Here is a 227,794-nt window from a genome sequence, read left to right as displayed (position 1 = left end):
TGCGTCCTCTTCTCCCAACACCTCGCCATGCGCGTGCAGCCACGCCATGCGCCGCCCGTCGCTGACCGGCAGCACAAAGCTGACCTCGCGCGCCGTTCCGGTCAGAAGCGCGGCCAATCGCTCTTCAAGTGCGGCCACCCCCTCCCCTGTGGCTGCGGAGAGCATGACAGCCTCCTGAGTTTCGGCCGCTTCCGACAATTCCTCAAATAGTCCGGAATCTAGGAGATCACACTTGTTCCAGACTTCGAGGATGGGGATGGTGCTCTCGCCGGTGTCCTTGTCGACGACGCCGAGATCCGCGAGTACTTCCATAACCTGCTTGACTTGGGCAGCATGGCTAGGATTGGACATGTCGCGCACGTGGCAAATGACGTCGGCACCGGTCACTTCTTCCAGCGTCGCCCGGAAGGCCGCGACAAGCTGGGTCGGCAGGTCGGAAATGAAGCCCACCGTGTCCGACAGGATTGCCTTCTCCACGCCCGGCAGGCGGATTGCCCGCATGGTCGGATCGAGAGTGGCGAACAGCAGGTCCTCTGCCATCACCTCCGCGCCGGTCAGGCGGTTGAACAATGTCGATTTGCCTGCATTGGTATAGCCAACCAGCGCGATCACCGGCCAGGGCGCCCTCCCCCGACGCTCGCGATGCAACGCACGGGTCTTGCGCACCTGTTCGAGTTCGCGCCGCAAACGTCCCATGCGCTGGCGTATCATGCGCCGGTCGGCTTCGATCTGGGTTTCGCCAGGGCCGCCGAGGAAACCAAAGCCGCCGCGCTGGCGTTCGAGGTGGGTCCAGCTACGCACCAGGCGGCTCTGCTGGTAATCGAGATGCGCCAGTTCGACCTGCAAGCGGCCTTCCGCGGTGGCGGCCCGCTCGCCGAAGATCTCTAGGATGAGACCAGTGCGATCGATAACCTTGCGTTTGAGCCGGTCCTCGAGATTGCGCTGCTGGATCGGGGTAAGCGCCCCGTCAACGATGACAAGTTCCGCCTCGTGCTGCTCGCACCAGACCGCGATATTTTCGACCTGTCCGGAACCGAACAGGGTGTTGGGCTGCATTTTCCGGATCGGCAGGATTGCCGAATGTGCCACCACGATGCCGATCGCCAGCGCCAGTCCTTCGGCCTCCGCGAGCCGTTCAGGCGCGTCAAGATCATAGCGCAGCGCCCTTATATCCGGACACAGCACCAGCGCCCGCGCTCCGCGGGTCACCTCCTCGGCGAATTCGCTATCGAAGCTCAGTCTTCTGTCCTGTCGTCGGCATCGTCGTCCTCGACACTCAGATCGACCGGACCACTTGGCTGGATGGTGGAAACCGCGTGCTTGTAGGCCAATTGCACTGCACCATCACGTTCGAGGAGCATGCAGAACAGGTCATAAGCGGCAATCCGCCCCTGCAACATGACCCCGTTGACGAGGAACATCGTCACCTGGATCTCCGCCTCTGCGACACGGCTGAGGAAGATGTCCTGCAACTGCTTCTGCTTGCGGCCGCCCGGGCGTGCCTCGAACTGCTGCGGATCGAGCAATTGGCCGGGCATGATGGTCGAAATTGCGTGCTTGTAGACCAGCTGGGACTGGCCGTCACGGCGCAGCAGGATCGAGAAATTGTCGAACCAGGTAACGATACCCTGCAACTTGACCCCCTTCACGAGGAACATGGTTACGGGAATCTTGTTCTTGCGCAGCAGGTTGAGGAAAGCGTCCTGCAGATTGCCCTGACGCCCCACCGATCCGCCGCTAGCGCCGGATTGGCTCTCGCTCGTGGCGGTTGAACGGACGATAGGACGTGGTGAGAGCGTTCGTCCGCTGGACATGGGTTTGCCTCCTGTTCTTGGCGGCCCTTCTTGTCGACCGCATGTTCGCCGCAATGCGCCGGGCCAACACTTTCATTGCCCGCAACTTATAATGGCGATTGCCGCTGCCAGCGACAAGGTGTCATTTGACGGAAGGACCCCGCCTTCGCGTCTTTCAGTCCTGATCGCCGTCGTCCTTGCGGTCGGCCATGCCGAGCAGTTTGAGTTTGCGATGCAGGGCCGAGCGTTCCATGCCGATAAAGCTCGCGGTTTTCGAGATATTGCCGGAAAAGCGTCGGATCTGGATCGCGAGGTATTCGCGCTCGAAACTCTCGCGCGCCTCGCGCAGCGGCACCCCCATGATCGCGGAAAGACTGTCGCCTGCCGTGCCAATCTGCCCCCCGGTGATTTCTGGCGGAAGCATGTCGGGTTCGACTCTGGTCAGCTTTTCGCGCGGCGTCATGATGATGGTCCGTTCGACCACATTGCGCAGTTGGCGCACATTGCCGGGCCAGTCATAGGCTTGCAATGCGGCCATCGCCTCCTGGGAAAGCTCCGGCGGAGCGAGACCCTGATCATTCGAGTAGCGGGTAAAGAAGTGCTCCGCCAGCACCGGAATATCCTCGCGCCGGTGGGCCAGGGAAGGAATGGCTACCGGGACCACATTCAGACGGTAGAACAGATCCTCGCGAAAACGCTTTTCCGCCATTTCGACCGTCAGATCCCGGGTGGTTGACGATACGACACGCACATCGACCCCGATCTGCCGGCTGCCCCCAACCCGAACGAAGCTCTGATCGGTCAGGACACGCAGGATCCGCGCCTGCGTGGACAATGGCATGTCGGCAATCTCATCAAGATAGAGAGTGCCGCCGTCGGCCAGTTCAAGCAGCCCGGGACGCACTTGCTTGCCGTTTACTTCCTCTCCGAAAAGCTCGTGCTCAAAGCGCTCGGGCGTAATACGCGCCGAATTGACCAGCACGAAAGCCCCCTGGGACCGTCCACTCCATGCATGGAGCAACCGCGCGGCGACTTCCTTCCCGGCCCCCGGAGGGCCCGAAATAAGTACCCGGCTGCCGGTATTGGCCACCCGCTTGAGCGTGGCGCGAACGGCGTTGATGGCCGGCGAGTTTCCGGTGAACTCGGCACTGCCCCAGCTGCCTTCGCGCAGTCTGCTGTTCTCGCGCCGCAGCCTTTCGGTCTCGGTTGCACGTTCGACCAGCAGCAGCAGCCGCTCGGCCTCGAAGGGCTTTTCGATGAAATCCATCGCTCCACGCGACACTGCGGCCACCGCGGTATCGATATTGCCGTGGCCGGAGAAGATGATCACCGGCAGGCCCGGCTCGCGCGCCTTGATCGCATCCAGCAGTTCGAGCCCGTCCATCTGGCTGCCGTGCAGCCATACATCGAGCAAAACCAGACTGGGGCGGCGTTCATCGATCGCGGCCAGCGCCTCGGTGCTATCTGCCGCGGTGCGGCAGACATAGCCCTCATCGCCAAGCACGCCTGCGACCAGTTCGCGGATATCGCGTTCGTCATCGACGATCAGGATTTCGAGCGCCATCGGCAGGTTCCTTTGGTGATAGGTTGGGGTGGCAACAGACCGGGCATCATAGAGGCTGGCCCTCGACCGGTTGCGGATTGCGGGCGAAGCGCAAGGTAACGCGCGTACCCCCTGAAGCAGTGCTGGCAAAGCTCATGTCCCCGCCATGCTCGTCGACAATCTTGTTGACGATTGCGAGCCCGAGGCCGGTGCCTTTCTCGCGTGTGGTCACATAGGGTTCCGTGATGCGTTCACGATCGGCAGGCAGGCCGATGCCGTTGTCTTCGACCGTCACCACGATCGCCTCACTGGCGTCTATGATGGCAACCGAGATTTCGCCCGCATATTCGCCGCGTGCCTCGCCCGCACGTGCCTCGACCGCCTCGACCGCATTCTTGAGGACATTGGTCATGGCCTGACCGAATTGGTGACGATCACAGCGCACTTCGCGGTCTGCGAGATCGGCGGAGGCGACGCTGAAGGCGATGCCGGAATGGGCCACTTCCTGCAGAAACACAGCCTGCCGGACAAGGTCGAGCGCATCCTCATCGCGGAACACCGGTTTGGGCAGCCGCGCAAAGGAGGAAAACTCGTCGACCATCTTCCTGAGGTCGCCGACCTGCCGGACAATCGTGCTGGTCAGCTCGTCGAACAATTCGCGGTCCTCCTCGCCGACCTGCATGCGGTAGCGGCGTTTCAACCGTTCCGTGGCAAGCTGGATCGGGGTGAGAGGGTTCTTGATCTCATGCGCGATACGCCGCGCCACGTCGGACCAGGCCGCCTGCCGCTGGTCGAGCAACTGCCGGGTAATATCCTCGAAGGTGATCACATGGCCGCTGGTGCCCGGCGCGACCTTTACCGCGAGCGTCAGCAATTCATTACCCTTGGCATGGGTGATGATCGCGCGTTCCTTGCCCTCTGCGATCATCCGGGTCAGTTCGGGCGCGAGTTCCTCTAGTGCGTGTCCGATCATGCCGTCGCCCTCGGCGCCGGGGGGCGAAAGCAGTGCCTGTGCCGACGAGTTCATTAGCATCACGCGCATGTCCGCATCGACCGAAATGACCCCTGCGGTAACCGATTCCAGCACCGCTTCCATGAAGGCGCGGCGATCGTCGATCTGGCGATTGGCGCTGACCAGTGCCTGGGTCTGCTTTTCGAGCTGCGCGGTCATGCGATTGAAGGCCCGGTTGAGCAGCCCGATTTCATCCGCGCCGGTGCGCCCTTCAACCCGCAGCGCGAAATTGCCCTGCCCGACCTTGCGCGCCGCGCCGACCAGATCGGTCAACGGCTTGACCTGACGATCGGCAAATCTCAGCGCGAACCAGATGGCGAGCCCAACCAGCAGCAGACTGACCGCGACCAGTGCGATGTTGAAGCGCAATTGCAGGATCCGCGCACTTCCGGTCAGCCTGTCATAGGCCGTCACGATCGACTGCGCGCGTGACCAGGAATTGAACATCGTCTCTTCGGTGGTGCGGGCATTATACAGATAGATGCCGCCATCCGGATCGATCGGAGCCAGCGCCTCAATCCGCTCGGGACCGCCCACCACCACCACGAATTCACCCTGTTCGAGCCGTGGCAAGGCGTTGCGACTGAACTCGAGCGGGCTGTTGTCCTCGGTAAGATTCAGGATCGCCGCACGTCGCAGCGAGCCATCGGGCATACGCTGGAGAATGGCGCTCTCGGATATCTTCCGCCCCTGGGCCTGCAACGCGTAGAAGTCCGGGAAATCGCCGTCGGTGATCGTTACCCGCTCCAGAATGAAGCGCATGTCGCTCGCCATCGCGAGCGTCTCCTGTTGCACATCGCGCTGGTTGGCGTCGTAATAGTTCTGCGCCAGAGCGTTGGCGTTCTCCATCAACCCGCGAGAATCGTCGGAGAACCAGAAATCAACGCCGGTCTGGAACAGGAAGGCGGCAAAACCCGCAACCAGCAGCGTCGGCAGTGCGGCCACCATCGAGAAGAAGAACACGAGTCGCACATGCAGACGCGCCGTGCTGCCCGCCGCGCGCCGCAGCGCGACCCGCCTGCCGACCAGCACCAGCAGGGCCATCGCCGGGACCAGCGTCGCCATCAGCAATAGCGAGACTTCCATGGTCGGAAGCAGAGTGTCCGGTGCGGTTGCGCGTGAGTAGGTCAGCCATGTCGCCCCGACGGCAAGCAGAAGCGCGATTGCCGAAATGACTTCGAGCCAGAAGAAGATATTGGCCCGGCGCGACGCGATGACGAACCGGCGCCACCAGCGCGGTGACTGCCGCGGCACGAGGCCCGGTTCCTGAGATATGGGCGCGTCCATCGTTGCGCCTTTACAACAGTGGTGTGGCAAATGTGCAAGGCGAAACTGTATAACGCCCGATCACAGGTGCATCTCAGTTGGAAAACCGGTCCGTCAGTTGGAATACCGGTCCGGTTCAAGTCCCAGCTCGCCGATCCGCTTGCGCAACGTGTTGCGATTGATGCCGAGCAATTGTGCGGCCCGCAGTTGGTTACCCCCCGTCTGGCCCAGCGCATGTTCGATCAGCGGTTTCTCGAAAGCGGCAAGGGCACTGTGATAGATCGTGCCCGGCTGTGGTGTCTCGCTGGCGAGCCAGGCAGCAAGCGCTGGCGCAAAGCCCTCAGCGACCTCTCGGCAGGACGCGCCACCAGGCGCGATTTCATCGCCGACGATATCCGCGAGTGTCTCCGCGTCGATCCGGTCCTCGCGGGCCATCAGGGCAAGACGATAGACCACATTCCTGAGCTCGCGAACATTTCCCCGCCACGAGCGCTGTTCGAGACGGGCAATCGCTTCGGGGCCCAGAGAGCGACGCGGCAGACCGTCTTCGGCGGCAAGAATCAGGAAATGCTGGGCCAGCGCGCCTATGTCCTCGCGCCGTTCACGCAGCGGCGGCAACTCGATCGGGACAACATTGAGACGGTAGAACAAGTCCTCCCGGAAAGTGCCCGCGGCAATCATCGGGGCAAGATCACGGTTGGTGGCCGCTATGATCCGGACGTTGACCGCAATTTCCTGACGCCCGCCGACGCGGCGGATGCGGCCCGATTGCAGCGCGCGCAGAAGCCGCGTTTGCGCCTCGGAAGGCATGTCCCCGATCTCGTCAAGAAACAGCGTGCCGCCATTGGCCTGTTCGAACTTGCCGATCGCCTGGGCGATGGCCCCGGTGAAGGCGCCCTTTTCGTGGCCGAAAAGTTCGCTTTCGACCAGGTCTGCGGGGATTGCCGCTGTGTTGACCGCCACGAACGGCCCCGTGCGGCGACTGCCAAGCTGGTGAATAGCTTCGGCAACCAGTTCCTTGCCGGTACCGCTCTCTCCGGTAATCAATACGGTAAGGTCGTTGCGGAGAACACGGGTGATCATCCGGTAGACGCTCTGCATAGCCGGACTGCGCCCGACCAGCGGCATTCGCGCGCCCTCTGGCTCGGGCTCGGCGTCAGCTACATCCTCTTTTGCTTGCGACTGCTGGCCGACCGCCTGCCTGACTGCATGAACCAGCTCGTCGAGATCGAAGGGCTTCGGGAAGTATTCGAAAGCCTCGCTCTCGCTCGCCCTTACGGCCGTATCGAGGGTATTCTGGGCAGAAAGCACAATGATCGGCATGCGCGGTGCCTGCTCGCGCACGGCCGACAAGCTTGCCAAGCCATCGCCATCTTCGAGCATCACATCGGTCAGCATCGCGGCATAAGTGCCCTCGCCGAGCAACCGGTTACGCGCCGCGATGCTGGTGCAATGGGCAATATCAAAACCCTCGTCTTCGAGCGCGGCGATGATGACCGTCGCGATTGCGGCGTCATCTTCGACCAGAAGGACCGTCTTGTCTGGAGAAGACCCCATCTATCAGCTCGCTTGCCGTGCCTGCGGAAGATGCAGGCGGAAATGGGTAAGTCCCGCGCGGATATCGCGTTCGTGACTGATGTTGCCGTTCATGTCGCGCACCAGCTTGCGCACCAGCGACAGGCCCAGACCCTGCCCCGATGGCTTGGAGGACACGAACGGTTCGAACACATGATCGCGCAGTTCGGGCGGAATGCCGGGACCGTTGTCGGTTACGGTAATCTCGATCGGCAGCGGCACCGCCTTGCCCTCGCGGATCGCACTGAAAGCGAGGCCGCCAACAAAGCGGGTCTGGACCACGATTGAGGGCGATGCCGTGCCCCCGCGCGCCGCTTCGCGCGCGTTGGAGACAAGATTGATGAGGACCTGCTCCAGCGCGTCCCGGTTGACGAGCACCGGTGGCAAGGAAGGGTCGAATTCCTCACGGATATCAAGAGCCTCCGGATCGGCATCCACCGCCCGCATAGTGGCAATTGCAGCGCGGATGGCCTCGTGCGGATTGCACGGCCCGACCGGTCCGGTGCGGGTGCTGCCGAGCTGCTGCATCCGATCGATCAGCCGTGCGATACGATCAACCTCGTCAGTGATCATGCGCGCAAGTTTCTTGTCGCCATCAGGCAGCTTTCGCGCCACGAGCTGGCCGGCGCCGCGAATGGCAGCGAGCGGATTCTTGATCTCGTGCGCGAGCACCGTCGGGGCGCTCAGCATGGCATCGCCGCCCTGTTTGTGCACCGGATCCTCGTGACCGATTTCGCTAAGCGTCACCACGCGCCATCCGGGAAAGGTTCCGAGCGGCGAGACGGTCATGTTGACGCGGATCTCGCTCTCGCCTGCCATGATCGCCAGATCGCGTGCCACCAGTGCCTCGTCTGTCTCCCGCAGACGCGCGGCGACGCGTTCGTCTAGCGGCCCGATGCGTTCGGCCAGACCGGCCCCGACTATCCGGCTTGCGCTGGTGCCGAGAAGACTCTCTGCGGCATGGTTGACTTCGGCGATCCGTCCGTCGCGGTCGATCAGGAGAACGGCGAAAATCAGGCCTGCAAGCTGTGCCCTCGCATCGGGAGCCGGACCATCAACCGGATCGGGTGTATCAAGACTTCCGGTCAAGGCCCCCGTCGGCATGCCTCAGGCCGCCTTTTGCAGCAGGAAAGGTTCGTAGAAACGTTCGATCTCGCCGAGCACCTGATCGGGATCGTCGATGAAATTGGCCTGATTGCGGAATTCCGCGGACCCGTGCAGTCCCTTAGTATACCAGCCCAGGTGCTTGCGCGCCATTTTCACTCCCGTGTCACGCCCGTAGTGATCGAGCATCCGGTTGTAATGCTCCACCACCACGCCGTATTGTTCGGCCATGCCCGGCGTTGGCAGCATCTCTCCTGTGCGCCACCAGTGCATCACCTGCCCAAGAAGCCAGGGCTTCCCGTAAGCGCCGCGTCCGATCATCACACCGTCCGCGCCCGATTGCTCGAGCGCCTTTGCGGCATCTTCCACACCGCAGATGTCACCGTTGACGATAACGGGAATCTTCACCGCATCCTTGACCTTGCTGACGAAAGCCCAGTCAGCGTGCCCCTTGTACATCTGGTTGCGGGTGCGGCCGTGGACGGTGACCATCTGCACGCCGAGATCCTCGGCAATACGGGCCATTTCCGGCGCGTTGAGACTATCGTGGCACCAGCCCATCCGCATCTTGACCGTGACCGGCACCTTCACCGCCTTCACGGTCGCTTCCATCAGCCGGACGGCGAGCGGCACCTCGCGCATGAGGGCGCTGCCGGCGAACTGGCCGACGACCTTCCTGACCGGGCAGCCGAAATTGATGTCGATGATTGCCGCGCCATTGCCTTCCTGGATCTTCGCCGCTTCGGCCATGCTGGCAGGATCACAGCCGACCAACTGCATCGAGACCGGCTCCTCGATCCGGTCCCACGCGGTCTTTTGCGTACTGACGCGGGTTTCACGGATCGCCGCCTCGCTCGCTACCATTTCGGTAACGTTGAGGCCCGAACCGTACCGCCGCACCAGCGTACGAAACGGCATGTCCGTCACTCCGGTCATCGGCGCGAGCACCACCGGCTCGGCAACCGTTACGGGGCCGATCGCAATCGGCTTGAGCGCCGGAGGGGTGGGGAGCGAGGTCATCTGCGAGGGGGTGCCTAATTATTGGGCAGGCGCATAGTGGATTGCCGAAAGCCCGTCCAGACCTTAAGCGCTCATCCGCATGGCAAGCGAGCCTCCCCTTCCCTCTTTTGCCGCCATCGTGGTCGCCGCGGGCAAGGGCCTGCGCGTTGGCGGCGAGGTGCCCAAGCAGTTCCGCGACTGGCGCGGAAAGCCGCTGGTGCGGCATTCGGTTGAGGCGTTGCTGGCCAGCGGCGCGAGCCCTCTGGTGGTGGTGATAGCCGCTGATGCCCGCGCCGATGCCGAAGCTGCGCTGGCTGGTCTTGAAGGCCTGCGGTGGGTCACCGGCGGGGCGAGCAGGCAGGATTCGGTCCGCAACGGTCTCGAAGAGCTCACCGGGGACGCGCCAGAACGGGTGCTGATCCACGATGCCGCCCGTCCCGATCTTCCGCGCGTAGTCATCGCCCGCCTGCTAAGAGCACTCGATCGCCATTCCGGCGCCATCCCCGTCCTGCCTGTGGTCGACAGTATCGCACTCGCAGGCGAAGACGGCACGATGGCGGGCAAGGCGGAGCGCGAGACCTTGCGCCGGGTTCAGACCCCGCAGGCCTTCCGCTTCGACGATATCCTCGCTGCTCACCGCGCATGGCAAGGCGCAACCGACGCGGGCGACGATGCGCAGGTGTTGATGGCAAGCTCCGGTTCAGTCGCGCTGGTCGATGGTGACGAGCGCCTCAAGAAGATCACCTTTGCGGAGGATTTCGTGACGACTTCCACCATGCCCGCTTTCCGGGTTGGTCAAGGCTTTGACGTTCACCGCCTAGAAGCGGGCGAGGAGCTGTGGCTGTGCGGGGTGCAGATCCCGCACGACAAGGGGCTTGCCGGGCATTCGGACGCCGATGTGGCGCTCCACGCGATTACCGATGCGGTGCTCGGCGCGATCGGGGACGGGGATATCGGCACCCATTTTCCGCCCAGCGATCCGCAATGGCGCGGCGCACGTTCGGGCCGGTTCCTCGAACACGCTGTCGGCCTTGCCCGCGCGGCGGGCTATGCAATCGCGAACATCGACCTTACCCTGATCTGCGAAGCGCCCAAGATCGGCCCCCACCGCCCCGCGATGCGCGCCGAGGTCGCCCGCCTGACCGGGCTTGACGAAGGCGCCGTCAGCATCAAGGCCACCACCACCGAAAGACTGGGTTTCACCGGCCGCGGCGAAGGGATCGCTGCACAGGCCATCGTCGCACTTGTTCTTGCTTGAGAGGATTTCTGTCCATGACCAGGCTTGTTGCCCCTGCCCTCGCCCTTGTCGCACTGGCAACCTCGCACACCGCGCAGGCCCGGCAGCAGGCCTGCGTGGCCGCCGCCGACCTTGGCGATACTGTCCTGTATGCCATGCCCATTGCCTATGATGCGGTCAGCACAAGCTGCGCCCGGCAGTTCAAGGTAGACGGCTTCATGGCCCGCGGCGGCGACACGTTCATCAACAATTTCCGCGCCCGGCAGGACAGCGCCTGGCCGGGAGCCTTCCGGCTTCTCAAGACCTTCATGGCGAGAGAGAGCAGCGAAGCAGGCGGAAGCGATGCCGACATGACGGCAATGATCGCAGCCCTGCCCGAAGAATCGCTACGCCCCTTCGTAGACGGGCTCGTCGGCCAAATGATCGCGAAGGAAATCAAACCCGACAGTTGCAGCAAGATCGAGCGCGGGCTCGAATTGCTCAGCCCGCTTCCGGTGGACAATGTCGCGGGGCTGATGACCTTCATCGCCGAGCTGGCGGACATCAAGAATCCGCCGATCTGTGCGACGATCGAAGCGACCGGGAAGTAGATCCGAAATGGCACTTCACCTCCTGCCCGATGACATTACCGCGCTTGCCGCCCGGGTCGTGACCGAAAATGCTGCGGCAGGGCGCAAGGTTACCTTGGCCGAAAGCTGCACCGGCGGACTTGTGGCAGGCGCAATAACAGAGATCGGCGGTTCATCGGCTGTGCTCGACCGCGGGTTCGTGACCTATTCAAACGAGGCCAAGATGGAGATGCTGGGGGTCGCCAGCGACATCATCGAGACTTTCGGTGCGGTTTCCATCGCTTGTGCCTGGGCAATGGCCAAAGGCGCGCTTGAACGGTCGGGTGCCGATGTCTCGGTGGCGATCAGCGGGGTCGCCGGTCCCGGAGGCGGAACCGCATTGAAGCCCGTCGGCACGGTTGTCTTCGCCCGCGTCATCCGCGATGCGAGTGGCGAGCCGGAGGGCGAACTGAAGTTTTTCGAGGGCGGCGAAGGCCCCGATGGCCGGGCGGAAATCCGCCGTCAGGCAACACTCTGTGCGCTGGAATTGCTCTTGCCGTAAAGTTCGGCTGCCCGGTTTTCGAAGGCTTCCACCATCTTGCGGAAGGCCTTGTCGAAATATTGGCCTGCAATCTTCTCGAACAACCGGTTTCGGAAGGTAAACTCGACGAGAAAATCGATTTCGCAGGTGTGGGCGTCGATTTCGCGGAAGGTCCAGACATTGTCGAGATCGCTGAGCGGCCCGTCGACGTAATGCACCTTGATCACCCGCGGACGTTCCTTGGTGACGCGCGACGTAAAGCTTTCGCGTATCGCCTTGAAGCCGACCACCATATCGGCCACCATTTCCGTATCGCTGTTTGAACGAACCCGCGTGGCAATCACCCAGGGCAGGAATTCGCCATAACGCGCGACATCCGCGACCAGATCGAACATCTGCTCGGCACTGTAAGGCAGGCGCCGGGTTTCGCGGATCCCGGGCATTACGCCTTCGCGCGTTCCTGTTCCCGCGCGAGCTTTTCTTCTCGCGCGGCGCGCATCTTGGCGAAATCATCGCCCGCGTGATAGCTCGACCGGGTCAGCGGGCTGGAGGCGACCTGGAGGAAGCCCTTGGCCCGCGCAATCGCGCCATAGGCGGCAAAGGCCTTGGGGGTGACGAATTCCTCGACCGCGGCGTGCTTGGGCGTGGGCTGGAGATATTGCCCCATGGTGATGAAATCGACCTCGGCCGAGCGCATGTCATCCATCACCTGGTGCACTTCCAGACGCTGTTCGCCCAGCCCCAGCATGATGCCCGACTTGGTGAAGATCAGCGGATTGTGCGACTTCACCTCTTCCAGCAGGCGTAGGGAAGCATAGTAGCGCGCGCCCGGACGGATGGTGGGATAGAGGCGCGGCACGGTTTCGAGATTGTGGTTGTAGACGTCCGGCCCCGCTTCGCAGATCATCTCGACGGCGCGGCGCATCTTGCCGCGGAAATCGGGGGTCAGGATCTCGATCGTGGTCTTGGGGGTGGTGCGGCGCAGCGCCTCGATCACCTTGACGAACTGGCTAGCGCCGCCGTCGGGCAGGTCGTCGCGGTCGACGCTGGTGATGACGATATGCTCGAGCCCCATCTTGGCTGCCGCAATCGCGGTGTTTTCCGGCTCCATCGGATCTACCGCGCGCGGCATTCCCGTCTTGACGTTACAGAAGGCGCAGGCGCGGGTGCAGACATCGCCGAGGATCATCACCGTGGCGTGCTTCTTGGTCCAGCATTCGCCGATGTTCGGGCAGGCGGCTTCCTCGCACACGGTGTTGAGGTTCAACTCGCGCATCAGCTTGCGGGTTTCGTGATAGCCCTCGCTCACTGGGGCGCGCACGCGGATCCAGTCCGGCTTGCGCTGGCGCGCGGGGCGCTCTGGTGGGGTATGGTCGGGCTGAGGCGTGCTCGCGAGGTCGTTCATAGGTGGCCATTTAGGCCCGCACGGCCAGTCTCGCAAGCGCAGGCGGCTGTGACTTTTGGATAGCGCGCTTGTCCATGACGGCAGGGCGCTGCATAGCAGCGGCATGTCGGACACCACGCTCAAGAATATCGCCCTGCTGATCGATGCGGATAACACCAGCCCGCAGGCGATCGACCCGGTCCTCACCGTCATGGCCGAACTCGGTCAGGTCAACATCCGCCGTGCCTATGGCAATTTCGCCAAGGACAACCTCGCGCGATGGGACAAGATCACCAACAAGTTCGGCATCCGTCCGCAACAGCAGTTCGACATCTCCAAAGGCAAGAACGCGACCGACATGGCAATGACCATCGATGCGATCGACCTGCTGTACCAGGGCAAGGTCGACGGGTTCGGGATCATGACCTCGGACAGCGACTTCACGCCGCTCGTCACCCGGCTGCGACAGGATGGCATTCTGGTCTATGGCTTCGGCGAGAAAAAGACACCGGAGGCCTTCCAGTCAGTCTGCACCCGGTTTCTGTATATCGACGAACTGATCGCCAGCAGCCGCGACGAGGTGGTTGATAACGGGCAGTCGGGCAAGCCGGTGATGGGCGATCTGCAGGAGTTGATCCTCGCCGCCTATCGTGAGGCCAAGCGTGACGAGAAAGGCTTTGCCCGACTTCAGCAAGTCGGCCAGATCGCCGGCAACAGGTCAAGCTTCGATGTGCGCAACTACGGCTTCACGAGCCTCTCGGAACTCTTCAAATCGCTCGACAATTTCGAACTCGAACGGCGCGAGGACAATCAGGTCTGGGTCAAGCGGCTGCGCTAGGACAGGGGTTCGAAACCAAAAAAGGGCGACGAACCTAGGTCCGCCGCCCTTCAACTTGGATTTGGGCCCAATAATCAGCCGCCGGCAGTGGTTCCTGACCCGCCCTTCTGGGCAGCAAAGACACCCCACAGCTTCGCAATCGGCATCCGCATCCCTTCAACCTGGGCGAAAGTCTCCTGCGCTGCGGTGTAATCGCCCATACCGACCTGCGCGATCCCGAGCCGGGTCAGCGCGGTATTGCGATCGACCCCCGGCATGCCGAGGCTCTTCTGGTAGAAGCCCGCAGCCTTGGAATACTCGCCATAGCTCAGGAATGCATCGCCCGCGGCGAAAACCGTTCGCATGCCGGCCGAAGCAGCGCTCGCATCCCTTTCCAGAGCCGGCAGCTCGGCCTGGTCGGTCTTGATGCGACTGTTTGCCGTCGCCAGCGAATCGGCAACAAAGATATCGTCCTTGCTCACCGAGCCTGACGCGTAAGCCGAATCGATCAGGTCCTTGACTTCCTTCGGCAGACGCCGCGGGTCTGCCGCTTCGATGTAATAGAGGTAATCCTGCTTTTCGGTCAGGACGCCGGCCCACTTCGAAAGCCTGAGCAGGTCGAGAATCTCCGGCCCCTCATAGTCGTTGAGGTTGCGAGCAAGGTTGATGCCGTCGCGCCAGTTCGGCTCGGTCGGATAGTCCGTCAGCCAGTCTGCAACCAAGTCGTAAAGCTGCGGCACGACCTTGTTCGAGTAGGCTACCGATACACCGCGACGATACCATTGCTCGTCGACCGGCAAGCCCTGTGCCTTGCGTGCGGCCATGGCCTTGCCGAGGTAATCGAACCCGGCTGCAAATTCATTGGCCGAGAAATAGCTTTCGGCCATGGTGATCTCGAGATCGGCGGTCGAAACCTTCTCGGTCGAGTAATTGTAGTCGATCGCCTTTTGGAGAAAGCTCCGCGCCTTCGGGTAATCATTGAGCGCATTGGCGAGCGTGTAGGCAGCAAAATTGTACTGGCCGTTCGCTTCTGCGGGAACCTTGCCACTGCCCAGCATCATTTCCATGCCCTGCAGCGCCATCTGGTAATCATTTATCGTGGTGCCGGCATTGTAGAGCATGCTGCCCGTCGCAACCCTTTCGTCGGGCGATGCGGCAATCTGAGCCAGAGCCGTCAACTGCGGCCGCAGCGCGGCGATGTCGGCACCCTCGGCCTTGATCGCGGCATCAAGCGGCTGGTAGGCCTCGACAAATTCCTTGGAATACTGGGCCTTGCCCTCTTCCTTGTTTTTCTTCTTGTCGCGCTTTTGCGCGTATGCCGGATCGGTAAGGCCGGGTGCGGCCACCACGGAGGCGCCGGCGGCGAGCGCTACAGCCAAGGCGAACTGGCGCATCAGACCGGAATTGCGCCGATTTATCGAAGACTGGGTGTTCAATTTGTCCTCCAGAAGTCGCGCGGTCACCGAAAGGAAAAATTCCAGTGACCAAGTGTCATATGCCGAAGCCTTTGGACCGCTCGCGAGCAATTTGCAATTCCCGCTAGGCGAACCGTGCTGAATGGCTTTTGAATGGTGTCCTGCTTCACATCGGGTGGCCGCCGAAGTGTGGAAAAAGACAGATATGTTTCTGTTTCGTTCCCGTGCACTGGTGGCGAAACCCGCAGGCCAGCCCTACATTAGCCACACGACGGCCCGCCACGGCCATTGCCCCGGACCGGGGCCTTACGAACTCTAGCAGAAACGGCCCACAACCTTGAGCGACGACAGCGACATCATCGATTCCCCTCCGCCTTCGCCGATGGGCGGCTTTGACCGCATCGACATCGTCGACGAGATGAAGTCGAGCTATCTCGACTATGCGATGAGCGTGATCGTCAGCCGCGCGCTGCCCGACGTTCGCGACGGGCTGAAGCCGGTGCACCGCCGCATCCTGTTCGCCAGCCAGGAAGGCGGCTTTGTCGCCGGGCGCCCCTATCGCAAGAGCGCCAAGATCGTCGGCGACGTGATGGGCAACTACCACCCGCATGGCGACGCTGCGATCTATGATGCACTTGCCCGCATGACGCAGCCCTGGTCGATGCGGGTTCCGCTGATCGATGGCCAGGGCAACTTCGGCTCGATGGACCCCGATCCGCCGGCCTCGATGCGCTATACCGAGGCGCGGCTGGCACGGGTCGCCAACGCGCTGCTTGACGATCTCGACAAGGACACGGTCGACTTCACCGACAACTATGATGGCTCGCGGCGGGAGCCGAGCGTGCTTCCGGCGCGCTTCCCCAACCTGCTGGTCAACGGCGCGGGCGGGATCGCGGTCGGCATGGCGACCAACGTGCCGCCGCACAATCTGGGCGAGGTGATCGACGGGTGCCTCGCTTTCATCGAGAATCCGCACATCACCTCGGAAGAGCTGATCCAGTTCATTCCGGGTCCGGACTTCCCCACCGCCCCTCTGATTCTCGGCACCCACGGCGCACGGCAGGCCTACACCACCGGGCGCGGTTCGATCCTGATGCGCTGCCGCCACGAGATCGAGAGCGGGCGGAACGATCGCCAGAGCATCGTCTTCACCTCGATCCCCTATCAGGTCGGCAAGTCCAATCTGGTCGAAAAGATCGCCGAGGCGGCCAAGGACAAGCGGATCGAGGGCATTTCCGATATCCGCGACGAAAGCTCGCGCGAGGGTGTGCGGGTGGTGATCGACCTCAAGCGCGACGCAACGCCGGAAGTGGTGCTCAACCAGATCTGGCGCCACACGCCCGCGCAGTCCTCCTTCCCTGCGAACATGCTGGCGATCCGTGGCGGACGCCCCGAAGTGCTGACGCTGCGCGACATCGTGCAGAGCTTTATCGCCTTCCGCGAGGAAGTGATAACCCGGCGGACCAAGTTCGAACTCAACAAGGCGCGCGAGCGGGCGCATCTCTTGCTGGGACTGGTGGTCGCTGTTTCCAACCTCGACGAGGTGGTGGCGATGATCCGCAGCGCTGCCAATCCTGCCGAGGCGCGCGCGCGACTTCTCGCCAAGGAATGGCCGATCGGCGACATCGCGCAGTATATCCGGCTGGTCGAAGCAATCGAGCCCAACGCCGACGAAAGCGGCGGCACCTATCGCCTGTCCGAAAGGCAGGTGAAGGCGATTCTTGAATTGCGGCTCCATCGCCTCACCGCACTGGGCCGCGACGAGATCGGCGACGAGCTGAAGGAACTGGCCGCCGCAATCGAGGAATACCTCTCGATCCTTGCCGACCGCGTAAAGCTTTACGGCGTGATGCGGGGCGAGCTTGAGGAAATCCGTGCGACCTATGCCACTCCGCGCCTGTCCGAGATCGCGCCGGCCTGGGACGGTCTCGAAGACGAAGACCTGATCGAGCGCGAGGAGATGGTCGTCACCGTCACCCACGGCGGCTACATCAAGCGCACCGCGCTTGCGACGTTCCGCGCGCAGGCACGCGGCGGCAAGGGCCGTTCCGGCATGGCCACCAAGGACGAGGATGCGGTCGTCGAACTGTTCGTCACCTCCACCCACAATCCCGTCCTGTTCTTCACCAATACCGGCCGTGTCTACCGGATGAAGGTGTGGAAGCTGCCCGAAGGCGGGCCGCAGACCAAGGGCCGCCCGATGGTCAACCTGCTGCCGCTGGGCGAGGATGAGCGCGTCACCAACGTGCTGCCCCTGCCCGAGGACGAGGCGACCTGGGGCGGGCTCAACATCGTGTTCGCAACCGAACAGGGCATGGTGCGGCGTAATTCGATGGATGCCTTCGCCAATATCCCGACGGCGGGCAAATATGCGATGGGCTTTGTCGAAGGCTCGGGCGACCGGCTTATCGGGGTGCAATTGCTGACCGAGGAACAGGAAATCTTCCTCGCCAGCGATGCCGGCAAGGCGATCCGCTTTGCGGCCACCGATGCGCGCGAGACCAAGAGCCGCACCGGTATCGGCGTGCGCGGCATGAGCCTCAAGAAGGGCGGCAAGGTGGTCTCCATGGCGGTGCTCGATCCGCTTACCGCCGACATGGAAACCCGCGAGGCCTATCTGCGCGCGGCGACGTGGAAGAACAATGATGCAGAGCCGACCCTGCCCGCAGAGCAGGTCGAAGACATGGCCGAGCGCGAGGAGTTCATCCTTACCATCACCGCCAATGGTTACGGCAAGATCTCGTCGGCCTATGAATATCGCACTACCGGACGCGGCGGACAGGGGATCACCAATATCGGCACGCCTGAAAGCAATCCCGACAGGAATGGCCCGGTCGTGGCCAGCTTCCCGGTCAAGCACGGCTCGCAGCTGATGCTTGTGACCGATCAGGCCAAGCTGATCCGGCTCGGGATCGATTTCCGCCACCTTGTCGAAGGCGGGTTCGAGAGCCTCAAGGGATTTTCCATCTCCGGGCGTGGTTCCTCGGGTGTCCGCATCTTCGACGTCGCCAGGGACGAGCATATCGTCGGCGCGGCACTGATCGACGAGACCGAAGAACCGGAAAACGAAGCCGAAGAGGCAATTGCCGCGGAAATGTCGAACGGAGGCGAGCCGCCCGTCATCTGACGGGTTGTTCGCCTCGCAGACACTGGACAATGCCGGTCGCGATCATGACCTGCCCGGCGTAGTAGAGCGGCCAGATCAGCAGATCGGGCACCATGCCGAGATCATAGCTACCAAGGCGCGCGAAGATCAGCCAGTCGCTGACCACGAACAGGACCGCGCCGGTGCCGACGCGGTAGCGCGGGAAACGGCTGTACCAGGCACTCGCCGCCATCGCGCCGAGGAAGACGGCATAAATGGCGATCTCGACCAAACCGCTTAAAAGGTAGCTGATCAGCGGGGTGCCCACCAGCAGCGCAAGGCTCAGCATTCGCTGGCTGGGCGAATGCCGTTTGCGCGGATTGGTCAAATACAGCGCCACCGCCACGCCATGCGCAGCGGCAAAGAAGGCGCCGCCGATGGTGAAGTAGAGTTCGATCGCCACGTCCCCCGCCGCCGCCAACGCCAGCGCGAGTGTCAGCAAAACGCCGTCGCGCCCGCGCCGGTCATGTGGCACACGCAGCCAGACATAGATCGCCAGCAGGCCGACCGAGGCCCCCTTGGCGAGCAACCCCCAGGTGCCTTCGAACACCGGATTGTCGCTGAGGAAATAGAAGGCGGTCGCCGCAGCGATGCTCGCGAGCAGCCATGGCCGTTGCTCGATCAGCGCTTGCTTTGCCATCCAACGCCCTCCCGTTGGCCCGCCTTGGGGCTTGCAGGCGGGCTATCACGCATTTACCTGCCCCGCCATGAGCGCAAATGCGACTATTCACGATGTTCACATAATTGGCGGCGGCCTCGCGGGGAGCGAGGCGGCCTGGCAACTCGCGAGAGCCGGGGTCAAGGTGCGCCTGTCGGAGATGCGTGGCTCCGGCAGCATGACCGCGGCGCACCAGACGGATGGCCTTGCCGAGCTGGTCTGCTCCAATTCCTTCCGTTCCGACGATGACACGAAGAACGCCGTCGGCCTGCTGCATCACGAGATGCGGATGCTCGACAGTATCGTGATGCGGGCGGGCGAAGTCGCACGGGTTCCCGCCGGATCCGCCATGGCGGTCGACCGCGACGTGTTTTCGGCCGAAGTCCAAAAGGCACTCAGCGAGCACCCCAATATCACCATCGTGCGCGAACGGGTGGACACCCTGCCCACCGCAGGCCTCACCATCGTCGCCACGGGACCGCTGACTGCCGAGGCGCTGGCGGCAAGTATCGTGAGCGCGACAGGCGCCGAGCGGCTCGCCTTCTTCGATGCGATTGCCCCGATCGTCCACCACGAATCCATCGACATGTCGAAGTGCTGGATCCAGTCGCGCTGGAACAAGCGCACCGAGGCTTCGAACGAGGGCGGCGACTACATCAATTGCCCGATGACGAAGGAGCAATACCTCGCCTTCCACCGCGGCCTGATCGAGGGTGAAAAGACCGAATTCAAGGAGTGGGAGAAGAACACGCCCTATTTCGACGGCTGCATGCCGATCGAGGTCATGGCCGAGCGCGGCGTGGATACCCTGCGCTATGGCCCGATGAAGGGCGTGGGGCTCGACAATCCTTTCGACACGACCCCGGAGTTTCCGCAAGGACGCTGGCCCTATGCCGTGGTGCAACTGCGGCAGGACAACAAGCTGGGCACGCTGTGGAACATGGTCGGCTTCCAGACCAAGCTGAAATACGGCGCCCAGATCGAACTTTTCCGCACGATACCGGGACTGGAAAATGCGGAGTTCGCGCGTCTCGGGGGGCTGCACCGCAACACCTTCCTCAATTCACCTGAAGTGCTCGACCGCCAGTTGCGCCTCAAGGCAGCACCGCATATCCGCTTTGCCGGGCAAGTGACAGGCTGCGAGGGCTATGTCGAAAGCGCGGCCATCGGGCTGGTCGCCGGGCTTATGACGGCCGCCGAACTGGCGGGACGCACATGGCATCCCCTGCCCTCCACCACGGCTCTGGGCGCGCTGCTCGGCCACATCACCGGCGATGCCGAAGCCGAGACGTTCCAGCCCATGAATGTCAATTTCGGCCTGTTCCCGCCGCTGCATGATGTTGGCAAGAAAGTGCGCAAGGAAGCCTATACTGCCCGTGCCAAGGCCGACCTTGCCCGCTGGATAAGCGAAACGCGTGAGGCCGTCCCGGCCTAATCAGCACTTGCAGGCGGGCTTCTTTGCCGCCGGCTTGGGCGCGGTCGTGGCAAATTCACGCGGAGTCAGGCGATCGTCGCCGTCGGCATCGGCCTTCTCGAAGCGATTGACGGTGGTGACGGCCCATTCCTCGAAGGTCAGCAGGTTGTTCCCGTCGACATCGAGCGCACGGAAGGCGTCCGAGCGGGTCGAAAGCATCTCGTTGCGGGTAATCAGCCGGTCGCGATTGCGATCATAGCGGAAGAAGCGTTGCTCCTCGCGGGTAAGCTCGCTGACTTCGGGCGGATTTGGACCCTGCATGTCACCGGGATCGGTTACGGGAAGATCCTCTGGATCAGGCGCAAGCGCTTCGGGCGCTGGCGGCGGCGGGGCGCTGGATTCAATCGCGGCGCGTCCCTGCCACCAGAACAGGCCTATACCGGCCAGCGCCAGTCCGGCGAATACCCCCAACACTGCCTGCCGCAACGGTCTGCCCCCCTGTCGCTGGTGAGCAGCAGTAAATATACCCAATCAGCTCAAAAAGATAGCGGCTCGCAGCGCAGCCAGCGAGGCTCCGCGCCCGGCCATCAACGGCGCGCCATCATTGCGCAGCGCACGCCGCGCCAGGGCTTCGAGAACGGCCAGGCCCCGCATTTCGGCGGGCAGGCGCCCGCGCGGCGTCCCGATGTTGCGGGCGGCATCGAGAAAGACCCTGCGCTCACCGACATCCGAGATCCCCGCCGCAGCGTCAGCCAGTGCCCACAGCTTCGCAGCCTGCCCGGTCCGGTCGCAAGCCGATACCGTCGCCTTGCCCACAAGGCTGACGAACGGGGCCGCCCTGCCTGAGGCAAAGCTTTCAGCCTCATCGGCACCAAGCCGCTCTGCCCCGATCAGAATCTCCCAGCCATCGACCAGCGCAATCAACCCCGCTTCCCGCCCTTGCCAATGCCGACCGATACCATCCAGCACGACATCGCCGAAGGGACGTTCCGCTGGCGGCTGCCGCAGAACATCGCGCCACCAGGCGAGCCGCATCTGTCCGAGCATGGGTTCCGTCGTGCGCGTGACGATCCGGGCGAGACGATGATCAAGCTGAAGAAACGTGCTTAACGGCGCGCGAACCCTCGCGGGGCTCCACGCCACTGCAAGGTCGACCTCGGCGGGCAGTGCATCGGCAGGTTCGGTCGTATCCATGGCTCGCGGCCGGTAAACCGGCTTGGCAGGAATTGGCAAGATTTCCGTATCATAGCGATACAGGGCTACACGCCGGAAACCTCTGGAACAGCATTAGGATCGCATTAACCACGCTCTTTCGCAATCCGCTTACCAGACCCCCGTTATGGCCGCCCGATGTATCTGGAATTTCCCTCATTGCGAGGGTGATGGTCAGGGGAAGGACGCGCATCCAATGGAGCGAGACTATCACGAGCGGAGGTCGTTTCTACGGGCGCTGCTGCACGACAGAACGGCAAACACGATCGTCATTTCTGCGGCTGCACTGGTTCCGCTGATGGCCATGGTCGGCGGCGGCGTGGATGCCAGTCGCTATTACATGACAGCCGCGCGCATGCAGGCGGCCTGCGATGCGGGCGCCCTTGCTGCCCGGCGGGCGATGCTGACGGACGAATTTACGTCCGAACACAAGCAGATCGGGCTCGACTTCTACGACCAGAACTTCTCGCAGGGCATGTTCGGCCTTCAGCAAGGCGTGCGCGACTACACCAGCGACGGCGAGGGCGTAGTCAACGGCACCGCCAGCGGCACCCTGCCGACCAGCATCATGGGCGCGTTCGGTTTCGATGACTTCCAGATTTCGGTGAGCTGCTCGGCCGAGATCAACATCTCGAACACCGACATCATGTTCGTGCTCGATACCACCGGATCGATGGCGGAATGCCCCGACGGCTCAAGCTGCAGTGGCGGTCCCGGCTCCAAGATCGCCGCGCTGCGCGAAGCGGTGATGGGCTTCTACGACACGGTGGAAGACGCGACCGCGGAGACCGCGCAGATCCGTTACGGGATCGTGCCTTACTCGCAGCAGGTCAATGTCGGCTTCTCGATCCCGCAGGAATACATGGCCACGCGCCACACCTACCAATCGCGGGTGGCGCGCTTCCGGGAGCAGTTCACCTTCATTCCCGGCAACGGGGTGGAAGTAGGCGACGAACTGGTGATTTCCGACCAGTGGGAATGGCTGCCGCGCTCCACAGCGAACTTCGGATCGGGCAGCACGAATCATTACCGCTTCAGAACCAGCGGCTCGTCGGCGCGGGAGTCTGCGCAAGACTTCTGCTGGGACACCTTGCCCGGCACCTACACCGTGGACGGCGTGACCTGGAAGGTCTTTGAGGGCACACAGTATTACACGGGCGTCTGGAGCGGCGGTAACTCGAACAATCGCGGCGGCTGCGCCGGGCGCGTCCGCAAGACCAAGATCGCGACCGAAGACGACGTGATCGAAGACCAGACCATCCGCGACGTCGTTTGGCAGGACTATGTCTATTGTCCGGTCGATACCGACGATGCGACCCCGTGCAATGTCGAGAACCCAGCTGACAGTCCTCCGGGCTGGGAGACGGTCGATCTCTCGACGCTTTACGACGACAACCAGATCCAGTTGCCGACTGGCAACGAGGGCGCGATGGAAAACCATACGTGGACCGGTTGTATCGAAGAACCCACGACTGTTCTGACCGACAACTACAGCCCGATCCCGCCCGCGGCGCACGATCTCAACATCAATCTGGTGCCGGCGAGCGAGGAACAACGCTGGAAGCCCTCCCTCAACCGCGCCGTGTGGGAACGCACCGACGGTAGCGGCCGGACGCTGGACTGGCTGTACCAGACGTGGAATGAATCGCGGCCGAGCTTCGCCTGTCCGCGTGCCGCAATCCGCCTGACGGAAATTCCGCGGACCGACCTGCAGACCTATGTCAACTCGCTCAACCCCAGCGGCCAGACCTATCATGACATCGGCATGCTGTGGGGGGCGCGCTTCATATCGCCGCGCGGCCTGTTTGCCGCCGACAACGAGACCGCGCCCAACGGCGATGCCATCGCACGTCACATCGTGTTCATGACCGACGGTATCCAGGTCAACAACATCGAGAACTATTCGACCCACGGGATCGAATGGTGGGACCGGCGGATCAGCGGTGACGGCAATGCGGGACGCGAATTCAATCGCCGCGCTGCCCGACTGCAAGCCATCTGCCGGGCGGCACGCCAGGAGAACATCACCGTCTGGGTGGTCGCCTTCGGTGTCGCACTAAGCCAAAACCTGATCGACTGCGCCTCCCCGGGCCGCGCGTTCCAGGCCGATGATGCGGCCACCCTGAACGAGCGGTTCCAGGAAATCGCCCAGAAGATCGCAGCATTGAGGCTCACGTCATGATCCGTTCAAACGCAATCCGTCGTCGTGGCCTGCTGCACCGCCTCGCCGGCGACAGGCAGGGAGCGACCCTGACCGAATTCGGGTTCGTCGCGCCGGTGCTGTGCCTGATGATCATGGGCATCTTCGACATGGCGCACACCCAGTACACGACCTCGCTAGTGAACGGCGCCCTGCAGAAGGCGGGACGCGACCTTACGCTTGAAGGGGCGTTGACCACGCAGACCAGCATCGATGCCAAGGTCCGCAACGAGGTCCTGAACGTGGTTCCCGCCACCGCCACGACCACGATCGAGTTCAGGAAGCTGTCGCACTTCGACTTCTCCGACATCGGTGAAGCCGAGGAATTCAGCGACGATAACGCCGACGGCATCTGCAACGATAACGAGGTGTTCGTCGATTCCAACGGCAACGGGCAGTGGGATTCGAACCGCGGCCGCGATGGGATCGGCGGGGCGCGCGATGCCGTGCTTTACACCGCTGTCGTAACCTATCCGCGGCTGTTCCCGATGTCCGGCCTGATCGGAATGCCCGAGAACGTCACCGTGCGCGCATCGACCGTGCTGCGCAACCAGCCCTACGACGAGCAGGACCGCTCGGTTGAAACGGGAAATTGCACATGATCTCTGCACCGCGCAAAATCGCCGGATCGATCTTTGCTGTAGGCGACCGGATCCGCCGTTTCCGCCGGAAGCTGGCGGGCGACAGCTCGGGCGTGGCCTTTGTCGAGTTCGCTTTCACCGCGCCGATCATCCTCGCCATGGGGATGCTCGGAACCGAGACCGCCTATTTCGTGATTACCCACATGCAGGTGAGCCAGGTTGCCATGCAGGTGGCCGACAACGTCTCGCGCGTGGGCGAACAGGACGTGCTCACGGCGCGCCGCGTGTTCGAAAGCGACATCAACGAATCCTTTGTCGGGGCCGAGAAGCTCGGCGAGACTTTCGGCATCTACGACCAGGGCCGGATCATCATCTCCAGCCTGCAGCGCAATGCCGATGGCGGCCAGTGGATTGCCTGGCAGCGGTGCCGCGGTGCGAAAGTGCATACGTCAAGCTATGGCGATCAGGGCGACGGCGCGACCGGAACGGGGTTCCAGGGCATGGGCGACCCTGGCAACATCATCACGGCGGCGAACGGAACCGCGGTGATTTTCGTCGAAATCTCGTACAATTACCAATCGCTCACGCCGTTCGACATCTTCGACAATCGCGAGATCTCCTACACGGCAGCCTTCAACGTACGCGACAGCCGCAATCTGGCAGGACTGTTCCAGCGCGATCCGAACAATCCCGATCCGGTCGCGAACTGCAATGTCTATTCGGCGGACCGCCCGGCCTGAACCTGACCGGGCGGCCCTGCCGTTCTATCTGTAACAGACCTTGCGAGCGGCATCGGCGATGCGTTCCGCATCGATGAGCGCGAGCTTTTCGAGGTTGGCCGCATAGGGCAGCGGCACATCCTCGTTGCACACCCTCAGCACCGGCGCATCGAGGTGGTCGAAGCCCTCCTCCATGCACAGCGCGATCACTTCGCTGGCAATCGAGCATGTCGGCCAGCCTTCCTCGGCCACGACCAGACGATTGGTTTTCGCAAGGCTATCGAGGATGGCCTGCCGGTCGAGCGGGCGCAGAGTGCGCAGGTCGATGACTTCGGCCTCGATCCCCTCGTCCGCAAGCGTCCGGGCTGCATCCAGCGCAAGCCCCACCCCGATCGAATAGCTGACAATGGTCACGTCGCGTCCTTCGCGCACGATCCGCGCCTTGCCGATCGGGAGCACGTAGTCTTCAACCTGCGGCACATCGAAGCTGCGACCGTAAACCAGCTCGTTCTCGAGGAATACGACCGGATCTTCCGAACGGATCGCGGCCTTCATCAGGCCCTTGGCATCGGCGCTGTCATAGGGCGCAATCACGATCAGGCCGGGAACGCTGGCATACCAGGGAGCAAAGTTCTGGCTGTGCTGCGCGGCAACACGGCTCGCCGCGCCATTGGGACCGCGAAACACGACAGGACAGCGCATCTGTCCGCCGCTCATGTAATTGGTTTTGGCAGCCGAGTTGATGATATGATCGATCGCCTGCATGGCGAAGTTGAACGTCATGAATTCCACGATCGGGCGCAGGCCGCCCATCGCCGCACCTGTGCCGATCCCGGCAAAGCCGTACTCGGTGATTGGCGTATCGATCACGCGCTTCGGGCCGAATTCGTCCAGCAGGCCTTGCGTGACCTTGTAGGCGCCCTGGTATTCGGCGACTTCCTCACCCATGACGAAAACGCGGCGGTCGCGGCGCATTTCCTCGGCCATGGCATCGCGCAGCGCCTCGCGCACCGTTGTGCTGGCCAATGCGGTGCCTTCGGGAATGGCAGGATCGGCTATGGCTACTGCTGCCGGAGCGGGAGCGGGAGCGGGAGCGGGCTTTTCCGCCTTGGGCGCCGGCGGGGCCGGAGCGGGTTCAGGCGCGGCGACCGGTGCAGGCGCAGCCGCCTCCCCTTCCCCCGCAATCAGCGCGATCACTGCGCCGACGGCCACATCCTCCGTCCCGGCCGGGACAAGAATCTTCTCGAGAACCCCTTCGTCTATCGCCTCGAATTCCATCGTGGCCTTGTCGGTCTCGATCTCGGCGATGATATCGCCCGGCTCGATCCGGTCGCCTTCCTGCTTGAGCCACTTGGCAAGCGTGCCCTGCTCCATCGTCGGCGAGAGGGCCGGCATCTTCAACTCGATCGCCATGGCTCAGTACTCCTCCACCAGAACATCGGTGTAGAGTTCGCCCGGCGCAGGCTCGGGCGAGCTTTCGGCAAAATCGGCCGCTGCTGCAACTTCAGTGCGGATGGCCTTGTCGATGGCCTTCAACTCGTCCTCGGTCTTGCCTGCCGCGATCAGCGTCTTCTTGAGGCCCTCGATCGGGTCGTGATGTTCGCGCTGTTCCTGCACTTCCTCGCGGGTGCGGTACTTGGCCGGATCGGACATGGAATGTCCGCGGTAGCGATAGGTGTTGCACTCCATCAGCACCGGACCCTTGCCGGCGCGAACATGGGCGAAGGCTACTTCGGCCGCCGCGCGCACCTCGAGCACGTCCATGCCGTTCACTTCCATGCCCGGAATGCGGAACGCGGTGCCGCGACGGTAGAAGCGGGTTTCCGCCGACGAACGCTTGGTCGCGGTGCCCATCGCGTACTGGTTGTCCTCTACCACGAAGACAATCGGCAGGTTCCACAGGGCGGCCATGTTGAAGGTCTCGTAGACCTGCCCCTGGTTGGCTGCGCCGTCGCCGAAATAGGCGAGGCACAAGCCGCCGTCCTCGTTGTACTGGTGCGCAAGCGCAAGACCTCCGCCGAGCGCCACCTGTGCACCGACAATGCCGTGGCCGCCGTAGAACTTGTGCTCGGTCGAGAACATGTGCATCGACCCGCCCTTGCCCTTGGAAATGCCCGCCTCGCGGCCGGTCAGTTCGGCCATGATCACCTTGGGATCAATGCCGTAGGCCAGCATGTGGCCATGGTCACGGTAGCCGGTGATGACGCTGTCGCGTTCGTTGTCGAGCGCCGACTGCAAGCCGATGGCGACAGCTTCCTGACCGATATAAAGATGGCAGAAACCGCCGATAAGGCCGAGACCATAGAGCTGCCCGGCCTTTTCCTCGAACCGCCGGATCAGCAGCATCTGGCGGTAGAATTCCAGCATCTCGGCCTCGCTGGCTGCATATCGCTTGTTGGCCTCGAAGGCTTCCTGGAGCGAGCGCAGGACGAAGTCGGGATCATCTGCGGGAGCGGCGGCCTTGCGGGCACGGGTCGCGGGTTTCTTTGCCGCCGAGGCGGACTTGGAAGGCTGTTTTGCCAAGATCGGTTCCCTCTCTCAGGTGCGCTTCGGGGGAGGAGACGCGCACGCTTTCGCTATAGGCGCGGACTTGCCTGCCGCGCAACGTCAAGCGGGCCTGATCGGCCTGCCCGCATACGAAATCAGCGTGATGTCGAGCGGAAGCGCTTCAGTCGTCCCCGAGCGTGACGACAACCTCGTCCTCGTGAATGACACCGAGCTGATCGCGCACCAGTTCGCTCGCCAGATCGGAGTCGGCGGCCTGCGGATCAAGCAGGGTCACCCGGTTGCGCAATGCATCGCGCTTCTGGCTGAGCTCGGCAATTTCCGCCTCGCGCTGCTCGAGTGCCGTTGCGTTCTCGCTCCACGCGAGCAGGCCGGTCGGCCCGGCAATCGCGAAACCGGCAAGCGCCAGCAGAACGAATAGCGCGGCAATCTGCCTTGTCCGCTCGCCTGTCACTGGATTGCGCATATCTGGTCTGTTCCCCTTGCCCCTGCGCTACACAGAATCACACTTGCGCATCAACCGCAAGGGCCATGCGCTCGCGCGGCCAATAAAGTCTGCGACAAGGCGATCAATAGCTGCGCGGCAAACCCAGCACGTGTTCGGCCAGATAGGAGAGGATAAGGTTGGTCGAAATCGGCGCGACGGTGTAGAGCCGCGCCTCGCGGAATTTGCGCTCGACATCATATTCGTCGGCAAAGCCGAAGCCGCCGAAAGTCTGCACGCACATGTCGGCCGCCGCCCAGCTGGCCTCGGATGCGAGCAGCTTGGCCATATTGGCTTCCTCGCCCGGATTGCCGCCCTCGTCATAGACCCGTGCGGCGTGGCGCACCATCAGCTCGGCCGCCCGCATCTGCGCATAACACCGCGCGATCGGGAACTGCACGCCCTGGTTCTGCCCGATGGGCCGCGAGAAGACACTGCGGTCCTTCGCATAGCCGGTGGCTTTTCCGATGAACCACTTGGCATCACCGATGCACTCGGCAGCGATGAGGATGCGCTCCGCGTTCATGCCGGAAAGGATATACCTGAAGCCCTTGCCTTCCTCCCCTACAAGGCAGCTGGCGGGGATGCGCAGATCGTCGAAGAACACCTCGCAGGAGGAATGGTTCATCATCGTGCGGATCGGCTTTATCGTCATGCCGTTGTTCAGCGCCGCCTGCATGTCGACGAGGAAGATCGAAAGACCGTCTGTCTTCTTTTCCACCTGGTCGCGCGGTGTGGTGCGGGCGAGCAGCAGCATGAGGTCGGAATGTTCGGCCCGGCTGGTCCAGATCTTCTGGCCGTTGATCACATAAGTGTCCCCGTCCCGCACGGCGCGGGTCTTGAGGCTGAGCGTATCGGTGCCGCTGGTCGGTTCGGAGACGCCGAAAGCCTGCAAGCGCATCTCCCCGCTTGCAATGCGCGGAAGATATTCCGCCTTCTGCGCCTCGGAACCGTAACGCAGCAGCGTGTTCATGATGTACATCTGCGCATGGGCCGACGAGCCATTGCACCCGCTTGCCTGGATTTCCTCCATGATGACGCAGGCCGCCTCGAGGCTCAAACCGCTGCCGCCATGTTCGACCGGGATCAACGCGGCAAGGAAACCAGCCCTGGTCAGGGCATCGACGAATTCGGCCGGATATTCGCGAGCCGCGTCCTTTGCGCGCCAGTATTCGCCCGGAAACCCCTCGCACAGGCCACGCACGGCATGGCGGATATCCTCGAGTTGTTCGGCTTCCTGCGGCATTCCCTATCCTCTCTTATCCTGTCAGGGCAGGCCAGCCCTTTTCCGTAACACAAGCGCGCTGGCAATCCCGCTTCGATCTGATAATCAGCGCCGCAGACGGGAGACAAGCCTTGAAAGTCATCACGCATGATCCGGCCCGCTTTGCGGACTTGCCCGATTATCCTTTTGCCGAAAACTGGCTGACGATCGATCTGGGCGACGGGTTTTCCGGGCGGATGCATTACCTCGACGAAGGCCCGAGGGATGGCCCTGCACTGCTGCTGTTTCACGGCGAACCGAGCTGGAGCTACCTTTATCGCAAGATGATTCCGCTGCTGGTCAAGGCAGGCTTTCGCTGTCTTGCACCCGACCTCATCGGCTTCGGCAAGAGCGACAAGCCGGATGATCAGAGCTTCTATACCTACGCCCGCCATGCCGACTGGCTGAGGCAGTGGCGCAATGCCGTGGTTCCTGAAGTCGCGGGGCTGTTCTGTCAGGACTGGGGCGGCCTGCTGGGGCTGAGGCTGGTCGGGCAGGAACCTGACCGCTTCGCCTTCGTGGTTGCCAGCAACACTTTCCTTCCTGCAGGCGGCGGCAAGGCATCGCCCGGCTTTCTGGCCTGGCGGGAATTCGCCCGTTCCTCGCCCGATTTCCGGATCGGCGGGATCATGGATCGTGGCTGCCAGAGCGTCCTCTCGCCCGCCGAAGTGGCCGCCTATGACGCCCCCTTCCCCGACGAACCTAGCAAGGCCGGCGCGCGCGCCTTTCCGCAGCTGGTTCCGGTCGAGGACGACAAGCCGGGCGTTGCCGACAACATCGCCGCATGGAAGGGCCTGGCTGCATTCGACAAGCCGTTTCTGACATTGTTCGGCGAGGATGATCCGGTTCTGGGTGCCGCCGGCCCGCAATTGGCCGGACGGATCAAGGGCGCCGAGGGCCAGCCCCACGCTATGCTTTCGCGCTGCGGCCATTTCAGCCAGGAAGATCGCCCGCAGGAACTTGTCGACGGCGTGGTCGCCATGGCGCGCAAGGCGGGCTTTGCCGTTTGATCCAAACCGGACAAGACATGGCCTCCTGCACCTATCTCACCCGCGCGCAGGAATATGCGCTGGCGGTGACGATCGCGGTGGTGACGGCCAATGCCTATTACATCCACCCGATCATCGGCGAGGTGGCGCGCAGCTTCGGTATCGGCGAAGGCGAGATCGGTATCGTTCCGGCGCTGAACCAGCTGGCGTTGGCGCTCGGCATCCTGCTGCTTCTGCCTCTCGGTGACCGCTATTCCAACCGGGGCCTGTGCCTCATCTTCGTCAGTGCGCAGACGATCTGCCTTCTGGGGATGGTGCTGGCGGCCAACCTTGCCGTGTTCACTGCCGCATCGACGCTGCTGGGGTTCTTCACCATTGCCCCCTACCTGATCCCCGCCTTCGCATCGAAGCGGGTCGCGCCCGAACGACTGGGGCAGGTCACCGCGCTGCTGACGGCCGGGGTGATCTTCGGCATCCTCGTCGCACGAATGGGGGCCGGGATCATTTCCGAACATGCCGAATGGCCGATCGTCTATGTCTGCGCGCTGGTGCTGATGGCGGGCGTGACGCTGTTTCTGCCCGTCGCGATGCGCAGCGATCCCGCCGCACGCAAGCAACCCGCGACGAGCTATGCAGGGCTCGTCAGATCGGTATTCTCGCTTGCCGCGAGCCATCCCGACATGCGGCTTTCGGCGCTTATCCAGGGGCTCAACTTCGCCATGTTCACGGCCAGCTGGCTGGCGCTGGCGTTGCATCTGACCAGTCGGGAACTGGGGTATGGCACCGACAGCGTCGGCTATCTTGCCGGGATCGCCGCGATCAGCATCATCACCACCCCGCGGCTGGGTCGCTGGGCTGACCGGGTGGGCGCAAGGCATGCAAGGGTTGCCGCAGCGCTGATCCAATTTGCAGGGACGACCCTGTTCTATCCGCTTGGATCGAGCATCGCCGGCCTCGTCGTGCCGCTGGTACTGGTCAACATTGTCGGCCCGACCATCGACGTGACCGGCCGCATGACCTTTCTCGCGCTTGCTCCTGAAATCCGCACCCGGCTGACAACCTTCTACATCGTGGTGATGTTTGTGGGCGGCGCGATCGGCAGTGCGCTGGGCACCTTCGTCTACGATGTCGGAGGCTGGGCCGGGACCTGCGCGATGTTGCTGGCAATGTCGGGAACAGTCGTCAGCCTGTCCGTGCTGGCCGAGCGCAAATGGCGGCGAACGGCACGGGAATGGCGACCCCGGCGCGATTCGAACGCGCGGCCCTCAGATTAGGAATCTGATGCTCTATCCTGCTGAGCTACGGGGTCCCGTGCAGCGTCATAGCAGCCGGGAATTACCTTTCAATTGAGTTTGTCCGGAGGCGCGACCGGAAAGGGCAGCGGAGCGACAGGAACACCCTCGTCAATAAGGGCCTTGGCCTCGGCCAGTGTCGCCTGCCCGTGGATCGGTGCCTCGTCGCGCTCGCCATAATGCATGGCGCGCGATTCCTCAGCGAACTTCTCGCCGACCCAGGTGCTTTTGCTGAGGGCCTCGGCCTGCGCCTTTGCAAGCGCGGCAAGCGCCTTCTGGACTTCGAGCGGCATCGGCGTGTTGGCGACGGGCCGCGAGGCTTCGGTCGGCAGGGGATCCTGCCGGACATTGCCCTTGACCGGCACCGCCGGCGCCATCGGAGCCTTGGCAACCTCGGTCGAACCGCAATGCGGGCAAGCCAGCAATCCGCGCGAACGCTGGTCGGCATAGTCGGCAGAGGAGCCGAACCAGCCCTCGAACCGGTGGCCATCGGCACAGGAAAGGTCAAACACGATCATGACAGGTCAGGACTTGGGAATTTCGCGGCGATTGGCAAGGGCCGGCACTTGCCTGCGCACTTCGGAAATGCGCCCGAAGTCGATGTCGCACAGGGCAAGGCCCGGTTCCTGCCCTCCCATGTCGAGCAGAACCTCGCCCCAGGGATCGACCACGAGGCTGTGGCCATAGGTTTCGCGCCCGTCCTCGTGGCGCCCGACCTGTGCCGCCGCGATGACGAAGGCCTGCGCCTCGATCGCGCGGGCGCGCAGCATGACATGCCAATGCGCCTCGCCGGTGGGCTTCGTGAAGGCGGCGGGGACGGCAATGGCATCGCAGCGGCGATCCCCCAGCGCGCCGAACAGGGCAGGAAAGCGCAGATCGTAGCAGACCGTCAGTCCGAGCCGTCCGATCGGTGTATCCTCCACCGTGACAACCTCGCGCCCCGGTTCATAGGCCGCGCTTTCGCGCCATGCCTCGCCGGTCGCGAGCTGGACGTCGAACATGTGGATCTTGTCATAGGTAACAGGGTCTGCACCCTGCCCGCGGAAAAAGAACGAGCGGTTGGCCCATTTGCCATTGCGGGCGCGCACCGGCATCGATCCCACGGCAATGTCGATGAAGCTCTTGGCAGCGATGATACGCAGCTGTTCGCTCCAGTCATCCGGCGCGTATGAATTGATGTGCTGCGCCGCACGCTCGCGGTTGCGATCGAGCAGCACGGACATTTCGGGTGTGAACAGCACCATCGCGCCCTGCTTCTCCGCCTTGCGCGCGGCCTGCTCTATGACCTCGAGGTTAGCCTCGGGATCGATCCCCGAGCACATCTGCAGAAGGGCGATTTTCGTCATCAGCCCGCCAGCTCCTATCCCGCCAGCAAGGCGTCGAGCTTGCCCTCGCGTTCCAGCGCGGCAAGATCGTCCGATCCGCCCACGTGAACCTCGCCGATGAAGATCTGCGGCACTGTCATCGCGTTGGGTGCGCGCTCCAGCATCTCCTGACGCTTCGGGCCGCCCATGGTGATGTCATATTCCTGATAGCTGGCGCCCTTCTGGTCGAGCAGGCGCTTGGCGCGCACGCAATAGGGACAGCCGAACTTGGTGTAGATGTCGATCTGCGGGGCGGGCATCGGGTTCCTCTTGAAAGCGGAAAAGTCGCAAACCAGATAGTGCCTGTCGCCGCGTTCCGCCAGTCTCGGGGAACGCAACGGCGGCAAGGCGGGTGCTGCATCCGGCAGGCCTGCATCAGGAAACAAATTGCTCGAACAAGAGGATTTGCATCAATGTCACGTTTCGATTTCACTCCCTATCGCCGCAGCACCGTGGGCTTCGATCGCCTGTTCGACCTGCTCGAGAACCAGGCGCGGCTCAACGCGGGCGACAATTATCCCCCTTTTAACATCTCGCGTAGCGGCGACGACAATTACCGCATCACCCTTGCGGTGGCCGGTTTCCGCCCGCAGGACATCGACATCACCGCGCAGCAGAACCTTCTGGTAGTGCAGGGTCGCAAGCGCGAGGAAGCCGCCGACGGCTCGGAACTGATCCATGTCGGGATTGCCAATCGCGGGTTCGAGCGCCGCTTCGAACTGGCCGATTTCGTGCGCGTTGAAAGCGCCGATCTGGCCGACGGGCTGCTGACCATCGATCTGGTGCGCGAAGTGCCGGAGGCGATGAAGCCCAAGAAGATCGCCATCAACGGCGCGGCCCGCCTCAGCGCCGTTCCGGTGGAGGGCGATGACAATAGTCAGACCAACGCGGCCTGACCGAACACTTCACGAATACCGAATCAAAAGGGGGCGGATTTTTGAATCCGCCCCCGCGGCATCTGCCGCCTCGTCAGCCAATGTCCGTCCGGGTCGCAGAAGACGGACAAGAGCCGGCAAGCTCGTAATGAACGAAGAACGCTCGGGCCAGACCTCAAACAGCCTTGCAGCGCATCCTGAGAGCACTGCAATTTAGGAGCGCGGCCTTGCCAAACCCTCTCCGTGGCCTCGCGTTTAGTGCGGAAACGCAAACTCACGCAAGCGCAAACTTACAAAGTTGTAAGGATGCGACATCGCCGCGCAAAGTATTGTAACAAAACGGGGCGACAAGCCGAAAATCGGGGCCGGAGCGGACGGCATCTCCTGCCCGAATCGGCAGGAAATCTTCACACGAGCCGCGACTGTTCCAGCGCCGCCGCGATGAACCCTGCGAACAAGGGATGGGGATCGAACGGACGCGATTTCAGCTCCGGATGGAACTGCACGCCAACAAACCAGGGGTGATCCGGACGCTCGACAATCTCGGGCAGAAGGCCGTCGGGCGACATGCCCGCAAACACCAGGCCGTCCTTTTCCAAGGGCGCGATGAAGGCGCTGTTGACCTCGTAGCGGTGCCGGTGACGTTCCGAAATCAGCTCGGCGCCGCCATAGATGCGCGAGGCATGACTATTCGCACTCAGTTTGGCCGGATAGGCGCCGAGCCGCATGGTACCGCCCAGATCGCCGCCCGTTTCGCGCTGCTGGAGCCCTTCCTTGCTCATCCACTCGGTGATGATCCCCACCACGGGCGTATCGGTCGGGCCGAACTCGGTTGACGAGGCCTTGGGGAAGCCGGCGGTGCGGGCTCCCTCGATACAGGCCATCTGCATACCGAGGCAGATCCCGAAGAAGGGCACGTTGCGCGTCCGAGCAAATCTGACTGCAGCGATCTTGCCCTCGCTGCCCCGCTCCCCGAAGCCGCCGGGAACGAGGATGCCATGCATCGGCTCCAGCGCGGCCACGATCTGGGAATCGTCATCGCCCTCGAAAATCTCGGCGTCGATCCAGCGGATGTTGACCTTGACCCGGTTGGCCAGCCCGCCGTGCACCAGTGCCTCGTTGAGGCTCTTGTACGCATCGGGCAGGCCGACATACTTGCCCACCACCGCGATGGTGACTTCGCCTTCGGGATTGAAATAGCGGTCGGTCACGTCGCGCCAGGCCGCAAGGTCGGGCTCGGGCGCGTCGGTGATGCCGAAACCCCGCAGAACCTCGGCATCGAGCCCTTCGGCGTGATATTGCAGCGGCACCGAATAGATCGAAGGCGCATCAAGCGCCGGGATGACCGCCTCTTTCCTGACGTTGCAGAAATTGGCGATTTTCTGGCGTTCACCATCGGGAATCGGGTGCTCGGCACGGCACAGCAATACGTCGGGCTTGATGCCGAGGCTGGCCAGTTCGCGCACGGAGTGCTGGGTCGGCTTGGTCTTCAACTCGCCGGCCGCCTTGATGTAGGGCACCAGTGTGACATGCACGCTGAGCGTCTGGAGCGGTTCAAGCTCGTTCCGGAGCTGGCGGATCGCCTCCATGAAAGGAAGCGATTCGATATCGCCCACCGTCCCGCCGATCTCGCACAGGATGAAATCATGGTCGCCCTGGTCGGCGAGCGCGAAAGCCTTGATCGCGTCGGTCACGTGGGGGATCACCTGCACCGTCGCGCCGAGATAGTCGCCGCGGCGTTCCTTGGCGATGATGTCGCGATAGACGCGGCCCGACGTGATATTGTCGGACTGGCGCGCCGACACGCCGGTAAAGCGTTCGTAATGCCCCAGATCGAGATCGGTCTCCGCCCCGTCATCGGTGACATAGACCTCGCCGTGCTGATACGGGCTCATCGTGCCCGGATCGACGTTGAGATACGGGTCGAACTTGCGGATGCGGACCTTGTAGCCGCGCGCTTGCAACAGCGCCGCGAGCGATGCCGCCATGAGACCTTTGCCGAGCGAGGAGACCACGCCGCCGGTGATAAAAATGAACCGCGCCATGGGAGTCGGGCCTTAAGCAAGATGAGGGATTCGGGGCAAGCGAATTGCGACGGAGCGAGAGGCTCCATCCACAGCAATCGCCAATGAGGGAACAGATCGCGGCAGGCCGCGTCCGGTGGTGCGGGACTATTCGGCCAGCGGATCGGCGGCCGGTTCATCCGCGGCAGGCGCGGCCCCGTCCGGAGCGGCCGACGGCTCGGCCAGAAGATCCGGCGCGCCCGCAGGGGCATTGGCGCCGCGCTCAAGCGTGGTCGAAATGGTGCCGACGCTGCTTTCACGAACCGCCAGCGCCGCCAGCACGATCGACAGCACCACGAAGATGACCGCCAGCCACTTGGTCGCCTTGGTCATGAAGTCCGCAGCCCCGCGCGCGCCGAAGGCACCCGACGGGCTTCCGCCGATCCCGAGACCGCCGCCTTCCGAACGCTGCATCAGCACCGCGCCCACGAGCGCGGCGGCCACCAGTGCCTGAATGACGGTAATGAAGATGAACAGGGACATGAAACCATCTCGTCAAAGGGCGCGCCAGCGCCCGGGGATAAATCTGCGCGCCATGTAGGCCGCGCGCGGCACTTCGGCAAGGGTGCTGGCCCGAACCTAGAGGTCGCTGGGTTCGCCTGCCGCAAGCGCAATGCCCATGAAGCTGTCCGCTGTCAGGCTGGCGCCGCCGACCAGTGCCCCGCCGACATCGGGGACTGCGAAGATTTCGGCGGCGTTATCGGGCTTGACCGACCCGCCATAAAGAATGCGCACCGCCCCGCCCTGCTCCTCGCCGTAGAGTTCGACCAGCAGGCCGCGGATCTCCGCGTGCATCTGGGCAATGTCCTCAACCGTGGCGGCGGTGCCGGTGCCGATCGCCCAGATCGGCTCGTAGGCCACCGTAATGCGCTCGGCGATGTCGCCATTGACCTCTTCCGCAGACGGCAAGGAGCCCTTGAGCTGTTTTTTGACGAAGGCCACCGCCCGGCCCGAATCGCGCGTCTTGGCGCTTTCCCCGCAACACATGATGATCCTCAGTCCCGCGGCCAGCGCGGCGCCGGCCTTGGCGCGAACGAGGGAATCGCTCTCGCCATGGGCCTCGCGCCGCTCGGAATGGCCGAGGATGACGAATTTTGCTCCGGCATCGGCTACCATCGCGGCGGAAATATCGCCGGTGTGGGCACCGCCTTCGGCATGGTGGCAATCCTGCGCACCGACCGAGATCTGCTCGGCCTCGCGATGGATCGGGTGGATCAGCGTGAACGGCGGCGCGAGCGCCACCTCGACCTTCATGTGCCGCTGGGCCGCGCGGTCGATCGCCCGTGCTTCGGACAGCATCGCGCGGGTACCGTGCATCTTCCAGTTTCCGACAATATAAGGCCGGCGAGTCATCAGTGTGTCCTGAACCTTTGGAGAGATAAGGTGATTCCCCCGGGGCTTTAGGGCCATGGGGCCGCGTGCGCTAGCCGAGGAAGGCCGGACAGTCAAAAGACCCTTTCAACAAAAGGGCCGCAGACCTGTTGCGGCGCGCTTCCGGGACCGATAAAGCGCCCCCACGCCGGATTGATTTGCGGCGCGCCGGGGACGCCGCGACTGTTCCCGACATCTGCCGGTCTTCTCGCTTAGGGTCATCCCAGCAATGCTCTCCTTCTTCCGACGTTTCTTCCAGTCGAAAATCGGCCTGCCGATCTTTCTGGGCTTTCTGGTCCTGATGGCGCTGGCCTTTGCCGCGGCCGATATCACCGGATCGACTTTCGGAGGGGTATCGGGCGGGGACCGCGTGGCGGTCGTGGGGGGCGAGCCGATCCCCAGCACCGAGTTGGCGACCGCTGCGAACACCGCGCTCGACCAGTTGCGCCAGCAAAACCCGACCCTCGCCATGCCCGAGTTCATCGAGGCCGGTGGGCTCGACGAGGTGATGCGCCAGCTGGTGGATCGCTATGCAATCGGCAACTATGCCGAGCAATACGGGCTGCGCGCCGGCGCCAACCTGGTCAACAGCGAGATCCTGAAGATCCAGGCGTTTCGTTCGCTGACCGGGGAATTCGACGAACAAACCTACCTCGCCGCACTGCGCCAGCGCGGGCTGAGCGATGCGGTGTTCCGCCGCGATCTGGCCGACGGGCTGCTTGAAGACCAGCTGCTGCGCCCGGCGCTTGCCGCGCCGCAGATGCCCGAAAAGGTCGCGCGCCACTATGCCGCGCTGGTGCTGGAGCGCCGCAAGGGCGAGATCGCGCTGATCCCCAGCAGCGCGTTCGCGCCGAGCGAAGGGCCGACCGACACGCAGCTGACCGAATGGTACGGCGCAAACCGCAGCCAGTTCCTGCGCCCCGAGCGCCGCACCCTGCGCTTTGCCGTCTTCGGCGATGGCACGCTCGAAGTATCGGCAACCCCGACCGAGGCCGAGATCGAGGCCCGCTACAAGCGCGATGCCGACCAGTACAAGGCGAGCGAGCGTCGCGCGATCACATCCTTCGTGGTGCCGACCGAGGATGCCGCCAAGGCGCTTGCCGCCCGCATCCGTGGAGGCATGTCGCTCGAAGCGGCCGCGCGCGAGGCGGGTTTCAGTGCCTCGGCGACCGAATTGCGCAGCCGCGAGGACCTCGCCAACGCGACCAGCTTTGCCTTTGCCGAGAATGCCTTCAAGGCGGACAAGGGCGCGGTGATTGTCCCCGCGCAGGGCTCGCTCGGATGGTATGTTGCCCGAGTCGACCAGATCGAGCGGATCCCTGCCCGTAGCCTCGCAGACGTCCGCGGCCAGATCGCGCAGCAACTGGGGATCGAAAAGCGTGCGGCGGCGGTTGCCGATCTCACCGCCGAGATCGAAGCCGAGATCGATAGCGGCACCGCGCTCGCCGAGGTAGCAAAGGCCTATGGACTGACTGTCGAGACCACGCCGCCCCTGCTTGCCGACGGAAAGGCTTTCGGCCGCCCCGATATCCAGATTGTCCCGCAGCTTGCCCGGGTGCTGGCAACCGCCTTCCAGATGGAGGAAAGCGAGCCGCAGCTGGCGCAGGTGGGGGCAGAGGAATTCGTGGTCTTCGAAGTTGCACGGGTGGACGAATCCGCCGCCCCGCCGCTGGCCGAGGTCAGGGAACAGGCAGCAGCCGCATGGCGCCGGGCGCAGGGCGCCAGGCTCGCCAAGGCCTCGGCGGACCGGATCATCGGCAAGGTTCGCGGCGAGACCGGACTTGCCGCCGCGCTTGCGGCAGAGAATACGCCCGGTCTGCAAAGCGAGGTGATCGATCTGGAGCGCCGCCAGCTGCTCGCCGGCCGGCAGGGCAATGTCCCGCCGCCGCTGGTGCTGATGTTCAGCATGGCCGAAGGTTCGGTCAAGCTGCTTGAGGCGCCGCGCGACATCGGCTGGTATGTGATCAGCCTGGACAGGATCACCACCGATCCGGTCGAGGACGAGCCCGGACTGCTTGAACAGACCCGTAGCCAGCTCGCGCCGACGCTCGCCGCAGAATATCGCCGCCAGGCGGCTTCGGCGATGCGCGAGGAAGTGGGCACGACCCGCAATGATGCAGCGGTCGAGGCGGTGCGCAAGCAGCTTGCCGGCGAATCGTGATCCGGGGTGCCGCCGCTTCGTGACCAAAGGCCCTGACCTGACCGCACTGCCGCCCGGCCTGCCCGAAAACGCCGCCGCTGCCGCCGCCATACTGGCGGTCGGCAAGCCCGCGCTGGTGTGGCGTCGCATCATCGCCGACAGCGACACGCCGGTGGGTGCGGCCCGCAGGTTGATGGTACCCGGCCGCGGCGATTTCCTGCTCGAATCGGTCGAAGGCGGCGAGGTGCGCGGGCGTTACAGCCTGCTCGGGCTCGATCCTGATCTGGTGTTCCGCGCCAAAGGCAGTGCCGGCTCCGTGAACCGCAAATGGCAGATGGACCGCGAGAGCTTCGAGCCGCTTGCGGGCGATGCGCTGAACGAACTGCGCGCGCTCGCGGCCGATTGCCGGATCGAGCCGATGCCCGAAGGCCTGCCCCCGGCGCTCGCCTGCCTCGTCGGTTATCTCGGTTACGAAACGATCGGCCTGGTCGAACGCCTGCCGCGCGCCGCCGAGAGTTCGCTTGCCCTGCCCGACATGCTGTTCGTGCGTCCGACCGTCATCCTGGTGTTCGACGGACTGACCAATGCCCTGTTCGCCATCGCCCCGATCTGGGAGGCGGACGACCCGGTTGCGGCAGTGGAGCGTGCGGGTGAACGGATCGATGCGACGTTGAGCCAGCTCGGCACGGCGCTCCCCGCAGACACCGGCGATGCAGTGCCCGACGCCCTGCCCGACCTCGCCCCCGTGATCGCCCCGGATGACTACAAGGCAATGGCCCTGCGGGCCAAAGACTACATCCTTGCGGGCGATATCTTCCAGGTCGTGCTGGCCCAGCGTTTCACCTGCCCCTTTACCCTGCCCCCGCTGGCGCTTTATCGCGCCTTGCGCCGGGTGAACCCGTCTCCCTTCCTGTATTTCCTCGACCTGCCGGGCTTCGCGCTGGTGGGTTCTTCTCCGGAAATTCTGGTGCGGGTGCGAGAGGGTGAGGTAACCATCCGCCCGATCGCCGGCACGCGGCCCCGCGGCGCCACCCGCGAGGAAGACGTCGCCAACGAGGCCAGCCTGCTCGCCGATCCCAAGGAGCGCGCCGAGCACCTGATGCTGCTCGATCTCGGCCGCAACGATGTGGGCCGGGTGGCAGCGGCGGGTACGGTCGAGGTGACCGACAGCTTCACGATCGAACGCTACAGCCACGTCATGCACATTGTCAGCAATGTCGTAGGGCAGCTGGACGCTTCGAAAGATGCACTCGATGCCCTATTCGCGGGCTTTCCGGCCGGCACCGTTTCCGGCGCGCCGAAGATCCGTGCATGCGAGATCATCGCCGAACTCGAACCCGAAACGCGCGGTGCCTATGCCGGAGGAGTCGGATATTTCGCGCCCGACGGCAGCCTTGATTCCTGCATCGTGCTGCGCACTGCCGTGGTCAAGGACGGGGTAATGCACGTGCAGGCGGGCGCGGGGATCGTTGCGGATTCCGATCCGGATTACGAACTCGCCGAATGCCGCGCCAAGGCCGGTGCGCTGATCGCCGCCGCCCGCGAGGCGGTGCGGGTCGCGGGCGAGCCGGGATATGGCCAATGATGCGCATGCTTGCCGTTGCTGCACTGCCGCTGGTGCTGGCCGCCTGCACAGAAGCCCCGGCGGGCGAACCCGTGACGCGCGTCAATCTTGACGGCACCCCGATTGCCGACACGCCCGGCCCATCGCCCGCTCCGGCGCAAGCGAGTGCCCCATCGGCCTGCCGCAAGGTGGTTTTCGAGGAGGTGCCGCTGGTCCATTGCACTGCCGATCCCGCCGCGCACCGTATCACGATGGCCAATGCCGGCGCCGACAGCCAGCCCTTCGCCTCGCTCAGTGCCTTCGCGGCCAGCGTCGATCCGGAGGCAATCGCCTTCGCGATGAACGGCGGCATTTATGGCGATGACCTGAAAGCCATCGGCTACTACGTCGAGAACGGCGAGCGCCTTTCCGAACTCGATCGCGGGGATGGAGAAGGCAATTTCTACATGAAGCCCAACGGGGTGTTCTTTGGCACCGGCGGGCAATGGCGCGTGATCGCCAGCGAGACCTTCTTTGCCACTGTGGACGAGCGCCCCGAATTCGGAACCCAGTCGGGCCCCATGCTGGTGATCGAGGGCAAGCTGCATCCCGATATCCAGGACAACGGCCCGTCGCGGGCGATCCGCAACGGGGTCGGGGTGGACGCGCAAGGCAAGGCCCATTTCGTCATTGCCGATGCCCCGGTCAGCTTCGGACAGCTTGCCCGCTATTTCCGTGACGAGGTGAAGGTCGCCAATGCGCTTTATCTTGACGGGCTGGTCTCGGGCCTGTGGGACCCGGCCGGCGGGCGAATGGACCAGACCCGCGTCGGCCCGATCATCGTGGTGACGAAACGCGAAAAGGCAGCAGGCGCATGATCCTCGTCATCGACAACTACGACAGCTTCACCTTCAATCTTGTCCATTATCTCATGGAACTGGGGGCTGAAGTGCGGGTCGAGCGCAATGACGCACTGACCGCCGCCGAGGCGCTGCAAACGGGCGCGGCCGGCTTCCTGATCTCGCCCGGTCCCTGCACTCCGACCGAGGCAGGCATCAGCCTTGATCTGGTCGCGGCCTGTGCCGATGCACAGCGGCCGTTGATGGGCGTGTGCCTCGGCCATCAGGCGATCGGCCAGCATTTCGGCGGGACAGTCCAGCGCGGCGGGCTGATGCATGGCAAGACCTCGCCTGTCACCCACGACGGGACAGGCGTGTTCGCCGGACTGCCTTCCCCCTTCACCGCCACGCGCTATCACAGTCTGGAAGTGGTGAATGTGCCGCCTGCGCTCATCGCCAATGCCCATGCCGAGACCCCGGGAACGGATCATCCGAGCGTGATGGGTTTCCGCCACCAGAGCCTGCCGATCCATTCGGTGCAGTTTCACCCCGAAAGCATCGCCACCGAGCACGGTCACGCCCTGCTTGCCAATTTCGTACGCCTGTGCGGCATGGAGCCGGTGCTGCCCGAAAGGCTCACCACATGACCATCCTGCCCGACGTCACCGTTCCGCTGACCGAAGCCGAGGCCGAGGCGGCCTTCGGCGTGGTGCTCGACGGCGCGCCCTCGGAACAGGAGATCGCCGACTTTCTGGTGGCGCTTTCCGCGCGCGGCGAGACGGCGGACGAAATCGCGGGCGCGGCACGGGCGCTGAGGGCGCGCCTGATCCCGATTGAAGCGCCCGACGGCGCGATCGACGTCTGCGGCACGGGAGGCGACGGTCATCACACCTTGAACGTCTCGACCGCCGTCAGTCTGGTGGTCGCGGCCTGCGGCGTGCCGGTCGCCAAGCATGGCAACCGCGCAGCCTCGTCCAAGGCGGGCGCGGCGGATACGCTGGAAGCCCTCGGTCTCGATATGGACGCAGCCGGACGCACGGCCGAAAAAACGCTTGCGCAGATCGGAATCTGTTTCCTGTTTGCAAAAAACCACCATCCGGCGATGGCACGCATCCAGCCCATCCGGGTGCGCATCGGACAACGCACCATCTTCAATCTGATGGGTCCGCTGTCGAACCCTGCACGGGTCGAAAGCCAGCTTATCGGGATAGCCCGTCCGGCCTATGTGCCGATCTATGCGGGCGCGTTGGCACGGCTCGGCACGGGAAAGTCGCTGATCGTGTCCGGCGATGAAGGCCTCGACGAGCTCAGTCTGGCGGGCGGGAACGAGGTCGCGGTGGTGACCGGCAACGCCTTTACGATGGAGCGGCTCGATGCCGGCGCGGCGGGCCTTGCCCATGCTCCGATCGAAGCCATCCGCGGCGATGATGCGAAGCATAATGCCGCCGCTTTGAAGGCACTGCTGATGGGTGCGCCCGGTCCCTATCGCGATGCGGTGCTGTTCAATGCGGCCGGTGCCCTGCTGGTGGCGGGTCGCGGCGGCGACTGGCATGAACGGGTCGCAATGGCGGCAGAAGCGCTGGATTCGGGGCGGGCGCTCGGCCTGCTGGAACAATGGATCGCACTGGCAAAGTGAGATGATGAACAAGCTCGAGGAAATCTGCGCCGCCAAGCGCACCATTGTCGCCGCGCGAAAGCAGGCGATCACCATGGCGCAGCTCGAGGAAGCCGCTCGCACCCGGACACCTGGAAGGGGGTTCGAAGCGGCCCTGCGCGCGCGTGCGGCCACGGGCTATGCGCTGATTGCCGAAATCAAGAAGGCCAGCCCTTCCAAGGGCTTGATCCGCGCCGACTTCCGACCCGCAGATCATGCCGCAGCCTATGAGACCGGGGGCGCAGCGTGCCTTTCGGTCTTGACCGATGCGCCCTATTTCCAGGGTCACGAAGACTATCTGGTGCAGGCCCGCGCCGCCTGCACCCTTCCGGTGCTGCGCAAGGATTTCATGGTCGATCCGTGGCAATGCCTCGAAGCGCGCGCGATCGGGGCCGACGCGATCCTGATCATCGTGGCCGCGCTGGAAGACAGCGCAATGGCCGAGATCGAAACCGCCGCACGCGAATGGGGCATGGACGTGCTGGTCGAAGTGCATGACGAGGCCGAACTGGAACGCGCCGTCAAAGTGCTCCGATCGCGCCTGATCGGGGTCAACAACCGCGACCTGAAAACCTTCACCACCTCGCTTGCCGTGACCGAGCGGCTCGCCCCGCTCGCACCCGAAGGCACGCTGCTGGTGGGCGAAAGCGGGATCAACACCCATGCCGACATCCGCCGCCTTGACGCGGCCGGCGTGCGCACTTTCCTTGTCGGGGAAAGCCTGATGCGGGCTGACGATATTGCGAGTGCCACCCGCGCCCTGCTCGGCGCAGAACAGGACCTATGAGCAAGCTCACCCATCTTGGCGATGACGGCGCTGCCCGCATGGTCGATGTCGGCGGCAAGCCTGCCACGGCCCGCCGCGCGGTGGCCAGCGGGCGGATCACCATGTCGGCGCAGGCGCTCGAAGCGATCCGCGCGGGCAACGCGCCCAAGGGTGACGTGCTCGGCACGGCCCGCATCGCAGGGATCATGGCCGCCAAGCGCACCGGCGACCTGATCCCGCTGTGCCATCCGCTCGGGCTGGAGGCCGTGAACATCGAATTCGCCTATGAGGCGGATGGCATCCGCGCCACCGCCACCGCCTCGCTGACGGGACGCACGGGCGTTGAAATGGAAGCGATGACAGCTGTTTCGATCGCACTCCTTACAATCTACGACATGGCAAAGGCGATCGACAAGGGCATGGTCATCTCGCAGGTTCGCCTCATCGCCAAGTCCGGCGGCAAGTCGGGCGACTGGAAGGCCGACGCGTGAGCGCGCTGCTCACGCTGGAAGAAGCACAGCGGCGTCTGCTGGCGCTGGCACCCGAAACAGGGACGGCCCCGGTGGATATCCATCCCCGGATCACCGGCAATCGCTACCTTGCGCGCGACATGGTGGCGCTGCGCACCCAACCGGCCGCCGACCTGTCGGCGATGGACGGCTATGCCATCGCTCCGGGCCGCGGCCCCTGGCGCCGCGTGGGCGAAAGCCGCGCGGGCGCGCCCTTTGGCGGCGCGCTGGAGCCGGGGCAATGCGTGCGCATCTCGACCGGCGCCCATATGCCGCCGGGCAGCGAAAGCGTTCTGATACAGGAAAATGCGCAGGTCGATGGCGACATGGTGACCGCCAGCGAACTGCCCGCACCCGGGCGCCATGTGCGCAAGGCCGGTTTCGATTTCCGGCAAGGCGATTGCATTCTGGCCCGCGGTACGGCCTGTACCCCGGCAACGCTCGCTCTGGCGGTTGCCGCAGGCCATGCGAACCTGCCCCTGGTAGAGCCTCCAAGGATCGCCGTGCTGGACAGCGGCGATGAGCTGGTGCCCCCGGGCCAACCTTGCGGCACGCACCAGATTCCCGCCAGCAACGGGGTAATGCTGGGCGCGATGCTCCATCCCCTTGTCGGCGCGGTCGAGGCGCTCGGTCCGGTCGCCGATGATCGCGCTGCACTGGCCGCGGCGCTCAAACGCGCCGAGGACAGCCATATCCTCGTCACATCCGGCGGCGCTTCGGTCGGCGATCATGACCTCATCCAGCAGGCGCTCAAGGACTGGGGCGCGACGATCGCGTTCTGGAAGGTCGCGATCAAGCCGGGCAAACCCCTGATGGTGGCAACCCGCGAGGCATCATGGGGCCGGCAGGTCATTCTCGGCCTGCCGGGCAATCCGGTGTCGAGCTTTGTCACCGCGTTCCTGTTCGCGCTGCCGCTGGTGCGCGCAGCGATGGGCGATGCCTCACCCCTGCCCCGTGCGGTGACAATGCGCGCGGCCGAACCGCTGCCCGCGGTGGGCAAGCGGCGCGAATTCCTGCGCGCGGTGAGCAATGGCGGCGAGGTGCGGCTTGCCGGATCACAGGACTCCTCCGCGCTCGGCGCGCTGGCCGCCGCCGATTGCCTGATCGATAGGCCCGCTGGATCGCCCGCCGTATCAATCGGCGAGCCGGTTTGTGTATTTGCCCTCGGGAATGGCTGAATCGCGCGGGTTTGCAGCGCGAGGCGCTTGACTCGATTCCGAAAGTTTCCTAATTGTTCCTCGTTCGTTCACCTTAATGGCGGGCGGAACGTGCAGGCAACGCACCCTGTGCCCGTACGGGCAGGTGCCTCTTGGCGCACACAAGGGATTGGCACGCTTCGCCCCGTCAGGGCGGCGTGGGTGCGACCACAGGAGATTTGATCAATGCTGACAGCCAAGCAGCACGAGTTGATCCGTTTCATCCAGCAACGCCTGGAAGAGACCGGCATCTCGCCCAGTTTCGAGGAAATGAAGGAAGCGCTCGATCTCAAGAGCAAGTCGGGCGTGCACCGGCTGATTTCCGCCTTGGAGGAACGCGGCTTCCTGCGCCGATTGCCGAACCGCGCGCGCGCGCTCGAAGTGATCCGCCAGCCCGAAGACGCCACTCCGGCGGCACGGATCGCGGGGAATGTCGTGCCGCTCGCCCCTGCGGCGGCGCGCGCCGCACCCGAACCGGCCAATGATGTGATCGAACTGCCGCTGCACGGCCGGATCGCCGCGGGCGCGCCGATCGAAGCGCTCGAGGGGCAGAGCACCCTGCCCGTCCCCGCTGCGCTGCTTGGCCCTGGAGAGCATTACGCGCTCGAGGTGTCGGGCGATTCCATGATCGAGGCCGGGATTTTCGACGGCGACTTCGCGCTGGTGCGGCGCACCGATACCGCGCGCGACGGCGAGATCGTGGTGGCGCTGGTGCGCGGCGAGGAAGCAACGCTCAAGTACCTGCGCAAGGAAAGCGGGATGGTGCGGCTCGATCCGGCCAACGGTGCCTACGAACCGCAGATCTACCGGCCCGAAGAGGTTCAGGTGCAGGGCAAGCTGGCAGGCTTGCTGCGGCGCTATCACTGAACGGGAAGGCACCGGGATCGGGGTGTCACGCTAGCGGCATGAACGCACGACGGCGTGAAACATTACTACCGGTGCTTTTATAACTTTATTTCAGATACTTGATAGACTAAAGTTTCACAGGCGGACAATCCGGCGGGGGTTTTCGCAGTGGTTCAGACCCCTGCTAGACCCCCGTTAGACCCCATTTAGGCCCCTGCCAGACCCCTCCAGACCCGGCTTCGGGGCGGACTTACGGCGCAGCGGCGCCTTTCCACCATCCGTGTTGCCCCTCCCGCTGCGCAACACTCGCGACGGTCTGGCTTGCGAGATTGATCGAGAGACCGCCGCTGCGATCGAGCATCCGCCGGTCCGCCTTGAGCCAGCGCGGGCGGCACGAGCGCGGCAGGTAGCGATCGGCAATCACGATGTCGGCCCGCTCGCAGGCGCTCGCCAGCGCGCGCTCCTCGACCCGGTCGCGGGTACGCGCCATCAGGATCGCCCAATCGCGTCCGCCGCGTTCGACAACAAGGACACAGAACGCGCTTGAACAGCGCGCACCGGGCCATTGTGCCAGCGGCACCGGCTCTCCCTTGACGCCGGCCAGCTCGATCAGATTGTCCCTCGCATAGTCCGAGCGGCTGTCGCGCAAGGACAGCAGCTGCCGCTCGCCGCTCGCGTCGTCGATGGTGATGCCGACCTGCCTTCCGTCACCGGAGACCAGCAGATCGGGGATCGGGGTCATGATCGCCAGAACGCTCGCCACCGCTGCCGGAACCAGCCCCAGCAAACGGGCGCGCCCGCTCCATAGCGCCAGCCAGAGGCCGCCTGCAGCAAACAGGCCAATCGCCATTCCCCCGATCTGGGGCATCAGCTTGACCGCGCCCGGCTGGGCAGCGGTCAGGTGCGCGATCCCCAGCAACAGGTCGAGCGAATGTTCCACCAGCCACCACACCGGGGCACCCGCACCGGCGAGATCGAGCACCAGCGCAATCGCAATCAGAGGCATCGAGACGAAGGTCACCAGCGGGATCGCCACCACGTTCGCCAAGGCCCCGTAAAGACCGGCGCGGTGGAAGTGGAACAGCACCACCGGCATCAGCGCAAGCTCGATCACCAGGCCCGTTACGAACAGCATCACCACCCGGCGTCCGGCCCGCGCCCACCAGGGCTCCTCGCGCGCGGCGAGAAAGGCACGGACAGGACCGCTGCCCGAAACCGCAATGATAGCCAGCACCGCCGAAAAGCTCATCTGGAAGCTTGGTCCGATCGCGCTTTCGGGCCACAGCAGCAGGACGAATCCCGCCGCGACCGCTACCATCCTCATTGAAAGCGCATCGCGCCCCAACGCCAGTGCGATGAGCACCAGCATTGCAGCCACGCAACTGCGTACGGTGGGCACCTCGGCGCCGGTCAGCAAGGTGTAGCCGATCCCGGCCAGAGCGCCCCCCGCTGCCGCCACCACCGGCAGCCGCACCCGCAGCGCAAGGGCAGGCCACAGCGCCAGCAATTTCAGCACGGTGAAATAGGCCGCCGCTATCACGGCACTGACGTGCAGCCCGCTGATCGAGAGCAGGTGGGTCAGGCCCGCATCGCGCATCGCCTCCTCGTCGGCACGCGCGATACCGCCGCGATCACCGCTGGCAAAGGCGGCAGCGATAGTCCCGGCCGACCCGTCGACCCGCTCGCGGACATGGGCGGAAAGTGTCCGCTGAACCGTCGCCAGCCCGGTGCGGGACGGGGCGGCGCGAACCAGTTCGACCGGGCCAAGCGCGCTGCCGGTCGCGGCAAGTCCCTTGAACCACGCGGCGCGCGCGAAATTGTAGGACCCGGGCAGCATCGGGCTGGCTGGCGGCATCAGGCGCGCTCGCGATCGCACCACCGCGCCCTCGGCAATCGTCGCGTCGGTCGGCAAGGCGGAAAGCGGCACATTGATGCGCACCTTGCGCGCCTCGGAGCTCTGCGCGTCGCGTATCGCCAGCGTGAGGCGGATACGCTGCTCGGCGGGCTGGTCCTCCCGCTCGAGCACATAACCTTCGAGCAATGCGACCTGCGGCGCTGCGATCGGCTCGGCTCCGACGATCCCGGAACGCACCCAGATCACGGCGAGGCCGGCAGCAAACACCAGTCCGCCCGCAATCATGGCATTGCGCAGGTGGAGCCGCCGGTCGCAGATCGCGGTGCCGCTCGGCCACAACAGCATCGCGGCTCCGGCCATCCCGATACCTGCGGCGATGGCGGCTACCCAATACCACGGGCCCGGAAAGGCAAACCAGGCGAGAATCCCGGCCATGAACAGCACTGCCAGCCACGGCGCGCGGTCGAACCCGGCACCTGCAAGAAACCGCTCGGCCATTTCGGCTGCCCGGGCAGTCCATCCGCCGCCGGTGCTGGACAATCGTCCACCGCTTTGCCAAGGCCGGGCCGACACGACGGATCCGGCAGGGGTGCTGCCGGGGCCGTCTCCCATCGGTATGATCGGCACATCGCGCATCGGCTCGCCCCCCCGACCGGCCAGGCGCATGCCAAGCCGCTCAAAGTGAACAGGAATTGACACGAAATGGCAAGCGAAAGCAGCAGCGCGGACGCAGCCGCTTCGGGTGGCGTGGTGACCCGCTTCGCCCCCTCGCCCACCGGTTTTCTGCATATCGGGGGTGCGCGGACGGCACTATTCAACTGGCTCTACGCCCGCCACCACGGCGGCCGCACGCTGCTGCGGATCGAGGATACCGACCGCAAGCGTTCGACGCAGGAGGCGATCGACGCGATCATCGAAGGTCTGGACTGGCTCGGGCTCGATTATGACGCGCCCCCGCTGTTCCAGTCCGACCGCGCCGAGCGTCATGCCGAGGTTGCCTGGCAGCTTCTGAACGCAGGCCATGCCTACAAGTGCTTTGCCACGCCCGAAGAGCTCGAGGCGATGCGCGAGGAGCAGCGCGCCAACAAAAAGCCGCTACGCTATGACGGGCGCTGGCGCGACCGCGACCCCGCCGAAGCGCCTGAGGGGGCGCCCTTCACCATCCGCCTCAGGACCCCCAACGAGGGCGAGACCACGATCCATGATCGGGTGCAGGGTGCGGTCACCGTGAAGAACGAGGAAATCGACGATTACATCATCCTGCGCGCCGACGGCACGCCCACCTATATGCTGGCGGTCGTAGTCGATGATCACGACATGGGCGTAACCCACGTGATCCGCGGCGACGATCACTTGAACAATGCCTTCCGCCAGCTGCCGATCATCCGGGCGATGAACCAGATCGAGGGCAACTGGCCCGACCCGGTCTATGCCCATATCCCGCTGATCCATGGGTCGGACGGAGCCAAGCTGTCGAAGCGCCACGGCGCGCTGGGCGTGGAGGCCTATCGCGACGAATTCGGCATCCTGCCCGAAGCGCTGTTCAACTACCTGCTGCGCCTCGGCTGGGGGCACGGCGACCGCGAGGAGATCACCCGCGCGGAAGCAGTGGAGCTGTTCGATCTCGATGGTGTGGGCAAGAGCCCCTCGCGCTTCGACATGAAAAAGCTCGAAAATCTCAACGGTCACTACCTGCGCGAGGCCGATGACATGCGGCTTGCCGCGCTGGTGGCCGCCCGGATTGGCGAAGAGGCTGACGTGACCTTGCTCGCGCGGGCCATGCCCGAGCTCAAAGTTCGCGCCAAGAATCTCAATGATCTTGTTGAAGGGTCTGCCTTTCTTTTCGCAAAGCGGCCGATCGCCTTGACCGACAAGGCGGCCCAGATCCTCGAAGGCGAGGCACGCAACATCCTGCGCACCATTTGCGAGCGTCTGCGCGGCGAAAACGACTGGACAAGCGAGACGCTCGAAGCCACTACGAAGGCACTTGCCGAGGAACTGGGATTGGGTCTTGGCAAGCTGGCGCAGCCGATGCGCGCGGCGCTGACCGGGACGACCACTTCACCCGGGATTTTCGACGTTCTGGTCCTTCTGGGCCGGGACGAGGCGCTTGCCCGGCTCGACGCCCAGGCTGCTTAGGCAGGCTGCGTGAGGGCGCAGGGCAGGACCGGTATATTTGGACAGGAGACACACCTTGGCAGACAAGTCGGCGAAACTGGAACTGGGCGGGACGACATACGAGTATCCCGTGCTGGAAGGCAGCACCGGCCCCGACGTGATCGACATCCGCAAGCTTTACGCGCAGACGGGTGCGTTCACCTTTGACCCCGGCTTCACCTCGACCGCGTCCTGCGAAAGCGCGCTGACCTATATCGACGGTGATGAAGGCGTCCTGCTACACCGCGGCTACCCGATCGGCCAGCTGGCCGAACATTCGAGCTTCATGGAAGTCTCCTACCTGCTCCTGAACGGCGAGCTGCCGAGCAAGGACGAACTTGACGACTTCACCTACACTATCACCCGCCACACCATGCTGCACGAGCAGCTGATGACCTTCTATCGGGGCTTCCGCCGCGATGCGCACCCGATGGCGATCATGTGCGGCGTGGTCGGGGCGCTGTCGGCCTTCTATCACGACAGCACCGACATCTCCGATCCGGAACACCGCAAGATTTCCTCGCACCGCCTGATTGCCAAGATGCCGACGATCGCGGCGATGGCCTACAAATACGCGGTCGGCCAGCCCTTCATGTATCCGGACAACTCGCTGTCCTATACCGGCAATTTCCTGCGCATGACCTTTGGCGTTCCGGCCGAGGAATATGAGGTGATCCCGGCGGTGGAGCGCGCGATGGACCGGATCTTCATCCTCCATGCCGACCACGAACAGAACGCCTCGACCTCGACCGTGCGCCTTGCCGGATCCTCGGGTGCGAACCCGTTTGCCTGCATCGCGGCCGGCATCGCCTGTCTGTGGGGCCCGGCGCATGGCGGCGCCAACGAGGCCGCGCTCAACATGCTGCGCGAGATCGGCACCCCCGACAAGATCCCGCACTATATCGAGCGCGCCAAGGACAAGAACGATCCGTTCCGCCTGATGGGCTTCGGCCACCGCGTGTACAAGAACTACGATCCGCGCGCGACGGTGATGCAGAAGACCGTGCGCGAAGTGTTCGATGCGCTGAAGGTCAACGATCCGCTGTTCGAAACCGCGCTGCAGCTGGAAGAGATCGCGCTCAACGATCCCTATTTCATCGAGAAGAAGCTGTTCCCGAACGTCGATTTCTATTCGGGCATCATCCTCTCGGCGATCGGTTTCCCCACCACCATGTTCACCGCGCTTTTCGCGCTCGCCCGCACCGTCGGCTGGGTGGCACAGTGGAACGAGATGATCTCCGACCCCGGCCAGAAGATCGGGCGTCCGCGCCAGCTCTACACCGGGCCGACGCAGCGCGACTACATCCCGCTCGACAAGCGCTGAGGTTCAAGTGTGATGATGGTGCTCCGCGCGGCAGGACTGTTCCTGATCGTAATGGGCACCATCTGGGCCTTGCAGGGCGCCGGACTGCTGGCATGGCCGGCAGACAGTTTCATGCTGGCAGATTCCTCTTGGATAGCCAGGGGCCTGATTACCGCAGTGGCGGGTATGGGAATGCTGTGGTGGGCGCTCCGCCGCGGGCGCAGCTGATCCGCGATCAGGCGGCGGGAAGTTCGAGCCGGAACAAGGCGCCGCCGCCCGGTGCGGGTTCGACCGTCAGTTCGCCTTCCATCGCCCGCGCGAGACGGCGCGAGATGTAAAGGCCAAGGCCCGACCCCTTGTCCCGCCCGCCGTCGCTGTCGCGGCCGAGACGTTCTCCCTTGTCGAAAATGCGGGTGGCCTGTTCGGGGGTGACGCCGGGACCTTCATCGGCAACGCTTACGGAAACACGCCCCTCGCCCGGCGTGCCGGCGAGGATCGTAACGGTGCTTCCCTGCGGCGCGTAGGCGATGGCGTTGCCGACCAGATTGATGAGGATCTGGAGAACGCGCCGGAACTCGGCGGTCGCCACCGCCTTTGCCCGTTCGCCCGAAACGATCAGCCTGATCTCGCGGTTCTGCGCCCGCACGCCAAGAATACCTGCCGCCCGCTGCGCCGCATCGGCCAGATCGACGGGTTCCCGCGCCGTTTTGAAGCCGGGGGTCTCCACCACTTCAAGATCGGCAAGATCGTCCAGCATCGCTGCAAGGTGTTGACCCGCGCTGGCAATGGTGCCGGCGTAGTCGCTGTATTCTTCGCGCAAGGGTCCGGCGAGGCGCGCTTTGATGGTTTCGGCATTGGCGATGATGCGGGCGACCGGCTGGCGCAGCACCGGGGCAAGCGCGCTCCCGATGAGCCGCGCGGGCGGCGGCTCTTCGTGCTCGTCATGCCCGTGCGGCGCGGTCACCGTGGCCAGCGGCTCGTCGGCGATCAAAAGCAGTTCAAAGCCGGAAGGGGACTGCGGGTCGGGCCCGAGCGGGATCAGACGCACCCGCCATTGCCGCTGCGAGCCGGCAAAGCGGCATGCCGCCCCGTCAAGCAAGCGCCAGTGCAACGGCTGGCGATGGGCAATACCGGGCAGTTCGACAAACTTGCTCCAGACCTCCGCCGGCCTTGCCATCGCGGACTTCTGCAGATCAACGGCATCGGAAGCCAGAGCGCTCAGCACCTGGACGCGCTGGCGCGCATCGAGCCTGGCGGTGACTTCGGCGGTAGCGCGGTCGATCGCATCGAGGCGCTCGGCAAATTCGCGGCCCTCGGGCACGGACTGCAGGCTGCGCTGCCAGTTTTCGACCAGGACTTCGCACCCGTCGTCGGCATCCCCGGCAATAGGATGGATCCGCACGAAACCCGTAACCAGAGCCTCACCGTCAAAGGCCGAGAATTCGCGCGCAAGCCGCAAGCCCATTGCCCGGCTCTGGCGCACGAGCTCGCGCAGTTCTGGCACGGCCAACGGACCGGGGATGCTCCCCCCGCAGCGCGCCTGGAGTTCGGCAAGAGGCTCATCGGCGCTCATCAGCCAGTCGCGGGCATCGGTCAGCCCGCGGGCCGCAAGCAGAGTATCGCGGCGATCCATCGTGTTCATTCGGCCGCGCCCGCTTCCAGCAGCAACCGCGCACGCTCGGGAGATATTGTGACGAGATCCCGCGGGATCCGCGCCGCAGGGTCGACAAACAGCACCTGCCGCTCGATCGCCTCGATCTCCAGCCCGGCAGCCTTCAGAACAAGCGCTAGCCGCCCGCTCTGATGTTCCTGGCATGCAATGACCGCATGAGCACGGAGTTGACCACCGAGCGCGGCGAGCGCACTGGCAAACAGTGCAAGACCGGCATGTTCCAGCTCGAGCGCCGCCACCGCTCCGCGCCGCATCGCCGAAACAAGCCGAGCAAACAGGCCGATCCGGCCAGCTGCCTCGTCATAGGCCTGCTGGAGCGCGGCGCGTGCCTCGGATGGTCCGCAACCTGCAATCATCCGGTGGAACAGCTCTGCCGGAAGCTCGCATAGCCCCAATTCCATGCGGCGCTGGCTCTGGATGAAGCGTGATTGCGCCGCGAGCGCGTTCATGGCCAGCTCGGCAACCTGCGGTCTGTCGGAAGCAATCAGTTCCTGCAGCAGCGGGCTCAGCACCGGATCCATCCCGTGCTGTTGCTGGAGCCGCTCGGCCAGATGGCTTTCGGTAGCAAGAGCATGGCAAAGCGACAGCAGTTCAGGGTCCGCGGCAAGGGTTTCTGCCAGGGCATCGTGCGCCGCCACATCCACCGCGCCCGCCCGGCGCAGGGCGGGATCAAGACCTGCCTCCAATGCGAGAAGCTGCGCGGCAAGATCGGACAACATTCCGCGAACCCGGGCGAGGATCGCATCGCTCACCAGTCTTTGCGCTTCGCTTGCCAGAAGGTGGCGCAGCACGGGCACGACTGCGGCCAGCGCGCGGTTCTCGCGCGCCAGTTCCTGCTCAAGGAGCGTGTCGACCGAAGTTGCGGTCGCAGGTGCCATTGCCTTTTCGCCCATCATGCAGCCTTAATGCGCGCATAGTTAAATCTGCGTTAGTTCAATTCCGCTCGCCCCGCAGCAGCAATCCGAACAGCAGGAAGAGTGCAACCAGCGCCGTAGCCTTGGCAAGCAGCCCGAACCCGGCCGCGAGCGCGAAGAGTGTTAGCAGCACCGGGCGCTCGGCCAGCGGGCCAAGGCGCGAGGACGGCGCCCAGCGGTTCAGCAATCGCGCAAGCCCGATCGTGACCGGCCCCAACACCGCCAGCGGCTCGGCCTGCGGCCAGGGCGCAAGAGCCAACAGCACGGCAAGTGCCGCGAGGATATCGATCGCCACTCCGGCACGCTCACCTGTCACGAACCCGGACCGCTTGCCGACCAGGCGCTGGCGCAGGCGGCCAAGTGCACCCGCAAACGTCATGGCCAGGGCACCGCCACTGGCGAGCGCCATCCCCCATGCGGGGGTGCCCCATCCGGCAAGGCCCGCACCGGCCACAAGCAGCAGGGCACCGCAGCAAGCCGCAACAAGGCTCCGCTGCTCCAGTGCCTGCGGCGGTGTCCGGCGCGCTGCAATTCGGGCCAGAGCTGTTGCCGGAGCACGCCAGTCTGAACTTCCCGTCGCGGCGATGATAAGCGCCCGTTCCTGCTCGGCAACCATTGCGCTGTCATCGGCCAGCAACCATTGACCCGGCGCATCGGCCGTGGCCGGAAGCTCGCGGAATGGGGTGCCCGCCTGCAGGGCAAGCCGCAGGAGCAGCGAGATCGCATCGGAGTCCGGCGGGAAGTCGGCTAGGTGCTGAACCGGCGCGCCGCGCATCGCCAGCAGTCCGGCCCAGTGATGCTCGGCATCGATCCGCTCGAAATCTTGCGGATAGCGCATCACGAGAGGGCTTGTCGGCGGTAACGCTGCGACAAAGCGTAGTGGTGGCGCCGAGAACAGCGCATGGGCCGGCGCAAGATCAGGCAGGATCCCGTCGGCGAGGATCACCAGCTCATCCTCGGCCCGCACCAGAGCTGGCAGGCGAAGAAAGCCGCTCAGCGCCTCGAAGGTTCCGCCGGAAGCCTCGACATCGGCCTGCACTTGCAGAACCACCGCGTCGACCTTCTCGCACAGGCACAGGATACGTTCACAGCCCAGCTCGCGCAGCAGGTCGACCTGCCGCGCCAGCACCGTCCGGCCCGCAAGCGAAAGACCCGCGCGCAAGGTGCCGTCCGAGCTGTGTCTGAGCGCCGCCACAAGGGCCGTTCGCATCGCCTGTCGCCTTTCCCAATGCGGTGCCGAAAGCGCAAGGATTGGCGCTTCCGCGCCAGCGGTTCAAGCCATCCGGAGGTCGATTTGCCGAAAATGGCCGGCGGCCGGAAGGATCAGGGCCGGACCGTGCGCGTGAAGCGGTTGATGACGCCTTCGATCTCGCGGATCGCCATCGGCTCGCCTGGAGCGGCATTGAGCGCCTTGTCGGCCGCGGCGAGCAGTTCCTCGGCGTGGAAACTCGCTGCAAGACCCTTGAGCCGCATCGCCGCAACGTTCCAGTTGCCGTCACAGCGGGCGCGCTTGAGCAGGTCAAGCTGGCGTGTCGCGCTTTCGAGAAACGCAGCGCGCAGTTCACCCAACAGCGCGGGATTGTCGCCGGCGGCTGCCGCAAGGGTCGCATCAAGGGCACCATTGTCATAGGCCATACGAAAGGGGCTACCATCCTTTAGGTTAAAGCGGGGTTTATCCCGTTTCCGGCTGTGGTATGATGCATTTATGGCAGGACGGCACCAGATGCGCGCCTTGGGGCGCAATAGCAGCCCGGGCGATGTCGGAACAAACCCCGTTCCGGCAGAAGGACAGGCGAACGAGGCAACGGCTGAAGAGTCGGAACTGTTGCTTGATGACGTTTGGGAAGACGGACCTTCGGAAATACCGGCACCCTCGCTAGCGAGCCGGCTGGCACCGTGGCTGGCGATTGTGCTGGTTATCGGCTGGACCGGCTTTTTCGGCTGGACGATCACCTCCGAGGCGATCTCGGGACCGGGGCCTTCCGTCTGGGCCGGATGGCTTGTGCAATGGTCGGTCCCTGTCGGGCTCGTCGGTATTGTCTGGCTGCTGGCGATGCGCTCCTCGCGCGCCGAAGCCGGCCGGTTTGCCGCCAGCGCTGCCCTGCTCAGCCGCGAAAGCGCCCAGCTCGAGGAGCGGCTGAAGATCGTCAACCGTGAACTCAGCCTCGCCCGCGAGTTTCTCGCCGCGCAATCGCGCGATCTGGAGGCGCTTGGCCGGATAGCGGCCGAGCGCATTTCCGCGCATGCCGCAGAACTGCAACAGCTCGTCACCACCAACGGCGCGCAGGTCGATGCGATCGGCACGGCGAGCGAAACCGCGCTCGGGAACATGAACAGACTGCGCGACGATCTGCCGGTAATCGCGAATGCCGCCCGGGACGTCGCCAACCAGATCGGCGGTGCGGGCAATAATGCCGCGGCGCAACTGGAACAGCTCACCCGCGGCTTTGAACAGCTTGGCAAGCTTGGCTCAAGCAGCGAAGCCCAGATCCAGGGCCTGGCCACAACCGTGGGACAGACCATCGACAGCTTCGAGACGCAGGTCGCGCGGATCGAGGGGTTGGTCGCCAACCGCTTCACCGGCCTGCAAGAAGAAGCTTCGGCTTACCGCGAGAGGTTGGAGGCGACGGAGGCTGCGGCGCTCGAGGCCTTGCGGTCACAAACCGCGCAGCTTGAAGCCGATATTGCTTCCGCAAGCGAACGTCTGCGCGCAGCCGACGAAGCGGCGCGAGAACACATGCGCGCAGAACTCGCGGCGCTTGAACAGGAAGTCGCCGCGCGCCTGCAGCTGGTCGAGGAGACCGAAGCACGCGCACTTGACGCCGCGCGCAAGCGGATTGCGGCGATCACCGGGGAAGCCGAGCGGATCGACGCGCGTCTTGCTGAACGCGATCTGCAATTTGCCGAGGCAGTCGAGCAGCGCCAGGCCGCTTTCGACACCCGCGAAGCCCAGGCCAGCGAAGTGCTCTCACAGCGCCTTGCAGCGCTTGATGACGCTCTGGCCCAACGACGCGAGGCCCAGATCGCCGATGCCGAAAAACTGGTCGAGCAGGGCGAGGCGCTGGCCGCGCAACTTGACCGGTTCGGTGCGTTGCTCGGGGAAATCGGCCAGCAGGGCGAGACCGCGCGCACCAGTCTTGCGACCGGGTTCGAGGAGCTTGGCGACAAACTCAACGCCAAGCGCGCCGCCCTCTCCGAAACCGAAGCAAAGCTCGCAGAGCTAACCGAAAGCGGTATCCGTCTGCTTGAAATCATCCAGTCGGGTGCGCGCACGAGCCGGGAAGACCTGCAGCAGGCAATCGGCTCGGCCAATGAAAGTCTTGTTGCCGTGGAAAGGCGCGCAAGCGACGTCAGCCAGCTCATGCTGCGGACCGGCCAGAGCGGTAATGACCTTTCAGAATACCTGCTCAAGACCCGTAGCGACATCGAGGCAGCGGACGCGGCCATAGCGGACTTCCGCGCCAAGCTTTCCGAACAGTCGGACGATGCTTTGGCAAAATTGCAGGGACTGCGAGGCGGGTTTGCCCGGCTGGCCGAGGAGAGCGGCGCGCTTGCGGGCGACACGCAAACACAGCTCCGCACGGCCCTGGCGGCGCTCGAGACCGCCATTGCGCAGGCCTTCGCGACACTGGAGGAAGGAACCCGCGAGAGAGCTACAGCGCTGGCCGAAAGCCTCGGCAGCGAAGCCGTGGAAGTGCTTGAGAGAACCTTGCGCAACGAAAGCGCAGCTACCATCGGAAAGATCGAGCAGGCTACCGCCCACGCTTCGGGCGTCGGGCGCGAGGTCATCATCCAGCTGCGCGACCAGTTGGTGCGGGTGAACGAGCTGACCGGCAATCTCGAACAGCGCGTCAGTCGTGCCCGAGAACTGGCAGAAGAACAGGTCAACAACGACTTCGCGCGGCGCATGGCGTTGATTACCGACAGCCTCAATTCGGCGGCCATCGATATCAGCGGCGCGCTGTCGGCGGAGGTCGCCGATACGGCATGGGATGCCTATCTCAAGGGCGATCGCGGGATTTTCACCCGTCGCGCGGTCCGTCTGATCGACAATGGCGGTGCGCGGGACATTGCAGATCTTTACCAGCGTGACGAAGCCTTCAGGACCAATGTCAGCCGCTACATCCACGACTTCGAGGCAATGCTGCGTTCGACCCTTTCGACACGTGACGGCCATGTGCTGAGCGTGACGATGCTGGGTTCCGACATGGGCAAGCTTTACGTGGTGCTCGCCCAGGCGATCCAGCGCTTCCGCAACTAGTCTGCGGCCGCTCCCGGCGGTTTGGGCAGAACGTCGATATCGGCGATGGTGATCCATGCGTATTCGTAGTTCGCCACGAACAGCGCGGTAAGCAAAGCGGCGATGATCGTTGCCCGCAGAGCCAACCGGCCAGGCCGGAAATTCACCGGCGCGCTCTCGGCCTGTCCGGGCACCTTCTCGACACCGGCCTCATCTGCCGTGCGCACACCAAAGGGCAGCATGACAAAGGCACTCATGACCCAGAACAGGAAGTAGATCGCCGCAATCGAGGTGATCTGCATCAGTCGACGGCCCCCGGCATCACCACCCGCACTTGCGGACGCTTGCCAGACCAGCGCTGCGCCGCGCGGCGGGCAGCGAGGCGCGCGGCCTCGTGTACCGCAGCCGGATCGCGCGCGTCCTTGCCCTTAAGCCGGGAAATGGCGTTGAGAACGTCTGTGGCGGCCTCTTCGAGGAAATCGGGCATATCCTCATCGAGCGGCAAGCCAATTGCTTCGATGATCGGGGCGGATCCGCGCACCAGAACCACCACCATCACGCCCTCGGCAGCGATCCGGCGGCGCATCGTGATGGCTTCGCCGTTCGCAGGTGCAATGATGTCGCCGTCGAGCACCAGACGGCCCGCGCGCACCTCGGCGAGCTTGCCCGGCTTGCCCGGCGCGAGGCGGACGATATCGCCGTTCTTCTGCACCACTTGTGCCGGAATGCCCGCCGCCTTGCCGACCCGCGCCTGCTCGGCCATGTGGCGCATCTCGCCATGTACCGGCACCAGCACCTCGGGCTTGAGCCATTCGTAGAGCGCTTCCAGCTCCGGCCGGCCCGGATGGCCCGAGACGTGGATGAAGGCCTGCCGGTCGGTCACCATCGTGATCCCGCGCGCGGCAAGCTGGTTCTGGATGCGGCCGATGGGAATCTCGTTGCCCGGGATCTGGCGCGAGGAAAACAGCACCACATCGCCGGCGGTCAGTTCGATCGGATGATTGTTCTCGGCCATGCGCGCCAACGCCGCACGCGGCTCGCCCTGGCCGCCTGTCGCAAGGATCAGCACCTCGCCGCGCGGCAGGCCCATGGCGGTGTCGAAATCGACCGGGGTCGGAAAATCTTCCAGATAGCCATTGTCCTGCGCCACCTCGATGATCCGGTCGAGCGAGCGGCCCGCGACAACGATCTGCCGCCCGGTTTCGCGCGCAACCTCGCCCAGCGTCTGGAGCCGCGCGACATTGCTTGCGAAGGTGGTCACGACCACCCGCTTGCCGGAATGGCGCGCGACCTCCTCCATCAGCGCGCGGTGGACCGCGCCTTCGCTGCCCGAAGGATTGGGATTGAAGACATTGGTGGAATCGCACACCAGCGCCAGCACGCCTTCATCACCGATGGCGCGCAGTTCTTCCTCGGTTGTCGGCTCGCCGATGATCGGCTCCTCGTCGAGCTTCCAGTCGCCGGTATGAAATATACGCCCGTGCGGGGTATCGATCAGCAGCGCGTTGCCCTCGGCAATCGAGTGCGCGAGGGGGATATAGGTGATGCTGAACGGGCCGATGTCGAGCGCGCCGCTGTCATCTTCGATGATGTTGAGTTCGACCTTGCCGAGCAGCCCGGCCTCCTCCAGCTTTCGCGCCACCAGATCGGCGGTGAAAGGCGTGGCATAAAGCGGTACGCCAAGTTCGCCCGCGAAATAGGGCACGGCGCCGATATGGTCCTCGTGTGCGTGAGTGAGGACGATGCCGAGCAGGTCGTCCACCCGCTCCTCGATGAAATCGAGATCCGCAAACACCAGATCGACCCCCGGATATTCGGTGCCGGAAAAGGTCATGCCGAGATCGACCATCAGCCATTTGCCCTGACAGCCGTAGAGATTGACGTTCATGCCAATCTCTCCCGAACCACCAAGTGCGAGGAAAAGCAGTTCGTCTTCGGGAGCGAAATCGTTCTTCAAGATCTGTCCGGTTCTGTGATGAGAGGATCAGGCGTTTTCAGCAAGTCGGGCCAGGATGGCGAGACCATCGAGCGTCAGGTCGGCATCGACATGATCGAAGATCTCGGTTGCGTCGTCGAACAATATGGCGAGCCCGCCGGTGGCGACAACCTTTGCCGGACGACCGATTTCGCCCTTCATGCGCGCAACCATCCCTTCCATCATTGCCACATAGCCCCAGAAAACGCCGATCAGCATCTGGTCTTCGGTATTGCGGCCGATGACGCTGCGGCTTTCGGGTGCGCGGATGGCGATGCGCGGAAGCTTGGCGGTCTTGCCCACCAGCGCGTCGAGCGAAAGATTGATCCCGGGCGCAATCGAGCCGCCCTTGTAGGCGCCGGTGAAATCGACCGCCTCGAACTTGGTGGCGGTGCCGAAATCGACCACGATCAGATCGCCGCCATACTTGTGATGGGCGGCCAGGATGTTGAGCGCGCGGTCGGCGCCGAGCGAGGAAGGCTGGTCGACGTCGATATCAAACCGCCAGCGCGCCGCGCCCTGCCCGGCAAACAGCGGCGTGATGCCGAAATATTTCTGGCATAACACCGTCAGGTTATGATCGGCGCGCGGCACCACCGAGGCGACGATGATCTGGGTGATCTCGTCCCGCTCGACACCCTCGATCTTGAGCAATTGCAGCAGCCACACCGCATACTCGTCGCCCGTCCGGCGCGGATCGGTGGCAATCCGCCAGCGGGCGCGAATGGTGTGCGTCCCGTCCGGTTCGTAGGTGAACAGCGCGAAGACGACATTGGTGTTCCCGACATCGGCGGCGAGCAGCATGGGCCTTTTTCCTCAGATTACGAAATATCGCCTGCGCGAATGACACGTTCGCTGCCATCCGCCAAGCGCAGCCGCAAAGCGCCGTCACTTTCCTCCAGTCCCGCAAAGGAGCCCGACAGCACCGAGCCATCGGTGTCGTGGACGGTTAGCGACGAGCCGGCTGCATGGATCGATGCGCCAAGAAAGGCATGAAGCGTGGCACCGAGACCGTAGGTCCTCCATGCCTCCAGCCTGCGATCAAAGGCGGCGGCAAGGCTGACAGCAAAGTCCTCCGGCTGCGGCGGCATGGAAAGCTCGGCGAACGCCGCAGTCTTGCGGTCGGGCAATTGCGGTGCGCGGGCGAGGTTCACCCCGATCCCCACGACGATGTGCCCACGGACCATTTCAAGCAGGATGCCCGAAAGCTTGCCCCCACCCAGCAGCACGTCATTGGGCCATTTGAGTCCCAGCTTGCCTCTATCACCCAAAGCGGCTGCACAGGCATCGCGCACGGCCAGCGCGGCGACGAAGCTGAGTGTGGCAGGTGGCGGACCTCCCTCGCCGAGGCTCACCACAGTCGAGCCCATGAAATTGCCTGTGCCGTCGAACCATTCTCGTCCCTGCCGTCCGCGCCCTGCCGTCTGGCGTCGGGCGACCAGCCAGTCTCCCTCCGCCCAGCCCTCGCCCGAACGCAGCTTCGCGGCGAGATCCGCGTTGGTCGAGCCGGTCTGTTCGACGAGTTCGATCAAACCGCGAGGAACAGCGAGGCTGCGGCCTTGTCGGCCAGATCGCTCAGCGACGGGGTGAGCAGATAGCCGAGCGGCGAGATAATCAGTGCCGTAAGGCCGAGCAGCGCCCAGTGGCCCGTTTCGCTCTTGCCGGTGACAACACCTGCGGGTTCATCGAAGAACATCACCTTGACGAACTTGATGTAATAGAACGCCCCGATCACGCTCGCGGCGATGGCGATGGCACCAAAGGCAATCAGGCCTGCCTCGACCGTCGCCTGGAACACCACGAACTTGCTGTAGAAGCCGAGCAGCGGCGGGATGCCCGCAAGGCTGAACATGAACAGCAGCAGCGCCCACGCGATGGCGGGCCGCGTGACCGAAAGACCGCGGATATCGGCGAAGGTCTCGAACAGCGCGCCCTCGTCGTCGCGCAGCATCAACAGCGCGACGAAGCTGCCGAGGCTCATCGCGACATAGATGAACAGGTAGACCAGCATCGCGCTCGCGCCAGCCTGATTAGCGACCGCGAGGCCGAGCAGGATGAAGCCGATATTGTTGATCGAGGAATAGGCAAGCAGCCGCTTCAAATTCTCCTGACCGATTGCGCCAAGCGCGCCGAAGATGATCGAGGCGAGCGCGGTAAACATCACGATCTGCTGCCAGGCGGCGATCTGCGCGCCGAATACCTCGAACACCACCCGCGCGGTGAGCGCGACGGCAGCGACCTTGGGAGCCGTGGCGAAGAAGGCGGTCACCGGAGTGGGCGCGCCTTCGTAGACATCCGGCGTCCACATGTGGAACGGCACCGCGCTAATCTTGAAGGCGAGCCCGGCAAGCACGAAGATCACCCCGAACAGCGGGCCATAGGCCAGCTCGCCGCTCAAGCCGGCGCGCACTGCGGTGAAGCTGGTGCCGCCGGTAAAGCCATAGAGCAGGCTCATCCCGTAAAGCAGGATCCCCGAAGCAAGCGCGCCGAGCACGAAATACTTCAGCCCCGCCTCGCCCGAGCGGGTGTCCTTGCGCAGGATAGCGGCCAGCACATAGGCCGACAGGCTGTTCAATTCGAGCCCGAGATAGAGGCTCATGAAATCATTGGCCGAGACCATGATGCTCATGCCCACGGTCGCGAAGACCACCAGCACGGGATATTCCGCGCGCATCACCCGCTCGGTGCCGGCAGCTGCACTCGTGAAGAATGCCGGGGCCACCATCAGCGCGCCGATCGCGGCAAGATAGATCAGTGCTTTGGCGAACAGCGCGAAACTGTCGACCTTGATCAGGCCGCCAAATGCCAACGTCGCCGGACCGTCCGCACCGAGATGCAGGCCCGGCACCAGCAGAAAGCCCGCGCCGAACAGCGCAGCGGCGGCGGCGATCGCCATCGGGCGCGCGGCCTTGTCCCCGCCCCAGGCAGCGACCAGCAGCAGCGCAAGGCCCGCGCCGATCAGCAGCAGTTCAGGCGCGATCAGCGCGAAGGAAGGAGCGAAATCCATCAGTGCGCGCCCTCCTCGGCGGCAGAATCATGGGTGACCGCATTGGCCGCCTCGGCGCGCGGAGTGCCGGGGGCAAGCTGCGCATCAGAAGCGGGGGCTGCAGCGGCGAGCCTTGCGTCGAGCACCGCTATATCGGCGCGCATCGGCGCAAGGAAGCTTTCGGGGTAAACCCCCATCCACATTACCGCTGCGGCAATCGGCGCCATCATCACCCATTCGCGCGCCGTGATATCGGACATTGCAGCAGCGTCCTCGTTGACCTGCCCGCCAAAGGCCACCCGGCGATAGAGGTAAAGCATATAGGCCGCGCCGAGGATGATGCCTGTGGTCGAAATCAGCGCGACGAGGCTTGAGGTCTGGTAGATGCCCGCCAGCGCAAGGAACTCGCCTACGAAGCCGCTGGTGCCCGGCAGGCCGATGCTCGCCATGGTGAACAGCAGGAAGAACAGCGCATAATACGGCATGTTGATCGCAAGGCCGCCATAGCGCGCGATCTCGCGGGTGTGCAGGCGATCGTAGATCACCCCCACGCACAGGAACAAAGCGCCCGAGACAAGGCCGTGGCTGAGCATGATGATCATCGCGCCTTCCAGCCCCTGCACGTTGAAGGCGAACAGGCCGACGGTGACGATCGCCATGTGCGCCACGGACGAATAGGCGATCAGCTTCTTCATGTCGGCCTGCACCAGCGCCACCAGCGAGGTGTAGACTACCGCCACCATCGACAGCACAAACACAAGCCATGCGAACTGGGCGGAGGCCTCGGGGAACATCGGCAGGCTGAAGCGGATGAAACCATAGCCGCCTAGCTTGAGCAGCACGCCCGCAAGGATGACAGAACCGGCGGTGGGCGCCTGCACGTGCGCGTCGGGCAGCCAGGTGTGCAGCGGCCACATCGGGACCTTGACCGCAAAGCTGGCGAAGAAGGCCAGCCACAGCCAGGTCTGCGCCTCAGCCGGGAAATCGTACTGCATCAGCGTCGGAATGTCGGACGTGCCCGCCTCGGCCACCATCCAGAACATCGCGATCAGCATCAGAACCGAGCCGAGCAGAGTGTAGAGGAAGAATTTGTAGCTCGCGTAGATGCGGTTGTCCCCGCCCCACACCCCGATGATCAGATACATCGGGATCAGGCCCGCCTCGAAGAAGACGTAGAACAGGAACAGGTCCTGCGCCGCGAAGGTGCCGATCATCAGCACTTCCATGAACAGGAAGGCGGCCATGTATTCGCCGACGCGCTTTTCGATCGAGTCCCAGCTGGCGAGGATACAGACCGGCATCAGGAACACGCTGAGCATGATCAGCAGCAGCGCAATCCCGTCGATCCCGAGCGCATAGCTGAAGCCTGCGAACAGATCGGCCTTTTCGGTGAATTGCCACTGCGCCCCGCCGATCTCGTAGTTGGACCACAGCACGATACCGAGCGCGAAGGTGACAAGCGTCGCTCCGAGCGCGATCCACCGCGCCGCGTTGGCGCCCGCGAACAGGCACGCAAGCGCGCCCGCCAGCGGCACGAGCATCATCAGCGACAGGATGGGAAGGCCTTCCATTACGAAGCGCGCTCCTAAAGCAGAACGTAGGTGACAGCGGCGACCAGCCCGAGGAGCATGATCAGCGCATAGGTGTAGACGTAGCCCGACTGGATCGACTTGGCCGCGGTGGCGCTGCGATCGACCACCCAGGCGATGCCGTTGGGGCCGAAGCGATCAATCGTGCCGATATCGCCAAGCTGCCAGAACTTGCGGCCGAGCCAGAAGGCAGGCTTCACGAAGATCGCGTCATAGAGCTCGTCGAAGTACCACTTGCGGAACACGAAGTTGTGAAGCGGGCCGAAGGCAGCGACGAACTTCGCCGGGATATCGGGCTTGGCGATGTAGGCCACGTAAGCACCCATGAAACCGAGCAGCATTACGACGAAGGCCGAATACTTCACCCAGTATGGCACCGCGTGCATCGCGTGGATTAGCGGCTCGTTATAGAAGATCGATCCGGCCCAGAAGGCGGCCTCGTCAAGGAACTTGGGTGCGAACACCTGGCCCGCTGCCACCGCGCCGATGGTCAACACGCCAAGCGGGATCAGCATTGAAACCGGGCTTTCATGCGGGTGATAGCCGCCGGTGGTATCCTCGCCCGCTTCTTCCGGCGTCTTGTGGACGGCGTGCTGAATGTGCTCGCTCTCGATCCAGCGCGGCTTGCCCCAGAAAGTGAGGAACAGGAGGCGCCACGAATAGAAGCTGGTCAGCAGAGCGGCACCCACGCCCAGCCAGAAGGCGGTGGTGGACACCTGCGTGCCGCGCGCGAAGGCGACTTCGAGGATCGCATCCTTGGACCAGAAGCCCGCGAAACCGACGCCGAGGTGGTAGACCCCCAGACCCGTGATCGCCAGCGTGCCCGCCAGCATCGCGTAGAAAGTCAACGGGATGTGCTTACGAAGGCCGCCGTAAAAGCGCATGTCCTGTTCGTGGTGCATCGCGTGGATTACGCTGCCCGCGCCCAGGAACAGCAGCGCCTTGAAGAAGGCGTGGGTAAACAGATGGAACATCGCCGCCCCGTATGCCCCGACGCCTGCCGCAAAGAACATGTAGCCCAGCTGCGAGCAGGTCGAATAGGCGATCACCCGCTTGATGTCCCACTGCGTCGTACCGATGGTGGCGGCAAAGAAGCAGGTCGCAGCCCCGACGATGGTGACGATAGTGAGCGCGGTCGGCGCGGTCTCGAACATCGGCGAGAGGCGGCACAGCATGAACACGCCCGCTGTCACCATGGTCGCCGCGTGGATCAGCGCCGAGACCGGCGTCGGGCCTTCCATCGCGTCGGGCAGCCACGTGTGCAAGCCCAGCTGCGCCGACTTGCCCATCGCCCCGATGAACAGCAGGATGCACAGGATATCCATGGTGTAGAGGCGCATGCCGACGAAGGTGATGGTCGAGCCGCTCATAGCCGGGGCGGCGGCGAGGATCTCGGCAATCGAAGTCGTCTGGAACACCAGATAGGTGCCGAAGATGCCGAGCATGAAGCCAAGGTCGCCGACGCGGTTGACCACGAAGGCCTTGATCGCCGCCGCGCCTGCGCTGGGCTTTTTGAACCAGAAGCCGATCAGCAGGTAGGAGGCAAGGCCCACCCCTTCCCATCCGAAGAACATCTGCACCAGGTTGTCGGCCGTCACCAGCATCAGCATCGCGAAGGTGAACAGCGAGAGGTAAGCGAAGAAGCGCGGCTGGTCCGGGTCTTCCTCCATGTACCCCCACGAATAGAGGTGCACGAGCGCCGACACGCTGTTGATCACCACCAACATGATCGCGGTAAGCGTATCGACCCGCAGGCTCCAGTCGAAGGAGAGCGTGCCGCTTTCCACCCACTTGAGAACTTCGACCACTTCGGCGCTCTGCGTCCCGCCGAGGAAGCCGAGGAAGATCGGCCAGCTCAGCCCCGCCGAAAGGAACAGCGCACCGGTAGTGACGGACTTTGCCGCCACATTGCCGATCATGCGGTTACCCAGCCCCGCGACCAGCGCGGCCAGCAGCGGGCCGAACACGATGATAAGGATCGGATGCACGAGCGCTTTACCCCTTCATCCGGTTGATATCGTCGACCGCGATCGAGCCGTGGCCGCGGAAGTAGATGACGAGGATGGCGAGGCCGATCGCCGCCTCGGCCGCCGCAACGGTCAGCACCAGCATCGCGAAGATCTGGCCGACGAGGTCCTGCATGAAGGCGCTGAAGGCGACGAGATTGAGGTTCACCGCCAGCAGGATGAGTTCGACCGCCATCAGGATGACGATCACGTTCTTGCGGTTGAGGAAGATCCCCAGCACGCCGAGCACGAACAGGATCGCGCCGACGGTGAGGTAATGTTCGATGCCGATCACAGCTCGACCCCCTGCCCGATCTCCGGGTGCTTCATGACGGTTGCCTCCTCGGGACGGCGACGGATCTGCTTGCCCACGTCCTGCCGCGCCCGCGCACCGGGCTTGGGCGGCTGGAAGGTCAGCACGATCGCGCCAATCATCGCCACCAGCAGGATAATCCCTGCGATCTCGAAGAGCGCGATATACTTGCCGTAAAGCAGCGCGCCCAATGCCTCGATATTGCTGGTGTCTGCCGCCTGCATCGCGGAACCATCGGGCGAACCGAGCGTCAGCCCGCCCGCGTTATAGGCCCCGACCCCCAGCAGCAGTTCGGCCAGCAGCACCGCGGCCACCGCCAGCCCCAGCGGCGCATTGCGGCTGAAGCCTGCGCGCATCGCGGCGAAATCAATGTCGAGCATCATCACGACGAACAGGAACAGCACCGCGACCGCGCCGACATAGACAATCACCAGCAGCATCGCGATGAACTCCGCGCCCACCAGCACCATCAGGCCGGCAGCGTTGAAGAATGCCATGATCAGCCACAGCACCGAATGCACGGGATTGCGCGCCATGATCGTCATCACGGCGGCGCCGACCACGATGGTCGCGAAGAAATAGAAGGCGATGGCCTGTATCATGCTGGTCCCCAACCTTCGGATTGTCCCGCCTGACGTGCGGTTCCGAGAGCCGTCCTTACTGATCCCGAATTGCGTCTGCGCGGGGTTTGCCGGAGCGCCGCCCGCGCGGTTGTGTTCTGTTTGTGGCGCGCCCTAGCGATAGGGTGCGTCGGCTTCAAGATTGGCCGCGATGGCCCGTTCCCATTTGTCACCATTCGCAAGCAGCTTGGCCTTGTCGTAAAGCAGCTCCTCGCGGGTTTCGGTGGCATATTCGAAATTCGGCCCCTCGACGATCGCATCGACCGGGCAGGCTTCCTGGCAGAAGCCGCAGAAGATGCACTTGGTCATGTCGATGTCGTAGCGGGTGGTGCGGCGGCTGCCGTCCTCGCGCGGTTCGCTCTCGATCGTGATCGCCTGCGCCGGGCACACGGCCTCGCACAGCTTGCACGCGATGCAGCGTTCCTCGCCGTTCGGGTAACGGCGCAGCGCGTGTTCACCCCGGAAGCGGGGCGAGAGCGGCGACTTCTCGAAGGGGTAGTTGATCGTCGCCTTGGGCTTGAAGAAATACTTCAGCGTCAAGGCGTGCGCCTTGAGGAATTCCCAGAGGGTGAACGATTTGATGAGGTGGGAGACGGTGGTCATGACTGGCCTCTCACAGCAGTCGGCTGCGCGGGGTTGGTTTGGACGATTTCGGTGGCAGTTGCGGGCACCTCGGCGATGCCGACCTTGTCGAAATGCCCCGTCGCCATCAGGTACCCGCTGGTCACTGCGACGAACAGCAGGCTCATCGGCAGGAACACCTTCCACCCGAGGCGCATCAGCTGGTCGTAGCGGTAGCGCGGCACCGTCGCCCAGATCCAGCTGAACATGAAGAAGAACAGGAAGGTCTTGACGAGGAACCACACGATCCCCGGCACCATGTAGAGCACCGGAATATCAAGCGGCGGCAGCCACCCGCCCCAGAACAGCAGCGTGTTGAGCGAGCACATCAGCAGGATGTTCGCATACTCACCCAGCCAGAACAGCGCGAAGCTCATCGAGGAATATTCGGTCTGGTAGCCCGCGACGAGCTCGCTCTCGGCCTCGGTCAGGTCAAACGGCGCGCGCGCGGTTTCAGCGAGGGCCGAGATGAAGAACACCACCCACATCGGGAACAGCAGCGGGTGCACCGCATAGGCGTTGATCACGCCCAGCCCAAAACTCTGCTGCGCGCGGACGATGCCGCCGAGGTTGAACGTGCCCGCAAACAGCACCACGCAGACCAGCACGAAGCCGATCGAGACTTCGTAGGAGATCATCTGCGCCGAGGCGCGCATCGCCGAGAAGAACGGGTATTTGGAGTTAGACGCCCACCCGCTCATCACCACGCCGTAAACCCCCATCGAGGAGATCGCGAGGATGTAGAGCAGGCCCACGTTGATGTCGGCGATCACTCCGCCATCCCAGAACGGAATCACCGCCCATGCGGCAAGCGCCACGGTGAAGGTGATGATCGGCGCGAGCAGGAAGATGCCCTTGTTCGCGGCCGTGGGGATGATGGTTTCCTGCAGGAACACCTTCAGGCCATCCGCGAAGGATTGCAGCAGCCCGAACGGCCCGACCACGTTCGGCCCGCGCCGCAGCATGATCGCGCCCAGCACCTTGCGGTCGACATAGATCACCATCGCCACGCTGAACATGACAAGCAGCGACACCACCACGATCGCGACCACGGTGGCGACGGTCCACGCCCATTCGTAGGGAAGGCCGAGGGATTGGAAGAAGGCGGTCACGAACGGGCCTCCATATAGATGTCGAGCCGGGTCAGCAGCGCGGCCGCGATAAGCAGCCAGCTCCCGTAGAACAGGTTGTCGATCACGGGGCCATTAGTCGCAACGGTGCCGCCGATCGCGAGCACGAAGAACGCGATCAGGAAATGCGGCGTGAAACGCGCAACCGCGCGGGTGAATGCGTCGCTCACTCTGCGGCCTCCTTGACGTCAGCACCGTGGAGCAATTCGTCCGAGCACTGCTGCATTACCGCGCTGGCGCGGGCGATGGGGTTGGTGAGGTAGAAGTCCTTGATCGGGTAGCCCGCAATCTCGCCTTCAGCCTTGGCGGAGCTGTCCGCCTTGGGCAGCGCACCGTAATCGGCAAGGCCTTCCTCGCCCAGCGCAGGCACGGCGGCGATCATCGCGGCCTGCAATTCGGCGAAGCTGTCGAAGCCGACTGTGACGCCCAGCGCGTCCGCCAGCGCGCGCAGGATCGTCCAGTCCTCGCGCGCGTCACCGGGGGCAAAGACCGCCTTCTCGGCAAACTGCACGCGGCCCTCGGTGTTGACGTAGGTGCCGTCCTTCTCGGCATAGGACGCGCCCGGAAGGATGATGTCAGCGTGGTGCGCGCCCTTGTCGCCGTGGTGGCCGATATAGACCTTAAGGCTCTTGGCGTAGGGCGCATAGTCCATCTCGTCCGCGCCGAGGCTGAGCAGCACCTTCGGCTTGGCGGCGGCGATGTCGGCCATGCCGCCCGCAAGCGTGAAGCCGAGCATCAGCGACGCCATGCGCGCCGCCGAGATGTGCAGCACGTTGAAGCCGTTCCAGCCCTCACGCACCAGCCCGAACTTGTCGACCAGCTTGAGCGCCGCCGGAAGCGCGCCCTTGGACAGCGCCGCCGCGCCGAGGATCACCGCCGGACGCTGGGCCGACTTCATAACGTCACCCAGTTCCTTGGGGATGCGGTTGAGCAGCTTGAGATCGGAACCGAGGAAGGTCGCCGGATAGGTCGGATCCCATTCGGGGCCGATGATGTAGACCTTGGCGCCCGCCTTCACCGCTTTGCGCAGGCGCACGTTGAGCAACGCGGCTTCCCAGCGGACATTGCTGCCGACGATCAGAATCGCGTCGGCGGTCTCGATGCCTGCAAAGGTGCTGTTGAAGTTGACTGCGGCAAGGTTCGACACATCATAGGTCATGCCGGTTTGGCGCGCCTCGGTGAGCTGCGATCCGCAGGCATTGACCAGCGCCTTGGCGGCAAACATCGTCTCGGCATCGAGCAGATCGCCCGCGACCGCAGCGATGCTGGCCTTGTCGCTTGCCAAGGCACCCGCGATCATCCCGAAAGCTTCGGTCCACTCGGCGGGCTGGAGCTTGCCCTCGCGGCGCACCCACACGCGGTCGAGACGGCGCTTGGTGAGGCCATCGACCTGATAACGGCCCTTGTCCGACAGCCACTCCTCGTTGACGTCGTCGTTGACGCGCGGCAGCGCCCGCATGACTTCTCGGCCCTTGGAATGGAGCGTGATGTTGGCCCCGACCGCGTCCGAGACGTCGATGCTGAGCGTCTTCTTCAGCTCCCACGGCCGCGCCTCGAAAGCATAGGGCCGCGAGGTCAGCGCACCGACCGGGCACAGGTCGATGACATTCGCCGAAAGCTCGTGCGCCGCCGCCTGCTCCAGATAGGTGGTAATCTGCATGTCCTCGCCGCGGTACAGCGCGCCGATCTCGTCCACGCCCGCGATTTCTTCCGAGAAGCGAACGCAGCGAGTGCAGTGGATGCAGCGGGTCATGATCGTCTTGATCAGCGGGCCCATGTATTTCTCGGTGACGGCGCGCTTGTTCTCGGCAAAACGCGAGCCGCCGCGGCCATAGGCGACCGCCTGATCCTGCAAATCGCACTCGCCGCCCTGATCGCAGATCGGGCAATCGAGCGGGTGGTTGATGAGCAGGAACTCCATCACGCCCTCGCGAGCCTTCTTGACCATCGGGCTGTCGGTGCGGATTTCCTGACCCTCGGCAGCGGGCAGCGCACAGGAGGCCTGCGGCTTGGGCGGCCCGGGCTTCACCTCGACAAGGCACATGCGGCAATTGCCGGCGATGCTGAGCCGCTCGTGATAGCAGAAGCGCGGGATTTCCTTGCCCGCCAGCTCGCAGGCCTGGAGCACAGTGGCGCCCGCCGGGACCTCGATTTCCTGACCGTCTACGGTGACCTTGGGCATTACTCGGCTGCCTCTTGGAATTGCGCGTTATGCTCGTTGATCCGCCGCTCAAGCTCGGGACGGAAATGGCGGATGAGGCCCTGGATCGGCCATGCGGCGGCGTCGCCGAGCGCACAGATGGTGTGGCCTTCAACCTGCCTGGTGACTTCCTGCAGCATGTCGATTTCCTCGATTGCCGCATCGCCTGTGCGCAGGCGCTCCATCATGCGCCACATCCAGCCCGTGCCTTCGCGGCAGGGGGTGCACTGGCCGCAGGACTCGTGCTTGTAGAAGTAGGAGAGGCGGCTGATCGCACGGACGATGTCAGTCGACTTGTCCATGACAATGACCGCCGCCGTGCCGAGGCCGGAGCCCAGTTCCTTGAGGCCATCAAAGTCCATCGGTGCGTTGCGGATTTGCTCGGCAGGCACCAGTGGCACGGATGAACCGCCGGGGATAACGGCAAGCAGATTGTCCCACCCGCCGCGGATGCCGCCGCAGTGCTTTTCGATCAGCTCCTCGAAGGGGATGCTCATCGCTTCTTCCACGACGCAGGGCTTTTCCACGTGGCCGGAGATCTGGAACAGCTTGGTGCCCTTGTTGTTCTCGCGCCCGAAGGAGCTGAACCACGAAGCCCCGCGCCGCAGGATCGTCGGCGCGACTGCGATGCTCTCGACATTGTTGACCGTGGTCGGGCAGCCATAAAGTCCCGCGCCTGCCGGGAACGGGGGCTTGAGGCGCGGCTGACCCTTCTTGCCTTCGAGGCTCTCGATCATCGCGGTCTCTTCGCCGCAGATGTAGGCGCCCGCGCCCCGGTGCATGAAGACGTCGAAGTCATAGCCCGACTTGCAGGCGTTCTTGCCGATGAAACCCGCCGCATAGGCTTCGTCGATCGCCTTCTGGAGCGTCTCGGCCTCGCGGATATATTCGCCGCGGATGTAGATATAGGCCGCCCGCGCGCGCATCGCGAAACCGGCGACCAGCGCGCCCTCGACCAGCTTGTGCGGATCGTGGCGCAGGATCTCGCGGTCCTTGCACGAGCCGGGTTCGGATTCGTCGGCATTGATGACGAGGAAGCTCGGCCGGCCGTCGCGCGATTCCTTGGGCATGAAAGACCACTTGAGGCCGGTCGGGAAGCCCGCCCCGCCCCGCCCGCGCAGGCCGGAAGCCTTGATTTCCTCGATAACCGCATCGGCCCCGCGTTCGAGCAGCGCCTTGGTGTTGTCCCAGTCGCCACGCTGCTGCGCCGCCTTCAGGCCCCAGTCCTGGAAGCCGTAGAGGTTGGTGAAGATGCGATCCTTATCGGCGAGCATTACTGCTTTCCTTGTTGTTTGGCGCGCTTCAGGCGCACCAGCGAAATCACCTGGAAGACAAGGCCCAGACCCATCAGAATCACGCCCATCTCGGCCTTGCCCGTCGCGCTGAAATAGGCGCCGAGCGCAAAACCGGGCAGCCCGGCCCCCGCAAAGGCAAGTGTCAACGGGCTCATCCGATCACCCCTTGGGTGTAGAGTCCGTAGAGCACCGCCAGAATGAGCAGGATCACCCCCACGCGCATCAGGCCCATCAGCACCTTGTAGGCGATGAAGGCCAGCACGGCTGCGCCAAGGAGGGAGGCGACGGCGGTCACGAGCGGTCCCTGCCTTTCAACAATCGACAGGCCGCGCCAAAGCCGCCGAACAGGAATCCGAGGATCGCCCACACGACCCAGCTGTCGCCGCTCAGGAACTCGAATACGGCGAGCCCTAGGAACATGAGGCCTATCAGCCCGCCACCGATTTGCGCCTTGTTGCCCATCACCACTCGCCCCGGTAATCGTGGTTTTCGGTGACCATGTCCTTGAGCGTGGTCGGCCCGCCCGTAGGCTCGGAGGTATGCCGCCCCGGCTCCTGCGTGCCGGTCTTGGGGCTTTGGCCCGCCGCCAGCGCATCCAGAACCGCGTCGAGCCGCTCGGGGGTCAGGTCCTCGTAATTGTCGTCATTGATCTGGACCATCGGCGCGGTCGCGCAATTGCCCATGCATTCGACTTCAGTGAGGGTCCACAGGCCATCCGCCGAGACCCCGCCCTTCACCATTCCGCGCTTCTTGCAGGCGGCCATGATGTCATCGCTCCCGCGCAGCATGCAGGGCGTGGTGCCGCACACCTGCACGTGGAATTTGCCCACGGGCTTGAGGTTGTACATGAAATAGAAGCTGGCGACCTCGAGCACGCGGATCACCGGCATGTCGAGATACTTGGCGACATATTCGAGCACCGGCAGCGGCAGCCACCCCTGCGTATCGGTCTCCGCCCCGACCTGCCGCTGGGCGAGGTCGAGCAGCGGCATCACCGCCGAACGCTGGCGCCCTTCGGGATACTTGGCAATGTGCCAGTCGGCGGTTTTCTTGTTCTCCGGCGTCCATTCGAACGCCCCCCAGCGCGCGCGCAGTTCGGGGGTGTCGGGAGCGGGGGTACGGTCAGCCATTATCTGTCACACTCACCAAAAACGACATCGATCGCGCCGAGAATAGCCGTCGCGTCGGGCAGCATGTGGCCGCGGCTCATGAAATCCATCGCCTGAAGGTGCGAGAAGGCGGTGGGGCGGATCTTGCAGCGGTACGGCTTGTTGGTGCCGTCGCTGACGAGATAGACGCCGAATTCGCCCTTGGGGCTTTCGGTCGCCACGTAAACCTCGCCCGCAGGCACGTGGAAGCCTTCGGTGTAGAGCTTGAAGTGGTGGATCAGGCTTTCCATCGACTGCTTCATTTCGCCGCGCTTGGGGGGCGAAACCTTGCCGTCGGTGCTGGCGATCGGGCCTTGCGGCATGTCGCGCAGGCACTGCTTGATGATCTTCGCGCTTTCGTAGACTTCCTTCACGCGCACCATGAAGCGGTCATAGCAGTCCGAATTGGTGCCCACCGGGATGTCGAACTCCATCCGGTCATAGACATCATAGGGCTGGCTCTTGCGCAGATCCCACGGGATGCCCGCAGCGCGGATCATCGGGCCGGAAAAGCCCCATGCCACCGCGTCTTCGCGGCTGACCACGGCGATATCGACATTGCGCTGCTTGAAGATGCGGTTGTCGATCACAAGGCTCATCGCATCGCCGAACAGTTCGGGCAGACGGTTGTCGAGCCAGTCGCCGATATCGACCAGCAGCTTTTCCGGCACATCCTGGTGCACGCCGCCGGGACGGAACCAGGCCGAGTGCATGCGCGCGCCCGACGCCCGCTCGAAGAAGTTAAGGCAGTCCTCGCGCAGTTCGAACACCCACAGGTTGGGCGTCATCGCGCCCACATCCATCACGTGCGCGCCGATGTTGAGCATGTGGTTGCAGATGCGGGTCAGCTCGGCGAACAGCACGCGCAGATATTGCGCACGGAGCGGCACCTCGATGTTGAGGAGCTTCTCGATCGCCAGCACATAAGAGTGCTCCATGGCGAGCGGTGAGCAATAGTCGAGCCGGTCGAAATAGGGCAGCGCCTGGAGGTAGGTCTTCTGCTCGATCAGCTTTTCGGTACCGCGGTGGAGCAGGCCCACATGCGGGTCGATCCGTTCGATCACCTCGCCGTCAAGCTCCATCACCATGCGCAGCACGCCATGCGCGGCCGGGTGCTGGGGGCCGAAATTGATCGTGTAGTTGGAGATGACTTCGCCTTCGGTAGTCGGCGATTCTTCGAGTTGCATGCTCATTTCTTCGCCTCCGTCTCCGGCTTGGCGGGGGCTTTCTCGTCAGCCTTTTCATCTCCGGGCAGCACGTAATCGGCGCCTTCCCACGGCGAGAGGAAATCGAACGTCCGCATTTCCTGCGCGAGTTCCACCGGCTCGTAAACGACGCGCTTTTCCTCTTCGGAATAGCGCAGTTCGGTATAGCCGGTCATCGGGAAGTCCTTGCGGAACGGGTGCCCTTCAAAGCCGTAATCGGTGAGAATGCGGCGCAAGTCGGGATTGCCCGCAAAGGTCACGCCGTACATGTCGAACACCTCGCGTTCGAGCCAGCCAGCATTGGGCCACAGCGTGGTCACGGTCGGCACCGGCGTGTCTTCGCTGGCCGAACACTTCACCATCACGCGGTGGTTCTTCGTGAGGCTTTGCAGCATGTAGACGACTTCGAACCGTTCGGCCCGGTCGGGGTAGTCGACGCCCGCAATTTCCATCAGTTGCTGATATGCATGGTCATCGCGCAGGGTCCGCAGCACCTTGTCGAGGCTGTCGCGCTCGACGCGGAAGATCACTTCGCCATGCGCCTCGACAGCTTCGATCAGCCAGACGCTGATCGTTTCGCTGATAGCGTCGATCACGCCCTCGTTCGAAGCGAACTTCGGGGCGGAATGAAGAACGGCCATATCTCTCGCCCTTACCTCTCGATCGTGCCCACGCGGCGAATCTTGCGCTGCAATTGCATCACGCCATAGAGCAGCGCCTCGGCGGTCGGGGGGCAGCCGGGCACGTAGATGTCGACCGGCACGATGCGGTCGCAGCCGCGCACGACGCTGTAGCTGTAATGGTAATAGCCACCGCCATTTGCGCAGCTGCCCATGCTGATCACATATTTGGGATCAGACATCTGGTCATAGACCTTGCGCAGCGCCGGGGCCATCTTGTTGCACAGCGTGCCCGCCACGATCATCACGTCCGACTGGCGCGGGGAAGCGCGCGGGGCGATGCCGAAGCGCTCCATATCATAACGCGGCATGTTCACATGGATCATCTCGACCGCGCAGCAGGCGAGCCCGAAGGTCATCCACCACAGGCTGCCGGTGCGCGCCCACTGAAACAGCTCTTCGGTCGAAGTGACGAGGAAACCCTTGTCGTTCACTTCGGTCTGGAGCGCGGTGAAATAGCTCGCATCGGGCTGACGCACCTCGCCGCCCTTGGCGGTGCTGAGAGCCGAGACATCAGGAAGTCCCTGGGGAGGAGAAACGGTATTATTCATTCCCAGTCCAACGCCCCTTTCTTCCATTCATAGGCAAGTCCGACCGCGAGGATGAACAGGAACACCATCATGCCCAGCCATCCGGTCCAGCCTGTCTCGCCGAGACTGACGGCCCAGGGAAACAGGAAGGCTGCTTCGAGATCGAAGATGATAAAGCTGATCGCGACGAGGTAGAAGCGCACGTCGAACTGGCTGCGCGCGTCCTCGAAGGCGGGAAAGCCGCATTCGTACTCGCTGAGCTTTTCCGCATCGGGGTTGTGCGCGCCGGTCAGCCGCGACACCGCCATCGGAGCGACCACAAACAGGATCGACAATCCGAACGCGATGAGAATGAATAACAGTATCGGCAGATACTGGCTGAGATCGATCACGGCGATGTCCAAGCTATTAATCCCTCGGGTCGCCCCTAAGCCTGTCGCGTGCTCGGCGCAAGCCTGCGACTCAGGCAAAAGCCCTCAGAGATGTTGCATGAAATCGAACGCTCGTTGCAGCCGGCCCGTTGCCGCCGGATGGCAAAATGCGTTCCCGCCTATTTCATCATCCGCGCCGCCGCCTGATCGGTCGCCTTGCCATAGGGCGGCTTCAGCCCGCCCAGCTTGGCAATGTCGATCTTCGGCTGGTGATAGACCGCGCGCGCATGGCTGAATTCGCGGAAGCCCTCGATCGCGTGATAGCTGCCCATACCCGACGGGCCGACCCCGCCGAAAGGCAGGTCTTCCATCGAGACGTGGAACACCACGTCATTGGTGGTCACCCCGCCCGAAATGGTGCGGGTGAGCACGCGCTCCTGCTCGGCGCGATCCTCGCCGAAATAGTAAAGACCAAGTGGGCGATCATGATCATTGACGTAATCCACCGCCTGATCGACCGATTTGTAGGTCATCACCGGCAGGACGGGGCCGAAGATCTCCTCCTGCATCACGGTCATCTCGTCGTTGACCCCGCGCAGCACGGTCAGCGGCATCTTGCGCTGGTTGGCATTTCCGAAGTCTTCCCCTGCCGGGTTAACCTCTATCACCTCGGCGCCCTTGTCACGCGCATCGGCAACCAGACCCTGAAGCCGCTCGAAATGGCGGTCGGAGACGATCGAAGCATAGTCGTCATTGTCGAGCAGGCGCGGATACATTGCCGCCGCCGCACCGGTCACGCCCGCAACCGCCTCGTCGGCCTTGTCATCGGGCACCATCAGGTAATCCGGCGCAAGGCAGATTTGCCCTGCATTCATCATCTTGCCGATTGCGATACGTTCACCGGCCTTGGCGAAATCGGCGCTGCGCCCCATGATGACCGGCGACTTGCCTCCCAGCTCCAGTGTCACCGGTACGAGATTTTCAGCGGCTGCCTGCATCACCCGGCGTCCTGTCGCGGTCGAACCAGTAAAGACGAGGTGATCGAAGGGCAGCGACGAAAAGGCAGCGGCCACCTCGGGCCCGCCGGTCATCACCGCGACTTCCTCGGGCGCGAAATACTCGGCGGTCAGCTGTGCCATCAGCTCGCTGGTGCGTTCGGTGAACTCGCTGGGCTTTATCATCGCCCGGTTGCCCGCGGCGAGCACCTGCATGAGCGGACCATAAGCCAGCTGCACCGGAAAATTCCACGGACTGAGGATGCCGATAACCCCCTTGGGCTCATAGCGAACCTCGGCCCTTGCGCCCAACAGTCCAAGCGGAAACTGAACCTTGCGCTTTTCGGGCTTCGACCACTGGTCGATGTGCTTCAATGCATGGGCACCCGCGCCGACCGTGGCGGCGATGTCGGTCAGCATCGACTGTTGGATCGATCGGCTGCCGAAATCGGCGCTCATCGCCTTGGCGAATTCCTCACCATGCTCCTTCACCAGCGCCATCGCACGGCGGATGCGGTCCTTGCGCTGCGATAGCGGCTCGGGCCGCGAGGCGGTGAAGGCGGCGCGTTGCCGCGCGAGCAGGGCTTCGAGTTCATCGCGGCGGTCGTCAGCCATGTCGTTCTCCCGTTCGGACATATGCGTTTTAATTTGCGACCTGTTCTTGCGGAAAGCCAGCGGTCTGACAAGCATCTTGGCGCAGCGAAGGTATAATTGCCATTGTCGCAATGCAGCATTAGAGCCGCCCCCAACCTGACCACATCCTATCGAGGGACGACCAGTCATGACCCAACTTTCCCCCGCTGATCCGATCGTGATCCTTTCCTACGCCCGCACCCCGATGGGCGCCATGCAGGGCGCCCTTGCCGACGTCGCCGCAACCGATCTTGGTGCTGTGGCGGTCAAGGCCGCGGTCGAGCGCGCGGGCGTGGCGGGCGAGGATATCGACCGCGCCTATATCGGCTGCGTCCTGCCCGCAGGTCTCGGCCAAGCACCGGCACGCCAGGCCGCGATCAAGGCCGGCCTGCCGCTTAGCGTCGAGGCAACCACGGTCAACAAGGTCTGCGGCAGCGGCATGCAGACCGTCATCATGGGCGCAGAAGCCCTTGCCAGCGGCACCATCGACGTGGTCGTTGCTGGCGGGATGGAGAGCATGACCAATGCCCCCTACCTGCTCAAGAAGCACCGTTCGGGCGCGCGGCTGGGGCATGACACGGCCTATGACCACATGTTCCTCGACGGGCTCGAAGATGCCTACGAACCGGGCCGCGCGATGGGCACCTTCGCACAGGAAACCGCCAACGAATACCAGATGACCCGCGAGGAGATGGACGCCTACGCCATCGAATCGCTGGCACGCGCGAGCAAGGCAATCGAAACCGGAGCCTTTGCGGGCGAGGTCGTGCCGGTGACCGTGTCGACCCGCGCGGGTGACGTGGTGGTCGAGCACGACGAGGCACCGTCCAAGGGCCGCCCCGACAAGATCCCGCAATTGCGCCCCGCCTTCGCCAAGGACGGCACGATCACCGCGGCGACGTCCAGCTCGATTTCCGACGGCGCTGCCGCGCTGGTTCTGACGCGCGAGAGCGTGGCCAAGGACAGGGGCCTTGCCCCCGTCGCCCGCGTTGTCGCCACCGCCGCCCATGCCCACGCGCCTGCCAAGTTCACCACTGCGCCAATCCCAGCGATCGAGAAGGTGCTTTCGCGCGCGGGCTGGAGCGTCGAGGATGTCGACCTGTTCGAAGTCAACGAGGCGTTCGCCTGTGTCGCGATGTTCGCGATGCGCGACCTCGGCATCCCGCACGACAAGATCAACGTCAACGGCGGCGGCACTGCTCTCGGCCACCCGATCGGCGCCAGCGGCGCACGGATCATCGTCACGCTGCTCAATGCGCTCAGGACGCAAGGCAAGAAGCGCGGTGTCGCCTCGCTGTGCATCGGCGGCGGAGAAGCCACCGCGGTCGCTGTCGAACTGGTCTGACAGCGCCAGGCCGGGCGGCGCTATTCGTCGCCCGGCAAGTCCTCTTCGCCCCACAGGCGCTCGCGCGCGATCCAACCGGTGCGTCCACCGATATCGAGCTCGCACCAACTGTCACGGCAGCCCTTGAGCTTCCCGACGACGCCGGGCTCGGCGCGCCAGCGCAGCGTGGACGCCGCGGCCGGTTCGGCGCGCAGATCGGCAAGCCCCTCGCCCGTGACAAGTGCGCCGCGCTCGGGATCGAGCTGGCTGCGGGCGATCCAGCCCTGCGCCCCTTCGGGATCCTCGACGAAGCGCCAGCCTTCGCGCACCCGCACCACCTTCACCGGCAGGCCCTTGCGCCTGTAAACCCATTCGATCGGATATTCCTCGCTCGGGCCGACGCGCATGCGCACCTCGTCATAGCGCAGGCTCGCCCAGTAGGGCACCTCGCGGTCCTGGGCATGGGCCGGATCGCAGACAATCGTGACCGCCAGCAGCAGACACAGGCCAAACACGGCAAAAACGCGGAATCCCATCATCGCCCGATGCGATAGCCGCTCTCGTGCACCCGTTTCAAGCAGACTTGCCGCATCACGCCTTGACCGCGTGGGGGCTGTGGCATTAGCCGAAGGCCATGTCCGACAGCCGACCCCCGCTTGAACGTCCCCGCGTCATCGTCACCCGCCATCTGGTGCCCGAGGTGGAGGCGCGGATGCGCGAATTGTTCGACGTGGTGCTGAACGAGGCGGACGTGCCGCTGACCCGCGACCATCTCGCCGCGGCGATGCAGGATTGCGACGTGCTGGTGCCGACCGTGACCGACCGGATCGACGCCGATCTGATCGCCGGGGCGGGCGAGCGGCTGGGCCTGATCGCCAATTTCGGCGCAGGCACCGAGCATATCGACCTTGCCGCCGCCGCTGCGCGAAAAATCATCGTCACCAACACGCCCGGCGTCTTCACCGACGACACGGCCGATCTCGCCATGGCGATGATCATCGGCGTGCCGCGCCGGATTCGCGAAGGCACCGGGCTGGTGCGGCGCGGCGAGTGGACGGGGTGGACGCCGTCGGGCCTGCTCGGGCGCAAGCTGGCGGGCAAGGTGCTCGGCATCATCGGCATGGGGCGCATCGGGCAAGCCGTCGCCCACCGCGCGCGCGCCTTCGGGCTGGAGATCGCCTATTACAACCGCAAGCCCCTGCCCGAGGCGCTCGAGCGGATGCTGGGTGCGCGTTACGTGGCCGACGTCGATGCGCTGATGGGCGAGGCCGACATTCTCTCCCTGCACTGCCCGCTTTCCGATGAAACCCGCGGACTGATCGACGTGCAGCGGATCGCGCTGATGAAGAAGGGCGCCTGCATCATCAACACCGCGCGCGGCGAGTTGATCGATCAGGAAGCGCTCATCGCCGCGCTGCAATCCGGGCATCTCGCGGGCGCGGGGCTCGACGTCTATCCGGACGAGCCCAACGTGGACCGCCGGTTGATCGACCATCCTAATGTCATGACCCTGCCCCACATCGGAAGCGCGACCACCGAGGGCCGCGAGGATTCGGGCCACAAGGTGATCGCCAATATCCGCATGTGGGCCGACGGCCACCGCCCGCCCGATCAGGTGCTGACGGCGCTGGTGCGGGGTTAGGACCCGGCCGCCAGCTGGCTTCCGAGTTCCGTGATAATCCGGGCGATCGCCGCCCTGCCCGATCCCATCTCGAAATGGCGGAATGGCACTTCGATCTCCGCGTCGCGTTCCTGCGGTTGTCCGCGTGCGCCTGCAGGGGAAATGACGCCGTCCTTGCGCGACCAGAGCGCGACCGTCCGAACCGGGGGCTTGCGAGATGGATCATCAGGTAGTGGCGGCGCGTCGACGGCGTGATCATTGATCGCCTCGTAGACCCGCCAGGCATTGTTCGCTCGCCGGTCGCCCGAAAACGGCGTTCCGAGTGTCATCACCAGCGCGACGGCATCGGGATACCGCTGGGCAAGAACGCGGGCGTAGATACCGCCCAGACTCCAGCCCAGCAGCACCAGTTTGCGCCCTTCCCTGGAGTAGAGATCCAGCAGGCGGCGCTCTGCCATGGCGAGGCTGCGGGGGCTGATTCCGGTGATGAAACCGAGATCGGATGAATAGGCACGATAGCCCGCGGCATCGAGCGAGCGGCGCAGGAGCGATGTGGACTTGTCGCTCGACAGGATGCCGGGCAGCACGAGAACGGGTTGGCCCTGCCCGTGCGGCGCTGGGTTCACCTCTTCGGCCCGCCGAAGCGGGCTGAAGATGATCGGCAATGTATGCGGCAGTTCACGCAACCAGAGCGACAGGGGCGGTGGCGCGGTATCTTCCATTGCCCCGCGTCGTCCCTCAATCGCCCGTCAAAATCCGCTCGACCAGTTCGCCCACGCTCGGCGTGTAACCGTTAGAATAGAACGGATCGGTCTTGAAGCGGTAGGCCGCGTGGCCCGCGAAGGCGAGGTTGTTGTCGGGATCATCGCCGTGGGCAATGTCCTGCAGGGTCTTCTGGATGCAGAAGCTGCGCGGGTCGGCCAGACGCCCAGTGGTGAAATCGTCGTGATCCTTCCAGCTTGAGAACCCGCAATGCGACAGGCAGCCCATGCAGGCCTGCTGATCTTCGCGGATCGTGTCGCGCGCTTCCGGCGTCACGAAGATAATCGTGCCATCGGGAGTCTTGAGCGGCTCGGTATGGCCGGCGCGCATCCACATTTCGGCACGCGCCTTGTCTTCGGGCTTGACCCAGAAGCTGCGTGCCTTGCCCTCCTCGCCCAATTGCACCGTAACTTCTTCCTCGCCGCGCTTGAAGAACGGGATTTGGCGCTCGGAGCGGTGCATCAGGTCATAAAGGAAAGGGGTCTTGACCGCGCTCGAATAGAACCCGGTGGGTGAGAACTTGTGAAGGAGCACGTCGCCCGGTTCGACTGTGCGCAGCATGTCTTTCCAGATCTGCGGGATCGGGCTTTCGCGCGTCAGCAGTGGACGCGTGCCGAACTGGAAGGCGATCGTGCCGAGTTCGGGATTGTCGATCCAGTTCTCCCACTCGCGCAGGTACCATACCCCGCCCGCCATCACGATCGGGACGGAATCCGCAACACCCTCGGCACGCATGGTGTCGCGCAGCGCCTTGACGCGCGGATAGGGGTCTTCCGGCTTGGTCGGGTCTTCAGCGTTGGAAAGGCCGTTGTGCCCGCCCGCCAGCCACGGGTCTTCATAGACCACTGCCGCCATCAGTTCCGACACTTTGTGATAGCTGCGCTTCCAAAGCGCGCGGAAGGCGCGCGCGGAGCTGATGATGGGCAGGTAGTTGACGTTGAAGCGCGCCGCGATCTCGGCCAGCTTGTAGGGCATCCCCGCCCCGCAGGTAACGCCGGTCACCATGCCGCGGGTGCGTTCCAGCACGCCTTCGAGCACGGCCTGCGCCCCGCCCATCTCCCACAGCACGTTGATGTTGATAGCGCCCTTGCCGCCCGCGATCTCGTAGGCCTTCTTCACCTGCGTGGTCGCGCCGTCGATGGCGTAGCGGATAAGTTCCTGGTGGCGCTCCTCGCGGGTACGGCCGTGATAGACCTGCGGAATGGGGTTGCCATCCTCGTCATAGCTGTCGGCATTGACCGCGCTGACCGTGCCGATACCGCCCGCCGCCGCCCAGGCGCCGGAACTTGCATGATTGGTCGCCGAAACTCCCTTGCCGCCCTCGACCAGCGGCCAAACCTCGCGCCCGCCATAGACGATCGGGCTCAATCCCTTGAACAATGAAAACTCCCCTTCGTGCCCTGCTGACACGCTTTACGTGAAGGTGACATAGTGCCGCGCGGCGCAACCCGCAATCTCCGACGCTAACTTGCCCCTAGCCCAGATTGCAGGGCCTGATGGCCTCGGGTTCGGTGCGCTGCTCACCGCGTTGAAAGCGTGCGAAATAGCCCTTGATGTCAGGCCGCTCGAGATATTCGACCAGAACGTAGCCCACAGCCTCAAACTCGCAGAACAGCAAGGTGTGCGGTAGTCCGTGCCGCCCCACAGGACTGTCGCTCTCGACCACGATGATCTGCCCGTCGGCATTGAGCGCGGGCCACATCCGCCACAGGAAAGCGTAAGGCTCGGTCACCTCGTGATACATATGCACCAGGAAGATGCGGTCGAAACTGTCGGGTGGCAGCTGCGGATCGTCCGCCTCGCCCGGCTTGATCGAGATATTTTCGAGCCGTTCGCGCTCTACACGGCGACCAAGCCGCTCAAGCGCCTCCCAGTCAATATCCTGTGCTAGGACGCGCCCGTCCTCTCCGACCCGCTCGGCAAGGCGCACGGTGTAATAGCCCTCCCCTGCCCCGATATCGGCAACAGTCATGCCGGGGCGGATATCGGCGAGGTCCATAACCACCTGCGCCTCGTTGCGTTCATCGCGCGCGTCTTCGTTCGCGAACTGGTTGGAGACGACCTTCGCCACCGGACGATCGGGCTTGGGAAATACGATTTCGCCATCGCCTCGATCCGCTGCGACCGGCAGTATCTGGTCGCAGCCGGAAAGCGCGAGTGCGCCCGCCACCAGTATCGCTGCGGCCTGCCAGTACCGTCCGCCCATCCCTATTCGACGTCCTCGATCTCGACCGTCTCGCCCGTTACCCGCTGCGCCAATGCCGCCGATATGAACGGATCGATCGCCCCGTCGAGCACGCTATCGGGCGAGGTAGAGACGACACCGGTGCGCAGGTCCTTGACCATCTGGTAGGGCTGCAAGACGTAGGAGCGGATCTGGTGGCCCCAGCCGATATCGCTCTTGGCCGAATGCTCGGCGCTGGCGGCTTCCTCGCGAGCGCGCATTTCCGCCTCGTAAAGCCGCGCCTTCAGCATGTTCATCGCGATTTCGCGGTTCTTGTGCTGGCTGCGGTCCTGCTGGCTGGCAACGACAATGCCGGATGGCTGGTGGGTTATGCGCACCGCAGAATCGGTCGTGTTCACGTGCTGGCCGCCCGCGCCAGAGGCACGATAGGTGTCGATCTTCAGGTCGGCCGGGTTGATTTCGATCTCGAACGAATCGTCGATCACCGGATAGACCCACACGCTTGAAAAGCTCGTATGGCGACGGGCCGAGCTGTCATAGGGGCTGATGCGCACGAGGCGGTGGACGCCGCTTTCGGTCTTGGCATAGCCATAGGCATTGTCGCCCTTGATCAGTAGGGTGGCCGACTTGATCCCGGCCTGCTCGCCCGCCTGGTATTCCACGGTCTCAACCTTGAAACCGCGCCGCTCGGCCCAGCGGGCGTACATGCGCAACAGCATCTCGGCCCAGTCCTGACTCTCGGTCCCGCCCGCTCCGGCATGGATTTCGATATAGGTATCATTGCCGTCGGCCTCACCCGAAAGCAGCGCCTGCACCTTGTCGGCATCGGCACGGTCCGCAAGCGAGGCAAGCGTGGTCAGACCGTCCTCGACGATCGAATCCTCGCCCTCGGCCTCGCCCATCTCGATGAACTCGACCGCGTCGCGCATCTCCGCCGAGATTTCGTTGACCGTGTTCACCGCCGTTTCGAGCGTCTTCTGCTCGCGGCTTATCGCCTGCGCCTGCTTGGGATTGTCCCACAGGGTCGGATCCTGGACGCGCGCGTTAAGTTCGTCGAGCCGACGCAGTGCACGCTCCCAGTCGAGCGACTGGCGCACCAGCGCCAGTGCTGCCTCGATGCGGTTGATGTAAGCCTGGGCCTCGGCCCGCATGGGTATTCCTTCAAGATAGGCGAAAACCGGGTCCGATTAACGCGGGCAGCGCGATTGTAAAGCGGCCGGGCCTGTGCTTGTCCGCCTACTTCTTGAGCGCGCGCACTGCAGCGAGCGTCTTTTCGACATGACCGCGATAGTCGCTGTTGGAATGCACTGCAACGACCCGGCCGTCGGGGGCGATGACGTAGGAGGTCCGGCTGGTCAGCCCGGAATTGCCGAGCGCGACATCATAACCCTTGATCACCGCAGGGCCGGCCACGCCGACCGGAAACGCATCACGGCATTCCTCGCGGCTGAAACGCTTGAGGGTCTCGATGTCGTCGTTCGACATGCCGATAACGCTTGCGCCCACCGCCTTGAACTGGGGCATGGCCTCGGCAAAGGCGTTGGCTTCAAGCGTACAGCCGCTGGTGAAGGCCTTGGGGTAGAAATAAAGCACCACCGGGCCCTTCGCGAGAGCGGCGGCAAGGGAGAAGCCGAATTCCTTGCCCGCCAACGCGGCGCGGGTGGTGAAACCGGGGGCCTTTTCACCCACCGGCAATTCGGCGGCGGCGGTGGTGGCTAAGCCGACCGCGGCAAATCCAGCGGCGGCGCACAAAGCGAGTTTTCTAATCATGCACACGCAACCTTCGAGACAAGCACAGGTTCCCCTGCGGAACTCCGGCGATCAGTAAATTCCGCCCTGCTCCTCGACGAAGTCACGCGGGGCACCGGGATCATCTTCGCGCACGGCGCCGTCAGCATTGGCGCGCCCCGCCCGGATCAGCTCGAGAATCTCGTTGCGGCGGGCGGCGATCTCGTCCTGCCGGGTGAAACGCTCGGGTTCGGTATCGGGCTTGAAGGCTTCCCATATGATAGCGGAGCGCGGATCATCGGTCGGCCAACCCTCGAACACGCGCTTGCCCGTGCGCCGGTCGACCCTGACCATCCGCACACCCTCGGGCGCGACGGGAGGAATGTCGGACCATTTCGCCTTCGTCTTTTCGATCATGCTATTGATGATCGGCGCGGCGATCGTGCCGCCATAGGCATAGCCGCCCATGTTGCGCGGCTGGTCAAAGCCGACATAGGCCCCGGCGACCATCTGCTGCGTCCCGCCGATGAACCACACGTCCTTTGGGCCACTGGTCGTGCCGGTCTTGCCGAACAGCGGAAGGCCGAGAGGATTGAGCACGGTCGCAGTCCCGCGACTGACGGCTCCGCGCAGCATGTGCATGACCTGAAACGCGGTACGGGCGTCCATTGCCTGCACGCCCTTCAGACCGAAGCGCGGCATTGGCTTGCCATCCCATTCCGGCATGCTGCAACCACGGCAGTCGCGCCCGTCCGCGCGCCACAAAACCTTGCCGCGACGGTCCTGCACATAATCGATCACAGTCGGCTGGTTGAGGCGGCCATGATTGGCCAGCGCCCCATAGGCTGCGACCATCTTCGACAGGGTGGTTTCCCCCGCCCCCAGCGCGGTTGAAGGATAGGGATCGAACTTGCCGATCCCCAGCTTCTCGACCGCCCGTACAACATTGCTCATGCCCGCAGTCATGCCGATCTGCACGGTCATGATGTTCTGTGACTGTTCGAGGCCGTAGCGCAGCGGGAACTGCCCCGCACGACCGCCACGGATGCACTTCTCGCCCAGGTTCGCGCCCTGATAATAGCAATAGCGCGAGTTATCGATCTGGGTCGAAGGGGTCATGCCGGAATCGAGCCCGGTAGCATAGACGAAGGGCTTGATGGTCGAACCCGGCTGACGCATCGCCTGGGTCGCGCGGTTGAAATCGGACAAGCGGTGATCGAACCCGCCTTGCATTGCCAGGACCCGGCCATATTGCGCATTCTGCACAACCAGTGCGCCCTGCGCCTCGGGGACGGTGCGTACCTGCCAGCTATTTCCTGACGGACCGGCAACGATCACGTCACCGGCCTTGAGCCGGTCGGGCAGGCCCGTCAGCGGTGCCTCGGTCCCGTCGGAAAAACCGATCCGCGCCGAGGAACCCGACCGGCTGGTGACAACGCCCACCCGCCAGTCGCGGTAATTGATACCCAGCGGCGAGCTTTGCAGCTGGCTAGCCCAGTTGCCCTGGCTTACGTCGATGGTCGCGACCGGACCGGTCCACCCGCGCCCGCCATGATAGCGCAACAGGCCCTCGCGCAAGGCATCACGCGCCGCCAGCTGGATCTCCGGGTCGAGCGAGGTGCGCACCCACAAGCCTCCGGCATAGACCGAGTTCGGCCCGTCCTCGGCGGTTTCACCGAAACGATCAATCAGTTCGCGCCGCACCTCCTCGAGGAAATAGCCCGCATCCACGCTGCGCTCGCGCCGCTGGGTGACAAGGCCGAGCGGCTTCGATGCCGCTTCCCGCCGTTCGGAGCCGCTGATGAATCCGTTCTTTTCCATCTGGTCGAGGACGAAATTGCGCCGCGCCAGCGCTGCCTGCTCCTGCCCCTTGCGACCGTAGCGTTCTGGTGCCTTGGGCAGGATCGCCAGAAACGCCATTTCATGCAGGTCCAGTTCGTCCACATCCTTGTCGAAGTAGGCGCGCGCAGCCGCCTGCACACCAAAGCTGCGCCGTCCGAGCGGTATCTCGTTGAGATAGAGCTCAAGGATTTCCTGCTTGGTCAGCACCTCCTCGATGCGGCCGGCCAGGATCATCTCCTTTAGCTTGCGTGTGACCGAATATTCATCTCCCAGCAGGAGGTTCTTTGCGACCTGCTGGGTGATGGTAGAACCGCCGACGGCCCGCTCGCCCGAGCCGAACTTGCGGGCATAGTCGAACACCGCATTGGCGGTGCCGAAATAGTCGATGCCGCTGTGGCTGAAGAACGTCTTGTCTTCTGCCGAAAGATAGGCCTCGACCAGACGCTCGGGAAAATCGCCATATTGCAGCTGGACGCGCCGTTCGCGCGCATAGGAATGAACGATCTCTCCATCATGGCCGCGCACCACCGTGGGAAGCGGGGTCTCGTAGGTGAGCAGCGCCTCGGCCTCGGGCAGATCACTGGCGAGCCACACGAAGACAGCGATCCAGATCGCAAGCCCTACCGCGAGCAGGCTGGCCAGAACCTTGAACAGCAAGCTCGATCGCCATTTCGCGCCGAACCATGCCAGCGCGCCGCCAATATCGCGGTTCACGCGGTAGCGGAGATAGGCCCAGGTGGATTGCGGGCTGGTGGCGTCAACAGGCTCGGTCATGCGCGGCGGGCAAGTAGCACGCGTCAAGCGACCAAGGCTAGCCGCTTTGCGTCCCTAATCCCCGCTGCGCGTAACATCGGCGCGGCGCGCGAAGTAGACCCTGATCGCACGTGCGAGCACCGCAGCGTATTCCGCCTGTCCCTCGGAGGTTGTCAGACGATCCCGATCGCTGCGATTGGTCACGAAACCGCTCTCGAACAGGACCGAAGGCACGTCGGGCGCACGCAGTACCGCCAAGGCTGCGGCACGGCGCGGCTGAGGATGGAAGGCGAGCCGCTCGCCCCCCTCGCGCACTACCAGCCCTGAAAACTCGATCGCATCCTCCTGCGTGCGCTGCTGCGAGAGCTCGACGAGAATCGCGCTGACCGCCTCGCTGGTTCCTTCGATCGCAATGCCGTTGAGCCGATCGGCATCATTCTCGCGGGCGGCAAAACGCGCCGCCGCCTCGCTCGAGGCTTCCTCGGAGAGGGTGTAAATGCTTGCACCGCTCACGTCATCGCGCTCGCCAGCGGAATCGGCATGGATCGAGAGGAACAGATCGGCATCGAGCAGACGGGCAATTTCGGGCCGGTGCGCAAGCGGCAGGATGCTGTCGTCGTCGCGGGTCAGGGCAACGCGAATCCGGCCCGCGCGGAGCAATTCGTCACGCAGCGCCGTCGCCAGCGCGAGCGTGATGTCCTTTTCCCGAACCGGACGGCCTTGCGCGTCTTCGCCGATGGCACCGGGATCGCGCCCGCCGTGCCCTGCATCGATCACGACAAGCGGAAGGGAAGGATCGGCCGGGCCCGATATCTCCGGCAGATCGACCGGGATGGCCTCGCTCGCCAGCACGAAGCGCTGCACATAGTCGCGCCCCCAGTACGGGACGGGGAGTTTTACGCCGAGCGCCGCCGCCCCGCCGACCAGCAGCGCAGGAACCAGCAGCACGATCAGCAGCAGGGTGCGAAAGCTCATGTCGCAAATCGCTTACGTTCTTGCTGTAGGATAACGCAATAGAGTTGCGGGGTTCGGCCCACAGTGCTAGCGAAGCATTCCGAGAGGTTGCGACATTGTGCGCTGCGCACTTTCCCGCTCAACCTCTCGCGCCGGGCCTCGTGTTTCCTTCGTATCCCGGCTCATGAACAGGTTGATGCAGTGACAGGACGCTTTTCCCCGCAACTCAGCACAGCGCGCCCCAAGGCCGCCTGTGTCATTGCGGGCCGAAGCGCGGATCAACGCCGCAGTCCTTGCGCTGCAGACACGAGCTTCGCGCCGCACGCCCTTCCTGGGCATGGCGCGACAATCCCTTCCGGCGATCCTTCGGGGCTGTCCGGATCATCCCAAAATCGGCGTCCCCTTCCAGCCCTCCTACGGGCAAGGCCGGGCGCATGGAGACTATTCAATGGCAACGCGCATGCTTATCGATGCGCGCCACCCGGAAGAAACCCGGGTGGCGGTTCTGCAAGGCAACCGGATTGAGGAATTCGATTTCGAATCTGCCGAACACAAGCAGATCAAAGGCAATATCTACCTCGCCAAGGTAACCCGGGTCGAACCTTCGCTGCAGGCGGCTTTCGTCGATTTCGGCGGCAACCGGCACGGGTTCCTTGCCTTCAGCGAAATCCATCCAGACTATTACCAGATTCCCAAGGCCGACCGCGAGGCGCTCTTGGCCGAAGAAGCCGAAGCAGCCGAGGAAGAGGCGCGCCTGCGCGACGAGGAGGAGAGCGAAGGCATCTCTCCCGGCGAGGAATACGACGCCGAGGATGACAGCGGCGAAGCGCTTGCAGAAGACCTGGCCGAAAACGGGGTCGAGGAAGTCGATACCTCGGACAAGGATGAAATCGCCACGATCGAGGATGGAACCTCGGATGACGACAATGGCGAGGACGAGAACGGCGACGATGAAAGCGCCGGCGAGGAAGCCGGCGAGGACAGCGAACAGGAACGCGGCCGCGGGCGCCGCGGCCGTCGCCGTCAGGGCAAGTCAGGCGACAAGGGCGACAGCAAGGGCGGCCGCAGCCGAGCCAAGCAGGTCGACGAAGTGCGCGCCAAGCGCATGGCGCTGCGTCGCCGCTACAAGATCCAGGACGTGATCCAGCGCCGTCAGGTGCTGCTGGTGCAGGTCGTAAAGGAAGAACGCGGCAACAAGGGCGCGGCACTCACCACCTATCTCAGCCTCGCCGGACGCTATACCGTGCTGATGCCGAACTCGTCGAGCGGCGGGGGCATCAGTCGCAAGATCAGCTCGACCAGCGACCGCAAGCGGCTGAAGGAAATGGTCGCCGATCTCAAGCTGCCGCGGACGATGGGTCTGATCGTGCGCACCGCTGGCCTTTCGCGCACCAAGCCCGAGATCAAGCGGGATTTCGATTATCTGGCCCGCGTGTGGGACGAGATTCGCGAAAAGACACTCGCCTCGGTCGCACCGGCGCTGATCCATTCGGACAGCGACCTGATCAAGCGTGCGATCCGCGACATCTACAACCGCGACATCGAGGAAGTCGTTGTCGAGGGCGAGGAAGGCTACAAATCGGCCAAGGCCTTCATGAAGCTGCTGATGCCCAGCCACGCGCGTCGGGTGAAGGCCTATTCCGATCCCGTGCCGCTGTTCCAGCGCTATGGCGCCGAAGACCAGCTGCGCGCGATGTACGATCCGATGGTGCAGCTGAAATCGGGCGGATACCTCATCATAAACCCGACCGAGGCGCTGGTCTCGATCGACATCAACTCCGGTCGCTCGACCAAGGAACACAATATCGAGCAGACGGCGCTTCACACCAACCTCGAAGCGGCAAGGGAAATTGCCCGCCAACTGCGCCTGCGCGACATGGCCGGCCTGGTCGTCATCGACTTCATCGACATGGAGTATTCCTCCAACGTGCGGAAGGTCGAGAAGGCGATGAAGGAAGCGCTCAAGAATGATCGCGCGCGCATCCAGGTGGGCCGCATCTCCGGGTTCGGCCTCATGGAGATGAGCCGCCAGCGACTGCGGACCGGCGTGCTCGAGGCGACCACCCGTCCCTGCCCGCATTGCGACGGCACCGGCCTCGTTCGCACCGCATCGAGCGCCGGCCTCTCAGCGCTGCGCCTGATCGAGGACGAGGCGGCCAAGGGCAAGGGAACACAGATCCGTCTCGCCGCCAGTACGGAGGCGGCAATCTATCTCCTCAACGAGAAGCGTGCCGATCTGGTCGAGATCGAACAGCGTTACGGCGTCAGCGTCGAGGTTGTGCCGGAAGGTGAGGAAGAAGGCGCGAAGATGAGCGTTTCCAGCGGTGGCCCGCGACCGGCCCAGGCTCCGCGCTTTGATCCGATCATCGACGATGAGGAGGATGAAGATCTTCCCGAGGAAGAAGACGACTTCGCCGACGAGGCCGAAGAAGGCGAGCCGCGCCAACGTCGGGACGGCGCGGAGGGTGACGACGACGGCGCCCGCAAGAAGAAGCGTCGCAGGCGTCGCGGCGGAAGGGGTCGCAACCGCGATCGCGAGGAAGGCTCCGAAGTTGATACCGCCGATAGCGACGGCAATGGCGAAGAAACCACCGATGAAAGTGGTGCTGCCTCTCCTTCGGAGACAGCCGAAGAGGGTGAGGCCCGCACGAAGAAGCGCCGCCGTCGCGGCGGTCGCGGGCGAAAGCGGCGGGGCGAGAACGGCGAGGTTGTGGATAGTGAGGCGCAGGCCGATGCTGACGAAGCCGAAGCCGGAAATGCCGAAACCGAGGCCGAGCTGCAGGCCGAGCCTGAGCCGGTCGCTCCCGCGGCGAGCGAGGAAGAAACCCCGCCCGAAAAGCCCAAGCGCAAGCGCGCGCCGCGCAAGAAGAAGGAAGAGGCCGAGCCGGTTGCCGAAGTGGCCCCGGAACCCGCGGCTGAACCCGCGCCCGAAGCTGCACCGACCGAGGCTGTCGAAGCCGAAGCCGCCCCGGCAGATGCGCCGGAACCGGCCGAAAAGCCCAAGCGCAAGCGCGCACCGCGCAAGGCCAAGGCAGCCGAGGCACCCGGCGAGGCGCTGACCGAACAGACCGCGCCGCAACCCGAAGCCTCGGCCGAGGAGAGCGAAGCGGCGCAGGCAGATGCAGGCGGCGAAGAGCCCAAGCCGCGACGCGGCTGGTGGCAGCGTACCTTCGGCGAATAACCGATAGCGCCGTCAGACAGGACACAAACGGGGCGGGAGCGGGCAACCTCTCCCGCCCCTTTTGTCTGGCTCAGGCGGGCTTGCGGGCGATGCCCCACTCCATCCAGCCTGCAAAGCGCGGCGCCTTGGGCGTATAGCCTTGCCCCAGCGTCTCGACCGCAAAGCCGGCCTTGTCCAGCGCGCTGGCAATCGGGCGGGTCAGGTGACACGCACCCGCCATGCGTTTCCAGACTGGCTCGATCCGTTCCTGCCATCGTAGGACGCCGCGATCGGGCGCGCGGCCATGTTCGAGGAACAGCATCTGCCCGCCCGGGCGCAGGATGCGGCGCAATTCGTGCATCACCTGCGCCGGATCATCGACCGAACACAGGGTGAAGGTACACACCACGCAATCGAAACGGTCATCGTCGAAGGGAATGGCCTCACCCCTTCCCTGCCGCAGGTCCGCCGCCCAGCCCTTGTCCCGGGCCGCTGCACGGGTCGCATCGAGCAGGCCTTCATGCGGGTCGATCCCGGCATAGGACGTGATAGTGCCCGCGTTGTAGAATGCGTGGTTGATTCCGCCGCCGCAGCCCAGTTCGAAGACATCGCCACTTGCAAGCGGCACCACCTCGCTGCGGCGCTTCATCACCTGACCCTGCGAACAGGCGCAGGTGATCAGCTTCGGCATGATGGTGGCTTCGTACCAGCCCTTGAGGCTCATGCGCCTTTATCCTCCCGCTGCAACCCGGGCGGCTGTTGTAACCCGAAACGCGGTCAGGGGAAGCGGGTTCAGACGATCTGGCGCTGTGCCGCCGCCGCCAGTCCTTCGGCGATGCGGGTCATGTCGGTAGCGATTTCTGCCGCGAGCGCCTCGGGGGACAGGCCATTCCAGCGCGCAATCTGCGGCATCGCCAGGCCGACCCGCATGGTGCCGCCCCAACCCTGCTCTACCCGCACGCATTTGACCGGCTGGCCGAGCCGGATGCCGTCCAGCGCCAGCGCCTTGTGCGCGGCCTGCGCCTCGTCGAAGGTCGCAAGGCCGGGCATGGCCGTCAGATCCAGCGTCGCGAGCGTGCGCATCTCGATCGGACTGTCGCCCTCGTCCCCGCTGCCCGGCGTCACGCGCTTGAGGCCGAGCGGCGCCAGCAGCCTGTCGCGCAAGGCCGTCTCGAAGGCGGCAATCATCGCCTCGATGCGCGCCATGGGGATCGCCTGAAAGCGTTCGATCTCGAACAGCGCCGCCTCGAGCCGCAATGCGAGCGAGGGATTGGCGCTGTCTTCGAGCGCCTCGGCCCCGGGCCAGGCGGCCGGCCACTCGGCGCGGCGGAATATCTGCGCAAAGCCGTGCGGCAGCGGCGCGGCGCGACGGGCGAGCTCGGCCGGCACCAGCGCCCAGCCATTGAACGGCGGCGCGCCGACGAATTTCGATCCGGTCATCAGCACGATCACCCCTCGTTCGAGATAGTCGGCGATCGCCGCGCTGGTGATGCGCGCCTGACAGGCATCGACCACGAAGGTCGCATCCTGGCCGAATTCGGCCAGAAGCGCATCGAGATCGGCTAGCGCAGGCAGCACCAGCCCGGTCTTGGAGCCGTGGACGCAGTGCACCACGCTATGCTTGCCGTCAGCCTGTGCCGCCGCGATCTCCTGGGCCATGCCAGCGGCGATCTCGGCGCTGGTGCGGGCCACGCCGTCCGGACAGCGCACCGGCACGTCGACCAGCGTGATCGCGCCCATGCCCGCCACCGGCTCGCCCGCGGCAACGCCGCCAACCAGCGCGGTTTCATTCGCGAAAAACCGTCCGTGCGCCGAATGGATGCAGCCCGAGCCCGTCTCGTCCGCGCCCAGCAGCACATTGTGGATGCCCGCCTCGCGCCTGCCCATCGCCAGTGCGAGCGCGACATATTCGAGATCGGTGCCAGACGGCGCTAAGACGATTTCGGTATCGGCGCCAATGCCATAGGCTGCGCGGATCCGGGCGCGCAGGGCTTCGAGGCGCGCCGCGTAGGGCTCCTGCCCGCGCACGCCGCCGCTTCCCAGCAGATGCGCGAAGGCATCGGCGGAAATGTCGCTCACGGTCGAGGAGGAATAAGCCAGCACATCGCGCGGGTGCGGCGCGGAAAGGTAGCGGTTGAGGCCCGTATCCTGCGCCAGCGTGATCCGCGCATCGCCACCCGAGGCCAGCGCCGCGATCAGCGCGAGGGCGTCACCGGAAACGTCAAACCCGGCGGGCGGGCGGTTCAGAGGGGGCAAGGTCACGCCTTTCGCGATCAGTCAGCGGGGTTGCGGCGCGGCTCTAGAGAATGCGCTGTCCCAATAAAACCGCAAAATGCATCTGGCGCACCTGACCCCTGCGCACTAAATGCGCGCCTTCCCGTGAAGAGGCCTCACGTCCATGTCCAGCTACCCCTCCCCGCTCCGCATTCCCGAGGACGCCAAGCAGCGCCTCAAGATCATGTTCATCGCCAAGAACGCGCTGTGGGACGGCACCGGTAGCGCCGAGGATGGCAACCACGCAACCTATCACGTGGAAATGCGCGAGGTACTCAAGGGCCTTGGCCTCAACCTGCGCGTGGAAAACCGCTTCGAGGTGCTGTTCGACAAGCCCGATGTCGATTTCGTCTTCCCGCTGCTCAACCGTGCGGGCTTCTTCAACTCGGAAATGCTCTGCCCGCTGCTGTGCGAGCGCGCCGGCATTCCCTATCTGGGCGCAAGCCCGATCCTGCGCGGACTGTCGGACGACAAGCACCTCGCCAAGCGCGCGGTGCGCGATGCCGGCGTGCCGACCGCTCCCTGGGCGATCTACCGCCGCGGCGCGCCGATCGATCCGGCCAAATGCCCCGCAGGCAGCCGCTTCGTGGTCAAGCCCAACAACTCCTCGGCAAGCTGGGGCGTGATGGACGCGACCGACTGGGCAAGCGTCGAGAAGGCGATCCACGGCGTGCACGAACTGGGGCATGACGCGCTGGTCGAACCCTTCATCGACGGCAGCGATGTCGAGGTGCCGGTGGTGACGATCAATGGCGAGCCGGTGATCCTGCCGATGATGATCTTCCGCCAGGCAGACCCGTCGCATCTGCGCACCTACCAGGAAAAGCGCGATCTGGTGGACCGCAGCCAGAAGTATTCGCTCGATCCCTTCGAGAACCCCGAGATGATCGCGAAGATCACCGAGTACACCAAGGCCGCGATGCAGGAATACCGGCCGTTCGATTACGGCCGCTGGGAATTCCGGGTGAACGAGGAAACCGGTGACATCACCTTCCTCGAACTCAACCTCAACTGCAACCTGTGGTCGCAGAAGGTGTTCGGGCGCGCCGCGGCACTGGCGGGCTGGTCCCATCCCGAGCTGATCGAGACGCTGCTGGCCGAGAGCCTTTCTCGCCACGGGCTTCTGGGCTAGCATCCCGTCCGGAGAAACGACCATGAACGAAACCAGCCTATCCTCGCCCGCCGGCAATCGGACTTTCCGCCTCCTTTTTGCCGCTATGGTGGCGATGATCCTGGCGCTTCCCGCGGTGGCGATGCAGTTCTCCGGCGAGGTCAACTGGGGGCCGGGCGATTTCCTCGTCGCGGGCGGATTACTGGCGCTGCTCGGCCTCGGCATCGACGGGGTGCTGCGATGGCGGACAACGCGACTACTGCGCGCAGCGACGATCGGACTAACGCTCCTGGCCTTCCTGCTGATCTGGGCCGAGCTTGCTGTCGGCATTTTCGACTAGGCCGGAATCTGGTCTCCGCGAAAATCGAACACCTTGCCCGAATCCTGAGGGCCGAGCCGTGCCAGCACGCCAAGAAGCTTGTCTGCCGCCACTGTCGGCGCGGTCAGCTGCCCTTCCGGCAGGTTCGACTGGAACGGCTGCGAAAGCCCTGAATCGACCGTCCCGGGATGCAGCCCCGCAACCACACCTTGCGGATGGGTACGCGCCATTTCCAGCGCGAAATTCTTCAGCAGCATGTTGAGCGCCGCCTTGCTGGCGCGATAGGAATGCCACCCGCCAAGCCGGTTGTCCGATATCGACCCCACGCGGGCCGAAAGCGCGGCGAAGACGAAGCGCCGGTCGCGCGGCATCAGCGCCAGCATGTGCTTGGCAATCAGCGCAGGCCCGATGGTATTGAGTGCAAAGACGTCGGTCATGGCCTGTCCGTCGAGCCGCTTGTAGGTCCGCTCGGGCCCCGTGCCGTCGGCCAGGGTCAACACGCCCGTGGCAAGGATCACCCACTCGGGCGGTTCAGCGCGCATGGCCTCGGCGGCGGCGGCGATGGTGTTCTCGTTTGTCAGGTCGAAGGCGAAAGGGCGAAACTGGGCGCCGGCCAGCCCTGCCCCGCTGCGCGATCCTGTGTGAACCAGTGGGCAGCCGCGCGCCGCCAGCCCTTCGCACAGCGCGTGGCCAATCGCCCCAGAGGCTCCGAATACGGCCGCACTGCGCGGCCAGATTGTTGATTCTTCCATGGCACCTGAAGCGCCTCGAGCGCTCTATGGTTCCGGCGCGTGAGAGGCATTCAACCGCTGTACGAAATCCTGCAACCTGCGCCCGCTTGCGTGACCGGACAATGCCGCTAGATAGGGTGCAAATCAAAACGGGATTAATCAATGGCGACCTTCACTCTCCCCAAGAATTCCAGGATCAGTGCCAACGGCAAGATGCACAAGGCAGACGGGGGCCGCGTGAAGTCGTTCAAGATCTACCGCTATGATCCCGACAGCGGCCAGAACCCGCGCTATGACAAGTTCGAGATCAATCTCGACGAATGCGGCCCGATGGTTCTCGACGCGCTGTTCAAGATCAAGAACGAGATCGACCCGACCCTGACCTTCCGCCGTTCCTGCCGCGAGGGCATCTGCGGTTCGTGCTCGATGAACATGAACGGCAAGAACGGCCTAGCCTGCACCACCGCGATCGAGGATCTGAAGGGCGAAATCCGCATTACGCCCCTTCCCCACATGGACGTGATCAAGGATCTCGTTCCCGACTTCACGCACTTCTATGCCCAGTATGCGAGCATCCGTCCGTGGCTGCAGACCGTCAGCCCGACGCCCTCTGGCAAGGAGCGCCTCCAGTCGCCCGAACAGCGCGAGAAGCTCGACGGCCTGTACGAGTGCATCCTGTGCGCCTGCTGCTCGACCTCGTGCCCGTCCTATTGGTGGAACTCCGACAAGTTCCTCGGCCCGGCGATCCTGCTGCAAGCCTATCGCTGGCTGGCCGACAGCCGCGACGAGATGACCGGCGAGCGTCTGGATGATCTGGAAGACCCCTTCCGCCTCTACCGCTGCCACACTATCATGAACTGCGCGAACGTGTGTCCCAAGGGGCTCAGCCCGGCCAAGGCGATCGCCGAGACCAAGAAGATGATGGCCGAACGGGCCATCTGACGAAGGTGGCGCTCAAGGACGACGTTTTCGAACACGGGCCGGACCCGGACAATCCGGGCTGGAACCACTGGAACCTTAAGGACCCGACGCTGTTCAACGGTGCCGTGATGGGCAAGCTCATCACGCGGATGGATCGCGACGGAAAGGCACGCCTCAGGATGTTCCCCGAGCGGCGCCACGAAAACCTGCAGGGCGTGATCCACGGTGCGGTGACGCTGAGCCTGATAGACATCTCGCTGTTCGTTACCATGCATACGATCGGTACCGGCAATGCCGGCCCTTCGGTGACGCTGGAACTCTCCACCCAGTTCGTTGGCGGGGGTGACCCGCGCCGTCCGCTCGATGCCGTTACCGAGATCGTGCGGGAAACCGGCAAGCTCGTCTTCGTGCGCGGTCTGGTGGTGCAGGACGAGGACACCGTAGCCAGCTTCTCGGGCATCGTGCGCAAGATGATGCCGCGCGGCTGAGGCAGGTGTGGCTGGCCTGCTCGCCCGCTATGACGCGCTGATCGCCAGCGGCGAACTGCGCGCCGATGCAGACCAGCGCGCAGCAGCCGAACGGCTCGACCGGTTGCAGCGCGAGCTTGAAGCGCCGCCCGTGAAGCGCGGTCTGTTCGCCCGGCTGACCGGCACCGCCTCCGCCACCCCCGACCCGCGCGGCGTGTACCTGTGGGGCGGCGTCGGGCGCGGCAAATCGATGCTGATGGACTTGTTCGTCGAGACGCTCGGGATCGAGAAGAAGCGCCGCGTCCACTTCCACGCCTTCATGCTCGACATCGACCGCCGCATCGCCGAGGCCCGCAAGGCGCAGGTCAAGGATCCGCTGATCGCGGTCGCGCTCCAGCTTGCAGGAGAGGTCCGCTGCCTCGCCTTTGACGAAATGGTGGTCACCAACACCGCTGACGCCGCGATCATGGGCCGCTTTTTCACCGCGCTGATGGAGAGCGGGACAGTGATCGTCACCACCTCCAACCGGCCACCTCGAGACCTCTACAAGGACGGGCTCAACCGCTCGCTGTTCCTGCCCTTCATCGATCTGGTCGAGGCGCGGATGGATGTGCTGAGCTTGAACGGCCCGACCGATTATCGGCTCGACCGCATCGGCGGGCTTGCGATGTGGCACGCCCCGATCGGCGATGCCGCGACGGCGCAAGTGCGCGAGGCGTTCTTCCGCCTGACCGATTTCGACCCCGACGATGCCGCCCACGTGCCGAGCAGCGAGCTTGATCTGGGCGGCGGGCGCACGCTCCACGTGCCCAAGAGCCTCAAGGGCGTGGGCGTGTTCAGTTTCAAGAAACTGTGCGGCGCCAATCGCGGGGCGGCGGACTACCTCGCGATTGCGCAGGCCTATCACACCGTCATTCTGGTCGGCATTCCGAAGATGGGACCGGAAAACCGCAACGAGGCGATCCGCTTCACCAAGCTGATCGACGCGCTGTACGAACATCGCGTGAAGCTCTTCGTCACCGCCGCTGCGCTACCGGAAGAACTCTATCAGGCAGGCGACGGCGCGTTCGAATTCGAGCGCACGGTGAGCCGCCTGAACGAGATGCAATCAGACGCCTATATGGCGCTCGGCCACGGAACCGAAGGCTAGCCGTTCACCTCCAGCCGCGAGAGCGACTTCTCCAGCATGAGCAATTGCCAGAGCGTGCGCGAATGGTCCGCACGGCCCGCAATATGCGCTTCGGCTAGCGCGGCTATGGCTTGCGACCGAAAAAACCCAGTCTGCGCCAGCCCGCCAGTGGCGATCCCCCGCGCCGCGCCCGCCAGCGGGCCGCGCAGCCACTCGGCAATGGGGGTCACGAAGCCCTGTTTGGGACGGTAGAGGATGTCGCGGGGCAGATAGCGTTCCAGCGACTTCTTGAGCAGGTATTTGCCGGTCCCCCCCCGCACCCGCATTCGCTCTGGCAGCCGCGCGGCGAACCCCACCAGACGGTGATCGAGCAGCGGCTCGCGCGCTTCGAGGCTCACCGCCATGCTGGTGCGGTCGACCTTGGTCAGGATGTCGCCCGGCATCCAGAACATAAGATCGGCATATTGCGCCCGGTCGAGGCCCGAACGGCCCGGCGCAGAACGCATCAGCGCGATCAGCTCGTCCTCGGCACGGAAGCCGTCGAGACTGGCGGCAAAGCTGTCTGAATAGAGCGCCCGGCGCGCATCGGGCAGCGTCACGGACAGGCCGCGCGCATAGCCATGCTCCCCGCTCTCGGCCAATGCCAGCAATGTGGCCTTGGCGCGCAAGGGACGCGGGGCCCAATCGGCCTTGGGCCATGCGCGACCCAGCGCGCCGAATAGTGGGACGCGAAGGCCCGCAGGCAGCACCGAGCGTGCGCGTTCCTCGTGATGGTGGAAGACCTGCCGGCGGTATCCGGCGAAAGCCTCGTCGGCCCCGTCACCCGAGAGAGCCACAGTCACCCGCTCGCGCGCCAGCTGGCACACCCGCCAGGTGGGCAGCGCCGAGGCATCGGCGAAGGGCTCGTCGAACATCGCGGCAAGCTGGTCGATGGCGGCAAAATCATCGGTCGCCACCACCTGTTCGGCATGATCGGCACCGAACTTCGCAGCGACCTGACGGGCGTAGGAAGTCTCGTCATAGGCAGCTACATCGAAGCCGATCGAACAGGTCTGGACCGGCTGGCTCGACGCCTCGCTCATCAGCGCCACGACGCAGGAGCTGTCGACCCCGCCCGACAGGAACGCCCCAAGCGGCACATCGGCGACCATCCTCGAGCGCACACTCTCGCGAAGCAGATGGACGAGCTGGGCAGACAGGTCCGCCTCGCTTCCCCGCTCGCGCTGGGTGAAATCGATGTCCCACCAGCGTTGCGGACGACCGGGCGCCTTGCCCTGCTCCAGCAGCCAGAAATGCCCGGCGGGAAGCTTCTCCACACCGGCCAGCATGGCGTGGGTGTCAGGGACATAACCCCAGGCCATATAGGCCTCGATCGCATGCGGGTCCACACGGCGGCGCAGCAGCGGATGTGCGAGCAAACCCTTCAGCTCGGAGGCGAAGGCGATGCTGCCGTCCGAAAGCTGCGCGAGAAACAGCGGCTTCACCCCGAAGCGGTCGCGCGCAAGGAAAAGCTGGCGCTTGTCCCGGTCGAAAACTGCAAAGGCGAACATCCCGTCGAGGCGTTCGACGCAGTCTGGTCCCCATTTCTGCCATGCTGCCAGAATGACCTCGGTGTCACCGCTGGTCCGGAAGGTGGAGCCCGCATGCTCAAGCTCGCGGCGCAGTTCGCGAAAATTGTAGATCTCGCCATTGAAGACGATGACCGCCTTCCCGTCTGGCGAATGCATGGGCTGCGGCGATCCGGCAAGATCGATAATCGAGAGGCGACGGTGGCCAAGGCCGACGCCATGATCGGTCCACACGCCCGCCCCGTCAGGCCCGCGATGCGCCAGCGCGTCACACATTCGCTCGACCCGCAAGGGATCGACCGGCTTGGGGGTTTCGGCATGGAAGATCCCGGCAATCCCGCACATATCGGCGCGGGCCTATAGCAAGGATGCCGAAGCGGCAATCACGGCCAGGGCTGCGATCGGCAATGCTGCCGCGGCGGGCGAGATAGGGTGTTTTTCAAAGCGGGCAAGCCAGACCCAGCCTGCCAACGCCTCGGCCGTCCAGCCATGATCCTCCGGCTGGCGCTCGAAGAAGCGCCACGCACCGCCCAGCACCATCGCGACCACGATGGCGAAGAAGATCCAGCCATAAACAATGTGGTCAAACCCGGTTGCGGCCTCGGCACCGATCGTTTGCGCGACATAGATCGTCGCCCATGCGCGCACCCCGTTGGCGAGGATCGGAACGACGATGCAAGCGGCAAGGAACAGCGCTCGGCGGCTCCAGCGAGAGAACCGCGCGAAACACACCAGCACGCCAAGGGTCACCATTGCGATCAGGAACTTCACGCCCGAACAGGCCTCGGCAACGATGAACAGGCCGGCGGGGGTGGAGATATGAATGCCGTCAATGCTGGTGGGCACGCCGCTCCAGCGGGTCAGGGCAATCGCGATGTCGGCGGTTATGAATTGCAGCGGCGGGATAATTTCGTCGCCGAAAGGCACCAAAAACGCGCCCATCGCGACAGGCAAGGCCAGCAGCAGCGCGGCCCGCAGGCCCAGCACAGTAACAAGTGCCGCCTGTACGGCCGCAACTGCTCCTGCATGGGCGAAGAGGTTGATCCCGCTCGCACGCCCGGCCCACCACAGGCCCAGCGCAGCGGCGACCAGCAGCACGCCCGGCAGGAAGGGACGCGGTGCGATGCGCGCCAGCTCGTCCGCCTTGGCCAGCGCCAGCCAGGCGATGATGAACGGCACCAGCAGCAGGTGGTTATAGGTGTCGATGTTCCACCACTGGTGCGCCATCTCGCCCCATTCGCGCGCTGTTGCCAGCATCAGCGCGAGGATCGCCGCCGCACTCGCCACCAGCGTCTGACGCCAAGCGCCAGGCACCCTGGCAAGCAACGCAAGACGCGGCACATGCATGGCAACAGGTTCAGGCGGCATCGCGCTCACCCTTCGCAACCATCCCGACCAAAGCTGGCAGCGCTGCGAGCACCGCATCCCAGCCATGATGATCCAGCACGAAGCGGCGCGCCGCGGCCCCGATCCGCAGGCGGGCATCGGGATCGGCGAGCAGCGGTTCGAGCACCGCGCACATGGCCTGCGGATCGGCCGTGCTCGTCACCCAATGCACCCCGTCCTGCGCTGCGATGCCCGTCGCCGCATCGGGGGTCAGCACCACCGGGCGGGCCATGGCCATCGCCTCGAGCACCTTGTTCTGCACCCCGCGTGCAATCAGCAGCGGTGCGATCACCACGTCCGCCCCGGCCAGAAAGGGCCGCACATCGGGCACTTCGCCCCACACCTGCACGCCGGGCAGGCCGTGCTGCGCCATCAACCGGGTGGTGGGATTGCGCCCGACCACATGCAGCAGCGCGCCGGGATAGCGCAGGCGCAATTGCGGCACGAGCTTCTCGATCGCCCAGAGCGCTGCCTGTTCGTTCGGGCGGTAATCCATCTGCCCGGTGAAGACGAAATGCGGGCCCGGCAAGCTAGCAAGCATCGGCTCTGGCACGAAGATGGCAGGATCGAAGTAATCGGCATCGATCCCGTTGCCGACGACCTGCACATTGACCTCGTCAGGCGCGCTCAGACGGCTGCGGTAAAGCGCTGCCTCGGCATGGGAGATCAGTAGCGTGGCATCGGCGCGGCGACCCAGCCCTTCCTCTTCGAGCGCCAGCAGACGCGCCTCGCGGCTATTGATCCACGCCCGCTCGCCGTTCGCGGCATAGCTCGCAAATTTCGCGCTATCGACATCGCACAGGTCGATTATGACGCGGCCCGCAAAGTCGTCCGGCACATATTGCCCCATCTGGCCAGAAAACACGAAGATGGCGCCAATATCATGCTGTGCGATGGCCTTGCGCACCCAAGCGGCGAGCTCGCGGCTGTGAAAGGCGGCAATACTGACAGGCTTGCCCGCAAGCACCGCCTCGATGCCCGCCACTGCCAGAGGCTTGGTGCGCGGCGCGATACAATGGGATGCGGCAAGCGCGGCAAGCGCCGCTTCGCCTGTGCGCTCGGCCGCGCTTTCGGCAAAGCAGCCGACATGAACCGGCGCGAGCCGTGCGAGGGCCTTCAGCAAGTGGTGTGCACGGATGCGGTCGCCGCGGTCGGGCGGGAAGGGAACGCGGTGGGCAAGGAAGAGGATGTCCGCCATCACGCAAGCCCGCGCGCGATCCACGGACCGATGCTGTTGGCGAGTGGCAGCGGAAGCTTCTTCCACAAGGCAATCTTGCGGCCGTAGCTCGCATCGGTGGGATCGATATTGCGCGCCGCCGCGCCCGGTACCGTCCAGGCGCCATAGGTCAGCGGTTCGGGCGCAAAGCCCCAATTCTTCTTGAAGGCATAGGGACCGCTTCCGGTCTTGGAACGCCCGAAATCGAAGCGGGTCATGCCTGCCTTGCGGGCGTGGAGCATCAATTCATAATACATCAGTTCATTGGCGCGCGCGGCGCGCGCGGCAAAGGTCCCGCCACCCCAGAACGGCATGACCGCGCCCGCGTGATAGAAGCTCAGTACGCTCGCAAAAGGGGTCTCGTCCTGCCATATGGTGAGGATGTCGCTCGAATCCGGAAAGGCTTCAAGCATTGATGCGAACAGGCTGCGCGGGAACACAGGCGTGCCGAGATTGCGCACGCTTTCGCTGTAGCAGGCGTAATGCGCAGCGAGATCGCGCGGCCCGCGGCCCGTGGTGACACGGTGCCCGAACCCCAGCCCTTTCCGGACTTCGGCCCGGGCCTTGCGCGGAATGGCGTGGAGTTCGGCCTCGTCGCTCATCGCCAGCGGACGCACGAAGCCGCAATGCCGGTCGGACCACACCTCCCAATCACCGGGGATCGGTCCGCCGCGCAATTCGATGGAGCCAAATCCGCCGCCTGCCGCGTATTGCTCGGCCATCGCGGCAAGACCCCGCACCGCCTCGGTCGCCTCCGCCAGGATCCCTCCGCCCACCCCGAACCCGCTCGAGACCAGCGCCTTGCCGAACAAGCTGGAACGGACTTCGGTGAGCGGAAGCCAGCCCGTCACCACGCCGAGCCGCTCGCTGAGAAATCCGGCCGCGCGCTGGCCGGTCCCCGCCTCCACGGCCTTGAGCCATGCGGGACGGTGGAACAGTCCGGCCTTGTGGTCGGCGACAAATCCCTCGATCCTGCGAACATCCGACGCATCGCGAAAGTCGAGGGCGCGCACCTGGTGGCCGGCTTTCACCGGCACGTTCATGCTGCAACCTCGTCGAGCGGCGGCAGGCTCGGCAATTCCCCGGCGCTGGCGGCCTCACGGTGAGCCACAAGGTCCATCCGACCCCAGCGGAATTCGTGCACCAGTTCCCTCAGCTTGCCTCCCATCCGCGCAAGTCCGGTATAGTGGCGCAGGCGCGAGCGCAGCGGAGCGTGGGGCAGGCGTGGCTGGTCGGGGTCGATTTCCCAAGGATGGAAATAGAACACCGCCGGACGTCCTTCGCGGCGGTTGACCTGACGGATCGCCCAGCGCGAAAAACCATAGGGCAGCACCCGGAAGAAGCCACCTCCCCCCGCGGCCACACGGCGTCCGCCGAGAATGGCGGTTGTCACAGGCAGTTCGATCAATGACGACCAGGGAAGCGGACGGAAGGCAAAGCGCGGGGCTTCGGGCCAGCCATAATGATCATGCGCCACCGGCGCGACGCTCGAGGAATAGGCATAGCCCTGCTCGGCCAACTCAGCGAAGGCCCAGGGGGTGCGCAGATCGATCGAGAAGCTTGGCGCACGATAGCCGATAACGCGCGTGCCCGAGCAATCCTCGATAATCTCGCGGGCCTTGCGGATATCCTCGGCAAAGCTTCTGCGATCGAGCGTGAAGACCCGTGCATGGTCATAGCCGTGACTGGCAATTTCATGTCCTGCGTCAGCGATCCGGCGGATCATTTGCGGGTGCCGTTTCGCGACCCATCCCAGAGTGAAGAATGTGGCGCGAACATCGGCTTCGGCGAAGAGATCTATGATGCGGTAGACATTGTCCTCGACCCTGGTGCGGATCGCGTCCCATTCACCGCGGGCAATGACATTCTCGAAGGCACCGACCTGGAACCAGTCCTCAACGTCGACCCCGAGGCCGTTGACCAGCCCCGTAGCGCCACTTTCGGAAATTGCAGGAAACGGAGCATTCATGGTCACGCAGCCTCGCGCGACGGATCTTCCTCAAGCCACTCGATCAGCATGGTCAAAACATGGCGGAAGGATTGCTCCTGTTCTTCCAGCCGCGCCTCGATCCGTTCAAGTTCGGCGGCGAAGCGTGCCTCGGCACCCCGGGTTTCCTCCGCAGAAAGCCCCTGTTCCACATCGTGCCGGTGGCCGATGCCGGCCGTCTGAAGCTCGCTGATCGCTGCCTCGAGCTCGGCGGTGCGCGCATCCCGGCTTGCCAGAAGCGCCGCAACCTCTGCGGCCGGAAGGCTGATGCCGGACGTGGCATCAGGCTCATGCGGCACGGACGGCGCCTCGCGCAGGTCGCCTGCCCCGCGCGCGCCGCGGGTCTGGTCGGCTGCCATTTCGGTCACGACATCGTCGAGCATCGCCAGTGTGAGTTCGCCCCGCTCCTCGATCGCGCCGAGCAACAGCAGGCGGTTCATCACCTGATTCACCCGGCGCGGGATTCCGTCAGTGTGGCGATAAAGGGCTTCCAGCAGCTCCTCGCCGAGGGCGGGACGATCGCTCCACCCCGCCTGCACGAGCCGGTGGCGGACGTATTCAGCGACCTCTTCCTCGTCGAGTGCATCGAGATGGTGCGAAGCTATGATGCGCTGGCGCAATTGTTCCAGCCCCGGATGATGGGCCAGCATGCGCCGAAACTCCGGCTGGCCGAGCAACAGGCTTTGCAGCAACGAATGCGAGCCAAGCTGGAAGTTTGACAACATTCGCAGTTCTTCCAGCGCTTCCATGTCGAGGTTCTGGCACTCGTCCACCACCAGCAGACAGCGTCGACCCGCGCGGGCCTCGTCCTGCAGGAATCGTTCGATTGTGCCCAACGCGCCTGCCTTGTCATGGCCTTCGACCTCCAGCCCGAATGCCTGCGCGACCACATGCACCAGTTCCTCGCCGTCGAGCGCGCTGGTGACGACATGCGCGACCGTGAGCGCCGCCGGATCAATGCGCTGCATCAGGTGGGCGACCAGCGTCGACTTGCCCGCGCCCACCTCGCCCGTAATGACAATGAAGCCCTCGGCCTGTCCCAGACCATATCCAAGATAGCTCATCGCTTTCTTGTGGCTGGCGCTCTCGAAATAGAAATGCGGATCGGGTGTCAGCTGGAAAGGCCGGGCGCTGAAGCCGTAATATTGTTCATACATGAGCGTCTCGCTCCCCCGTCAGAAGTTGTACCGCAGGCCGACAAGCGCCGTCGCAAAGGCGAAGTCCTGGGCCGTGAATTCGCTGTCGAAATAATCCACCGCAAGCGCAGCCCGGCCGATCAGACGGCGGGTGATCGCGTGATTATAGGCAGCCGATGCGCCCATCGCGGTGACGTCGCCGCCGTTGCCGGCTGCATCGAACCAGTTGACATAGGCATTGGTGGTCAGATTGGCGCTCTGCCCGATATCGCGGGTGAGGCCTGCGATGATGTAATAACTCTCGTCGGTCAGGCCATCGAGCGGAGCGAGTACCGTGCCCGGCGCGGCGATGAAGGTGCGACGATCATAACCTGCACCGAGCGCGGCAGTCGTGCGGCCCATGATGCGCTGGTAGGAGGCACGCACGCCGCGCCCGCGGAAAGCGGCGGAGCGCACAGAGCCCAGCCCGCCGATCACCGATTGGCCCTCGCTGCCGTTCACAAGCCCGCCGAAGTCGCCGGTGACCGGATTGCGGATTGCCTCGAAGTCGCTCGACAGTCCCGCAAGCGAATTGTTGAGCAGCCCGCCGAAACCGGTCACGCCGTCATAGACGGACAAGGCAAAGGCGCTGCGCTGACTCGGAGTATATGTGAAGGTGCCGTAATAGGTCGTTGAATCATAACGTTCGCCCACGCGCGCCTCAAGCGAGGTGCGCGAACTCGGCCGCCACATCACTCCGACATCCCACAGCAATCCGTCGACATCGAAAGCAATGACACGCGGGGAGGCGGGGTCAGTGACGAAACGCCCATCGCTTCCAATCACCGGATCGCCATTGGCATCACGCAGCGCGTCGCGGCTGGAAATCTCGACGTTCTCGTAACCCACACCGCCCACCAGCGCGAGGCTGGGGGAGACCGGCACCGTCACGTCGGCACGCACGAACAGGTCCCGCACGCGCTGGTCGAGATTGCCGATATCCTCCTGGAAACCGCCCGCCGTAACCGCCAGACCGACCGGCAACAGCGTATCCGGACGGAAACCGGCGCGCAGCTGGCCGAGATAGGTCACGCTGTCATCGAACACGTCGACCGGTTGTCCCTGTGCATCGACGAGCAGTGCATCGTTCTCGAAGCGGTTGTAGCCGACCCGACCCACACCCTGCACGTCCACTTCGCCAACGCGGGTGTTAAGGCTGGGTCCGGCATAGAGGCTGTAAAAGCGGCTCTCCGCATCCTCGCGCACCAGCGGGTTGGCCGTTGTGCCGCCCCCGGCGTCGACCCGGGTGCGCGCGGCCAGACCCCCCGCCTCGAAACTGAGGGTATTGGGAATGATCGCCAGCGTACCGCGCGCGACGCCGCTAATGGTGTCGGTATCGATGCTGTTGTCGCCGTAACCGATGTTGCGTTCATAGCGCAGTGAGACTGCCGCTCCGCTGTTGCGTCCCTGCACGTTGAGATCGACCCCGACCGCGACCTGCGTGAAGGTCAGCACGTCATCGCCGGGCGAAAGCTCCGCCGAGATCACCTGACCGACCTCGATGTAAGGCTGGATGATACGGTTGCCGCCCTGATTGGGCAGGCCGCCGGCATCGCCCTGCTGCGCCTGCGCGAGCGCGGGCGCAGTAAACAACAGGCTCGAGAGCATGAGCGGCAAGGCAGCGAGCGACCATCGCATGCTCATTTCCCCCCGCTGCCATAAGTGCCGAAGCGCCGTCCGGAGGGGCTGTAGCGCGCGGCATTGAGAAGCAGCTTGATGTCGGCGCAGGCGGACAGCAGTTGCTGCGCATCTTCCAGTGCCGCGCGGGCCGTCTCGTCGGCGCGTGCAACCAGCACTGCCTGTCCGACATGAGCAGCGAGTTCCGCGGCCGGAGAGGCTGCCAGCGCCGGCGGGGTATCGAAGATCACAATCCGTGTCGGTGCGCCCTGTGTCAGCCGGTCGAGCACCTCTCCGGTGCGCACACTGGCGAGATATTCGGCGTCGCGCGCGCTCGGCGTCCCTGCGGGCAGCACGAACAGGCCCTCGATATCGGTCCGGATCACGAGGCTCTCGGGCGCGATGGCCGGATCGGCCAGCGCATCCATCAGCCCTTGCTCACCCTCGATCCCGAGACGCTGGGTCACGGTCGGCTTCACCACATCGGCATCGACCAGCAGCACCTCGAGATCGCGCTCGGCTGCCAGTGCAATGGCAAGGTTCGTGGCACAGTAGGTCTTGCCCTCCCCCGGATGGGGCGAGCAGACGAGAATCCGGCGGGAAAGAGCGGTGTCCTCGGTCCGGGCATCGGCGAGTAGCTCGCGCTTGACGATACGAAACTCCTCCAGAAGACCCGTCACGGGGTCTTCGGGAACGATCAGCCCGGCTTCGCGCAGATGCTCGCGGTCAATGGCGGCGAAGGGGCCGCAAAAGCTGACCGCGGGTGCAGGCTCGACTCCAGCCGCCGGTTCCGGTTGAGGCTGCGTCACCCTTTTATCTGCCTGCTTCGGCAGGGCAGGTGCAGAGACGCGGAGCCTGGGCTCGGGAACAGGCGGAACAGGGGCAACCGGCAGCACCGGCGTGCGCGCCGCGCCCAGCCCGAATGCCGCATCGGCACGCTCGAAAAGTGAGGCGGGCCTTGCTCCTTGGCGGTCGATCCTGCGCTGGTGGGTCATTGGGTTTCCTCTGCCCTCACGCGACTGTTCCAACCGCGACAATCTCTATCGCGACGAGGATGACGAAGATCCCGAGGAGCCCGCCGCAGGCTCCGGCGAACTGCTTGAAGCGCTTCTTTTCAAGCGCTCTGGCGGCATCCGAAACGGTCAGCGAGATCGATCCGATCACCGGCAGATCGAAGGCGTGCTCGAGCTTTTGCGGCGTGGCGAAGCTCGACTTGAGCTGCCCCAAAACATAAGCCGCTGCCGCACCGGCACCGAAGCCCACGATCAGCACACCGAGCAGCAGCAGCGGACGATTGGGTGCAGCCGGCTTCTGCGGCACGCTGGGATCCTGTATGACGTCGAAACGGAACTGGCTGGCCTTGTCCTCGACTTGCCCGCGCGTGCGAAGCGCCTCGCGATCCTGCAGCAGCTTTTCATAGTTTTCGCGCAGCACATCGTAATCGCGGCTGATGCGGTTCGCCTCGGCTGCAACCGTGGGCTCAGAGGCTTGGCTGGCCATCAACGCCGCGAAATCGCTCTGCAGTGCGGCACGTCGCGCCTGCAGCGCCTCAACTGTTGCCTGTCGCTCGGTGCGAATGGCGTAAAGCGAAGCGTAGGCCGGATTGGGCGTCCCCCCCGCATCCTCTCCTGCGGCAGCGGCCTGCTTGGTCAGGAGAGCGACCTGTCTGGTCGTGGAAACAACGTCAGGGTGATTGTCGGTCAGCCCACGCGCGCGCAGCTCCGCCAACTGGGTCTGCGCCTGCAGAAGGGCCGCCCTCGGCCCGGTCGCCTCGCGTCCGCCGATTATCGTGCGCGGGGTGTTGGCAAGCTGCCCCGAAATCGCCGCCAAGGCGCTTTCGGCAGCGGCAAGGTCGGCATCGACCGCCCGCAGGTCGGCACGCGCCTGCTGGACCTTGCTCGAAAGGCTCGCCGAGCCACCGACAAGATCAGGATATCGGGCTTCAAAAGCCAGACGACGCTGTTCCGCCTCTTCAAGCTCGCGCTTGCGACCTTCAAGCTGGCGTTCGAGATCGGCAATCGCCTGAGAAATCCCCGCCTTGTTACCCGCAACGTGCTCCTCGCGCAGGATATCGAGCAGCTTCTGCACGACATCGCGTGCCAGCACCGCATTTTCGGCATCTGACAGGTCGCCGCGCCCGATCTCGGCGGTGATCTCGAACAGGTTGTCCTGCTCGCTCGTCACCTTCACCTTCTTCTCGAGCTCGGCGATCATGGCATCCATCGCCCCGCGTCCGGTCACGCTATCGCCCAAGCGGGTCGAGGTGATCACCTTCTCGAGGTTCTTGGCGCTCGATAGCGTCTGGCGCACGCGCATGATCTCTTCCCTGCCGTCACCTGCAATCCCGAGCTGCTTGGACAGGACATCCTCGACATCGACATAGACCCGCGCCTTGGATTCGTAGGCATTCGGGATCATCGCGATCACCAGCCAGCCCAGCAGGCACACGCCCCAGGCGACCGCGATCGCGATCCAGCGCCGGTGCCACACCGACCATAGCGCTGCGCGCAATTCGTCGAAGATCTCGCTCATGAATGCGGGCGCTCCTTCAGAACCGGCTTTCCGGGATGATGATCGTATCACCCGGGCTCAGCATGACGTTGGCGCTGGCATCGCCACGCCGGATGAGGTCGGACAGCCGCAGACGGTACTCGACCTGTTTCCCGCTCTCGCGGTCCTGGCGGATCAGCTTGGCCCGGTTGCCGGCAGCAAATTCGCCCAGGCCGCCGACCGCAATCATCGCATCCAGCACGGTCATGTTGGCACGGTAGGGCAGCGACGCCGGCTGCGGTGTCGCACCGATAATCCGCACCTGCTGGGTAAAGTTGCCCTCGGGCGTGTTCACGATCACCGAAACGATCGGCTGCTCGATATATTTTCCGAGTTCTCCGGCAATGTAGTCCTGCAACTCGGTCGCGGTCTTGCCCACAGCCGGAATGTCCTGCACCAGCGGGATCGTGAGCCGCCCGTCGGGGCGGACGCGCACCTTGTCGGCCGAAAGTTCCGGGTTGCGCCAGACATGGATCGTGATCTCGTCCAGCGGGCCGATGGTGTATTCCTCGCTTGGCGCGATCGGAGCGGCAGAATAATCGGCAGGCGGCAGTTCCTTCCCGCCAGCCGCACAGCCCGCGAGCGCTACCAGCGCAAGACAGAGGGCAGATGAACGGGCGACAGGCGGAAAGTAGGGCATTGACGAGGATCCTTGGCCAGCATGCACCTCCGGCGGAGTGCGGATTACCGGCAGGAGCGACCTGCCATCCGCAACCGTCGGAAAGCCGGTCGCTTCTCGCCCGAAATGGTGAACATATTGTTAGTTATACAGCGACATTTCAGCGCCCATCCCGGAACGGGACAGTGGCTTGGGCGGTGTTAACGCCAGCCTCGCGAGCTTCGGATCAGACCAGGAGTTCTGCCGCCGGACCGTGCCCCAGAAAGGCGGCCGGGCTAGCGCTTGCTCCATAGGCCCCGGCGCAGAACACGGCGACAAGATCACCGATCTCGGCGCGTGGCATAAACGCGTTGTCGGCGAGTCGGTCGAGCGGTGTGCACAAGCAACCGACGATATTCACCTCCTCTATCGGCTCTGCTTCGTAACGTGTTGCAATAGCGGAAGGATAATTGCGCCGGACAACGGTGCCGAAATTGCCGGATGCGGCCAATTGATGATGCAGCCCGCCGTCGGTGACGAGATAGACGACCCCGTGGCTTTCCTTGCGGTCAATCACACGGCACAGGTAGACTCCCGCCTCGCCCACCAGATAGCGGCCGAGTTCAAGGCACAGTTCGCTGCTGGCCAGTGAGGCAGGCAGATGACCGACCCGCTCGGCCAGCGCTGCGCCGACGCGCGACAGATCGAGCGGCTCGTCTCCGGGGAAGTACGGGATGCCGAAACCGCCGCCCATGTTGAGCTTGGGGCATCCGTGACCGATCGCATCGGTAAGATTTGCCGCCAGTTCCAAGACGTTGGCCTGGGCTTCTATGATCGCTTCCGTGCTCAGCGCCTGGCTTCCGGTGAAGATGTGCAAGCCCCGCCACTCGGCCCCCTCGCCGATCAGGAAGCGTGCGAGATCGGGCACCTTGTCGGCATCGACACCGAAAGGCTTGGCACCGCCACCCATTTTCATGCCCGAGCCCTTGAGCTCGAAGCTCGGATTGACGCGGATAGCGATACGCGGTGCCCTGCCCAGACGCTGACCGATAGCAATGGCCCGGCGTCCCTCGCCCTCGCTCTCGCAATTGAGCGTCACGCCTGTTGCAATCGCGGCCTCGAGTTCGTCATCACGCTTGCCCGGCCCGGCAAAACTGATCCGCGCAGGGTCGATCCCTACAGCTACGCAAAACCCCAATTCTCCCGACGAGGCGATGTCGAACCCGTCGACCAGCCCCGCCAAATGCCCAATCACCGCCAGATGGGGGTTGGCCTTGACCGCATAATTGATCCCCACCCGCGCCGGCAGCGCTGCACGCAACTGCGCGACGCGGACATCAAGGTGCGCGCGCGAATAGACGAATAGCGGCGTGCGCCCGGCCTCTGCCACCAACTCGCTGGCGCGCTTGCCGCCGATCGCAAGTTCGCCGCCAATGCTCTCATAACCGGCAGGGATCGGACCGACGGGCTTCATTCGCCAAATTCCTTGTTGAGCTGCGCCTGCAAGGCAGCGCGGTCGATCTTGCCGTTGGGGTTCAGCGGCATGGCGTCGCGCCAGTGGATATGCTGCGGCTGCATGAAATTGGGAAGCTCGCGCTGGAGGAGCCGGGGCAAATCCTCGCGCCCTGCGGCATCACCGCGAACCACCAGATGCACCGCTTGACCGAGGCGTGCATCCGCCACGCCGAGCGCCACCGCTTCAGCCGCAAGTCCGGTGGCGATGGCGGTGTCCTCGATCTCCTGCGGGCTGATGCGGTTGCCCGCGCTCTTGATCATCGCATCGCGCCGCCCGGCAAAGTAGAGCAGGCCATCCGCATCGCGCCGCACCCGGTCGCCCGACCATACCGCTGTTCCGCCATAGGCCGAAGCGGAAGGCGCGGGCCTGAACCGCTCGGCGGTGCGCTTCGGGTCCTGCCAGTACCCCTGCGCTACCAGCGGTCCGCAATGGACAAGCTCGCCTTCCTCGTTGTCCGCCGCAACGTCACCGGCCTCATTGACAACGAGAATCTCTGCGAAGGGTATCGCCTTACCCATTGATGTCGGATGCGAATCTACCAGTTCCGGAGCAAGGTAGGTCGAGCGGAACGCCTCTGTCAGTCCGTACATCGGAAAAAGGCGCGCCTGCGGGAACATAGCCCTGAGCTTGCGCACCAGATCGACCGTCAGCGCCCCGCCGCTATTGGTCAGCCGCCGCAAGGGTGCGCGCGCCTCCTCAGGCCAGTCGATCTCGGTCAGTTGCACCCACAAGGGGGGCACCGCCGCGAGGGTCGTCACACCATGTTTTGCACAGGCCTTGGCAACATCCTTGGGGAACAGAAAGTCAAGCGGCACCACGCAGCCGCCTGCATACCATGTGCTCAGCAGTTGGTTCTGCCCGTAATCGAAAGACAGCGGCAGCACTGCCAGGGTCACATCGTCGTCGGCAAGTCCGAGATATTGGGCCACACTGACCGCGCCCAGCCACATATTGGCATGGCTCAACATCACGCCCTTCGGCTTGCCGGTCGACCCGGAGGTGTAGAGGATCGCCGCCAGTGCTGACGGATCAATGCACGATGGGCCCAGCGCGCCGAACCGGTCGGCCATCCGCAGAGCCTCGCCCTCGCCCAGCGCCCCGCAGCCAGCCGGCAGATCGCCCGGTTCGAGACTGGAGAGCCGCGAACCCGTTCCGATCAGCAGGCTTGCGTCGCTGTCGGCAAGAATATGCGCAACCTGCGCGCGCTTGAGCAGGGGATTGATCGGCACGTGCACCAGCCCGGCCCGCGCTGCCGCCAGCGGCAGGAGGCAGCTGAGTTCGCCCTTGGCCGCCCAGCTTGCCACCCGTGCGCCGGGCTCGGGCAGCATGTCCAGCAGCCACATCGCCATCTGTCCGACACGCTGTCTTAACTGATTGTGGTTAAGCGTCCGGTCCCGCAGCACCAGCGCGCGGCCCTCTCCGTATCCCTCGGCCACCGCCAGTTCGGCGAGGTGGTCAAGCGGACGCGGGACAGGATCGGGCGAGGAGAGCATGAACCGGAGCAGTCTTTCAGTGATCGAAGCGCGGTATCACCATAGCGTTAACGTCTTGCAAGCTCTGTCTGCTCACACAGCCACGGCCCCGTTCGATCGCGCCGAATGGTATGCGCTGCTCGCCGGGACCGGGCTCACCCCGCTGATCGCGATCGCAAGCGATGCAGAGGATTGCGCAGCGCTTGCCCTGACAGAGCAGGACGGTCGAATTTCGTCCCTGCGTAACTGGTACAGCTTCACCTGGCGACAGCTCGCGCCCGACGGCGAAGCGGGCGACCGGCTGCTTGAAGCCATCGCGCGGCAACTGAAGACCCGTGGGCACCGCGTCACGCTGGAACCGGTGCCCGGCGAGGACGGATCGGCAGAGCGGCTGGAACGCGCCTTCCGCCAGGCCGGATGGCAAGTCGCCGTCGAGGCCTGCGACACCAACCACGTGCTGGAAGTCGGCGGGCGCAGCTTTGCCGAGTACTGGGGCAGTCGTCCGGGCCGCTTGCGCACCACGTTCAAGCGCAAGGCCAAGAACGTCGAGACGCAAGTGCTGACACACTTCGATCCGGACGTCTGGGCGGAGTACGAGGCAATCTACGCGGCTAGCTGGAAACCGCCCGAGGATCAGCCCGAAATGCTGCGCGCCTTTGCGCAAAGCGAGGGCGCCGGCGGGCGCTTGCGGCTGGGCATCGCCCGCGCCAGGGGGCTCGCGGTCGCGGCGCAATGCTGGACGGTCGAGAACGGCGTCGCTTACATCCACAAGCTCGCCCATCTCGAAAGTCACAAGCAGCTTTCGGCCGGAACCACCCTGAGCGCTGCGTTGTTCGCCCACGTTATCGACATCGACAGGGTCACGCTGGTCGACTTCGGCACCGGCGACCAGAGCTACAAGGCCGACTGGATGGAGGCGGTACGCCCGCGGTTTCGCATCGATTGTCTCGACGCAGGCCAACCCAGGGCCTGGGCGCCGCTTGCCAAGCGGCGGCTGCTGTCACGCCGCGCCTAACTGGTCGCGGCGCTTGCACCTGCGGACGGGCATGGCTAAGCCCCGCCACCATCCGCCGATGACAGGGATTTGGGCGATCCAATGAACACCGTTCCGAGCATCCAGAACGACGCCGCGCTCGACCGCGAACTCAAGGGCTTGATCGCCGATGTGCTTGGTCTTCCCGCCGAGCAGGCGGCGGTTTTTGAAGCGGACTCCGGATTGTTCGGCCACCTTCCCGAACTGGACTCGATGGCCGTCGCTGGCCTGCTGACCGAAATGGAAGACAGGTTCGGCATCGTGATCGAGGACGACGACGTCGATGGCGAGATGCTCGAAACCTATGGCGGGCTGTTCGCCTTTGCCAAGGCCAAGCTCGGCACCGCCTGACAGCGGGCGCGCGTGATTTCGACCTGGACCCTTGCCGATCCCGATGGCAACTCAAGCGAGGAATTGCTGGTTGCCTTTGATCGCGGCCGCGACATGCGCGTGCTCATATCGCCCGCCTGGTTCGACGAGGCCAACAAGCTGCGGCGTTTCACCATCGAGGTGATGCGGCGGCTCGAAAAGGCCGGCATCGACAGCTTCCTGCCCGATCTGCCGGGCTGCAATGACAGCCTCGCCCCGCTGGAGTCCCAGACCCTTGCGGGCTGGCGCGCGGCCATGAATGACGCTGCCGACCGCTTTGGCGCGACCCATGTGCTCGGCATTCGGGCGGGCGCGCTGCTTGCGCCGGTACACCTGCCCGGCTGGCACTATGCTTCGCAATCCGGCACCAAGCTGCTGCGCGCCATGCTGCGCGCCCGTACCATCTCGGCACGCGAAGCAGGCCGAGAGGAAAAGGCAGAGGCCTTGCTGACGCTTGGCCGCAGCGAGGGCCTGACGCTCGGCGGCTGGCCGCTTGGTGCAGCGCTGATCCGCGAACTGGAATGCGCCGAACCCTTGCAAGCTGATGGACACAGCGAGATCGCACAATCGGTGCTCGGCGGCCCCGGCCTGTGGCTTCGCGCCGAGCCGGACGAGGATGCCGCGCAGGCCGACGCGCTGGCCGCCATCATCGCAGGAACAGGTGCATGAGCCGCCTCCCGCTATCCTTCGGCTGCGGCACCTTGATGCTGGCAGCTACGCTCGACACGGCGCCAGGGACGACCGGACTCCTGATCGTGAGCGGCGGCAATGAAATCCGCGCCGGAGCCTTTTCCGGTCAGGCACGGCTCGCGGCCCGGATTGCCCGCGCGGGCTTTCCGGTGTTCCGCTTCGATCGGCGCGGTGTGGGCGACAGCGAGGGCGAGAACCGCGGTTTTCGCCATTCGGCGCGCGACATCGCGGCCGCGATCGAGGCCTTCCGCGCCATCGCTCCTCAGATCACCCGCGTGGTCGCTTTCGGCAATTGTGATGCCGCCTCGGCGCTGATGCTGGCAGGCGGCGCCGGATGCGACGGACTAGTGCTGTCCAATCCGTGGACCATCGAAGAGCAAGCCCCCGATCAGAGCAGCGATCCCACACCGCCTCCGGCTGCGATCCGCGCGCGCTATCTGGAAAAGCTGAAGAACCCGCGCGAGATCGCGCGCCTGCTGGGCGGCGGCGTCGACCTGACCAAGCTGGCGCGCGGGCTGGCGCGCGCGGTCGGTCCTGACCCTGCCCCTTCCAGCCTTGCAAATGAAATGCGCACAGGCCTCACGCGTTTCACGGGCGAGGTGCGCATCCTGCTTGCCGCGGCCGACCGCACCGCGCAGGTGTTCGAAACCGCATGGGAGGCCATAGGTGAAAGTGGCGATCCGCGCATCCGCCGCTGCGCGGGCGCAGGCCATGCCTATGTCGAACCGGAACATACCGACTGGCTCGAAGCGCAAATTCTCGCCGCCTTGCGCGCCTAACGCTCGAACAGACTGACCAGCTCGACATGGGTGGACCAGCGGAATTGGCCGACCGGGCGAAGTTTCGTCAGGCGGAACCCGGCCTCGATCAGCGTCGCAGCATCACGCGCCCAGCTTGAAGGGTTGCAGCTGACATAGACCACTTGCGAAAGCGTACTCGCCGCAAGCTCCGCCACCTGGGCCCGCGCCCCGGCGCGGGGCGGATCGAGCAACACCGCGTCGAAGCGATTGAGTTCTCCGGGCTGGAGCGGGGAGCGAAACAGGTCGCGGTGTAGTGCCAGCACCTGCCCCCCCGCCTGCGCCCCTGCAGTCTTGCAGGCCAGATGCGCCGCGCGCTCGGCTTCGACCGCGAGCACCTTGCGGCCCTGCCGCAGCGCAAAAGCGAAGGTGCCAAGGCCAGCGAAGAGATCGGCCAAAAGCCGCGCATCGCCCAGCCATGCGGCGGCATCCGCGACCATACGGGCTTCCGCATCCTGCGTCGCCTGCAGGAAGGCGCCTGGCGGCAGGCTCACCGGCACGCCCGCCAGCGTCACCGTGACCGGCTCTGGCTCCCACAAAGTCTCGGGACCATAGCCCTGATCAATGGCAAGGCGGGCAAGCCCGTGCTCGCGGGCGAAATCGAGCGCGGCCTCGGTCGGCCCAAGTCCTTCGAGCGGGAAGTTCGAAAGGTTCGCCTCGACACCCTGATCCGCAAGCGTCAGGTCGATGCCGACCATGCCCTTGGGGCCATGGGCCGCCACGAAGCGGCGCAAGGGCGCAACAAGACCGGAAAGCGCGGGATGAAGCACAGGACATTCGGCCAGATCGACGACCCGGTGCGAACCGCCCTCGCGATAGCCCAGCACAGCACCCTTTGCTGTGCGCAAACCGTGCAACCCTGCGCGCCGGCGCGTGTGGGGCGGTGAAAGGTGGACGGGTAGCAATTCCTGCGGCTCCAGCCCCTGCCCCTTGGCGGCGTTGGCAACCCGGTCCCGAACGAAATCGGCCAGCACCGCGTCATCGGCATGCTGCAACTGGCAGCCGCCGCACGCGGCGAAGTGGCGACAGGCAGGGGCGATGTGGTGCGCGCCGGGCATCACCACCCCGCCCTGATCCACCATGTCGCCCGGCACGGCGAGCGCGACATGGCGTCCGGACGCGGTCACGCCGTCGCCCTTCGCGGCGAGGCGGATGATGGGTTCGCCAGAGGCTAGGTCAATGGTCACAGACAGGCCGCTAGCGCCTCGGACACATACCCGGCAAGCTGCGACGGCGCAAAGGCAGGCCCTACACGCCGCGCGGCCTCGCCATGCAGCCAGACCGCCTCGCAAGCAGCGGTGAAGGGATCGCAGCCCGTTGCCATACGGCTCGCGGCGATTCCGGCAAGGACGTCCCCAGTCCCCGCGACCGACAGCCAGCTTGGTGCGGGCGGTGCAAGAGCGAGACGCCCGTCCGGGGCAGCAATGATACTGTCCGGCCCCTTGGCAAGCACAGCCATGCCGCTCACACGGGCCAGCGTCCGCGCCCGTTCGCGCCGCCCTTCGGCAATGACGCCGAAATTTCGGCACAGCATATCGAGTTCGCCATCATGCGGGGTCGCCAGAACCGGCACATCGCGCGCGAGCATGTTGGGCGCGAGCAGCATCAGCGCATCAGCGTCCAGCACCAACCCGGGTGCCTGTCGCAGTGCCTCGCCAAGCGCCGCCTTGGCCGTGCCGTCGCGCCCCAGCCCCGGCCCGACGAGCACCGCAGCCATGCGCGCGTCTGCCAGTGCCTCGGCGAGTGGCGCGGTCTCGGTGACCACATCGGCAGGTGTGCGCGGATCGGGTTGGCGGGCCAGCAGCTTCACGTAGCCCGCGCCCGCATGCTGCGCGGCGGCGGCTGCAAGCAGGCTCGCACCCGGCATAGCACCTGCGACAATGGCAAGCAGTCCGCGGCGATATTTGTGGCTATCGACCGGGGGAGCGCAAAGCCGAGGGCGGGTAACAAGCTGCGCTGCCTCCTCCACACCCGCAATCCCGATCGGGACGAGCCGCATCTGCCCGATCAGCGCGCGGCCCGGCAGGCTCCAGTGCGCGAATTTCCATGCGCCCAGAGCCAAGGTGAGATCAAAGCACGGCAGGCGTTCGTTCAGCACCGCGCCGCTGTCGCTGGCGATTCCAGAAGGCACATCCACCGCCACGCGGTACCGGTGCCGCGCTGCCAGATCGCGCAGCAGCAGCGCGTGTTCGGCCACCAGCGGGCGGGCGAGGCCGGAGCCGAACAGGCAATCAACGAAAACATCGCCCGCGACCCCTCTGCTGGCCGTGGCGACCGGCCCGTTCCACCGACGCCGGGCTTCGCGCCCAGCCTCGGTAGCGGATTCGAGCGGAGCGATGAGGGTGACGGCGTTACCTGCCTCGCGCAGCCGACGCGCAATGACATAGCCATCCCCGCCATTATTGCCGGGGCCGCATAGGACGGTGACCGAGCGGCCCGCCGCAATCCGCCGGATCCACTCGGCCGCGCCACATGCGGCGATTTCCATGAGGTCGCTGACCGAAGTCCCCGCGTCAAACAGCACCTGCTCGGCGGCGCGCATCTGGTCTGCGGTGAGGACCTGCGCGCCGTTCATGACGAGGGCGGATCAAGCAGAGTTCGCGGGATCCGGTAGCGGTCGGCGCCGACGGCGAATTGCACCGCACCTTCGCCGGTGTCCTCGGGAATCAGGGGTTCGGCTCCATCAACCGGCACCAGTGCCCCGGTCGCAGGATTGCGGATCAACCGCCGAAAGCCGCCGTCGGGGTGATGGAGAACGAGCTCGCCGCTCGCCGCAACCTTCTCCAGCGTGCATACGGGCGAATAATCCGCGCCCGCGCCGACTGCGCATTCGACCTGATCGCCCGGAGGCGGCGGACTTTCGCTCCCGCACCCCGCCAGAAGGGCAAGGCATCCGAGCGCGCTAGATATTCGCAAAGACATGGGTTTCCGCTTTGGCGCCGGGGTGAGTGACCGCGCCATAGCGCGCCGGGCCAACGACCTGTTGATAGCGCCAGAGCGCGCCTGCCTGATAATCGTTCTGGCGCGGGGTCCACGCTTTGCGGCGCTCTGCCAGAACGTCTTCGGCGACTTCCAGTTCGATCGTGCCCTTTTCCGCGTCGATGGCGATGATGTCGCCATCCTCGACTAGCGCGATGGGGCCGCAATCGGCGGCCTCGGGGCAGACATGGCCGATGCAGAAGCCGCGGGTCGCGCCGGAGAAGCGTCCGTCAGTGATCAGCGCCACCTTCTCGCCCATGCCCTGCCCGTATAGCGCGGCGGTGGTGGAGAGCATTTCGCGCATGCCTGGGCCGCCCTTGGGGCCTTCGTAACGGATGACGATGACGCAGCCCTCGGCAATGTCCCGGCTTTCGACGGCGGCGAAGGCATCTTCCTCGCAATCGAACACCCGCGCCGGACCGGAAAACTGCAGCCGCGCCATCCCTGCGACCTTCACGATCGCACCATCGGGAGCAAGACTTCCCTTGAGGCCGACCACACCGCCCGTGGGAGTGATCGGATTCTTCACATCGTAGAACACCTTCTGATCGGGGTTCCAGGTGATCTCCTCGATGTTCTCGCCCAGCGTCTTGCCGGTGACGGTGATCGGGTTGGGGTCGATGAACCCGCCGTCGAGCAGTGTTCGCAGCGCCATGTAGACGCCGCCTGCCTCGTGCATGTCCTTGGCGACATACTTCCCACCGGGCTTGAGGTCTGCGATATAAGGTGTTGTCTTGAATACTTCCGCGACGTCGAACAGGTCAAAATCAATGCCGCATTCGTTCGCCATTGCAGGCAAGTGAAGCGCAGCGTTGGTCGATCCGCCCGTAGCCGCCACCACGCGGGCAGCGTTCATGAATGCCTCGCGGGTGCAAATGTCGCGCGGGCGCAGATTGCGGGCGACAAGCTCCATGACCTGCCTGCCAGCCGCGACCGCGATATCATCACGCGACCTGTAAGGCGCGGGCGCCATGTTGCTGTTGGGCAGGGACAAACCGATCGCTTCGCCGACGCAGGCCATGGTGTTGGCGGTGAACTGACCGCCGCAGGCGCCGTGGCCCGGGCAGGCGACCTTTTCGAGCGCAATCAGCTCGGTCAGTGGACAGTTGCCGGCGGCGAACTGGCCGACCGCCTCGAAGACGTCCACCACGGTCACGTCATTGCCACGGTGGGTACCGGGCAGGATCGACCCGCCGTAGACGAAGATCGAAGGCACATTGAGCCGCAGCATCGCCATCATCATACCCGGCAGGCTCTTGTCGCAGCCCGCGAAGCCGACAAGCGCGTCATAACAATGGCCTCGGACTGAAACCTCGATCGAATCCGCAATGATCTCGCGGCTGATAAGCGAACTCTTCATGCCCTGGTGGCCCATCGCGATTCCGTCAGTGACGGTGATGGTATTGAACCTGCGGGGCGTGCCGCCGCCCGCGATCACGCCCTCGCGGCAGATGTCGGCCTGCGCGTTCAGTGTCGTGTTGCAGGGCGCGGAATCGTTGCCGGCGCTGACCACGCCGACGAAGGGCTGCGCGATTTCCTCCTCGGTCATGCCCATCGCGTAGTAGTAGGAGCGGTGCGGTGCGCGCTCCGGCCCGACCGAGACATGGCGGCTGGGGAGCTTCGACTTGTCAAACTTCTGCGACATAAGATTTCCTGCTGCGGGGCATTTGCGAAACGTCCCTGCCTTCAGCCGAGCGCCGACGCAACCCTTTGCGCAACATCCGCAAGCAAGTCGGCCCAGCGCGCATGGTCCTGCGCATTGGCGGCAAGGTCCTGCCGGATCTCGATACCGAGATAGGGGCGCCCTTGCGCCTCGGCATGGCGGTTCATGGTGTAATTGAGATCGCGCCCCGAGTAGGGAAGGTTGTCGCCGACACACAGCCCCTCGGCTTCGAGAATTGGAACGGCGATGCGCGCGGCGCGCTCGTCCTGATTGTAGAGGACGCCGACCTGCCACGGCCGCGCGGCGTCCGAGGTTTCGAGGCGCGGGGTGAAGGAATGGAGCGAGAGAACCAGTGCAGGGTAGGCCTCGTCCAGCCACCCGGCAAGAGCAGTGTGATAGGGCCGATGGAAGCGGTTCAGCCGCGCCTCGCGGTCCGCGCCGATATTGCCGGGAATCGGGTGGCCGTCGCTGGTTTCGGGAACGAGACCGGGCGCGTCCTCCTCACGGTTGAAATCGCACACGAGGCGGCTGACGGCGGCGATGTGGGCGGGGATGGCGTGGCTGCGCGCAAGACGCTCAGCAATGGCTTCGGTGCCGATATCGACCGCGATATGTTCGTGGAGCAGGCGCTCGGGGATGCAGAGGTCGATATCCTCCGGCACCCGGTTCGAGGCATGGTCGGCAGCGCAGACGATGCCGCCGGGGCTAGGCTTGCCGATCTGGCGGAATACCTCGCTCATCGCAGCCGCCCCGCCATGGTCCACCACTCGTTCGGCATCGCCGCCAGTGCCGCGTCGCGTGCCTCAATAGTGTCGTAAAGCGCAAAACAGGTCGCGCCCGAGCCGGACATGCGGGCGAGCCACGGGGCGGTTGCTTGCAATGCGGCCAGCACCTCGGCGATGATGGGGCAGAGCGAAATGGCGGGCGCTTCGAGATCGTTGCGCCCTTCCCTTGCGATCTTGGACGCGGGGCCATCCGGCAACGCGCCGCGATCCTGCCCGTCCCACGCCTTGAACACAGGCCCGGTCGAAAGCGGCACGCGCGGGTTGACGAGCAACACCGGGGTTCCGGCGAGGTCGTCCTCAACGCTCAATTGCTCGGTGCCGGTGCCGGTGCCGATATGGGTGCGGCTGAGCACGCAGGCCGGCACATCCGCGCCGAGTTTTCCCGCACGCGCCTGCCAGTCATCGGGCAAGCCGTGGAGCGCCTCCACCATGCGAAACACCGCCCCGGCATCCGCCGACCCGCCGCCAAGTCCAGCCGCGACGGGAAGGTTCTTCTCCAGCGTCACCGCGAGGCCTTGCGCGCGCGGCAGGGCGTTGAGCGTCCGGGCGACAAGGTTGTCGAAAGGATTGTCGAGCACCCCCGCAAACTCGCCCAGCGTGGTGACGCTGTCCTGCGCGGCAGGCGCGGCGCTCAGCACATCACCCGCATCGACGAAGGCGAACAGGGTCTCAAGCGCGTGATACCCATCCTCCCGCCGCCTGCGGACATGGAGCGCAAGGTTGATCTTGGCGTAGGCGGTTTCAATGTTGGTCACGCTTGACGCTCACCGGCCTTTGGGATTGCGAACTGAGCCACTTGCAATCCAGCGCGAAGCGGTCCCAGCGCCGAGAATGAACCCAATCAGCAAGACAACACGATCGAAGCCGGTGGGCACCTGCTTGACCTGCTCATTTGCAAAACCCGCGAACACGCAGGCAAGCAGAAATGCCAGCGCAGCCAGGACGGCACGAATTCGCCCGATGGAAAACATGCCGCCCAACAGCTTCACATATTCGGATAGTTCGGCCCGCCGCCGCCCTCAGGCGTCACCCAGTTGATGTTCTGGTTGGGGTCCTTGATGTCACAGGTCTTGCAATGGACGCAGTTCTGGGAGTTGATCTGGAACTTGGGCTCGCCGGTCTTCTCGTCGGTCAGCCATTCGTAGACCCCCGCCGGGCAGTACCGTGCCGAGGGGCCGCCGAACACTTCCAGCTCGCTCGCCTTCTGCAAGCCGAGATCGGCCACCTGCAGGTGCACCGGCTGGTCCTCGGCATGGTTGGTGTAGCTGTAGGCGACGTTGGTCAGGCGATCAAAGCTGATCACGCCATCGGGCTTGGGATAGTCGATCTTCGGGTAAAGATCGGCGCGGCCCGTATAGGTGTAGTCCGGCTTGTGCTTCATCTTCACCGGCAGGCCGATCTTGAGCGTGCGCATCCACATGTCGATGCCCGCCAGCGCCGTGCCGATGTCGCCGCCATATTTGGCGACCGCCGGCTGGGCGTTCTGCACCAGCTGGAGTTCCTTGGCGATCCAGCTGGAGCGCACCGCCGCATCATAATCGGCAAGCTCGGTCTTCTCGTTACCGGCCGCAATGGCCGCCGCGATGCTTTCGGCCGCCAGCATCCCGCTCTTCATGGCGGTGTGGCTGCCCTTGATGCGCGGCACGTTGACGAAGCCCGCCGCGCAGCCGATCAGCGCGCCGCCGGGGAAGGCGAGCTTCGGCACGCTCTGCCAGCCGCCCTCGTTGATCGCACGCGCGCCATAGGACACGCGCTTGCCGCCTTCGAGATATTCGCGGATCGCCGGATGCTGCTTCCAGCGCTGGAATTCCTGATAGGGCGAGACCCAGGGGTTCTTGTAATCGAGCGCGGTCACGAAGCCGAGCGCCACCTGTCCGTTCGCCTGATGATAGAGGAAGCCACCGCCCCAAGAGTCACTCTCGCTCAAGGGCCAGCCCTGCGTGTGGATCACGCGGCCCGGCTTGTGTTTCTTGGGATCAATGTCCCACAGCTCCTTGATCCCGAGACCATAGACCTGCGGCTGGCAATTGGCCTCAAGGTCGTACCTGGCCTTCATCTGCTTGGTCAGATGCCCGCGCGCGCCTTCGGCAAACAGGGTATACTTGGCGTGGATTTCCATCCCGGGCTGATAGTCGCCCTTGTGGCTGCCATCGGCGGCAACGCCCATGTCCTGCGTGATGACGCCCGCCACGCGGCCTTCCTCGTCGATCATCACATCGGCCGCCGGGAAGCCCGGGAACACCATCACGCCCAGTCCCTCGGCCTGTTCGGCCAGCCAGCGGGCGAGATTGCCGAGGCTGCCGGTGTAGCAGCCGTGGTTGCTCATCAACGGCGGCATGATCGCATGCGGGAGCGAGGTCTTGCCACCCTTCGAGAGCACCCAGTGCCAGTTATCGGTCACCGGGGTTTCGGCCATCGGGCAGCCCATATCGCGCCAATCGGGCAGAAGTTCATCCAGAGACTTCGGATCGACCACCGCGCCCGAGAGAATATGCGCGCCGATTTCCGAACCTTTCTCGAGCACGATAACCTCGAGCTCGGCATTGATCTGCTTCAGCTTGATCGCCGCCGCGAGGCCCGCCACCCCGCCGCCGACAATCACGACATCGCAGGGCATTGATTCACGTTCGCTCATGGGGCTTTCCTGGTCCTTGCTGGTTTCCGGCGCGCTCGCCGCACATTCCGGCGAATTGCCGATGTCGTCCACTTGCTAACCGGGGCCGGGACAGTCAAGACCCGCATTGGATAGCACGCCTGCCAATGAACCGCCCCGAACCTGCCCTTGTCCGCGAATGTGAAGCCGCGCTTGCCTTCTGGCAGGCCGCGGGCGTGGACTGCGACTTTACCGATGACGCTACGGCGTGGTTGGCCCAAGCGCCGATCGAGGCGCCTGCCGCTTTGCCCGCAGCGGCGCGAAGTCAACCGCGCGGGGCGGATGACAAGGCATCCAGCCGAACCGACCGCAGCGAGAAAGCCGCACCGCCTCCTTCACCGCATGTTCCATCCCGGCGCGACCTGCTCGGCGAATCGCCGCCGGGTGATCTCGAAAGCTTCCGGCGCTGGTGGACCAGCGCACCGCAACTCGACACCGCCCGGCTTTATCCGCGGATCCCGCCGCGCGGGCCGGCGGGTGCAGGACTGATGGTGCTGGTGCCCCAGCCTGAGGAGGGCGACCGCGAGCGACTGCTCGAAGGGCCGCAGGGCCGTCTGCTCGCCAACATGCTTGGCGCAATGGGGCTTGAGGAAAGCGCGGTCTACATCGCTGCCGCCCTGCCCGGCCACACCCCGATGGCCGATCTCGCCGCGCTGGCCAAATCGGGCATGGACGCGGTGACGGCCCATCACGTCGCACTGGCCGCGCCCGAGCGCCTGCTGTTGCTGGGGACAGCGCTGCCCGCGATGCTGGCAGGAAGGGCAGATGATGGTTTACGGGAATTCAACCATAACGGTCGCAAGGTTCCGGTGATGGTCAGCGAGACGCTCGAGGCCATGACGGGCGTGCCCAAACTCAAGGCGCGGTTCTGGCGGAGATGGATGGAATGGTCGGCTTCAACCTGAAGCGCAGGCGGGCGGCTGCCGCCGCGATCACGGTTCTGGCCCTTGCTGTCCCCGCAGCGGCGGGGGCGCAATCGGGCAGCCTGGTCGCACGCTGGAGCGAGGCCGATGTTGCGGGCAGCGCTGTTGCTAGCGTCCTGAGCGCCGAGGAGCGTGCCCACTACCGCCAGCTCTTTGCCGCGATCGATGCTGAACAATGGGGCGAGGTCGAGGCGCTGCTCGCAGCAAGGCCCAAAGGCGTGCTGACCCAGGTCGCGCGGGCAGAATATTTTACCCATGCCAAAAGCCCGAGAATCGAGGCCGAGCAGATCGCTGCATGGTTCGCCGCAGGGGTCGATCTGCCGCAAGCCGAACAGCTTGCCCGCATGGGTGCCAAGCGGGGGGTGGAATACCTGCCTGCCCTGCCCGCCGAGCAGGGTCTTTCGCGCCAGCCCCCCGCGCCCAAGCGGATCCTGCCGCGGACCGTGAATGACGGAACAATGCCTCCGGCCACGGCCTCGGCGATCCTGGAAGCGATCAAGGGCGACAATCCCGGCGAGGCCCAACGTCTGCTGGCCGAGGTCGACTGGCAACTTTCGGGTGATGCCCGTGCCGAATGGCGCCAGCGGGTGGCGTGGAGCCACTATATCGAGAACAACGACAATGCCGCGCTCGAACTGGCGCGCACTGTTGCCGAAGGCACCGGCGAATGGGTAGCCGAAGGCGCATGGGTCGAAGGATTGGCCGCCTGGCGGCTCGGCCATTGCTCGCTGGCGAGCGAGGCCTTCGCCCGCACTGCTGGACGAGCCGTGAACGTGGAACTGGCCGCCGCCGGGCACTACTGGGCGCACCGCTCGCTGATCCGCTGCCGCGAGCCGGGTCAGGCGCAGCAGCACCTTTCGGCAGCCGCGCAGATGACCGAGACGCTTTACGGGATGCTTGCCGCCGACCAGCTCGGCATCGAACTTCCCGCTCACGCGCCGCCTGTCCCCTTCGGCTCGGACGACTGGCAGCAGCTGGCGCGCCGCAGCAATGTCCGCGTCGCAATCGCGCTGATCGAAGTGGGGCGCACAGGGCTTGCCGACGAGGTGCTGCGCCACGAGGCGCGGATCGGCCCGGCGGGCCAGTATGATGCCCTCGCCCGGCTGGCGCGCGAACTGGGCCTGCCTTCGACCCAGCTGTGGATGGCACATCATGCGCCCTATGGCCGGCGCAGCGACCCTGCCCTGCGCTTTCCGGTGGCGCGCTGGCAGCCGGTCGGCGGCTGGCAGGTTGATCCCTCGCTCGCCTTTGCCCACGCCCTTCAGGAATCGAACTTCCGCGCCAATGCCGTCAGCCCCGCGGCGGCGAAGGGGCTGATGCAGATAACCCCTATCACAGTCCGGCAGCACGCGCCCACGCTCAACATGTCGGCATCTTACGTCAATCTCGACGACCCTGAGGTGAACCTCGCCTTTGGCCAGCGCAATCTGGAAATGCTGCGCGATTCCCCTGTCACAGGCGGTGCGCTGCCGAAGATTATGGCGGCCTATAATGCCGGCCTCTCCCCGATCGGGCGCTGGAACACCGAGATCAACGACCAGAACGATCCGCTGTTGTGGATGGAATCGATCCCCTATTGGGAAACCCGCGGCTATGTCGCGATCGTGATGCGCAATTACTGGATGTATGAACGTGCGGCGGGCGTTGCCTCCCCCAGTCGCCGGGCTCTGGCGCAAGGGCGCTGGCCTGAGTTCCCGCGCCCTGCCACCACCCGCTCGGCAAGGTTGGAGCCCTGATGGCGATCGACGAGACCCGCCCCTTCAAACCGATCAACATCGCGGTGCTGACCGTCTCGGACACCCGCACGCCGGAAAACGATACCTCAGGAGACATTCTCGCGGAGAGGGTGGAGTCGGCGGGACACATCCTCGCCGCGCGCACAATCGTCAAGGATGACGCCGCGCTTCTTGCCGCGCAATTCGAGGCCTGGATCGAAGACCCGCAAATCGACGCGGTGGTGAGCACCGGCGGCACGGGCCTGACGGGCCGCGACGTCACGCCCGAGGCGCTGGCAATGATCGCCGGCGCGCGTGACATTCCCGGGTTCGGTGAACTGTTCCGCTGGCTAAGCTTCAAGTCCATCGGCACCAGCACCGTCCAATCGCGCGCCTGTGCGATTGTTGCACGCGGCACCTATATCTTCGCCCTGCCCGGATCGAACGGCGCGGTGAAGGATGGCTGGGACGGGATTCTCGCCGAGCAATTGGACAGCCGAAACCGGCCCTGCAACTTCGTCGAGCTGATGCCGCGGCTCAGAGAAGTCTGAGAACCCTTAACCGAACCCCTCTCCCGCTTCGCCCGGCGCAAAGCGGATCAGCCGGCTGTCGACCAGCGCGGCGGTACGGTTGACCACCGCCTTCTGGTATTCGGGGTCCTTGATCATCGCGAAGAACGCGCCCGCGTTGGGGTATTGGGCAATAAAGCCGTCGTGCCATGCGCGCACCTCCGGCCCCGTCACCATCGTCTCGAACCGCCCGCGCCACACGATCCGGCCCCCAGCCTTGCGGAAAATCGGGCCGCTCGTCTTGCCGTATTCCTCGTAGGCCCGGCGCCCGCTCCAGCCTTTGCCCGCGTGGTCATGGCCGTGCGGGTATTCGGCCACATCGCGATAAAGCAGCAGGTTGAGCATGTGGATCGGCGTGTCGCGCGGCAGGTCCTTGAAGGACTGGAAGTTCAGCGGGCTCGGATCGACGTAGGTTTCAGTCATTCGCCCATCCCTCTCCTGTCAGGTCGCATTGCATATAGACCGTATCCAGCTTGCGCCCAAACTTAAAGCCGACGTGGCGCATCCTGCCGGTATGGACGAAACCACACTTGCGGTGGAGCGCGACCGAGGCCGGCTCGCCCCCGCCGATCACAGCGACCATCTGCTCGAAACCGGCCTCGCGCGCGGCAGCAACGAGCGCCATCAGCAACGCGGTGCCGATGCCCTGCCCCCGCGCGGCCTCGGCGACATAGATGCTGTCCTCGCAGGTCTTGGCGTAAGCTGCACGGTCGCGGAATTGCGTGGCATAGCAATAGCCGACGACCACGCCTTCGCGCACGGCGACAAAAAAGGGCCATCCGCGCGCGGTTACAGCGGCGATCTTTTCCGCCCACGCCTGCACATCGGGTGCAATCGTGTCGAAAGTCGCGGTGCTGTGCGCGACGTGGAAGGCGTAAATGTCGCGGACGGCCTGCGCGTCGCTGTCACGCGCAGGCCGAATCTCCACCTCAGCCAAGCTTGTAATCCGCAAACCGGTCGCGCAGGTCCTTCTTGCTGATCTTGCCGGTGGCGGTGTGCGGAATGTCGTCGACGAATTCGACCGCATCGGGCAGCCACCACTTGGCGACCAGCGGCTTCAAGTGCTCGATGATCTCGCCGCCGGTGACCTCGGCCCCGGCCTTCTTCACCACGAACAGCACCGGGCGCTCGTCCCACTTGGGATGGTATATGCCGATGCAGGCGGCCTCGGCCACGGCCGGATGCCCGCAGGCGGCGTTTTCGAGCTCGACCGAGCTGATCCACTCGCCGCCCGACTTGATCACATCCTTGGTGCGGTCGGTCAGCTGCAAGGTGCCATCGGGGTGAAGGATGCCGACATCGCCGGTGTCGAACCAGCCCTCGTTGTTGACCGCGTCCTGCTCCGCCTTGAAATAGCGCTTGATGATCCACGGCCCGCGGATCTGCAGCGCGCCCGAGGTCTTCCCGTCGCGCGGCAGTTCGGTCGCCATGTCGTCGAGATCGACGGTGCGCAGCTGCACGCCGAAAATCGGACGGCCCTGCATCGCGGTCTTCTCGATTCTTTGTTCCAGGGTGAGCTGGTCCCAGTCCCAGGTCGGCCCGCCAACCGTGCCGATCGGGCTGGTTTCGGTCATCCCCCAGGCGTGCTGGACGCGGGTGCCGTTCTTCATCAGCCGCTCGATCATGAACTTGGGTGCGGCCGAGCCCCCGATGGTGGCGGCCTTCAAGGGCGGCAGGTCGAGGCCGTTGGCATCGCAGTACTGGAAATGCGCGAGCCACACGGTCGGCACGCCCGCGGAATCGGTCACGCCCTCGCGCAGCATCAGATCATGCAGCACGGCCGGATCGTTCACGGCGGAGAACACGAACTTGATCCCCGCCATTGCGCCCGCATAGGGCAGGCCCCAGCTTGCCGCGTGGAACATCGGCACGACCGGCAGCATCACCGAGGCCGCGCTGAAATTGAAGGCAGCAGGTTGCAGACCGCTCATGGCGTGCAGCACCGTGGAACGGTGCTCGTATTGCACGCCCTTGGGATTGCCGGTGGTGCCCGAGGTATAGCAGATCATGCAGGGATCGGTTTCCGGGCCGGTGACCCATTCGAAATCGCCATCCTCGGCGCCGATCCAGTCCTCGAAGGCGGGCGCATGTTCGCCGCTGTCATAGCAGATATAGTGCTCGACCGTGGGCCATCGGCTCTTCATCCGGTCGACGATCGGCTGGAACGCCGCATCATAGCACAGCACCCGGTCTTCGGCGTGATTGACGATATATTCGAGCTGGTCGTCGAAAAGGCGCGGGTTCACCGTGTGCAGCACCCCGCCCATGCCGGCGACGCCATACCAGCTCACGAGGTGGCGCGAATGGTTCATCGCAAGGCTCGCCACACGCTCGCCCGGCTTCACCCCCAGCCGCTGCAGGGCCTGCGCCATCTTCAGTGCATCGGCCCGGATGCCCGCCCAGTCGGTGCGGGTCTCGGTCCCGTCGGCCCAGCGGCTGACAATCTCGCGTTCGCCCGCCTCGCGCGCGGCGTGATCAATCACCGCGGTGACCCGCATGGTCCAGTCCTGCATTGCCCCGAGCTTGCCTGCGGCCATTATCCCTCTCTCCCTGATGGGCGCGCGTACCAGCGCGCGAATACGTGATTGCGGCCATTCTCATGCCCTCGCCCGTCGCGCTTGGCAATCGTGCGCGCGCATGATTTGCAAGAGCAATGGGGCACCCGGAAAACCACGAATGCCGCCGACGGCATTGCCTGTCATATGCCTGCCATGGATGCAGCCTAGGCTTCAGGCCTCGTCACACTGGAGAGCGGACATGAAAAAAGCGGCTATTCTTCTTGCCGGCACCGCAGCGATCATCGCAGCGCCCGTGCAGGCCCGTGAAGGGCAGGTCTATGTCGGAGTCAACGGCGGGGTCAGCTTCGAGGATCAGGTCGATGTCGATCTTGCCAATACCGATCCGCAGACCAATGGCGCCTTTGCCGACACCAATAGCGGCCTCGATGTCGATGTGGTGATCGGCTATGATTTCGGCGCCTTCCGGCTCGAGGCCGAGGGCGGCTACAAGCGCAATTCCTATGACGGGCTGACGGTCGTCAATTCGGCGATCCTGCCCGGCAACATCACGGTGCCGCCGGGTACAGTGGTGCAGAACGAGGAAGACCTGTCGTTCTGGACCGTAATGCTCAACGGACTTGTCGAACTCGGCAAGGATGACGGGGTGCAGTTCTATGCCGGCGGCGGTGTAGGCTTTGCCAATGTCGATCTGCCGGTCGAGGTGGCGGGCGTGGGCACCGTGATCGACGACAGCACCACCGATTTCGCATGGCAGCTGCTCGGTGGCCTGCGTTTCGCGGTCAGCGACAATCTCGATCTGGGCCTGAAGTACCGTTATTTCGTGGTCGACGATTTCGGGTTCGAGGCGGCCAACGGCCTTCCGATCGAGGCGGACTATACCGCCCATTCGGTATTGGCGAGCCTGGTCTACAATTTCGGTGGAAAGGAAGCCCCGCCGCCTCCGCCGCCACCTCCTCCGCCTCCTCCGCCTCCGCCGCCACCACCCCCTCCGCCGCCCGCACCGCCGCCGCCGCCGAAGCCGGTGTGCAATACCGGGCCCTATATCGTGTTCTTCGACTTCGACCGCTCGGACATCACCGCCGAAGCCGCAACCATCCTCGACAATGCGATTACGGCCTACGCCAATTGCGGCACGGCGCGCGTGATGCTGGCCGGGCACACCGACACATCGGGCAGCACACGCTACAACATGGGCCTTGCAGAGCGCCGCAATGCCTCGGTTCGCGGTTACATGACCGCACGCGGCATCCCCGATGCGAGCATCATGGCCGAAGCCTTCGGTGAAACCCAACCGCGCGTCCCGACCGCTGACGGGGTGCGCGAGGCGCAGAACCGCCGCGTAGAAGTCACATACGGCCCCGGTTCGGGGATGTAGGCTTCACGACCCTGATGCAGGAGCGAGGGGGCGGAGCGATCCGCCCCCTTAGTCTTATGGATCAGGCGACCAGCCGCAGGCCCGGACGGCTCTTCACCGGCACCAGTTCGACATTGCTGATTCCCCGAACCTCTGCCAGCCGCTCGGCCAGTTCGCCCGAGAGTAGGAAGGCCCGGCCAAGCTTCATCTGCGCATGGCCACCGGCCTCGAGCCTGAGGCGCACCAGCACCTCGCCATTGCCGTGGAAGGCGCAGTCCTCCTCGACATCCAGCGCGATCTTGAGTTCAAGCAGAGCCTCGAGGCTGGAAATGTCCGCCTTCAGCTGCATCGGGGTGGAGCCGACCACACCGGCCAGCGGCCGCGCGCCGCGCACGGTCAGACGGGGCGGTTCGTCAGGATTGGGCGAATCCAGTTCGACTGTCATCAACAGGCACTCGCCATCGGCGGCCCAGCGCTCGAATTGCGGCACGAGTGCCTCTTCGAAGCAGGCAGCGGAAAACTGGCCCGACGAATCCGAGAAATCCGCGCGCACGAAGGTTCCGCCCTTGCGGGTACGGGCCTTGGTAATGCCTTCGACCATGACCGCCATCACCGCCGTCCCGCGCCCGCCGGCTGGCGCCCCGTTCTCCATCAGGCTCTGGTAAGTGCGTGCGCCATTGGCCGAGGCGACGTCCCGATATTGCTGAACCGGGTGGGCGGAGAAGTAGAAGCCGAAATTCTCGCGCTCCTTGGCCATGCGATCGGTCTTGCTCCAAGGCTCGCAGGGCTGGAGGCGGAGATCCTCGCTCGGTGCCTCCTCGCCGCCGAACAGTCCGGCCTGCCCGCTGGACCGCTCGCGCATCGCCGCATCGGCGACCGCCAGCAGCAGTTCGGCATTGGCAAGCAATAGCGCCCGGTCAGGCTCGAGACCGTCGAGCGCACCGGCGCATATCAGACCTTCCAGCTGGCGGCGGTTCATGGTGCCTTGCGGCAGGCGCTCGAAGAAGTTCTTGAGGCTGTCGAAAGGGCCGTTGTCTAGGCGCTCGGCGACAATCGCTTCCATTGCCTTCTCGCCGACGTTGCGGATCCCGGCTAGCGCATAGCGCACGGCATAACCCTCGTCGGTCTGCTCGACACTGAACTCGGCCTCGCTGGCATTGATGCAGGGCGGCAGAACCCTCACCCCGCCCTGCACGCCCGGATAGCGCCGCGCATCGTCGACAAACGCCGACAGCTTGTCCGACTGGTGCATGTCGAAGCACATCGAGGCGGCGTAGAATTCTTCCGGATAATGCGCCTTCATCCAGCCGGTCTGATAGGCGAGCAGTGCATAGGCTGCGGCATGGGACTTGTTGAAGCCGTAGCCGGCGAACTTGTCGATCAAGTCGAACAGTTCATTGGCGCGCTTGGGCTCGATGTCGGAGACCGCCTTGCAGCCCTCGATGAAGCGCTGGCGCTGCGCGTCCATTTCGGCCTGGTTCTTCTTGCCCATCGCGCGGCGCAACAGGTCGGCATCGCCGAGCGAATATCCTGCCAGCACCTGGGCTGCCTGCATCACCTGTTCCTGATAGACGAATATGCCGTAGGTTTCGGCCAGGATGCCTTCGAGCTTGGGGTGCGGATATTCGATCGTGACAAGGCCCGCCTTGCGCTGGCCGAACAGCGGAATGTTGTCCATAGGGCCGGGGCGATAGAGCGAGACCAGCGCGATGATGTCGCCGAAATTGGTCGGCTTCACCGCCTTCAGCGTGCGCCGCATCCCTTCTGATTCCAGCTGGAACACGCCGACCGTATTACCCGCCTTCATCAGCTCGTAGACCGCCGGATCATCGAGCGTCAGCGCACCCAGATCAATCGCGATGCCGCGCCGGGCGAGCAGGTCAACCGCCTTGCGCAGCACCGACAGGGTCTTGAGGCCGAGGAAATCGAACTTCACCAGCCCGCTTGATTCGACATATTTCATGTCGAACTGGGTAACCGGCATATCCGAACGCGGATCGCGGTAGAGCGGGACAAGCTGCGCCAGGGGACGATCGCCGATCACCACCCCGGCCGCGTGGGTCGAGGAATTGCGCGGCAGGCCTTCAAGCTGCATGGCAAGGTCGACCAGCCGCTTTACCTCGTTGTCATTGTCGTATTCGCGCCGGAATTCGGCCACGCCGTTGAGCGCGCGCGGCAGCGGCCAGGGATCGGTCGGATGGTTGGGCACCATCTTGCACAGCCGGTCGACCTGCCCGTAGCTCATCTGCAGGATCCGGCCGCAATCGCGCAGCACCGCGCGCGCCTTCATCTTGCCGAAGGTGATGATCTGCGCGACGTGATCCGAACCGTACTTCGCCTGCACATAGCGGATCACCTCGCCCCGGCGGGTTTCGCAGAAGTCGATGTCGAAGTCGGGCATCGAGACGCGTTCGGGGTTGAGAAAGCGTTCGAACAGCAGCCCCAACCGGATCGGATCGAGATCGGTAATCGTCAGCGCCCAGGCAACCGCGGAGCCAGCCCCCGAGCCGCGTCCCGGCCCTACGGGAATACCCTGATCCTTGGCCCACTTGATGAAGTCGGCAACGATCAGGAAGTAGCCGGGAAAGCCCATCTTCACGATCACGTCGATCTCGAATTCGAGACGGTCGAAATAGACCTTGCGCTCTTCTTCGGTAAGGTCGGGATAGGCCACCAGCCGCGCCTCCAGACCGGCGCGCGAATCCTCCGCGAGCATCCGCGCCTCGCCGGCAAGGTCGCCCGCAAGGCTCGGCAGGATCGGTTTGCGATAGGGCGGCGCAAAGGCGCAGCGCTGCGCAACCACGAGCGTGTTGGCGAGGCCTTCCGGCAGATCGGCAAACAGCTCTGCCATCATCCGGTCAGACTTCACGAAGGCCTGCGGATTGGTGCGCACCCGGTCTTCGGCCTCGATCTGGGTCGAATGGGCGATGCACAGCATGGCGTCATGCGCCTTGTATTCGTGGGGCTCTGCGAAATTGGCCGGGTTGGTGGCAACCAGCGGCAGATCGCGGGCATAGGCGAGGTCTATCAGCGCCTCTTCCGCACGGGCCGCGGCCGCGTCGCCATCGCGCGCGATCTCGACATAGAGCCTGCCCGGAAACAGCGCCTCCAGCCTGTCGCACAGCCGCGCCGCAGCGTCGTGCTGGCCGTCCGCCAGGAGGCGCGTGAGACCGCCCTCGCCCGCGCCGGTCAACGCGATCAGCCCGCCGGTGCGTCCTTCAAGATCAGCCAGTGTGACATGCGGATCAAGCTCGAGCGGGCGGTCGAGATGAGCCTTGCTGACAAGATGGCAGAGGTTCCCGTAACCTTCCTTGTCCTGCGCGTAGAGCGGCAGGTAATCGATCGCGCGGACAGCCGAACCTTCCACACCCTCGCGCGCCACGCCCAGCAGTGTGCCGATAATCGGCTGAACGCCTTCCTCCTTGCAGGCCGAGGCAAAGGCCATGATCCCGTAAAGGCCGTTCCGGTCGCAGATCGCGATGGCGGGAAAGCCCCGCTCTTTCGCCAGCTTGGCGATAGCCTTGGGATCTATCGCCCCTTCGAGCATCGAATAGGACGACAGCACACGCAGAGGGACGAAGGGAGCGAAAGGCATGGCGCACAGTTTATGAATTTGCGCCGATTCCGGAAGCGCCCGGCGCGCTTACTTCTCCACAGGGCAGCCCCCGGTCAGAGCAGTTTCTCGATGTCCCTGGCAATCGCCTCGGGCTTGTCGGTCGGGGCATAGCGCTTCACCACGTTGCCCTCGCGGTCGATCAGGAACTTGGTGAAGTTCCACTTGATCGAAGTCGAGCCCATCAGCCCCTTGGCCTCCTTCTTCATCCAGTCGAACAGCGGCGAGGCGTTGTCGCCGTTGACGTCGATCTTGGCCATGAGCGGGAAGGTGACGCCGAAATTGACCTTGCAGAACTCGGCAATCTCGTCCGCGCTGCCGGGTTCCTGCGCGCCGAACTGGTTGCAGGGAAAGCCCAGCACCTCGAAGCCCTTGCCCTTGAACTGCTGGTAGAGCTTTTCCAGCCCGTCATACTGCGGGGTGAAGCCGCATTTGCTCGCGGTGTTGACCACCAGCAGCACGTTGCCGAGCTTGTCGGCAAGATCAAGGCTCTCGCCGCGGTTGGTGGTGACGGTGAAATCGGCAATGGTGGTCATGGATGCTCCCGCAGGTTGGGTCGGTTCAGGCCTCGCCTTTTGCGGGAAAATCGGGACGTGAGGCAAGCACCATTGCTTCATCGGCCGCATGCAGCGATGCACGGTCGTCCCATGCAATCGCCCCGGTATCACCGGTATCGCCCTTGAAGGTGCTGGGATGGTCGGCCATTCTCTCCTCCTCCTTATATCGACCCTTTCGATATAGGGATGCGAGCGTCCGGCTAGGTCAGCACGCCGTCCTTGAGCCGCACCACCCGGTCCATGCGCGCGGCGAGACGTTCATTATGCGTCGCCACCAGCGCCGCGCTGCCCTCGCCGCGCACCAGCGCGAGAAACTGGGCGAGCACGGCATTGGAAGTGTGTTCGTCGAGATTGCCGGTCGGCTCGTCGGCCAGCACCAGCGTCGGCCGGTTGGCGAGTGCGCGGGCGACCGCGACGCGCTGCTGCTCGCCGCCCGACAACTGGCTCGGACGATGGGTCAGCCGCTCGCCCAGCCCGAGGCTGGTGAGCAGGCTGTCCGCGCGCGCCTCGCATTCGGCGCGCGGGGTGCCGAGGATCATCTGCGGCATCACCACATTCTCGCGTGCGTCGAAATCGGGTAGCAGGTGGTGGAACTGGTAGACGAAGCCGAGATGTTCGCGCCTGAGCTGCGTGCGCGCGTCGGCGGGCAGGCTCTCGGCCTGCTGCCCGGCGATGGCGATATGCCCCTCGAACCCGCCTTCGAGCAGGCCGACCGCCTGCAGCAGCGTCGACTTGCCCGAACCCGACGGGCCGAGCAGCGCCACGATCTCGCCCGGCATGATATCGAGATTGACGCCGCGCAGCACGTCGATGCGCGTGTCCCCCTGCTGGAATGAGCGCTTCAGCCCCTTGAGGCTGACGATCGGGGTCGCGTCACTCATAGCGCAGCACCTGCACCGGATCGGTATTGGCCGCCTTGAAGGCAGGGTAGAGCGTGGCGAGGAAACTCATCGTCAGCGCCAGCAAAACGATGCCGAGAATCTCCCACGGATCGGTGCGCGAAGGCAGGGTCGAGAGGAAGCGCACTTCCGGATCCCAGATTTCCTGTCCGGTGGCAAAGGCGATGAAATCGACAATCGGCTCGCGGAAATAGAGCACCACCGCGCCCAGCAGCAGGCCTGCCGCCGTGCCGATGGCACCAACGGTCGTGCCGGTGGTGACAAATATCTTGGTAAGACTGCGCCGCGTCGCACCCATGGTGCGCATGATGGCGATGTCGCGGGTCTTGGCGCGCACCAGCATCACAAGGCTCGACAGGATGTTGAAAGCGGCCACCAATACCATGAAACTCAGGGCAAAGAACATCGCCACGCGCTCCACCTGAAGCGCCTCGAACAGGGCGGAATTGATCGTCTTCCAGTCCGATATGACCGCCTGGCCGGCGAGTTGTTTCTGAACCGGAGCGAGGATCTGGCCGACCTTGTCGGGGTCGTCCACGGTCACTTCGATCATGCCGATGGAATCGCCCATCAACAGCAGGGTCTGCGCATCCTTGATCGGCAGGACGACGAATTTCTCGTCGTAATCATAAATGCCCACTTCGAAGATCGCCCCGACTTCGTAGCCGATCTGGCGGATCGAGGTGCCGAACGGGGTTGTGCGGCCCTGCGGATTGATGATGGTGATGGTATCGCCCACCCGCGCGCCGATATTCTGTGCCAGCCGCATCCCGATAGCGACGCGGCCTGCCCCGCTCTGCGCCGAAGGCTGGTACAGGCTGCGCATATCGCCCAGCACCACCTTCTCGCCGAGCGCGGCGATGTCCGCGTCGGTCTGTCCGCGCACGAACACCGCCTCCACCCGTCCGCCGAAACTGGTCAGCAGCGGTTGTTCAATCAGCGGCGAGGCATCGGTCACCCCCGGGGTCGCCTTGACCCTGGCAAGCACATCCTCCCAGTTCTCAAGCCGCCCGCCATAGGCCTGGACGATGGCATGGCCGTTGAGACCGACGATCTTGTCGAGCAGCTCGGCGCGAAACCCGTTCATCACGCTCATGACGATCACCAGCATCGCGACCGAGAGCATCACCACGCCGACCGAGATACCGGCAACGAGCGCGATGAAAGCCTCACCCTTGCCGGGCCAGAGGTAGCGCTTGGCGATCATCCATTCGAAGGGGGAAAGCATGGCTGTGCGGGCTGACCTGTCCTGTGTGAACGAAGCCTGTAGTGGCGGCGATGGGTCGCGGCAATCCCGAGCAGGATCAATGTCCCCCGCCCAGCGCCCTGCTGCTCCATCGCGGCCTGTCACATCGCGGTCAGCAAAAAGGCGGGCATCGCAGGCGTGCTTTCCCTTGTAATTGATCCGTCACATCGCCATTGGGGGCGTGCCCACCCGGCGGCAGGATTGCGGACAGGTCTGGTGATGCCGATGACACCCCTCAATATGACCCACCCCTTCCGTGATGCGGATGGTGACAAGCTGCGAGAAGAATGCGGTATTTTCGGCGCGATCAACGCCACCGATGCTTCTGCGGCGACAGCGCTCGGCCTGCACGCGCTGCAGCACCGCGGGCAGGAAGCGGCGGGAATCGTCAGCTGGGACGGGCGCGAATTCTTCGTGCGGCGCGGACTCGGCCATGTTGCCGAGAACTTCTCCTCCTCCGAAGCCATTGCCGAACTGCCCGGCCACATGGCGGCAGGACACGTGCGCTATTCCACCACCGGCGGCTCGGGCCTGCGCAACGTCCAGCCGCTCTATGCCGAACTGGCGAGCGGCGGATTCGCGGTTGCGCATAACGGCAATATCTCCAATGCCATGACCTTGCGCGCCGATCTGGTCGCCAAGGGTTCGATCTTCCAGTCGACTTCGGACACCGAGGTGATCATCCACCTGGTCGCCACCAGCCGCTATCCCACCATTGCCGACCGGCTGGTGGATGCGCTGCGGCTGGTCGAGGGCGCCTATGCGCTGATCGTGATGACGCCCGAAGGCATGATCGCCTGCCGCGACCCGCTCGGCATTCGCCCGCTGGTGATGGGCCGGATGGGCGACGCGGTCCTGTTCGCCAGCGAAACCGTGGCCTTCGACGTGGTCGGAGCCGAGGTCATCCGCGAGGTCGAACCGGGCGAACTGGTGCTGGTCGACTTCTCAGGAGAGATCCGCTCGGTGCGACCCTTCGGCAGCCCGCCGGCCCGGCCCTGCATCTTCGAGCATGTCTATTTCAGCAGGCCCGACAGCGTGTTCGCCGGGCGCTCCGTCTACGAGGCGCGCAAGGCGATCGGCACCCAGCTGGCGATCGAATCCCCGTGCGATGCCGATCTCGTGGTGCCGGTTCCGGACAGCGGCGTGCCCGCAGCACTCGGTTTCGCCCAGCAATCGGGCATTCCCTTCGAGCTCGGCATCATCCGTTCGCACTATGTCGGGCGCACCTTCATCCAGCCCGGCGACGGTGCGCGCCATTCCTCCGTCAAGCGCAAGCACAATGCCAACCGCTCGCTGGTGGAAGGCAGGCGCATCGTGCTGATCGACGATTCGATCGTGCGCGGCACCACCTCGCTCAAGATCGTCGAGATGATGCGCGAGGCCGGCGCGGCCGAAGTCCATTTCCGCGTAGCCAGCCCGCCCACGGCGCATTCCTGTTTCTACGGCGTTGACACGCCCGAACGCTCCAAACTGCTAGCCGCGCGTATGGAGCTTGAAGCCATGCGCCAGTTCATCAAGGCTGACAGTCTTGCCTTCGTCTCGATCGACGGGCTTTACCGTGCAGTCGGGCGCGAAGGACGCAGCGCGTCCTGTCCGCAATTCTGCGACGCCTGCTTCACCGGCGATTACCCCACCTCGCTGACCGACCTCGCCGAGGCGCAGCAGAAGACCGCCGAACTTCCCTTCGCTGACCCCAAGGCCGCGTGATCCCATGACCGAAACTGCCAAACCCCTCACCGGGCGCACCGCGCTTGTCACCGGCGCGAGCCGCGGCATCGGCGCCGCCACTGCGAGGGCGCTTGCCGAAGCGGGTGCGCACGTGATTCTCGTGGCGCGCAAGGTCAAGGCACTCGAGGAAGTCGAGGACGCGATCCATGCTGCCGGCGGCACCTCGACCATCGCTCCGCTCGATCTGACCGAGCCGGATTCGGTCACGCGCCTTGCCACGGCCATCGCCGGTCGCTGGCAGACGCTCGACATCCTCGTGCTTTCAGCCGCTTATTTGCCGGAGCTCACACCGCTTTCGCAGATAGAGCCCAAACAATTCAACCAGGCGCTGCTCACCAACGTGGTCGCCACGCAGGCGTTGATCTCCGCTTTCGACCCGATGCTGCGCCGCGCCGAGGCAGGACGGATCATCGGCCTGACCAGCAGCGTCGGCGCCGCGCCGCGGCCTTATTGGGGCGCCTATGGTGCGACCAAGGCGGCGTTTGAGAACCTGCTGGAAACCTATGCCGCCGAAGTCGAGCGGCTCGGCCCCTTGCGCGTGGCGATCATCGATCCCGGCGCGACGCGCACCGAGATGCGCGCCCGCGCCTATCCGGGCGAGGATCCCGAAACGGTCAAGCCGCCCGAAGTGGTGGCGAGCCGGATCGTGGCCCTTCTCTCCGAGGGTTTCGACGCCCTCCATCGCGAGCGGATCGACTGACGTCTCCGGCGTGGTTGCGGCGTCATCGCTGCGCTTGCATGGCAACCAAATATTAACGCTTTGGGCGGCATTGTCGGCGGCAAAGCAGACTGCGCGCCGCAGCGGCGGTTGACATGAGGTTGAACGCGATGCCCACCGAGAAAGATTCCTATCGCATTGCCGCGCAGGAAGATCGCTGCGCGCCCCGCACCCGGCTGACGATACCCGCCACCTTGCGTGCGTCGGGTGGCCGGGCCTTCCAGAGCGTGGTGCACGACCTGTCGATCTCGGGCTTCTCGGCCGCGTCGATCAACCGGATGCACGAAGGCCAGCTGTGCTGGCTCACCCTTCCGGGTCTCGAATCGCTTCAGGCCGAAGTGGTGTGGTGGGACAACTGCATCGTCGGCTGCGCGTTTTCCGAGCTTTTGAGCCCGATCGTCCACGACAACATCCTGCAGCGTTACAGCAATGTCGGGGTCTATCGCCAGGTGATCTGATCCGGCCGCCGCACCTCTGATGTTCCACGTGGAACACCCCCGCGAGCAGGCTGCTGAAGGCAGGCAAGACGGACCAGAAGACGGCTGACGGGGGTCTAGACCCGGTCAAACGCCTGCCAAAGAGCCGGTATCATTCGATGCTGGCTGCAATCTTTCCGGTCATCTGGAGGAACCGCGCGCGCTCCGGCCCTCCGCTCGCGCGTGACCAGTTGCCGACATAGGCGAACACCAGGCCCTTGTCCGGCACCAGCGTAATCCCCTGCCCGAAGATCCCCTGCGCGCCATAGGCGCCCGCGGGATAGGTCCACCACTGGTAGCCATATCCGAAGCCCGGCATGTCGGGTGCGAAATCGACCTGAGCGGCCCCTGCCTCGTTGAACCAGCCTTCGGGGACCACGCCCTTGCCCCCTTCGAGCGCGAAAAGGCCCATGCGCGCATAATCGGCAAGGGTGATCGACAGGCAGCACCCGCCGATATTGCCGCCGCGCGGATCGACCATCCAGAACAGCCCGCCTGCGAACCCGGCCGGCTCGACGATCCGGCTCTGCGCATATTCGGCCAGCGGCAAGCCGACCGCGTTTTCCACCAGCAGGCCGATGAGATTGGTCTCGCCGGTCTTGTAGACCCACTTCGCTCCCGGCGCCGCTTCACGCGGAAGCGCCTTCATCTGGGCAACGATGGCATCGGGGCCGTATTCGACCACGAAGCGGTTCATCTGCGCAACATCGCTGTTCGGGTCAGTGTAATCCTCGTTCCACTTCACGCCGCTGGTCATGGTGGCAAGCTGACGCACCGTGACGCCTTCATAGGCTGAACCCGCAAGGTCGGGGATATACTTCGTCACCGGATCATCGAGGCTGGCGATATAGCCATCCTTGACCGCCGCGCCGAGCAGCGTGGAGGTGAAGCTCTTGGCGACCGAAAAACTGGTCCAGCGATCGTCCGGCCCCAGGCCCAGACCATACCCCTCGTAGCGCACCTTGCCGTCTTGCAGGACCATCACCCCGGCGGTGCCTGTCTCGGCAATCAGTGCGCCGAGTTCGGCCTGAAGCTCCTCGGAAAGCGGTTTGCCGTCGATCAGCGAGCGGACATTTGTGGCACCGGGGACCTCGTGACCGGCAAACCACTGCTCCATCGCGCGAAAGCGCTCGCTGCGCTGGGCATCGTTCCAGAACAACACCTGCAATTCGGACTGGTCGCGCTGCGGCGGTTGCACCAGTGTGGGCCGGACCAGCTGCGGCGGTGCCGAAGCGACGTTTTGGGCCGGGGCATAGGAACCGGCACAAGCCCCCAGCATCACCGCCAGCACCGCGCCCGAAACCGCGCTCTTGAACCTGCCCATCATCTTGCCCTCTCGTCCGTTGTTCCGGACGCAGGCATAGGCGGGCAGGCGTATCGGCGGCAAGCCCCCTAGCCTTCCTTCATCGCCTTCAATGCGGCAAGCGCGCGCTCGCGCGCGGCCTTGTGGGGGACGATCTTGCGCGGATAGCCCGCAGGCCGCCGCCCGAATTCCTCCGGGTCGTGGACATAGGGCTCCTCCAGCCCTTTCAGTTCCGGCACATGGTCACGGATATAGCGCGCCGCGTCGAACTTCTCCGACTGGCTCAATGGCGCCATGATCCGGCTGAACATGTTGCTGTCCACCCCCGTCCCCGCGGTCCACTGCCAGTTGGTGGCATTGGAGGCATAGTCGGCATCGCACAGCGTATCCCAGAACCACTTCTCGCCCTCGCGCCAGTCGATCAGCAGGTGCTTGATGAGGAAGCTGGCGGTGATCATCCGCACGCGGTTGTGCATCCAACCGGTCTGCCACAGCTGGCGCATCCCGGCATCGACGATCGGGTATCCGGTGCGGCCCTGCTGCCACGCCTTGAGATCGCGCGCGGCGGCTTCGTCGGTCGCGGGATCGCGCCAGCCGAAGCGGTCGAAATCCTCGCGGTAGTTCTTGGTGGCGTAGGCCGGAAATTGCAGGATCGCGTTCTGCGAATAGTCGCGCCAGATCAGCTCGCCCTCGAAGGTGCGCCAGCCGTCCGAACGCTTGTGCTTGAATTTATGCCAGATCTGTACGGGCGAGATTTCCCCGAAATGGAGGTGCGGCGACAGGCGCGAGACCTTGTCGACGCTGGGGAAATTGCGCTTGTCGTCATAGTCGTCGAGATCCGCTTCCCATGCAGCGAGGCGTTTGTGTGCGGCGTCTTCGCCCACCTGCCAGAAGGCACGCATCCCGCCCGCCCAGTCGGGCTTTGTGGGAAGCAGGTTCCATGCGGCAAGATCGTCGCTGGCGGGCCAGCTACCGGGCGAGGACAGCGTCTCGGGCGCGGGGAGTTCGTCGCGCGGCGGAAAGGCCTCGCGCACGGCGCGGGAGAACGGCGTGTAGATCTTGTATTGCCCGCCGGTGCCGGTGGTGATCGAACCGGGCGGCATCAGGTAGTTGCCGTCGTAAAGTTGCAGGTCGAGCCTGTCGGCGAGCTTGCCTTGCGCCTTCCTCCACCACGGCTCGTAATGGCGATTGGCGTGGATCGTTGTCGCACCCGTTTCCTCAGCGACCTTGGACAGTTCTTCCACCGCATCGCCCCGGCGCAGGATCAGCCGGGCGTGGCGCTTGGCGAGGCTGTTCGCGAGGCTTTCGAGCGAATGGTGCAGCCACCAGCGCGACGCCCCGCCATAGGCGTGATGCTTGGCGCAATCATCGTCGAGCACGTAGACACACACCACCGGCCCCGCCTTGGCGGCGTGATAGAGCGCGGGATTGTCGGCAAGGCGCAGATCGCGGCGGAGCCATACGATTTGGGTTTTACTCATGCAGCCTCAAGCGCCTTACCCGGCGGAGAGTTCCACGCATTCGACATCCGGCAGCGCGACCGAGAACCGGTCCCGCGCGCGCGGGTCGTAGAAGCGGGCGTCGTAGAGGATCACCGAGCCGTCAGCCGCGCGGCTCGCAAAGGGCGCGCGCGACCAGAACAGGAAGGCATCGAGCTGGCTATTGGTGCGGCGGGCCTCGGTCAAATCAGGCAGGCGACATTGCCTCTGATCGGAATTGGCATAGCCATAGCCGAAATCGCTGCCCTTCCAGTCGCTCGAAATCCAGCGTCCGTCCTCCAGTTGCGCGATCTGTTCGCGACGCCAGAATGTGAGCGGCAGGGGAGCGGCAATATAGGCTCTCGGATAGGGTTCGGTCATCGTTCCGCGGGTCGCGTTATCCAGCCAGGTGATAGCCCCGTTCACTCCGATATAGGCCAGCATCACGGCAATCGCACCGCGCGCAATCGGACGCTGATCGCCGCCGAGCTTTTCCCGCCACCATGACCACCCGACGCTGCCGATCAGCAGCGCCCACAGCCAGGGGTCGATGATGAACAGCGTATCGCCATAGAACCATTGCGAGGAGAACGGCTCCAGCAGCCGGATGCCGTAGACGTTGAGCCAGTCGAGCGCCGGGTGGCTGAGACACCCGATGAAGGCTAGTCCATAGAGCCACCCAAACCGCACCGGCAGCCGCGCCTCGGGCCGCGTTCCGCGCCGGGTCTGCCAGCGGTCGAAGGCCCACAAGATCCCCGCCAAGATCAGAGGCAGCAGCACCAGCGCGGGCGGGCCGTGGGTGATGCCTCTGCGGAAGGCCAAGTGCTCGGTGCCCTCCAGCCAGAAAAAACACGCCGCGTCGACGTCAGGCAGGTTCGCGCCGATGATGAGTGCGGGCATGGCGAGGCCGGTGGTGCGCTTCAGCCCCGCCTGCCCCAGCACCGCGCCGACAAAGCTATGTGTCAGATTATCCATATCTTACCCGCCTAGCCGTGCGGCACAGCGCATGGAACCGCAAATGCGCTTGGAAAAGTCCCGCTGCCTCGCCTATCGCAGCGCCCAAAGACCACCGGAGAGACGCAGAATGACCGACACCCCCTACATCCGCCCCGACATGAAGGCCTTCCTCGACATGATGGCGCAGGTGAACGGGCCCAAGCTGGTCGACATGACGCTGGAGGAAGCGCGCGCGTCCTATCAGGCGATGCACAATCTCGCCGATCGTCCTGCGCGCGATCTGGCGGTGATCCGCGACCTTTCGTGCCCCGGCCCCAATGGCGACATTCCCCTGCGCCTCTACGACGCGCGCGAAAGCCGTGATGAGGCCGCGCCAGTGATCGTCTTCTACCACGGCGGCGGCTTCGTGATCGGGGATCTCGACACGCACCACGCGCTCTGCACCGAAATCGCCGCGCTGATGGACCTGCCGCTGGTCGCGGTCCACTATGCCCGCGCGCCCGAAGCGCCCTTCCCCGCCGCGATCCTCGATTGCGAGGCGGCGACGCGCTGGGTCGCATCCAGCCCCGCAGAACTCGGCCGCACCGCAAGCGGCATCATCACCATCGGCGATTCTGCGGGCGGCAATGCGACCGTGGTCGTCGGCCAGCTTCTGGGCGCAAACCCCGCTGCCGTGCCGGTGGTGCTGCAAGTGCCGATCTTCCCGCTGGTGGCGGACGCCAACGGCTCGGACAGCATGGCAGCCTTCTCCGAGGGTTTCCTGCTCACCGCCGACACCATGGGCTTCTTCGATGCGGCCTATAATGCCGACCGCGCCGACCCGCGCGGCTTCCCGATCCTTGGCGATCACAGCGATGCCCCGCCGACCATCGTCGCCACCGCCAGCCTCGATCCGATCCGCGATTCGGGCCGCGCCTATGCCCGCGCGCTGGTCGATGCCGGGCGCGATGTGGTGTTCCTCGAAATGCGCGGGGTGACGCATAGCTTCACCAACCTGCGCGCAGCCGTGCCGAGCACGCAGAAGGATCTCGAACGCGTGATCGCGGCGATGAAGTTCATGCTGGGCAGCCCGGCATGAACCCCGAAGGCCTCCCCTACCGCCCCTGTGCGGGCTTCATGCTGGTGAACCATGCTGGCCTCGTCTTTGTGGGCCAGCGGATCGACCCGTCCGCCCACGGCTTCTGGCAGATGCCCCAGGGCGGGATCGACAAGGGCGAGGACGTGCGCGAAGCGGCCTTGCGCGAGCTTCACGAGGAAGTGGGCGTCGCAGCGCACATGGTCGACGTGATCGCACAGTCCGCCCGGCCCTATCTCTACGACCTGCCGCCCGAATTGCTGGGGCGCGTGTGGAAGGGCAAGTATCGCGGGCAGGAACAGCACTGGTTCCTTGGCCGGTTCCTCGGGAGCGATGCCGATATCGACCTCGAAGCCCACGATCCGCCCGAATTCAACGCCTGGCGCTGGGTCGCGCCCGAGGCGCTGCCCGATCTGATCGTGCCCTTCAAACGGGCGGTTTACGAGGGACTGGTGGCGGAGTTCCGCGCGCTGATCTGAAGGATCAGTTGCTCGAGGCGGCAGCCTGGCCGGTCTCGGCGGCGAAGCGGGTCTGCCCGCCCCGCGCGATCGAGGTTTCCAGCGCGAGGGTTTCGGGGCAGGTCTCGCCGCACAGGCTTTGCAGGCGGGCAAGATTGCGCTTGGCCTTTTCCACCGCGCCCTTTTCCACCAGCGCCGCGCCTTCGCCCGAAATCGCGGCGAAGTTGCCCGGTTCGCGCTCCAGCGCCTCACGGTAATAGCGGATCGCCTTGCCTTGAAGCCCCGCCTGGCGTGCGGCCTCGGCTAGGTCGATATAGATCGGGGTGTGGCCCGGATCGACCGCAAGTGCGGCCTCGAAGGCATCGACCGCGGCCTGGGTTTCACCGGCATCGAGCGCTGCCTGACCCTGGGCGATCAGCGCCGAGGCGCGCGGATCGGTCGTTTCGCTGCGGCCGGCGCTGGTAATGCTCGCGGTCATCGCAAAGCATAGCGAAAGGGCGGCGGCAGCAGGCGCGAAACGCATCAGAAGCTCCTTCAGTGCAAGAGACCGGGAACCGGAAGTCTGGGCCATAAGTGGCCACACTATCATGGTGAACGCAAGCCCGCGACGAAAAAACCGTCCGTACCGTCATGAAACGGGTCAAGCCTCCAGCCTGCACCGCGCGCGCGCCCGAGCGGGAGGGCCAGCGCTTCGGCGCGCCAACCGGGGTGGCGGGCGAGGAAGGCGGGGATCCGGTCTGCCCCTTCAGCATCGAGCAGCGAGCACGTGACGAAGCTGACCGAGCCGCCCGGCCGCACCAGCTGCGCGGCAAGATCGAGCACATGGTCCTGAAGTTGGTTAAGGCGGGCGAGTTCCGTAGGGTCGAGTCGCCAGCGCCCTTCGGGGCTGCGCCGCCACGTCCCGCTGCCCGAGCACGGCGCATCGACCAGCACGTGATCGGCCTTGCCCGCAAAGCCGCCCAACGCTCTCATCTCGCGGCCCGGATCAAGCAGTACCGTATGATCCACCGCTGCTCCTGCCCTCGCAGCGCGGGGAGCAAGATTGCCGAGGCGGCGCTTGTCGGTGTCGGCAGCGATGATGCACGCCGCATTGTTCAAGCGTGCCGCAAGCGCCAGCGTCTTGCCGCCCCCGCCCGCGCACAGGTCGATGATGGTATCGCCCTGCCCCACCGGCAGCGCCTCGACGATCAGCTGGCTGCCAAGGTCCTGCACCTCGATCAGGCCTTCGCGGTAGGCCTCCCATGCTTCGACCTGGGTGCCCGAGGGGAAGCGCAACCCCTGAGGCGCGGCGAGCGGTTCGCCCGCTTCGGGCAGGACGAGGGCGGCGCGGTCGGCCTTGAGCGCGTTGACCCGCACATCGAGCGGCGCGCGCTCCATCAGCGCGGCAATCTCGCGCCCGCCAAGACCGGAAGCGCGCAAGGTGGCGGCAAGCCATTTGGGAGCAAGACCGGTCTTCGCCACAGGCTCGCCCTCGGCGCGCGGCGCGGGGCCGTGGGCGGATCCGTCAAACAGCACAGCTACCGCCTCGTCCTGCCCCGCCACTGCCAGCATCGCCGCCCGCCCGCTTTGGGGCACCGGCCCGCACAGCCGGATCGCGCGGTAGACCAGATCGCGCAGAGCGCGCCGGTCCTTGGATCCGGCATAGCGGCGGGCGCGGAAGTAGTCGGCAATGATGCGGTCGGCAGGTGCGCCTTTGCCGCGCGCAGACGCAATGATGGTATCGAGCAGCTCGATCGCCGCCTGGACTCTAGCGGCGGGTGTCATGTCGAGACCTCAGCGTGTGGGATAGTTCGGCGCCTCGCGGGTGATCGCGACGTCGTGGACGTGGCTTTCAGAAAGGCCCGCATTGGTGATCCGCACGAACCTTGCGTTCTTCTTGAGGTCGGGAATCGTGGCCGAGCCGGTATAGCCCATCGCCGCCTTGATCCCGCCCACAAGCTGGTGGACGACGTCGGCGGCCGGGCCCTTGAACGGCACCTGCCCCTCGATCCCTTCCGGCACCAGCTTCATCGCCGAAACGTCCTGCTGGAAGTATCGGTCGGCCGATCCGCGCGCCATTGCACCGACGCTGCCCATGCCGCGATAGGCCTTGTAGGAGCGGCCCTGGTAGAGGAACACCTCGCCCGGGCTTTCGGTCGTGCCGGCCAGCATCGAGCCGATCATCACCGTCGAAGCGCCCGCCGCCAGCGCCTTGGCCGCATCGCCGCTGGTGCGAAGGCCGCCATCGGCGATCACCGGCACGCCCGACTTGGCGGCTTCCTCGGCGCTTTCCATGATCGCGGTCAGCTGCGGCACGCCCACGCCCGCAACCACGCGGGTGGTGCAGATCGAGCCCGGCCCGATCCCGACCTTCACCGCATCGGCCCCGGCATCGACCAGCGCGCGGGTAGCCTCGGCGGTCGCGACATTGCCCGCGATGACCTGCACGGCATTGGAGAGCTTCTTCACCCGCTCGACCGCCCTCGCCACCTCGACATTGTGGCCGTGGGCGGTGTCGATCACGATCACGTCGACTTCGGCATCGACCAGCGCCTCGGTGCGGGCAAAGCCGAGATCGCCCACCGTGGTCGCGGCGGCGACGCGCAGGCGGCCTGCGCCATCCTTGGTCGCGTCGGGGTAATTCACCGCCTTTTCGATGTCCTTGACCGTGATGAGGCCGATGCAGCGAAAATCCTCGTCCACCACCAGCAGCTTCTCGATCCGGCGCTGGTGGAGCAGGCGGCGCGCATCCTCCTGCGACGTGCCGAGCGGCACGGTCGCAAGGTTCTCGGTCGTCATAAGCTCGCGCACCGGCTGGAGCGGGTTTTCGGCAAAGCGCACGTCGCGGTTGGTGAGGATGCCGACCAGCTTGCCATCGCGGTCGGTTACCGGAATCCCGCTGATACGGTGCTGCTGCATCAGCGCCTGCGCATCGCCCAGCACCGCGTCGGGGCCGATGGTGATGGGGTTCACCACCATGCCGCTTTCATAACGCTTGACCGCGCGCACCGCGGCGCATTGTTCCTCGATCGACAAATTGCGGTGGAGCACGCCGATCCCGCCCAGCTGCGCCATGGCGATCGCCATGTCGGCTTCGGTCACGGTGTCCATCGCCGAGGACAGCACCGGGATGTTGAGACCGATGTCGCGCGTCAGCCGGGTCGAGGTGTCGGCCATGCTCGGCAGCACGCTGCTTTCCGCCGGACGGAGCAGCACGTCGTCGAAGGTAAGGCCGAGGGGGATGTCCATGCTTGCCACTTTCTGCAGATCGAGAGGATGTTCTCCTTGCGGCGGAGAATCGTGGCGGCCCATGTAACCGCGGTTTGGCGATTGCGCTAGGGCTGCGCGGCGGCAGGCGGCGAATAGCGCGCCGGATCGGCCAATACCCGCACCAGCGCCTCGTGCAGCAGCAGATCATCGATGGCGCCGCCCAGTTCAACCGCATCCGCATCATCGGACGGACGATGATAGGCACTCTGCAGAAACGGACGCAGCAGCGAACGGCTGCCGAAAGCGTTCGAGAGCAGCACGCTGGGCACCCCGTTTTCGAGCAATACCCAGCCATCCTGCCGCGACACGAAGCTTTCCGCGAGCTGCCGGTCCCCGGTGGAGCGACCGCTGCGGGCGATCTCGGCCAGGATGACAGGATCAAGCGGGGTGCGTCCCTCTCCGACAAACCCGACAGGAGCGCCTGCCGGGGCGAGCGCGAGCATGTCGAGATTGAAGGCGGCGACGATATTGCCGAGCGGAACCGGTGGTGCGGCAGCAAAGGCGCGCGCGCCGAGCAGACCCACTTCCTCCGCGCTGGTAGCCATCACATAAATGTCGCGCCCAAGCGGCGGGCCCGCCTTCAGGCGCCGTGCCAGTTCGAGCATCACCGCGATGCCGCTGGCGTTGTCGACCGCTCCGTTGCAGACCCGTTCGGCAGCATCGGGCGGACCGCATTCGCCCAGATGGTCCCAATGGCCCAGCAGCAGCACCGCGCCCGAACCCGGCGCCGTGCCGGGGATCAGACCGATCAGATTGGCGCTGGCGAATTCGCGCCGCTCTGCGGTGGCCTCGATGCTGATCGCAAGCTGGATCTCGATCGGAGTGAAATCGCTCTCCTCGCTGCGCTGCTTGAGGCGTTTCCAGCGGGCCTCGCCCAGCGCCCGCGCCATCGCGCCCTCGGTGACATAGGCCGAAAGCGTGTCGACTTCCTCGCTCGCCAGCTCGATCTTTTCCTTCGCATTGGCAGCGCGCAGGGCGGCGATGGCATCGGCATCGGGTAGCACGGTGAGCACCGCTGTTGCCCGCTCGCGCAAAGACGCAGCCTTGCGCGACGGGTCGGGCCCGTCCGCGCCCAGCAGCACCACCACGGCCCCTGCGACCGTCTCGGGCGCGACCGGTTTCTCCCCTGTGCCGACGAACACCACCGGAACGCCGGTCGCCGGACCGCCCGCGGCAAGCGCCCGGCGGCGGCGGGTAAAGGCCACCCCCTCGTCCTCGGGTATCACCAGCGCATTGCGCCCGCGCGCCAGCATCAGCTTGGCCGTCAAGGGACGGGCCGAGACCAGATCGACCGGCGCGCGCCAGTAACTGCCGGGGTCGCCGGTGCCCGACAGCAGCCCGATCCCGGCAAAGCGCCCTTCGAGATAGGCCAGCGTCCTTTCCTCGCCCGGCGTGCCGGGCTTGCGACCGCCGAACGCGTCGCTTGCCAGAACCGCGATATCGGCTCTCAGGCGCTGCTCGATCGCGGCGCGCTCGGACACAGGCACGCTGGCGACAGGCGCGCGGGCACAGGCGGCCAGCACGAGGCAGGCCAGCAGGACCAGAAAATGGCGGGCGCGCATCACGCTCATTCGGCGGTCCAGCCTCCGTCGATCGAATAGTTCGCCCCGGTAATGCCGCGCGCCGCATCGCTGCACAGGAACAGCGCCAGCGCGGCGACATCTTCGGGCTGGATGAACTCCTTGGTCGGCTGCTTGGCCAGCAGCACATCGTTCATCACCTGCTCGCGGGTCATGCCGCGCGCCGCCATGGTGTCGGGGATCTGGTTCTCCACCAGCGGGGTCCAGACATAGCCCGGCGAGATGCAGTTGGCGGTGATGCCGTGGGTCGCCAGCTCCAGCGCGATGGTCTTGGTGAAACCCGCCATGGCGTGCTTGGCCGCGACATAGGCACTCTTGAACGGCGAGGCGGTGAGCGAGTGCGCGCTGGCGGTGGCGATGATCCGGCCCCATCCCCGCGCCTTCATCCCCGGCACGGCAAGGCGCGTGGTATGGAACGCCGCCGACAGATTGAGCGCGATGATCGCGTCCCATTTATCGGGCGGGAAATCCTCGATGGGGGCAACATGCTGCATCCCGGCATTATTGACCAGGATATCGACCGGGCCGATCTCGTCCATCATCCGCGCAATCGCCTGCGGGTCCATCAGGTTGGCGCCGTTGTAACTCGCCCCAAGTTCCTCGCACAGCGCGGCGATGGCGTCCGCATCGCCCAGCCCGTTGAGGATCACCTGCGCTCCCTCGGCCGCCAGCGCCCGGGCGATCGCAAGCCCGATTCCGGAGGTCGAGCCGGTCACCAGAGCGCGCTTTTCCTTGAGCATTGGCGGCAACTCCTGCACTTGTACGATGATCGGATATCGCTTTTGCCGCGGGATAAGCGGCTGTCCAGCGATTTGAACGGGCGGGAGGACACGGGTATGCGGCTTGGCCCCTATGACAGTTCGGATATCGATGTGCGTTCGAGCGGCGGCGGCGGGATGCGCCGCGCGGGCGGAATCGGCTGCGGCACGCTGGTCATCGCGCTCGTCGGCGCGCTGGTCTTCGGGCTCGACCCGATGCAGACCATCGGCGTGATCGACAGTGTCCAGCAGCAGACCGCTCCGGTCGGCAACGGGACCGGTCAGGACATGAGCGAGGACGAGGTCTGCGCCAGCAGCGCCTATGCGAACGAGGCCTGCGCCGCGCTCGCCAGCCTCAACGCCACGTGGGAGGCGACCTTCGAGCGCAACGGCATTCCCTTCGAGCGTCCGGTGCTCGATCTCTATCGTGACGGAAGGGTCACCACGCGCGGCTGCGGCAGCGCCTCATCGGCGGCGGGGCCGTTCTATTGCCCGGCGGACAAGGGCATCTACATTGATACCAGCTTCTACGACCAGCTGGCGCAGATGTCGGGAACCGGCGGTGACTTCGCGCGGCTTTACGTGATCGCGCATGAATACGGCCACCACGTGCAGAACCTTACCGGCCGGGCGCGCGAGGTCCGCGCGGCGCAGCAGCGCAATCCGGGCGCTGCCAACCGCTTGCAGGTGGCGATGGAATTGCAGGCCGATTGCTATGCCGGAATGTGGGCGGGCAAGAACCGCGAGAGGATCGAGCGGGGCGATCTGGAAGAAGGCCTCGCCGCCGCCAGCGCGATCGGCGATGATACCCTGCAACGCGGCGCCGGACAGCGCATCAATCCGGAAAGTTTCACCCACGGCACGAGCCGCCAGCGGATGGCAGCGCTGCGTCGGGGACTGGAGAGCAGAGATGATTCAGCCTGCGAAGTCTTTTTCGAAGGCTCCTAGCACGCTCGTGCCGGTGGCGGCGGCGCTGCTGGCGCTGTTGGCAGGCCTGCCCGCGTCGGCGCAGGTCATGCCCGATCCCGATGTCGAGGAAGTCGCCAAGACCCCCTTGCGCGATCTCAACATCGACCCGCGCGACGTTCCCGAGCCGCTGCGGGTCGCGGTCGAAAACCCGTACGAGACCGCGCGGTTGAGGGACTGCAATGCCATCGTCGCCGACATTGCCGCGCTCGATCAGGTGCTGGGCGCAGATTACGATATCGCGGTGGACGAGGAAGGTCGCCGGATCAATGCCGGGCGGATCGGCCAGAAGATGGTCGGCTCGATGATCCCCTTCCGGAGCATCCTGCGCGAAGTGACGGGCGCGGCCAGCAATGACCGCGCCCTGCGCGCCGCCTATACTGCGGGAATGGTGCGGCGCAGCTTCCTCAAGGGTCTCGGGATGGGGCGGGGATGCGAATATCCCGCGCGGCCCAAGGCGGCAGAGGGCGAAAGGTAGGGCGCCGCTCCGCCCTGCCCGGCATCAGCCCTCCTTTTCCTTCCAGCGGGCGATCTGGCGATCGAGCGTTTCGAGCACCTTCTTGCGGGTCGCTTCGGGAATATCCTTGTCACTGGCGATCTCGGCGCGGGCCTGCTCGAGGCCGAGCCTGGCCGTCGCGGGGATGCGGGGCTGGCAGATCATGATGGTCTTCTTGCCGCCCTTGCCATCGATGACCTCGGCCTCACCGCTAAACGAGGAACTGCAATCCTTCAGCACCATGACGGTGGGCGCCTCGGCCCGTGCCGCACCGGCTTCGGCAAAGGCCTTGCGGCGCGCCTCGCGCATCTCGGCAAGCGCCTTGCCGGCCTCGGCCATGCCTTCGCGCCACTCGATCACGAATGCCTCGCGCTCCTCCCAGGTCACCTTGCCTTCCGCGCTTTGATCCTCGGCAATCACCTCGCCCTGAGGTCCGCCAATGCGCACCAGGCGGATATGGCGTTCCTTGCCATCGTCGCCGCGCTCGATGCGCCGGGTTACGGTCAGCCCCTCGCCCTCCTCGATTTCGCGGTCGGGATCGATGAACACGAAAGTGGAACGCTTCTCGCGAACCTCGGGCGCGGCCGGTGCCTCGGGTGCCTCGACCGGCTCTGGCGCGCTCGGGGGCTCGGCGACAGCCGGCGGTGCGGGCGGCGTGGGGGCGGCGGCAGGCTGCCCGGGATCGGAGGCGGCATAGCTGATGCTGGCCGTCAGCGGCAGGGCGAGCAGCCCCGCGCCAAGCAGCGCGCGACCGACCAGACGGCGGCGAAGGGAAAGGTTGGACATCGACAGGCTCCTTAAACGTTGAATGATCGACTTCTCGCCCAGCACGGGACAGGCCATCGGGGCGGCGATTGCGAGATTCGGACCGGCGGCAAACCCGGCGATCAGGCGGGCATAGGCAGCGCGTTCCTCGTGGGTGGCATGGGCAATCACCCGCGCATCGCAGGCTGCCTCCTGGTCGCGCCGCAGCGCCAGCCAGCCGTAATGGCCGAGCGGATTGAACCAGTGCAGCGCGAACAGCGGCTGCACGAGGATATTCACCAGCAGATCCAGGCCGCGGTGATGCGCCAGTTCATGCGCCAGCGCGAGGTCGCGCGCGCGGCGGTCGGGCAGCGCCATGAAGCCGGGCGGCAGGGCGATCACCGGATCAAGCACGCCGAAGGCAAGCGGCGCAGGCGTGCCGGGTGTTTCCACCAGCCGGATCGCACCCAGTCGCCCGGGCACGCGGCCGACCTCGCGCCCCTCGGCCAACAGATCATCGCGCAAGGTGAAATAGGCAGCGAACCGGCGGCACATGAATACACCGGCCCCGCCAAGCCAGACCAGCAGCAACCCCTCGGCCAGCGGCAGTCCCGCCAGCGCGGCGAATACATCAAAGCCCGCAGCGGCAGGCGCGACATCCGCAACCACCTCAACCGGCATCGCCACGACCTCGCCTTCGGGCAGCGGGTCGGCTGCCGGCATGGCCGGCGCCATCCATGCGGGCAGTGTCAGGGGCGGCAGCAACAGGCGGACCAGCGGCAGCGCCCACAGCGCATAGGCGCATTGCGGTCCGCAAGCCCGAGCCACCGGCCGGCGCAATACCAGCACCAGCGCAATCAGCACGCCGGTCCAGGCCAGCGTTTCCAGCAGCACCGCGTTCATGGCCTGAGCTCCCTGAGCAACGCCTCGATCTCGGCAAGGTCATCCCCGGTCAGCGCTTCGGTCTCTGCAAGATGCGCGACCAGCGAGGCAGCGCGTCCGCCGAACAGCCGGTCGACCAGGCGGCGCGATTCACCGCCGACATAGGCCGCGCGCGCGATCAGGGGGGTGTAGAGATAGCGCCGCCCGTCAGGCTCTGCGGCGAGCACGCCTTTCTGCACCAGCCGGGCGAGCAGGGTCTTGACCGTGGCGAGGCTCCAGCCGCGCGCCTCGCACACCACCTCGCACACCTCGGCGGCGGTCTGGCGCGGGCGCTCCCACAGCACATCCATCACCGCCAGTTCGGCTTCGGTGATGCGTTCGTGGACGGGTTCCTCGGGCGTGTTCGCATTCGGCGGTTTCACGTGGGTCTCCCTGAAGGTTGATTACACCTGTAGTCATGTCGACTACATCTGTAAACATTGCCGCCGGATGAACAGCAACCCTGCCCGCTTGCGCCTCGACGAAGCGCCGATATGTTCGGACGGATGACCATTCGCGCCGCGCTAACCGTCCTGTTTCTCGCCCTTGCCGCACCCTTGCTGGCACAGACCGAGGAATTCCTGCCGCTGACCGAAAGCGTGGAGCTGGCCGGGGGAGAGCCGGACAGGGAGACGGGCGAGCTGATCTTTCGCGGCGGCGTTGCCATCGCGCCCGACAAGGCCGGAATCGGCGGCATTTCGGGCCTCGCATGGCACGAAGGCGCGCTCTACGCGGTGAGCGATGACGGGCGCTGGCTCGTGCTGACGCCCGAGAATGTACAGGGGCGGCTGGTCGATGTCTCGCTGGTCCGGCTTGGCCCGCTGCTCGACGAGCGCGGGCGCAAGCTTGGCGGCAAGCAGCGCGGCGATGCGGAAAGCCTGACGCGCCTTGCCAGCGGCGAATGGCTCGTCGCCTTCGAGCAGGAGCACCGCATCTGGCGCTATCCCGCGCTGGATGGGGCATCATCGGGGAGCGAGGACGGCGCGGCGGCGCTGATTGCCGGGGCCGAAGCCAATCACGGGATCGAGACACTGGCCGCCTATGACGGTGGCCTGCTGGTGTGCGGCGAATGGGTCGATGCGGCGCGGCCCAATTGCACGCGCATCACCGCAACGGGCGCCGCCCCCTTCCACTTGCCCGCCCCCGAGGGCATTGCCGAGGCAGGCGGCGTGCCGACCGATGCTGCCTGCAAGGCGGACGGCACCTGTTTTGTCCTGCTGCGCAGCTATCGCCCGGACGAAGGCAACCGCGCCGCGATTGTCGAAGTGGCCGCCGACAACACCGCCAAGACCCTCGCCGTGCTTGCCCCGCCGCTGACGCTCGACAATTTCGAGGGACTGGCCTTGCGCGAGGAGGCGGGGCGGCAATTCCTCTACCTCGTCTCGGACGACAATTTCCGCAATTGCGATGGCAATGAACGACCCGGCTGCCAGCGCACGTTGCTGATGAAGTTCGAGATTGCAGGCACCGCCCCGCCACCGGGCGCGCCGCAAGTGGTCGCCGCGGCTCCCGCGACCAAATCCACCGCCCGTCCCGGCACGCGCCCCTTCCCCGAAGCAGCGAGCGTCAGGGTCGTGCTCGACACCGAAATGGGCGCGATCACCATCGCGCTGGAGACAGAACGCGCGCCGGTCACCGCCGCCAATTTCCTGCGCTATGTCGATGAAAAGCGGTTCGACGGAACGGTGTTCTACCGCGCGATGCGATTGGACCGCGAGCCGCGCCCCAACGGCCTGCTGCAGGGCGGCACCCAGTTCGATCCCAAGCGCATCCTGCCACCGATCGTGCATGAACCGACGTCGCTGACCGGCCTCAGCCATACCCACGGCGCGCTGTCGATGGCGATGGGCGAGCCGGGCAGTGCTAATGGCGATTTTTCGATCATGATCGAGGACCAGACCGGGCTCAACGCCGATCCTGCCGCGACCGATCCGGTATGGCGAAACGGCTATGCCGTGTTCGGCTATGTCGTGGAGGGCATGGACGTGGTCGCCGCGATCCACGCCAGCGAGATCGACCCGGCCAAGGGCGAAGGCTGGATGAAGGGCGAGATGCTGGCCAAGCCGGTGCGGATTATTTCCGCCCGCCGCGCGCCTTCTCCGCCACCACCGGCGCCGTAGTCGTTGCCGGATCGAAGGCAGGCTTGCCCACCGGCGCGCTGGCAATGCGCGGCATCCGCGCCTCGATCTGGGGCAACCAGCCTTTCGCACCGTTACCGATGCTCACCTGCGGCAGCGAAGCGAGGAAGCGCGCCTTCAGCTCCCATTCCGCGACCGAGCGTCCGGCCTGCCGCGCCGCCTCCTCGAGTGCGACCGGCTGGCGCAGCGCGCGGTTGATCAGCGCGTCACCGAAGAAGGTCCAGTCGTTCTCCGCCGCGCAGCCGAAGGAGGTGCGGGTGCTCGCCGCCGCGGTGAGGATCGCTGTGTCCGGCCCGGACAGCAGCGGCACGAAGACCCCCGAATAGCAGGCCGAGAGGATCAGCACCCGGCGGCGGATCCCCGCCTCCTCCAGCGCCGCCTTCAATCGCGCAGGGGAAAGGATACCGTAGCCGGTATCGCCGTAGTGATAGGCCAGCCCCAGATCGAGCCCGTGGCTGGTGGTGTAGAGCACCAGCACATCCTCTGATGGTTCCATCAGGCTGCCGACATGCGAAAGCGCCAGCACCAGCGCGGTGATCGAGCCGTGGGGCGCATCGTCACGCACCCCGTCCGGCCCGGCGAGGGTGAGCGTGCGCCCCTCGGCCCCGTAGCGCGCCGCCAGGACCCGCGCCGCCTCGCGCGCCTCGCGGGCGAAGACCGGATCGCTATCGAGCGCGATGGTGAGGACATAGGCATCGCTCGTGCCCGGCGTGTGGGGCCGGAGCGCGGCAAGCGCGCTGTCGAGCCGGCGGCGCTGTTCGCGGACATGCGCGGCGGAAAAGCCGCGCTGGAGTTCAGGCCCCGCCTCGAAACTGGCGCGCCGCTCGGCCCGGCTCTCACCGCTGCCGAGATCGGGGAACGGCGCGGTGTGCGGCGGGGGTTGGTTTGGATTGGGGGCGGAGGATTGCGACAGTGCCGGAGCCGCGAGCAATGCCGCCAAGAGCCCTGCGATGATCCTGCCCCTGTTCATCGGGAAGGAAGCTGCCCGCAACCCTGCAGCGGGTCAAGCGGCTTCGCTGCGGGCGATAGCCAGTCGGATCGCAATGTTCTGGTGCAACCCCTATCGGCGTGGGTAGCGCCTGCTGCGCGAAGGTCGGGGCAATAAGACCATCGCCAGAAGCGACACCACGGCGAGTTGCAAGAGCGCAACCCAGAACAGGAAGCCCTCGGGATTGTGATCGCACAGCAGGGATTTTTCGGGGTGATCGCGGTTCACCAGCACGGCGATGGGGCTGCCCGGCGCGATTTGGCCGAAGTCAGGTTTCGTGACCTGGCCCTCGATTTCGACCGGTCTCCCGTCATACGTGAACCGGACGACCAGATCCGTGTGGCAATTGCTCCTCGCTCTGGCGAGGCATCGCTCAAGAAAAGCCTCGAATGGAGCGCTCCCGTATCCGCCCTCGGGAGAAATCCTGCGCGCGCAGCGGATGCCGCGGCAGCGATAGAGCCGGTGGCCCACCACCTCGCCCGTGACGACTGCCCCGGTCTCTTCGAGATAGAAGCGGTAAACCCGCTCGCCGATCCCCTTGTAGGCCATGGCGGCCAGCCCCGCGGCGAAGAACGCCAGCAGGGCATAGCCGGCCCAAGGGGGAAGAACGACCTTCCCTATCTCAATACACCCGCGCCTTGGGCTCGATATACTTGATGTCGTCGGTCAGCGTGTATTCGTGCACCGGACGGTAATCGATGCGGATGTTGCTGCCGCGCCCGCCCCAACCGTCGAACCAGGCGATGGTGTGCTTCATCCATTCCTTGTCGTTGCGATCGGGGAAGTCCTCGTGCGCGTGGGCGCCGCGGCTTTCCTTGCGGTTGGCCGCGCTCGCCATCGTGACGTTGGCCTGCGCCATGAGGTTGTCGAGTTCCAGCGTCTCGATGAGGTCGGAGTTCCAGATCAGCGACTTGTCGGTGACGTGGATATCCTCCATCCGCTTGTTCTGCTCGGCCAGCTTGGCGACGCCCTCGTCCATCAGCTTCTGGTCGCGGAAGACGGCGCAGTGCTTCTGCATCGCCTTCTGCATCTCGGCCCGGATCTGCGCGGTCGGCGATCCGCCCTCGGCATAACGGAAGTGATCGAGCCGGGTCAGCGCAAAGTCGGCGCTGTCGGCGGGCAGTTCGGCCTGCTTGGCATTGGGCTTGAGGTTGTCGCGCAGGTGGTGGCCGGTCGCACGGCCAAACACCACAAGGTCGATCAGCGAGTTCGAGCCGAGGCGGTTCGCCCCGTGCACCGACACGCACGCCGCCTCGCCCACGGCATAAAGCCCGGGGATGACGGTATCCGGATTGCCGTCCGGCCCCAGCGTCACGACCTGCCCGTGATAGTTACACGGGATGCCGCCCATGTTGTAATGCACCGTCGGGGTGACGGGCAGCGGCTGGCGGGTGAGATCGACGCCGGCGAAGATCTTGCCGCTTTCGGTAATGCCCGGCAGGCGCTGGGCGAGCACGTTCGGGTCGATGTGGTCGAGGTGGAGGTAGATGTGATCTCCCTCCGGCCCGACGCCGCGCCCTTCGCGCATTTCGAGCGCCATCGAACGCGACACGACGTCGCGCGAGGCCAAGTCCTTCGCGGACGGGGCATAACGCTCCATGAAGCGCTCGCCTTCGGAGTTGGTGAGATAACCGCCCTCGCCGCGCGCGCCTTCGGTGATGAGCACGCCCGCGCCGTAGATGCCGGTCGGGTGGAACTGCACGAATTCCATGTCCTGCAGCGGCAGTCCGGCGCGCAGCACCATCCCGCCGCCGTCGCCGGTGCAGGTGTGGGCCGAAGTCGCGGTGTAGTAGCAGCGGCCATAACCGCCGGTCGCCAGCACGACGCTCTGCGCGCGGAAGCGGTGGATCGTGCCGTCATCAAGGCACATCGCCATCACGCCGACGCAGACCTTCTCGCCGTCACGTTCGGACATGATCAGGTCGAGCGCGAAATATTCGATGAAGAAGTCCGCATCATACTTCAGGCTCTGCTGATACAGCGCGTGGAGCATGGCGTGGCCGGTGCGGTCGGCGGCGGCGCAGGTGCGCTGCACCGGCGGGCCTGCGCCCATGTTCTGCATGTGCCCGCCGAAGGGCCGCTGGTAGATCGTGCCATCGGCATTGCGGCTGAACGGCACGCCCGCGTGCTCCAGCTCGTACACGGCGGCCGGAGCTTCGCGCGCGAGGTATTCGATCGCGTCCTGGTCGCCCAGCCAGTCCGACCCCTTGACGGTATCGTACATGTGCCAGGTCCAGTGATCGGGCGAATTGTTGCCGAGGCTGGCGGCAATCCCGCCCTGCGCCGCCACGGTGTGCGAGCGCGTGGGGAACACCTTGGAGATGTTCGCGGTGCGCAGGCCTGCCTCGGCCGCGCCCATGGTGGCGCGCAGGCCGGAACCACCCGCGCCCACCACGACGACGTCATAGGTGTGGTCGATAATCTTGTAAGCGCCCTTGAGGTGTGCCCCGCCGACATCATTGGCGGTGCCGGGTGCTGCTGACGTAGCCATCAGGCCTGTCCTCCGAATGCGAGCGCGGCAACGCTGAAGATCGCGAAAGCGCCGCCGCCGATGGTTGCAAGATTGAGCGCGACCAGCGCCCCGAACTTGGTGCCGGCATCGTGGAGATAATCCTCGATCAGCACCTGCAGGCCCAGCCGCGCGTGCCAGAACAGGCTGACCACAAGCAGGATCATCGCGGTGGCCGAAACCGGCTGCGAGAGCCACTTGGTGACGCTGGCATAGCCGAAATCACCCAGCATGACGAAGCTGACCAGGAGCCAGCTCATCAGCACGACATTGCCGACCGCGGTAAAGCGTTGCACCAGCCAGTGATGCGGGCCTTCATGCGCTGCACCCAGCCCGCGCACACGGCCGATGGAAGTTCCGTTACCCATTGTCGTTACCTCCTCAGCGCAGCAGGATCAGGGCCCAGAAGGCCGCGGTGAGAACAATGGCGATCACCGGCGAGGCAATCGACCACATGCGGTTGGTATCGAGCTCGTAGCCTGCGCCAATATCGAGCACGAAGTGCCTGAGGCCGCTCATGAGGTGGGTGAAGAACGCCCAGGAAAGACCCACCAGCACCACCATGCCGGGGATCGAGCCCATGATGCTACGGAAGCTGGCATAGGCTTCCGGCCCGCTGGCAAGCGAGCCGAGCCACCAAACCAGCACGCCGAGGCCGACCAGCGCCATGCCGTCACCCGTCGCGCGGTGCAGGATCGATACCAGCATGTGCGGCCCCCAGCGCCAGATCTGGAGGTGGGGAGAAAGCGGTCTTTGATTCATGGTAATCCCGTCTGGTCCCTGTTTATGGCATCCCACTTAGCGCCGCTGTCGGCTGAGGCAAGCGGCGAGCGGTGGACACAGCTTGCAAAGTTTCGGATAGGCGATTGCATGGGACACATTCTGGTTACGGGATCAAGCCGCGGAATCGGCAAGGCGGCACTCGAAAAGCTGGCGGCGCGCGGCGCAAGGGTCATCGGTCACGCCTCGCGTCCGCAGGCGGCCGGCGCGGCGGATATGCCGATCATCGCCGCCGATTTCGGCGATCCCTTGAGCGTGCAATCGCTGTGGGAACAGGCGCTGGAGATTGCGGACGGGCAAATCGACGCAGTGGTGAACAATGCCGGGCGGTTCGAAGCCAACCGGCTCGATCGGTCGGACATCGAATGGCTCGATGCGTGGGAAGACACCTTGCGCGTCAACCTCACCAGCGCCGCGCAGCTTTCGCGCTTTGCGGTGCTGCACTGGCAGGAGCGCGGCTTTGCCGGGCGGTTGGTGCATGTCGCCAGCCGCGCGGCCTATCGGGGGGATTCGCCGGCCCACTGGCACTACGCCGCCGCCAAAAGCGGGATGGTGGGGATGCACAAGACAATTGCCCGAGCCTACGCGCGCGATGGCATCCTCAGCTTTGCCGTCACGCCCGGTTTCACCGACACCTCCATGGCGGACGATTACCTCGCCAGCCGCGGGGGGCCGGGGCTGCTGGCCGACATTCCGCTCGGCCGGGTCGCAACGCCGGAGGAAATCGCCACGATCATCGCCTTCTGCGCCCTCGACGCGCCTCCCAGCATGACCGGCGCGGTGATTGATGCCAACGGAGCGAGCTTTGTCCGGTAAGATGGCGTCTGCTGACACGACATGGAAGCTCTCCGCCTTCGCGCCCAAGCCCGTCGTGCAGGCCGCGCTGCTCGCCCATGATCTGATCGACGACTGGGATTACGAACTGGTGATTGCCGGGCGCGAGGTGGCCGAGGACCGGCCCGACGACTGGGAGCTGGAAGGCTGGTACCCGCGCAAGCCCGGCAAGGCGCAGAAAGCCGCGCTAGCCGGTCTGTTCGAAGGGCGCGCGCCGAAAATCACCGTCGAGGAACTTCCCGCCGCCGACTGGGTGACGCTGAGCCAGCAGGGCGTCGAGCCCATCCGTGCCGGACGCTTTCATGTCCACACGCCGGATTTCCCTGCCGACCCGGACGCCATCGACTTCGTCATCCCCGCCAGCCAGGCCTTCGGCACCGGCCAGCACAAGACCACCGCAGGATGCCTTGAAATGCTGGGCGCGATGAGGGCGAGCGGCATGGTCGCGCGCAACATCGCCGATATCGGCACCGGCACCGGCCTGCTCGGCTTCGCGGCGCTGGCGCTGTGGCCGCGCGCGTTGTGCACTCTGACCGACATTGACCCGGTCTGTGTGCCGGTGGTGGAAGAAAACGCTGCCACCAACGGCATCGCCATGGGCCCGCGCAGCGGCGAGACGGTGATGGTGGTCGCCGACGGGATGGACGATCCGCTGATCCGGATTCGCGGGCCTTATGACTTGCTGATCGCCAATATCCTCGCCGGACCGCTGGTCGAGCTTGCTCCCGATTTCGCCAAGGCCGTCATTCCGGGGGGCAACCTGCTGCTGGCGGGACTCCTGGCGGGCGAGCAGGAAGCCGCCGTCAGGCGCGCGATGGGCCGCGCCGGTTTCCGCATGGCGGCAAGGCTCCAGCGCGGCGACTGGGCGATCCTGTGGCTGCGGCGGAGAAGGACGCGCTAGGCCAGCTGCGCCCTTCGCCGCTCCAGCCACAAGCGCTCGGCCCGCGGAGGTTCGAGTGCCAGCGCGGCATCGAGCGCCGCCACCGCCTCGCCTGCCCTGCCCGCCTTCGCCAGCAGATCGGCGCGCGCGACGTGCCACGGACGCGCCAGGGCAAGTCGATGGTCCGGCAGGGCGTCGAGCGCCGCCAGCCCCGCCTCCGCTCCTTCAAGCTGCGCCAGCGCCAGTGCACGGGAAAGCGCCACCATCGGCGAAGGTCTGAGCGCCAGCAGCACATCATAAAGCCGCAGCACCGCGCCCCAGTCCACCGCCCCGTCATAGGCGCGGCGCGCATGGGTCAGCTGAATCGCGGCCATCACCTGATAGGGCCCCGAGCGTCCCCGCTCTGCCGCCTGTCCCAGTATCGTGCGCGCCCTTTCGATCCGCGCAAAATCCCACTTCGCCGCATCCTGCCGCGATAGCGGCACCATCGCCCCTTCCGCGTCCAGCCGCGCCCTGGCACGCGAACGCGCCAACAGCACCAGCGCGGCAAGGCCCAGCGCCTCGGGCTCCTGGGGCAATAATTCGGCCACCAGCAGCGCCAGCCGCTCGACCTCTGCGCCCAGATCCTCGCCGATATCCGCGCTCAGTTCCCCGCCCGCATCGGCATAAGCGGCGGTGAAGGCCAGTTCGAGCGCCAGCAGCACCGCATCGAGCCGTTCGAGCCAGTGGCGGCGCTCGGGCGGTTCGAAAGCGATTCCCGCCTCGCGCACCTTGGCCTTGGCGCGGGTGATGCGCTGGAACATCGTGGCCTCGCTCACCACGAATAGCTGCGCGATCGCGCCCACCGGCAGGCCGCAGATCACCCTGAGCGCCAGCGCCGCGCGCACCTCTGCGGCCAGCGCCGGGTGGCAGCAGATGAACAGCAAGCGCAACCGTTCGTCGGGGATCGGCTCGGGCAGATTGAGAATATCGGCCATATCGCTCACCCCGGCCATGGCGTCCGCCGTGCGGGCTTCGGCGCGGGCCTTGCGGATCGCATCGATCGCCCGGCGCCTGGCCGCGACATAGAGCCACGCCGCGACATCGCGGGGAGGCTCGGCCAGCGCGAGGCAGGTCGCCGCCGCATCGGCAAAGGCCTCCTCGGCCGCATCGAGATCGCGCAAGGCGGCGGCAAGCGCGGCCACCACGCGGGGCCGCGCCGCCATGATCGCACCGGCGCGTGCGGCGCTCAGGCTCAGCCTTCCATCTGCCAGACCGGCCGCACCTCGACCCCGCCCTTGGGCACCGGGATGCGCCTGGCCCAGGCCAGCGCCTCGTCAAGGCTCGCCACATCGATGATGTAGAAGCCGCCCAGTTCCTCGTGGGTTTCGGCAAAGGGGCCGTCGTGGATGGTGACCACGCCATTATCGGACCGCACCGTGGTCGCGGTTGCCGCCGCCTTCAGCCGCTCGCCCGAGAAAGGCACGCCCGCGGCCACCAGATCCTCGGCCAGCTTGATATGGCCGGCCACCACCTGTTCGAGCAGGTGCCCCCCGTCAGGGTCGGCATAGGGGCTTCCATCCTCGTTGATCAGCAGCATGAATTGCATCGCACATTCTCCGTCACGGCCCAGCCGGAATGGCGAGGCTCTGACATGGAGACGCGCCTGCCAAGCGGGATTCGACAGGGGGCGCGAAAATTATTTGGCGAGAGCGTCCTCAAGCAGCGCCAGCGCGTTGCGGGTGAAGGCCGCCATATTGGCGATGCGATCATTCGAACCGGTTTCGAGCAGGCGGGTGAATTCGCCCTCCGCCCCGGTCAGCGCCGCCACCGAGCGTCCCGCAGGCGCACCGCTGGGATGGGTAGAACCGCCCACCGAACCGCTCTCGGCCAGCCCCCACTCCGCCCCCAAATTGTCCCGGATCGCGCGGGCTTGCAGCAGCGCGTAATCGTCGCTCGCCCCGCGCATTCCCTTGTAGGCCTCGCGCGGTAGGGCAAACAGTACGTCGCGGGCGCGGAAGGAATAGACCACCCCTCCCCCCACAAAGAAATCGAGCGCGCCGGGGACGGTCAGCAAGGTGGCGGCGATCAACCCGCCAGTTGCCCCGTCCGCCACCGCCACCTTCTCGCCCCGCGCCCGCAGCAGCGCCGCGATGCGCAGGGCCTGCGGGTGGAGCTCGTTAAGCAGGTCGCTCATGGTGCGGTCACCTCCACCACGATGTCGCCAAGATGGTTCGAGCCGTGCGCCACGCGGTCGCCCGGTTTGAGGAAATGCCCGCCCGCCAGCTCGTTGGCGATGAAGCGCTGCTTGACCGCCTCGACCAGCCCCGCCTCGCCCATTGGCCCGCCGCTGCCGAGATAGGCCAGCACGCCTTCGATCATGTCGCCGCGCGTGGGCGGCGTGAAGATCACCCCTTCCGACGTGCCCGCCATCAGCGTCATGTCCGCCGCGATCTTCCCCTGCGGCGCAAGCGGGTGGAAGCTGCCCTGATAAAGAAAGCGCGGGCGTTCCATATCGCCCAGCGCCTTGGCCGCGAGCGCACGGAAATCCAGCACCATCTCGCCCCCGCGCGCGTCCTGCCGGGGCGCGCCATTGACGCTGGTGGCCATGCGCGCGTCCGCGACAAAGGCCTTCCAGTCGCGCGGCACCACCAGAAAGGGGCCGGAGGGGAAATGGCCGGGGCCGCTCTTGGCATCGGAAAAACCGAAGCCGGAATCGAGGTTGTCCGGATCGGCCAGCTCGACCAGCGCATTGCGGTTGGTGAAGTCGCCGCACAGGAACACGCCCTTCAGTGCCGCGTCGAAATCGGCGAGGCTGGCAATGTCGTGGTCGAAGCGCATGCACAGTTCGACCTCGTAATCGAGCAGGATGCCGGGCTGCGCGGCGATAGTAGCGCGCGCCGGGGTGGCGGTGCCGAACTTGGGGAACTGGAACACCGCCCCGCTGTTCGCTTCGGCGGCATGTTCGGGAAAGTTGGTGCCGGTGCCGATATGGACGCGGCCGCCGGGGGCCGAGGGCAGGAGCGACGCGTAGGCCAGCGTGACGCGCGGGGCTGCGGGTAGCGCGGCGGCATCATCGGGCAGGCGGGCGAGCGAGGCGAGATCGCGCAGGGGATTACCGGTCGCCGCAGCCCCCAGCGCGGCAAGCGGAATGCCCGTCACCGCAGTCGCATCGAAATCCGTCACCAGCAGCGTTGCCGGCCGGCCGTCGGCCCCGCGATAGCGCGCCAGCGTCAGCGCCTCGCGCATCGGGGCAAGGCCGGGATCGAGGGCTGCCTCCTCGAAGCTTGCCAGATTGCCCTTGGGGTCGGGCGAAGTCGCCCAGGCGGCGGCGATGCCGATTGCGGCCAGCGCGACCAGCGCCGCCAAGAGCTTGCGCATCGTCCCTCCCCTTCCTCGTCTATCCAGCCTCGGCGACGATTTGCGTCCAGCCCGCCTCGTCGATCACCTCGATGCCGAATTCGGCGGCCTTCTTGAGCTTGGACCCCGCCCCCGGCCCGGCGACCACAAGATCGGTTTTCGCGGACACCGAGCCTGCCGCCTTCGCGCCGAGCCGTTCGGCCTGCGCCTTGGCCTCGTCGCGGCTCATGGTTTCGAGCTTGCCGGTGAACACCACGGTCTTGCCCGCGACGCGGGATGCGACGGTCTGCACCTCGTAGCGCGGCGGGGTGACCTGCGAGAGGAGGTCCTCCCACACCGCGACATTGTGCGGCTCGTGGAAGAAGTCGCGAAGGGATTCCACAACGGCATCACCGATCCCATCGATTGAGACAAAAGCTAGATAGCGGTCATCGTCCTTAGGAGGTTTCAGTCTGGCACCAGCTTCGACCCTGAAATTCTCGTTTAGAAAATCGATCGCCTCGCGAATCCTGCGTATGTCATGAAAGTTCTTCATAAGGTCGCGCGCAGTCACCTCGCCGACATGGCGAATGCCGAGCGCGAACAGCAGCCTTGCGGCATCGGGCGCGCGCTTGGCCTCGATCGCGGCGAGCAAGTTGTCGACCGACTTTTCCTGCCAACCCTCCAGCGCAAGGATGTCGCTGCGCCGCTGCCTGAGCCGGAAGATATCCGCCGGGCTTTCCAGCCAACCGAGCGCGAAGAACTGCGCGATGGTCTTCTCGCCCAGCCCCTCGATATCAAGCGCCTTGCGGCTGACGAAATGCTCAAGTCGCTGGGTGCGCTGCGCGGGACAAATGAGGCCGCCGGTGCAGCGCACATCGACCTCGCCTTCTTCCGCCACCGCCTCGCTGCCGCATTCAGGGCAGTGATCGGGGAAGGGATACGCGGGGCGGTCATCCTCGCGGGTGAGGTTCTCGACCACCTGCGGGATCACGTCGCCGGCGCGCTGGATCACCACGCGGTCACCGACGCGAAGGCCGAGCCGCGCGATCTCGTCGCGGTTGTGGAGCGTGACATTGGTCACCGTCACCCCGCCGACCAGCACCGGAGCCAGCCGTCCGACCGGCGTCAGCTTGCCGGTGCGCCCGACCTGGATATCGATGGCTTCGACAGTCGTCTCGGCGCGCTCTGCCGGGAACTTGTGCGCCAGCGCCCAGCGCGGGGCCTTTGCGACGAAACCCAGCCGCTCCTGCCAGTCGAGCCGGTCAAGCTTGTAGACCACCCCGTCGATATCATAGGGCAGATCAGGCCGCGCCTTGCCAATCGCCGCGAAGCGCGCGACGACCTCGTCCGTTCCGCCGACCACGCGGGTGAACAGCGGCGAGACCGGAAAGCCCCACTCCCGAAGCTTCGCGACCACCTCGCTCTGGGTCTTTCCCGGCACCGCCGAGGCCGCGCCCCAGCCATGCGCCCAGAACCTGAGCGGGCGCTTGGCGGTGACGTTCGCATCCTTCTGGCGCAAGCTTCCGGCGGCCGCATTGCGCGGGTTCGCAAACAGCTTTCCGCCCGCTTGATGCTGCGCAGCATTGAGTGCGGTAAAGGCCTGTTTTTCCATATAGACCTCCCCGCGCACCTCGAAGACTTCCGGAACACCGGAAGGGAGGGTTTGCGGGATGTCCGGGATATGCGCGACATTGGCCGTCACGTCCTCGCCCACCTGCCCGTCGCCGCGCGTGGCGGCGCGCACCAGCTTGCCGTTCTCGTAGCGCAGCGAGCATGAGAGGCCGTCGATCTTGTCTTCCGCCGTCAGCGCCAAGGGCTCGCCTTCGGGCAGGTTGAGAAAACGCCGCATCCGCGCGAGCCAATCGGCGACCTCCTCCGGCGAGAAGGCGTTGTCGAGGCTCATCATCCGAACCTCGTGGGTGACCTTGCCCAGCGGCGAGGCGGCAATGGCATGGCCCACTTTGCGCGACGGGCTGTCCTCGCGAACCAGATGCGGAAAGGCAGCTTCCAGCTCGGCATTGCGACGCACCAGCGCGTCATATTCGGCGTCGGAAATCTCCGGCGAGTCCTCGGCATGATACAGCCGGTCATGCTTCGCGATGGCGCGCGCCAGCCGCATCAATTCATTGGCAGCCTCGGCTTCGGTGATGTCCACAGCCACGGTTTGATCCTTTCCCATGGCAAGAGCTATGCATGAAGCCGGTGCGAGGCAAAAGAGCCCTGTCACCGGGTCGCGCTTCGGAAGGGGGAAAACCGATGATCGACCGTATTCTCAAGGCAGGGATCACCGCCAGCGTCGGCCTGATGGCGCTATTCTACGTGGCGCATAATATCGCCAACTTGCCCGAAGCGCTTGCGTTCTTCGTCTACACCACAAGTCACGCCGATCAGACCGCCTATCCGGTCACGCTGCTGCCGGTGCCGCCGCAATTCCTGATCGTGGCTGCGATGATCGCGGTATTCGCGCTCGAACTTGTTGCGGGGATTGGCGGATTGCTGGGGGCGTGGAAAATGTGGTCGCTGCGCAAGGCAACGGCAGCGGATTTCGAGGCCGGCAAGGCCTTGGCGAAAATCGCTATGGGCGCAGCAGTGCTGAACTGGTGGGGGCTGTTCCAGGGCATTGCTGTGGCGGGATACCAGCTGTGGCAGATGCCGCTCGGACAGGGGCCTAATCAGGGCTCGTGGATCTATGGCGGCATGGCGATGATGACGCTGATCTATCTCTCCCTGCGCGAGGCCGAGGCCTGAAGCGCGTCAGTGCCCGCTCTTCAGCACGGCCAGCATGGCGGCCTCTTTGGCTTGGTAAACCGGATTGCCGGGGGTGATAATCGCAAAGTGGCTCGCGCCAGGATTTTCGCGGACGGTAACCGTCGCTCCGCCTGCGGACAGCCGCGTGAGCGTGGGGATCGACGGCGCGGGGAGTCTGGCCTGCACGAACAGCACCTCGTCGAGACGCGGCGGATGGGCGGCGGGTGAGATCGCGGCGTAGCGCGCGGGATTTCCGGCCGGCGAGGAGCCCATGAACGGCGCGACCGCAGAGAACTGGCACAGGGCATCGAAGGCGGCACGCTCGGCCCCGACATCGCCCGGCCCGTCGAGGATGATCGCCGCGCGGGCCTTGAGCGCTTGGCGTGCGCCGACGGGGCCGTCCGCCCCCTGCTCGCTCGCCAGCCAAAGCGCCGGAAGTCCGCCCGCCGAATGGCCCACCAGCGTAACGCGGGCGCGGTCGATCGGATGTTGGCCCGCAATCTCGTCGATCAGCTTCTCCGATGCAGCCCAGTCGCTGAACGAGCCCGGCCAGCCCCCGCCATCGCCCACTTCGCGGTAATCGACATTGAGCGTGGCGATGCCCTGCTGCTGCCAGCGGGTGGCGAGCGGGGCCATGTAGGCCTGCGAGGCAATCCCGGTCTTCCAGCAACCGCCATGATAGATCACCGCGAGCGGGAACAGGCCCGCACCCTCTTTGGTTCCTTGGGGCATGCGCAACTCGGCAAAGCCGCGCGGGTGATCTGCGTAACGCAGGATCGCGTCAGGCTGCGAGGCGGCAAGGCTGGCATCGGTGCCATAGGTCGAATGGTTGGGTTGCACGGCTTCGGGAGCCTCCTCAAGTGCCGCCGTGGCGGGGGTGCAGGCTGCGGCCAGCAGAAAGGCGGGTAGCAGCACCCACCCGCCCTTGCCCGCGACAGCTCCGGTCGCGCGCGGGTGCGCCGGAGAGATGGTGACGCTTTGGCTGGACGGCATGTGATCGGTTTCCTCCGGGATTTCTATGCCCGATCGGCGCAGGGCGGAAAAGTGCCGGAGGAGCCGCTGCGAACAGGCTTTCGCCCTGTGCCGCTAAAAGCAACAAAAAATAATTTTCCATTAGCGGTAGAGGAATCCCAATTAAAACATCTGATTATATCAAACCAGTTGTTATAAATCGAAATTTGTGTTTAGAGACTCGCAGTGCCCTAAAAATACTTTGGGGCATCTGCGAATATTCAACTATTCGTATATGAAGGGGGGAATTTATCATGAAATTCAGAGCAATTTTTATCGTCGGAGCAATATCCGCGATTATTTCGAGCCCTGCGATGGCGCAGAATTTCACTTACGAAGTCGTCTGGAAGCCCGTTGAATCCATTGGCGGAATGACGGGGCCGGACGGAAATCGCAGCGGTGCGGGGGGCGTCGTCGACGGTGCCTACACAACCACCTACCAGGACGGATCGGTGCAGAAGGGCACCGTGCGCTGTGTGGGGATGGACCAACCCGACAACGGCCTGTTTGACCTCCACATGAGCTGCACCACGAAAGACACCACCGGAAACGCGTCGGTGATCTGGGGATGCAACTGGCTAGGCGATCCCGGACCCGAAACGCCGCTCGGCTGTGTCGGCGGAATCCAGGGCACGACAGGAGAATCGAAGGGGCGCAATGGCCTGATGACCATGGAGTGGTATTCCCAGACCGCCTCGCGCGGCACCGGGCAGTGGTACGGCGCCCGGTAAGCCGAGAGCGCACCGGACCGGCGGCAGGTCGCCTGACTTGCCGCCGGTCCGGCGACGCCTGACGAGAACGGGGTTTAGACCCCTTCGAGCAGCCGGTCGGCCTGCGCGCGGGCTTCGGGCGTCACTTCCGCGCCGGACAGCATCCGCGCGATTTCTTCCTGTCGTCCGGCCTGATCAAGCAGCACCACGCTGGTGCGCGTCACCGTGCCGCTCGAGGCCTTGGCGATGAAGTAGTGCTGCTGGCCCCGGGCTGCGACCTGCGGGCTGTGCGTCACCGCCAGCAATTGCCCTTCGTTGGCCGCGAGCCGCGCCAGCCGCTCGCCGATGGCCGAGGCGACCGCCCCGCCCACGCCGCGATCAATCTCGTCGAAGATGATCGTCGCCGCCCCGCCCTTCTCCGCCAGCGCGACCTTCAGCGCGAGGATGAAGCGCGACAGTTCCCCTCCCGATGCAATCTTGTTCAGGGCTGCAAAGTCCGCACCGGGGTTGGTGGAAATCAGGAACTCGACCGCATCCATGCCCTGCGCGCCCCACCTGTCCTCGGGCAGCTTTGCGACCTGGGTGCGGAACTTCGCGGCATCGAGCTTGAGCGGAGCGAGTTCCGCTGCGACCGCAGCATCAAGCTTGCCCGCTGCCGCCGCGCGCGCGTCATGCGCCTTCTCCGCCGCTACGACATAGGCGCTGCGCGCTTCCTTGGCGGCGGCTTCCAGCGCGTCCAGTTGCGCCTCCCCGCCCTCGATCGCATCCAATCGCGCGCGCATGGTGCGCATCAATTCGGGTAGGTCATCGACCTCGCAACGGTGCTTCCTCGCCGCTGCCCGCAGGTCGAACAACCGGGTCTCGGCGCGTTCCAGCTCCATCGGATCATGCACCAGCGCCTCTGCCGCCTTTTCAAGCCGCTCCTCGGCCTCGCCGGCCTCGATCACGGCGCGGTCAAGCGCGGCAAGAGCTTCTGCAAGAAGCGGGTGCTGGTCGGCGATGCGGTCAAGCCGGCGCGCGGCCACGCGCAGGGCCGCAAGCGGCGAATCCGAACCTTCCCAGATATGGCGCAGTTCCTCGAGATCGCCCGACAGCTTCTCGCCCTTCTGCATATCCGCGCGCGCGAGCGCGAGACGTTCCTCCTCGCCCGCCACCGGTTCGAGCGCGGCGAGTTCGGCGAGGTGCGCGATGAGCAGGTCCTGGTCGGCGCGTGCCTGCTCGACGCTTGCCCGCGCCTCGGAAAGCTGCGCCTCGGCCCGCGCCCATTCGGCAAAGGCATGCTCCAGCCCGGCGACATCGGTCCCGGCATAGCGATCGAGCAGCGCCCGGTGCCCGCGCGGATTCACCAGGCCGCGATCGTCATGCTGGCCGTGCAGTTCCACCAGCGCCGGCGCCAGTTCGCGCAGCAGCGCCACGCTGGCGGGCTGATCATTGATGAAGGCCTTGGAGCCGCCATCGGCACGCACCTGCCGCCGGATCATCAGCGGTTCGCCCGGTTCGATGGCGATATCGGCTTCATCCAGCGCGGCGGCGACAAGGGCAGGCAGGGCGGCGAATTCGAAACTGGCGGTGACGGACGCCTTGTCCTCTCCGCTGCGCACCAGCGAGGTTTCCGCGCGGTCGCCCAGCACCAGCCCCAACGCGTCGAGCAGGATCGACTTGCCCGCCCCCGTCTCGCCCGTCAGCACGCCGAGACCGCGCGCGAAATCAAGATCGAGCGCTTCGATAAGGACGATGTTGCGGATCGAGAGCCGGGTCAGCATGGATGAGCCAAGGGATAGCCGAGCGCTCGCGCCGCGTCACGCGTGAAGAAGGGAGCAATCCCCAAGCCTTGGTGCGGTCCTGTGCCGCTTGTTGCAGGCCCGATGATGGCATGGCCGCAATAGCGATGCGAAAAGCATCCGGACAAAACGGTTTGTAAATATTGCGCAACCGATTATCGTCGCGGCGGGTTCGACATCCGGGAACCGCAAATCGGGACAGCGCATTTCGTCGATGGACATGCCCAGCTTACCTCACTTGCCCGATAACCAGGAACCTTTCGACACCTCCGGTACCGTCGGCAAGCGCGCAGATCCGGTTCTGGCGGACGTTTCGCAGCAACTTGATCGCAGCGCCGGAGCAATCCTCCATGCCCTGACCTCAAGCGCGGGGCAGGCGGTATCGAAGGACATTCTGCTTGAAGCCGGATGGCCGGGCAGGATCACCCATGAAAACTCGCTGGCCAAGGCAATCAGCCGGATCCGCGCCGCGCTGGCCGCACATGAAGGCTATGTGCTGACGGCGGTTTACGGACAGGGCTACAAGCTGGAATGCCCTGCCCCCGCCCCTGCCCCTGCCGAAGCGGATCCGGGGGCCGGCACGCGATCGGGCGGCAAGGCCGGCGATCGCAGGTTTTCGGCGGCGCGCGCATCGGCTTTCGGGTTGCCGAAATGGGCAGCGGCGGGGCTGATCGTGGCCGCGATTGCCGGCACAGCTCTTGCCGCAAGCCATTATCTGCGTCCCTCACCCGTCCCGGCCACGCAGGAAAGCGCTGAAGCCGCAGCGCTGATGGCCTTCATTTCCGAAGACCTGATCCTGCCGACCGATCCCTATGCGGAGGTGCCCGCCAATCCCGAATTGCGCAGCGTGGTGGAACGCACGGCCGAAACCATGGACGAACGCTTCGCCGGTCAGCCGGCCGGGCTGATGGCGCTTAATGTGCTCGTTGCCAAGGCGTTCAGCGGCTGGGGCGAATATGACCGAGCGGTGCTGCATCTCGCTGCGGCCCGCGACAAGGCGCGCGAGGCCTATGCCGGAACCGATGCCGAATTGCGCCTGGTGGAAATCGATGCGCTGGCGTGCCAGCAGATGCGGCTTGCCGGGCAGACGCGCGAAGCGGAAGAAACCTGTTCCGATGCTGCAAGCCTCGGCAAGCGGCTGCAATCGCCGCACCGCTTCATGGCACTGGTGAACCTCGGCAAGATCCAGTTCGAGGTCGGCGATTATGCCGCCGCGGTCGGCAGCCTCGACGCGGTGCTGGCGCGCGGGGACGAGACCGCGCCCGACAATGTTGCCCCCGATATCGTCGCCGACGCGCGCTGGTTCAGGGCGCTGGCGCTGCGCAAGCTCGCCCGTTTCACCGAGGCCGAGCGCGATTTCGCCGCGCATGTCGATGCGCGGATCGCGCTCAACGGCGCGGACCATCCGCTGACCGGCTGGGCGCGGTCGGACTATGGCGATTTCCTCGCCTATATCGGCGAACATGACCGCGCGCGGGCGGAACTGGCGAAGGCGCAGGCGATCTTCGATCAGCGCCTTGGCCCTGACCATGTGGAATCGCAGTCTCCCGCCTATACGATCGCGCTGATCCACCTCGATCGCGGCGAGCCGGACAAGGCCGAGGCCATACTTGCTCCGGTGGTCGCGAATTTCGCGCGCAGCCTTGGCCGCGATCACTTCTGGACCGCCTATGCCATGACCGAACTGTCGATCGCCCGCGCGATGCTGGGCAAGAGCGAGGACGCGCGGACGCTGCTGGGCGAAGCGCGCGCCAATGCCGCCGGTGAACTGTTCGGCAGGCCTGCCAAGGCGGCATGGTTCCACCTGCGCTGGGCGCGGGCGCTGACGGAAATCGGTGACCAGGGCGCTGCGCGTAGCGAGCTTGAGCGGGCGCGCAAGGACATCGTGAAGGGTCTGGGCGGATCGCACCCGTGGCTGGCACGGGTTGATTGCCTCGCCGCCCGGATCGAGCAAACGGCGGGGAACGGGGCCGAGGCGCAGGCGGCGCTGGACAGCTGTGCGCGCAGGATCGAGCAGGCCCGGCTCCCGGCGCGCTACCCCCTGAGAGCCGAAGTCGCGCAATTGCGGGCGACCGCAGAGAGCTGATTGCTCACCCGCAAGTGACTGAACCGACGGGCAATTCAGATTTGTCAGAATTGCGGTCAGGAAGTTTCAGAATCTTTCAGCCGGACAGGAAAGACGCGAATCGCCGCGCCGCATAGTCATGCGAGCGTGATTGGGGGGAAGGCCGGCGGGCCGACCCTCGGCAGGGGGGCGAGGCGATCAGCGGATCCGTTCCGCCGATCGCTTCGATCCGGCGATGCCACTGAATTGCGTTTTGGCAGTGCAGCTGCCACCGAGGCGACCCGAGGAAGGGAGGTTACACATCTCCTTTTCCCACTTTACGGCCTCCGTCCGCGCTACGGGCGGGGGCCTTTTTTTGCGCTTGCGGGCCGGCCGCAGCCGCCACCCGCTCAGCTCGCGGTGACGCCCTCGGCGTGCTTGTTCACCAGCTTGTAGGCCTTCTCGTACCACTTGGTGCCGGGATAGTTCGCACCCAGCACCGCGGCATACTTCACCGCTTCGGCCGGGATGCCGAGCGCGAGGCTGCTTTCCGTCAGCCGGTAGAGCGCCTCGGGCGTGTGGCTGGTGGTATCGAACTTCTCGATCACGTTGCGGAACCGCATGTCGGCGGCAAGCCACAGGCCCATGCGCTGGTAATGGCGACCGATCTCCATCTCCTTGCCGGCAAGGTGATCGGCCACGAGATCAAGCTTGAGCCGCGCGTCGGCGGCGTATTCGGTCTGGGGAAAGCGCCGGTTGACCTCGCGCAGCGCGGTCTGCGCCTGCTCGGTGATCTTCTGGTCGCGGTTCACGTCGCTGATCTGCTCGTAATAGCTCAGAGCGATCAGGTAATAGGCGTAAGGCGCATCCTTGTTGCCCGGGTGGATCGACAGGAAGCGCTGCGCGTTCTGGATCGCCTTGTTGTAATCGCGCGCGATATAATAGCTGAAAGCGCTCATCAGCTGCGCGCGGCGGGCCCAGGGCGAATAGGGGTGCTGGCGCTCCACCTCGTCGAACAGTGCAGCCGCGACCAGCGTATTGCCGCGGTCAAGCCGCCGCTGCGCCTCGGCGTAAAGGGATTCGACGTCGCGCGCGACATAGGCGACATCGGCCCCCTCGGTCTTGCCGGCGCAGGCCGGAATGGTGGCAAGGGTCGCGGCGAGCAGAGCCGCGCGCGCAAGACGGGAAGAGAACATGGTCGCCATGGCGCGCTCTATAACGAGGCCCGTGCTGAACGCCAAGTGAAGCCGCGCCTCCCGCCCCCGGTCGCCCCCCGATTTTCCTACTCGGGCCTTTTGTGATGCACTCCCCTCCATGACCCGCAAGAAAGACCCCCGCACCACCCGCCTGCCCGTCCCGGCAGGACAGCTTCCCTCCTTCACCCCCGTCCCGCGCAAATGCGCACGCCACGACGGCTGGACCCCCGAACGCCAGCGCGCCTTCATCGAGGCGCTGGCCGATACCGGCTCGGTCGAGGCCGCATGCAAGGCCGTCGACATGGCCCAGCGCGGGGTCTACGCGCTGCGCCGCGAGCCGGGCGCCGGGGGTTTCCGCGCCGCATGGGAGGCCGCGCTCCAGCTTGGCGTCGCCCGGGTCGAGGATGTGGTGATGGACCGCGCGCTGAACGGCGTGGAGGAGCCGGTCTATTCCTACGGCAAACTCGTCGGCACGCGCCGCAAGTATAATGACCGGCTGCTGATGTTCATCCTGCGCAACCGCGCGCCCGACCGCTTTGCCGCAGGCGGCGGGCCGAGAGGCCTCAACGCGGTAAGCCAGATGCAGCTCGACCGGCTCCACAAGCAGTGGAAGAAGGAATACGAGGCCGGCCAGCGGCATGTCTCGATTGCCGAGATCAAGGCCAGCATCGACCGCAAGATCGCCGGCATCCGCCGCCGCATCGAACGCGAACGCCCCCAACGCCGCGCCGCGCTCTCGGCAGAAACCCTCGCTGCCTTCGCCCACTTCGCGCACCTGCGCGACCGCGACCTTGCCGCGAGCGCCGCCGACGAGCGCACGCGGCGGCTCACCGAGGTCACGCTCGACACCCCCTCGACCCACTTCGACCCGCCGGAGACCCCCGCCCTCCCCGCGCCGAAGCGGGTGGCGGAGGAGGAGGCAATGCCGAAACCCGGGCCGGACTACCGCAAATGGCAACCGCCCGAGCCGGAGCCGCCGAAGACGGTGTGGACGCTGAAGGATGAGGGGTTTGATCCTTAGGCGCAGCAGGCACGAAAATCCTCCCCTCCAGGGGAGGGGAACCATCCGCAGGACGGTGGAGGGGCGGGCTGCACCAAATTTGGCAGAACCGCGAGAAGCCCGGCAGCAATTTCAGGATGGCGCATTATAAAGCCTGCCCAACTCGCTCTGCGATTTTTGGCATTGCGGAATTCACATGTCTTCGGGTGCAGCGCCCACCTCGCATCACTCTGCCGTTCAAGGAAAATGATCAGCGGACCCCGCTCAATATAGTCTGCGAAGAGCCCGTGATCGGCTGCAACGCACCAATCGGTAAACGCTCCCCACCAAAACATGGAACGAGGCGACAGCGGCAACCCAACCAGCCAGCGCTCATTTTCCATAGGGATCCGGCTTTCCGTCCTGACTTCATCCGGGATGGTGACGAGCTCAAATTGAGATTTGTCCATCGCCAAATCTTGATCGGAACAGGCCCTAGATCAAGAAATATCGACCTGATTCAGGATTTTAGTCGATATGTCCCTTTGCCGTCGACGAACTCGATCAAGCCTCGGTCGCGAAGCTGTTGAAGCTCCCGACTGACGGTCTGCATCGGCGTTTCGCCGGTGGTCCCTGTATCGGCACACATGCGGGCGCCCTCTTGAGCGATTAGATCGCTCCGGCTGAAGAGACCATCGGGGCTATTAGCAGCGACACGATGCACTGCATCGGTCACGGCCTCGGTCCAAGTTAGCATTGTCACTCCTTTCGCCGCCAGAGAGATCAGTTCATGTTCAAGTTGACAAGTAGAGATCATGGAGGAGTGCGACTCAGAGTGCACCTATTTTGCGTGGCGAAGAACTTGCCTCAGCATTAGAGATGACGGTTAAGCCGAGAACGCGTGAAATGCGCGATGCCAAGCCAGGAATTGGGGATGAGGCTGATCAGCGTCACGAGCCGGGGCGATAAGCTTTCCTGTCGGATTGATTATGGCTTCCACTCCGCTTCGGTCGTTGACCTTCCTGTGAATGATTATCTCGTGGTTATCGGCCACGCCGATAAGGCCACGATCGAACATCCAGTGTGCGGTTCCCGAAAGAGCAAGCCCGTTCCGGATCGAGTCTGGTCCGCCATGTTCGACCGGGCGAATATGGGCGGCTTCGGCCTCCAGTCGCCCTCCCCCGTTCACCAAGCGCCAACCAGTCACCGCACAGCGCCCATCGTATGCATGAAGCACGGCGCGACGGAACGCACGGTCACGGAAGGGGCGGTTGAGAAGCGATTGCGCCAAGGGACGCTCAATCTCGAACGGGGTCTGCTCTTCTCGAACGCGATCAAGTGGCTCAGGATCACCTACGCGAGGGAGCGTTTGATCGTCCGGTAATCCGAGTGCGACTATGCGCGCAAAGTCCGAATTTGAAAGTGGGCGAACCGCTGCTTGTGGATTGGCCAAATCACGCTCGATAGGTTGGCCGTCCACTATGTGGGGAACTGTTGGCTCAAAGGGCAAATAGCTACCAGCCTCTATCAGCGCGCGAAAATGATCGGCGCGGTCAGGGTCGGGAATGATTTGCGCGACTTTGGCGACAGCAAAGAAGCCCTTGGATTGCCGAACCTTCACTGGCTCGCGATAAACGATCCAGTCGCCAACCATGTGCTTCGCGCGGTTAAGATAAATCTTCGGAAACTGATAATGCACCTCGGGAATGTCGGCGTAGCCGGACCCATCTTTGTGCATGAAAACGCCAAAAGCCATGAGCAATTGTTCTTGCGCCTGGGCGATCAAGTCAAGCGACAGTAATCCCCGTCCCGCAAGCGACAGGACTAAAAACTAGCCGCGGCAAAGCCGCGGCCTGCGTCAGACGGGTTCGGCTGACGCCGCCCCGCTGGCCGGAGTTACAGCCTCTCGCTTCTAGCTTGCCGTTTGCTGCGCAAACGTCTGCGCTAGGCGCGGGGCTTCACTCTTCCCCCATCCGCAACGCCGCAATAAACGCCTCCTGCGGGATCGACACATTGCCATACTCCCGCATCCGCGCCTTCCCCTTCTTCTGCTTCTCCAGCAGCTTCTTCTTGCGCGTAATATCCCCGCCGTAACACTTGGCGGTCACGTCCTTGCGCAAGGCGGCGATGGTTTCGCGGGCGATCACCTTGCCGCCGATTGCGGCCTGGATCGGGATCTTGAACAGGTGGCGCGGGATCAGGTCTTTCAGGCGCTCGCACATGCCGCGGCCGCGTTCCTCGGCGGCGAGGCGGTGGACGATCAGGCTCAGCGCGTCGACCGGCTCGTTATTGACGAGGATGTTCATCTTCACGAGGTCGCCCTCGCGGTTGCCGATCTGCTCGTAATCGAAGCTGGCATAGCCGCGCGAAATCGACTTCAGCCGGTCGTAGAAGTCGAACACCACTTCGTTCAGCGGCAGCTCGTAGGTCACCTGCGCGCGGCCGCCGACATAGGTGAGTTCGGTCTGGATGCCGCGGCGGTCCTGGCACAGTTTGAGGATCGAGCCGAGGTATTCGTCGGGGGTGTAGATCACCGCCTTGATCCACGGCTCCTCGATCATCTCGATGCGGTTCACGTCCGGCCAGTCGGCGGGATTGTGGATGTCGATGACCTTGGCCTCCTCGTTCTTCGAATGGCCGAGGTGGACGCGGTAGACCACGGAAGGCGCCGTGGTGATGAGGTCGAGGTCGTATTCGCGGCTGAGGCGTTCCTGAATGATTTCAAGGTGGAGCAGCCCGAGGAACCCGCAGCGGAAGCCGAAGCCGAGCGCGGCGCTCGACTCCATCTCGTAGGAGAAGGAGGCGTCGTTGAGGCGCAGCTTGCCGATGCTTTCGCGCAGCTTCTCGAAATCCGCGGCGTCGACGGGGAAGAGGCCGCAGAACACCACCGGCTGGACTTCCTTGTAGCCCGGCAGCGCTTCTGTCGCGCCGTTCTTGACGGTGGTGATGGTGTCGCCGACGCGGGCCTGCTCCACCTCCTTGATCTGGGCGGTGATGAAGCCGATTTCGCCCGGGCCGAGCTCGCCCAGGTCGGTGCGCTTGGGGGTGAAGCAGCCGACGCGGTCGACGAGGTGCTGGGTGCCGCCCTGCATGAACTTGATGTTCAGCCCCTTGGTCAGCCTGCCGTCGATCACGCGCACGAGGATGACGACGCCGAGATAGGGGTCGTACCACGAATCGACGAGGCTGGCCTTCAAAGGCGCGTCGGTGGTGCCCTTGGGCGGCGGGATGCGGGTGACGACGGCTTCGAGCACGTCCTCGATCCCGATGCCCGATTTGGCGCTGGTGAGGACGGCGTCCGACGCGTCGAGGCCGATGATCTCCTCGATCTCGAGCTTGACCTTGTCCGGTTCGGCGGCGGGCAGGTCGATCTTGTTGATGACGGGGACGATCTCGTGATCGTGCTCGATCGACTGGTAGACGTTGGCGAGCGTCTGGGCCTCGACCCCTTGTGCGGCGTCGACCACAAGCAGCGCGCCCTCGCAGGCGGCGAGGCTGCGGGAGACTTCGTAGGCGAAGTCGACGTGGCCGGGGGTGTCCATCAGGTTGAGCTGATAGGTCTCGCCGTCCTTGGCGGTGTAGGTCAGACGGACGGTCTGGGCCTTGATGGTGATCCCGCGCTCTTTCTCGATGTCCATGTTATCAAGGACTTGCTCGGACATCTCGCGCGCGGTGAGGCCTCCCGTGAACTGGATCAGCCGGTCGGCAAGGGTCGACTTGCCATGGTCGATATGGGCGATGATGCTGAAGTTGCGGATCTTGGAGAGGTCAGTCATTTGACCCGCGACTTAGCCTTGCGATGCAGCAAAGTCATTCGAGAAAAACGCAACACCCTCAGTCGACCCGACTCCCGGGCGCATAGCCGAACTTTGGTGCGGTAGTTTGGCCAATAAGCCCGCCAACCATCCCCTGATAGCTGCCCGGTGCGAGCGCTGCGAGTGGCGCTCCAGCGGAGGCGAGTGCATAGGGTGAGACTCGGTTGCGAGTGCACAGCCCGCCCGATCCGTCGTCGACAAGAGACTGCTCAAACTCCAGTCCCTGCGTATCGCCGCTCGACCGAGTGACCGTTGCAACAGCCAACTGTCCCCCGCCCAGATCCACAACGAATTGTGTACCCTTGGGCACATCAGCCAGTCCCTGAATCAATGCTCCGGTTCTTGAAAGGTTGCGGAGCGTGACCTCGTAGGCGTAGTCGTCATGGATGACCTGAATCTTGCGGAATACCGTGCGCCGTTTTGCCCGGCGCGTGCGGTTCGAACCGGGATCGATCTTCCAAGTTCCGCCCGCCATTTCCTGATCGATCATCTCGGAATCGATCGGTTCGCTGAAGATCGGCCCCTGCAAAAAGCGAACACCGCACTCGCTTAGCAAGGCAAGCAAGGGCGCGCTCTCGATGCCGTTGGCGATCGTGTCCATCTGCAACGCCCCAGCGAGCGCAACAATGGCGCGGACCAGGCCCATCTCGCTGCTGTCATGGCGCTCAACCTCGGCCACCAGCTTCTGATCGATCTTGATCGCATCGAAGGGTGCGCGGCGCAGATAGGCCAGCGAGGAATAGCCGGATCCGAATTCGTCCAGTGTAAGGCGCACACCGAGCTTGAAGAGGCCTGCAAGTGTACGATCGACAACGTTGGCATCGCCGAAGAACACCGCTTCGCTGATCTCCAGTTCAAGCCGGGCAGGCGCAAGGCCGGCAGTCTCGATGGCGGAACTGACCTGTTCGAGGAAGGTGTCCGACAAGAACAGCGCGACCGGGACGTTGACTGCGATGCGCACGCTGTCAGGCCAGAGGGCCCCCTGGCGGCAAGCCTCGGCTATGGCCCACATTCCGACATCAGCGATGCGGCTGGAACCCTCGACGATCTGCGCAAATTCCTCCTCGTCGATGATCCCGCGTGTCGCGTGATTCCAGCAGACATGCGCCTCGAGCGCCTTTACTGCCTGCGAGGCCGCATCAACGATCGGTTCATAGCGCAGAAACAGCTGTTCCTCGCTCAGCGCCTGACCGAGATGCTCCTCCAGTCGGCGGCGGAAAATCGTTTCGTTCTCGAGTTCACCCGAAAAAAAGCGGTATTGCCCTCGCCCGCCATTCTTCGCGGCATAAAGCGCAAGGTCGGCGGCGCGCACGATCTCGTCGCGGGTGACGCCGTCATGCGGGGCTATCGCAATTCCCACCGAAGCGCCGATGACGCAGCGACCCTCGGCAAGACTATAGGGTTGACGCAGGATGGAGATGATCTTGTTCGCCATGTCCCCAAGCACGCCACGGTCATCGATATCGGGCAGCATCACCTGGAATTCGTCTCCGCCAAGCCGGCCGATCTCACAATCGCGATCGATGGCCCGGCCGAGACGCGCGGCCACCTGCTTGAGCAATTCATCACCCGCCGCATGACCAAGCGTGTCATTGACATGCTTGAAGCGATCCAGGTCGAGCATCATGACAGCGCAGTTGCGTTTTGCAGCCTGAAAGGCAGCCAGCGTCGTTTCAACCTGATGCGCCATCCGGTGACGGTTGCTGAGACCGGTGAGCGAATCAAAACGCGCCAGCCGGGCGGTTTCCTCCTCGCGGTGGAACTCGTCGCTGATGTCTGCACCCGTTCCGCGGAAACCGGCGAAGCGGCCACCTGCGGTGAACACCGGTTGGCCCGCCAGACGAAGCACCGGCCCGCCCGGGTTGCGCAGGGCGCGAACAGCCATGCCGGTAAATGCCTTGTGCGCGCCGAGCATCAGCGAAAGCGACTTCGCACGCCCCTCACGCTCGGCTGCGGAAAATATCGCGGTCAGCGGCTGACCCAATAGATCGGAGAGCGGAATATCGAGCCGCTCGGCGATAGCGGCGGAGATATAGGTCAGCTTGCCTTCTGCATCGCTCGACCAGAACCAGCCGAGCCCGGATTTCTCCAGTTCGTCTAGCATTGCCAGCCGCTCGCCATCGGACAGTGCCGAGGCGACATGCCCTTGCCGCATGCGAAGCGCGGATGACCCGCGCGATGACAAGAGACCCTTGAGGGACACTCCGGACGAACCTCCAAACTCGCAGCGGACCAGCGGATTCCCGCACTGATCCCGCCTTGCATGAGTCACGGGTAAAGCCGGATGGTTATTTTTTGACTAAGCCACCGTCTCTTCCGGAAGGCCTAACGCGCGGCTAACCTACTTTTCCGATGAAGGCTGATGCCTCGTTCGGCAGGGCAAATGAGCCATCGCCTTTCGAACGCAGCGGCAGATGGAATTCCAGGCCCAATCGGTTTTCGCTCGACCATCGCACCTGACCGGTAACGGACTGGCTGGGACTGAAATCGATCCGGAGCACGCTGCCTTCGGTGAGATTCCACAATCCCTCGATCATCGCCCCGCCTTCAGAAATGTTGCGCAAGGTGGCATTCTGCCGCCGTCCCTTGTGCACCACCACAACCTTGCGCAGCACGCAGTAACGCGGGGCACGCACCGATTGCGGGCCATTCGCCACGGCAGTCAGATCGCCCGCAACCAGCGCGCCGACATCGGCTGCGCTCATCGGAGCAAAATAGATGTGACCCTGAACGTGGCTACAACCGAGCAGGCGAACGAGTTCCAGTTCGTCGTGGGTCTCCACCCCCTCGGCAGTGGTGTCCATCTGGAGCACTTCGGCAAGGCTTGTGATCGCGGCGATGATGGCGCCGTTGCGACTGCCTTGCTCGGTTGCTCCGCGCACGAAACTGCGGTCGATCTTGATCCTGTCGAACGGCGCCTTGCGCAGGTAGCCGAGCGAGGAATAGCCGGTCCCGAAATCATCGAGCGCGAGACGTACACCCAACTGCTTCAGCGCCCGGAAGGTCGCCTCGGTGCCGGGAGTATCGCTGACAAACACGCTCTCGGTGATTTCAAGTTCGAGCCGCGAGGGGGCGATACCATTGTGGGCCAGCGCGTTGGCGACAATGGTAGGCAATTCGGGATTGGCGAATTGCAATGCCGAGACGTTGACGGAACAGCGGATGCTGCTGGGCCAGCGCGCAAGGTCGGCGCATGCGGTCTGCAGGGCCCATTGTCCAAGCCGGTCGATAAGACCCGCCTCTTCGGCGATCGGCACGAAGCGCGCCGGCGAGAGCAAGCCGCGACGCGGATGGTTCCACCGCATCAGCGCCTCGAAACCCATCACAGTTTCACTCGCGGCATAGACAATCGGCTGATAGGACAGTTCCAGTTCGCCGCGGGCGATGGCATCGCGCAGATCGCGTTCGAGTTCCGCGCGCTCTTCGACCGCCGCGTGAAGGCCCGGTTCGTAGAAGCGGAAGCACCCGCGGCCCGCGTCCTTCGCAGCATAAAGCGCAAGATCGACATTGCGGACCAGCATATCGGAGGTCGTGCCGTCGGCAGGGGCGCGGGCAATTCCGACCGAGGCGCCGACGCTGACGGAGTGCGTATAGATGGCGTATGGCTGCGAGAGCACCTCGATAATCGCCTGAGCCGTCGCTGCCAGCCGTTCGCGCTGCCATTCTCCCGGCAGGATGACCTTGAATTCGTCTCCGCCAAGCCGCCCACAACGACCGGTCGTGCCGATTACCCGCTCGAGGCGCTTCGCTACCTGTCTGAGCAGGGCATCACCTGCCGGATGGCCGAGGGTGTCATTGACCTGCTTGAAGCGGTCAAGATCGAGAAGCAGCACCGCGCACACGCGCTCGCGCTTTACCGGCGCCGCAAGAACCTGTTCCAGGATCTGCCCCATTTGCACCCGGTTGGCGAGGCCGGTCAGCGAGTCATACAGCGCCATGCGCGAAACCTGCCTCTCGCTCCGCCGCTGCTCTGTCAGATCGGTACCGTGCCCTCGGAACCCGCAGAAATTGTTGTACGAATCATAAACGGGACGGCCAGTCAATGACCACCAGCGCTCTTCCTCCGGCGCGGCGGCGCGCAATTCGAGATCCTTGAAGGCCGAGCGCGCCGACAGATGGAACGCAAGCGATCTCTCGGACTCGGCCGTCTCCTGGCCGGGACCGATGATCGCGTCGAGGGGAACGCCGCGCAGGGCTTCTGCGCTGCGCCCGAGCACCTTCGCAGCTTTGGGCGAGATGTACGTGATAAGGCCGCGCCGGTCGGTTTCCCAAAACCAGCCCTGCCCGCTTTCCTCGAAGCTTTTCAGAATATCCTCGGCCCGCGCCGCTATGCGCTCGCGGGCCTCGCGGTGCACCCGGCCGCGTTCGGCCGCGCGCCATTCGACCCGGGCGATCAGCGCAAGTGTCACCGCCGCTCCGGCGAGCGTGGCAAAGGCCAGCAAACCTGGGGCGGCAACCACGACAAGGCCGGCCCAGCTGGCAATCTTGGCGCTGAACAACGAGGCGATGCGTCCCGAAAACAGCACCGCGGCAGTGGCATTGATGCAGACCAAGGTCGCAACCGCCCATTGCCAGGGCAGGCCGCCGGCAATCGCGACGCCGAGCGCGTAGCCGGCGCAGGCCATCGGCAACATCGCTGCCACCACCAGCAACAATAGCCGCAATTGCGGACCGGTCTGCTCGCGGCGCTCAAGCGCGGCGAACCAGCCCGAACAGGCAAACAGGGCTACCGAAGCCACGCCGCCAATCAGCGAGGGCAAAGTTGGCAATTCCGGCGAGACAAGGGCGGCAAGACAGAATGCCACCAGCAACGACACCGCCATGCCTCGCGCCTGCTTGGGCAGATAGTATCGCTGTGCTTCCTTGGCCGTGTCCGTTCGCGTGACCAGAGCGGCGATGCGTTCCGGCTTGAAGCGTCCGTCCGCGCGGCGCTCGCCGGAGTCGCGCAGATCGGACTCGTCGGGAGAGTCCGCCGTGCCCTGCGCTTCGCGCCCGGCATCGATGGGTCTCGGGATTCGAAGGGATTTGGCGCGCGGCGCTGACATGGGCAGGCAATGCGCCCTGACCTCTTGGAAAAGCGTGAATCGGAAAGGTAAATGCCTGCCTTACATGTGGGCCAAAGCGCCTGTGCCAGAGGGTTCGGGCAGTGCTTGCAACTTGACCACGCTGGCTGCATCGTGTGGATGGCACCAGCCAGTAAAACGATTTCGCGAGGAGTAGGGGATCGGATGTCAGACAGCGAAGTAAAGCTCGAAAACGAGGCAGCCCAGTCGACCAATGCGCTGGGACCGCTGATCGGCGTCGCGCGCGAGGATTTCGTGAGCGCGGTAGCCCTGCTGCTGCGCGAAACCGCCTCGGACCCGACACGCTTCATCCGCCATTCGACAGCGATGGCGCAGGACATGGTCAAGATCATGACCGGCAAGAGCGACCTTGCCCCTGACCCCAAGGACAAGCGGTTCATGGATCCGGCCTGGCAATACAACCCCTTTTTCCGTGCCGGCGCGCAATATTACCTCGCGGTGCAGAAGGGCATGAAGAACTGGCTGGAAGAACTCGAACTTGACGAGCTGGAACGTAACCGCGCGAATTTCATCGCGAATATCATTCTCGACGGCCTTGCCCCCACCAACACGCTGGCGGGCAATCCGACGGCGCAGAAACAGATCATCAACTCGGGCGGCCTCTCTCTCATCAAGGGACTGCAGAACGCCTATAATGATCTCGTCAACAACAAGGGCATGGTCAGCCAGGTCGACAAGCGCCCGTTCAAGCTGGGCGAGAATATCGCGACCTCCAAGGGCGCGGTGGTCTACCGCGACGAGATCATGGAGCTGCTGCAATATGCGCCGACCACCGAAGAGGTCTACGAAATCCCGCAACTGACTATCCCGCCACAAATCAACAAGATGTACATCAACGATCTGTCGCCCGACAAATCGGTGATCAAGTGGCAGGTCGACAACGGCATCCAGACCTTCGTCATCTCGTGGCGAAATCCGTCCAAGGAACAGGGCCACTGGGGCATGGCCGACTATATCGCCGCCTGCGAGAAAGCGCTGGAGGTGGTTTCGGAAATTTCGGGATCGAAAAAAGTTAACGTCTCGGCCGGCTGTTCGGGCGGACAGACCGCCTCGGTGCTCGCATCCAAGCTCGCCGCGACTTGCAATCCGATCCTCGGGACGCTGACGCTGATGGTGTGCGTGCTGCACCCCAAGCCGACCGATATCGAGGCCGGCTCGCTGGTGAGCGAGAACGGGATGCAGCTCGCCCGCCAGCGCGCGATGAAGGCAGGCGTCATCAAGGCGGATGATCTGGCGCGCGGGTTTGCATGGCTGCGTCCCAACGATCTGATCTGGAACTATGTCATCAACAATTACCTGCTCGGACAGGATCCGCCCGCGTTCGACGTGCTGTTCTGGAATGCCGACGCCACCAACCTTTCGGCCAGCCTTATGGGCGATTTCCTCACCCTGTTCGAAACCCTCGCCTTCACCAAAAAGGGCGAGGTCGAGATGGCAGGGCACAAGGTCGATCTTTCCAAGGTCTCCGCCGATCTGTTCATTCTCGGCGGGGTGACCGATCACATCACCCCGTGGAAGGCGACCTACCGGTCGACCCAGCTGTTCGGTTCCAAGGACGTGACCTACGTGCTCTCGCAAAGCGGCCACATGCAGGCGATCCTGAACCCGCCGGGCAACCCCAAGGCCAAGTATTACGTCCAGAAAAAGAAGGGAAAGCTGCCCGCCACGGCCGAAGAATGGTTGCAAGGCACCGAGGAGGTGAAGGGCAGCTGGTGGCCGCTGTGGATGGAATGGGTGCAAGCGCGCTCGGGCGGCAAGCGACCGGCACCTGCAAGCCTTGGCAGCGCCACCTACAAGGCCGGCGATCCGGCACCGGGACTCTACGTCGTCGAAGAAGTCTGATAAGGCAATGCTGCGCTGCAGCGTCCGGGGGGCCGTGGTGGCAGCGCGTTAATCTTTGTGGGCGCTTTCGTGAGGGATCGACGAAAGCGCCCAACCCGCCCCTTCGACGGGGGCCAGAAAGGACGTGAATTCGTGGCCAATGCAATGGACGATGCGGTCGTGTCGATGGAGGAAGTGGGCGGCCGGACGCTACGGACTGCTGCCTGGCGGCTCGATATGCCTTCCGATCACCTGCCGGTCCTGTTCTTCAACGGCATCGGCGCGAATATCGAGGCCGTGGCCCCGCTCGCGGCCGCCATGCCCGAACGCGGCTTCATCATGTTCGACATGCCCGGCACCGGCGAATCGCCCGATCCGCTGGTCCCCTACAACCCCTTCACCATGAGCTGGACCGCAGCCCAGTTGCTGGGGAAATATGGTCTGGAAGCGGTCGACGTGATGGGCGTTTCATGGGGCGGCGCCATGGCACAGCACTTTGCGCTTCAGCACCCGATGCGCACGCGCCGCCTGACCCTCATCGCGACGACGCCGGGCATGGTGATGGTGCCCGGCAATCCGGCCGCATTCACCAAGATGGCCGACCCGCGCCGCTATATCGATCCCGAATTCATGAACGAACATTTCGCCACGCTTTATGGCGGGGTCGACAAGGACGGGGCCGAGCACCAGAAAGACAGCCACATCGGCCGGCTGAAGCCCCCGTCCCCGCGCGGCTACATGTACCAGCTCTTGTGCATGCTCGGCTGGACAAGCCTGCCCGCCCTGCCCTTCATGACCAAGGAAACCCTGATCATGATGGGCGAGGACGACCAGATCGTGCCCCTCGCCAACGGCAAGATCCTGAAGGCCATGATCCCCAATTCGCGGCTGGTAACCTTCGCAGGCGGCGGGCATCTGTTCCTGCTTACCCATGCCGATGAAAGCGTGGCCGCAATCCGCGAATTCCTCGACGCGCCCGAGACGGAGAAGGAAGCGCGGCGGATGGCGGCTGCCTGACCGTCGCTGTTTGTCGATCGACCTAGCCTCGCCCACCTCGCCAGGAATGGCAGTTCAAGGGTCCCCGCCGTGTCACGTGGTGTCCTGCGCATGACGTCAGTTCCGAACGGTCCTGCTTTGGCCGGATCGCCTGCGGCCTGGGTGACCGCCGCCGTTGCGGGGATCGCAGCACCGGCCGCGGCGATGGTAGTGCTTGCCGCTGGCAATGACAGCGCGCCTATGGCGGTTTTCGGCGGGCCGCTGCTTGCGGTCGGACTGATGGGAACGGGCATGATCGCCGCGTCTGCGGCCGGACGGTTGTGGATCGGCGTCGGACTTTCCCTGATCGCGGGTGCATGTCTCGTCCTGCTTGCCCATGCGCTGGGAATGGCACTTCCGCTGCATCCGCTTTCCGTGGCCCTGGCAATGCTGGTCGCCAGCCTGAGCTTTGCCGCGCGCGGCGCGCTGTTTGCCCGAAGTGCAGCGGACAAGGGCTGGTGGATCGCGGTCTTCGTGGTCGGCGGCGAGGCTGCCATTCTGGCAACCGCGGTCGCCTTGCCGAAAAGCCTGCCCGCCTGGCTGCTGACGCTGCTGCCCGCGCAATGGGCGAGCATGGCGATCCAGTCGGCGCTGACAGGCGCGGGTACGGGCGCAAGAGGGGCAATCGCAGCCTTGCTGGCGCTTGCCGGAACTGCGGCAACGACGTTGCTGGTGGCGCGGCTGTGGCCCCGTCGCTGGCCCTATCTGATCATGTTCACGGCATGGCTCGCCCTGTCGGCGCTCGTCTGGCACCAGTCCGCATAGGGGACCAGACGACCCGCGAGACCCTGTCGGTATCAGCCGCCTTGTTGTGCGAGGTCGCCAAGGGCCTCTTTCAGGTCGTCCAACCACGGTTCGAAAGGTCGCCAGGCGCCCTGCCCCTTGCGGTTGATCGGCTGGCGCACCTGCTCGCTGGAGGCGGTGCGCACGGCGCGCTCGGTCTTGTGGAAATCGAGGCAGGCCTGCTCGAACGGCAGACCCAGAAAATCGAGCATCCGGCGGGTCTGGCCTTCGAGATCGTCGAGCACGTCCTCGTGGCTCACCCGCAGCACCTTGCCTGGCAGTACCGTGTCCCAATGGTCCATCAGCGCGACATAATCGGCATAATAGCGCCCGACCTCGGTTAGCCCGTAGGTAAACTCCTGGCCTTCGGCGAACAGCTGCTTGAAGCCCGAAAAGCAGCAATCCATCGCATCGCGGCGGGCATCGATGATCTTGGCCTTGGGCAGGATAAGGTGGATCAGCCCGATATGCCGGAAATTATTGGGCATCTTGTCGATGAAGAAAGGCGCCCCGGCACGATGAATGCGGGTGTCGGCGATGAAATCCCGCCCGAAGGCGGCAAGCTTTTCAGCGTCGAGTTCCTGCAGGATGTGCGGATAGCGGTTCTCGCCGACGCGCCGGCCGCGCAGGCGATGGGCGAGCGCGAGGATGTTGGGCAGTTCCAGCGTCCCGTCGATCTGCGAATGGCTGGCCAGGATCTGTTCGAGCAGGGTCGAGCCGGCGCGCGGCAGGCCGAGAATGAAGATCGGATCGGGCGCATCATGGCCCGCGCCCGCGTGCCGCTCGAACAGATCGGCGGTGCAGGCTTCCCGCTGGCGGGCAAGTTCCGCTGTCATCGCATCCGCGCTGTAGCGGGTCTGGGCGCGCTTCAGACGGTTGCCTTCGTCATAGGCTGCAAAGCTGGCTTCGTATTCGCCGCGATCCTCGTGCGCCTTGCCCAGGGCAAAGGCGATGTGGACGCGGTCCATGAAGGCCAGATCGGCGCGCGCGGCCTGTTCCTGCATGGCTGCGACTTCGGCATCGGTGAAGCGGTAGGTCTTGAGGTTCGCGAGCGCATACCAGGCATCGCCGTGATCGGGTTTTGCTGCGATTGCCGCGCGGTAACTGGCAATCGCATCGGCGCTCGCGCCAGTGGTCTTGAGCGCATGGCCCTTGCTGGTGAGATTGGCCGGATCGTGCGGAAGGCGCTCGAGCACCTTGTCGAACAGTTCCAGACCGCGGGCATAGTCGCCGCTCTGCATGCTCTCGATCGCGAGGCGCGACTGGAAGACGGGGCTTTCGGGATCGCGCGCATGGAGCGCTTCGGCCTCTGCCAGTGCTCTGGCAAAGTTCTGGCGCCGCCGCAGCACGTCAATGTAATCGAGCCTGAGCTGGACATCCTGCGGCGCAAAGGCGACGGCGCTCTCCAGCAGGAATTCGGCTTCCTCCAGCACGCCGAATTCGATCCCGATCTTCGCCAGCAGCCGCATACCCTCGATATGGTGCGCATCACGCGCCGGATGGGTGCGAAGATAATGGCGGCAGATTTCCTCGGCACGCAGAAGGCGGCCTTCGGCAAGGTGATTGGTGACCGCTACGAGTTCGCGCGGCAGGTTCGCGAGCCGCTGGTACTGGAACGCCGCCTGATTGGCCTCAGCTCCGCGCCCCGCCCTGCCCAGCAGGTTCGCCTGTTCGCGCCAGCTCGCCTCCAGCGCGGGGTTGAAGCGCGTCGCGCGCTGAAACGCTGCCAGTGCTTCCACCTCGCGGCCTTGCGCCAGCGCCAGATGTCCGGTCTCCTGCCACGCGCGCCCATATTCCGGGCTGGCGGTGTGGAGCCGGCCAAGCAGCAACTGCGCGGTGGCAAATTCCTTGAGGTACCGCGCAGCGACCGCCGCGAGATAGAGACCGTCGCTGTCATGCGGATCCTGCCGCAGCAGCTCGCGCGCGGTCTTGAACCCTTCGGCCATACGCCCGGAGCGCAACGCATCCTGCGCCAGCTTCATCAGCGTCTCGCGCGAGGGGGGATAGCGGTCCGGATCGTCTGTCGTGGCCATGGGAAAGGCTCTACACGCATGGCGGCGGGCGTGAACACCTGCTCACCCCCGCCGCCCGTTTCGCCAGAAGCGGATCAGTAGTCGTAACCCACCCGCAGACCGACGGTCAGCGGCCGGTTGGTGACGATACGCGCGCGGTCATTCACGAAATTGCCCGAAATCTGGGCGCGTTCATCGAACAGGTTGTCGCCGAATATCTCGAAGCGCCACTGGTCCTTTTCGATCCCCGCGGCCAGATCTACCACCGTGTAGCTGTCGAGCCGCAAGCGGTTGATCTCGATGATATCGGTGAACTTGCTGGCAGAATGGGTAATCTGCGGCATGATATAGGCGCCAAGCGTCGAGGTCAGATCGAATTCGTAGCGCACCCGGAAATTGCCCTGGAACGACGGAGCAAAGGCGAGCTCTGATCCTTCGACCACGTCATTGGTCGGGATCAGCACGTCGGTCACCTCGGTATCGAGGATCGAGAAGGCGCCCGCCACGGTCAGCCCCGGCACCGCATAGGGCGCAAAGGTGAAATCCGCCTCCAGCCCGTAAATCTCCGCATCAGCAGCATTGGCCGAGAAAAACAGGTTGGTGATCGACGGGTCGAAGATCGTCGTCTGCAGGTTGGAAATATCGACATAGAAGGCACTGCCGTTGAAACGCAGCTGGCCGTCTACGAGCTGGAGTTTCCAGCCGATCTCGTAGTTCTGCACCTCGTCGGTCTCGAGCTCGAACGGCACGGTGAAGTTGTTAGGCCCCGGCGCTCCGCCCGGACGGTTGAGCAGCCCCGGACGGAAACCTTCCGAATAGGTCGCGTAGAACAGCGTGTCGGGGGTCGGGGTCAGGGTGACCGTGCCCTTGAGAATGGTCCCGCTGGCCGCTGCCACATCCGGTGCGCGCACGGAATTGAACACCCGCTGGGCCTGCGCGGGCGAGAGCCCGGCGGCCTCGATATCGGCAAGACTGTCGTTCAGGGTGAAGTTCTGGCGCAAGGCTTCGGAACACGACAGGTTGAAAAAGAAATTGCCGTCGCCGTCGTAAAGGTCGGAAATATTGGTACCGAAGGCATTCTCGTCGGTTCCGCTGGTATTGCAGAAGCTGGCATTGGCGCCGCCTTCGAGGTCGACTTCGACATCGTAATAGCGTGCCCCCAGCGTGACGGCGAGAAGGTCGGGAACGATGTCGATCGTCGCCTCGCCGAACAGGCCGAACTGTTCGTCAGTGCGGCGGATGTCGTTTCTGAAGATCGTGTCACGCGGGAACGGACCCGCGTCGGTGCTGAAGGCGCCCGGAAACGGGAAATTGGGCGCAAAGCCGCCGAACGGCGCGGCGGCGACATTGCCCGGATAGTTGAAGTCGTTGCGTTCCTTCAGCTCGAGGTCCGAATAGAAGCCGCCTGCCGTCACGCGGACCGGCCATTCCTCCGGCGTGGAGAAGCGCAGCTCCTGGGTGAAAACCTGCGTTGTGCTGTCGGAGGTGACGTAAAGGTTCGGCGGCTGGCAGGTGCCGCTGGGCGCTGCGGCGCCCGGATAGCTCACCGAACCATCGCAGATGTAATAGGGCAGATACTGGCCGACGAACAGGTAATCGGTGTAGTCGATGCGCTGGTTGGTGCGGCGATCGGTATAGGCGCCGGTATAAACCACATCGAGCATCGCGATGCGGCCCTCGACGGTCCAGCTGGTGTTGGAGAAGTCATCTTCCAGCCGGTCATCCTCGAAGCGCTGGATTTCCAGATCATCAAGCTCGCCCAGTTCGGGGTCGGCGAAAAACACACCGTCAGTTTCAAGACTCTGGCGGGTATGGGCAAGGGTCACGGTCCAGTCCGGCGTGAGCTCCCACAGTGCGGTAGCGCGGAAGCCCGAATACTGGGTGTCGTTGAAATTGTCGCGGACAAGGCCGGAATTGTCGGCCTCGAGAAAGGTCACCCCCGAAAGGTCGGCGGTAGACTGGAACCCGGCCCGGTTGGCGTTCACGGGCACGCCGTTCGCGCGCACCGTGCCTTCGGGCCGGAAACGGGCGCTCTCGGACAGATCGCGGGTACCAGCGACATTGTCGATGAAGCCGCCCTGGTCGTCGAGGTAGACCACCCCGCGCAAGGCAAAGGTATCGGTAACCGGCACGTTGACCATGGCCTTGATCGAATAGCTCGCCTCGCCGCCCTTGGTGAAGGAGACGCTGGAATCGAAGGATGCATCGAAGCCGGAAAGATCGGGCTTGTTGGTGATCAGGCGCACCACGCCCGCCTGCGAGCTCGCACCGAACAGCGTGCCTTGCGGTCCGGACAGAACCTCGATGCGCTCAACATCGGCTGCGTAGACATCGAGGTTGCGCCCCGGCTGGGCGAGAGGCTGCTCGTCGAGATAGAAGGCGACGTTGGGCGCAAGACCGGCAACCCCTGCGGTTGTCAGATTGGGCGTGGTCGAGGCAAGACCGCGGATATAGATCGTATTCTGACCCGGTCCGGCGCCACCTGCCGTGACATTGGGCAGCTGCTCGAGATAATCGTCGAAGGTATCGATATTGAGCTGGTCGAGCGCCTCTGCATCGATCGCTGTGACCGAGACCGGCACATCCTGCAGGTCCTGGCTGCGTTTCTGGGCGGTGACGACGATGGTCTTGATCCCGCCCTTCTGCGCCGGCGGCTGGGCACCGCCGGAGGGTGCGGCAGCATCCTGCGCGCTGGCGGGAGACGCAATCGCGATCGCAAGCGCGCCGAGTGACGCGCCATCGATAATCTTCATCATGTAAGGCCCCTTTGAGCTTCGGAAAGGGTCGCGGCGCAAGGAATGCACCGGCAAGACCCAAGAAATAGCATGCGCACCGAATGCACAGATGCTTTATAGGATGCGCTACCAAGCGAATCCTACGCTTTCTACCCGACTTTGGGAAATTACAAAAATGATTATTAGGATTGTTGCAGAATCACAACACTATAAAAGAAACAAATATTATTTGAAGTAGAAAATACGGGATTATGAAAAATTTTCTTGTCGCTACTTATGAACCGTATTTTGTGTGATTTTTTATTATTTTTTTATTTCATATTTGATTATTTACTGTCATTTTATTTTGAATTTCCAGCCTGATTGCCCAGCCTGATTGCAAGGTCATTCGGCGGCCGATATTTTCTCGGCCCATTCCTCGCACGCCTGCGCCGTCGTCGGCACGCCGTGCTTCTTGCGGATCAGGTCGAACACCACCGCCTTGACGATGGCCGCAGCCATCGCTGCGACGACGAAGGAAAACGGCAAGGCCCCTATGATCATGGTGATGCGGATCGCCTCGATCCCGCCGAGGATCAGCATGGAGCCGACCACAAAGGCGATCGCAGCGCCCCAGAACAGGATATGATAGCGCTGGCTGCCCTCGTCGTCGCCAGCGCCGTTGATGGTGTTGACGATCAGGATCGCGCTATCGGCAGAGGTGACCAGGTAGGTCATCAGCAGCACCACCACGAGCCCGGCCACGACCCTCGCCAGACCCGGATCGAGCAATACGGCGAGCGTTGCAAAGAGTTGATCCGACATCGGCGCATCGAGGATCCTGCCTCCGGCGATCCCCGACAGTTCAAGCTCGATTGCCGTGCCGCCGACCAGCGTCATCCACACGAAACACATCAGCGAGGGCACAATCGTGACCCCGAAGATGTATTCGCGGATCGTCCTCCCCCGCGAAATGCGCGCGATGAACATGCCTACAAAGGGGGCAAAGGCAATCCACCAAGCCCAGTAGAAGACAGTCCAGTCGAGCTGCCACTGGTGCAGCGTCGCGCCCATAGCGGTCCCGTCGTCGCCGAACAGGCGGAATGATTGCTGCAACAGGGTGCGGGCATAGTCCCACAGACCCACACCCAGCAGCTCAAGGCCGTAAAGCCCGGCGCCAAGCGCTGCGAACAGGGCAAGCAGCCCCATCGACAGCCCCATGTTGAGGTTCGACAGCCACTTGATCCCGCGGCCAACCCCCGAAAGCGCGCTGAGCGTCGATGCCCCGACCAGCATCACCAGCGACACCACAATGGCAGTCGCCGAGGCCGAACCATCCTCGTCGAGTAGCCACGCGCCCAGCCCCAACCGCGCCAGCCCCGCGACGAACTGCTCGACCCCCAATCCCATCGTCACGGCCACACCAAGGATCGTTGCCACCACCGCGACAATGTCGACAACGTGCCCGATGGGCCCTTCCATCACTCTTCCGAACAGCGGGGCGAGCGCCGAGCGGATGGTCAATGGCAGGCCGCGCCGGTGCGCGACATAGCCGATCGCAAGCCCTACCAGCGCATATGTGCACCACGCACCAAGACCCCAGTGGAGAAAGGTATACATATATGCCGGACGCACAGCCTGCGCGCTCTGCGCCGCGATCGTGCCGCGGATGATATCGGGATTATTGGTGAAATGGGCGAGCGGTTCACCGGTCGAATAGGTCAGCATCCCGATGCCGATCCCGGCACCGAACAGCATGGAGAACCACGAGAAACGGCTGAACTCCGGCTTTTCGCCGGGTGGGCCGATCCGGAGCGAACCGGTCCCCGGTGCCAGCGCCAGACCAACGCAAACGATGATCAGGATCGCGACAAGATAGACATACCAGCCGCCGAAATTCGCGATGATCGTGGAATTGGCAGCACCCAGCGCCTTGCTGGCATTCACGGGGAAGAAGATCGCCCACATGATCAGCAACGAGACGATGACCTTGGATGGAATCGTCACCGCCCGGCTGAATCCGTCGTAAAAACCGCGGTCGTGGGTATCGATCTCGAGTTCGACAAGTGGCGGATCGATCGGCCAGTCGTCCGGCGTGACGGTCTGCGGGTCTACGTGCGAACTTGCTTCGCTGGGCCTGCTGCTCATCGCTTTCCTGTCCCGGACGGGCCGTTGGCAAAGGGCGACGCAGGTTCACGCTGCCGGCATTGCTGCCAAGGCTGTGTCCGCTTTGGTGAGGTGGATGGGATGCGTCCCGAACGGACAATCGCGAAAAGGACCTGCATCGGTGCAATGTCCTGCCGCTCCCGGGTGCGGAGGTTATGTCGTGAGCGGTCCTAATCCCAGTGCAGGCATTTGCAACCCTTGAGGCGCCATAGGCGTGCAAGGCGCACGATCGTCGCCAGCTGAGACCCCGGCGCTGCAATATTGGCCGCAAAACACGTCAGTCTGCGCAAAGGGCGACACAAGCGGAAACACCAAAATATCCGCTTTTACTAAATATTTCAGGTTTTTATAGAAGGCTGGCGGTGGACGCAGTCACGCCGCAACAAGTCTCCGAGTTGGGTTCAGCTTTGTGCCAAAGATCAGGTCGCCGGACCGAACGCCGCTGTAACAAGAAAGCGGACGATGTTGCCGATCGACCTGCATGGCCGGATGTGGGACTTAGCCGTCGTTCCTAAACTGATTGTCAAATGACTGGTGCGATCACAGGGCCGCGGCGGCTTCCTTGATCGCGCGGCGGATGCTCATGTAGGTCGCGCAGCGGCACAGATTGCCGCTCATCGCCTCGTCGATCGCGGCATCGTCAGGCGACGGATTGTCGCGAAGCAGCGCGGTTGCCGCCATGATCTGGCCGGACTGGCAATAGCCGCACTGGGGCACGTCATTGGCGACCCATGCGTTGCGAATGGCATCGGCGGCATCGCCAGATACACCCTCGATGGTGGTGATCTGCGCCCCTTCGAGTGTGTCATGCGGGGTAACGCAGGCGCGGGTAGGCTCGCCATCGACGTGGACGGTGCAGGCCCCGCACTGGGCGACGCCGCACCCGAATTTCGTGCCTGTCATCTGCAGATGGTCGCGCAGCACCCACAGCAGCGGTGTGCCGGGAGCGGCGTCGACGGTTTCGGATTTCCCGTTGATTGTCAGGGTAATGGCCATGTTCGCCTCCTTGTTCTACGCGCTCTGCTTTGTGGGCAGCTTAAGCTTGCTTCCCTCCGCCCCGATCAGAGGCAAGGTGCGCATGCGGTGGCCGGTTGCCGCGAAGATGGCATTGGCCAGTGCCGGTGCCGCGGGTGGGGAGGCAGGCTCGCCAACCCCGCCCGGCGGCGCGTCGGAAGCGACGATCTCCACCTCGAACGCGCGCGGCGCCTCGCGCATCCGCATCAGCCGCCAGCTCGGGAAATTGTCCTGCACTATCGCGCCATCCTTTGCCGTGATCGCGCCGTAGAGCGCGTTCGACAAGGCATAGATCGTGCCGCCTTCCATCTGCGCGCGCACATGACGCGGATTGATCACGGTACCAGCATCCACCGCCAGCCAAACCCCGGGGATGGAGAGGCTGCCGTCGGGCTTGACGGCGACTTCGACTACCGTGGCGATATAGCTGAGGAACGAGCGGTGGACCGCGATCCCGAGCCCGCGTCCGGCGGGAAGCTTGCGCCCCCATTCGGCCATCGCTGCGGCCTTTTCCAGGACGTTCCGCAAGCGGCCCGTATCGATCGGGTATTCCTCCAGCGAAGCGCCGTAATTGCCGTATTTTGCGCCTTCGGTTTCAGGGTCTATCTTGCGCGGTGGGCCGATCAGTTCGAGCAGATAGTCCTTCTGGTCGCGCCCGGCCGCGTGGGCGAGCTCGGCGGCGAAACTCTGCACCGCAAAGGCATGGTAGATGTTGGCGACCGAGCGCAGCCAGCCGATCCGCACATGGCCCTTGGCATTGCCGGATTCGACCCTGAGGTTGGGCATTGCGAAAGGCACATCACTTGCGCCCATGCCCATCTCGCCATCGCTCGGCTCGGCCACGGTGTTGTCGAAGGTCGAGGAAATCGGCGGGAACACGGTGCGGTGCAGCCACGCGGTGCACTTGCCATCCGCGTCTAGACCGCCTTCGCAATATTGCGCGCTGACCGAGTGGAAATAGCCGTGCCGGATATCGTCCTCGCGCGTCCAGGTCACCTTGACCGGCTTGCCCACGTCCCGGGCTATCAGCGCCGCCTCGACCACGAAATCGGGCTTCGACTTGCGCCCGAAAGCACCCCCCAGCCAGGTGGGCGTGACCTTGATATTCTCCTTGTCGATGCCCAGCGCTTCGGCGAGCGTTGCGCGCGTGCTCTGCGGGTCCTGCACGCAGGCCCAGCATTCGAGCCGGTCACCGTCCCACTCTGCGGTCGCACTGGGCGGCTCCATCGGGGTCTGACCCAGATGCGGGGCGTAATATTCGGCCGAAACCCGCTTCTTGGCTGCCGCCAGCGCCGCCGGCACATCGCCGCGCGCACGGCGCACCTTGCCGCTGGCCCTCGCGGTGGCCTTGAGCTGCTCGGCAAAGGCATCGGAATCATAGCCCGCATTGGGGCCGGCCGCCCACGCGATCTCAAGCGCGCGGCGACCTTCGATCGCCGCCCATGTGTCGCGCGCCACCACCGCCACGCCGCCCAGCGGCTGGAACAGCGCGGGCGGCCTCGCGTCGGGCAGGCGCACCGTCTTGAGCACGCCGGGAACTTCGAGCGTCTTCGCATCGTCGAAGCTGCTCACCCGCCCGAACAGCTGCGGCGGGCGGGCGACCACGGCATAGACCATCCCCGGGCGCTGCACATCGATCCCGAAGGTGCCTTCGCCCCTTACGATGCGCGGCACTGTCAGCGAGGGGATCTCGGCGTTGATATAGCGCCATTCCTTGGGGGTCTTTAACGTAATGTCCGCTTCCGCGGGGATTTCCAGCTTGCCGGCGAGTTCGGCAAGATTGCCGTAGGACAGCGTCTCGTCGTTCTGCGTGTTGCTGACCAGCCCGCCCTTGGCCGAACATTGTTCGACCGGCAGCTTCCAGTAGAGCGCCGCCGCAGCGACCAGCATCTGGCGCATGGCCGCGCCCGCCACGCGCAGGCGGTGGAAATTGAAGCGCACGGAACGCGACCCGTCGGTGTTCTGGTCGCCGTAACGCTCGTGCCCTTCTGCCTGGATGATCTCGACCTTGTCCCAGTCGGCTTCCAGCTCGTCGGCCACGATCTGCGCCATCGAGGTCCAGACCTGCTGCCCCATTTCCGAACGGTGGCAGGTGATCTTGACCGCACCGTCCCTGTCGATCGCAATCCACAGCGCTGGCGTCGCGTCGCCGCCTCTGACTTCGGTCAGCGGGCTGGCGCCGGGTTCGGGCAGATCAAAGGCGTCGGCATCGATCTCGGGTTCGACATAGGTCGAACAGCCCGCAAGCGTCACGCCAAGCACGAACAACCCCGCACCGCCGACAAAGGCGCGGCGGCTCAGATTGACATAGGGGCTCGGCCCCTCGCCTGCGGCATCCGCCTTTTGTGCAGGAATGATCCCGAGATCGCGCATCAACATCGCCGGTTCTCCTCAAGCCGGATCCTGACCTCGCGTCCGGCCGCATGACCTTGATGCAGGTTGGGCGAAGTGGCAACCATCCTTAGTCAAACACCCCGAGCGTGTGCCCATCTCAAGCGTTGCCGAGAGTGGTTCCTTGGCGTGTCGGGTTGCAAGGGAGGTAGTTACCGGCAGCGTCGGACAGTCAGAGCCCCTGCTGGCTTTCCGGAGCAGAGCCTTCGAGTCTCCTCTTTGCGCCCACTTCCAGCCAAGACCAGCCCATATCGAACCCGTCGAGCACGATAGCAGAGCGACCGTAGACGACCTCCGGTAGCAGCTCGTGGAGATTATGCAGCCAATGCGAGAAGACGAGGCGATCACGGCATTGCCAGATCAGTTCGGTGAGACGCCTATGAGCCGATCGATTTTGTTGCCAGGGAAACTCGTTGGGGGACATCGAGTGCTCTGAAAAGTGGCCGCGATATCCGTCGGTTCTCGCTCTGCCCTTCATTCGCACAGCTCGCGATCATCTGCCGGGAAGCGGGAACACGTCTGCCCCCGGCGTACCGAGGCTCGGCAATGGACGCGGCACCAAGGCCGGCACCGGTTCGCGGGCGATCTTGTCCTTCAGCAGCGCCACCGCCGCGCGCAATTGCGCGTCCTCGCCGGTGAAGCTTGCGGCGGGCGGATTGTCGACTTCGTAATCGGGCGAGATGCCATAGCCTTCGACGATCCAGCGCCCGTCGATGCTGTATTGCGCGTTCTCGGCGATCCGCACCCCGCCATTATCGGCCAGCCGGTTGCGATCCGATAGCCAGATCCCCGCGCCCGCGGTGCGCTGGCCGATCAGCGGAGCAAGCCCCAGCGCCTTGACCGCGCCCGCGAAAGTCTCGCCGTCGGAATAGGTGCGTTCATCGATAAGCACCGCGACATGGCCGCGATAGGCGTTCTGCATGTTGGTGGTGGGAATGCCGGTGCCGTCGGGCTTTGCCCAGAAGGCCCAGGCGCGGCGCATCAGCATGCCGACGATGATGCTGTCGATATTGCCGCCATTATTGTTGCGAACGTCGATGACGAGGCCCGGCTTGCTAAGCTGCGGGAACCAGTCGCGCGCAAAGCTGGCGACATCGCCCGAACCCATTGCGCGCAGGCTGATATAGCCGATCTGCCCGTCCGAAAGCTGCGCGGTGGCAGCGCGCTTGACCTCGACATGATCAAGATAGCTGGCGGTCTGGAGACCCTGCAAGGTCATCGGCTCTACGATGGTGCTGACCTTTACGACCCCGCGCACGAGGTCGAGCCGCACCTGCTGCCCCGCCTTGCCCGCCAGCGCCAGACGCAGGTCGGCGAGCGAGGCGACGGGGCGTCCGTCGACGAAGCGGATCACGTCGCCCTCGCGCGCGTCCACACCGGGGCGGCGCAGCGGCGGGCGCAGCGACACGAGATCATCGTCGGAGCGCAAAATGCGATCAATGCGCAGGCCCTGCGCGACCGGAGTGGTGCTCGCGCCGAGGAACGCCATATCCGGGTTCTCGCTATCGCCCGGCAGGTCCCCGGCGCGCACCTGGCTATGGAGGATGCCGAGCTGCGAGGCCATCAGGCCGAGAATGGTATTGAGCTCGCCGCGATGGCCGATCCGCTCCAGCATCGGTTCGTGTGCCTGCCGCACCGCGTTCCAGTCCACCCCGCGCAAGGCCGGGTCATAGGCAAAGTCGCGGTGCATGCGCCAGGCATCGACGAACATCTGCCGCCATTCCGCCTTGGGATCGACGACCAGCCGCCAGTCGTCGAGCCGCAGCAGATGCGGCGCGAGCTTCTCGGGCATTTTCGCCTCGGCCGGGACCAGCGCGAGCGCGGGGCTTGCGGGCGCGCCGGAGACGACCAGCGCGGTCTTGCCGTCCGCCGCCAGCGCGAAATCGCGCGCGCCCTTGGCAAAGATTTCTTCCTTGGGATCGCTCTTGTCGATCGCGATGGCGACGATGTTGTCGTCGCGGTAAGTGTACAGGAACTTCTCGTTGGCGAACAGCTGCCCGCCGACGCCGGACTTGGCCGGGACTTTGTACAGCCGCTCGGCGAGCCCTGCGAGCACGATGTTGGCTGGCTTGGCAGCAGGCTTCGCCGCCTCGTCCTTGCCCTTGCTTTTCGCGCTGTCGCCCTCGGTTGCTTCGGCTTCGCGCTTCTCGCGGGCGGCCTCGCTCAGGGTAAGCTCGTTGTCCTCGCGGAAGCCGAACGTCGCGTCGGGATCGAGCTGGAGCGCGTAGATCTCGCCGCGATCCGGGAAGGCGACGCCCATGTTCCGATCGCCCCACGGGCTTCCGGGGCTGGGATCGAAATTGCGGTCCGAGATGAAATAGAGCCACGCCCCGTCATGCGCGAAGGCGGGGGCATAGTCGTTGTACTTGCCCGAAGTCGCCTTGACCCGCTCTCCGGTGGCGAGGTTTTGGACGTAGATATCGGACGTGTTGCCGCCCACTGCCGCCGAGGTCTCAGCATAGGCGATCAGCTTGCCATCGCGCGAGAAAACGAGATCGCGGAACGGGGCATCGTCGCCGGTGGTGTTCCTGGCGAGCAGGGTCACGCGGCCCGTCGCGACATCGACCTTCTGGAGCCTTGCCTCCTTGTCCCACACCACAAGTGTCTTTTCGTCGGGAGCGAGGGCGAAGGACCAGATATGCGCATCATAGCCTTTCGTCACCGCGACCGGTGCGCCCGATCCGTCGGCCGCCATGGCGAAAATGTCCCCGCGCTCGCCGGAATCGAGGATCATGAACGCGCGTTCGGCCTCCGGACCCAGAACCGCCTGACGCGCGCGCGCCTCCATCGGCACGGCGAATTCGATCCGGCGCAGCTGTTTGGGCGCGGCCAGAGCGACCCGCCCGCGCGCCGTCACCGCGACCGTCTCCCCCGAAGGCGAAATGCGCGCCGCCTCGAGCTGCTTCAGTGGCTCACCCAGCGCGCGGGCACGGGTCTGCTCGCGGTCGGTGACGAGGTCGATGGCAAGCTTGCGCATCGCCCCGCTCGCCAGCGACACGACATGGATATCGGCCCCGTTCTGAAGGAAGGCCGCATTGCCGTCGATGCTCGCCTGAAGCACCGGAAAGGGCAGGTCGGGGGAGACCTGCCGCACATCGCTGCCATCCTCGGCGACCGACCACAGGGCGTCCTTGCCGCTCTTGTCGGACAAGAACCAGATGCGCCCGTTTGCCGCCATCGGATGCCGGATCGGCGCGCCGAAATCGGCCAGCAGGCGCGTCGCCTCGGCGTCCGATCCCATCGTCCAGCGCCACAATTGCGCCATGCCGCCGCCGCGATAGAGCACGGCATTGTCGCGGGCGCGGGCGTAGAGGCCGCGGCGCGAGAAGAACAGCGTCTGCCCGTCGCGGCCGAAGGTGGCATCCGTCGCGCGCCACAAGGGGATCGGCGTCGCCTCCCCGCCTTGCGGCGATATGGTGTAGAGCACTTCGCCCTGACCCCCGCCGGCCAGGCGCGAGGCGAAGATCACCCGGCCATCGGGCGTCCAGCCAATGGTCTGGACAAAGCCGCCCTCGAACGTAAGCCGGCGCGGCGTGCCGCCGGCAACGGGCATCACATAGACATCGCGCTCGCTGTCGTAGCTCGCGCTGAAGGCGACCATTGTGCCGTCGGGCGAGATATGGGCTTCGGCTTCCTCGGCCGCGTGGTTGGTAAGGCGGACAGCGCTGCCGCCCTCGCGCCCGGTGCGCCACAGGTCGCCTTCGCTGGCGAAAACCAGCACGTCACCCCGCGCGCTGGGATATTGGTAGAAGCCCTCTTCCGCCGCCGCAGGCGTCACGGCCAAAGCGCATACGCCCGCTAACAACGCCCCGAAATGTCTCATCATGCTCGTTCCCTGCTATGCTATTGCGGCCCATCTTCTGCCTGTTCGCCTGGCACCCTGTAGCGCGCGAACCAGGCGAGGATATTGTCGACCTTGGCTATCAGCCGCGAGGCGCGCGAGGCAATGCCGTGATAGCTCCCCGGCACACGCACCAGCGCCGTATCGATCCCCCGCAGCTTGAGCGCCTGATAGAACTGTTCGCTTTCCGAAATCGGCGTGCGTTGATCCAGCTCGCCCGTCATCAGCATGGTCGGGGTGGTGACATTACCCACCAGACTGAGCGGCGAGCGCTGCCAGTAATGCATCGGATCTTCCCAGGGCGGCGCCGGGAACTGGTGGCGGATCTGCGAGATATAGCTATCCGCGCTCAAAGGTTTCGACAGCCAGTTGATGATCGGCTTGGCCGCGACCGCCGCCTTGAACCGGTCGGTCAGCCCGACCAGATAGGCCGTGGCGATCCCGCCAGCCGAGCCGCCGGTAACGAACAGGTTGTTCTCGTCGATGAAGCCCTTTGCGATCATCGCATCGACCCCGCTCAGGTGATCGGCGGCATCATCGGGGCTCGAATATTTGCCTTCCAGCAGCAGGCCGAAGGCTTCGCCATAGCCGGTACTGCCGCGATGGTTGTCGTAGAAGACGACGTAGCCCTCGGCTGCGTAGCGCTGCAATTCGGCCGAAAAATGCGGGCCGTATGACAGGTGGGGGCCGCCATGGATTTCCAGCAGGAGCGGGTATTTCTTCGCCGGATCGAAACCGGGCGGCGTGACATACCAGCCTTCGATTTCGGTGCCGTCATGCGAGCTGGCATAGGTGATGCGGTGCACTTCGCCCAATTGGCGGTGGGCGAGCAGGTCTTCATTGAGCTGCGTGAGCTGACGCGTGCGATTGCCGCTTTGCGCGAAGATATCGGCGGGGCGATCTGAGCGTCCCTGGGTCCATGCCAGCGCGCCCTTGGCGGAGACATCGTATGTCCCGCTCAGATAAGGCCGGCCGAGCGACGTGCCGCCCAGCCCTTCGAGCAGCGTTTCGATAGCCCCTCCCGAAGGCGAAACCCGGGCCACCTTGCGCGAACCCCTATCGTCGTAGCTGAAATAGATTTGCCCTCCAGCCCAGCGGATATCGCTGACTTCCCGGTCCAGACTTTGGGTAAGGTTCCGAAGTCCGCCACCGCCGAGTTGGGTAACGCATAGATCCACCTGCCAGACCGGGCGCTTGACATTGGGCTGACATACGAACGCGACACTTGTGCCGTCAGGCGAAATTACCGGCGCGCTTTCCGAACCGCCTGTCGAGGTAACCTGGCGCATGACTCCACCTGTTACCGCAACCTCCCAGATATCCCCTTCTACAGTCTCGAGCTCCCATCCCTCGTTCCGGTTGGAACTGGTCAGGATCGCGCGGCCATCCCTTGTCCATGCAAGCGGCCCGTCATGGTCGAAATCCCCGGTGGTCAGCTGTCGCGGCGTCCCGCCACTGGCCGGGACGACGAAGACATGACTGAAGGCCACATCAATGAAGCCCTGCCCGTCGCGGCGATAGCGAGCATGGTCGATGAATTTGAACGGTTCGGCCCACTTCGCGCCCTCGGGCTTTTTGGGCGCTTTGGCGAGAGGCGCCGTGTCGGCCTCGACACGGCTGGTGAAGGCGAGCCATTGCCCGTCCGGCGACCAGGCAAGGTCGGAGATGCCACCTGTCATCGCGGCCACCCGCTCGACCTGTCCGCTGTCCATCCAGCGGATGAACACCGCCGAGCGCCCTTGATCATCGGTGTCGGTAAACGCAATGCGGTCGCCCGACGGGGACCATTCACCGCCGGAAGCATCGCTTTGCAGCAGCCGGTTGCTGGAGCCATCGAGCGCGGCGAGCCACAAGGCCCCCCGCGTGCGGTCGGTCATGATATCGTTGGAACGGCGGGTGTAGAGAACGTAGCGGCCATCGTGCGAAATGCGAGGAGTGTCAGCATATTCGAGATCGAACACGTCTTGTGAAGTGAACTTCTGGTCAACCCCGCTACTGGCAGCTATCTGATTTTCTTCGGCAAGCGCCGATGCTGCGATCCCGGAGAGCAAGGTCGCCGCAAACACCCAAGATTTCATTCCGGTTCTCCATCATTCGCTCTGTTGCCAGATATTGCGGAGTGGTTTGGCATGGTCAAACAGAGCTTGCCGAAGGAGGACCAAGTGGCTCCTTTCCACCGAGATCCGTTCACGAGCAGGGCCAATCCATGATCCCGAAACCCGAACGGCGACTTCGAGCAGGACCGGACATTCAATCTCGGCTCCGTGAATGACCGGCTCTGGGGCCGGCAGCTGCCGGAAGAGTCTGGGACATAACGGTTGTTCCCCAACGGCATGCCGAACGACTAATTTTTCGAGAAGCGGAAACGAACCTGGACGGGAGTGTCAATGGCGCCCCTTGAACACGGGCTTTCCGAAAGCACCGGAAAAGCTATGTCGGTCCCTTAATTGCGGCCAGTCTGCGGTCTTGCCAGAGCGGCTGAACGTGCTCGGACATGCAGCGATACTCTATGAGCCCGCATGCGAGAGCCATTCTAGGCGCGCTTGAGCGACGCGCGCTGCGCCTTAGCATGATTTGGGCGGGAGACGAGGATCCGTATCTAGCCCACTATCCCCCACGACGCTTGGTAAGGGCGTATCTTCTGCTGACTGGGCTAGTGGCAGTTCCAACGGCAGTCGCATCAGATTCGCCACACCGGCATGAAACGGTCGCATCAGTCTGGACAAGGGGCCGAGCGCCGCTTTCGGCAGGAACCGGACCCTGCCGGTTCGGGAAAGGCGCTGCTCGTAGAAGGCAATGATCTCTACGTCGCTCATGTCCTGCGGACCCAGCACGTCGATGGTCTTGTCGCGGTAGCGATCGCTGGTCAGTGCCTCGAGCACGATGGGCGCCACATCGCTTATGGCCACCAGATTCCGGGAAAAGCGGCCATCTCCCAGCACATGCACGGTCTTTCCGGCCAGCATTGGCGTGCCGATCAGTTCAAACGCATGCAGGTCCATGAAGGCTGCGGGCCGCAATATCGTGTAGGGCTGGCCGGCCGCCTTTAGGTGCTGTTCCACGGCCGCCTTTGCCGCCCAGAAGTGCGCTGGGTGATCAACCCGGGCGCCTTGCGCCGAGGTCTACACGAACCGCTCGATCCCTACCGCCCGGGCCGCATCGATCAACGCCGTATGTCCCGCAAGATCGATGGCATCGACACTATCGCCGCGCCGACTGGTAAGACCATGCGCCGAAGCGAATACCCTCGTGACGCCATCCAGGGCCGGGCCGAAGCTTTCTGGCCGGCGCAGATCGAGCTCTGCGCACTCAGCCCCGAGCGCGGCCAAATCCTCGAGCCGATCGCGCCGCCGTGCGGTCGCGCGAACGGCGTGGCCCGCCTCAAGCAGGAGACGCGTGACCACCCGCCCCAACCGGCTCGCCGCGCCCACCACCAGGATCATGCCACGCCCGCCTCCCGTGCAAGGAATAGTGCCTGCTCGAACGTCTCGGCACTAGCCACGCAATCTGACATACCGTCCTTTTCAGGCAAGGCATGAATTGCCTCCGCAAACCGCGCGCCTGGCCCGTGCTGGCCGGGGGCTAGCATGCCTTGGGCAAGATCACGTGCGAGGGACCAGTCGCTGTCGGCGACCGCGAGTGCGAACAAGGGGCCTGTCGCAATCCAGCCAAGCGGCCATTGAACCGAGTGCCAACGCGATAGCGCCGCCTTGGCAAGTTCCCGCGCGGCACCGTCACGACCCTGACGCAAAGCAACCCAGGCCTCGTTGGCAAGAGCGACACCGACGTATAATTCCATCCTCGAGACCGTCGCGCGCGCCTTCGCCTCCCGGGCCAGTGTCTCTACTTCGATGGTCTTGCCCTCGAGCCTGTGTGATACAGCTAGGTAGGTCAGCGCGAGCACTTCATATTCCGCGTTTCCGATCACGCGGGCCAGATCGAGGCTGCGGCAGAGCCAATGCCTGCATTGGTCATGGGCTTCGCGCCACAGCAATGCGAGGCCCATCGAGAAAGTGACTTGAGACAGCCAGACGGGATCGTCGAGACGCTCGGCCTCGACGATGCAGGCCTTGGCAAGGTCAACCGTTTCGTCCCTGATCTCGCGGCCCTCGTCGCGGAAACGGATCAGCAGCTGGCGGTGCATGAAACGACTATGTTGTGCTGCCGTGCCATGGGTCTCGAAATGCGCCGCGCTCTCCGCAACCAGCCGCCGCATTCCGTCAATGTCGTTGGCCCAGTAAAGAGCCCAGAGGCGATCAAGCAACAGGTCGCACCATTCCTGCCAATAAGCCGGCACCCGATCGGTGACCCGCGCAAGCGCCTCGGTCGCGTCAGCATACAGCGCCAGAGACCTGTGCGCATCTCGCCGCGCAATCCACGTTTGACCGATACCGCGCAGCAGGGCCGCCCGGACCAGATGGTCGGACGGATCAAGCAACCCAAGCGCCTGTGCGAGATTGGTCTCGGCTTCAGCGAACTTGCCGGTTCTCTCCAGCAGTTCGCCAAGGCCACGGTGCGCGGCAATCATGAGCCTGCGCGCGGCTTGCTCGTCCGGATAAGGCAGGCCGAGGGCGCGGTCGTAAAAGGCGAGTGCCTCACGATTGGCGAAGACATTGCGGGCATCGCGCGCCGCCTCGAGCAGATATTCCCCGGCAGCCGCATAATCGGCAGCCTGTTCGAAATGATGCGAGATAATCGCGGCTGACACGTCACGCGATAGCCCACCTTGATCGCTAAACAGGCGCGCCAGCTTAAGGTGCAACTCGCGCCGCCGCCTTAGGAGCAGGCTGCGATAGGCCGCTTCATGCGTGAGCGCGTGCCTGAACGCATAAAGTGCACGCGCATGACCCTGCTCGTCCGAATGCGAGTGAACAATGTCCTGCGCAACAAGTTGAGCGAGGTACTCCTCCTGCCTGCCAAGCGCAGCGAGTTGGCCTACCACCTCGGCGTCAAAACTTCGGCCCACAACCGAGGCAACCTGGAGCAGGCGCTTGCCCTGCGACGGCAAGCGATCGAGGCGTGCGCCCACGAGGCTTCTGATACTATTGGGAATGCCAAGACCCGATCCGTCTACAGCGCCGCTCGCGCGGTGCTCGCCGATGATGGCGGCAAACTCCTCGAGGAAAAAGGGATTGCCCTCAGCTCGGTCGACAACTGCGTGGAGGATTTCAGCTTCCGCGCCGCCGAGCAGATTTGCAAGCATGGCGCGGCTTTTCTCTTCATCGAGCGGGCTAAGCACGATCTTGTCGCACTCATGGCCGAACAGACGGTCGGCATCGCTTCCGGGCCGGGTCGTGGCAACCAGCAGAACGCGCGGCACAGCTCTTTCTGCAATCCGGGCCAGCAAGCGCAGCGAGGAGGTATCGGCCCAGTGCAAATCCTCGATACCCAGAAGCAGAGGGCGCGCGGTCCCCTCAGCCTGCAGCAGCACGGCGAGCGCATCGGCCATGCGCTCCTCGAAAACTGGGCCAGGCAGGGACTGAAGCACACGAAGCTGTGCATCCGTGATCGTGAGACCTGCAACCAGCTTGATGAACATCATGTCGGGTTGCGCACCCTCGGAGGCGACCGAGCCAAGAGCATTGTGCAGCGCCTGCTCCATCTTGGCGGGGTCGGGATTGGTCTCGGCTCCGATCAGGTGCCGGATAAGGTGCCGCAACAGGCCATAGCCCAGGGTCTCGCCGTGAGGCTGGCAGACTAGCAGCAATGAACGGACGTCCACACCCGCGTAACTTAGGGCCTCGGCCAGCAGGCGGCTCTTGCCGAGGCCCGCCTCGCCGCTGATCATGATGCTGCCCCCGCGGTCTTCCCTCAGCAGATCGACGGCGCAGCACAGGCGCGTCACCTCCTCGTCGCGGCCGACCAGAACGGAGGCCGCGACAATCCTCTGCCGAGGCGCCAGGCGGCGCCGGATCAGCGCATGGATCGAGATTTCCTCGCTCTTGCCCTTGAGCCTCATGCGAGGCTTGTGCTCGAACTCGAACTCGGCTTCCGTCTGGCGATAGGTCTCAGGGCCGACCAGAATCTCGCCGGTCTGCGAGGCATCCTCGAGACGGGCTGCGACATTCACCGCATCGCCCATCACAGAATAATCCTGACGCGACGACGAGCCGACGCCACCCGCCACTACCTCGCCCGTATTGATACCGAAATGGATCCCCAAAGAAAGGCCGCGCCGTGAATTGAAGGCGTCTAGACTGGCCCGCATCTCGATCGCTGCCAGAAGTGCCCGGCGCGGATCGTCCTCATGCGCGTACGGCGCTCCGAAGAGGGCCATGACCGCATCGCCGATGAACTTGTCGACCACACCGTCATATCGCTCGATGCAGGGTACCAGTTCGGCAAAGCAATCATTCATGATTGCACGAACTTCCTCAGCATCAAGCGCTTCAGATAGCGCCGTGAAACCGGAAATGTCCGCAAACATGACGGTGACGACCTTACGCTCGGCATCCTCGTCCACCGCGGGCTGCTGGCGTGCCTGAAGCGCGGCCAGCTGCTGCTGCAAAGCCTTGATGGCGGGCTCGATCACGGCAGGTCCGAGGACATCGCGCTGTGCCTCGAGCGTGGCGATGGATTGCCGGATGCTTGCAGCCTCTTCAGACATCATCGCCACTTTTTATCACAGCGTCCCAAGCATGTCTGCCCGGAGGGAGGAGCCCCCAATTCACCTTCCAACCCGATCCCGGACACGAGCGGGACCGATGCCGGTTTGGAGAACCTTTTGGTGTGTCCTGGCGGAACCGGAAGCCCATTTTGGCGGCTGTGAACGACCGGATGGGGGTCGGGAGCTGCAATCTGACCCCAGACCCAGTCGTTCCCGATCGCCAGATTGAACGTCCGGTTACGCCAAAAGCGGTCAGTCAGCTTCGGCCCGGATCCTACCAATTCCAGAAATTTTGCGCGCTTGGTCCGACTCCGAAAACAACGGCAGCTGGCCTCTGGGTGAGGCAGTATTTCCAACTCTCGGGCGGACAGACATTCATCCGATGACCATTGTGGTCAAAGGAGAACAGTCATGGAGATACCTGACACCAAGAACACCGCCATCAACCGCCAGGCCTGGAACGCTGGAAGGAGTGTTGGTGCCAAGGGTGCCCTCAAGCCGAAACAGATCTGGGAGATCCGATTCCTTCTCAACGAACGCCGCCGATTGCGTGATCGTGCGCTGTTCGACTTGGCAATCGATAGCAAGCTCCGGGGCTGCGACCTTGTGCGGATGAAGATCGGCGACATCGTAAGTGGCAGTCAAATACGAGCGCGGGCGCTTGTGATGCAGCAGAAGACGAGCCGTCCCGTTCAGTTCGAGATATTGCCGGATACCCGGGCCAGTCTTCTGGCATGGCTTGAGCGCCGTGGTGGCACGGTGGACGATTATGTCTTTCCAAGCCGAGTCAATCGCGACCGGCACCTTAGCACCCGCCAATATGCGCGGCTTGTCGATGAATGGGTCACCGGAATTGGCTTGATGCCGAGCGAATACGGCACTCATTCTCTTCGGCGAACCAAAGCGTCGATTATCTACAGGGCAACGGGGAATCTGCGTGCCGTCCAGATTCTTCTCGGCCACAGTAAGATCGAAAATACGGTGCGCTATCTCGGCATCGACGTGGAGGATGCCCTTGCTATCGCAGAAAACACGGAAATCTGAGCTGTCGGCTCCTCGTTGGCAGCGAGGAGCCGATATTACCCTGCTCGGCCCGTGTGGCGGCGACCTTTGAATCGTTTCTCGGACGCTGAGATGAAGTGAGGGGCCGCGCAGAGATGTGCGCAAACTTTCTTACCGGAAACACGAACCAGGCCGCTTGCCGTCGATGAGCCGGCAATAACAATCGCCCCTGCAAAGCACCTCGTCCGACTGTGGCAATACCTCAGTTCGGCTTGCTCCGGCATCAGCACCGGCCGCCAAAGGCGAAGCATTGACACAGGATCGGACACCCCATAAGCGATGAGACATTATTTCATAACCGGTTGCGTTTTTGCTTGTCGCGCAAAGTCGTTGCCCGCTTCCACCTCTCTCTTCCGGAACGTTTATGACCAACCACCGTGCCATAGTCGCAGCGGCCCTTTCGGGTGCTTCGCTTTTCGTTATCCAAACGCCTGCCTCCGCGGAAAGCGGCGCTGAGACGGCCTCCGCTACAGAGCCTGAAGGCGACATCCTTATCACCGCCACGCGCCCGGCCTATCGGGGCGACTTCGACGAACTGGAGATACCCCAGGCCGAGCAGGTGATCGGGCCCCAGCAACTGCGCGACATCAACGCGCTCGACCTCAATGCCGCGCTCGACCTGTCGGCTTCCGTGGCGCGACAGAACAATTTTGGCGGGCTTTGGAACAGCTTCGCCGTGCGCGGCTTCGTCGGCGACGAGAATCTGCCGAGCAACTACCTCGTCAACGGCTTCAATGCCGGACGCGGCTTTGCAGGCCCGCGCGATCTGTCCGGCATCGAGGCGGTCGAGGTGCTGAAGGGTCCGCGCGCGGCGCTGTTCGGGCGCGGCGAGCCGGGCGGGACAATCAACCTTGTCACCAAGCGACCCCGTTTTGAAAGCGCGGGCGAGGTTCGCCTGCTGGCCGGTTCCTTCGACACCTATCGGGCCGATGCCGATCTCCAGACCACGCTGGGCGATGCTGTCGGGGTGCGCTTCGTCGGCTTTTACGAGGACGCGGGCAGCTTTCGCGACACGATCGAAACCGAAAGGTTCGGCTTCATGCCCTCTGTCGCGGTCAAGCTCGGCGAGGCGACGCGGATCGTCTACGAACTTGAATATGCGCGGCAGGAAATCCCCTTCGACCGCGGCGTGGTGGCGGTGAACGGAGAGCTTGGCCTGATCCCGCAAAGCCGCTTCCTAGGCGAGCCCGGCGAAGGGCCGAACATTGCCGAGGTGCTCGGGCACCAGCTCGAGCTCCAGCACGATTTTTCGGACAACTGGAGCGCGCTCGTCGGCATCGGCTACCGCGACACCTCGCTACAGGGGACCTCGACCGAGGCCGAACTGACCGGCAGCCGCCAGCAGCTTTTCCGCGACGGGCGCACGCTGACCCGCCAGCGCCGCTTCCGCGACTATGACGCGACCTATTTCGTCGCACGCGCCGAACTCGCCGGCAATTTCACCACCGGTGATGTGACCCACCGCGTGCTGATCGGGGCGGACACGGACCGCTTCGAGAACGACCAGGTGTTCCTGCGCGCCCGCGCGCCGTCGCTCGCCAGCAATCCCACCGAGCAGCAATTGCAGGCGATCGACATCTTCGATCCCGTCTATGGCCGCTTCCCGCTGCCTGCGTTGAGCCCGCTCACCGACCGGGTCGAGGTGCAAAAGGCGACCGGCGTCTATGCACAATACCAGATCGGCCTTTCCGACAGCTTCGAGCTGCGCGTGGGCGGGCGCTACGACGACTACGATCAGCGCCTCACCAACCGCGCCAACGGCAGCGTCGCGCGCACCGGCGAGCAGCGCTTCAGCCCGCAAGTGGGCGCGGTGTGGCGGGCGACGCCGGAACTTTCGCTCTACGCCACCTATGGCGAGAACTTCCGTCCGCTGTCGGGCGCGGATTTCGCCGGCAATCCCTTCGATCCCAATCAGTCGGAGAGCGTCGAGGCGGGCGTGAAATATGCCACCGCCGATGGCCGGATGAGTGCGACCGCCAGTATCTTCGCGATCCAGCAGGGCAACATCCTCGTCGGCGACCCGGCCAATGCCGGCTTCACCCTCGCGGGCGGCGAGGCGCGCAGCCGCGGCTTCGAGTTCGATTTCAACGGCGAGATCGTGGGCGGCCTCGATCTGTGGGTGTCCTATGCCTACGTCGATGCCGAAGTCGAGAACGACGTTCCCGATCCCGATTTCGGCAAGCTGATCGAGGCGGGCGACCGGCTGCTCAATATCCCGGAGCACACGCTCAACGTGCAGCTCGCCTATTCCACCGTGATCGCCGGTCGGGACGCCCGCTTCGGCGGCGGCGTTCTGCACGTTGGCGAGCGACTGGGCGAGGTCGGCACGGACTTCGAACTGCCGGACTACACCCTTGCGCGCATCTTCGCCGAGGCCGAGCTGACCGATGGCATCCGTCTGCGGTTCGATATCGACAACCTGTTCGACACTGAGTGGTTCGCCAATTCCTTCTCGCAGCTCTGGGTCCAGCCGGGCATGCCGCGCAACGCCCGCGTCACTGCCAGCTTCGCTTTCTGACCTTCAGGACGAGTATTCCCATGACGCCATCGCTCGAAGCCCGCTCGCTCTCGCTGGTGCGTGACGGCACCGTGGTGCTCAACGATGTGTCCTTCGCGGTCGCCCGGGGCGAGGTCTATGCGCTGCTCGGCGGCAACGGCGCGGGCAAGTCCACGACCCTGCTGACCTTTCTCGGCTTCCTCGTCCCTTCCGGCGGCGAGGTGCTGGTCGGTGGGCAGGCGGTCGCAGGCAATGTCGAAGCGGCGCGCACGCAGATTGCCTACCTGCCCGAGGCAGCCGCGCTCTACGGCCATCTCGATGCCTACGAGAACCTCGGTTATTTCCTCGACCTTGCCGGGCGCAAGGTAGGCCGGACCGCGATGGACGCGGCGCTTGATCAGGTCGCGCTCCCGCAAGAGGCGCGCACCCGGCGTATGCAGTCCTATTCCAAGGGTATGCGCCAGAAGACGGCGATCGCGCTCGCGCTGCTGCGCGACACGCCGATCCTGCTGCTTGACGAGCCCACATCAGGCCTCGATCCGGTCGCCATCGACGAGTTTCACGCAATGGTGAAGGCGCTGGCCAGCGCAGGCCGCACGGTGCTGATGGTGACTCATGACGTTTACGGCGCGTGTCAGGTGGCCGACCGCGTGGGGCTGCTGCGCGGCGGACGACTGGTCGGGAGCTTCGAGGCGGGCCCGGGCGGACGCATCGACACCGAAACCGTCCACGCCGCCTTCGCCGAGCGGGAAGCGGCATGAACGCACTTGCCCGCATTGCGCGCGAGGAATGGCGGCTGTGGGCGCGCTCGCGCGTGGTGCTGGTCGCCGCGCTGATCGTCGCCGTGCTGGTCGCGGCCACCAGCGTGCTGACCGCCCTGCGCGTGTCCGAAGAGGCCTCCGCCCGTGCTGCGCGGCAGGCGAGCGCGGAGGAAACCTTTTTCGCCCAGCCTGACCGCCATCCGCATCGCATGGTCCACTACGGCCACTACGCCTTCCGCACCCCCCCGCCGCTCGCAGCCTTCGATCCGGGCGTGGACGCTGTGACTGGGCAGTCGATCTTCCTCGAAGGGCATCGACAGAACACCGCGATGTTCGCCGACACGCGCGCGGGCGCCGACCTCGGCGGTTTCGCCGCGCTGACCCCGGCCAATCTCTACCAGTTGCTCCTGCCGCTGCTGCTCATCATCATCGGCCACGGCATGGTGCTGCGCGAACGCGAGAGCGGCACGCTGGCGGTGATGCTGGCGCAGGGCCAGTCGGGCCTCGCCATCGCGGGTGGAAAGGCGCTGGCGCTGGCGGGCGTGGCAGGGCTGTTCCTGCTGCCCCTCGCGATGCTCGCCGCCTATTCCGTGGCTATGGGCGAAGCGCCGCTGGCCGCTGCGCTCATGGTGGCAGGCTATGCGCTTTACCTCGCCGTGTGGGGCGCGCTGGTGCTCGCGGTCTCGCTGCTGGTGCGCCAGCGCAGCGTTGCGCTGGGGCTGCTGGTGTTCGCCTGGCTGCTCATCGCGCTGGTGGTGCCGCGCATCGGCATCAATGCCGGCAGCGCCGGGGTGGATGCGCCGGGCAAGATCGAGAGCGACCTCGTTATGCTCGCCGAGCAGCGCAAGCTGGGCGACGGACACAATGCCGCAGACCCCGCCTTCGATGCGCTGCAGAAGCAGGTGCTCGAGCAATACGAGGCTGCCAGCGTCGAGGAACTGCCGATCAATTGGCGCGGCGTGGTCGCGGGCTTTTCGGAAACGAAGCTCACCGATCTGATGAACGACTATGCCGAAAGGCGGATGCAGGCCGAGGCGGCGCAGTCGCGGATCGTGACGTGGTTCGGCCTCGCCTCACCGACACTGGCGGTGGGCGCGGTTTCGCGCACGCTGGCAGGCACCGACCTCGCGACCCATCACCGGTTCCTGCGCGAGAGTGAGGCGCTGCGCTTCGACTTTGTGCAGGGCCTCAACGACCTGCACGCCACCGCGCTGACCTATGCCGATGATGCCGCGCGCAGTTCCGATCCCGAAGCCGAGCAGCGCACCCGCGTCAACGCGGCCTCGTGGCGGCTTCTCGACACCTTCCGCTTCGCGCCCGATCCGGCCGAGGCGCGCGCGGCACGCGCGGCGCTGCCGCTCGCACTGATGCTCGGCTGGCTGCTCGTGCTGGGCGGCGTCATCTTCGCTGGCGCGCGGGGGCTGCGGCCATGAGCGGTACCCTGCGTGAGTTGCGCTTTCTCGCCCGCGACCGGGGCGCGCTTTTGTGGATCGCCCTCGCCTTCCTGCTCTCGGCCGCGGCGACCGGCTTCGGCATTGCCGAGGTGCGCGACCAACGTGCGACCATCGCCAGCTTGCTGGAGGAGGACTCGAAGGATCGTGCCAATGCCATCGCAGGCCAGTCCGACTGGGGCGGCGCGGCCTATGCCGCCTTTCATCTCACCTATGCGCCGCCGTCGGACTTCGCCTTCGCCGCATTGGGCCAGCGGGACACCGCTCCCTGGCTCCACCGGGTGCGGATGCTGGCGCTGGAAGGGCAGATCCACGAGGCCGACACGAAGAACGCAGATTTCGGCCTGATCGGGCGGTTCGACTTCGCCTTCCTCGCCGCCGCAGTCGCACCGCTGCTGCTGATCCTGCTGCTCCACGACCTGCGCGGCGGCGAGCGTGTCGCCGGCCGGCACGATCTGCTGGTGGCAACCGCCGGCAAGCCGTCCCGCCTGTGGCTCCCGCGCGCCGGGGTCCGCTTCGCGGGTCTGGTGCTTGCGCTGCTGCTGCCCTTCTGGATTGGAGCGGCACTGGAATCCGCAGGACTTGCAACGGTGCTCGCGGCCAGCGCGCTGGTTATCGGCGCGCTGCTCGTCTGGTGGCTGATCGTCGAGGGCATCGGACGGCTGCGCGCGAGTCCACCCGTGCTGCTTACGGCACTGGTGGGCATCTGGCTGACGCTGGCCCTACTCGTTCCTTCAGTCTCGCGCGCGGCGATCGAGGCGGCGACGCCTGTGCCCGACGGGGCGGAAATCCTGATGCTCCAGCGCGAGGCGGTGAACGACGCCTGGGACTTGCCCAAGGAGGAGACGATGGCGCCGTTCCTCGCCCGCCATCCAGAATGGGAACCGCTAGGCACCGTCGAAAAGCCGTTCGAATGGAAGTGGTATTACGCCTTCCAGCAGGTCGGGGACATGCGGGCCGAGCCGATCGCGCGCGCCTATCGCGAGGGGCGTCTGGCGCGCGACCGGGCGGCGGGCCTGGCAGCTTTCCTGTCGCCCGCCGCGCTTGTCGAGCGCGGGTTCGAGCGGCTGGCGCATACCGACATGCGGGCGATGATCGCCTACGAGGACCGTGTGCGCGCCTTCCACGACGAGCTACGGGCCTTCCACTATCCGCTGTTCTTCCGCGATCCTCCCTATGATCCTGCGGTGTTCAACGACCTGCCCCGCTATGAGGCTGCCGAATGACTTTGCTCCGCCTCCTGCTCGCTAGCCTTTTGCTGACGCTACTGCCTAGCGCCGTGCTGGCGGAGCAAGCGAAGGACTTCACGATCGCCGGCGAAACCATCGTCCCCGGCGCCCGTAAGGATTTCAGCATCGAGGTGCCGGAGGGGAGCGACGGGGCGACCTTCATGCCGGTGACGGTGATCCACGGCACGCGGCCGGGCAAGGTTCTGGCGATGGTGGCGGGCGTTCACGGCTTTGAGTTCGCATCGATCCTCGCCGCCGAACGGCTCGCCGAGCGGGTCGATCCGGCGACGCTTTCCGGCACGCTGGTGATCGTGCGCGTGGCCAATATCAACGGCTTCGAAGGACGCTCGCCCAACGTCAATCCGGTGGATCGCAAGAACCTCAACCGCGTATTTCCCGGCAATCCGCAAGGCACCCAGACCGAGCGGATCGCCGATCTGATCGCGCGCGAAGTCGTCGCGCGAAGCGATTTCCTGATGGATGTGCACAGCGGCGACGGGGCGGAGTTTCTCGACGCTTTCATTGGTGCCTATGGCGGACCGCTCGCCACCGATTTTCCCTTGGCACTGGAGGTTGCGCGGGGCTTCGGCTTCCCCAACATCGTGCGCTATTCCATGGAAACACAGGCCCAGATCGATAGCGGGCGCTCGCTCAACCGGCAGGGCGTGGCGATGGGCAAGCCCACCATCCTCGTCGAGATCGGCCAGAACGGCAGCCGCGAGGTAGCGCATGTCGCAGCGATCGTGGCCGGAGTCGAGAACGCGCTTTCCATCCTCGGCATGAGCGACAGACCCATCGCAGCAATGCCCGCGCCGCTGCGCCTGTTCGAAGGGACCACAGGGCTGAGCGCCAGCCATACCGGAGTCTATCACCCGGCAGACCCGCGCCCGCGCCCTCTGGCCAAGGGCGAGCTTGTCGGCATCATTCGCGACTATTCCGGCAAGGAAGTGGAGCGGCTGCATTCGCCTGTCGATGGCTACGCGCTTTACGGCATCACCGGGCCGCCGGTCGAAAAGGGCGACGGGGTGGTGACGATCGCGCTTCCCGCAAGCGGCTTCTGATCCGGTCCGGATGGGCGCGTCAGAAGCCGGGTCGACCTCGGGTTCGTGATCTAGGACGCCGTCGCGAGCGGTTTCTGCGCCTCGTCCCAGGCCGGAAAAGGATCGTTGAGACGCTCCCACTGCTCCGGCGTGAATGCGTCGGCGGGCACGAGACACGCATCGAGCGCCTTGGTGATCGCCGCCTTGTCGAGCCCGATGCCGATGAACACCAGTTCCTGCCGCCGGTCGCCCCATACCGCGTCCCAGTGGCGGATCACGAATTCCTCGAAAGTGCCATCGTCCGGCCAGCGGTTCTTGGGCACGGCGGCCCACCAGCGGCCCATGCGGCTGACCGTCTTCTGGTGCCCGGCAATCGCCAGCTCGCCGAGGAAGTCGGTGCGCGTGGCGAGCCAGAAATGGCCCTTGGCGCGGATCACCTTGTCGAGCGCATCGCCGGTCAGGAAGCGGTAGAACATTGCCGGGTGAAAGGGCCGGCGGGCGCGGTAGACGAAGCTTTCGACCCCGTATTCCTCGCTTTCCGGGCGGTGGCTGGCATAGTCGTAGAGTTCCTTCATCCACAGCGGGTGCTGTTCGGACCGATCCTCGTCATAGAGGCCCGTATCGAGGATCGCATCGAGCGCGACCTTGCCGAAGTCCGCCTCGATGATCTGCGCATCGGCGTTCAATGAGGCGACCACCTGCTTGACCGTGGCGAGTTGTTCGGGCGGAACGGCGCTGGCCTTGTTGACGATCACCACGTCGGCGAATTCGATCTGTTCGACCAGCAGGCCGACAAGGCTGCGGTCATCGCCCTCGCCCGCGGTTTGCCCACGCACCGACAGCAGGTCGGTGCTCGAATAGTCGGCCAGCAGGTTGAGCGCGTCGACCACGGTCACCATCGTGTCGAGCCGGGCGACATCGCCGAGACACTCGTCATATTCGTCGCGGAAGGAAAAGGTCGCGGCCACCGGCAGGGGTTCGGAAATCCCGGTGCTTTCGATCACGAGATAGTCGAAGCGGCCTTCCTCGGCCAGCTTGCGCACTTCCTTCAGCAAGTCGTCGCGCAGGGTGCAGCAGATGCAACCATTGGTCATCTCGACCAGCGTTTCTTCCGCGCGGGATAGCGCCGCCTCGCCACCACGCACCAGATCGGCGTCGATATTGACCTCGCTCATGTCGTTGACGATCACCGCCACGCGCCTGCCTTCGCGGTTGGCGAGGATCTGGTTGAGCAGCGTGGTCTTTCCAGCACCAAGAAAGCCGGAGAGCACGGTGACGGGCAGGCGGAGATCAGGCGAAGCGGTCATGGGTTGAAATCCTGTTGCTGGCACTTGCAAATCAGCGGTGCAGTCTTAAGTGATGTTGTAACATTACGCAACAGGGGCAACGCATGGCCGTCTTACCTTCAGCAATCCGCACCGAGGCACCCTGGCACCGGTTCGGGATGGGTCTTTCGTTGCTGTGCCTCGTCCATTGTTTCGCCCTGCCATGGTTGTTGGCGAGACTGCCGGCGGTGGCGCTTGCCGCTTTGCCCGAAGCATTGCGTTAAAACGAATGGCTTCACGCCGCGCTGATCGCACCGGTATGGCTGGCGCGGATCGGCTGGAAAAGGGTGGCTGGCGGAGCAGGAGGGATTCGAACCCTCGATACGCTTTTGACGTATACACACTTTCCAGGCGTGCGCCTTCGACCACTCGGCCACTGCTCCATGCGCCTTTGCTGCGCTACCGCTTCGCTACTTGAGCGCAAGTACGGGAGCGCCTTTCAGGGCAGGCTCGCGCCGATAGCGGCACAAGGCCGCTTCTGCAAGGCACGTCGGTTTGGCCGTCTGCCGGAATCGTGGTAAACGAAGCGCGTGGCATGCGCTGCGCGGATCCGGCATTCCCTGCGAACGCGGCCTCGAGAACCCCTTTCCGCCCTCAAAAACGCGCGGAAAGGGGTTTTTGATTGGGGGTTTCTTGTTTCGCCTCAAGCGCCGGCTGGCGCATCCGCGCCCTTGGCTTTCGCGCCATAAGGCGCGGCGGGCAGTCGCCCTTGCGGCCCTTCGGGCCGAACCAGTGCTTTCATTCTGGCTATGGCCCTGCTTCGCTGGCACTATGCCCGCATGAACAAAGCCTTCCTCGCCGCTTCGGCAGCCCTCGCCCTCACTTTGCCAGCATCTGCGCAAGAGGCTGGCAAACCCGCCTACCCCGCCCCCTCCGAAATCGTCGCCGCCGCGCCCAAGAGCGACTGGGTGGCGATTCCGGCGGAGGATCTGCTGGTGATGACCCTCGCCCCCGACGCCGAGGGCAAGGCGCGGCAGGTGGTGATCCAGCTGATGCCCGCGCCCTTCAGCCAGGGCTGGGTGCACAACATTCGCCTGTTCGCGCGCTCCGGTTGGTATGACGGGATCTCGGTCAACCGGGTGCAGGACAATTACGTCACCCAGTGGGGCGATCCCAATTACGACAACCCCGAAGCGACGGGGGAGCCGAAGCCGCTGCCTGAGGGGCTGAAGGTGATGAAGGAAAAGGAGTATGTCGTCAGCGATATTGCAGCGTTACAGGACGGCTACCTTCCCGTGTTTCGCCGCCATGAGGCCGCCAACAAAAACAGCCGCGACGACGTTATCGCATTCCCAATTCACGACGCCTATCCCGGCACACCGTTTCACTTCAAGGGCTGGCCTTTGGTGCTGGGTTTCACCGGAAGGATAGCAGATCATGCCTATCCCACCCACTGCTACGGCATGGTCGGCGTGGGACGAAACTATTCGCCCGACACCGGATCAGGCGCGGAGCTTTATACCGTGATCGGCCATGCGCCGCGCCATCTTGACCGCAATATCGCGCTGGTGGGCCGGGTGATCGAGGGGATGGATCACCTCTCCTCGCTGCCGCGCGGCAAGGGGGCGCTGGGGTTCTACGCCGCCGATGAAGCGGACAAGCGCACCCCGATCCTGAGTGTGCGGGTGGCGAGCGATCTTCCGGCTTCCGAACAACCGCGCTTCGAATACCTCTCGACCGAAAGCGACACCTTCGCGACCTATGCAGAAGCCATCGCCAACCGCCGCGATCCCTTCTTCATCGTGCCTGCGGGCGGCGCGGATATCTGCAACATCCGCGTGCCGGTGCGAGCCGTATCCGGTGGATGAGACCGTTGCCGCCACCCTGCCGCTGACCCGCTGGCAGGGCGAGCGCGGAACCTATCATCTCCTGACCCTGTCAGGCGCCGAGGCCGAGAAAATCGCCACGCACGCTGCGATCAGCCGACTTGAATTCGGCCGTGCGCGCGGCTTCGGCTCGGTCAAGGTCATGGCCCGGATTGGCGAGACACGCTGGAAAACATCGGTATTCCCGCAAAAGCAATCGCGCGAATGGGTGCTGCTGGTGAGCCGGAAGGTGATGCAGGCCGAAGACCTGGCTGCGGGCGATCCGGTCGGTTTGCAGCTGGAACTGCTCTGAGGCGCTACTGCCGCTCCGCCTGCGCCACCGCGTCGCTCGCCCGCAGGGCCGAGAGGATGCGGTTGAGGTGCGCCACGTCCTGAACCTCTATCTCGATGTCATAGCTGGTGAAGGGATGATCAAGCTGGGTCTGCACCAGCGTCGTCACGTTGGCCTTGTTCTGCGCGAAGATGCCGGCCATCTCCGCCAGCGTGCCGGGCCGGTCGTAGAGCGTCACGGAAAGCTGGCCGACCGCGCCGACCGAGCGGTTGCCCCAGGCCAAGTCGATCCAGTCGCTGTCCACACCGCTCGCCAGTTCGAGGCAGTCGATCGCGTGGACCAGCACCGTCTCGCCCTTGCGGCGGATCCCGACGATGCGGTCGCCCGGCACCGGGTGGCAGCAGGTGGCAAGCTCGAAGGCGACGCCGGGGGTGAGCCCGCGGATCGAGATCGCGCGCTCGCGCCTCGTCCAGTGCTCGTCTTCCTCGATCCCCGCGGTGCAGCCGGGGACCAGCGCCTCCATCACCTCGCGATCGGAGATCTTGGCCGCGCCGATGGCGTACATCAGATCGTCCGGCTCATCCATGCCGAGCCGCTGGAGCGCGCCGCGGATCGCCTTCTTGCCGATCTTGGCGGGAACGCGCGCGGCGATCTCGTCGAACAGTTTCGAACCGATCGCGGCGACCTCGTCGCGTTCTTTCAACCGCACCGCACGGCGGATCGCGGCGCGCGCCTTGCCGGTGACGACGAAAGCCAGCCATGACAGCTGCGGCGCGGCGCCGGGGTTCTTGATGATCTCCACCACATCGCCGTTCGACAGCGGTGTGCGCAGCGGCATGTGCCGCCCGTTGATCTTCGCGCCGACGCAGGCGAGGCCCAGATCGGTGTGGACGGCAAAGGCAAAGTCCACCGCCGTCGCGCCCTTGGGAAGCTGGAACAGCGCGCCCTTGGGGGTGAAGGCAAAGATACGGTCTTGATAGATCGCCAGCCGCGTGTGTTCGAGCAGTTCCTCGGCATCGTGGCTTTGCTCGACGATCTCGATCAGGTCGCGCAGCCAGCCCACCTGCCCGTCGGCCTTGTCCGACTGCTTGTAGGCCCAGTGCGCGGCAAGGCCGAATTCGTTGCGGCGGTGCATCTCGCGGGTGCGGATCTGCACCTCGACCCGCATCGAGTTCTCGTACATCAAGGACGTGTGCAGGGACCGGTAGCCATTGGTCTTGGGCGTGGAGATATAGTCCTTGAAACGTCCGGGAAGGAATTGCCACGTGGTGTGCAGAATGCCCAGCGCGCGGTAGCAGTCCTCCTCGGTATCGGTCAGGACGCGGAAGGCCATGATGTCGGTCACCTGCTCGAAGCTGACATGGCGTTCGGCCATCTTGTGCCAGATCGAATAGGGATGCTTCTCGCGGCCCGAAACCTCGACCTTCAAGCCCGCCTCGGCAAGCCGCTGCTTGATCTTCAGGGCAATCGCATCGACCTGCCCGCCGTCCTTGCTGCGCAACTGCTCGAGCCGGTCGGTGATCGTGGCATAGCCTTCCGGCTCCAGTTCGCGGAAAGCGAGCGCCTGCATCTCGCGCATGTATTCATACATGCCCACCCGCTCTGCCAGAGGGGCGTAGATATCCATCGTCTCGCGCGCGATGCGCTGGCGCTTGGCCGGGTTCTTGATGAAGTGCAGCGTGCGCATGTTGTGCAGCCGGTCGGCCAGCTTGACCAGCAGCACGCGGATATCCTCGGACATCGCCAACAGGAACTTGCGCAGGTTCTCGGCCGCGCGCTCGTTCTCCGGCATGGTCTCGATCTTGGAGAGCTTGGTCACCCCGTCGACCAGCCGCGCGACCTCCGGGCCGAAATGGGCCTCGATATCGTCGATCGTGGCGAGGGTATCCTCCACCGTATCGTGGAGCAGCGCGGTGATGATGGTGGCCTGATCGAGTTTGAGATCGGTCATCAGCCCGGCGACTTCGACCGGGTGCGAGAAATAGGGATCGCCGCTGGCGCGCTTCTGGGTGCCGTGCTTCTGGACGGTATAGACATAGGCGCGGTTGAGCATCGCCTCGTCGGCGTTGGGATCGTAATCGAGGACCTTCTCGACGAGTTCGTACTGGCGCAGCATCACGGGTGAATATGTGCGCGGGGGCGCGGCGCGGCAAGGGCGATTGTTGCATGGGCGAAGGCGGGACACGACGGCGCGGACGAGGACCGAATCACCCCATTCGCCAGACAGCCCCGCACCGCGACGCGTTCACAAATATTCACTTCTGGTATTAAATGAAGATTCGCAGATATTGGAATTTTTGCAATATTCGGAACCGAAATGTCGCAAAGAGATTACGTTATTCCGAGATTTTCGCTCGCAGAATATTGTAACTATATTACGGATAATTATTGCACGTCCGCATAATTTTATTTCGATATTACGAATCCTGTTGACCCGGAAGAGCCTCTTGATAGCCTTCACTTGCAGCCGAAGTTGGCTGCGTTTCTAAAGGGTTGCACCTATGAGGCTTATGAAGACTTTCGCGCTCGGATTGGCGACGCTCGCTATAGCAATGCCCCCCATGGCCCACGCCAAGCCATCGGGAGAAAAAACCGGAGGGAGCTGGTCCAGCAGGGACTGCAACTCCACCGGCTGTTTCTACACCTATTGCAAGATCGATCACACCACTGATCCGACCAATGGCGGCGGGTATGGTTCGGCTGGCGGAACCTCTTGTTACACGATCTTTATCCCCATCTACGCCGAGGCTCTGGCGCCGGAATAAATCGCTGTCTGGCCCGGGAAGGTCCCCCTTTCCCGGGCCGGATCTGGCCATACCACTGTACGACTGACTGATCAGCTCCGCATCGCCCTTGGCGGTAGGCTCATCAGGATCGCGTCGATATTGCCGCCGGTCTTCAGGCCGAAGATCGTCCCGCGATGATAGACCAGATTGAATTCGGCATAGCGCCCACGCTATTCAAACATCCGCGCCTAGCCCGCGCTGTGGTCGTAATCGGGCATCTTTCCTGGAAGTTCGTACCGGCGCAGCATCGTGTGTGAATATGTGCGCGGTGGCGCGGCCAGCCTTGAGGCGCCTGGGCGGACGGTGTTGCAAACGCCCGCTTTCTCGCGCCAGCCTGTCCACTTCCTACAATCGCGGCGACCACCCCTGATTTATCCGTGCACCACGATGCTTGCATGCGAGTCATCGGGACGGCGAGGGAGGACACGGACCATGCGGATCGTTTTTTGCGGTTTGGCGGCAGGATTGCTTGGCCTTGCCCCGGTGCAGGAGGCCGCTGCGCAGTCGCTCGGCAACGTCATCAAGCGCGAAGCCGAACGCGAGACAAGACGGCAAGCCCAGCAGCGGACCCGCGAGGCGGTGCAATGCGTTACAGGGGCGCGCGACTGCATGCCGGATGATCCCGGCGCTGCTACGGGCAACGCCGCCCCGGCGGAAGGCAGCAATACGGGCTTCGCCGTTCCGGCAATCCCGGGTGCCAGCGAGACCGATCGCGAGGCCGGAACAATGGCAACCTATCGCCGCATTACCGGGTTCAAGCCCAAGCTTGTCAGCTATCAGGATCACACCGGCGTGCTGACCCGGACCCGCTACAAGCTGACGAGTGGCGAGACGCCCTCGGCGATGATTACGGCGTGGCGCGAACCCTTGCTGCGGCAAGGCTTCGAGATCGAATGGCAATGCTCGCGCAAGGCGCAATGCGGAAGTTCGGCCTATCACCAGCTTGGCGCAGGCTATGTGCCGGTAAACGGGATCAATCTGGGCATTGCCGGCGACGTCGAATATTTCACCGCCCGCCGCACCATCGAAGGCGAGCCGACGATCTATGTGGCGATCGCGCTGAACCGCACGGTCGCCTATGTCGACGTGATCGAAGTCGCGCCCTGACTTACGACCAGGTGGCGCCTCAACTCCACGTCGCGCGCGGCGGCAGGCTCATCAAAATCGCGTCGATATTGCCGCCGGTCTTCAGGCCGAAGATCGTGCCGCGGTCGTAGACCAGGTTGAATTCGGCGTAGCGGCCCCGGTATTCGAACATCCGCGCCTCGTCCTCGGGCGTGAAGCGGCTGTTCATCCGCTTGCGCACGATCGCCGGGAACACTTCGAGGAACTGTTTGCCGATATCCTGGATGAAGGCGAAGTTTCGCTCCCACGCGGCATCGTCGGCGCATTCCAGATGATCGCAG

Annotated in this window: 200 protein-coding genes, 2 tRNA genes and 2 pseudogenes (2 of these 204 running past the window's edge); 69 read left to right on the top strand and 135 right to left on the bottom strand. The window is 64.7% G+C overall.

Going from position 1 to position 227,794, the window contains the following annotated elements:
• The 7 genes from hflX to dusB form a co-directional block, all read right to left on the bottom strand.
• On the bottom strand, positions 1-1,209 hold the 5' portion of the coding sequence (gene hflX / locus I603_RS03475) for a GTPase HflX (RefSeq protein ID WP_084439801.1). It extends 87 nt beyond the left edge of the window; only the first 1,209 of its 1,296 coding nucleotides appear in the window; the start codon lies at positions 1,207-1,209; the stop codon falls past the left edge of the window.
• A gap of 26 nt (positions 1,210-1,235) precedes the next feature.
• On the bottom strand, positions 1,236-1,814 hold the full coding sequence (gene hfq, locus I603_RS03470) for an RNA chaperone Hfq (protein WP_068862380.1): 579 nt from the start codon (positions 1,812-1,814) through the stop codon (positions 1,236-1,238).
• Positions 1,815-1,968: 154 nt separating this feature from the next.
• Complete coding sequence (ntrX, locus tag I603_RS03465; protein ID WP_068862379.1) at positions 1,969-3,357, bottom strand: nitrogen assimilation response regulator NtrX; 1,389 nt, start codon at positions 3,355-3,357, stop codon at positions 1,969-1,971.
• Positions 3,358-3,403: 46 nt separating this feature from the next.
• A complete protein-coding gene (locus I603_RS03460; protein ID WP_068862378.1) occupies positions 3,404-5,635 on the bottom strand; it encodes a sensor histidine kinase in 2,232 nt (743 codons plus the stop codon).
• Between the two features lie 93 nt (positions 5,636-5,728).
• Positions 5,729-7,171, bottom strand: coding sequence for a sigma-54-dependent transcriptional regulator (locus I603_RS03455; RefSeq protein ID WP_068862377.1), 1,443 nt, complete (start codon positions 7,169-7,171; stop codon positions 5,729-5,731).
• A gap of 3 nt (positions 7,172-7,174) precedes the next feature.
• Positions 7,175-8,278, bottom strand: coding sequence for a two-component system sensor histidine kinase NtrB (locus tag I603_RS03450; RefSeq protein ID WP_232305230.1), 1,104 nt, complete (start codon positions 8,276-8,278; stop codon positions 7,175-7,177).
• An 18-nt stretch (positions 8,279-8,296) separates the two neighbouring features.
• Entirely contained in the window at positions 8,297-9,313 is a 1,017-nt protein-coding gene (gene dusB / locus I603_RS03445) for a tRNA dihydrouridine synthase DusB (protein ID WP_068862375.1), read from the bottom strand.
• Positions 9,314-9,392: 79 nt separating this feature from the next.
• On the opposite strand from dusB, the gene I603_RS03440 reads away from it, so the two are divergent.
• From I603_RS03440 to I603_RS03430, 3 genes are read left to right on the top strand one after another with little or no spacing between them, the layout of a single operon-like run.
• Positions 9,393-10,550, top strand: coding sequence for a bifunctional 2-C-methyl-D-erythritol 4-phosphate cytidylyltransferase/2-C-methyl-D-erythritol 2,4-cyclodiphosphate synthase (locus I603_RS03440; protein WP_068862374.1), 1,158 nt, complete (start codon positions 9,393-9,395; stop codon positions 10,548-10,550).
• A 14-nt stretch (positions 10,551-10,564) separates the two neighbouring features.
• Positions 10,565-11,119: a hypothetical protein gene (locus I603_RS03435; protein WP_068862373.1), complete on the top strand. Its 555-nt coding sequence runs from the start codon at positions 10,565-10,567 to the stop codon at positions 11,117-11,119.
• Positions 11,120-11,126: 7 nt separating this feature from the next.
• Positions 11,127-11,639, top strand: a complete 513-nt coding sequence (locus tag I603_RS03430; protein WP_068862372.1) for a CinA family protein — start codon at positions 11,127-11,129, stop codon at positions 11,637-11,639.
• Here the strand turns inward: I603_RS03430 and I603_RS03425 are convergent.
• Together I603_RS03425 and lipA are read right to left on the bottom strand one after the other, a co-directional pair.
• Entirely contained in the window at positions 11,600-12,061 is a 462-nt protein-coding gene (locus I603_RS03425; protein WP_068862371.1) for a type II toxin-antitoxin system RatA family toxin, read from the bottom strand. The genes I603_RS03430 and I603_RS03425 overlap by 40 nt on opposite strands.
• Entirely contained in the window at positions 12,061-13,023 is a 963-nt protein-coding gene (lipA, locus tag I603_RS03420) for a lipoyl synthase (RefSeq protein WP_068862370.1), read from the bottom strand. The genes I603_RS03425 and lipA overlap by 1 nt, the downstream gene beginning before the upstream one ends.
• Positions 13,024-13,126: 103 nt before the next feature.
• Between lipA and I603_RS03415 the strand changes: the two genes are divergently transcribed.
• Positions 13,127-13,840 carry an NYN domain-containing protein gene (locus I603_RS03415; protein WP_068862369.1) on the top strand — a complete coding sequence of 238 codons (714 nt, stop codon included), beginning with the start codon at positions 13,127-13,129 and terminating at the stop codon, positions 13,838-13,840.
• Positions 13,841-13,914: 74 nt separating this feature from the next.
• Here I603_RS03415 and I603_RS03410 read toward each other — a convergent pair whose 3' ends face one another.
• Positions 13,915-15,255 carry a hypothetical protein gene (locus tag I603_RS03410; RefSeq protein ID WP_143736738.1) on the bottom strand — a complete coding sequence of 447 codons (1,341 nt, stop codon included), beginning with the start codon at positions 15,253-15,255 and terminating at the stop codon, positions 13,915-13,917.
• Between the two features lie 316 nt (positions 15,256-15,571).
• On the opposite strand from I603_RS03410, the gene gyrA reads away from it, so the two are divergent.
• Positions 15,572-18,361 (top strand): DNA gyrase subunit A, encoded by a 2,790-nt coding sequence (gene gyrA / locus I603_RS03405; protein WP_068862367.1) that lies wholly within the window; start codon positions 15,572-15,574, stop codon positions 18,359-18,361.
• Here the strand turns inward: gyrA and I603_RS03400 are convergent.
• A complete protein-coding gene (locus I603_RS03400) occupies positions 18,354-19,019 on the bottom strand; it encodes a lysoplasmalogenase family protein (RefSeq protein ID WP_068862366.1) in 666 nt (221 codons plus the stop codon). The two genes, gyrA and I603_RS03400, sit on opposite strands and share 8 nt — an antisense overlap.
• Positions 19,020-19,086: 67 nt before the next feature.
• On the opposite strand from I603_RS03400, the gene trmFO reads away from it, so the two are divergent.
• Complete coding sequence (trmFO, locus tag I603_RS03395) at positions 19,087-20,472, top strand: methylenetetrahydrofolate--tRNA-(uracil(54)-C(5))-methyltransferase (FADH(2)-oxidizing) TrmFO (protein ID WP_068862365.1); 1,386 nt, start codon at positions 19,087-19,089, stop codon at positions 20,470-20,472.
• On the opposite strand, the gene I603_RS03390 is transcribed toward trmFO, so the two are convergent.
• Positions 20,473-20,937, bottom strand: coding sequence for an EF-hand domain-containing protein (locus I603_RS03390; RefSeq protein WP_068862364.1), 465 nt, complete (start codon positions 20,935-20,937; stop codon positions 20,473-20,475).
• Positions 20,938-20,982: 45 nt separating this feature from the next.
• The gene (locus I603_RS03385) at positions 20,983-21,645 is read right to left on the bottom strand and encodes a hypothetical protein (RefSeq protein ID WP_068862363.1); all 663 of its coding nucleotides are present in this window, start codon (positions 21,643-21,645) and stop codon (positions 20,983-20,985) included.
• 214 nt (positions 21,646-21,859) lie between these two features.
• On the opposite strand from I603_RS03385, the gene I603_RS03380 reads away from it, so the two are divergent.
• From I603_RS03380 to I603_RS03370, 3 genes are read left to right on the top strand one after another with little or no spacing between them, the layout of a single operon-like run.
• Complete coding sequence (locus I603_RS03380; RefSeq protein ID WP_158093657.1) at positions 21,860-23,845, top strand: VWA domain-containing protein; 1,986 nt, start codon at positions 21,860-21,862, stop codon at positions 23,843-23,845.
• Positions 23,842-24,465, top strand: coding sequence for a TadE/TadG family type IV pilus assembly protein (locus tag I603_RS03375; RefSeq protein ID WP_068862361.1), 624 nt, complete (start codon positions 23,842-23,844; stop codon positions 24,463-24,465). Before I603_RS03380 ends, I603_RS03375 begins: the two co-directional genes overlap by 4 nt.
• On the top strand, positions 24,462-25,184 hold the full coding sequence (locus tag I603_RS03370; RefSeq protein ID WP_068862360.1) for a TadE/TadG family type IV pilus assembly protein: 723 nt from the start codon (positions 24,462-24,464) through the stop codon (positions 25,182-25,184). Before I603_RS03375 ends, I603_RS03370 begins: the two co-directional genes overlap by 4 nt.
• Positions 25,185-25,208: 24 nt before the next feature.
• Here the strand turns inward: I603_RS03370 and I603_RS03365 are convergent, their stop codons facing one another.
• The 4 genes from I603_RS03365 to I603_RS03350 form a co-directional block, all read right to left on the bottom strand.
• On the bottom strand, positions 25,209-26,576 hold the full coding sequence (locus tag I603_RS03365; RefSeq protein ID WP_068862359.1) for a pyruvate dehydrogenase complex E1 component subunit beta: 1,368 nt from the start codon (positions 26,574-26,576) through the stop codon (positions 25,209-25,211).
• Positions 26,577-26,579: 3 nt separating this feature from the next.
• Positions 26,580-27,686 carry a pyruvate dehydrogenase (acetyl-transferring) E1 component subunit alpha gene (gene pdhA / locus I603_RS03360; RefSeq protein WP_068862358.1) on the bottom strand — a complete coding sequence of 369 codons (1,107 nt, stop codon included), beginning with the start codon at positions 27,684-27,686 and terminating at the stop codon, positions 26,580-26,582.
• 145 nt (positions 27,687-27,831) lie between these two features.
• On the bottom strand, positions 27,832-28,134 hold the full coding sequence (locus tag I603_RS03355) for an FtsB family cell division protein (RefSeq protein WP_068862357.1): 303 nt from the start codon (positions 28,132-28,134) through the stop codon (positions 27,832-27,834).
• Between the two features lie 103 nt (positions 28,135-28,237).
• The gene (locus I603_RS03350; RefSeq protein WP_068862356.1) at positions 28,238-29,398 is read right to left on the bottom strand and encodes an acyl-CoA dehydrogenase family protein; all 1,161 of its coding nucleotides are present in this window, start codon (positions 29,396-29,398) and stop codon (positions 28,238-28,240) included.
• Between the two features lie 110 nt (positions 29,399-29,508).
• Here I603_RS03350 and I603_RS03345 point away from each other — a divergent pair, with 110 nt between their 5' ends.
• Both I603_RS03345 and I603_RS03340 read left to right on the top strand, forming a co-directional pair.
• A complete protein-coding gene (locus I603_RS03345) occupies positions 29,509-30,426 on the top strand; it encodes a haloalkane dehalogenase (protein ID WP_068862355.1) in 918 nt (305 codons plus the stop codon).
• 17 nt (positions 30,427-30,443) lie between these two features.
• The gene (locus I603_RS03340; RefSeq protein ID WP_084439832.1) at positions 30,444-31,679 is read left to right on the top strand and encodes an MFS transporter; all 1,236 of its coding nucleotides are present in this window, start codon (positions 30,444-30,446) and stop codon (positions 31,677-31,679) included.
• Here I603_RS03340 and I603_RS03335 read toward each other — a convergent pair.
• From I603_RS03335 to grxC, 4 genes are all read right to left on the bottom strand, one after another.
• Positions 31,638-31,714: transfer RNA gene (locus I603_RS03335), tRNA-Arg, on the bottom strand. The two genes, I603_RS03340 and I603_RS03335, sit on opposite strands and share 42 nt — an antisense overlap.
• Before the next feature lie 33 nt (positions 31,715-31,747).
• A complete protein-coding gene (locus I603_RS03330; protein ID WP_068862354.1) occupies positions 31,748-32,215 on the bottom strand; it encodes a DUF1178 family protein in 468 nt (155 codons plus the stop codon).
• Between the two features lie 6 nt (positions 32,216-32,221).
• Complete coding sequence (locus I603_RS03325; RefSeq protein WP_068862353.1) at positions 32,222-33,043, bottom strand: carbon-nitrogen hydrolase family protein; 822 nt, start codon at positions 33,041-33,043, stop codon at positions 32,222-32,224.
• Positions 33,044-33,057: 14 nt separating this feature from the next.
• Entirely contained in the window at positions 33,058-33,321 is a 264-nt protein-coding gene (grxC, locus tag I603_RS03320; RefSeq protein WP_068862352.1) for a glutaredoxin 3, read from the bottom strand.
• A gap of 153 nt (positions 33,322-33,474) precedes the next feature.
• On the opposite strand from grxC, the gene I603_RS03315 reads away from it, so the two are divergent.
• Positions 33,475-33,957, top strand: a complete 483-nt coding sequence (locus I603_RS03315; protein WP_068862351.1) for an Hsp20 family protein — start codon at positions 33,475-33,477, stop codon at positions 33,955-33,957.
• A gap of 386 nt (positions 33,958-34,343) precedes the next feature.
• On the opposite strand, the gene I603_RS03310 is transcribed toward I603_RS03315, so the two are convergent.
• The 3 genes from I603_RS03310 to tpiA all read right to left on the bottom strand — a co-directional run bounded on the left by I603_RS03310 (position 34,344) and on the right by tpiA (position 37,352).
• Positions 34,344-35,981 (bottom strand): CTP synthase, encoded by a 1,638-nt coding sequence (locus tag I603_RS03310; RefSeq protein WP_068862350.1) that lies wholly within the window; start codon positions 35,979-35,981, stop codon positions 34,344-34,346.
• Positions 35,982-36,107: 126 nt separating this feature from the next.
• A complete protein-coding gene (gene secG / locus I603_RS03305) occupies positions 36,108-36,482 on the bottom strand; it encodes a preprotein translocase subunit SecG (RefSeq protein WP_198157212.1) in 375 nt (124 codons plus the stop codon).
• A 96-nt stretch (positions 36,483-36,578) separates the two neighbouring features.
• Positions 36,579-37,352 carry a triose-phosphate isomerase gene (tpiA, locus tag I603_RS03300; RefSeq protein WP_068862349.1) on the bottom strand — a complete coding sequence of 258 codons (774 nt, stop codon included), beginning with the start codon at positions 37,350-37,352 and terminating at the stop codon, positions 36,579-36,581.
• Between the two features lie 247 nt (positions 37,353-37,599).
• Here tpiA and I603_RS03295 point away from each other — a divergent pair, with 247 nt between their 5' ends.
• The 9 genes from I603_RS03295 to lexA all read left to right on the top strand — a co-directional run bounded on the left by I603_RS03295 (position 37,600) and on the right by lexA (position 46,884).
• Positions 37,600-39,531: a peptidylprolyl isomerase gene (locus I603_RS03295; protein ID WP_068862348.1), complete on the top strand. Its 1,932-nt coding sequence runs from the start codon at positions 37,600-37,602 to the stop codon at positions 39,529-39,531.
• A 172-nt stretch (positions 39,532-39,703) separates the two neighbouring features.
• Positions 39,704-41,095 carry an anthranilate synthase component I family protein gene (locus I603_RS03290; RefSeq protein ID WP_407643901.1) on the top strand — a complete coding sequence of 464 codons (1,392 nt, stop codon included), beginning with the start codon at positions 39,704-39,706 and terminating at the stop codon, positions 41,093-41,095.
• Positions 41,092-41,931, top strand: coding sequence for a phosphodiester glycosidase family protein (locus tag I603_RS03285; RefSeq protein WP_068862347.1), 840 nt, complete (start codon positions 41,092-41,094; stop codon positions 41,929-41,931). Before I603_RS03290 ends, I603_RS03285 begins: the two co-directional genes overlap by 4 nt.
• Entirely contained in the window at positions 41,928-42,539 is a 612-nt protein-coding gene (locus tag I603_RS03280; RefSeq protein WP_068862346.1) for an anthranilate synthase component II, read from the top strand. Before I603_RS03285 ends, I603_RS03280 begins: the two co-directional genes overlap by 4 nt.
• Positions 42,536-43,528, top strand: coding sequence for an anthranilate phosphoribosyltransferase (gene trpD, locus I603_RS03275; protein ID WP_068862345.1), 993 nt, complete (start codon positions 42,536-42,538; stop codon positions 43,526-43,528). The genes I603_RS03280 and trpD overlap by 4 nt, the downstream gene beginning before the upstream one ends.
• Position 43,529: 1 nt before the next feature.
• Positions 43,530-44,333, top strand: a complete 804-nt coding sequence (gene trpC, locus I603_RS03270) for an indole-3-glycerol phosphate synthase TrpC (protein ID WP_068862344.1) — start codon at positions 43,530-43,532, stop codon at positions 44,331-44,333.
• Positions 44,330-44,803 (top strand): cyclic pyranopterin monophosphate synthase MoaC, encoded by a 474-nt coding sequence (gene moaC, locus I603_RS03265; RefSeq protein ID WP_068862343.1) that lies wholly within the window; start codon positions 44,330-44,332, stop codon positions 44,801-44,803. Before trpC ends, moaC begins: the two co-directional genes overlap by 4 nt.
• On the top strand, positions 44,800-45,999 hold the full coding sequence (locus tag I603_RS03260) for a molybdopterin molybdotransferase MoeA (protein WP_068862342.1): 1,200 nt from the start codon (positions 44,800-44,802) through the stop codon (positions 45,997-45,999). The genes moaC and I603_RS03260 overlap by 4 nt, the downstream gene beginning before the upstream one ends.
• A gap of 204 nt (positions 46,000-46,203) precedes the next feature.
• Entirely contained in the window at positions 46,204-46,884 is a 681-nt protein-coding gene (gene lexA / locus I603_RS03255) for a transcriptional repressor LexA (protein ID WP_068862341.1), read from the top strand.
• 229 nt (positions 46,885-47,113) lie between these two features.
• Here the strand turns inward: lexA and I603_RS03250 are convergent, their stop codons facing one another.
• Positions 47,114-49,384 (bottom strand): ComEC/Rec2 family competence protein, encoded by a 2,271-nt coding sequence (locus tag I603_RS03250; RefSeq protein ID WP_068862340.1) that lies wholly within the window; start codon positions 49,382-49,384, stop codon positions 47,114-47,116.
• Positions 49,385-49,420: 36 nt separating this feature from the next.
• Between I603_RS03250 and gltX the strand changes: the two genes are divergently transcribed.
• From gltX to I603_RS03235, 3 genes are read left to right on the top strand one after another with little or no spacing between them, the layout of a single operon-like run.
• Entirely contained in the window at positions 49,421-50,857 is a 1,437-nt protein-coding gene (gene gltX, locus I603_RS03245) for a glutamate--tRNA ligase (RefSeq protein ID WP_068862339.1), read from the top strand.
• Between the two features lie 55 nt (positions 50,858-50,912).
• Positions 50,913-52,199 carry a citrate synthase gene (locus tag I603_RS03240; RefSeq protein WP_068862338.1) on the top strand — a complete coding sequence of 429 codons (1,287 nt, stop codon included), beginning with the start codon at positions 50,913-50,915 and terminating at the stop codon, positions 52,197-52,199.
• Between the two features lie 12 nt (positions 52,200-52,211).
• On the top strand, positions 52,212-52,406 hold the full coding sequence (locus I603_RS03235) for a hypothetical protein (protein WP_068862337.1): 195 nt from the start codon (positions 52,212-52,214) through the stop codon (positions 52,404-52,406).
• 7 nt (positions 52,407-52,413) lie between these two features.
• Here the strand turns inward: I603_RS03235 and I603_RS03230 are convergent, their stop codons facing one another.
• The 4 genes from I603_RS03230 to I603_RS03215 all read right to left on the bottom strand — a co-directional run bounded on the left by I603_RS03230 (position 52,414) and on the right by I603_RS03215 (position 56,399).
• A complete protein-coding gene (locus I603_RS03230; protein WP_084439798.1) occupies positions 52,414-53,820 on the bottom strand; it encodes an ATP-binding protein in 1,407 nt (468 codons plus the stop codon).
• Positions 53,817-54,746 carry a hypothetical protein gene (locus I603_RS03225; RefSeq protein WP_084439797.1) on the bottom strand — a complete coding sequence of 310 codons (930 nt, stop codon included), beginning with the start codon at positions 54,744-54,746 and terminating at the stop codon, positions 53,817-53,819. Before I603_RS03225 ends, I603_RS03230 begins: the two co-directional genes overlap by 4 nt.
• 37 nt (positions 54,747-54,783) lie before the next feature.
• On the bottom strand, positions 54,784-55,974 hold the full coding sequence (locus I603_RS03220) for a hypothetical protein (protein WP_068862336.1): 1,191 nt from the start codon (positions 55,972-55,974) through the stop codon (positions 54,784-54,786).
• Positions 55,975-56,087: 113 nt separating this feature from the next.
• Complete coding sequence (locus tag I603_RS03215) at positions 56,088-56,399, bottom strand: hypothetical protein (RefSeq protein ID WP_068862335.1); 312 nt, start codon at positions 56,397-56,399, stop codon at positions 56,088-56,090.
• Between the two features lie 190 nt (positions 56,400-56,589).
• Here I603_RS03215 and I603_RS03210 point away from each other — a divergent pair, with 190 nt between their 5' ends.
• Positions 56,590-59,025: a coiled-coil domain-containing protein gene (locus I603_RS03210; protein ID WP_232305229.1), complete on the top strand. Its 2,436-nt coding sequence runs from the start codon at positions 56,590-56,592 to the stop codon at positions 59,023-59,025.
• On the opposite strand, the gene I603_RS03205 is transcribed toward I603_RS03210, so the two are convergent.
• The 23 genes and pseudogenes from I603_RS03205 to I603_RS03110 form a co-directional block, all read right to left on the bottom strand.
• Entirely contained in the window at positions 59,022-59,306 is a 285-nt protein-coding gene (locus tag I603_RS03205) for a DUF1467 family protein (RefSeq protein WP_068862333.1), read from the bottom strand. The genes I603_RS03210 and I603_RS03205 overlap by 4 nt on opposite strands.
• Entirely contained in the window at positions 59,306-60,961 is a 1,656-nt protein-coding gene (locus I603_RS03200; protein ID WP_198157211.1) for a ribonuclease J, read from the bottom strand. The genes I603_RS03205 and I603_RS03200 overlap by 1 nt, the downstream gene beginning before the upstream one ends.
• A gap of 27 nt (positions 60,962-60,988) precedes the next feature.
• Positions 60,989-61,783, bottom strand: a complete 795-nt coding sequence (locus I603_RS03195) for a type III pantothenate kinase (RefSeq protein ID WP_068862332.1) — start codon at positions 61,781-61,783, stop codon at positions 60,989-60,991.
• Positions 61,784-61,800: 17 nt separating this feature from the next.
• Positions 61,801-62,511, bottom strand: a complete 711-nt coding sequence (locus I603_RS03190; RefSeq protein ID WP_068862331.1) for a biotin--[acetyl-CoA-carboxylase] ligase — start codon at positions 62,509-62,511, stop codon at positions 61,801-61,803.
• Positions 62,508-63,986 carry an NADH-quinone oxidoreductase subunit NuoN gene (gene nuoN, locus I603_RS03185; protein WP_068862330.1) on the bottom strand — a complete coding sequence of 493 codons (1,479 nt, stop codon included), beginning with the start codon at positions 63,984-63,986 and terminating at the stop codon, positions 62,508-62,510. Before nuoN ends, I603_RS03190 begins: the two co-directional genes overlap by 4 nt.
• Complete coding sequence (locus tag I603_RS03180) at positions 63,986-65,536, bottom strand: NADH-quinone oxidoreductase subunit M (RefSeq protein ID WP_068862329.1); 1,551 nt, start codon at positions 65,534-65,536, stop codon at positions 63,986-63,988. The genes nuoN and I603_RS03180 overlap by 1 nt, the downstream gene beginning before the upstream one ends.
• Positions 65,537-65,550: 14 nt before the next feature.
• Positions 65,551-67,542: an NADH-quinone oxidoreductase subunit L gene (gene nuoL / locus I603_RS03175; protein WP_068862328.1), complete on the bottom strand. Its 1,992-nt coding sequence runs from the start codon at positions 67,540-67,542 to the stop codon at positions 65,551-65,553.
• A 7-nt stretch (positions 67,543-67,549) separates the two neighbouring features.
• Positions 67,550-67,855 carry an NADH-quinone oxidoreductase subunit NuoK gene (gene nuoK, locus I603_RS03170; RefSeq protein ID WP_068862327.1) on the bottom strand — a complete coding sequence of 102 codons (306 nt, stop codon included), beginning with the start codon at positions 67,853-67,855 and terminating at the stop codon, positions 67,550-67,552.
• Entirely contained in the window at positions 67,852-68,475 is a 624-nt protein-coding gene (locus tag I603_RS03165) for an NADH-quinone oxidoreductase subunit J (RefSeq protein WP_068862326.1), read from the bottom strand. The genes nuoK and I603_RS03165 overlap by 4 nt, the downstream gene beginning before the upstream one ends.
• 132 nt (positions 68,476-68,607) lie before the next feature.
• Positions 68,608-69,096 (bottom strand): NADH-quinone oxidoreductase subunit NuoI, encoded by a 489-nt coding sequence (gene nuoI / locus I603_RS03160; RefSeq protein WP_068862325.1) that lies wholly within the window; start codon positions 69,094-69,096, stop codon positions 68,608-68,610.
• Positions 69,093-70,226, bottom strand: coding sequence for an NADH-quinone oxidoreductase subunit NuoH (gene nuoH, locus I603_RS03155; protein WP_068862324.1), 1,134 nt, complete (start codon positions 70,224-70,226; stop codon positions 69,093-69,095). Before nuoH ends, nuoI begins: the two co-directional genes overlap by 4 nt.
• Entirely contained in the window at positions 70,223-70,414 is a 192-nt protein-coding gene (locus I603_RS03150; RefSeq protein ID WP_068862323.1) for a hypothetical protein, read from the bottom strand. The genes nuoH and I603_RS03150 overlap by 4 nt, the downstream gene beginning before the upstream one ends.
• Positions 70,411-72,426, bottom strand: coding sequence for an NADH-quinone oxidoreductase subunit NuoG (gene nuoG / locus I603_RS03145; protein WP_068862322.1), 2,016 nt, complete (start codon positions 72,424-72,426; stop codon positions 70,411-70,413). Before nuoG ends, I603_RS03150 begins: the two co-directional genes overlap by 4 nt.
• The gene (gene nuoF, locus I603_RS03140) at positions 72,426-73,718 is read right to left on the bottom strand and encodes an NADH-quinone oxidoreductase subunit NuoF (protein ID WP_068862321.1); all 1,293 of its coding nucleotides are present in this window, start codon (positions 73,716-73,718) and stop codon (positions 72,426-72,428) included. The genes nuoG and nuoF overlap by 1 nt, the downstream gene beginning before the upstream one ends.
• The gene (locus I603_RS14420) at positions 73,718-73,894 is read right to left on the bottom strand and encodes a hypothetical protein (RefSeq protein WP_157090850.1); all 177 of its coding nucleotides are present in this window, start codon (positions 73,892-73,894) and stop codon (positions 73,718-73,720) included. The genes nuoF and I603_RS14420 overlap by 1 nt, the downstream gene beginning before the upstream one ends.
• Entirely contained in the window at positions 73,891-74,034 is a 144-nt protein-coding gene (locus tag I603_RS14675; protein ID WP_169711379.1) for a hypothetical protein, read from the bottom strand. Before I603_RS14675 ends, I603_RS14420 begins: the two co-directional genes overlap by 4 nt.
• Positions 74,031-74,201, bottom strand: coding sequence for a hypothetical protein (locus tag I603_RS14670; RefSeq protein WP_169711378.1), 171 nt, complete (start codon positions 74,199-74,201; stop codon positions 74,031-74,033). The genes I603_RS14675 and I603_RS14670 overlap by 4 nt, the downstream gene beginning before the upstream one ends.
• A complete protein-coding gene (gene nuoE, locus I603_RS03135) occupies positions 74,201-74,869 on the bottom strand; it encodes an NADH-quinone oxidoreductase subunit NuoE (RefSeq protein WP_068862320.1) in 669 nt (222 codons plus the stop codon). Before nuoE ends, I603_RS14670 begins: the two co-directional genes overlap by 1 nt.
• Positions 74,869-76,080, bottom strand: coding sequence for an NADH-quinone oxidoreductase subunit D (locus I603_RS03130; RefSeq protein WP_068862319.1), 1,212 nt, complete (start codon positions 76,078-76,080; stop codon positions 74,869-74,871). The genes nuoE and I603_RS03130 overlap by 1 nt, the downstream gene beginning before the upstream one ends.
• Positions 76,081-76,082: 2 nt before the next feature.
• Positions 76,083-76,733 (bottom strand): annotated as a pseudogene (locus I603_RS03125) (NADH-quinone oxidoreductase subunit C); the annotation flags it as partial.
• A gap of 11 nt (positions 76,734-76,744) precedes the next feature.
• On the bottom strand, positions 76,745-77,323 hold the full coding sequence (locus I603_RS03120) for a NuoB/complex I 20 kDa subunit family protein (protein ID WP_068862317.1): 579 nt from the start codon (positions 77,321-77,323) through the stop codon (positions 76,745-76,747).
• Positions 77,320-77,694, bottom strand: coding sequence for an NADH-quinone oxidoreductase subunit A (locus tag I603_RS03115; RefSeq protein ID WP_068862535.1), 375 nt, complete (start codon positions 77,692-77,694; stop codon positions 77,320-77,322). Before I603_RS03115 ends, I603_RS03120 begins: the two co-directional genes overlap by 4 nt.
• A gap of 158 nt (positions 77,695-77,852) precedes the next feature.
• Positions 77,853-79,283, bottom strand: a complete 1,431-nt coding sequence (locus I603_RS03110; protein WP_198157210.1) for a coniferyl aldehyde dehydrogenase — start codon at positions 79,281-79,283, stop codon at positions 77,853-77,855.
• A gap of 166 nt (positions 79,284-79,449) precedes the next feature.
• Between I603_RS03110 and I603_RS03105 the strand changes: the two genes are divergently transcribed.
• Entirely contained in the window at positions 79,450-80,646 is a 1,197-nt protein-coding gene (locus I603_RS03105; protein WP_068862315.1) for an acetyl-CoA C-acyltransferase, read from the top strand.
• 20 nt (positions 80,647-80,666) lie between these two features.
• Here the strand turns inward: I603_RS03105 and I603_RS03100 are convergent, their stop codons facing one another.
• The gene (locus I603_RS03100) at positions 80,667-81,164 is read right to left on the bottom strand and encodes an SH3 domain-containing protein (protein WP_084439795.1); all 498 of its coding nucleotides are present in this window, start codon (positions 81,162-81,164) and stop codon (positions 80,667-80,669) included.
• 95 nt (positions 81,165-81,259) lie between these two features.
• On the opposite strand from I603_RS03100, the gene I603_RS03095 reads away from it, so the two are divergent.
• Positions 81,260-82,267 carry a 2-hydroxyacid dehydrogenase gene (locus I603_RS03095; protein WP_068862314.1) on the top strand — a complete coding sequence of 336 codons (1,008 nt, stop codon included), beginning with the start codon at positions 81,260-81,262 and terminating at the stop codon, positions 82,265-82,267.
• Here the strand turns inward: I603_RS03095 and I603_RS03090 are convergent.
• The 7 genes from I603_RS03090 to I603_RS03060 form a co-directional block, all read right to left on the bottom strand.
• Positions 82,264-82,968, bottom strand: a complete 705-nt coding sequence (locus tag I603_RS03090; RefSeq protein ID WP_068862313.1) for an esterase/lipase family protein — start codon at positions 82,966-82,968, stop codon at positions 82,264-82,266. The two genes, I603_RS03095 and I603_RS03090, sit on opposite strands and share 4 nt — an antisense overlap.
• Positions 82,969-82,984: 16 nt before the next feature.
• Entirely contained in the window at positions 82,985-84,388 is a 1,404-nt protein-coding gene (locus tag I603_RS03085; protein WP_068862312.1) for an NAD(P)H-dependent flavin oxidoreductase, read from the bottom strand.
• A 94-nt stretch (positions 84,389-84,482) separates the two neighbouring features.
• Entirely contained in the window at positions 84,483-85,214 is a 732-nt protein-coding gene (locus tag I603_RS03080; protein WP_068862311.1) for a class I SAM-dependent methyltransferase, read from the bottom strand.
• A 2-nt stretch (positions 85,215-85,216) separates the two neighbouring features.
• Positions 85,217-86,344: a peptide chain release factor 2 gene (gene prfB, locus I603_RS03075; RefSeq protein ID WP_068862310.1), complete on the bottom strand. Its 1,128-nt coding sequence runs from the start codon at positions 86,342-86,344 to the stop codon at positions 85,217-85,219.
• Positions 86,345-86,429: 85 nt separating this feature from the next.
• Complete coding sequence (locus tag I603_RS03070) at positions 86,430-86,963, bottom strand: peroxiredoxin (protein ID WP_068862309.1); 534 nt, start codon at positions 86,961-86,963, stop codon at positions 86,430-86,432.
• Positions 86,964-87,014: 51 nt separating this feature from the next.
• Positions 87,015-89,537 (bottom strand): penicillin-binding protein 1A, encoded by a 2,523-nt coding sequence (locus I603_RS03065; protein WP_068862308.1) that lies wholly within the window; start codon positions 89,535-89,537, stop codon positions 87,015-87,017.
• Between the two features lie 54 nt (positions 89,538-89,591).
• Positions 89,592-90,491 (bottom strand): N-acetylmuramoyl-L-alanine amidase family protein, encoded by a 900-nt coding sequence (locus I603_RS03060; RefSeq protein WP_068862307.1) that lies wholly within the window; start codon positions 90,489-90,491, stop codon positions 89,592-89,594.
• A gap of 427 nt (positions 90,492-90,918) precedes the next feature.
• On the opposite strand from I603_RS03060, the gene I603_RS03055 reads away from it, so the two are divergent.
• On the top strand, positions 90,919-93,651 hold the full coding sequence (locus I603_RS03055) for an Rne/Rng family ribonuclease (protein WP_068862306.1): 2,733 nt from the start codon (positions 90,919-90,921) through the stop codon (positions 93,649-93,651).
• Between the two features lie 70 nt (positions 93,652-93,721).
• On the opposite strand, the gene I603_RS03050 is transcribed toward I603_RS03055, so the two are convergent.
• Together I603_RS03050 and I603_RS03045 are read right to left on the bottom strand one after the other, a co-directional pair.
• Complete coding sequence (locus tag I603_RS03050; protein ID WP_068862305.1) at positions 93,722-94,354, bottom strand: class I SAM-dependent methyltransferase; 633 nt, start codon at positions 94,352-94,354, stop codon at positions 93,722-93,724.
• A gap of 68 nt (positions 94,355-94,422) precedes the next feature.
• Positions 94,423-95,892, bottom strand: a complete 1,470-nt coding sequence (locus I603_RS03045) for a hypothetical protein (protein ID WP_068862304.1) — start codon at positions 95,890-95,892, stop codon at positions 94,423-94,425.
• Between the two features lie 136 nt (positions 95,893-96,028).
• Here I603_RS03045 and I603_RS03040 point away from each other — a divergent pair, with 136 nt between their 5' ends.
• Positions 96,029-97,036, top strand: a complete 1,008-nt coding sequence (locus I603_RS03040; protein ID WP_068862303.1) for a D-alanine--D-alanine ligase family protein — start codon at positions 96,029-96,031, stop codon at positions 97,034-97,036.
• A 22-nt stretch (positions 97,037-97,058) separates the two neighbouring features.
• Positions 97,059-97,355, top strand: coding sequence for a hypothetical protein (locus I603_RS03035; protein WP_068862302.1), 297 nt, complete (start codon positions 97,059-97,061; stop codon positions 97,353-97,355).
• Here I603_RS03035 and I603_RS03030 read toward each other — a convergent pair.
• Positions 97,352-98,086 carry an SDR family NAD(P)-dependent oxidoreductase gene (locus I603_RS03030; protein WP_068862301.1) on the bottom strand — a complete coding sequence of 245 codons (735 nt, stop codon included), beginning with the start codon at positions 98,084-98,086 and terminating at the stop codon, positions 97,352-97,354. The genes I603_RS03035 and I603_RS03030 overlap by 4 nt on opposite strands.
• Positions 98,087-98,227: 141 nt before the next feature.
• Here I603_RS03030 and I603_RS03025 point away from each other — a divergent pair, with 141 nt between their 5' ends.
• From I603_RS03025 to zapE, 3 genes are read left to right on the top strand one after another with little or no spacing between them, the layout of a single operon-like run.
• Complete coding sequence (locus I603_RS03025; RefSeq protein ID WP_068862300.1) at positions 98,228-99,007, top strand: succinate dehydrogenase iron-sulfur subunit; 780 nt, start codon at positions 98,228-98,230, stop codon at positions 99,005-99,007.
• A 5-nt stretch (positions 99,008-99,012) separates the two neighbouring features.
• On the top strand, positions 99,013-99,474 hold the full coding sequence (locus I603_RS03020) for a PaaI family thioesterase (RefSeq protein WP_068862299.1): 462 nt from the start codon (positions 99,013-99,015) through the stop codon (positions 99,472-99,474).
• 7 nt (positions 99,475-99,481) lie between these two features.
• Positions 99,482-100,603, top strand: a complete 1,122-nt coding sequence (gene zapE / locus I603_RS03015; RefSeq protein ID WP_068862298.1) for a cell division protein ZapE — start codon at positions 99,482-99,484, stop codon at positions 100,601-100,603.
• Here the strand turns inward: zapE and I603_RS03010 are convergent.
• The 12 genes from I603_RS03010 to I603_RS02955 all read right to left on the bottom strand — a co-directional run bounded on the left by I603_RS03010 (position 100,600) and on the right by I603_RS02955 (position 115,688).
• Positions 100,600-102,495 carry an XrtA/PEP-CTERM system amidotransferase gene (locus I603_RS03010; RefSeq protein ID WP_068862297.1) on the bottom strand — a complete coding sequence of 632 codons (1,896 nt, stop codon included), beginning with the start codon at positions 102,493-102,495 and terminating at the stop codon, positions 100,600-100,602. The genes zapE and I603_RS03010 overlap by 4 nt on opposite strands.
• A 12-nt stretch (positions 102,496-102,507) precedes the next feature.
• The gene (gene xrtA / locus I603_RS03005; RefSeq protein ID WP_068862296.1) at positions 102,508-103,518 is read right to left on the bottom strand and encodes an exosortase A; all 1,011 of its coding nucleotides are present in this window, start codon (positions 103,516-103,518) and stop codon (positions 102,508-102,510) included.
• The gene (locus tag I603_RS03000; protein ID WP_068862295.1) at positions 103,508-104,734 is read right to left on the bottom strand and encodes a TIGR03087 family PEP-CTERM/XrtA system glycosyltransferase; all 1,227 of its coding nucleotides are present in this window, start codon (positions 104,732-104,734) and stop codon (positions 103,508-103,510) included. Before I603_RS03000 ends, xrtA begins: the two co-directional genes overlap by 11 nt.
• The gene (locus I603_RS02995; protein WP_068862294.1) at positions 104,734-105,795 is read right to left on the bottom strand and encodes a FemAB family XrtA/PEP-CTERM system-associated protein; all 1,062 of its coding nucleotides are present in this window, start codon (positions 105,793-105,795) and stop codon (positions 104,734-104,736) included. The genes I603_RS03000 and I603_RS02995 overlap by 1 nt, the downstream gene beginning before the upstream one ends.
• Positions 105,792-106,721, bottom strand: a complete 930-nt coding sequence (locus I603_RS02990; protein WP_068862293.1) for an XrtA system polysaccharide deacetylase — start codon at positions 106,719-106,721, stop codon at positions 105,792-105,794. The genes I603_RS02995 and I603_RS02990 overlap by 4 nt, the downstream gene beginning before the upstream one ends.
• A 2-nt stretch (positions 106,722-106,723) precedes the next feature.
• Positions 106,724-107,896 (bottom strand): XrtA/PEP-CTERM system-associated ATPase, encoded by a 1,173-nt coding sequence (locus I603_RS02985; protein WP_068862292.1) that lies wholly within the window; start codon positions 107,894-107,896, stop codon positions 106,724-106,726.
• 18 nt (positions 107,897-107,914) lie between these two features.
• The gene (locus I603_RS02980; RefSeq protein ID WP_232305228.1) at positions 107,915-109,552 is read right to left on the bottom strand and encodes a preprotein translocase subunit YajC; all 1,638 of its coding nucleotides are present in this window, start codon (positions 109,550-109,552) and stop codon (positions 107,915-107,917) included.
• 2 nt (positions 109,553-109,554) lie between these two features.
• Positions 109,555-110,526, bottom strand: a complete 972-nt coding sequence (locus I603_RS02975; protein ID WP_068862290.1) for an AAA family ATPase — start codon at positions 110,524-110,526, stop codon at positions 109,555-109,557.
• Between the two features lie 16 nt (positions 110,527-110,542).
• Positions 110,543-112,063, bottom strand: a complete 1,521-nt coding sequence (locus tag I603_RS02970; RefSeq protein ID WP_068862289.1) for an XrtA system polysaccharide chain length determinant — start codon at positions 112,061-112,063, stop codon at positions 110,543-110,545.
• 16 nt (positions 112,064-112,079) lie between these two features.
• Positions 112,080-112,721 (bottom strand): XrtA/PEP-CTERM system exopolysaccharide export protein, encoded by a 642-nt coding sequence (locus I603_RS02965; protein WP_068862288.1) that lies wholly within the window; start codon positions 112,719-112,721, stop codon positions 112,080-112,082.
• Between the two features lie 205 nt (positions 112,722-112,926).
• Entirely contained in the window at positions 112,927-114,153 is a 1,227-nt protein-coding gene (locus I603_RS02960) for a pyridoxal-dependent decarboxylase, exosortase A system-associated (protein WP_068862287.1), read from the bottom strand.
• Positions 114,150-115,688: an AMP-binding protein gene (locus I603_RS02955; RefSeq protein WP_084439793.1), complete on the bottom strand. Its 1,539-nt coding sequence runs from the start codon at positions 115,686-115,688 to the stop codon at positions 114,150-114,152. The genes I603_RS02960 and I603_RS02955 overlap by 4 nt, the downstream gene beginning before the upstream one ends.
• Between I603_RS02955 and I603_RS02950 the strand changes: the two genes are divergently transcribed.
• The 4 genes from I603_RS02950 to I603_RS02935 all read left to right on the top strand — a co-directional run bounded on the left by I603_RS02950 (position 115,687) and on the right by I603_RS02935 (position 118,538).
• Complete coding sequence (locus I603_RS02950) at positions 115,687-116,682, top strand: GNAT family N-acetyltransferase (protein WP_068862286.1); 996 nt, start codon at positions 115,687-115,689, stop codon at positions 116,680-116,682. The two genes, I603_RS02955 and I603_RS02950, sit on opposite strands and share 2 nt — an antisense overlap.
• A gap of 81 nt (positions 116,683-116,763) precedes the next feature.
• Positions 116,764-117,051, top strand: a complete 288-nt coding sequence (locus I603_RS02945; protein ID WP_198157209.1) for an acyl carrier protein — start codon at positions 116,764-116,766, stop codon at positions 117,049-117,051.
• Between the two features lie 12 nt (positions 117,052-117,063).
• On the top strand, positions 117,064-117,738 hold the full coding sequence (locus tag I603_RS02940; protein WP_068862285.1) for an alpha/beta hydrolase family protein: 675 nt from the start codon (positions 117,064-117,066) through the stop codon (positions 117,736-117,738).
• Complete coding sequence (locus I603_RS02935) at positions 117,735-118,538, top strand: hydrolase 1, exosortase A system-associated (protein ID WP_068862284.1); 804 nt, start codon at positions 117,735-117,737, stop codon at positions 118,536-118,538. Before I603_RS02940 ends, I603_RS02935 begins: the two co-directional genes overlap by 4 nt.
• Here the strand turns inward: I603_RS02935 and I603_RS02930 are convergent.
• From I603_RS02930 to I603_RS02900, 8 genes are read right to left on the bottom strand one after another with little or no spacing between them, the layout of a single operon-like run.
• Entirely contained in the window at positions 118,535-119,743 is a 1,209-nt protein-coding gene (locus tag I603_RS02930) for a class I SAM-dependent RNA methyltransferase (RefSeq protein ID WP_232305227.1), read from the bottom strand. The genes I603_RS02935 and I603_RS02930 overlap by 4 nt on opposite strands.
• A complete protein-coding gene (locus tag I603_RS02925; RefSeq protein ID WP_068862283.1) occupies positions 119,740-121,131 on the bottom strand; it encodes an NAD(P)H-hydrate epimerase in 1,392 nt (463 codons plus the stop codon). The genes I603_RS02930 and I603_RS02925 overlap by 4 nt, the downstream gene beginning before the upstream one ends.
• Positions 121,128-121,478 (bottom strand): hypothetical protein, encoded by a 351-nt coding sequence (locus I603_RS14415; protein WP_143736736.1) that lies wholly within the window; start codon positions 121,476-121,478, stop codon positions 121,128-121,130. The genes I603_RS02925 and I603_RS14415 overlap by 4 nt, the downstream gene beginning before the upstream one ends.
• On the bottom strand, positions 121,459-123,180 hold the full coding sequence (gene ilvD / locus I603_RS02920; RefSeq protein ID WP_068862282.1) for a dihydroxy-acid dehydratase: 1,722 nt from the start codon (positions 123,178-123,180) through the stop codon (positions 121,459-121,461). The genes I603_RS14415 and ilvD overlap by 20 nt, the downstream gene beginning before the upstream one ends.
• A gap of 41 nt (positions 123,181-123,221) precedes the next feature.
• Positions 123,222-123,938, bottom strand: a complete 717-nt coding sequence (locus I603_RS02915; RefSeq protein WP_068862281.1) for an N-formylglutamate amidohydrolase — start codon at positions 123,936-123,938, stop codon at positions 123,222-123,224.
• Positions 123,935-124,738: a 4-(cytidine 5'-diphospho)-2-C-methyl-D-erythritol kinase gene (locus I603_RS02910; protein ID WP_068862280.1), complete on the bottom strand. Its 804-nt coding sequence runs from the start codon at positions 124,736-124,738 to the stop codon at positions 123,935-123,937. The genes I603_RS02915 and I603_RS02910 overlap by 4 nt, the downstream gene beginning before the upstream one ends.
• A 9-nt stretch (positions 124,739-124,747) precedes the next feature.
• Complete coding sequence (locus I603_RS02905; protein ID WP_068862279.1) at positions 124,748-124,972, bottom strand: hypothetical protein; 225 nt, start codon at positions 124,970-124,972, stop codon at positions 124,748-124,750.
• On the bottom strand, positions 124,969-126,618 hold the full coding sequence (locus tag I603_RS02900; protein ID WP_068862530.1) for an electron transfer flavoprotein-ubiquinone oxidoreductase: 1,650 nt from the start codon (positions 126,616-126,618) through the stop codon (positions 124,969-124,971). The genes I603_RS02905 and I603_RS02900 overlap by 4 nt, the downstream gene beginning before the upstream one ends.
• A gap of 125 nt (positions 126,619-126,743) precedes the next feature.
• On the opposite strand from I603_RS02900, the gene I603_RS02895 reads away from it, so the two are divergent.
• The 3 genes from I603_RS02895 to moaB are packed head-to-tail and all read left to right on the top strand — an operon-like array spanning position 126,744 to position 129,825.
• Positions 126,744-127,541, top strand: a complete 798-nt coding sequence (locus I603_RS02895) for a uracil-DNA glycosylase family protein (RefSeq protein ID WP_068862278.1) — start codon at positions 126,744-126,746, stop codon at positions 127,539-127,541.
• Positions 127,514-129,295 carry a lytic transglycosylase domain-containing protein gene (locus I603_RS02890; protein ID WP_068862277.1) on the top strand — a complete coding sequence of 594 codons (1,782 nt, stop codon included), beginning with the start codon at positions 127,514-127,516 and terminating at the stop codon, positions 129,293-129,295. Before I603_RS02895 ends, I603_RS02890 begins: the two co-directional genes overlap by 28 nt.
• Positions 129,295-129,825, top strand: a complete 531-nt coding sequence (gene moaB, locus I603_RS02885) for a molybdenum cofactor biosynthesis protein B (RefSeq protein ID WP_068862276.1) — start codon at positions 129,295-129,297, stop codon at positions 129,823-129,825. The genes I603_RS02890 and moaB overlap by 1 nt, the downstream gene beginning before the upstream one ends.
• A 6-nt stretch (positions 129,826-129,831) precedes the next feature.
• Here moaB and I603_RS02880 read toward each other — a convergent pair whose 3' ends face one another.
• Genes I603_RS02880 through I603_RS02870 form a run of 3 tightly spaced genes read right to left on the bottom strand, consistent with a single transcriptional unit; the run spans position 129,832 to position 132,380 of the window.
• Complete coding sequence (locus I603_RS02880) at positions 129,832-130,266, bottom strand: DUF1330 domain-containing protein (RefSeq protein ID WP_068862275.1); 435 nt, start codon at positions 130,264-130,266, stop codon at positions 129,832-129,834.
• Complete coding sequence (locus I603_RS02875; RefSeq protein WP_232305226.1) at positions 130,259-130,771, bottom strand: GNAT family N-acetyltransferase; 513 nt, start codon at positions 130,769-130,771, stop codon at positions 130,259-130,261. The genes I603_RS02880 and I603_RS02875 overlap by 8 nt, the downstream gene beginning before the upstream one ends.
• 1 nt (position 130,772) lies before the next feature.
• Entirely contained in the window at positions 130,773-132,380 is a 1,608-nt protein-coding gene (locus tag I603_RS02870) for a long-chain fatty acid--CoA ligase (RefSeq protein WP_068862274.1), read from the bottom strand.
• Between the two features lie 220 nt (positions 132,381-132,600).
• Between I603_RS02870 and I603_RS02865 the strand changes: the two genes are divergently transcribed.
• Positions 132,601-133,737 (top strand): OmpA family protein, encoded by a 1,137-nt coding sequence (locus I603_RS02865; protein WP_068862273.1) that lies wholly within the window; start codon positions 132,601-132,603, stop codon positions 133,735-133,737.
• A 61-nt stretch (positions 133,738-133,798) separates the two neighbouring features.
• Here the strand turns inward: I603_RS02865 and dnaE are convergent, their stop codons facing one another.
• The 5 genes from dnaE to I603_RS02845 form a co-directional block, all read right to left on the bottom strand.
• Entirely contained in the window at positions 133,799-137,311 is a 3,513-nt protein-coding gene (gene dnaE / locus I603_RS02860; protein WP_068862272.1) for a DNA polymerase III subunit alpha, read from the bottom strand.
• Between the two features lie 74 nt (positions 137,312-137,385).
• A complete protein-coding gene (locus tag I603_RS02855; RefSeq protein ID WP_068862271.1) occupies positions 137,386-137,865 on the bottom strand; it encodes a glutathione peroxidase in 480 nt (159 codons plus the stop codon).
• Positions 137,866-137,890: 25 nt separating this feature from the next.
• A complete protein-coding gene (locus tag I603_RS14665; RefSeq protein WP_169711377.1) occupies positions 137,891-138,034 on the bottom strand; it encodes a hypothetical protein in 144 nt (47 codons plus the stop codon).
• 52 nt (positions 138,035-138,086) lie between these two features.
• A complete protein-coding gene (locus I603_RS02850; RefSeq protein ID WP_068862270.1) occupies positions 138,087-138,767 on the bottom strand; it encodes an ABC transporter ATP-binding protein in 681 nt (226 codons plus the stop codon).
• The gene (locus I603_RS02845; protein ID WP_068862269.1) at positions 138,760-140,013 is read right to left on the bottom strand and encodes a lipoprotein-releasing ABC transporter permease subunit; all 1,254 of its coding nucleotides are present in this window, start codon (positions 140,011-140,013) and stop codon (positions 138,760-138,762) included. The genes I603_RS02850 and I603_RS02845 overlap by 8 nt, the downstream gene beginning before the upstream one ends.
• A gap of 237 nt (positions 140,014-140,250) precedes the next feature.
• Here I603_RS02845 and purF point away from each other — a divergent pair, with 237 nt between their 5' ends.
• From purF to I603_RS02830, 3 genes are all read left to right on the top strand, one after another.
• Positions 140,251-141,738, top strand: coding sequence for an amidophosphoribosyltransferase (purF, locus tag I603_RS02840; protein ID WP_086621840.1), 1,488 nt, complete (start codon positions 140,251-140,253; stop codon positions 141,736-141,738).
• 4 nt (positions 141,739-141,742) lie between these two features.
• Complete coding sequence (locus tag I603_RS02835; protein ID WP_068862268.1) at positions 141,743-142,459, top strand: SDR family NAD(P)-dependent oxidoreductase; 717 nt, start codon at positions 141,743-141,745, stop codon at positions 142,457-142,459.
• Between the two features lie 128 nt (positions 142,460-142,587).
• The gene (locus I603_RS02830; protein WP_068862527.1) at positions 142,588-142,935 is read left to right on the top strand and encodes a PilZ domain-containing protein; all 348 of its coding nucleotides are present in this window, start codon (positions 142,588-142,590) and stop codon (positions 142,933-142,935) included.
• A 130-nt stretch (positions 142,936-143,065) separates the two neighbouring features.
• Here I603_RS02830 and I603_RS02825 read toward each other — a convergent pair whose 3' ends face one another.
• The 3 genes from I603_RS02825 to I603_RS02815 all read right to left on the bottom strand — a co-directional run bounded on the left by I603_RS02825 (position 143,066) and on the right by I603_RS02815 (position 146,709).
• On the bottom strand, positions 143,066-144,280 hold the full coding sequence (locus tag I603_RS02825; RefSeq protein WP_232305225.1) for a serine hydrolase domain-containing protein: 1,215 nt from the start codon (positions 144,278-144,280) through the stop codon (positions 143,066-143,068).
• Between the two features lie 65 nt (positions 144,281-144,345).
• Entirely contained in the window at positions 144,346-145,737 is a 1,392-nt protein-coding gene (locus I603_RS02820; protein WP_068862267.1) for a cryptochrome/photolyase family protein, read from the bottom strand.
• 15 nt (positions 145,738-145,752) lie between these two features.
• Entirely contained in the window at positions 145,753-146,709 is a 957-nt protein-coding gene (locus I603_RS02815) for a metal-dependent hydrolase (RefSeq protein WP_068862266.1), read from the bottom strand.
• A gap of 109 nt (positions 146,710-146,818) precedes the next feature.
• Here I603_RS02815 and I603_RS02810 point away from each other — a divergent pair, with 109 nt between their 5' ends.
• Positions 146,819-147,769, top strand: coding sequence for an alpha/beta hydrolase (locus tag I603_RS02810; protein ID WP_068862265.1), 951 nt, complete (start codon positions 146,819-146,821; stop codon positions 147,767-147,769).
• Positions 147,766-148,245 carry an RNA pyrophosphohydrolase gene (locus tag I603_RS02805; RefSeq protein WP_068862264.1) on the top strand — a complete coding sequence of 160 codons (480 nt, stop codon included), beginning with the start codon at positions 147,766-147,768 and terminating at the stop codon, positions 148,243-148,245. The genes I603_RS02810 and I603_RS02805 overlap by 4 nt, the downstream gene beginning before the upstream one ends.
• Positions 148,246-148,249: 4 nt before the next feature.
• Here I603_RS02805 and I603_RS02800 read toward each other — a convergent pair whose 3' ends face one another.
• From I603_RS02800 to I603_RS02780, 5 genes are all read right to left on the bottom strand, one after another.
• The gene (locus I603_RS02800) at positions 148,250-148,747 is read right to left on the bottom strand and encodes a tetratricopeptide repeat protein (protein ID WP_068862525.1); all 498 of its coding nucleotides are present in this window, start codon (positions 148,745-148,747) and stop codon (positions 148,250-148,252) included.
• 62 nt (positions 148,748-148,809) lie between these two features.
• The gene (locus I603_RS02795) at positions 148,810-149,988 is read right to left on the bottom strand and encodes an RsmB/NOP family class I SAM-dependent RNA methyltransferase (RefSeq protein WP_068862263.1); all 1,179 of its coding nucleotides are present in this window, start codon (positions 149,986-149,988) and stop codon (positions 148,810-148,812) included.
• 9 nt (positions 149,989-149,997) lie between these two features.
• The gene (gene guaB, locus I603_RS02790) at positions 149,998-151,452 is read right to left on the bottom strand and encodes an IMP dehydrogenase (RefSeq protein ID WP_068862524.1); all 1,455 of its coding nucleotides are present in this window, start codon (positions 151,450-151,452) and stop codon (positions 149,998-150,000) included.
• A gap of 86 nt (positions 151,453-151,538) precedes the next feature.
• The gene (locus tag I603_RS02785; RefSeq protein ID WP_068862262.1) at positions 151,539-153,044 is read right to left on the bottom strand and encodes a M28 family peptidase; all 1,506 of its coding nucleotides are present in this window, start codon (positions 153,042-153,044) and stop codon (positions 151,539-151,541) included.
• Complete coding sequence (locus I603_RS02780; RefSeq protein WP_068862261.1) at positions 153,041-153,793, bottom strand: 3-hydroxybutyrate dehydrogenase; 753 nt, start codon at positions 153,791-153,793, stop codon at positions 153,041-153,043. Before I603_RS02780 ends, I603_RS02785 begins: the two co-directional genes overlap by 4 nt.
• Positions 153,794-153,889: 96 nt before the next feature.
• Here I603_RS02780 and ypfJ point away from each other — a divergent pair, with 96 nt between their 5' ends.
• Together ypfJ and I603_RS02770 are read left to right on the top strand one after the other, a co-directional pair.
• Entirely contained in the window at positions 153,890-154,759 is an 870-nt protein-coding gene (ypfJ, locus tag I603_RS02775; RefSeq protein ID WP_068862260.1) for a KPN_02809 family neutral zinc metallopeptidase, read from the top strand.
• Positions 154,722-155,255: a hypothetical protein gene (locus tag I603_RS02770; RefSeq protein WP_068862259.1), complete on the top strand. Its 534-nt coding sequence runs from the start codon at positions 154,722-154,724 to the stop codon at positions 155,253-155,255. Before ypfJ ends, I603_RS02770 begins: the two co-directional genes overlap by 38 nt.
• A gap of 24 nt (positions 155,256-155,279) precedes the next feature.
• On the opposite strand, the gene I603_RS02765 is transcribed toward I603_RS02770, so the two are convergent.
• Complete coding sequence (locus I603_RS02765; protein ID WP_068862258.1) at positions 155,280-156,920, bottom strand: M56 family metallopeptidase; 1,641 nt, start codon at positions 156,918-156,920, stop codon at positions 155,280-155,282.
• Positions 156,917-157,321 (bottom strand): BlaI/MecI/CopY family transcriptional regulator, encoded by a 405-nt coding sequence (locus tag I603_RS02760; protein WP_068862257.1) that lies wholly within the window; start codon positions 157,319-157,321, stop codon positions 156,917-156,919. The genes I603_RS02765 and I603_RS02760 overlap by 4 nt, the downstream gene beginning before the upstream one ends.
• A 123-nt stretch (positions 157,322-157,444) precedes the next feature.
• Between I603_RS02760 and I603_RS14230 the strand changes: the two genes are divergently transcribed.
• Positions 157,445-159,058 (top strand): esterase-like activity of phytase family protein, encoded by a 1,614-nt coding sequence (locus I603_RS14230; protein ID WP_158093656.1) that lies wholly within the window; start codon positions 157,445-157,447, stop codon positions 159,056-159,058.
• Here I603_RS14230 and I603_RS02750 read toward each other — a convergent pair.
• From I603_RS02750 to sdhC, 5 genes are all read right to left on the bottom strand, one after another.
• Positions 159,012-160,046, bottom strand: a complete 1,035-nt coding sequence (locus tag I603_RS02750; protein WP_068862256.1) for a C13 family peptidase — start codon at positions 160,044-160,046, stop codon at positions 159,012-159,014. The genes I603_RS14230 and I603_RS02750 overlap by 47 nt on opposite strands.
• A gap of 90 nt (positions 160,047-160,136) precedes the next feature.
• Positions 160,137-160,613, bottom strand: a complete 477-nt coding sequence (locus I603_RS02745; protein ID WP_068862255.1) for a hypothetical protein — start codon at positions 160,611-160,613, stop codon at positions 160,137-160,139.
• 73 nt (positions 160,614-160,686) lie between these two features.
• The gene (gene sdhA / locus I603_RS02740; RefSeq protein WP_068862254.1) at positions 160,687-162,555 is read right to left on the bottom strand and encodes a succinate dehydrogenase flavoprotein subunit; all 1,869 of its coding nucleotides are present in this window, start codon (positions 162,553-162,555) and stop codon (positions 160,687-160,689) included.
• A complete protein-coding gene (gene sdhD / locus I603_RS02735; RefSeq protein ID WP_068862253.1) occupies positions 162,555-162,941 on the bottom strand; it encodes a succinate dehydrogenase, hydrophobic membrane anchor protein in 387 nt (128 codons plus the stop codon). The genes sdhA and sdhD overlap by 1 nt, the downstream gene beginning before the upstream one ends.
• A gap of 13 nt (positions 162,942-162,954) precedes the next feature.
• Positions 162,955-163,335 carry a succinate dehydrogenase, cytochrome b556 subunit gene (gene sdhC, locus I603_RS02730; RefSeq protein WP_068862252.1) on the bottom strand — a complete coding sequence of 127 codons (381 nt, stop codon included), beginning with the start codon at positions 163,333-163,335 and terminating at the stop codon, positions 162,955-162,957.
• Between the two features lie 108 nt (positions 163,336-163,443).
• Between sdhC and I603_RS02725 the strand changes: the two genes are divergently transcribed.
• The gene (locus tag I603_RS02725; RefSeq protein WP_068862251.1) at positions 163,444-164,169 is read left to right on the top strand and encodes an SDR family NAD(P)-dependent oxidoreductase; all 726 of its coding nucleotides are present in this window, start codon (positions 163,444-163,446) and stop codon (positions 164,167-164,169) included.
• A gap of 1 nt (position 164,170) precedes the next feature.
• On the top strand, positions 164,171-165,088 hold the full coding sequence (locus tag I603_RS02720; protein WP_068862250.1) for a 50S ribosomal protein L11 methyltransferase: 918 nt from the start codon (positions 164,171-164,173) through the stop codon (positions 165,086-165,088).
• Here the strand turns inward: I603_RS02720 and I603_RS02715 are convergent.
• The 5 genes from I603_RS02715 to ligA all read right to left on the bottom strand — a co-directional run bounded on the left by I603_RS02715 (position 165,085) and on the right by ligA (position 170,567).
• Positions 165,085-166,272, bottom strand: a complete 1,188-nt coding sequence (locus I603_RS02715) for an RNA polymerase sigma factor (protein ID WP_068862249.1) — start codon at positions 166,270-166,272, stop codon at positions 165,085-165,087. The genes I603_RS02720 and I603_RS02715 overlap by 4 nt on opposite strands.
• A gap of 29 nt (positions 166,273-166,301) precedes the next feature.
• A complete protein-coding gene (locus I603_RS02710) occupies positions 166,302-166,655 on the bottom strand; it encodes a YciI family protein (protein ID WP_068862248.1) in 354 nt (117 codons plus the stop codon).
• A gap of 90 nt (positions 166,656-166,745) precedes the next feature.
• Positions 166,746-167,243 carry a CinA family protein gene (locus I603_RS02705; protein ID WP_068862247.1) on the bottom strand — a complete coding sequence of 166 codons (498 nt, stop codon included), beginning with the start codon at positions 167,241-167,243 and terminating at the stop codon, positions 166,746-166,748.
• Positions 167,240-168,427 carry a fumarylacetoacetate hydrolase family protein gene (locus I603_RS02700; protein WP_068862246.1) on the bottom strand — a complete coding sequence of 396 codons (1,188 nt, stop codon included), beginning with the start codon at positions 168,425-168,427 and terminating at the stop codon, positions 167,240-167,242. The genes I603_RS02705 and I603_RS02700 overlap by 4 nt, the downstream gene beginning before the upstream one ends.
• Before the next feature lie 19 nt (positions 168,428-168,446).
• Positions 168,447-170,567, bottom strand: coding sequence for an NAD-dependent DNA ligase LigA (gene ligA / locus I603_RS02695; RefSeq protein WP_198157208.1), 2,121 nt, complete (start codon positions 170,565-170,567; stop codon positions 168,447-168,449).
• A gap of 77 nt (positions 170,568-170,644) precedes the next feature.
• On the opposite strand from ligA, the gene I603_RS02690 reads away from it, so the two are divergent.
• Positions 170,645-171,136, top strand: coding sequence for a DUF2165 family protein (locus I603_RS02690; protein WP_068862245.1), 492 nt, complete (start codon positions 170,645-170,647; stop codon positions 171,134-171,136).
• 6 nt (positions 171,137-171,142) lie between these two features.
• Here I603_RS02690 and I603_RS02685 read toward each other — a convergent pair whose 3' ends face one another.
• Positions 171,143-172,129, bottom strand: coding sequence for an alpha/beta hydrolase family protein (locus I603_RS02685; RefSeq protein ID WP_068862244.1), 987 nt, complete (start codon positions 172,127-172,129; stop codon positions 171,143-171,145).
• A gap of 272 nt (positions 172,130-172,401) precedes the next feature.
• On the opposite strand from I603_RS02685, the gene I603_RS02680 reads away from it, so the two are divergent.
• The gene (locus I603_RS02680; RefSeq protein WP_143736734.1) at positions 172,402-172,878 is read left to right on the top strand and encodes a hypothetical protein; all 477 of its coding nucleotides are present in this window, start codon (positions 172,402-172,404) and stop codon (positions 172,876-172,878) included.
• 74 nt (positions 172,879-172,952) lie between these two features.
• Here I603_RS02680 and recN read toward each other — a convergent pair whose 3' ends face one another.
• Positions 172,953-174,620 (bottom strand): DNA repair protein RecN, encoded by a 1,668-nt coding sequence (gene recN / locus I603_RS02675; RefSeq protein ID WP_068862242.1) that lies wholly within the window; start codon positions 174,618-174,620, stop codon positions 172,953-172,955.
• 238 nt (positions 174,621-174,858) lie between these two features.
• On the opposite strand from recN, the gene I603_RS02670 reads away from it, so the two are divergent.
• Entirely contained in the window at positions 174,859-176,724 is a 1,866-nt protein-coding gene (locus tag I603_RS02670) for a tetratricopeptide repeat protein (RefSeq protein WP_158093655.1), read from the top strand.
• Between the two features lie 368 nt (positions 176,725-177,092).
• Here the strand turns inward: I603_RS02670 and I603_RS02665 are convergent, their stop codons facing one another.
• Positions 177,093-177,878: an outer membrane protein assembly factor BamD gene (locus I603_RS02665; protein ID WP_068862521.1), complete on the bottom strand. Its 786-nt coding sequence runs from the start codon at positions 177,876-177,878 to the stop codon at positions 177,093-177,095.
• 118 nt (positions 177,879-177,996) lie between these two features.
• Between I603_RS02665 and I603_RS02660 the strand changes: the two genes are divergently transcribed.
• Positions 177,997-178,899 (top strand): hypothetical protein, encoded by a 903-nt coding sequence (locus I603_RS02660; RefSeq protein WP_068862240.1) that lies wholly within the window; start codon positions 177,997-177,999, stop codon positions 178,897-178,899.
• On the opposite strand, the gene I603_RS14660 is transcribed toward I603_RS02660, so the two are convergent.
• The 5 genes from I603_RS14660 to I603_RS02630 all read right to left on the bottom strand — a co-directional run bounded on the left by I603_RS14660 (position 178,896) and on the right by I603_RS02630 (position 187,717).
• Positions 178,896-179,327, bottom strand: a complete 432-nt coding sequence (locus I603_RS14660) for a hypothetical protein (RefSeq protein WP_198157207.1) — start codon at positions 179,325-179,327, stop codon at positions 178,896-178,898. The genes I603_RS02660 and I603_RS14660 overlap by 4 nt on opposite strands.
• Positions 179,328-179,743: 416 nt before the next feature.
• Positions 179,744-180,643, bottom strand: coding sequence for an HNH endonuclease (locus I603_RS14225; RefSeq protein ID WP_232305224.1), 900 nt, complete (start codon positions 180,641-180,643; stop codon positions 179,744-179,746).
• Positions 180,644-180,815: 172 nt separating this feature from the next.
• On the bottom strand, positions 180,816-182,633 hold the full coding sequence (lepA, locus tag I603_RS02640; protein WP_068862236.1) for a translation elongation factor 4: 1,818 nt from the start codon (positions 182,631-182,633) through the stop codon (positions 180,816-180,818).
• Between the two features lie 58 nt (positions 182,634-182,691).
• Entirely contained in the window at positions 182,692-184,827 is a 2,136-nt protein-coding gene (locus I603_RS02635) for a putative bifunctional diguanylate cyclase/phosphodiesterase (protein ID WP_232305223.1), read from the bottom strand.
• A gap of 181 nt (positions 184,828-185,008) precedes the next feature.
• Complete coding sequence (locus tag I603_RS02630; RefSeq protein WP_068862235.1) at positions 185,009-187,717, bottom strand: EAL domain-containing protein; 2,709 nt, start codon at positions 187,715-187,717, stop codon at positions 185,009-185,011.
• A gap of 183 nt (positions 187,718-187,900) precedes the next feature.
• Between I603_RS02630 and I603_RS02625 the strand changes: the two genes are divergently transcribed.
• From I603_RS02625 to I603_RS02615, 3 genes are all read left to right on the top strand, one after another.
• The gene (locus I603_RS02625) at positions 187,901-189,598 is read left to right on the top strand and encodes a PHA/PHB synthase family protein (protein WP_068862234.1); all 1,698 of its coding nucleotides are present in this window, start codon (positions 187,901-187,903) and stop codon (positions 189,596-189,598) included.
• Positions 189,599-189,730: 132 nt separating this feature from the next.
• Positions 189,731-190,594, top strand: a complete 864-nt coding sequence (locus tag I603_RS02620; protein ID WP_232305222.1) for an alpha/beta fold hydrolase — start codon at positions 189,731-189,733, stop codon at positions 190,592-190,594.
• Positions 190,595-190,684: 90 nt separating this feature from the next.
• On the top strand, positions 190,685-191,377 hold the full coding sequence (locus tag I603_RS02615; protein ID WP_084439784.1) for a hypothetical protein: 693 nt from the start codon (positions 190,685-190,687) through the stop codon (positions 191,375-191,377).
• A gap of 32 nt (positions 191,378-191,409) precedes the next feature.
• Here I603_RS02615 and I603_RS02610 read toward each other — a convergent pair whose 3' ends face one another.
• The 11 genes from I603_RS02610 to I603_RS02560 form a co-directional block, all read right to left on the bottom strand.
• A complete protein-coding gene (locus I603_RS02610; protein WP_068862232.1) occupies positions 191,410-193,428 on the bottom strand; it encodes a tetratricopeptide repeat-containing sulfotransferase family protein in 2,019 nt (672 codons plus the stop codon).
• A gap of 74 nt (positions 193,429-193,502) precedes the next feature.
• Complete coding sequence (locus tag I603_RS02605) at positions 193,503-196,163, bottom strand: TonB-dependent receptor (protein ID WP_068862231.1); 2,661 nt, start codon at positions 196,161-196,163, stop codon at positions 193,503-193,505.
• 363 nt (positions 196,164-196,526) lie between these two features.
• On the bottom strand, positions 196,527-198,269 hold the full coding sequence (locus I603_RS02600; protein ID WP_084439782.1) for a BCCT family transporter: 1,743 nt from the start codon (positions 198,267-198,269) through the stop codon (positions 196,527-196,529).
• Between the two features lie 558 nt (positions 198,270-198,827).
• On the bottom strand, positions 198,828-199,283 hold the full coding sequence (locus tag I603_RS02595) for a (2Fe-2S)-binding protein (RefSeq protein ID WP_068862230.1): 456 nt from the start codon (positions 199,281-199,283) through the stop codon (positions 198,828-198,830).
• A 15-nt stretch (positions 199,284-199,298) separates the two neighbouring features.
• Positions 199,299-201,680 carry a xanthine dehydrogenase family protein molybdopterin-binding subunit gene (locus I603_RS02590; protein ID WP_232305221.1) on the bottom strand — a complete coding sequence of 794 codons (2,382 nt, stop codon included), beginning with the start codon at positions 201,678-201,680 and terminating at the stop codon, positions 199,299-199,301.
• A 184-nt stretch (positions 201,681-201,864) separates the two neighbouring features.
• The gene (locus tag I603_RS14655) at positions 201,865-202,116 is read right to left on the bottom strand and encodes a hypothetical protein (RefSeq protein ID WP_068862229.1); all 252 of its coding nucleotides are present in this window, start codon (positions 202,114-202,116) and stop codon (positions 201,865-201,867) included.
• A gap of 69 nt (positions 202,117-202,185) precedes the next feature.
• The gene (locus I603_RS02580; protein ID WP_084439781.1) at positions 202,186-205,518 is read right to left on the bottom strand and encodes a S41 family peptidase; all 3,333 of its coding nucleotides are present in this window, start codon (positions 205,516-205,518) and stop codon (positions 202,186-202,188) included.
• A gap of 17 nt (positions 205,519-205,535) precedes the next feature.
• Positions 205,536-207,611, bottom strand: a complete 2,076-nt coding sequence (locus I603_RS02575) for a S9 family peptidase (protein ID WP_068862228.1) — start codon at positions 207,609-207,611, stop codon at positions 205,536-205,538.
• Positions 207,612-208,097: 486 nt separating this feature from the next.
• Complete coding sequence (locus tag I603_RS14935; RefSeq protein WP_462975735.1) at positions 208,098-208,535, bottom strand: hypothetical protein; 438 nt, start codon at positions 208,533-208,535, stop codon at positions 208,098-208,100.
• 120 nt (positions 208,536-208,655) lie between these two features.
• Positions 208,656-208,976, bottom strand: a complete 321-nt coding sequence (locus I603_RS14930) for an NAD(P)H-binding protein (protein ID WP_068862226.1) — start codon at positions 208,974-208,976, stop codon at positions 208,656-208,658.
• Positions 208,973-212,143 (bottom strand): adenylate/guanylate cyclase domain-containing protein, encoded by a 3,171-nt coding sequence (locus I603_RS02560; protein ID WP_068862225.1) that lies wholly within the window; start codon positions 212,141-212,143, stop codon positions 208,973-208,975. The genes I603_RS14930 and I603_RS02560 overlap by 4 nt, the downstream gene beginning before the upstream one ends.
• 408 nt (positions 212,144-212,551) lie before the next feature.
• Between I603_RS02560 and I603_RS02555 the strand changes: the two genes are divergently transcribed.
• The 6 genes from I603_RS02555 (at position 212,552) to I603_RS02530 (ending at position 220,201) form a co-directional block, all read left to right on the top strand.
• Positions 212,552-213,184, top strand: a complete 633-nt coding sequence (locus I603_RS02555; protein WP_068862224.1) for a tyrosine-type recombinase/integrase — start codon at positions 212,552-212,554, stop codon at positions 213,182-213,184.
• Positions 213,185-213,566: 382 nt separating this feature from the next.
• Positions 213,567-215,720, top strand: a complete 2,154-nt coding sequence (locus I603_RS02550) for a TonB-dependent siderophore receptor (RefSeq protein ID WP_068862223.1) — start codon at positions 213,567-213,569, stop codon at positions 215,718-215,720.
• A gap of 20 nt (positions 215,721-215,740) precedes the next feature.
• Positions 215,741-216,460 (top strand): ABC transporter ATP-binding protein, encoded by a 720-nt coding sequence (locus I603_RS02545; RefSeq protein WP_068862222.1) that lies wholly within the window; start codon positions 215,741-215,743, stop codon positions 216,458-216,460.
• Complete coding sequence (locus I603_RS02540; RefSeq protein ID WP_068862221.1) at positions 216,457-217,893, top strand: DUF3526 domain-containing protein; 1,437 nt, start codon at positions 216,457-216,459, stop codon at positions 217,891-217,893. Before I603_RS02545 ends, I603_RS02540 begins: the two co-directional genes overlap by 4 nt.
• On the top strand, positions 217,890-219,137 hold the full coding sequence (locus tag I603_RS02535; protein ID WP_068862220.1) for a DUF3526 domain-containing protein: 1,248 nt from the start codon (positions 217,890-217,892) through the stop codon (positions 219,135-219,137). The genes I603_RS02540 and I603_RS02535 overlap by 4 nt, the downstream gene beginning before the upstream one ends.
• A complete protein-coding gene (locus I603_RS02530) occupies positions 219,134-220,201 on the top strand; it encodes a M14 family metallopeptidase (RefSeq protein WP_084439779.1) in 1,068 nt (355 codons plus the stop codon). Before I603_RS02535 ends, I603_RS02530 begins: the two co-directional genes overlap by 4 nt.
• Positions 220,202-220,251: 50 nt before the next feature.
• Here the strand turns inward: I603_RS02530 and I603_RS02525 are convergent, their stop codons facing one another.
• Positions 220,252-221,487: a GTP-binding protein gene (locus I603_RS02525; RefSeq protein WP_068862218.1), complete on the bottom strand. Its 1,236-nt coding sequence runs from the start codon at positions 221,485-221,487 to the stop codon at positions 220,252-220,254.
• A gap of 83 nt (positions 221,488-221,570) precedes the next feature.
• On the opposite strand from I603_RS02525, the gene I603_RS14220 reads away from it, so the two are divergent.
• Positions 221,571-221,729, top strand: a complete 159-nt coding sequence (locus I603_RS14220; RefSeq protein ID WP_084439777.1) for a MerC family mercury resistance protein — start codon at positions 221,571-221,573, stop codon at positions 221,727-221,729.
• A gap of 68 nt (positions 221,730-221,797) precedes the next feature.
• Here the strand turns inward: I603_RS14220 and I603_RS02520 are convergent.
• Positions 221,798-221,888, bottom strand: a tRNA-Ser gene (locus I603_RS02520).
• A gap of 396 nt (positions 221,889-222,284) precedes the next feature.
• Here I603_RS02520 and I603_RS02515 point away from each other — a divergent pair.
• Positions 222,285-223,313 carry a peptidylprolyl isomerase gene (locus I603_RS02515; RefSeq protein WP_068862515.1) on the top strand — a complete coding sequence of 343 codons (1,029 nt, stop codon included), beginning with the start codon at positions 222,285-222,287 and terminating at the stop codon, positions 223,311-223,313.
• Positions 223,306-223,623: a DUF1905 domain-containing protein gene (locus tag I603_RS02510; protein ID WP_068862217.1), complete on the top strand. Its 318-nt coding sequence runs from the start codon at positions 223,306-223,308 to the stop codon at positions 223,621-223,623. Before I603_RS02515 ends, I603_RS02510 begins: the two co-directional genes overlap by 8 nt.
• Before the next feature lie 4 nt (positions 223,624-223,627).
• Here I603_RS02510 and I603_RS02505 read toward each other — a convergent pair whose 3' ends face one another.
• A complete protein-coding gene (locus I603_RS02505) occupies positions 223,628-225,718 on the bottom strand; it encodes a RelA/SpoT family protein (protein WP_068862216.1) in 2,091 nt (696 codons plus the stop codon).
• A 385-nt stretch (positions 225,719-226,103) separates the two neighbouring features.
• Between I603_RS02505 and I603_RS02500 the strand changes: the two genes are divergently transcribed.
• Positions 226,104-226,367: a hypothetical protein gene (locus I603_RS02500; protein WP_068862215.1), complete on the top strand. Its 264-nt coding sequence runs from the start codon at positions 226,104-226,106 to the stop codon at positions 226,365-226,367.
• A 71-nt stretch (positions 226,368-226,438) separates the two neighbouring features.
• On the opposite strand, the pseudogene I603_RS14215 reads toward I603_RS02500, so the two are convergent.
• Positions 226,439-226,558 (bottom strand): annotated as a pseudogene (locus I603_RS14215) (coproporphyrinogen III oxidase); the annotation flags it as partial.
• Positions 226,559-226,820: 262 nt separating this feature from the next.
• On the opposite strand from I603_RS14215, the gene I603_RS02495 reads away from it, so the two are divergent.
• Complete coding sequence (locus I603_RS02495) at positions 226,821-227,495, top strand: hypothetical protein (RefSeq protein WP_068862214.1); 675 nt, start codon at positions 226,821-226,823, stop codon at positions 227,493-227,495.
• A 19-nt stretch (positions 227,496-227,514) separates the two neighbouring features.
• On the opposite strand, the gene hemF is transcribed toward I603_RS02495, so the two are convergent.
• Positions 227,515-227,794: the 3' portion of an oxygen-dependent coproporphyrinogen oxidase gene (hemF, locus tag I603_RS02490; protein WP_068862213.1), read on the bottom strand. 578 nt of this gene lie beyond the right edge of the window; 280 of the gene's 858 nt are visible here — the last part of the coding sequence; the start codon falls outside the window, past its right edge; its stop codon occupies positions 227,515-227,517.

The sequence above is a fragment of the Erythrobacter dokdonensis DSW-74 genome (assembly GCF_001677335.1).
GTDB lineage: Bacteria > Pseudomonadota > Alphaproteobacteria > Sphingomonadales > Sphingomonadaceae > Erythrobacter > Erythrobacter dokdonensis.
This window is presented reverse-complemented; position numbering and strand designations above follow the sequence as displayed.

What these genes read in the sequence shown, in the direction of transcription:
- I603_RS02955 (WP_084439793.1), bottom strand. Translation starts at nt 115,688, where the DNA reads ATGCTCTCCTCGCCCGATCCTGTCCCGCGTCCGCTTGACCACCTCGCC.
- I603_RS02700 (WP_068862246.1), bottom strand. Translation starts at nt 168,427, where the DNA reads ATGCGCAAGCTCTTGGCGGCGCTGGTCGCGCTGGCCGCAATCGGCATC.
- I603_RS03060 (WP_068862307.1), bottom strand. Translation starts at nt 90,491, where the DNA reads ATGAGCTTTCGCACCCTGCTGCTGATCGTGCTGCTGGTTCCTGCGCTG.
- I603_RS02880 (WP_068862275.1), bottom strand. Translation starts at nt 130,266, where the DNA reads ATGACTGAAACCTACGTCGATCCGAGCCCGCTGAACTTCCAGTCCTTC.
- I603_RS02750 (WP_068862256.1), bottom strand. Translation starts at nt 160,046, where the DNA reads ATGAACAGGGGCAGGATCATCGCAGGGCTCTTGGCGGCATTGCTCGCG.
- lexA (WP_068862341.1), top strand. Translation starts at nt 46,204, where the DNA reads ATGCTGACAGCCAAGCAGCACGAGTTGATCCGTTTCATCCAGCAACGC.
- I603_RS02815 (WP_068862266.1), bottom strand. Translation starts at nt 146,709, where the DNA reads ATGGATAATCTGACACATAGCTTTGTCGGCGCGGTGCTGGGGCAGGCG.
- I603_RS02680 (WP_143736734.1), top strand. Translation starts at nt 172,402, where the DNA reads ATGAAATTCAGAGCAATTTTTATCGTCGGAGCAATATCCGCGATTATT.
- trpD (WP_068862345.1), top strand. Translation starts at nt 42,536, where the DNA reads ATGACCATCCTGCCCGACGTCACCGTTCCGCTGACCGAAGCCGAGGCC.
- I603_RS02665 (WP_068862521.1), bottom strand. Translation starts at nt 177,878, where the DNA reads ATGTTCTCTTCCCGTCTTGCGCGCGCGGCTCTGCTCGCCGCGACCCTT.
- I603_RS02635 (WP_232305223.1), bottom strand. Translation starts at nt 184,827, where the DNA reads ATGCGGCAAGGGCATGTCGCCTCGGCACTGTCCGATGGCGAGCGGCTG.
- I603_RS02915 (WP_068862281.1), bottom strand. Translation starts at nt 123,938, where the DNA reads ATGAGCGAGGTATTCCGCCAGATCGGCAAGCCTAGCCCCGGCGGCATC.
- I603_RS02625 (WP_068862234.1), top strand. Translation starts at nt 187,901, where the DNA reads ATGTCAGACAGCGAAGTAAAGCTCGAAAACGAGGCAGCCCAGTCGACC.
- I603_RS03250 (WP_068862340.1), bottom strand. Translation starts at nt 49,384, where the DNA reads ATGCGCCTGGCCGGTCGGGGGGGCGAGCCGATGCGCGATGTGCCGATC.
- I603_RS02995 (WP_068862294.1), bottom strand. Translation starts at nt 105,795, where the DNA reads ATGAACGTGCCGGTGAAAGCCGGCCACCAGGTGCGCGCCCTCGACTTT.
- I603_RS02545 (WP_068862222.1), top strand. Translation starts at nt 215,741, where the DNA reads ATGACGCCATCGCTCGAAGCCCGCTCGCTCTCGCTGGTGCGTGACGGC.
- I603_RS02715 (WP_068862249.1), bottom strand. Translation starts at nt 166,272, where the DNA reads ATGGCGGCGCGGCCCCGCGTGGTGGCCGCGCTTGCCGCCGCCTTGCGC.
- I603_RS02550 (WP_068862223.1), top strand. Translation starts at nt 213,567, where the DNA reads ATGACCAACCACCGTGCCATAGTCGCAGCGGCCCTTTCGGGTGCTTCG.
- lepA (WP_068862236.1), bottom strand. Translation starts at nt 182,633, where the DNA reads ATGACTGACCTCTCCAAGATCCGCAACTTCAGCATCATCGCCCATATC.
- I603_RS03220 (WP_068862336.1), bottom strand. Translation starts at nt 55,974, where the DNA reads ATGCGAACGGCCCTTGTGGCGGCGCTCAGACACAGCTCGGACGGCACC.
- I603_RS02935 (WP_068862284.1), top strand. Translation starts at nt 117,735, where the DNA reads ATGAGCCGCCTCCCGCTATCCTTCGGCTGCGGCACCTTGATGCTGGCA.
- I603_RS02960 (WP_068862287.1), bottom strand. Translation starts at nt 114,153, where the DNA reads ATGAAGCCCGTCGGTCCGATCCCTGCCGGTTATGAGAGCATTGGCGGC.
- I603_RS03030 (WP_068862301.1), bottom strand. Translation starts at nt 98,086, where the DNA reads ATGGAAGAATCAACAATCTGGCCGCGCAGTGCGGCCGTATTCGGAGCC.
- I603_RS03415 (WP_068862369.1), top strand. Translation starts at nt 13,127, where the DNA reads ATGTCGGACACCACGCTCAAGAATATCGCCCTGCTGATCGATGCGGAT.
- I603_RS03080 (WP_068862311.1), bottom strand. Translation starts at nt 85,214, where the DNA reads ATGGGCGGACGGTACTGGCAGGCCGCAGCGATACTGGTGGCGGGCGCA.
- I603_RS02690 (WP_068862245.1), top strand. Translation starts at nt 170,645, where the DNA reads ATGATCGACCGTATTCTCAAGGCAGGGATCACCGCCAGCGTCGGCCTG.
- I603_RS02685 (WP_068862244.1), bottom strand. Translation starts at nt 172,129, where the DNA reads ATGCCGTCCAGCCAAAGCGTCACCATCTCTCCGGCGCACCCGCGCGCG.
- I603_RS02600 (WP_084439782.1), bottom strand. Translation starts at nt 198,269, where the DNA reads ATGAGCAGCAGGCCCAGCGAAGCAAGTTCGCACGTAGACCCGCAGACC.
- hfq (WP_068862380.1), bottom strand. Translation starts at nt 1,814, where the DNA reads ATGTCCAGCGGACGAACGCTCTCACCACGTCCTATCGTCCGTTCAACC.
- I603_RS02855 (WP_068862271.1), bottom strand. Translation starts at nt 137,865, where the DNA reads ATGACCACCATTGCCGATTTCACCGTCACCACCAACCGCGGCGAGAGC.
- I603_RS03010 (WP_068862297.1), bottom strand. Translation starts at nt 102,495, where the DNA reads ATGTGCGGGATTGCCGGGATCTTCCATGCCGAAACCCCCAAGCCGGTC.
- I603_RS03295 (WP_068862348.1), top strand. Translation starts at nt 37,600, where the DNA reads ATGCTCTCCTTCTTCCGACGTTTCTTCCAGTCGAAAATCGGCCTGCCG.
- I603_RS14655 (WP_068862229.1), bottom strand. Translation starts at nt 202,116, where the DNA reads ATGTCCCCCAACGAGTTTCCCTGGCAACAAAATCGATCGGCTCATAGG.
- I603_RS02945 (WP_198157209.1), top strand. Translation starts at nt 116,764, where the DNA reads ATGAACACCGTTCCGAGCATCCAGAACGACGCCGCGCTCGACCGCGAA.
- secG (WP_198157212.1), bottom strand. Translation starts at nt 36,482, where the DNA reads ATGTCCCTGTTCATCTTCATTACCGTCATTCAGGCACTGGTGGCCGCC.
- I603_RS03040 (WP_068862303.1), top strand. Translation starts at nt 96,029, where the DNA reads ATGTCCAGCTACCCCTCCCCGCTCCGCATTCCCGAGGACGCCAAGCAG.
- lipA (WP_068862370.1), bottom strand. Translation starts at nt 13,023, where the DNA reads ATGAACGACCTCGCGAGCACGCCTCAGCCCGACCATACCCCACCAGAG.
- I603_RS03460 (WP_068862378.1), bottom strand. Translation starts at nt 5,635, where the DNA reads ATGGACGCGCCCATATCTCAGGAACCGGGCCTCGTGCCGCGGCAGTCA.
- I603_RS02980 (WP_232305228.1), bottom strand. Translation starts at nt 109,552, where the DNA reads ATGCGATGGTCGCTCGCTGCCTTGCCGCTCATGCTCTCGAGCCTGTTG.
- xrtA (WP_068862296.1), bottom strand. Translation starts at nt 103,518, where the DNA reads ATGCCGCCTGAACCTGTTGCCATGCATGTGCCGCGTCTTGCGTTGCTT.
- gltX (WP_068862339.1), top strand. Translation starts at nt 49,421, where the DNA reads ATGGCAAGCGAAAGCAGCAGCGCGGACGCAGCCGCTTCGGGTGGCGTG.
- I603_RS14660 (WP_198157207.1), bottom strand. Translation starts at nt 179,327, where the DNA reads ATGGACAAATCTCAATTTGAGCTCGTCACCATCCCGGATGAAGTCAGG.
- I603_RS14230 (WP_158093656.1), top strand. Translation starts at nt 157,445, where the DNA reads ATGACCATTCGCGCCGCGCTAACCGTCCTGTTTCTCGCCCTTGCCGCA.
- I603_RS03025 (WP_068862300.1), top strand. Translation starts at nt 98,228, where the DNA reads ATGGCGACCTTCACTCTCCCCAAGAATTCCAGGATCAGTGCCAACGGC.
- ilvD (WP_068862282.1), bottom strand. Translation starts at nt 123,180, where the DNA reads ATGTCGCAGAAGTTTGACAAGTCGAAGCTCCCCAGCCGCCATGTCTCG.
- I603_RS14665 (WP_169711377.1), bottom strand. Translation starts at nt 138,034, where the DNA reads ATGGCCGACCATCCCAGCACCTTCAAGGGCGATACCGGTGATACCGGG.
- I603_RS02865 (WP_068862273.1), top strand. Translation starts at nt 132,601, where the DNA reads ATGAAAAAAGCGGCTATTCTTCTTGCCGGCACCGCAGCGATCATCGCA.
- I603_RS03105 (WP_068862315.1), top strand. Translation starts at nt 79,450, where the DNA reads ATGACCCAACTTTCCCCCGCTGATCCGATCGTGATCCTTTCCTACGCC.
- I603_RS03065 (WP_068862308.1), bottom strand. Translation starts at nt 89,537, where the DNA reads ATGACCGAGCCTGTTGACGCCACCAGCCCGCAATCCACCTGGGCCTAT.
- guaB (WP_068862524.1), bottom strand. Translation starts at nt 151,452, where the DNA reads ATGGACATCCCCCTCGGCCTTACCTTCGACGACGTGCTGCTCCGTCCG.
- I603_RS02535 (WP_068862220.1), top strand. Translation starts at nt 217,890, where the DNA reads ATGAGCGGTACCCTGCGTGAGTTGCGCTTTCTCGCCCGCGACCGGGGC.
- nuoG (WP_068862322.1), bottom strand. Translation starts at nt 72,426, where the DNA reads ATGCCCAAGGTCACCGTAGACGGTCAGGAAATCGAGGTCCCGGCGGGC.
- I603_RS03370 (WP_068862360.1), top strand. Translation starts at nt 24,462, where the DNA reads ATGATCTCTGCACCGCGCAAAATCGCCGGATCGATCTTTGCTGTAGGC.
- I603_RS02555 (WP_068862224.1), top strand. Translation starts at nt 212,552, where the DNA reads ATGGAGATACCTGACACCAAGAACACCGCCATCAACCGCCAGGCCTGG.
- I603_RS03050 (WP_068862305.1), bottom strand. Translation starts at nt 94,354, where the DNA reads ATGAGCCTCAAGGGCTGGTACGAAGCCACCATCATGCCGAAGCTGATC.
- tpiA (WP_068862349.1), bottom strand. Translation starts at nt 37,352, where the DNA reads ATGACTCGCCGGCCTTATATTGTCGGAAACTGGAAGATGCACGGTACC.
- I603_RS14420 (WP_157090850.1), bottom strand. Translation starts at nt 73,894, where the DNA reads ATGAGCCCGTTGACACTTGCCTTTGCGGGGGCCGGGCTGCCCGGTTTT.
- I603_RS02805 (WP_068862264.1), top strand. Translation starts at nt 147,766, where the DNA reads ATGAACCCCGAAGGCCTCCCCTACCGCCCCTGTGCGGGCTTCATGCTG.
- I603_RS02670 (WP_158093655.1), top strand. Translation starts at nt 174,859, where the DNA reads ATGCCCAGCTTACCTCACTTGCCCGATAACCAGGAACCTTTCGACACC.
- I603_RS02985 (WP_068862292.1), bottom strand. Translation starts at nt 107,896, where the DNA reads ATGTATGAACAATATTACGGCTTCAGCGCCCGGCCTTTCCAGCTGACA.
- I603_RS03285 (WP_068862347.1), top strand. Translation starts at nt 41,092, where the DNA reads ATGATGCGCATGCTTGCCGTTGCTGCACTGCCGCTGGTGCTGGCCGCC.
- I603_RS03110 (WP_198157210.1), bottom strand. Translation starts at nt 79,283, where the DNA reads ATGGCTGACGACCGCCGCGATGAACTCGAAGCCCTGCTCGCGCGGCAA.
- I603_RS02530 (WP_084439779.1), top strand. Translation starts at nt 219,134, where the DNA reads ATGACTTTGCTCCGCCTCCTGCTCGCTAGCCTTTTGCTGACGCTACTG.
- I603_RS02575 (WP_068862228.1), bottom strand. Translation starts at nt 207,611, where the DNA reads ATGAAATCTTGGGTGTTTGCGGCGACCTTGCTCTCCGGGATCGCAGCA.
- nuoN (WP_068862330.1), bottom strand. Translation starts at nt 63,986, where the DNA reads ATGGATTTCGCTCCTTCCTTCGCGCTGATCGCGCCTGAACTGCTGCTG.
- I603_RS02610 (WP_068862232.1), bottom strand. Translation starts at nt 193,428, where the DNA reads ATGGCCACGACAGACGATCCGGACCGCTATCCCCCCTCGCGCGAGACG.
- prfB (WP_068862310.1), bottom strand. Translation starts at nt 86,344, where the DNA reads ATGCGGGCCGAGGCCCAGGCTTACATCAACCGCATCGAGGCAGCACTG.
- I603_RS02515 (WP_068862515.1), top strand. Translation starts at nt 222,285, where the DNA reads ATGAACAAAGCCTTCCTCGCCGCTTCGGCAGCCCTCGCCCTCACTTTG.
- dnaE (WP_068862272.1), bottom strand. Translation starts at nt 137,311, where the DNA reads ATGCCTTTCGCTCCCTTCGTCCCTCTGCGTGTGCTGTCGTCCTATTCG.
- ypfJ (WP_068862260.1), top strand. Translation starts at nt 153,890, where the DNA reads ATGCGGCTTGGCCCCTATGACAGTTCGGATATCGATGTGCGTTCGAGC.
- I603_RS03070 (WP_068862309.1), bottom strand. Translation starts at nt 86,963, where the DNA reads ATGATTAGAAAACTCGCTTTGTGCGCCGCCGCTGGATTTGCCGCGGTC.
- I603_RS02925 (WP_068862283.1), bottom strand. Translation starts at nt 121,131, where the DNA reads ATGAACGGCGCGCAGGTCCTCACCGCAGACCAGATGCGCGCCGCCGAG.
- I603_RS03325 (WP_068862353.1), bottom strand. Translation starts at nt 33,043, where the DNA reads ATGACGAAAATCGCCCTTCTGCAGATGTGCTCGGGGATCGATCCCGAG.
- trpC (WP_068862344.1), top strand. Translation starts at nt 43,530, where the DNA reads ATGATGAACAAGCTCGAGGAAATCTGCGCCGCCAAGCGCACCATTGTC.
- I603_RS03235 (WP_068862337.1), top strand. Translation starts at nt 52,212, where the DNA reads ATGATGGTGCTCCGCGCGGCAGGACTGTTCCTGATCGTAATGGGCACC.
- I603_RS03310 (WP_068862350.1), bottom strand. Translation starts at nt 35,981, where the DNA reads ATGGCGCGGTTCATTTTTATCACCGGCGGCGTGGTCTCCTCGCTCGGC.
- I603_RS02795 (WP_068862263.1), bottom strand. Translation starts at nt 149,988, where the DNA reads ATGACACCCGCCGCTAGAGTCCAGGCGGCGATCGAGCTGCTCGATACC.
- I603_RS02505 (WP_068862216.1), bottom strand. Translation starts at nt 225,718, where the DNA reads ATGCTGCGCCAGTACGAACTCGTCGAGAAGGTCCTCGATTACGATCCC.
- I603_RS14220 (WP_084439777.1), top strand. Translation starts at nt 221,571, where the DNA reads ATGGCCGTCTTACCTTCAGCAATCCGCACCGAGGCACCCTGGCACCGG.
- I603_RS03215 (WP_068862335.1), bottom strand. Translation starts at nt 56,399, where the DNA reads ATGGCCTATGACAATGGTGCCCTTGATGCGACCCTTGCGGCAGCCGCC.
- I603_RS02770 (WP_068862259.1), top strand. Translation starts at nt 154,722, where the DNA reads ATGATTCAGCCTGCGAAGTCTTTTTCGAAGGCTCCTAGCACGCTCGTG.
- I603_RS14670 (WP_169711378.1), bottom strand. Translation starts at nt 74,201, where the DNA reads ATGGGCAACAAGGCGCAAATCGGTGGCGGGCTGATAGGCCTCATGTTC.
- I603_RS03365 (WP_068862359.1), bottom strand. Translation starts at nt 26,576, where the DNA reads ATGGCGATCGAGTTGAAGATGCCGGCCCTCTCGCCGACGATGGAGCAG.
- I603_RS03180 (WP_068862329.1), bottom strand. Translation starts at nt 65,536, where the DNA reads ATGGAAGGCCTTCCCATCCTGTCGCTGATGATGCTCGTGCCGCTGGCG.
- I603_RS14415 (WP_143736736.1), bottom strand. Translation starts at nt 121,478, where the DNA reads ATGTCTTTGCGAATATCTAGCGCGCTCGGATGCCTTGCCCTTCTGGCG.
- I603_RS03225 (WP_084439797.1), bottom strand. Translation starts at nt 54,746, where the DNA reads ATGATGGGCGAAAAGGCAATGGCACCTGCGACCGCAACTTCGGTCGAC.
- sdhD (WP_068862253.1), bottom strand. Translation starts at nt 162,941, where the DNA reads ATGGGTAACGGAACTTCCATCGGCCGTGTGCGCGGGCTGGGTGCAGCG.
- I603_RS02590 (WP_232305221.1), bottom strand. Translation starts at nt 201,680, where the DNA reads ATGTTGATGCGCGATCTCGGGATCATTCCTGCACAAAAGGCGGATGCC.
- ligA (WP_198157208.1), bottom strand. Translation starts at nt 170,567, where the DNA reads ATGGGAAAGGATCAAACCGTGGCTGTGGACATCACCGAAGCCGAGGCT.
- I603_RS03425 (WP_068862371.1), bottom strand. Translation starts at nt 12,061, where the DNA reads ATGCCCGGGATCCGCGAAACCCGGCGCCTGCCTTACAGTGCCGAGCAG.
- I603_RS02835 (WP_068862268.1), top strand. Translation starts at nt 141,743, where the DNA reads ATGACCGAAACTGCCAAACCCCTCACCGGGCGCACCGCGCTTGTCACC.
- I603_RS03375 (WP_068862361.1), top strand. Translation starts at nt 23,842, where the DNA reads ATGATCCGTTCAAACGCAATCCGTCGTCGTGGCCTGCTGCACCGCCTC.
- I603_RS02970 (WP_068862289.1), bottom strand. Translation starts at nt 112,063, where the DNA reads ATGAGCGAGATCTTCGACGAATTGCGCGCAGCGCTATGGTCGGTGTGG.
- dusB (WP_068862375.1), bottom strand. Translation starts at nt 9,313, where the DNA reads ATGACCTCGCTCCCCACCCCTCCGGCGCTCAAGCCGATTGCGATCGGC.
- I603_RS02540 (WP_068862221.1), top strand. Translation starts at nt 216,457, where the DNA reads ATGAACGCACTTGCCCGCATTGCGCGCGAGGAATGGCGGCTGTGGGCG.
- I603_RS03290 (WP_407643901.1), top strand. Translation starts at nt 39,704, where the DNA reads ATGGTACCCGGCCGCGGCGATTTCCTGCTCGAATCGGTCGAAGGCGGC.
- moaB (WP_068862276.1), top strand. Translation starts at nt 129,295, where the DNA reads ATGGCGATCGACGAGACCCGCCCCTTCAAACCGATCAACATCGCGGTG.
- I603_RS02705 (WP_068862247.1), bottom strand. Translation starts at nt 167,243, where the DNA reads ATGAGCGACCTGCTTAACGAGCTCCACCCGCAGGCCCTGCGCATCGCG.
- I603_RS03165 (WP_068862326.1), bottom strand. Translation starts at nt 68,475, where the DNA reads ATGATACAGGCCATCGCCTTCTATTTCTTCGCGACCATCGTGGTCGGC.
- I603_RS03330 (WP_068862354.1), bottom strand. Translation starts at nt 32,215, where the DNA reads ATGATCGTGTTTGACCTTTCCTGTGCCGATGGCCACCGGTTCGAGGGC.
- I603_RS03100 (WP_084439795.1), bottom strand. Translation starts at nt 81,164, where the DNA reads ATGATGGGATTCCGCGTTTTTGCCGTGTTTGGCCTGTGTCTGCTGCTG.
- nuoF (WP_068862321.1), bottom strand. Translation starts at nt 73,718, where the DNA reads ATGCTCGCCGATAAGGATCGCATCTTCACCAACCTCTACGGCTTCCAG.
- I603_RS02810 (WP_068862265.1), top strand. Translation starts at nt 146,819, where the DNA reads ATGACCGACACCCCCTACATCCGCCCCGACATGAAGGCCTTCCTCGAC.
- I603_RS02780 (WP_068862261.1), bottom strand. Translation starts at nt 153,793, where the DNA reads ATGCTCAAGGAAAAGCGCGCTCTGGTGACCGGCTCGACCTCCGGAATC.
- I603_RS02630 (WP_068862235.1), bottom strand. Translation starts at nt 187,717, where the DNA reads ATGTCAGCGCCGCGCGCCAAATCCCTTCGAATCCCGAGACCCATCGAT.
- I603_RS02580 (WP_084439781.1), bottom strand. Translation starts at nt 205,518, where the DNA reads ATGATGAGACATTTCGGGGCGTTGTTAGCGGGCGTATGCGCTTTGGCC.
- I603_RS02725 (WP_068862251.1), top strand. Translation starts at nt 163,444, where the DNA reads ATGGGACACATTCTGGTTACGGGATCAAGCCGCGGAATCGGCAAGGCG.
- I603_RS14935 (WP_462975735.1), bottom strand. Translation starts at nt 208,535, where the DNA reads ATGGACCTGCATGCGTTTGAACTGATCGGCACGCCAATGCTGGCCGGA.
- moaC (WP_068862343.1), top strand. Translation starts at nt 44,330, where the DNA reads ATGAGCAAGCTCACCCATCTTGGCGATGACGGCGCTGCCCGCATGGTC.
- I603_RS02845 (WP_068862269.1), bottom strand. Translation starts at nt 140,013, where the DNA reads ATGCTTTCCCCCTTCGAATGGATGATCGCCAAGCGCTACCTCTGGCCC.
- I603_RS02800 (WP_068862525.1), bottom strand. Translation starts at nt 148,747, where the DNA reads ATGCGTTTCGCGCCTGCTGCCGCCGCCCTTTCGCTATGCTTTGCGATG.
- I603_RS02525 (WP_068862218.1), bottom strand. Translation starts at nt 221,487, where the DNA reads ATGACCGCTTCGCCTGATCTCCGCCTGCCCGTCACCGTGCTCTCCGGC.
- I603_RS03430 (WP_068862372.1), top strand. Translation starts at nt 11,127, where the DNA reads ATGGCACTTCACCTCCTGCCCGATGACATTACCGCGCTTGCCGCCCGG.
- I603_RS02820 (WP_068862267.1), bottom strand. Translation starts at nt 145,737, where the DNA reads ATGAGTAAAACCCAAATCGTATGGCTCCGCCGCGATCTGCGCCTTGCC.
- I603_RS03095 (WP_068862314.1), top strand. Translation starts at nt 81,260, where the DNA reads ATGTCCGACAGCCGACCCCCGCTTGAACGTCCCCGCGTCATCGTCACC.
- I603_RS02890 (WP_068862277.1), top strand. Translation starts at nt 127,514, where the DNA reads ATGGATGGAATGGTCGGCTTCAACCTGAAGCGCAGGCGGGCGGCTGCC.
- grxC (WP_068862352.1), bottom strand. Translation starts at nt 33,321, where the DNA reads ATGCCCGCCCCGCAGATCGACATCTACACCAAGTTCGGCTGTCCCTAT.
- I603_RS02825 (WP_232305225.1), bottom strand. Translation starts at nt 144,280, where the DNA reads ATGATGGGCAGGTTCAAGAGCGCGGTTTCGGGCGCGGTGCTGGCGGTG.
- I603_RS02870 (WP_068862274.1), bottom strand. Translation starts at nt 132,380, where the DNA reads ATGGCCGCAGGCAAGCTCGGGGCAATGCAGGACTGGACCATGCGGGTC.
- I603_RS03280 (WP_068862346.1), top strand. Translation starts at nt 41,928, where the DNA reads ATGATCCTCGTCATCGACAACTACGACAGCTTCACCTTCAATCTTGTC.
- I603_RS03355 (WP_068862357.1), bottom strand. Translation starts at nt 28,134, where the DNA reads ATGCGCAATCCAGTGACAGGCGAGCGGACAAGGCAGATTGCCGCGCTA.
- I603_RS02765 (WP_068862258.1), bottom strand. Translation starts at nt 156,920, where the DNA reads ATGAACGCGGTGCTGCTGGAAACGCTGGCCTGGACCGGCGTGCTGATT.
- I603_RS03340 (WP_084439832.1), top strand. Translation starts at nt 30,444, where the DNA reads ATGGCCTCCTGCACCTATCTCACCCGCGCGCAGGAATATGCGCTGGCG.
- nuoE (WP_068862320.1), bottom strand. Translation starts at nt 74,869, where the DNA reads ATGGCTGACCGTACCCCCGCTCCCGACACCCCCGAACTGCGCGCGCGC.
- I603_RS03385 (WP_068862363.1), bottom strand. Translation starts at nt 21,645, where the DNA reads ATGGATACGACCGAACCTGCCGATGCACTGCCCGCCGAGGTCGACCTT.
- I603_RS02965 (WP_068862288.1), bottom strand. Translation starts at nt 112,721, where the DNA reads ATGCCCTACTTTCCGCCTGTCGCCCGTTCATCTGCCCTCTGTCTTGCG.
- I603_RS02745 (WP_068862255.1), bottom strand. Translation starts at nt 160,613, where the DNA reads ATGGCCTACAAGGGGATCGGCGAGCGGGTTTACCGCTTCTATCTCGAA.
- I603_RS03455 (WP_068862377.1), bottom strand. Translation starts at nt 7,171, where the DNA reads ATGGGGTCTTCTCCAGACAAGACGGTCCTTCTGGTCGAAGATGACGCC.
- I603_RS02785 (WP_068862262.1), bottom strand. Translation starts at nt 153,044, where the DNA reads ATGAGCGTGATGCGCGCCCGCCATTTTCTGGTCCTGCTGGCCTGCCTC.
- I603_RS03000 (WP_068862295.1), bottom strand. Translation starts at nt 104,734, where the DNA reads ATGGCGGACATCCTCTTCCTTGCCCACCGCGTTCCCTTCCCGCCCGAC.
- I603_RS03120 (WP_068862317.1), bottom strand. Translation starts at nt 77,323, where the DNA reads ATGAATAATACCGTTTCTCCTCCCCAGGGACTTCCTGATGTCTCGGCT.
- purF (WP_086621840.1), top strand. Translation starts at nt 140,251, where the DNA reads ATGCCGATGACACCCCTCAATATGACCCACCCCTTCCGTGATGCGGAT.
- I603_RS02990 (WP_068862293.1), bottom strand. Translation starts at nt 106,721, where the DNA reads ATGAATGCTCCGTTTCCTGCAATTTCCGAAAGTGGCGCTACGGGGCTG.
- I603_RS03195 (WP_068862332.1), bottom strand. Translation starts at nt 61,783, where the DNA reads ATGCTGCTCGCCGCCGATGTCGGGAACACCAATGTCGTCTTCGCGCTG.
- I603_RS03230 (WP_084439798.1), bottom strand. Translation starts at nt 53,820, where the DNA reads ATGAACACGATGGATCGCCGCGATACTCTGCTTGCGGCCCGCGGGCTG.
- sdhA (WP_068862254.1), bottom strand. Translation starts at nt 162,555, where the DNA reads ATGGCTACGTCAGCAGCACCCGGCACCGCCAATGATGTCGGCGGGGCA.
- I603_RS03400 (WP_068862366.1), bottom strand. Translation starts at nt 19,019, where the DNA reads ATGGCAAAGCAAGCGCTGATCGAGCAACGGCCATGGCTGCTCGCGAGC.
- I603_RS02895 (WP_068862278.1), top strand. Translation starts at nt 126,744, where the DNA reads ATGAACCGCCCCGAACCTGCCCTTGTCCGCGAATGTGAAGCCGCGCTT.
- I603_RS03435 (WP_068862373.1), top strand. Translation starts at nt 10,565, where the DNA reads ATGACCAGGCTTGTTGCCCCTGCCCTCGCCCTTGTCGCACTGGCAACC.
- ntrX (WP_068862379.1), bottom strand. Translation starts at nt 3,357, where the DNA reads ATGGCGCTCGAAATCCTGATCGTCGATGACGAACGCGATATCCGCGAA.
- I603_RS03380 (WP_158093657.1), top strand. Translation starts at nt 21,860, where the DNA reads ATGGAGCGAGACTATCACGAGCGGAGGTCGTTTCTACGGGCGCTGCTG.
- I603_RS03350 (WP_068862356.1), bottom strand. Translation starts at nt 29,398, where the DNA reads ATGCCGCAGGAAGCCGAACAACTCGAGGATATCCGCCATGCCGTGCGT.
- I603_RS14930 (WP_068862226.1), bottom strand. Translation starts at nt 208,976, where the DNA reads ATGATCCTGGTGGTGGGCGCGGCGAGCCGGTTGGGGCGGGTGGTCACG.
- nuoI (WP_068862325.1), bottom strand. Translation starts at nt 69,096, where the DNA reads ATGACCACCGTCTCCCACCTCATCAAATCGTTCACCCTCTGGGAATTC.
- I603_RS02710 (WP_068862248.1), bottom strand. Translation starts at nt 166,655, where the DNA reads ATGCAATTCATGCTGCTGATCAACGAGGATGGAAGCCCCTATGCCGAC.
- I603_RS03205 (WP_068862333.1), bottom strand. Translation starts at nt 59,306, where the DNA reads ATGCAGATCACCTCGATTGCGGCGATCTACTTCCTGTTCTGGGTCATG.
- I603_RS02500 (WP_068862215.1), top strand. Translation starts at nt 226,104, where the DNA reads ATGAGGCTTATGAAGACTTTCGCGCTCGGATTGGCGACGCTCGCTATA.
- I603_RS03130 (WP_068862319.1), bottom strand. Translation starts at nt 76,080, where the DNA reads ATGAGCATGCAACTCGAAGAATCGCCGACTACCGAAGGCGAAGTCATC.
- I603_RS02850 (WP_068862270.1), bottom strand. Translation starts at nt 138,767, where the DNA reads ATGAGTGACGCGACCCCGATCGTCAGCCTCAAGGGGCTGAAGCGCTCA.
- I603_RS03035 (WP_068862302.1), top strand. Translation starts at nt 97,059, where the DNA reads ATGAACGAAACCAGCCTATCCTCGCCCGCCGGCAATCGGACTTTCCGC.
- I603_RS03440 (WP_068862374.1), top strand. Translation starts at nt 9,393, where the DNA reads ATGGCAAGCGAGCCTCCCCTTCCCTCTTTTGCCGCCATCGTGGTCGCC.
- I603_RS02950 (WP_068862286.1), top strand. Translation starts at nt 115,687, where the DNA reads ATGAACCGGAGCAGTCTTTCAGTGATCGAAGCGCGGTATCACCATAGC.
- I603_RS02595 (WP_068862230.1), bottom strand. Translation starts at nt 199,283, where the DNA reads ATGGCCATTACCCTGACAATCAACGGGAAATCCGAAACCGTCGACGCC.
- I603_RS02660 (WP_068862240.1), top strand. Translation starts at nt 177,997, where the DNA reads ATGACCCGCAAGAAAGACCCCCGCACCACCCGCCTGCCCGTCCCGGCA.
- recN (WP_068862242.1), bottom strand. Translation starts at nt 174,620, where the DNA reads ATGCTGACCCGGCTCTCGATCCGCAACATCGTCCTTATCGAAGCGCTC.
- I603_RS02900 (WP_068862530.1), bottom strand. Translation starts at nt 126,618, where the DNA reads ATGAGCGAACGTGAATCAATGCCCTGCGATGTCGTGATTGTCGGCGGC.
- I603_RS02605 (WP_068862231.1), bottom strand. Translation starts at nt 196,163, where the DNA reads ATGATGAAGATTATCGATGGCGCGTCACTCGGCGCGCTTGCGATCGCG.
- sdhC (WP_068862252.1), bottom strand. Translation starts at nt 163,335, where the DNA reads ATGAATCAAAGACCGCTTTCTCCCCACCTCCAGATCTGGCGCTGGGGG.
- I603_RS02975 (WP_068862290.1), bottom strand. Translation starts at nt 110,526, where the DNA reads ATGACCCACCAGCGCAGGATCGACCGCCAAGGAGCAAGGCCCGCCTCA.
- I603_RS02830 (WP_068862527.1), top strand. Translation starts at nt 142,588, where the DNA reads ATGCCCACCGAGAAAGATTCCTATCGCATTGCCGCGCAGGAAGATCGC.
- I603_RS02560 (WP_068862225.1), bottom strand. Translation starts at nt 212,143, where the DNA reads ATGATGTCTGAAGAGGCTGCAAGCATCCGGCAATCCATCGCCACGCTC.
- trmFO (WP_068862365.1), top strand. Translation starts at nt 19,087, where the DNA reads ATGAGCGCAAATGCGACTATTCACGATGTTCACATAATTGGCGGCGGC.
- I603_RS03315 (WP_068862351.1), top strand. Translation starts at nt 33,475, where the DNA reads ATGTCACGTTTCGATTTCACTCCCTATCGCCGCAGCACCGTGGGCTTC.
- I603_RS02495 (WP_068862214.1), top strand. Translation starts at nt 226,821, where the DNA reads ATGCGGATCGTTTTTTGCGGTTTGGCGGCAGGATTGCTTGGCCTTGCC.
- I603_RS03055 (WP_068862306.1), top strand. Translation starts at nt 90,919, where the DNA reads ATGGCAACGCGCATGCTTATCGATGCGCGCCACCCGGAAGAAACCCGG.
- I603_RS02720 (WP_068862250.1), top strand. Translation starts at nt 164,171, where the DNA reads ATGGCGTCTGCTGACACGACATGGAAGCTCTCCGCCTTCGCGCCCAAG.
- I603_RS02615 (WP_084439784.1), top strand. Translation starts at nt 190,685, where the DNA reads ATGACGTCAGTTCCGAACGGTCCTGCTTTGGCCGGATCGCCTGCGGCC.
- I603_RS03090 (WP_068862313.1), bottom strand. Translation starts at nt 82,968, where the DNA reads ATGGAAGATACCGCGCCACCGCCCCTGTCGCTCTGGTTGCGTGAACTG.